Genomic DNA, 230,686 nt, shown 5'->3' with positions numbered 1-230,686 from the left:
AGTCCAGAGGGGGTATCAACTGCAGTCTATGTTGATTATTCCAGGACATATGGTACGCCACTTCAGGATTACAATGTAAGTGATCTGTATTATTTCTATAATACACTGGTATACAAAAGCTTTTTTGCTTATAACTCTACTTCCGGCTTTAGATTCCAGGCACATCTGATGAATCCGGAAGTCATCAAGTTCAATTATAGTGTTGCAGGTACCTATAATGGCTACTCATTGCTTTCCAGACCTTCTTTAGGGCTGTACAATATAATAGGAACTCCTACTCTTCTCGGAGGTATGAACTCCCTTGAAAAGGTTATTGATGTAAAGTCAGGTAATGCTCCCGCTTCCAGCGATTTTACCGAGATACTCAGTTATGCTGATATGGACGCTGAATACCAGGCAGTGACATCAACAGACCCTCTTGCAGAACAACATTATTTAGATTTCAAGAATATGGGAGACGGCAATTATTCCAAGACAGAGTTATTCCTCAATCCACTTGATACAACTCTTGATACCATTACATCTTTTAAGAACAATGGTAGTGAAAGAAATATGATGTATAATGTGGATATTGTAGATGACGGCAGAATAGCAAAGGTGGTTGTTACAACCAATGCTTCCAATTTCTATAATCTCTCAATGGAACAATATTATTAATGCGTTCAATTAATAGGATTGAGTCCTCTCGGTCAGTGAAGATAAATATTATCTTCTCTGATCAGACCTTTCTTTTTTTAGTAATTTCTGCCACAAGGTTTATACCTGAACAGGTTATTTAATGACTCCAATTGCTCATTCTGTGAATTCTATAATTTGAATTACAAATAGGAATGCAGTAATTCACAGCCATTACTTTGGCATATAACTTTGTGTCAGTTAACTTATTGATTAACATTGTTACAATCGTAATTGGCCAAATTAGCCGTATTTACGGCACACAATGAATAATGAAAAACCATGAGTATACAGCATGGTTTCGAAGGAGAAAATAATATGGCAGCAAAATTTGACGTTCCAGAAGAACTCGCTAACAAGGCACTCGAGAGTGTAGAACTTGCAAGAGACACAGGCAAATTAAAGAAAGGAATCAATGAAGTGACAAAAGCTATTGAGAGAGGCATCACAAAGCTCGCAGTAATTGCAGAGGATGTCGACCCTGCAGAAGTCATTGCACACATTGCACCTCTCTGTGAAGAGAAGAACACTGCATACATCTATGTTAAGGAGCAGAAAGAGCTCGGTGCAGCCTGTGGAATCGGTGTTGCTTGCTCCGCAGTCGCTATTGTAGACGCTGGCAAGGGTAACGAAATTGTTGAAGACGTTGCACAGAAAGTAAGTGCGCTTAAATAATCCTGATACGTGAGGTATCGTTATGGCAGACGAAGATACAGGCTATGCGGCTGAAGTCATCGATGTTATCGGTAATACCGGTATGCATGGTGAAGCCAGCCAGATCCAGTGCCGCGTACTTGAAGGACGCGACAAGGGCCGTATAATCACCCGTAATTGCGTTGGTCCTGTAAGAATCGGTGACATCTTTATGTTGATCGAGACTTCCAGAGAAGCCAAGAAACTGACTACCAGATGAGGTGACTGATATGGAACAGAGAAAATGTTCATTTTGCGGTGAACTTCTTGAACCAGGTACAGGTAAGCTTTTTGTAAAGAAGGATGGCTCAATATATTATTTCTGCTCATCCAAATGCGAAAGCAACTTCGAGCTTGGAAGATTACCAAGACGTACCGTCTGGACCGAACAGGGCAGAGTATACTTGAAGAAAGCATAATCGGGTGTTCTAAATGGAACAGACATACATTATGATCAAACCGGACGCAGTACAGCGCGGACTTATGGGCGAGATCATTTCAAGAATTGAGAAACGTGGTCTTAAGATCGCAGCCATGAGACTTGGTGTAATGAGTGAAGAAAGTGCAAAGGAGCACTACAAGGAACATGTTGAAAGACCTTTCTTTGCTTCACTTATAGAGTATGTAACATCAGGACCATCTGTCTCACTGGTTGTTGAAGGTAAGAATGCTATTGCAATCATGCGTGCAGTGAATGGTGCAACAAATCCTGTTGAAGCACTTCCTGGTACTATCAGGGGAGACTTCGCAGTTGAGACCGGCAGAAATGTCGTTCATGCATCAGATTCAACAGAATCCGCAAAGCGTGAGATAGCTATCCACTTCAAGGATTCAGAGATAGTTGATTATACCAAGATCGATGAGGTCTGTCTCTACGAGTAAAAAGGTTAGGGTTAGGATGTTTGCTTGTTGCAAATATCCTGAAATATTCTTTCCTTAAATTCATTTCCAACTATCCGGATAATCTTTGAAGGGGTTTGCACATGGCTGTAAATGAAAATCTACGTACACCAATAGTTTCTGTAATGGGACATGTCGATCACGGCAAGACAACCTTACTTGACAGGATCAGGGGAAGCGCTGTTGCTGATGGGGAAGCAGGTGCTATTACCCAGCATATAGGTGCAACTGAGGTTCCCATAGAGAATATTGTAAACAAATGTGGTGATCCTTCACTAAAAGACAAGTTCATAGTACCGGGTCTTCTTTTCATTGACACTCCCGGGCATCATGCATTCACATCTCTAAGAAGCAGAGGTGGTGCTCTTGCAGATCTTGCTATTGTTATTGTTGATGTCAATGAAGGCTTCATGCCACAGACAATAGAGAGTCTCCACATTCTTAAAAGGTTCAAGACTCCTTTTGTGGTTGTTGCAAATAAGATAGACAGGATTCACGGCTGGGAAGCCAATAAGAACCTTCCATTCCTTGCTACTTATAATAAGCAGAGTGAACGTGTAAAGTCCGATCTTGATAACAAGCTCTATGAAGTTATCGGAGAGCTTTACAATATCGGTTTTAACTCTGAGAGGTATGACAGGGTAAATGATTTCCAGCGCAATATCGGTGTTATCCCAATAAGTGCAGCAACAGGCGAAGGTATTCCTGATGTGCTTATGATACTTCTCGGACTTGCCCAGAGATTCCTTGAGGGTAACCTGCATTATGATGCAAAAGCTCCGGGAATAGGTACTGTCCTTGAGGTGAAGGAAGAAAAGGGCCTTGGAACCACTCTTGACATAATTCTTTATGATGGTACTATCAAAAAAGGCGATACTATTGTTGTTGGAAGTCTGGGTAATCCTATTCAGACAAAGATAAGGGCTTTACTCAAACCGCGTCCTCTCTCTGAGATCAAGGCCGAGGAAAAGTTCCAGCAGGTCTCTGAAGTCACAGCAGCAGTTGGTGTCAAGATATCCGCGCCTAACCTTGAGGGTTCTCTTGCAGGTTCTCCAGTGAGGGTTGTAAGTCCGGATACCATTGATGCTATCACAGAAGAGATCAAGAGCGAGATCGAAGATGTCCAGATAGATACTGATACTATAGGTGTTACTATCAAAGCAGATACCATCGGTTCCCTTGAAGCACTTGTGAATGAGCTGAAGAAAGAGAAGATTCCAATAAGAAAGGCAGATGTAGGCGATGTCAGTAACAGGGACATCGTTGAAGTAACTGCAATTGAGGATCCGTTCTTCTCAGTGATCGTAGGGTTCAATGTGAAGATCCTTCCTGATGCAAAGGAGAAACTCCAGTCCACAGAAGTAAAACTTTTCTTGAACGATGTCATATATCGTTTAATAGATGATTACAAGGACTGGGTAAAGAAACAGAAGGAACTGGCTGAGAAAGAGATATCCGATACTATCACAAAACCCGGAAGATTCTATATCATGCCTGACTGTACATTCCGCCAGAGCAAACCTGCTGTTGTAGGTGTTAAGATCATTGGCGGTGTTGTAAGGACCGGTGTAGATATTACCAACACAGAAGGAGAAGTTGTTGGTAAGGTAAAAGGCCTTCAGGTGCGCGGGGAAAATGTCTCCGAAGCAAAAATTGGCATGGAAGTTGCAATGGCCATTGAAGGACCGACGGTCGGCAGGCAGATCAAGGAAGAGGATACACTCTTTGTGAACGTCCCTGAAAGACACGCAAAGAAAATGGAACATGAAATTTACGACTCAATGACGGCAGATGAATTAGAAGCACTTGATGCATTCCTTGCAATAAAAAGAAGGGGCAATCCTTTCTGGGCAAAGTAAAAAAGATGGGATGCACAATTCATTTAGAAAGATCACAACAAACACAGGAAAATAAAACCATAAGGAGGAAAATATATGGCAGATTTTAAAGTAGTGGTTGCAGACCCTAAGACAAAGTCATACCAGTTTGATGTCACAGGCGCTGAAGCCAACAAATTCATTGGAAAATCAATAGGAGAAACAGTTGACGGAACACTCGTCGGTCTTCCAGGTTACACACTGAAGATCACCGGTGGAAGCGATAAGAGTGGAATGGTCATGAGACCAGATCTTCCAGGACCAAGAAGACAGAAGGTCCTAGTTGCAAACGGAACCGGATACTCTCCTGTATCAAAGGGCGTACGCCGCAGAAAGATGATGCGCGGAAAGGAAGTTGCACCTGACATCGTCCAGATCAACACCATTGTTTCAGAATACGGTGAAAAGACCATCGAGAAGATCCTAGGCGGCGACGAAGAGCCAGCTGAGGAAGTTGAAGCAGCAGCAGAAGAGTGAGTTTCTCACTCTCTGATTATTTTTTATTTATTCTTTAATTTAGTATATTGGGATTTTCCAAAGCCCACATCTACAATTCTATTCCTGGCAACCATCAATGCAAGGAATTTTTTAGCCCCTTCTACGTTTAGCCCTGTTATCTTGGTAACTTCAGTTTCGTTAAAAGGCTCTTCCCTATCCATCAGAGACTGGATCTCTGATTCTATAGTTTTATAAGTATCAAGATTGTGCCAGATCTTTATTTTGTCAGCATTGAATACGGATTCATTATAAATTATTTTATTTGATCCAAGGTCATATAGATAGAGAACAAGTCTTGGATGAAGATATTTTTCAGCCCATTTCTGGATATCTGTGTTCCATTTCGAGTTCACAAGACACAGGCTTTTATACTGGCCAGCAGGAACTGTATTTGCTTCTTTCTGAACAAATTCCATGATAGTTCTAAGGTCGTCAAATGGTTTCCAGTAAGTTTCGAACAGGATAACATTAAGTACAATTTTGCGAACCACTGTTCCGGAGATATATTTATCTGATATCTCTACTTTCCATTTTTTCTCTCCTATGTAGTCTCCGTCAAATGAGACTTCCGGCTGATGATTTGAATATTTATTTTCCAGAATATTCATGTAATTGTAAAGTTTTGAAAGTATCTCTGTATCAATCTCTTCTTTCACGTTGTCCCTTTGTTCGATTTCGGGTATTTTTTGATTTACAGGTGATCTTGAGATTGTGGGTTCTGCTTTAGTTGCATTTCCTGAACTGCCATAAGTCAGGCTGATACTGCCATGTTCCGTTTTCTTTGATTCTCTTTTCTCTGGAACATTTTTATCGCGAAGCATCACACGTTCTGCGCTGGAAGCTTCCATCTGTTTTAATCTGAATTCATTTAGTATGTCCTTATCAACAATTATACGATCATTAAATTCCTTTTTGAAATTCCCGACCATATTGTCCAGTGAAAAAATATCAATGCTATCGGACTTTATTGTTGATGCGAAAATATCATTCATTTTAGCAGATTCTGCTAAAAGCGCATCTTCGATTCTGTAGAACTCCTCCAGAGTACCTTTCTCTCCTGCAAAACTATCAAGGTCCTTATTTTTGATATCTGCAAGTAGCTGGGACACGGATGTTCTGATATTTCGCAACTGGAAATTCAGGTCAGTCTCCTTTTTAAGATATGTTTTCTGAATGAGTTTTTCGATGGAGCTATATACATCGTTCAGGTTCCTGATGATCTCCTGCCTGTCCAGTTTCTCCAGTTCTTTTGGATCTTTTAATCCATTCATCCAATCCTTCCAGCATCTTTTGGTTTCATGAGTAAAGGTATATGATTGCTGATTGAAATGAAAATAATCCAGATTAGCAATCAGTGTTTTAATGTCAATTAATACGGTATTATTTTTCAGCAAGTTCTGAGAAAACGTCTTCTTCTCCTGTTTTCCTGACAGCTGTCTTTGCTTCAATGTACCAGCTCACAATAGATGGCTTGCGTTTTTGTAAGACCGTTTCAAAGTCCTGCAATCTTATTTTTCTTGGGTCCCCACCTCTTAAGGCTTCTCCAAGTGGAATATCAGCAGCTTCTTTACAAATAGCTGCAAGGTCAGCTCCGGAATAAGAATCAGTGATCTCTGCAAGATATGAAATGTCAAGATCAGCATCTATTGGACGTTTTTTCAGATGTATCTGAAGTATGGCTTTTCTTGCTTCAAGGTCGGGTTCAGGAACAAATACAAGTTTGCTGAAACGTCCCGGACGTCTCAGGGCAGGATCGATTGCCCATGGTTCATTGGTTGCTGCAAGAACTAGCAGGTCATCGGAAGCTGTATCCACGCCATCCATCTGGGCCAGCAATTCGTTAACAACCCTTTTTGCGTAATCCTCACTTTCGCTCCTTCTACTAGCGATAGAATCTATCTCGTCAAAAAATATTATAGACCTTTTTCCCTGACGCGCTATATCAAATATCTGTTTGATATTCTTTTCAGATGCTCCCACCCATTTACTGACAATGGTACTGGTCTTAACACTGATAAACTCCGCACCACACTCCTTAGCGGCTGCTTTTGCCATCATGGTCTTGCCACATCCCGGAGGACCATAAAGCAAAATCCCCTCGCCTGCTTTCTGGCCATACATCTGATAGAGTTCCTTGTGGGTAAATGGATAAATTATTGCCTTTCGTATCTCTTCTTTAACATCTTCAAGGCCGCCAATGTCTGAAAATCCGATGTTAGGTATTTCCTTAAGGAAAACATCATCCTTTGATATAGAAGATCCGTCATTGTTCACTGAACTTCTGTTTCCTTCCAGAGTTCCTCCTGAAGATACCGCAGTTGAGCTTTTTAATGCCTGTGCTCTGGCAAAAAGATGTTCTGCAAGGTCACGCTGGGTATTTTTGTCCATATCATCCCTGGACAACATAGAAGCATCGTTATACAGCTTTGCAGCTTTCAGATATAATTCCCGGGCTCTTTCAGATTCTCCTCTGTCTTCCAGTTCCCTGGCAGCTTTTGCATACCCACGGGCCTGGGCAGCTAAGGTTACGGCTGAGTTCAAACAGGCACCTCTGGTTCAGAACCTGATATTTTCAAAGAAAGAATACCGTTATTCGGTATTTGCCATCTCTGATTCTATCTTCTTTGAAAGTTCATCCTTTGCAGGCTGTTCACTTGAAAGTTCAGCAAGCAATTCCGACCGAAGTGAATCCTGCATCTCACTGAGCTCATTGCCGCCACTCATGGCAGCATCCATGGACGCTGTCATCATACTTGTTGCAGTGTTAACTTTTTCCATTGATGTTCTGATATTGGTCACGGCACCTTCAAGCTTAGAAGTATCAAATCCAAGTTGTTTCTGCCATTTGCCAAGATCATTACCAATCTCTACAACTTCCTTGAGCCCTGTCTGCATTTCTATAACATCGGTCATGGACTGTGCCATTTCCACCATGCTGCTAATGGTATTGACCTGACCTTCAACGAGTGAATATCTTCTGGATGCAACCCTGAACTCCCTGTCATTCCCTTTTGCAAGGGCATCCTTTGCCTGTTCCCTTGATTGCTGTTGCTTTTTTAGAAGTTCTTTTTCACGTGTTGATAGCCTCTGCTCTGAAATGGTCAATTTAGTCTTAAGCTCTTCAGGTGATATTTTCTTAAATGGATTTGTTAATCCCACTTACAATTCCTCCTCCATTTTCTTCTGCTTTGCGTATCTGATACAAAGTTTCATAGCTTCTGATCTATTGATCGCTATTCCCATTTCTACCAATGTATCCAGATATACTTTACTATCTTCTGATATTCTTGCGCTTACAGGATAAGAATTAGCCATAGTTTACCAACTTGGCACATTGTATGCCTATGTATACAATGGAAAACAATATATATAATATTTACTCAATATCTAAACTAGATATACTAATCAAAAATTTATTCAGCATGCCTAATACAATAGGGTGGTTAGATCATGGCATTTAAGTGGAAAAAAGAAACAGATGACATAGCCAGAGTGGTTCCAAAAAAGCAGGTTGGGGGTTTTTTCAGAAAAGCAGTGATACTCTCCCCCAATGAAAAGGCAGCCATGGTAAAGAATGGTGTAGTGGACGAGATAGTAGACAGTGGCAAATTGCAGGTTGGAGGTTTGCTAAAACCCGGCAATATCGGAAAGGATGTTGATGTTGCCCTGATGGACACATCTCCTAAGGATCTTCAGTGGACAGAAAATGATCTCTGGACCAGGGATAACCAGAAAGTTTCCTGCAATGGTCTTCTCAGGTTCAGGATACAGGAACCAAAACGTTTTTTCCAGATGCTTTATGCCTATGCCACAGTTGATAAAAAAGGTATAAGGGCACTTTCAATACAGGACATATACACACGTCTTGAAAGTGAGGTGATCACACTTGTCCTTGAGCCGGAAGTAAGGCACGAAGACATTGAGGATCTTTATGGTAATAGGGATCTTCGCCTTAACATTGAGAATGAACTCGAAATGCGCCTGCGTTCCACATTGTCAATGTGGGGTCTGGAAATGTTAAAATATACAGTGCAGTGGGATCTTGGTTCCTATGGCGAGGTCATGCAGGCGACCAATGATTTCCAGACACGGGAAGAACTTGCAGAGCTTGATACCCTTGCAGTTGAAGGCGAATTTGAACGCAGAGGCAGGGAGGAAGTTGCAGATCTTCGTGCGGAACAGGCAACTATTGCTACTGAAAAAGATTTCCATAGAAACCAGAGGCTGAAAGATGTTAATTCTGATCTTGAAATCGATAGGTTGCAGCATGAAGCTGACATGCAGGAAGCGCAGGATGCCATACGCCTTAAAGAGGAATTAAAAGTTTCAAAATCCAGAGGTATGAGAGCAGAACTTGAAGTCGAGCAGGACATGAAAGACCGCGAACATGGAAGGGATATGGAATACCTGAAACATATAACCGAAGCCGGTGGTTCTGATGTTGCAAAGACTGTATCAGAGGGCAGGGAATATGGTCGCATGTCTCCTGAGCAGTTGGAAGCACTGGCAAAGGTCAAACACAGTGAAGCTCTGGCAAAGGATGACAAGGTTAATTTCATGATGCAGGTAGAGGACAGGGAAAGATCGGATTCATATCGAAGGCAGGAGCTTGATGCTTCTATGATGGGGGCTGCACAGGGTAAAACGTCCCACACAGTAAAGAAGTGTCCTGGCTGTGGATCAACAGTTCCTTCGGAAGCAAGTTTTTGCAGTCAGTGTGGAAAGAAGTTAACTGATATCTGATGAATCAGTTTAACTTATTCTATTTTCTTTATATGCGAAATTTAAATAGCATTTGAAATAAACCATAAAACGGGATTAATCACAAGGTAGGTTGGAATGTGGTACGGAATTCTCTCAGAAATATCTTTATGCTGATCTTGCTTTGCAGCATACTTGTTCTCAGTATTGGAGTTACTTCAGCACCTAATGATCAATTGATATTTGCCGAAGGTGAAATAGTCGAGGTTCAGGATGGTTACTACCTGAGTATAATCGATGTTGACACTTATGGTGGGACTGTGAGGATAGTAGTGTCATATTATGATGCACTGATCCAGGATCAGTATTATTCAAAAGGCGATTATTTCAGTTACAGCGATGATTTCCTTACTCTTCAATTCAGAATTGACGATATCTATTATGATTCATTCTACAATTATGATTACATCAAAATTTCAGATGTTTACCTGTATCCTGACTATACTATTAGTTATGATTATACCGATGTGAGTACCACTGGTTATCAAGATTATACTGACTATTCAAATTCTGATCCTTCCAGTTACGATCCTTCCGGTTATGATTACTCCGGCACATCAGATGAAGAGGCATTTAATGAGATGATTGGGACTCTGATTGTTGTTTTTGTAGCTGTTCTGATACTTCGAAAAATATCAAAAAAAGGGAAGAAGAATAAAAAGAAAAAGCATTCAGCTAATGGAATAGACCAGGTATCAGGATCTTCAGGCAAGTCACAGGATAAAATGTCTGATTCTCAAAGAGCAGTTGATGCAGTTAAGAGCAGTGCTTCTGTTGCTTCAGTTTCAAAATCTCAACAAAAGAAACCTGTTGTTGTCAAATCAGCTGTCCAGTACAAAGGTGCGAATATTATTTACAAAATAAAGGTAGAAAACACATCCGATGAGCCCATGGGTGATATTACTATCAGTCTTTTTGTTCCGGAAGTATTTCATATAAAAGATAGCCGGAAGAACATCTCAATGTTGCAGCCCGGTGAAGGTAAAACAGCGACTTTTATCATAAGACCTACAGGAGAATGTGGTGAATGCATACTTTCCGGTAATATCAGGTATTATGATTATAGTATCAAAAAACATGTTCAGGTAGACCTGAGTAATAAAATGGTGAATATTGTCTGCCCTGTGCTAAAAGTAACAGAGATAGATGAGAACAACTGGAGACTTAATGTTAGCTCGATGATCATTGCAGAGGAGGATACCAAAGACCTGGAAATTCCGGCTGAGAATCTCTTTGATATTGCAACCCGTATACTGAAAGATCTTAATATGTACATGATAACTCCGGAAGTAACTTCAACACAGCAACTCTTCACCGGTGTTGCAAGATTCTATGCACAAGGTGTTGCCGGCATGAAATATGCAGCTTATATTGAAGTTGTAGGTAAACGTAAATCCAGGCTAATCGTCAAGGCCTGGGCTGAAAAAGAAGAAGCACTTACAGGTTTTTATCATAAGATCCTTGAGGAGATCGAAAAAAGGACTGATATCAAGCTCTTTGTTGATGACTCAGTGACACAGTACAATATAAACAGTACCACAATTCAGGACAGTGTTATTCAACGTTCAAATATTGGAACTGGTAAAAGGAGATGCCCTCAATGTGGACGTGAGGCAGGAGATAATGAAAGATTCTGTCTGAAGTGTGGTCAGAAACTCGATTGAAATCAAGATATTTTCACACTACTTTGTGTGTTCCAAGGTCAAAAGGGTCCTGCTGGCAGATCATTTCATTCACTTCAAAAGAAAAGTTCAGGTTTCCAAAATCTATCTTTCCGGGATTTACCGGTTTTATAACAAGGGAAGTAAAACCTGATGAATGTGGTTGTATTTCTGCAATGCACACATTTGGTTCATGGCATTCTACAAAAGATGAGAAACAGCTATTGAAGCACACATTGTGTAGAACATCATCGGATCTGTTGTCTACATATATGCCAATAGAATTTCCAACTTCGCTGTACAATGATTCTGGTATTTTGATCCTGACATTGACTTCAGGGGTCTGGACATAATGTTTCCCAAATTGTTCAGATCCTATTTTACAATTGTTGCCTCCAATTTTGAAAAATATCTCAAAACTTCCAAGATCGATCTCTCCCCCTTTACCCGGTGTTATCAAGTACTCGGTATTGAATATCGATCCCGGTGCCAGGTTTTTTGTTTCGGAAAAAGCAGTATCATAATTCAGGTGTTCAGGGAACGAACATTTTACATGCAATTCCACAAGCTCAATGTTTGATTTATTAATCATTTTAAATGAGATCCTGGTCTGGTGTCCGAATCTGAGCTGATCATTGATATCAATGTTTAGTGGAAGGTAAGTGTGGCTTATCTTTATGTTCTCAAAAAAGAAGGGTGGCTTCTGATGTTTATGCCTGTCAACTTCAAAGTACAGATCATAATAACCCATGGAAAGGCTTCCTGCTATCAGAGGTACAAATGAAATATTCGCACAGATCGATGACCCGGGTTCAAGCGAACCGAGACAAAGAACTGGTTTGCTGCAGAGTACCGTTGCAGGAAAAACTGCTCTAAGCCATATGTTTTCAATGTGCTTTCCAGTGGGATTATTTACTCTGAGATAAAGCGGATTCTTAAATCCCAGCTCAACAGTATCTGCAAATCTATAATCGACATTAACAGAATCAACGACCTGTATTTCTCTAACTCTTCGTCTTTCGATTCCTATTTTCTTTTCATACATCCAGAAAACATATAGTGGCACGTATAGAAGGATCACATACATTGGTGCACTTGCAATGTATATGGGGTCAGGCCTGCTGGTGACTGAAAGTATGCGGGTCACGATAAAGAACGTAGTAAGCATGACCCAGAGAAACACATAGAACTGAAAAAAGATTCCAGTTCTTCCACCTGCTTCATTTTGAAGTGTATAGGTGAGGGATCTTACAATGTCGTTCAGAGGTTCCAGTTTCAGTTGAACCACCTTTTTTACATTAATGGCAAGTATCTTATGAAGTAGTGCTTATAAATATATTAGTGAGTCTATAGCTCTTATACATTTTGCATTGACTTATTAAAATCTCATAAATGATGTATCTTTATTAACCGACATATATAAATAATATAATATGGAATTAGCATTCCTAACTAAAGGGCTGTTGTGTCTACTGATATTATATTTCGAATAAATTAGAAATGTCCTGAATAGGAGGCAATTTATGAGACTGGAACTTATGGAGAAGAGATCAAGATTTGATGATTTTGAAAAGGAGTATCGTGACTCCAAAGCATACCTTCACAGGGCAAAATTATTCCTGGAACAAGGACAGGATCATAGTGTTGTTTTCAATGTAGCTTCACTGGCTCTTGAGCGTTATCTTGTAGCACTTTGCTATCTTCATGACATGGAACCTTACAACCACAATTACACCTGTCTGATGGACACGGTTGAGATGTTCATGAAAGTACCGGAAGAACTCAATAAGGAAATCAGGTCGCTGGACAAGATCTTCGACATATGTACTCTTGATGACTATTTCCATGGAGATCCGGAAGTTTCAGATATGGAGCGTATTCTGGTAATGTGCGAAGAGGTCGAGGGACTTTTTGATCAGAAAAAAATTCAGTCATTCAAAGAATCGTTACTTTACGATAGTGATGTTGGAGAGTAGTTCCATCATTCATTGATATTGGGTTATTATCTGGAATAACAGATCATGGATAATTATTTATAGTAGACATACCAAGGAAGTAGCGTTATGTTATGTCATACATAACACTCCGAACATTGCTACTTTGAATGATGTTGTGTCCGAAAGGGCATAACATACATTCAGACTAAATTTCAAGGAGAGGATTGGATGGTTAATAAAAAACATGTTATAGTATTCTCATTATTGATTTCCTGTGTTCTGTTCCTGGGATGTATTGATTCTACCAGTAATTCCATAGTTACTCAGGATGCAGCGATTTCAGATTCTGGCAGTTTAGATGAACAGACCAGTGAAGCTCCACTCCTGGTTTACTGCGGTGCTGGAATGCGAAAGCCAATGGACGAGATTGGGGTTCTGTTCGAAGAGGAATATGGTATTCCTGTTCAGTACAACTATGCCGGTTCCAACACACTATTAACTCAGATGGAGCTCACAGGTGAAGGGGATGTCTACATGCCAGGTGCAACCTACTACTTTGAAGTAGCATCAGAAAAAGGATTTGTCGATAATTTCAGCAAGGTCGCATATCATGTACCTGTGATCATCACTCCACTGGATAACCCGGCAAATATCGATAGTCTTGATGACCTTGCAAACGATGATGTCAGTGTTGTACTTGGAGATCCGCAAGCAGCAGCTATCGGTGTGCTCTGTGATAAGATGCTGACCAAGAAAGGAATCTACGATCAGGTCGAAGCGAACGTTGTTGCAAAAGGTGCAACAGTCAATGAACTTGTCACCTACATCTCACTTGGTCAGGCGGATGCTTCTATTGTATGGGAAGACCTGGTCAGAAATAATGACAAGGTAAATGTGATAGAGATCGCAGAGGATGATAATATCATAAAGATAGTTCCAATAGCAACTTTAACAACATCTGAAAACCCGGAAATTGCTTCTGAATTTGTAGATTTCGTGGTTTCGGATGAAGGTCGAAGTGTCTTTGAGGAATATGGATTCACACTTTATCCTGATGAGAAGTATGCCTATTTAGAGGCTTAAATAAGCTCTGATGGAATAACTTGAAAAAAGGTAAAAACGAAGCAGGTGTATTTAATGCAAAGAAACGGATTCAAGTATGCAAATCTCTTTCTGATGCTCCTGCTTACTCTTTTTATATTCACTCTTATACTTGAGATAATCACTCACACAGATCCGGTCAGTCTTATCACAAACATAATTTCCCCTGAGATACAATTCGCAATCCGTCTCAGCCTGCTGACATCTGTGATATCAACGTTTATGTGTATATTGATAGCCATTCCTGTTTCATATTCACTTGCAAGGTATGATTTTCATGGAAAGGCGATCATCAACACAGTTCTCGATCTTCCAATGGCATTACCACCAATTGTTGCAGGACTTGGCTTGCTTCTGATATTCGGTACAACCGGTGTTGGAAGTTTTCTGGCAGATGCAGGGCTTAAGTTTGTCTTCACAGTTCCCGGGATAATCATGGCGCAGTTCGCAGTTAATATTTCTCTGATGCTAAGAATTATGCGCTCAACCTTTGAAGGCATAAATCCAAGGTACGAGCATGTGGCACAAACACTTGGATGTACACCGTTTCAGGCATTTATCAGAACAACGCTTCCTCTTTCAAAGAATGGGATGATCGCCGGTTCGGTCATAACATGGTCAAGAGGGATTGGAGAGTTTGGTGCAGTGCTTATGCTTGCGGGAGCTACGAGGATGAAGACTGAGACATTGCCCATAGCACTTTACTTGAATATGTCTTCCGGTGAACTTGATCTTGCAATTGCGGCTGCAACAATCCTTATACTGATCTCAGGGATCACACTTTATCTATTCGAACGCAAGGGAGGTGTTGCAAAACTCTATTAGGTTGTATAATTTCTTAGATTCTTTACATTCGGGTTTTGCAAAAAAGCTATGATAGAAGTGAGTGATATTTCAAAGACACTTGGTGACTTTGAACTGGAACGTATAAACCTCTCTGTAAATGAGGGTGAATATTTCTGTATACTGGGACCGACCGGTTCAGGTAAGACGATACTGCTGGAAATGATAGCAGGTATCTATAATCCTGACATTGGTTCCATATTGATCAATAATTTTGATGTAAGCTCCCTGCTTCCAAAAGACCGGCATATCAGTATGGTCTATCAGGATTTCATGCTTTTCCCGAACATGAATGTCAGGGAGAATATTGGTTTTGGACTGAAGTATACTGATCTGAAACTCGATAAGGTTTCAATCAATTCAAAGATCGAAGAAACCGCAGAGATGCTTGGAATATCTAATTTGCTTGACAGGCACCCGTCAACACTTAGCGGTGGAGAGAAACAGAGAACTGCAATAGCAAGAGCGATAATTACCGAACCAGCATTACTTTTGCTGGATGAACCGCTTTCAGCTCTTGATTCAGGAACAAAGGGCAGACTCCGACAGGAACTCCTGCGGATACACCAGTTAAAGAAAACAACTACTATCCATGTAACTCACAGTTTTGAAGAGGCTTTCACCCTTGCAGATCGCATAGCCATCATGCATGGTGGTAAGATTCATCAGGTTGGAACGCCTGATGAGGTTTTCAGGAAGCCGAATTCTAAATTCGTTGCTGATTTTGTAGGTGTTGAGAACCTGTTCCATGGAACTTCAGTTATCTTTAATGACCTGTCTGAGATTAAAGTAAACGGACACACCATTATTTCCAGCACACGGAGGGAAGGAGATGTGGTTATTTCCATAAGGCCGGAGGACATCCTCCTATCAAAGGACCCGATAGATTCCAGTGCCAGAAACTCATTTACTGGTGTTGTTTCTGATGTTATTCGGATGAAGTCAACTGTTAAGCTGGTAATTGATACCGGAATTCCTTTCAGGGTCGTTCTTACAAAAAGGGCTTATGATGATATGGGACTTTCATGTGGTTCTGAAGTGTATCTGACCTTCAAAGCTTCAGCTACTCATCTTATATGCTGATCTTCGTTTAGGTTAAAATGAAATAAAGAAAAAAGTTAAAGTTACTTAAAGTAACTTCTTTCCGGCATCAGGACCGCTCTTGCACTCAAAGACATCTGTGATCTTCATTTTAACGAGGTATCTTGCAGGGAAGCGGTCGCTCTTTGCTTTCACCATCTTGCGCATTTCGTCATATTCCTCTCCGCGGTCAATGATCTTCACAGTACCTTTGATCTGGAAGCAACCGTTGATCTCAGGTCCCCATACATAGATTGCACATTTTGGATTTGCCCTGAGGTTTTCCATTGTCTTGAGGAAGAAGTTGTCCACGATCCAGATTGTCTCATCATCTTCCTGAAGGAAACACATCCCAATAGGAATTACATTTGGAACACCGTCTTTTGATGCGGTTGCCAGTGGGAAGATCTTCATCTTTGCAAATTCTTCTTTCATTGCATCTGTTAATTTTACCATTGTCTTACCTCTGCATTTCAAAATAAAAAGTACAGTAATCTATTCGCTAATCAAGCTTAAGCTTTTTCATTAGTGCTTCTTTAATTGTGGGATAAAAAGAGCTGTAAGGAGCAAGAGAATATGGGCTTATAGAGAGGAGCACACTCATACGGATGAAAGACAGGATATTGATAAAATTAAGAAGAAGATATTGAGTATTTCTTATTCTGAATGGAAGGAAATGGGTTTTTCTAAGGGGACAACTGCAGGCGACAGACAGAGACATGAAAGGACAGACACAAAGGACAAAGCAACAGACTTTGGAGACCACAAAGAGACAATAAAAATGATATAGGAAAGCAATGACGATAATATTTCTGTTGTTCACTACCACTTCTGTCTAAAGTTTTTTAATTTTGCAATTTTTCCACAATAACATGATTCTCAATTTCACCAAGAAACTTGCTTTCCGAGTCGATTTGGCTGTAAATTATTAGATTTTCCATTGCTCTGGTTATTGCCACGTAGAAAAGTCTTCTTTCCTCTTCCTCTGTATCTTTTTTTCTTCCTTTGGTAGCAAGCTCGAAAATATCAGGATTATCTTTTTCACTGGGAAAACCATATAGTCCCTCTACAACATTGAGCAAAAATACAACTCTTGCTTGTAAGCCTTTACTTGCATGAACAGACATAAAACGAATTTTATTCCATGATTTCTTTTCAAAAGAAATCGGCACGTTACAGGCGGAAGCATATTCATGTAGCTTGTTTTTCAATTTAGGATTATTGGCTATCCTTGATAGAATCATGATATCCTGTGGATTATACCCATTTTGCAGGTAAGTATCTATGGTACTTATACAATGTTGGGCAACTTGTGTATAGTAATTATTCACAAATTTGGTATTGTGGATTGAAATGTATACTCTAATAGGTTCCAGAGTATTATTATGGGCTAATGCATCCTTTGCAATCTGGACATTTCCATTATGCCGGATTATTTCTGCTCCGGTGTCAACTATTGATTTGCAGCTTCTGTAGTTCACAGTAAGATGCGTTACAGCAGGATGATCAAAATATTGAGCGAACTGAACAAAAAAATCGAGGTTTGAACCGGAGAATCCCATTATACTCTGCCAGTCATCCCCGACACAAAACAGTTTACAACCATCATTTTTATCCATCAGTGATTTGATTAGTTCATATCTTTGCTGACTAATATCTTGATATTCATCAACAAGAATATGGTCAAAACAATTTTTATATAGGTATTCTTTTTGCTTGAGTTTTCTGACTGCAAGATTTATCATATCAGAGAAATCGATTTTGTTTTCAGACCGCAGTTTGTTTTCATAACTTAAGTAAATCTTAAGAGCTACATTAGCAAATTCGGTTTGTTTCAGAGACCAAGGTTCATTTTTAATTCTCTGCTCTATTTCATCTGGAGTTAAATTGTATGTTTTAGCTATATTTATGAACATACCAATATTAGTAGGAAGACTTCTAACGGAAACTACACATTCGTTCCATACTCGATTCACAAGTTTTTCATATGAAATCTGTGTAAACTCAAAAGTTTTCCCCGGATTTTTTTTCTTTAATGCAATTAATATCCTGTCTTCCAAAATTTCAATGAAATTATTTTGTTTAAAGTCTTTATGAGTGGTTTCTACAAGTACATATTTATCTTGCTCTGCAAATTTCTTCTTTTTTTGTTCCATACCATTTTTGTAGACTTCAGTAGGATTCTTTCCTTTAAACCATTCAGGAACCTTTCCATACTTATCTAGAGCCCAATGTTCAAGATATATATCATAATCCGGAAAGAAAAAATCAGGTCCTGGAGCGCGAGTTTCTCCGTCTTCCTTCTTATATACCATCCATTCTGCAGGAGTTTCATAAAGAACTTTTACTCTTTTTTCATTCAAATCATGGGTTACAAAAAAGTTGAGTATCTCTCTTTCAGCTTCACTTTTAACTATGGTACCATCTAAGGCAGTATAAGTTAAATTTCGCATATACTCATAATACGTCTCTTTATCTTCAAAATCATATTTTGACTTGCAGATTTCACTATCTCCATACGCTTTCATGTAGTTAATAATATCATTTTGAAACTTATTGTCCTTTATTTTTTCATTAAAAACTGAAAGAACAAGCCGTTGCTGTTCAGTCTCATCAACAATCTGAAGAGTATCAATATCTGAATTCCTGTTTGCTTCCTTCAGAATCTCTAAACCTAATGAGTGAAATGTTTTAATCTTGACATCAAAACCAAATCTGGAATCTAGTCTCTCATGCACTTCCCTTGCAGCTTTATTCTGATAAGCGAGAACAAGAATCCTTTTTGAGTCAATTGTATCTGGTTTGCGTTCTATTAGATATGCTGCCCTCGTAATCAAAACTTCAGTTTTACCTGATCCCGCTCCTGCAACTACTAAGTTATGAGTATCATCAGTAACAACTGCAACCTTTTGATATTTATCTAATGGGAAAGGAGATTTCTTAAACAAGTAGTCATACTCTAATATTCTTTTTTCAACAAAAGCAGTATTGTCATATGTTTGAAAATTATTTTTCAGTTCTGTGATTATGTAAATTGATTTACTAATGAAGTTGTTGAAGTCACTTGAGAATAGTGCTTTATTTTTGCTAATAAATTGAAGTTCTTCCAGACATAGATTACATTTTGCGATAGTTGAGGATTTCTTATGGTAAGTAAAATAAGTGTCATTAATATTATTGTAGATATCAGTTAGTTCTGTGATTAGGGCTTTATTCTCTTTTTCAACTTCATGAATAAAAGTTTCTTTCAATTTCAATAAGTCATTCTTTTTTTGTTTTGCACTCTTAACTAAGAATATACCGATAATTAAAGGGATTAATATGATACCTACAAGTATCAGATAATCCTGCTGTTTAATCTCTGATATTAAAGATTTGAGCTGCTTCGTTTTTTCGTATGACATTATACCTTCCAAAAAAAGATATTAGAAGTACTAACTTATAACTTCCAAACGATGTAACCATTTTTTCCATATTTTTCGCTAAATGTATACACTTCAATCATTAAACAACATCAAAAAACTTGACAGCAAAATCACAGAATTTTATTATTACGTCTCTATCCAATTCAAACTCTTTTCTATTACCTAAATAGTTCCTCGAATTAGGATTGATTTCTTTGCCTTCTTTTAGTTCTTTGTACGTAATACACTTAATATGCTTTTTAGATACAAGTATAAAATAGCAGTTCTCATAAGGATAATCTTCACCGCCTATATCCTTAAATGTAAGCGTTTCATCTTTTCTAAACTTCACTTCAATAAAATAAACATCACCTGTTTTTGGGCTTTGAATAACAAAATCCGGCATTTTTCTGATGTTGTCCGCAACATCACCACGAACACCTTTTAGAAGATTCATGACTCCTGGTATTGTGTTTTCCATTCCATATCTAAAAACAGAGTACTTTAATTGTAAAAATAACTCTTCAATTAATGTTTCGGCAATTCGCCCTTTAATCATACTTTCAACAAAATTCGCATTTTTATTTGAAAGTCCGTTGGAATTTGTTTTTGATGAGGTTATTTCTGCTTCAACTTCTTTTGTTTGGAAAAATTCTGTTGAATCAGAGTTATTTTTTTGATGTATTCGGCATAAAGCACGATTATATTTTTCCATTGAAAATTTATATTCAGCAGCAGTAATCTTTTCTTTACAATTTGAACAGAAATAATCCATGATATCAACGCCAAAATATTATAAAGTGCGTAAATATATTAAAAGTTTCTACTTGATTTGTTAGTAAAAGTAAAATTCAAGCTTAAACATTCTATAATTCTGAGTATGTATTTTTTCAGGATACCTATTACACAGAATTGCTAACTATGGATAGGATTCTAACTCAAAATGTACTATTTTTAAGAGAGTGGTATTTTTAGGTGTTACCTATATCCCATAAATTCTGTGCTGGCATTCAGATTTGAATCAAAACGCTAATATCAGCAAAATAGACTGAAGTAAAAAAGAAAAAATCGAATATAAACTTCAAAACAGCTTATCCAAAAAATACTGGTGAACCCTCAGATCCTCTGTAAGTTCAGGATGGAATGCCAGTGCAAGAACATTTTCCTGTTCAGCAGCCACGATCATATCGTCGATTTTAGCAAGGACTTTTACATCTTCCCCTGCTTCAACGATTCCCGGTGCTCTGATGAACACTGCATTGTATGGTGTTTCCAGGAATGGGAGTTCGAGTTCGTATTCAAAGGAATCACGTTGTCTTCCGAATGCATTTCGGTTGACCTTGGTGTCCATAAGTCCTAAAAGGTGCTGGTGGGTTTTGGCTACCTGCTCGTCTCCGGCAGTTGCCAGAAGAATAAGACCGGCACAGGTTCCCATTATTGGTTTGCCTGCTGCGTTCATCTCTCTAATTTCATCGGCGATGCCTTCACGTATGAGCAGTTTTCCAAGAGTTGTGCTTTCTCCGCCTGGAAGTACAAGTGCATCACATTCAGGGACGATTCCCTTATGTTTGATAGTAACAACTTCTCCTTTCTCTCCACGCTGCTTGAGGGCATTTTCAAGAGCCTCCACGTGTTCGGAAACATCTCCCTGAATAGCAATAACACCTAATTTCATATGATCACGTTTTAGTTAGTATGTAAGGTTAGTAGTGTAAATAAAATAGATCAAAACAATAAAAAATCTAATAAAAAGAATTGGGGATGGTTTTACCATCCACGGGTCTGAAGGATATCTGATTCAGGAATTGAATCAACGCTGATTCCTTTCATTCCGGAGCCAATGCCCTTGGATACTTCTGCAAGCACCTTAGGGTTGTCATAGTTGTTTACAGCTTCAACGATTGCTTTTGCCATCTTCTCAGGGTTCTCTGACTTAAAGATTCCTGAACCGACAAAAACACCGTCAGCACCCATGCGCATCATAAGAGCTGCATCTGCTGGTGTTGCAACACCGCCAGCTGCAAAGTTAACGACAGGGATACGCTGCATTTCTGCAGTTTCAAGTACAAGCTCAATAGGTGCTTCTATTTCACGAGCAACTGCAATGAGTTCTTCCTTTGTCATGCCTTTGAGTGCACGTACTTCGCCCATGATCTGCTTCATGTGCTTGACAGCCTCGCTGACATCTCCGGTTCCTGCTTCGCCCTTTGTACGGATCATTGCAGCACCTTCGTTTATCCTGCGAAGTGCTTCACCAAGGTTTCTTGCACCACATACGAAAGGAACTGTGAACTCTGTCTTGTCAATGTGGTACTTGTGGTCTGCAGGTGTGAGTACTTCGGACTCATCAACCATGTCAACACCAAGAGCCTCAAGGATCTCAGCTTCAACAAAGTGACCGATACGTGCTTTTCCCATTACAGGGATTGTAACAGCATCAATGATCTCTGAAACGATCTTTGGGTCTGCCATCCTGGCAACTCCGCCCTCTTTCCTGATGTCAGCAGGAACAGCCTGAAGTGCCATAACCGCAACAGCACCAGCTTCTTCTGCGATCTTTGCCTGCTCAGCGTTTACAACGTCCATGATCACACCGCCTTTCTGCATCTTTGCAAAGCCGCGCTTAATAAGCTCGGTACCGTGTCTTAATTTCTCAAGTTCCATAATATCGTCCTGAATAAATTTATTAAATTGTTACTTTAAGTCTTGATTTTAATGCCTACCTACTCAGCCTACTAGATATAGTTAATGCTTAAAAGCATTTACATCTACTCATCATCAGGCCTGATCCTTGCTACGCCTACTACTTTATCGCTGGCACGTACATTCATGATCTTTACGCCCTGTGTGTTTCTGCCCTGAACACGCACGTCCTTCACAGGAATACGGATTATGATACCTTCAGAGCTGGTAAGCATGATATCATCGTCCTCATTTACTGCCTTCACATTGATCACAGGTCCGTTACGCAGGCTTGTAACTATGGTTATCACACCACGTCCACCCCTGTGCATGGCCCTGTATTCATCAAACTCGGTTCTCTTACCAAAACCGTTCTCAGTTATTGTCAAAAGTGCTGCGTTCTCATCCACAACATCCAGGCTTACGACCATGTCTCCTTCTTCAAGGTTCATTCCACGAACACCCTTGGCACTGCGACCCATAACACGTACTTCACTTTCAGGGAATCTGATAGCTTTTCCATGCATAGAGACCATGACCATGTCCCTGGAACCATCTGTCAGCGCAACGTTCACAAGTTCATCCTCTTCAACAAGGCTGATGGCGATAATGCCCTTCTTGCGTGGGTTGCTAAAGTCAGAAAGCTGGCTCTTCTTCACAGTGCCTGTTCGGGTTGCCATGAACAGGTATTCATCTTCCTTGAACTCGCTTACAGGTATCATCGCTGTAACAAGTTCACCTTCACCAAGCTCAAGTAAATTCACAATAGCTTTTCCACGGGACTGCCTGCTGCCTTCAGGTATCTCATACACCTTACGCCAGTGCACACGACCCTTGTTTGTGAAGAACATAATATAATCATGCGTTGAAGCCACAAAGATATCAACCACGAAATCCTCATCCTTGGTATCCATTCCTATGACACCTTTTCCGCCTCTGTGCTGCTGTGAATATGTATCAACAGGGAGCCTCTTAATGTAGCCGCTATTAGTGATTGTTACAACCATTTCAGCTTCAGGAATGAGGTCTTCAGTTTCAAGTTCCTCTACAGAGGATTTAATAGCAGTCCTGCGCTCATCACCGAAACGCTCTTTCAGGTCGGTGATTTCATCCCTGATTATTCCATATTTTCTCTCATCACTTTCGATGATAGCTTTATACTCAGCAATCTGCTTGAGAAGTTCGTCATATTCATCATCGATTTTCTGTCTTTCAAGGCCGGTGAGCTTCTGCAAACGCATATCAAGGATTGCCTTTGCCTGTATCTCATCAAGACCGAATTTTGAAATGAGTCCTTCCCTTGCTTCATCAACATTTGCTGAAGAGCGTATAAGTGAAATAACCTCATCAAGATGGTCAAGGGCAATCTTCAGACCTTTGAGTATGTGTGCCCTGTCCTCTGCTTTTCTCAGCATGAACTGAGTACGTTTGAGTATAACGTCAATACGATGATCAAGATAAATGCGAAGTATCTGTTTCAGATCTAATTCCCTTGGAACATCGTCCACAAGTGCCAGATTTATAATACCAAAAGTTGTCTGCATCTGGGTGTGCTTGAACAACTGGTTAAGCACTACATTTGCATTTGTTCCACGTGTAAGTTCCACAACAACCCTGATACCCTCACGGTCGGATTCATCACGAAGGTCGGAAACACCGGTAACTTTCTTGTCCCTGACAAGGCTTGCGATATCCTCGATGAGTTTTGCCTTATTGACTTGATATGGAAGTTCGGAGACAACAATACGGTACTTGTCCTTCTTCATCTCCTCTATCTCAGCAACAGCCCTGACCCGGACTCTTCCACGGCCAGTCTCATAAGCTTCCCTGATTCCCTGTTTACCAAGTATGACACCACCGGTTGGGAAATCAGGTCCCTTTACTACTGTCATAAGTTCATTGATTGTCACATCGGGGTTATCAATCATCATCATGGTTGCATTGATAACCTCAGTAAGATTGTGAGGTGCCATATTGGTTGCCATTCCCACAGCAATACCGGTTGACCCGTTAATAAGCAGGTTTGGCAATTTTGCAGGAAGCACAACCGGTTCTTCAAGCGAACCATCATAATTAGGACGTGTTGCAATGGTTTCCTTATCAATATCCAGGAGCATCTCATCACATATCTTATCCATGCGGACCTCAGTGTAACGCATGGCAGCAGCGGAGTCACCGTCAATCGAACCAAAGTTACCCTGTCCGTCTATGAACGGATATCTCAGGGAGAATTCCTGTACCATCCTGACAAGGGAATCGTAAACCGCAGAATCACCATGTGGGTGGTACTTACCAAGAACGTCTCCCACTACACGGGCAGACTTCTTGTAAGCCTTATCATAGGTAATTCCTGCCTCTTTCATGGCATAGAGAATTCTTCGGTGAACAGGTTTCAGCCCGTCCTTTGCATCCGGCAGAGCACGGCTTACAATTACACTCATGGCATAATCCATGAATGAGTTCTTCATCTCGTCTTCAATAAGGACGGGAACGATCTTCTCGCCTGTCTCGGTTGGCTGGATATCAAAAGGAAGTTCCTCTTCAGGATTGTTCTGCTCTTCGTCCTGAATACTATTATCATCAATATTATCTGCCATTTTTCTTCACCTCAGACATCCAGGTTCGCAACGTCCTTTGCGTGCGTTGTAATGAATTGTTTGCGTGGCGCTACGTCATCTCCCATAAGGATTGTGAACATTTCATCAGCAGCAACCGCATCTTCCATGGTGACCTGAAGAAGTGTTCTTGTCTCAGGGTTCATTGTTGTTTCCCAGAGCTGTTCAGGGTTCATTTCTCCAAGACCCTTATAACGCTGTATGCCAACACCCTTGTCACCGATCTCTTCCAGCTTTGCTGCAAGCTCACGGTCAGAATATACGTAATATTCTGCCTTTCCTTTCTTTATCTTGTAAAGAGGAGGCTGTGCAATGTATACATAACCGGCATCTATCATGGGTTTCATGTACCTGTAGAATAATGTAAGTATGAGTGTCCTGATGTGAGCTCCGTCAACATCAGCATCGGTCATGATGATAACTTTATGATAACGTGCTTTCTCGATGTCATAATCATCACCGATTCCGGTACCCATTGCAGTGATAAACGCAAGAATCTCATTGTTCTTGAGAATCTTTGCTAAACGTGCTTTTTCAACGTTGAGGATCTTACCCCTGAGTGGTAATATTGCCTGAAACTTACGGTCCCTGCCCTGTTTTGCAGAGCCACCTGCAGATTCTCCCTCCACAAGGTATAGCTCACTGGCAGAAGGATCTTTTTCAGAACAATCTGCAAGCTTTCCAGGGAGTGTGCTGACATCAAGGGCACTTTTTCTGCGTGTAAGTTCCCTTGCCTTCTTTGCAGCTTCTCTTGCACGCTGAGCGTCCAGTGCTTTCTGAAGGATAGCAGTGGCAACTTTTGGAGTCTCTTCCATGTATTCTGCGAGTCCTTCTGATACCATTGACTCAACAATACCCTTGACTTCACTGTTACCAAGCTTGGTTTTGGTCTGTCCCTCAAACTGAGGTTCTGTGATCTTGACGCTGATGATGGCTGTGAGACCTTCACGGATATCTTCACCCGAAAGCTTTGCATCACCCTTTGCAAGATTGTTCTTCTTTATGTAATCATTAGCAACCCTTGTGAGTGCTGCCTTAAATCCTACAAGGTGTGTACCACCTTCGTGGGTATTGATGTTATTAACAAATGAGAAAACAGATTCAGCATAACTATCCGTGTACTGCATTGAGATCTCAACAACAGTGTCGTCTTTTGTCCTTTCAAAGTAGATTGGAGTATCATGAAGTGAGTTCTTGTTGTGGTTCAGGTGTTCCACAAAGGAAATGATTCCACCTTCGTACTCGAATTTTTCTTCTACTTTTTCTTCTCCACGGTCATCAGATATGCTTATTTTTATTCCTTTGTTAAGGAATGCAAGTTCACGAAGTCTTGTTGCAAGTGTTTCATATACAAATTTTGTGGTCTCGAATATCTTAGAATCCGGCATGAAGGTAGTCTTTGTACCTGTGCTGGAAGTTTCTCCGATCTCCAGCAGGTCATCCGTTGGAGTTCCACGTTCATAGCGCTGGTAGTAAATCTTCCCGTCACGCTGTACCTCGACTTCCATCCACTCGGAAAGTGCGTTCACAACTGAAACACCGACACCATGCAGACCACCTGATACTTTGTAGGTGTTCTTATCGAATTTTCCTCCAGCGTGGAGGATAGTCATTACCACTTCAAGTGCGGATTTATTGTATTTCGGATGTGTTCCAACCGGAATGCCTCGTCCATTATCCTGGACTGTGATGGTCCCTTCATGATTTATCGATACATCTATCTGTGTACAATATCCAGCCAGTGCTTCGTCGATACTATTGTCCACTACTTCATAGACCAGGTGATGAAGTCCCCTGCCATCGATACTTCCGATATACATGCTCGGACGTTTGCGAACAGCCTCCAGCCCTTCAAGTACCTGAATATTGCTTGCATCATAAGTCTGTTTTTCACTCATTTAAATAACAGCTCCGTGAAAAAAATTCATAATCCTGATTAACAATGCTTGATTAATTCGTGTCTAAAACGTACACTAGTTCGTCCCTCAAAATACAGTCAAAGAAATATTAATTCTAAATCTCTCGTTTCTTATTTTAACTTAAAACATCCAGCTCCTAATATGCATTCATGCTTATTAAATGTTTATATAAAATTGATTAAAAAAGTAAAAAAAGAAACTTAAAAATCAGTTTCTTGCTGTCATGTAGATGTTGCCAATTGGTATTAGTGTTGCAACCAGATATACAAGACCACCGATTATCGGGATCGCACTGACAAGAAGCAGTACCAGAAGTCCGAATGCCATTTCATTCATTGCCCTTGAACTTTTACCCATTTTACTTAGCAGATGGCGCCCGATCCATATGGATGCAAATATCCTTGCAACGTAAAGCATTACAAAGATCGTTATCATCAGGATAAGTCCCAATGGAATTCCGATAATAGTGACAAAGAGAAGAAATGCAAGTATACCAGCTACTATCAGAACCAGGAGTCCCGTAAGAAAAGCCATCCCCGGAGATTCAGAAGTTTTAACAGCAATATTTTCCATGTACTCTGGCCAGATAGCCAGTCCGATAAGACCTATAAGAACCAGTGCAAGATAGGAAATAAGCCCTCTGATTAGGGATGAGACTATTCCTCCATCCTCATGATAGTCCATTTCGTAGTAGTGAACATTGTTTCCGACAATTCCCTCATCTATCTTTGTTTCGGATCTGCTCCTGTATTCAAGATTGCCTGCTATGGAAGCGTCAGGTGATATTGCTATTTTCTCCGCGTTAAGTTCTGCATTTCCGCCAATATTACCTTGGATATTGATCTCTTCTGCAGAAGCTTCGACGTTACCAACAACGTCTCCCTGAATAGTGATCTTCCCTGAACCGGCTGAAAGGTCACCTCCAATGTTTCCTGTGTCAGTAAGAATAGTCTCACCGGTAAAGGAAATTACGTCATCCTGCACGCTTCCGCCAATCGTTAGTGTTCCCGATGCGACCCTTACATCATCGCCTACCGTACCGCTGATAGTAACATCTCCGGCAGCTACGATCAGGTCTTGTTCTATATTTCCGTTCATCTCAACTGTGCCGCCGGCAACTATCACATCACCATTGACCGTTCCATCAATTATGACATTTCCTCCGGCAACAATCACATCGTCATTAATTACTTTATCAATGACGACAGTGTCACCACTTTCAATTGTGGTGTATGCTGCAGCCGTGTGGATCAATAACATGAAAGTAACAACTAGCAGCATGATCTTGCATAAAGCTTGTAAGCCAGTTCTCATTATGTAGACTCCCCTCTACAATTTAATTCAAATAGTATTCTAATTATTGTTTTTCATTGATTAAATGCTTATTTGGCTATGAAGGCTCAGTATCTAATCTCTTTTTAAACCCGGATGATTCGGACTAATATCCATCACCTGTCCATCCAATTCCCGTGTTACCCTATCCAGTATATTGTCAATCTCTTCCGCTTCTTCCTCATTGAGAATGTCAGAATAGATATTCTTGATACTCATAAGACTAGCAGCCGACAGAGCCAGTGAAATGGATAGCACGTCAACTGTTACTTCTTCACGATAATCAAAATCGCCCATTGCTCTCTTTATGCCGGGATGAGCTGCATTGGAGATGAGTATATAAAAATCATCAACCTGTTTTTTCTTTTCACCGGCGTATAATACTGCACGTATTCTTGATGGTCTGAGCCAGTGATGCTTATTTTTCAACTCCTTTTCCTCATCTTCGGTAAGCGTGTCCAACTGCTGTTTGTAGAAAATGTATGCTTCCCTATCAGTAAAGTGAAGCAGATACATCTGGGTAATTCCTTCAAAAACAGTTCTCAGGTTCAGGTAAGCAGGATTGTTCAGACCGATGCATGCCAGTTTGTAGGCTGCAAGCAAATTATGGTTATTTCTCTCAAACAGTACAGGTATAATGGCTCCCGAACCTTCAGGACGTTTCCCTGTTCTTTTGACCTCATCAAGAAATCCGGCATTCAGGACTTTTGTAAGGTAAAATAATAATTCTATTGAATCCTGGAAGATATCAAGCTTGGTGGCATGTTCCCTGAATATGATATCCTTCCTGTAGCTCAGGATAAATTCAATGTCGTTATAGTCACGCCTTTTTTTGCCGGGATACATTTAGATGCTCCAAATCTGTTTCTTCATCCTATGCAGTTATTATCAATGATATTAGATAGAAAGCTTTTTAGTTTATATAGAATGAGAACATAAAAACCATTTTATTCTTATTTAAAACATTGAATTAGTTAGTTTTAGAATTTTTCTATGATTCTGTATAACTACTTGTTATGTGGGCAATTTATGATGCCGAGAAACTGCTGCTGGACAGGATATACACCGAAAGCCTTCAGGACCTTAACTACGATTTTGATAATGTCGGCAATATCCTTGAGATCGAGGACAATGTCCTCAATTCCGTGAAGACATACGGATACGATGATCTTGACAGGCTGACCAGTGCAGGTATGTCGGTCAACAGTGTTTCAACGTATCAGAGGGATTTCACCTATGACCCGTACGGATGCATCAGGCAGGTAGACGAGAACAGTGTCACGATATCCTCCTACGAATACAATCTGACACCTTTCCACGCTCCGGCAACCTATAACGGCAATGACCTCGTTTACGATTCCAATGGAAACCTCATCGAGGATGAGGATTTCATCTACACATACAACGATGCCAACCAGCTAAGTGAGGTCCGTTACTCATCCAACAGTTCCCTTGTGGAGAAATACTGGTACGACGCTAACGGCCAGAGAGTCAAGAAACAGAATGCTGATGGTGAGTTTACTTACTACGTCAACAAGTTCTATGAGATTGATAACGGTACTGCCACCAGCTACTTCTTCCGTGACGACGAGCGCATAGCCAAAGAGACATCTGGAGATATGGAATGGTATCTGTCAGATCATCTTGGCAGTACCACTTTGCTGATTAACGAAAGTGGTTTTGAGGTTGAGCGTACCGAGTATTATCCATATGGTGAAGTTCAGTCAGGTGGATTGGAGAAATATGGATTTACAGGGCAGGAGAATGATGCTGACACTGAGTTGATGTATTATGGTGCTCGCTACTATTCACCGGAGTACAGGATTTTTGTGCAGCCGGATACGATGCTGCCGGATTTGTATAATCCGCAATCATTGAATCGGTATGCTTATTGTTTGAATAATCCGGTAAAGTATACTGATCCAAGTGGGCATTTTGTTGATTATGTTATTGATTTTGCATGTTTAACCTATAGTGCAGCTACATTTTATGAAAATCCAAACTTGGTAAATGGTGCTTTCCTTGCATGGGATATTGTAGCAACTGCAGTTCCAATCTTACCAGCTTCATGGATTCTGAAAGCACCAAAAGGAATACGGTTCTTACGTACACTCTCGGACTCAGTAGAACTAACTCATGGACAATATGCAATTTATAAAGGGCATACATTTTTTGCAGAAAACGTACTACAAACTGGTATAAATGCTGAAGTATATGGCATTGATGATGGCACCTTTGAAATTCCATTTACAGAACTTAGTTGGGGGTCTAAACAAATAAATGGATTTTTAGAGTCCTCCTTTGGAACAGATGCATTCAATGGCATAAATCATGATGATTGGCACTTAACATCAGAAGGAAATATTATCAAAAATGGAAAAGTGTTAATAGAAGCCAGTTCTCGTTCTGTTAATGTTCTTGTATGGAAAGATGTTAAAACAGGTTCAATAACAATTGAAGAAATCGAAAATGAAGGTGATGAAGACGATGAAAATGATTGATCATGAATTCATACCTAAAGAGTTTGTATTTGCTGATATATGGATTTCTGATGAAATCCATACAATTTTATCATTTGATCAACTTTTAAATATTATTAAAGAACATTTTTCCAATTATAGTTACAATAAAGAAAAGAAAAGAATAATGCTCAGAAATAATTTTGCTATGAAAATAATCACTATAAAATTTGCTACTGAAAATAAATTTTCATTGGAATTTGTTAGATATTATCATAGGTTTTATGCGGCATATATCGCAATTGCTTTAATAGCTTCATTTATTGTTGAATTCTCAACTCCTGGTGTTAAGCCGGGTTTTTTTGCCCTTGTAATATTTTTGATTCCTATTCCTTTAATCTGGATGGTTTTTGAAACAGTAAGAGGTATAAAAGGAATTAAAGAATTTGATTACTCAAAGGAAGCTGAAAGGCTTTACTTTGAAATACTTAATGCAGTAAAAGAAAAAGAAAATAGGCTTAATCTTGCAGAGGACACAAATAACAGTTGATATTCATTCAATTCAGAGAAGCATATGCTCAACACTGACTAAAAAACAGGTTACGCTGAATCGATGTTGAAAATACTGGTACGACACCAACGGCTAGAGAGTCAAGAAACAGAACTCTGTCGGTGAGTTCACCTACTACGTCAACCAGTTCTACGAAGTGGACAACGGCGCGCAACCATCTACTTCTTCCGCGACGACGAGCGTATTGCAAAACAGGCAGTCTGTGGCAATATATACGTTCCAACTCTCTCCAAACCTATCACTGATACCTTCATCTACCTATCACTCATCAGTGATACGTATCACTGATAACTATATATAGTTATCACTATATAGTGATAACTAAGATGACACAACAAAGTGGAGACGAACAGAACGACACCCGTGCGTACATCATGGACCATCTGGGTATTCCTGAGGATGCGAGGGTCGTTGCCTCAGAGCCTTACCTGAGCGGTCTGCCTTTCAGTCCCGACCTGACACTGGAAAAAGGGGACATGCTCTATGTCATTGAAATAAAGTCAAGGGTAACGGTAGATGCGATATCACGGCTGAATCTCTTCCGTGAGCTCTGGCAGCGGGAGAAGGGGAGCGGGAAACAGGTCGTGCCTGTGCTTGCTGCAAAATATATCCCGAAGATGGAAGAAGAGCTCATGGATAAACTGGGCATAGAAGCAATAAAGCTTCCCCGGTCACTGGTCTCTGAAAACAGGGAACAGTACACATCGGCCAGTCACAGGATAACATCAGAGAAATCATGGAAAGTGGTATCTCGTCTGCTCAAGGAGAAAAAGACATCTATAAGGCAACTCTCCTTAATGGAGAACGTATCCTACGGCTGGGCGCACAAGACCATAAAGGGACTCATGCAGCAGAACATCATCAGGCAGGATAACGGTCATGTCAGCATATCCGATGTGAACAAACTCCTCAGCGGCATTGCATGGGGACGTCCGTTCTCCAATCTCATGATCGAGGAGATAAGGATAGACTTTGAAAACTCCACAACAGCCGCAAAAGAGATAACATCAGCCCTCAAAGCTCAGAATGACATACCCTTCGGTTTCACATCCTACACCGCAGCATCACTGTACACAGGTTACGGGGTACGCCATGATGCCGTATATCTCTACATGCAGGAAGAGAACCTCAGTTACTTCAGGGAACTGTTTGCATCCAACTCTGACAAAGGGACCCTTGCATACATATACCGTACTGACAGGAACGTATTCCATGATGTCCGGGAAAAGGAAGATATCAGGATAGTGTCCCCTTCCCAGACACTGCTCGACCTGGCAGGAATGGGCTACTCGGCAATGGATATAACAAAACAGTTGGTGTCGGTCTATGCCACAATATGAACCCACACAAAGGATAATTGCTCTTTCTCTGGAAGAATTGAATGAGATTATCCGCTACCTGCACGAAAAGAATGATAATCTCAAAGACTCAAACACCGTGCTCATCGGTGGCTGGGCAGTAGATTCCTATAATCCCTGGTTCGGATCAATCGATATAGACCTCATCACAAGCAGCAAAATTCGTAAGAGCATAATGTTCCATCTGCGAGAGAACAGGGATTTTAAGCCATACAGACTTCCCGGCATCTCCACAAGTGTTCAGAAAATGACCGACGCAGGCCCTGTGATAATCGACTTTGCCACCTGGCAGAAGCCTTTCCTTTTTGAAGGAATCGATGACGACTATCTGGATTTCCGCATCCTTAAAAAGAACACCGAAATGAGAACAATACGTGGTGGTATTGAAATGACCGTTCCAACTAGGGAAGCATTGATCATCCTGAAGCTCAAAGCCATATGGGATCGGCAGTACAGAATCGATAATTTGCTAAGCCATGACCCTTTGTGGGAAAGTGGAAAACTTATAAAGGACAGGGCAGATGTCCTTGCACTGCTCGACCCTGGTCACGGTGGAAGAGAACTGGATATTTACGTGTTCGCTGAGCTGCTAAAAAAGCATTCTTTCCTCGAACAATCCTTACGCACCGTGTACGAAACAAACGAAGGGATCGAAAAATATGGCAGATTATCGCAAAATGATTCGGAGACTCTCATAAAGCAACTCTTATCACTGGTTAAATGAAATTGTGAAATAAGAGTACTGGATCATATGTGTCAACCAGTTCTATGAGATTGACAACGGTACTGCCACCAGCTACTTCTTCCGTGATGACGAGCGCATAGCCAAGCAGACATCCGAATACACAAACTCTATATACTTACTGAACAGTAACTTACTATATGGTAAGATTCTATGGGCGCGTGAAGGAACTCTCTCAGCTTGAAGAGATATACAATACTCCTGCTTCATCCCTGGTTGTGTTCTACGGAAGACGGCGTGTGGGGAAAACCGAGCTGAGCAAAGAGTTTGTGAAGAACAGGAAAAGCCTTTATCTCTTCGTGGAGACAAAAAGTGAAGAGCTTCTGTTGCGTGATCTGGAAATTGAGCTTGGAAATGTGACAGGCATCAGGCCGCGTCTGGATAGTTTTGACGACTTTTTCACAATCGTATTCGGAATGCAGGAAAAGATGGTGCTAGTACTTGATGAGTTCCAGAACTTTGCAAAGGTGAACCCGGACTTCTTTTCCAAATTTCAGAGATACTGGGATGCTCATCACCGTGAGAGCCAACACATGTTCATAGTTATAGGCTCTTTTGTGGGAATGATGAAGAGGATCTTTGAGGAAAGCAAGGAACCACTCTTCGGCAGGGCCACCTACCTTTTCAACATCAAGCCGTTCAACTTTTCAGACAGCTATGCCTTCCTGAACGGTCTTAGCTCCTTTGAACTGGAAGAGGCTATGAAGACATACTTCATCCTCGGTGGAGTACCAAAATACCTGCTCCTTGCAGCCCAGTTCAGCGAGCCGGATGCCCAGAGTGTTTTCAGGAAACTCTTCATAGACACGCAGATACTCATGGAAGAAGCAAAGAACATACTCGTCCTGGAATTCGGTTCAGAGCATAAAGGGTACTTTTCCATCCTCGAAGCCATTGCTTCAGGCAAAGCAATCCCCTCACACATAGCAGATTACACCGCAATGCCACATGGAACAGTCTCAAAATACCTGAATGAGCTTGTGAACAAATACGAGTTGGTCAAAAAGGAAGAGCCTGTGATAACCGGCGGATCACGTAATTCCCGATATTTCCTGCAGGACAATTTCTTCAACTTCTGGTTCAGGTTCATCTACAAACACTACGGAACCTTCGAAATTGACCCCGATCTGGCAGAAGACATTGTCATGAAGGATCTGAACACATATTTCGGATATGCTTTCGAGGACGTGGCAAAGGAAGTGCTCATAATGCTAAATAAACAGCAAAAACTACCTTTCAGGTTTACTGATGTCGGGAAATGGTGGAAAAAAGAAACGGAGATCGATATCATCGCCTTTGACCGATCCAGTCACGATGCTTTATTTTGTGAAGTTAAATGGAAGCATCTCTCAGAAAAGGAAGCCATAAGCATAATAGAAAAACTGAAAGAAAAAATAAAAAAGGTTAATGGCACATGGAACGAAAACTACTGCCTTATGGCCAAAAAGATCGATGGAAAAGAAAAACTTGATTTTATTGCCTTTGACTTGGATGATATCAAAAGAGAATGTGTGAACAGCATTCATCAATAATGATTTTAAACATAACCAAAAAAGCCCCAATTCATTTTCTATCTTTACCAACAGCAGCAAGGATTTACAGTCCCTCCACCGAATAAACACTTATGTACTTTCACCCGCAACTTCTCAGCAGCAATGAATACTTCAGAACTCCTTTCTAAGCTCCAAAAAGACAGCCGAAGCATCAGCAATTCAGACATTAGTCTTGCAAGAGCTTATGCAATGGAAGCCGTGGAACATGTTCCTGAACCATACAAAACAATCTATTCTGCTGATTATTTTGTATTCCTCTATGAAAGTTTCCTGAAAATCTGGAAATGCAGGCCAGATGAAATTGTGATACGGGAAATCGATTCAGAAGAGTATGAAGCAGCTTTTTCCAGCATAAATGAAAAAAACGATCCTGATGACAGGAAAAGAGATGCAATGAACCGTTTTGTCAGTATAGTTCACCTGTACCTGACCTTCATAGTCAAAAAACCACTGCATCCTGTGGGAATGATCTTTCCCGGCGGTTTGAAGATTACTGAGGATGGCACTTTTTATTATTGTCCGGTTAAGGATAAGCAATCAGAAACCGGTATTTCGTTCTGTGAGTTCTGTATCTGTAAGGACAGTGAAGAACAGTAAAGAATAGAAATGACAAATTGAATAACTTGAATGATCCCGAAGGGTACGGCGAAGCCGGCGCTTTTCCAAAAAGACTAAACAAAATATCTGCGAATTCCATACTTTTTCGTATACCTTCTGTATGGAATCATCGGAATGTGCCGCCTCCGGCGGATGGTTATTTTGTTTTTAGATTAAAGATTGTTTTTTGTTACTAAAAATAATAAAATAGGAGGTATGCCTGAATTAGGAAAGATATTCAGGCCTTAAATGACAGTGCTTTTGTCGGACATGCTGTAATGCATCTTCCGCACTTGATACAGTCAGGCTTTTCACTGTTGGTGTGGACATCAAGTTGCATCGGGCAGACCTTCTCACACTTGTTACAGTTGATACATTTAGAGTCATCTGTCTGGAGCTGGTACTTCTGGCCGCCGATGAGGTTCTGTACAGTTCCCATTGGACAGAATGTACACCAGGTACGTGGACTAACTGTAGTTCCTGCAATTAGTGCAATTGTAGTTGTCACCAGACACATGATAACAAAGACCATGCCAATCTGGTTGATAAGTCCATGTGTGTTGAGGAGCCTGTAGCCCATAAATCCCATCATGAGCAGGAACAGTGGAACTCTGACCCGGTAGCTTCTCAGTATTTTTGGTATTTTCTTTCCTCTCGTTATCTTCCCGACCCAGAAGTCATTGAAACTTCCTCTAGGGCAGAGATTTCCGCAGAACCATCTTCCACGGAAGACACTTGTAATAAGCAGTGTTGCAAATACGAGCAGCAGGAAATATCCCAGAAGCGGGAACCAGAGTCCTGCAATTGATACGATAACGACAAGGATTCCAAGATATGGAGTAATTTTTAGCACAATTTCACCCTCTTTTTTCTCTTATAATTTTAATGTCTTTTTTTCGAAGTATTTATATAGGCACAATTTTCAGGGGGTATTGCTGGTTCTACTGGTTCTCGTCAGCCCATGACTGCAATTCGCTGTCAACCCTCTTGACCCAGCTATTGACGATCTCCATGATAAGTTCATGAATATCCTTCTTGCTTTTGATCTTATAAACAAAGAAGTATCCTCCGCCGTCCATGTTGTTCTGAGAACGGATGAGTATCTTCCTTTCATAGAGTTTCTTTACACTTCTCTGGACAGTCGAAAGGTTAAGTTCGAGCTCTTCAGCTATTTTTTCTGTAGTAAGCCAGTCCTGCCCGTATTGCAGGAAATATTTCAATATCTGAAGTTCGGCTTTTGTCAGGTTCAGTCCGCATTTAATTACAGCTTCGATCTCAAACTCTTTACAGGCAAAGTCAACCATTTGATACCTCCAATAATCAACAGTACTGTATTAAAGTTGCAGCCATATATAAGCAGTTTCAAGTACTGAAAAAAACTGCTAAAAAACAGAAGTACTAGAAAATAGTTGAAACAGAGTCCTATTGACATCCGCCTATCATCCGGTTGATCTCATCACTGCCAATGATGCCGATTATCCGGTTATTTTCATCAACTACGGGAAGTGCAGAGATGAAATTCTGCTCCATTTTTTTTGCAGCACTTTCAATATCCTCATTTCCTTTTGCCGTGATAACATCTCTGACCATGATCCTGTCAAGAGAGTTACATTTCAATGCAACAGCCTTTGATATGTCCCATGAAGTTATTATCCCGATAAGCTCGTTTTCCTTATCCACCACAGGTAGGTGTGTAATTCCATTCTCAAACATGACCTGTGCTGTTTCCTCAATACTAAGTCCGTTCCTGATGGTCTTGATCTCTCTTTTCATGATATCCGATACAAGTGTATGGGCAAGGAAGTTACCGATAATATAACCCAATTGTCCCGATTCCAGAAGGAACGCATCATGTCCGTAACTGGATTCGATTTCCCTGTAGGTTACATCAATGTCATTGGCAGTCAATGCGGAAACTACCTCTTTTGACTGGTAAGGTGGATAAAGCCAGTCCGAGCTCACTGCTACGATTAGAAATTTTGCTCTTGCATTTTTCATTCCTTCTATCAGGGAACCATTCAATGTAAGGTCAAAGTAGTCCAGTGCCTTTGTAATATAAAGATAGGAATTAGCATCAAATCTCTTTGTGAAGGACTGTCCCTGGTAATGCAGGTAACTTTCGACCTGGAAATCAAAACCAAGATTGTAATCCAGATTCTGCTTGTCCTGAAGTCTTCTTCCGAACTTCTGGTGCATGGATGCATCACTCAGATAGGTTATGTGTCCTATCATTCGTGCCAGTGCAAGGCCGTGGATTGGTGGGGAACCTGAATAATAATCTCCATTGTTCCAGTCCGGGTCAGAGAGTATGGCCATCCTTCCAACCTCACTGAATGCTATTTGTTGAGGTGAGGAACGTGCCGTACTTGCAATAACAATTGCCTTGCCTACGCTATCAGGATATGTCACAGACCATTGAAGTACCTGAGTTCCTCCCATGGAACCTCCGATAACTGCAAAGAGTTTCTTTATACCAAGGTGGACAACAAGTTCCTTCTGAGCTTTCACCATGTCTTTTATGGTTATGAAAGGGAAAGATGTCCCGTATTCCTTCCCTGTTTCCGGATTAATGCAGGAGGGTCCGGTTGTGCCTTTGCATCCTCCAAGTACATTGGAACAGATTATAAAATACCTGTTAGTATCAATGGTTTTACCGGGACCAATTAGTGAATCCCACCATCCGGCTTTGCTTTCACCACTATGAAGTCCGGCTGCGTGTGCATCACCGGTGAGCGCATGGCATATGAGAATTGCATTGCTCTTTTCCGGGCTCAGCTTTCCGTAGGTCTCATAAGCAATTCGCACTTCTTTCAACCTTTTTCCACTATCAAGCACCAGTTCTCCCGGCAGATTGAAGACATTAGTCTCCACTATTCCGACAGATTCTTTTTTCATAGTTCCTGAGACCTTTTAAGTGCCTGGTCGATATCAGCTATCAGGTCTTCTACATCTTCAAGTCCTACGGACATGCGGATGAAATCATTCGTAACTCCGGTTGCCAGTTTCTCATCATCGGTTAACTGTTGATGTGTTGTAGATGCAGGATGGATCACAAGTGTCTTTGCATCACCGATGTTTGCAAGGTGTGATAGCAGTTCAACACTGTCAATGAACTTCTTTCCTGCTTCAAGTCCGCCTTTGATCCCAAATCCGAGAATTGCACCGTATTTTCCTTTCAGGTATTTCGTTGCAAGTTCATGGCTTGGGTGATCCTTTAGTCCGGGATAGTTTACCCACTTAACAGCAGGGTGGTTGTTCAGGAACTCTGCCACCTTGAGTGCATTACTGCTGTGCCTTTCAACCCTGAGAGGAAGTGTCTCAAGTCCCTGTAACAACAGGAATGAATTGAATGGACTAAGTGCCGGTCCAAGGTCACGTAGCAGGTGGACTCTCATCTTGGTTATGAATGCGATATTTCCAAGTCCAGGAACATCACCGAATGCTTCCCAGTATTTGAGGCCGTGATAACCAGGGTCAGGTTCTGTGAGCCCGGGGAACTTTCCGTTATCCCAGTTGAATTTACCGGAATCAACAATTATTCCGCCTATAGTTGTTCCATGTCCTCCAAGGAATTTGGTTGCGGAAAGTACCACAATGTCTGCTCCAAGATCAATAGGTTTTACAATACCGATTCCCACAGTGTTGTCAACTATAAGTGGTATTCCTGCTTCATGTGCTATTTTTGAAATTTCCTCAAGGTTTGGTACATCAAGTTTAGGGTTTCCTATTATCTCTGTGTAGATCGCCTTTGTTTTATCGGTAATCGCTTTTCTGAACTTTTCAGGCCTTGTAGAATCCACAAAGACCACTTTTCTTGCAAGGTTTTTGAATGTATTATTGAATAACTGGTAAGTTCCACCGTAGAGGTTATTGGCTGCAACTATCTCATCTCCCGGACCGGTCACACCCAGTGTTGCAAGAGTGATGGCGGACATTCCAGAGGAAACTGCAAGTGCACCTGTGCCGTCTTCAATAGCAGCAACTCTCTTTTCAAGCACATCGGTGGTGGGGTTCATGAGCCTGGTATAGATATTACCGGATTCCTTCAGTCCGAAGAGATTGGCTGCATGTTCTGCGTCCCTGAATGTGTATGATGCTGTCTGGTAGATCGGCACCGCACGTGACCCGGTTACAGGGTCAGGCTCCTGGCCTGCATGTAAAGCCAGGGTATTTGGTCCATAGTTCTTTTTGCTCATTTTGTTTCCTCTGGATTTTGTAGCGTGCTTTAGTTTTGCACTATTTTGTGATAGATGCAATCCTATATATAAATTTGCATAATTCACTTTGTGAATATTACTGTAAGTTATTATTGTATATCTTGTTACACGATTGAACATTTATATTTATGTGCTCTTAAATTTATATTTTATTGGCAGCAGATAAAACTTACAAGTAACTGTTAGAGTACAAATAAAATGCGAGCAATCTTCAAAAAAGAAATTAAAGATAAGATAACTGGAAATATATTATCCAATCTTATTATTTGATAGAATATCAAAAACAATATTTATCCCAGCAATTCAGCCGGGAAATCTTCATCATCATTTTCAGGATAATCAACTATTTTAGCTTCAGGGTTGAGCTTCCCTATAAGCTCCTTTACAGCATTTGCATGTTCATCACTATCCATCCAGGTTTTTCCCATACAAACAATCTCTGCACCCGCTGTCTGCTTTCTGACATATTCTGTAAGCTGATCATCTTCTGTTTCAAATTCAGGTGAATCAACAAGTACAACAGAAGGTAGAAGTTCCACATCAGTGAGTTCCATTCTTTCAAGGTCAGCCTTCAGTTTATGAGGCAGCACTGTTTCTTCAGCTTCGATGAAAACAGTGTCCGGATTGAACTCTTCCTGTATTGTAAGGAGATTGCTCCTGATATCTGTGTCAAGGGAACAGGGGATACATACACTGTTCACTTCTCTTGTCTTTATTCCAAGTTCTGTGAGCGTTTTTTCATCATAATCAACTTCTCCTGATTCCTGAACTATGACTCCGATCTTCTCTCCCTGTGAATTGAGATATTTTGCAAGTTTTAGAATAACTGTGGTTTTACCACTGCCTGTAGCTCCGCCTATAATGCTGACTTTCATAAGATACACTCCACAAAGGTATTGAAAAGAAACGTCCTTGAAGCTTACGGTTTAGGTGCTTGGGAGTGACGCTGGGGTTTTGACCTGCAAATCCCTCTTCTCACCGGGTTTTTGTATACAGATTTCTCTTTTCTGATGGGATATACAGGAATCTTAAAAATGAACTTGCTACCTTTATCCAGTTCACTTTCAACACGTATACATCCGTTATGCATTTTCAGATATTCTCTTACAAGTACAAGTCCCAGCCCGGCTCCTCCATATCTTCTGGTATTGGAACCATCAACCTGTACAAATGCATCGAAAATCCTTTCCCTGTCCTTTTCGGCAATACCGATTCCCGTGTCCTGAACGGAAACTTCTATCTCTTCATCTCTCATGTTCATGACAACAATGATATTCCCTTCTTCAGGTGTGAATTTGAGTGCATTTTCTATAAGGTTGTAGAGTATTTCTCTGAACTTATCGACATCGGCGGTTATGGTACCAATGTTCCTGTCAGTACTCATGCTTGTTCTGATGTTCTTTTTCTTAGCAAGCATCTCTGTGGATTCCATAACGCTTTCAGCAACCAGTACCGGGTCGAATTTTGAAAAATTAAGAGTTATACCATCAGATTCTATCTTTGAGAGGTCAAGTACATGGTTGATAAGACTTAAAAGCCGGTGACCTTCATTGTTCATAAGGCGAAGATACTTTTCCTGTTCATCATTGACTTGTCCCAGACCTCCATCAATGAGTACCTCTGAAAATCCAATAATAGAATTAAGTGGTGTTCTGAGTTCATGGTTCATATTTGCAAGGAGTTCATTTTTACAGCGGTTAGCTTCCTCAGCAGCTATCCTTGCAAGTAGCATCTGTTCCTCGGTTTTTTTGCTTTCTGTGATATCTACCAGGGTTCCAATTGCCCAATGTTTTCCACTTTTCAGATTAAAGGTATTTCCTTTTGCCAGTACCCAGATCCAATCTCCGGATTTTGTTGCCATTCGTATCTCAAAGCTGAATGGTTTTCCATTATCTACGGACTCGATGATCTCCGGTATCACAAGTTTTCTGTCATCCGGATGCATCAGTTTACCCCATGCGTCAATTGACATTGGGAACTCATCATCCTCGTATCCAAGCATGATGTATGACTTCGGATTAAAATAGAATTCATCCTGATCCAGATCCCAGACCCAGAATCCATGCTCAGAGACCATTAAGGCCAGTTCAAGTCTCTCTTCACTTTCTTTCAAGGCTTTTTCGGCTTCAACTCTTTTAGTAATGTCTCTTGAAGTTCCCTGGATAGAAACAGGTGTTCCATTTTCATCAAAAATGATCTTTCCCATAATTTCTATGGGTACGGAATTTCCTTCTTTGTTTAGCATCTCTACCTGAAATAGGATGCCTTCAGAACTAGGAGCATTCTGCATTCCGATGTGGACATATTCCATCATTTTCATGAAGTTCTCTTCATCACAATGATTGCGTAAGTTAGATCCAACCCATTCTTCCGGCAGATATCCAAGTATATCGTGAATGGCATAGTTAGAATAAGTGAATACCAGATCCATGCTCATAGACCATATGCAATCAAGTGTATTTTCCGCAAGCAGTCGATACATCTTTTCGCTGGTTTCAAGTGCTTCTTCAGCCTCTTTTTTCTCAGTTATATCAACAAGTGATCCCATGTAAGAGATAATGTTCCCAACACTGTCCCTTATCCTTGAGGCTGATAAACGCACAGGGAATTCAGAGCCATCCTTTCTTAGTGCATTGAATTCAGATTTAAAAGCGTGTTCTTTCAGCTCGTTCAGTATCCATTCTCCATCTTCTTCAGATACCACGAATTTTTTAACGCTCTTACCAATGACTTCATCTTTGTTGGTATATCCCAACATTTTGTAGGCAGCACGATTTGCATATGTAAGATTTCCATTAAGGTCAACAAGTACAATTCCATCAATACCAGATTCAATAGCCTGGTCTTTAATTCGAAGTTCATTTTCAGCTTCTACTTCTTTTGTTATATCATAAGTGTATCCAACCATTCCAACTGGATTTCCTACTCCATCCTTTACCAACCATAGTGATAGAGACCCTATGAATAATTCTCCTCCTTTTCGCAATAATCTGGTTTGTATCTGATTGTATCCTTTTGCAAGCAAAGGTTCAATGACATCATTTTGCAGTACATCCGTGTCATCTGCATGATAGAGCAGAGAAACATTATTTCCCAATGTTTCTTTGTTGGTATATCCGAATATTCTTTCGGCTCCTTTGTTCCAGCTTGTTATCGTACCTTCCAGATTGGTAGAGATTACTGAGAAGGGTGACTGTTGTACTATTTCTGACATGGATTCCAGGTCATCAATAGCTTTTTTCTTTTCAGCAAGTGCCTCTTTTACATCAAGAGCTTCTTTGATTGCAAACGGAAGTCTGCTGATACGCTCCTTGAGAATATAATCTGTAGCACCAGCCTTCATGGCTTCTACAGCTATTTCTTCATTCATGGAGCCTGTAAGAATGATAAAAGGTATATTGCTGTTATAGGTAAGTGCCAGTTCCAGTGCCCTCATGCCATCAAATTCCGGCAGCATGTAATCTGATACGATTATCTCGGGTTTGAATTCGTACAGGCCTTTTAAAAAATCATCTTCTGTCTCTGCTAAAAAAGGTTCAAAATCTATCCCACTGCTTTTAATTTTCCTTTTTGCCAGTTCCAGATCTTCAGGTACGTCTTCTACAAACAGGATCCTTAAAACCTGACTGTCAGCCATCTGACCCCCGTGTTAATAAATGCCATGAAATTCGTCCTTTTTTATCCGTGCACTATGTAGCAAATGTTACACATCTTACTATGCTAACTACTTGTTAATAAAGTTACAGGTCATTTGATAAAAAATAGTCAATAATTACAAATGAAAAAAGAAAAGTAGCAGGAATTCAGGCTTCATGCCTGATCTCTTTTTCCTGTTGCTTCATTTCCTTTATTTCTTTAATTCTTCTAATGGTCACTTCGCCAAGGAATATAATAAGAGCTGCGAGCAGGAAGTAGATCTTCTGGCTGACAGTATCCTTTACCAGTTTTTCTGAATTGGTCTGTGCTTCCTCGAATATACCCGATCGTGCTGCACTTACTGATTTATATATAGTGCCTCCGTTCGCTTTTACAAGATTCAGTATATCTTCATTAAGTCCCATATTCCGGTATTCAAGTGCATAGTTCACAGCCACAGGGTATCCGGACAGATCATGCATTCCTATTGGTTCCGGTTCGATGACTGCTTCATAGACATTTGTCCCTGTAAGTGACAGGTCAACCGTTTTTCCATCAAGCTTCAGTGTTGGGATCCCTTCATCATACATGGTAAGTTGAATTGTGCCGGGAGTGCCATACCATGTGTCAGGTGCTTCCACAACAGCGCCGGTCTTCTCGATAGGATTGCCAATAGCCCAGTTGACAGTTGAGGAAATAAGCTTTGAATTGTTGCCTGAGTACAGCTCAGTTGCCCACATGCTGTTTGCTCCAAGTCCGTTATCTGTTGTCAGAGCCGCAACCCTTCCCAGTCCATATCTCCATGTGGTAAGTATAGGTTTACCTGTGTTTGTTATAATGAGTCTGTCAGCTCCTGCCTTAGGAGTAACATCGTTGTAACCGGTGACACTGCCTTCTATATCAATGTTCTTTGTGATGAAATGTTTTGTATTGAGTTCTATTAAAGGATAAGTTCCAAGAGTCCCTGTGTCATTTTGATTCTGTGTTTGCTGAAGATCATTGAATTGAATATTTGCCCTTTCCCCCATATTTATAGGGAAATAAACGCCTCCAACTGCATTCATCAGATCCTCTGCATAGTAATTTCCATATGAATCCATCTGGGATGGTGCACTTGACTTTATATGTATGTAATAGAGATTCACGTCGCTGCTTACGATCTCTTTTGCAATTTTAAGACTGGCATCATATGATTTTTCGATACCACCATCAGATATAATTATTATATCCATCTCGCCATGTTCATCTTTCAACCAGCCCTGTGCAATGGCAAGACCCTGGTCAAGTGATGTTTCACTGGTGGCGCTAGGTGTGAGTTTTTCGATTTCGGATTGAAGTGAATCCAGAGTAGAAGCTACTCCTATAAATTGCAGTCCGCCGGATACATCTTTTCCTTGACTTCCAAAGGCAATTACACCGACGTAAGCATCCCTGAGTTTTTCATTGTTTAATATGTTCAGTGCATTTCCCAGTATGTCCCCAAGTGTCTGGTGGGCAGTTGTGCTTGGAGATATATCCAGCAGCAGGACAACATTTCGACCTCCGCTCCAATCAGTGGGTTTAGATGTTACCGGTAATATGGTTTCAATTGGAGAGTCAAGGTAACCGCCAAAGTTATAGGCATTCTCTCCTCCGACTACAATGATGCCATTTCCCTCATTGAGATAGTTCTCAAGTACTTTTACATCAGCTTCTGTGAACGTATTTGCATTGGTATTGTCAATGACCAGGGCTTTATAGTTGTCAATGTTGTCAAGTTCACCTGTTCTTGATACGTCATAGAGGTTAAGCAATATGTCTGCAAGAGGTGAATTCACGTCAAGTCCTATGGTCCTTATCTTTGGCTTCGGTATCACATAGATAGCTTTGTAGAATTCATTGTTTATAGGGTCATAATCATAGCTTGAAGGTGTTATCTTAGCTCTCAGAGTGTGTGCTCCCAGAGTTTTGAATTTGACCTGTGTTATTGGTATTGTTTTTGTACGCTCGGTCTGTGTAATGGTACGGCTGCTGATTAGTGTGTCATCGCTGTAAAGTTCATACTTGTACGTTATTTCCTGGTTCATTGCCTGTGTGACAACGAGGTTGAACTGGTTCTCATTGTTGCGTACAACGGTCTTGTCGCCTTCGATCTCAACACTAATATCGTTGTACTGGACTTCCGGCTGTACATAATATACAGTGGTTCCCATCTCCTTTGCAAACTGTAGTGCAGTTTCCACATCCTCGCCTGTATTGCTATTGCCATCCGAAACCAGCACTATCTGATTATCTCCTGTGGAATACTGTACAATAGCATCTCCAAGTGCAGTGCTGTCCCCGGTAAGACGTACGATCGATGTTGGTGTCTTTGCAGTCAGTGCTTCATAAAGGTCAGTTGCTGAGCCATTTGAGAATATCTCCATGCTTTCTGTTTCATCGGAGATAACCACAATATTCGGATTAGTATCTGATGTAATCCTGGCAACTAATATGAAAGGTGATGCCAGGGCAGTGATAAGCAAAATAGCGACAATGATACGTGATATGATAAGTCCTCTTTTAGCTCCTTTTTTTAGCAGATATATGCCTGCTATAAGAACAGGTATTATCAGCCAGAACATTTCCGGATTTTCAAAACTTACCATCAGAGCTCACCTCTCTTTCTTATAATAAGCAGCTCCAGTACAACTAATGCGAAAATAATGATTATCATATAATTATCAAGATAGTTCTTTGCAGTATACGAACTTGCACGCACGATTCCAGATCCATCGTTAGCCTGTGAGCGTTCAATAACATCTGTTCCCAGAAGTGTAGTGTCAGATTCCCTGTCATTGTAGATGTTCACTGCTATCTCTTTTCCGGCTACCTGGTAAACGCCAACCTCATCGTAAAGGACACGGCTGACCGTCTCAGTGGTGCTGGGTGTCTGGATCTCCTGTTCCTTTGCAAGTGCTGAAACAGTTCCGGTCTTGAGATTATAATCCTGTACACTTCCAGTGCCACCAAGCCAGCCGGCAAGCTTTGACCAGAATACAGGATATTCAGGCAGGTTGTGGAAATTGTTCCATGCATTCTCACCTGTAATATCGTTAATTCCCAAATACACAGAAGTTCCGTCACCAACCGGTCCATAGACCAGCATGGGTACGCCATCTTCAGTTGCAACAAGAGTTGTAGATTCTATCCTTGATGTAACATTGAGGAATTTGTACATTGCAACTTCATCATACTTGATATCCTCACTAAGCCTTGTATCCTGAACAACCGTAAGGGTCACTCCATTATCCGTATCTTCTACAGACTTAGGCATTACAGGAAGAAGTTCTACAAGTCCCGTCTTTGCATTTTCAGATGATAATGCATCACTGGCAATGAATACGACTTTTCCTCCTCCATTGAGATAACTGTTAAGGGCCGATATTTCGTTGCTTGCAAGTGCTCTTTCCTTATTGGCAATCACCACAATGCTGTAATCTGTAAGATCATCGGGTACGCCTTCAAGTTGCTTGACATTGATGGTAGGTATAAGTGAGAGTGCTAGTTTAGAAGGCAGGTCATTAATATCTGTTACAAAGAGCAGTTGCCTGTCAGATATTCTGGGAATTGAGATATAAGCGATGTTGTCTGCCGTCAGACTGTCGTCGTCAAGGATACTGACTTCTGTAATTCCAGTCCCAAGGTTTTTAAGCGTTATTTGCTTTGTCGCCTTTGCTGGTATTGTGAAAGATGTAGTTTCTGTCTTTCCGCTGTCAAGATTCTTGATCTCAACATCAACTGACTGCCTGCTGCTTCGGTAGTTCTTGATAACTCCGTTATAATTGTAACTTCCATCTGCCACTTCAATGGTTCCCTGTATTATCCCGGTGTTGTCGGCTTCCCTTCCAACAAGGAGGAACTGAACATTAAGTCCGTAGGATTCAGCAAGTTTCATGGAATTTACCGGGTCATCACCGTTCCAGCTTGCAAAATCAGAGATCACAACAATATTGCCCCCTTTCTCTGAAATTATTCTCATAGCCGCTGAGATCGCACCGGACAGGTCTGCAACCGTTGCCTTTGGTTTCATTGCTGCAAGAGCATCACGGGTTGCCTGTGCACCTGCACTTTCGATAACTACTACCGGTGTGCTTTCCGCAAGAATCACAGTATTTGTCTTACTAACATAACCCTCTGCCTTTGATATTGCATCGCTGAATCTGCCATCTGTCTGCATGCTTGCCGAGCCATCAATGACAATTACTGTATGGTCTCCGCTGAGTGCTTCCTGGCTCTCAAAATAAGGAGAAGCAGCGGCAAGTGCAAGGAGTATGAGCACAAATAATTGGATAAAGAACAAAGGGTCTTTTACAAGTTTGGATATAGACGTATAGAATCGTTTTTTCTCTTCCTTGATGTCCATGAGGAACATCAGGGAAGGGATCTGCACCTGAAGAGGTTTTGGTCTGAGCAGGTACAATAATATGAGTGGAACAACACTTGCAAGTGCACCCAGTGCCAGCGGGTTATCAAAAGGCATTACCATTTCCTCCGGCTGATGGTGTGGAAGAATGCATCAAATATCGGGATATCAGTGGTGAATGTATAGAATTCCGCACCTACTCTGCTGCATGTGTCACCGATATGGTTGATGTGATCAGTGAGCTTTTTCTGGTATTCGTTCTTCAGATCCTCACTGATATATGTATCTAACTTAACTCCCGATTCAAGGTCGATAAGCCTGCTGTGCCCGTGGATCTCAAGGGAACTTTCTGTCCTGTCAAGCACCTGCACAAGAATAAGATCATGATCGGAAAAACGGTAGATAGCAGACTCTATATCTTTTGGGTCCTGCAGGAAATCAGAGATAAGGATAACAAGTGAACGTGAGTGGATGGCTTTTCCGTACTGAATGGTAGATTCGTTGATGTCCGTTTTACCACCTATAGGGACTGTTTCAAGTCTTTCAATGGTGTTGAGCAGGTATTTTCTTCCTCTTCTGGGTTTTGAGAATTCAACATTTTCAGAGAAAGTAGATATGGCAAATTTATCATTGTCCTTGGTTACAAGATAGGCAAAACCGGCGGCAAGCATAGTGGCATATTCGAATTTACTGGGAGCATCTCCACCTGTATAGTCCATGCTCTTACTGCAGTCCAACAGAATATGGGTTGTCAGGGATTTATCTTCCTCGAATTGCCTGATATAGAGTTTCTCAGACCTTGCATATGCTTTCCAGTCAATGGATTTGATCTCATCACCCTGATTATACTCACGGTAACCTACGGTATCCAGACCTTTTCCGCTATGAATTGAACGTCTGCTACCAGCATATGCAGTTGATATTCTTTTTCTTACCATGAAGGTAAAGCGGTCAAGCTGCCTGAAGAACTCAACATCTATATTATGTCTCTTGTCGCTCATTGCAAATGCCCTTGTAAGTTAACGGCAAAACTGCCTTACTTTGTCTTCTCAAGTATACTCTTGATGACCTGATCAGTGCTAACTCCTCTTCTTTCAGCTTCAAAGGTGAGTACGATCCTGTGTCTGAGTACAGGATATGCCATTGCATCGATATCCTCGGCACTGACGAAGTTGCGTCCCTTGATAAGTGCCCTTGCCTTTGCAGCCAGGATAAGACCAATGGATGCCCTTGGAGATGCACCGTATTCGATGAACTCGCTGCTTATACGTGTTGACATGACGATCTTGATCGCCCTGTTCCTGATGTCATCGGCAACAGGCACGTCCCTTGTGAGTCTTTGAAGGTCAAGCAATGTATTCTTGTTAACAACTTTGTTGACGCTTGGGGAAATTGATCTTGTATAACGGTTAACGATCTCGATCTCATCCTCATAGCTTGGGTAATTCACCAGGATCTTTAGCAGGAACCTGTCAAGCTGAGCTTCCGGAAGTGGGAATGTTCCTTCCATTTCTATCGGGTTCTGGGTTGCCAGTATGAAAAAAGGCTGCTCAAGAATGTAAGTATCATTTCCCACAGTGATCTGTTTTTCCTGCATTGCTTCAAGCAAGGATGATTGTGTCTTGGGTGATGCACGGTTAATCTCATCAGCAAGCACGATGTTTGCAAAAATAGGTCCTGGTTCGAACTTGAATTCCTTATGACCGCCGGATTCCTCTATTATCTGGGTTCCTGTGATGTCTGCAGGCATAAGATCTGGTGTACACTGTATCCTGCTGAAGTTCAGATCCATTGCCTTTGATATAGTGGAAATTGTAAGGGTTTTTCCAAGACCGGGGTTACTCTCCACAAGTGCATGCCCGTTACAAAGTATTGCGATCACTATCTGTTCAACTGTTTCTTTCTGGCCTACAACTACCTTTCCTATTTCATTGAAAAGGGTCCCGAACATATCGCCAGCCATTTTGTATGTTTGCGACAGGTCCCTTGAGTTCATCTCACTAGCCATCTGTTATCTCCTTTATCTTTGTCCTGTGAATTAGATGTATTAATAGAATTTAGTAATATTTTGGTATTATTTATGTTATTCAATTAGCCTCAGCCAACGCTTTAAAGTATTCTTTGATGATACTTTCGTAACCCTGTGGAAGTTTGTCATTATAGGTCTGGGATGAAATGACACTTCTCTCGTAAGGTGATGACTGGTCAAAGTTGGTGTCTGATTCCTGTGATGTATTTCCCTCTGTAAATCCGACACCTGAGCCTGCAGGGAGTGTCAGATCAACTTCTTTCCCGTCTTGAACAATTATCGCAGTATCTCCTGTTAAGTTCTCTGTGCCTGAACTAGTGCCGTCTTGATTTCCTTCGTTGTTGAATACAAATACATCGTTTCCTGACGTAGCATCGCCATTACCAATTCCGGGTATCTCATTTACCAGGTCTCCAAGTGTACTCTGGTCAAAAAGACTGGTACGGACATCATTGTTTACAACATAGACTGTTGCTACACCGGATAACAGAATAAGTACAACTCCAATTACCAGTTTTCTCTTTGTAAGAAGTTCAGATGAAGCGATCACTGCTATCTTTGAGGACACCGAGTTGAGAAGATCTGCAACGATGAGGTTTGTTTCATTGGAATTGTCATATGCCGTTCTAAGCTTTTCATGCAGTTCCGGATTCTTTTTCTCAATAAGAGGGATAGCTTTGGTCCTATCATCTCTGAGATGGCGTAGCAGTGTTATTATGAGTGAGAGAAAAGCTGCTATTAATGAAAGTGCAACAGTTTCAAATGCAATGCTGGTTCCCAGAATATCATAGGAGGTACCTGCACGGACTTCAAAATTGCTGATATATGGGAAAACCTGATCAAGGCGGAAATAGAAAAATAGTAGATACAGAATGATAGCAGTTCCAAGAAAATCCAGAATTTTGTATAACCTGCGATATCTTTTCAGTGCAGCTTCCTGTTTTTTAACAAAACTCCTGATGTCTATACCCATAATTGCACCGCTTTTTTCTGAAAGGTAATTTCAAGTGATCTATATAATCTTTAATTGGATTCGCAACAGGAATTAAGTCCCGGATACGAACCAAGCATTTTTAACATCCCTACGCTCGACTCTATGTTATATATTGCATCTTTTATAATATCGTCGCTTATGTTACCTTCAAGGTCAATGTAGAAAACGTAATCTCCCAGTACCTTCTTTGATGGTCGCGACTCGATCCTTGTAAGATTGATATTGTTCCTTGCAAATTCTCCGAGTATGGAATAAAGTGCACCTGGACGGTCACGGTCAAGATAGACTATTATTGATGTTTTATAAGTACTGTATGGATCTGCCTGTTTCAGGGATTTGATCATGTTTTCTGTTGTTTCTGACCTTGTAATAACAACAAAACGTGTGTGATTGTGTTTCCTGTCCTGTATATTGGGCATAAGGATATCCAAATTATAAACGTCCGCTGTTTCCGGGGAAGCTATGGCAGCCATTTCCTCAAATTCAGTTGCAAGCTTTGCAGCATGTGATGTACTTCCTGTTGTTCTCAGCTCTGCAAGGGGGAATGTCTTTTTCAGGAAATTACGGCATTGTCCCAGGCCCTGGGGATGCGAGAGAATTACTCTGATATCCTCTTTTTTTCCTCTTGAAAGAAGGCAGTGCTCTATTGTTACAATTGTCTCTCCGATAATGTTCACATCTTTTTCCAGAAGCAAGTCAAGAGTAATACCTACTGAACCTTCGATTGAATTTTCCAGAGGCACTACGCCGATTTCGCATTTTTTGTTTTCCAGCAGGGAAAAAACATCCTGGATATCCGAGCAATGCTCCAGGCTATTATCGTCTCCACATACATTTCTTGCAATCCACTGCTTTGCAGCTTTTTCTGAATATGAGCCTTTAAGCCCGAGTACTCCAATTCTCATTTTGTTCCTCAATGAACGTGGTCTAAGAAAATCCTGTCATCATTCTTGTTCAAGAGCCTTAAATATTTTCTTCTCAAGGTCTTCATGCCTGTTGTCCAGAATGGTTATATCCTTTTCAGCGCTGACAAGTTTTTCTACATATTCATCGTCTTTATCGTCTGGAAGTGAGGTTATGTCAGGCAGATCTTTAAGCGCCTGTATTTCCGGGTTGATATTTTCTTCCATTTTAGCAAGAATACCGATCTGCTCTTTTAACTCATCCCTTATATTCTCATCTGCTATTTCTTTTATCTTATCTTCCATGTCCTTTCTGCGAGCAGGAAGCTTATCAGCTATTGTATAGATTCTGTCAAGCATCTGTGCCATTATGGCTTTATCAAAGATGATCTCTTCAGTCTGGACTTCAGGTTCTTTTTCCTTTGGAACTTTTCTTGCATCTTCCTTTGGAGGCATACACACATAGTCCTCGCTGAAAACTCTCTGGTTCATATATGTGGGTGAAACGATCTCTATGTCCGAATTGTGCAGGTTATCAATAACGTTCTTCTTAAAATCGGATCTTGTAGTGATGATTCTGTCCACATCCTTCAGAAGCCCTCCGACTTTATAGCTTATTGAAAAGTCTCCCAGTTTTTCAACATGCACAAAAGGATTCTCAAGTCCCGTTATTTCAGCAGCCTGAAGAAGACTTTTCTCTATTTTCACTCTGGGTATATTGTATCCCAGTGAAACACTTGTAGTAATAATAGTACCCGATGATCTTATGGTCTTCAGGGGTTTTGAGACAAGGGTCAGATTTGGAATTGTTATAAGGTCGCGGTCAATAGACTGTACCTGAGTGTTCAGGAAGTAGATCTCTGTAACCCTTCCAAAAGTTCCATCGGTTTTGATAAAATCTCCTACTCTGAATGGATTTATCATACGGAGCATGATGCCTGCCATTGCATTTGCTACAAAGGTCGTAGAAGAGAAAGTGATTATAGCACCAATAACAATACTTACAAAAGTCAGGACCAGGTTCTTGTCCTCAACATTAATTGGCAAAGTAAATATTGTAAGTATAAGCCCAATTACTATTACTAAGATGTAGATTATTTGCTGAATTATCCTTTCCCTGGAAAATATGTTCTTTTTATGGAACAGATAATCAAAAATAAGTATCAACGAGAGGGTTGCCAGTAATGAGATTATAGCCGGTATAAATTGATTAATGTCCACGTTTCCCCTCGTATATTATTTAGCAAATTCCATTAGCCTTATTTTGATAATTGACTTAATTATCATCAATTCATCCTATATATAAAGTAGATTGTATAAAGGTTGATTTAATCGGTGTTTTCAACTAATACATTTTTTTATCGTTCTTTTCATCCCATTCTTTGAGAAGCTCAAGACACTCCTTTCTATTAATGTTGACTATTTCCACTGCATTCTCGGTGTCTTCGCCCCTGATCAATTTGTAAAAAAGGTTGTCATCAAAACCTATTGCAGCAACATCTTCTTTGTTAGTGCCAAAATATACTTTTCTAATTCGTGCCCAGTAGATCGCTGCAAGACACATGGGGCATGGTTGCGAGCTGGTATAGATCTCACAGTCAGAAAGGTCGAAGTTCTCAAGTATCCCAGATGCCTGCCTGATTGCCAAGACTTCAGCATGGGCTGTCGGGTCATTGGTAAGTAAAACCTTATTGTGGGTTCTGGATATTATTTTCCCATCTCTGACAATAATTGCTCCGAAAGGTCCTCCGTGGTTGTGTTCCATTCCCTCACGTGCTTCATCTATTGCAGCCTGCATGAAATTGTCCATGAGACATTATAATTATTTATTGGTTTTAAATGAACTGGTAGCTTCAAGTGATATATTGAGTACTATTAAGAATATTATTCAAAATAAAGCTTTATGGTACAGTTATTTAATAAAATAATCAACATTATATCTTCATCCTTATTTCAAAACTTTAGATTCTTTTAAATCTAAATTAAAGCTTTATTTTATCTTTTTTATGGTAAGTATCTTTATATTTGCATTTGAGAATCTTCGAATTGTAAGATCGCATGTTAGCGTACCACCAACCACCATCATCACCAACCACCAATGTACCACCATACATGTCGTACACCACCATAACATGCGATCTTTCTAACTAATAATCACAATTTTCCATCATAACACTACAACTATCCACAGATTACTATTAGAGAAAACCAACAAAAACCACTAAAGTCAAAAAATTAATTATAAAGAGGATTGGATAAATGAAGAAAAATACATTAAATTATATTGTGGACATACCATTGTTAGCACAATCAGTCATAGTAAGCGTAACAGGAGTTGTCCTGATGTTTGCCGGTCATGGTACCAGTTTGCTTGGATATAGCAGCCGGGAACTGCTCCAGTTTCATGAACAGATAGGACTTCTAATGGTTGCATTCTCAGTTATACATCTGGTATTGCACTGGAAGTGGATGGCCTGCACAACAAGGAACTTCTTCAGTAGTAAGAGCAGATCACCTGTAATTTGTGAAGCAGTATATCCAGTAGAAGATTAAATTAATTAATAAAAGGATATCTGGCATCTTGTGTACTCTATAATTCCAGATCATTCCAACCTTATTTTTCAGCTAACCATAAAGCTATTTATTCCTTCGCGTATTTCCCTGTTATATTATAAAGGTGAAATAATGCAGCTAAAAGTTCAGCCTATTGATATCAAGGTCGGCAAATATAAAGTAGTAATGAATATTATCGATGCAAAGGAGATCGGTGTAAATGAAGGTGACAGGGTAAGGATAAGAGATCATAAGGTCCTTACAGCCATTGTAGACTTTACCGAGGATATGATAGCTCCCGGAATGATAGGTTTGTATCATGAAGTGCAGGAACAGCTCAAGAAAGAGTGGACAGAAACAGTTGAAGTCGAACCTGCAGAGAAACCAAAATCCGCACGCATAATTCGAAAGGTTATGGATGGCAACAGGCTGGAAAGAGATGAGATATATGAGCTTATCAAAGATATCGTTGAAGAGAATCTGAGTGATATTGAACTTGCTGCATTCCTGACTGCAACCTATATCAAAGACTTGAGCGAGGATGAGACCGAGTGGCTCACCAAGGCCATGATCGATACTGGTGAACGTATTGAATTTGCCACCACACCTATTATGGACAAACACTCCATTGGAGGAGTTCCCGGAAACAAGATATCCCTTTTGATTGTTCCTATTGTTGCAGCTAATGGTTTGCTCATTCCAAAGACAAGTTCCCGTGCAATTACAGGTGCAGGAGGAACTGCCGATCTTATGGAGATCCTGGCTCCTGTAGAGTTCACTGCCCAGCAGATAAAAGAAATGACCGAGAAAGTAGGCGGAGTAATTGTATGGGGCGGTGCAACCAATATCGCACCTGCCGATGACAAGCTGATCCGGATCGAGTATCCACTTTCAATTGACCCGCACTGCCAGCTTCTGGCTTCGATAATGGCTAAAAAAGGTGCAGTAGGAGCTCAGAAAGTTGTAATGGATATTCCTACCGGTGCCGGTACAAAGATACCTGATGTGAAGACCGGAAGAAAACTTGCAAGAGACCTCATCAACCTTGGAGAACGCCTCGGAATGGATGTCGATTGTGCACTTACATACGGCGCTTCTCCTGTTGGAAGAACAGTTGGTCCTGCACTAGAGGTAATAGAGGCTTTGCAGGTCCTTGAAACAATGGAAGGTCCTAACAGTCTTATTGAAAAAAGTGCGGTACTTGCAGGTATGCTTCTTGAGATGGGCGGAGTTGCTGCAAAAGGTCAGGGTCACGACCTTGCCATAGAAACACTGAAGAACGGTAAGGCATTTGCAAAACTAAAGGAGATAATTGAGATACAGGGCGGAGACCCTAATGTAACTTACAGGGACATCAAAGTAGGGCAATATACTGCAGAATTGAAAGCTCCTACAAATGGTTATGTCCTTGAGTTCCACAACAAACGCATTGTTCAGATAGCAAGGCTTGCAGGTGCTCCCAATGACAAAGGTGCAGGTGTAAGAATACACAAGAAACGTGGTGAAGCAGTAAAAGCCGGTCAGCCTGTACTTACGATCTACGCCGAAAAGGAAGACAAGCTGGCAGATGCCATCAAGAATGCAAGAGAAGATCTTCCAATAGTAGTAGAAGGTATGCTTCTTGAGAGAGTCGCTGACGTTAAAGAACTCTGAAAACGATCACTATGCCTGAAAAAATAGTAATATTAAGGCTTGGCCACCGTCCGCAGCGTGATAAAAGGATAACAACTCATGTTGGCCTGACAGCACGCGCCTTCGGTGCCGAGGGCATGCTCCTGGCATCGGATGATAAAAAGCTCTCAGACAACATTGCAGATGTTTCCAACCGTTTTGGTGGGAATTTCTATGTTAAGAACGATGTGAGCTGGAAAACCGAGATCAAGAAATGGAAGGAAGACGGTGGCAAAGTGTGCCATCTGTCAATGTATGGAATTAATCTCCCGGATGCAGTTCCAGAGATCAGTAAATGTGAAAAGCTCATGATAGTCGTTGGTGCTGAAAAAGTTCCGTTCGAGATATATGAGATGGCCGACTGGAATGTTGCAGTTGGAAATCAGCCACATTCAGAAGTTGCTGCGGTGGCAGTAACTTTGGATCGTATATCATCAACCGATCCTTTGAGGACAGAATTTGAAGGTGGAGAATTAACAATAGTTCCTGAGAAATGTGGAAAAAATGTTATAGACCGGAGAGAATAAAAATCTCTTCAATCTTTTTTTACAGAAGGACCCCTGTATATCCTTCTTCTTTCATAATCTCCGTATCCACGATGTTTTGGATCTTCTCTTCTTTTAATATGCTGCTCAAAGAGCTCATCCAGTTCATCTTCGTCCATTTCTTCTTTTTTCTCTTTTTCTGGCATGCTATCACAGATACTAAGTTTTCTCAGATGATTTATCAGAGTGTTTTTATTAGTGGATCATGCTCGATGAATTCCACATCAATGCCGAGTCTTTCGGCAAGCACCGGGCATAGGTCCTGCATTCCCGGATTCTCGGTAGCATAGTGTGTCGCATCCACAAGCAGCATATCACTATAAGATCTGATTATGTCATGTTTCAGTTCAGACGATACATAGGCATCAGCACCATAACTTCTAGCTGCATCAATATACTCTGATCTGAAACCACTTCCCCCGAATACCATAACTTTTTTGATCTCATCTATGTTTCCTGCATACATTACGTGGGTTCCAAGACTCTTGGATACGTGGTTAACAAATGTGTCCACAGAACACGGAGCAATAGTCCCTATGCGACCGATAGGAGTTTCCTGTATATCTGAAAGTCCAAGTCTGTTTGCCAGTGCATCATTGATACCGCCTTTTGCCTTATCGAAGTTCGTATGCATGGAGTATAATGATATTCCGTTATCAAGTGCAATTTTAAGGCTTTCTGCCAGTTCTTTATTGATGCAGTGCACAGCATGGAATATCAGGGTATGATGTGTGACAAGCAGATCCGCTTTTATCATGGCAGCCCTGTTAAGTACATATTCTGTGGGGTCAAGAGCCATAGCTATCTTTTTAATGTCATTTTGCATGTCAAGGTTCAGGCCGATACGACCTATGTCAAAATCTTCCGCAAGCGTTGGTGGGGCAATATCCTCCAGTACGCTGATAACATCTTTTAGTTGCATAAAAAAATAATAAATTCAAACTGATTTTAAGCTGTCGGAAAAAGCTTTGCAAATTTTGCACAATATTATAAGTTTACTATTATTTTTGATATGTAGATACAATCGAAGCATTCAAATAGATGCACAGTATAATTATAAATAACACTTTTATATTGATTAATTAGTGGTTATTCGAGGATAGTTCATGAGGATAAAGACAGGCATAGAAGGTTTTGACGAGCTGGTGCAGGGTGGCCTGCTCTCAGATCGTGTATATCTGGTGAGTGGCCCACCAGGCAGTGGTAAAACAACTTTTTGCGTGCAGTATCTGGCGTACGGTGCAGCTCTCGGTGAAACCGGACTTTATGTGACCTTACTGGAAAGTCCGCAGAATATAATCGATGATATGTCAAACTACTCCATGAATGTGCTCACCCTTATCAAAATGAAAAAACTGCTTTTTGCAGACCTTGGACCAAGGATGGAATACGGTTTCATGGATGAGATGAGCGAGTACATTACTCCTGATTATGAAGTTTCCACATCAGCAGGAGAGCATGAGGCTCCCTCACCTGCAATGGTTTTCAGGGAAATAGCAGCTTATGTTTCAGAGTATGATGTAAAAAGACTTGTTATTGATTCCGTTTCTGCTATAAGGTTCACTACAAGGGATATGTCATTACAGGAAAAAGAAATGAGTCGTTTCATCAGGAACCTTAAGAAACTTGGCTGTACGACTATACTAATATCCGAGATGACCGATCCAAGTGCGTACTCAACTGAGCAGTTCGCTGCACATGGAGTTGTATTCATGCACAATTTCCTTTATGACAAAACCATGACCCGTGCAATGCAAATTATCAAAATGCGTGGAACAAAGCATGATTGTAATATGCGCGCTGTAGGCTTTGGCGATAAAGGTCTTGTTGTAAGTGGCCTTCTTGAATGATGGTGTATCCAAATGGTAAGATTTTTTTCCAAAAAGGAAGAAAAAACCCAGCTTACTGATGCTGAGGTTGCCGAACTTACAAAAAGTGCCTATGATCTGGGCTTTGAGGTAGGTTACCATAAGCATTCAGAACTGGGATGGGTTAGTGAACGTTATTCCATGCTTGAAGATCTTGCCAAAACAGCCGGTTTTGACACACTGGTCAAAGAACGGTATACCAAGGGTAAAGCAGAAGGTCTGAAAGCCAAGGAAAGAGATATGCATGCAGGCCTCTCTAAAAAAGAGGCTGAAAAAGAGCGTCAAGATTCGAAAGTAGTGTACGATTCAAGTGTATTGCATAGTGGCAATGGAGGTATCGATTCTGGTTATGGGAGTTCTCTTGTGAAGGATAAATCTATTGCAGGAATGATATTACAACCCTCGCTTATGAATATGCCTGAGTCTACTTCCAGAACAAAGGTCATTGACAGACCCACACAGCTTAGGGGATTTAAGCCCTTATATCCAAAAATATAGTACTGAATAACGTAATGTCCGGGGATTTCTATGATACGTAAAGTGTTTCTTTGTGTAATATTAATTGCTCTATTGAGTTTGCCTGTGATGGCATATACACTTAATGATATAGAATGGAGTGATAGTGCTGATGCAAGCGGCACGCTGCAATGGGGTGGTACTCTCACTTCAGGCGATTATACCATTAAAGTGGAAGATTTCAACAAGGACGGTTACGTAAGTATGGGTATATATCGTGGTAATGAGCTTCAAAAGAAATCTGCTGCCCGTGCAGGTGAAGGTTTTGAGTTCCGTGACACGGCAAATGGCGATGATCTCAGGATCCTTGTAACAAAAGTGACTCTTAATCTCGATGATTGGACTGGCAACATGGACAATCCTACAGCAGCTATTGAAGTTTATGAAAGGGGAATCCCTGAAATGGGTATTACGATCAATACTGAAGACGATACCTATGATCCCCGTATTTTAACTTATCCTTCAATTGATGCAACAATAGATATATCTAATGACGGTGATGCAGAAGCAGAAGATCTGACCGTGGACATTGACGTTGATGGAATGAAAGTCCTTGATGGTAAGTTAAGTCATCATTACACTGCAGTGGAAGAAGATGAAGTGCTGGACCCAATTAAGATCAAACTTGAAATTCCTCATTACTGGGATGAAACTGATGTTGACATCACAGTAACTACAAAATCCAGGGACATAAACGGTGAGATCCATGAAGACAGTGAAACAAAGACACTAACTATTGAACCTGTTGTGGAACTTGTCGTCTCAAAAAGTGTGACCGATGAGATATATATGGATGAAACAGCACATGTTTCAGTGAGCATATGGAACAATGGTATATACAGTCTGAGTTCTGTAACCCTTAATAATCCTCTAACAACTGACCTTGAAGTCCAGGACAACGTTGAAACCGAAATGTCATTATCATTCGACTCAAAAGAAACCAAGGGAAAGATACTGGAATATACCTTAAAACCAATTAAGACCGGGAAATATAATATCCCTGTTGCAACAGCTACTTTTACTGATCCTAACGGGAAAAGTCATACATTTACATCCGAAACATCTACTATTGAAATAAATGGCCCTGATATTGTGCTCACCAAAACAGTAAGTCCCGAATCTGTGAGTCCCGGAGATGAGGTTACTGTAACGGTAACTGTCAAGAATCAGGGTACAAAGGATGCCAGTGTAACCACTACGGAAACAATGCCTGAAAATGCAAGTTACGTGAACGGAGATTTGAGTTTCCATGATGTTGCTACACATGGGAAAAGCTATACTTACTCTTATAAATTAAAGGTTGAAGGAACAGAGGATATTAAAGTTTCCGGGACTACTGCAACATTCATCGATTTTGAAGAGTACAAAGGTGAAAGGATATCCAATATGCCGGTTATCACAGTTGTTGACCCCTCGGACACAACAAGTGAAAGTAGTTCTTCTTCTTCTTCTTCTTCTTCGTCAAGTTCATCCAGTACAGATCAGCAAAGCAGTTCAACTGATACTGCCAGTGAGGTTTATAATTCACAGACCCAGGACGACAGAGTTCAACCTGGATTTGAAGCTAGTACTATGATACTTGCGTTGTTAGGAGTTTATTTCGTATCAAAACGCAGAGACAGGTCATGAGTTTATGAGACAGCAATTGTTCCTTATGATAGGACTTACTGTGCTGTTGTTTCATTTCTGTTTTGTTGCAAGTGCGCAGTCAAGTAATGTTGAATGGCTGGCTGCTAAAGAGTACACACTTTATTGGGGAGATGAGGTCAATCACAGTGGATATTATATCAAAGCAGAGGATTTCTCTCCGGCAAAACCAACAGATGTAAATACAGATTATGTGATGCTTTCAATTACTAGTATTTATCATGATTCATGGGGAGCTATACTTGGTGTAAATAATACCCAGATATCCAATAACACTGCTTTTGATGACAGGTTGAATATAACTGCCATAGAAGTGGTTACGGGCAATGATATAGAGTCGCCTTATGCTGTTATCGATGTGGCTATAGCAAATACCACTACCAGCCCGTTACCCACAGTAGTCCCATGGATAGATGCCAGTTTGAAGGTTGAAGAGGATTATAGCAGTGAGGTCTACATCGATGAAAGGGCATATTTCTCACTGACAATAACAAATAAACAAGCAGTTCCCCTTGAGGATGTTACAATAAAGGCAAATATTCCCGATGGTCTGGTAATGGATCCGGATTCGGATTCAACGTGGAATTATTCTTTTCAGCCATATCAGAGCAAGATCCTTGAATATTCTTTAAAAGGTCTAAGGCCGGGAACCTATGAGCTGAACGGGACTGTCGTCAGTGTGAATTATGAAGGAAGGCATTATTTCCAAGAACTGAATGCCACTACTCTTGTAATTCATGGTCCTTTGATAAACGTAACTAAGTCTGTCAATCCGAACAGTGTGAACCTGCATGATGATGTCGACCTAATTATCAATGTTCTAAACCAGGGTGACAGGGCAGCATACATAACAGTATCTGATCAGCTTCCGGCAGGTGGTAATATTGTTTCTGGTGTTACAGGTGGAAGTATGGTGCTTCATCCTGAAGATAACTTTTCATTGAACTATACTGTAAGGATGGACAAAGCCGGTGATATTGTCATTCCTTCGGCAAAAGTGAAGTTTGTTGATTCCAAGGATTATTCAGGCAATGCTTATTCCAAAAAGTTCATTCTTCAGGTTTTGGATCCCGATGCAGATGTGTCTTCAAGTGCCGGAACAGAGAATACGGATGTGAATACTACATACAATGAAGAAACAGCTTTCAGCAATGAAAGTTCCCAGCAGTCCCAGAATACTACTGAACCGGTAGTGGACCACGGAAAATTGCAGTTCCTTTATGATATTCTGGACATGGTCACAGGATTTTTTAAGAAAAACTAAAGACAAAATACTATAATACCATTTTCCTGTGTGAGAATTATTCTATAAGTTCTCTATATTATTTATTTATATAAGTTCGTTTTATTTGTTTAAGAGGGGAAATTTCCATGACAAAATCCAAAAGGCATGAGAATAAATCCACCCTTATCCTGACCCACGGGGATTCGGACGGAGTATGTTCAGGTGCCATTGCAAAAAGTGCTTATCCTGATGGTGATGTTTATTTTACGTCTCCTGTAGGTGTCCTTGATGACCTGAATCTTGCAGATGGTTATGAGAATGTGATCATTTGTGATATCGCTATTGATGAAAGACACTGTACAGAGCTTTTCAAAAGACTTGATGAGGTTTCAGCAGTTTCCAACCTTACATATATTGATCATCATCCTTTACCGGAAAAATGTATAAGTGCAGAATGGCTGCATCATGATCTTACCGTTTGTGCTTCGGAACTCACATACAAAGTTCTTCAGAAAAGACTGAGCAGGGATATGCGTAGAGTAGCCATTTATGGAGCTATCGGGGACTATTATGATAACAGTCCTTCTGTGAAAGAGTGGCTGCGTGATTGGGATAAGAGAAGCCTGTTCTTCCAGGCTGGCACACTCATCCAGGCACTGATCTATTCAGGGAGAAACTATGATTTCAAGAGGAAGCTCCTTTTACCGCTATCTCATGATAAGATACCAACGGCTATACCAAATGTGTTAAGGTATGCAAAAGAGGGTGCTGACCTTGAGGAGCAGCTCCGCATTCATGTTAAACATGAAGTAAGAGCTCTTCAGAATCTGGCTTATGTGGTTGACCCCAATGGTTATATGTCAAAATCCGCTATATATGCTGCTTCCTACGGACAGCGGGATGTGGGCATATCGGCCGAATTCCGTCATAAGAGGAATGTCTATGATATGAGCCTGCGTTCAAGGAACTCAGAATCTGTAGACCTGAACCGTTTGCTGCGCAGGATCGCACCAATGTTCGGAGGCAGCGGTGGCGGACATGCTTCTGCTGCAGGTGCAAGGATCCCGAAAGAATCATTTGATGATTTTCTTCGTGAGTTCGATAAAGCCATAGGAGTGCAGAAAAGCAAGGCTACAGGCTTATAAGAGAAAAATGGCTGTGTAATTGGCGGTATAAATGGCAAAGAAGACCGATGAACTTGAAGGTATTAATTTCGAGATTATTTTTTCCGGAAGATCGAATGTAGGTAAGTCTTCTATTATGAAGGAGCTTACTGGAAAGAATTTAAAGGTTGGCAAGCGTCCAGGTGTTACGCTTAAGCCTACTCAAATAAGATATTCTGATCTGCTTCTTACCGATCTGCCAGGATTTGGTTTTATGAGCGGTGTGAAGGACCGCAAGCAGGATATTGTGAAAGACCAGATCGTGCGCTATATAGAGAAAAATGCTGACAGGATCAATGTTGCCGTGCTTGTCATTGATGGAGCTTCTTTCCTTGAAATAGTGCAACGCTGGGAAGAGCGTAACGAGATCCCAATTGATATTGAGATGTTCGAACTTTTCCGGGAGCTGGGTTTTGATATTATTCTAGCCGTAAATAAGGTAGATAAGATCAAAAGTGATGAACTTGATGCGACCCTGGACCAGATATGTGATAAGCTGAACATGCTGCCTCCGTGGAGGCAGTGGCTTGATAGCGTTGCTCCGATAAGTGCAAAGAAAGGTGATCTTAAATCTCTGAAATCACTTGTCAGACAGAGACTGCACAATGAAAAGAGGGACGACCTGTTCAAGTATTTCTGAACTGGTTCACGTATTTCTTAATTTTCTATAAATTACCGTAATCAATCTATTCATCTTACTCTGAAAGTGGCACCGATATCGGTTGCTATCTTTTCACATTTATCGATGTCAATTCCATCCTGGCCGACAACGGTCATACGGGTCTTGATACCTGCTTTGACTGCTTCTTTTGCGAAATCAAGAACCGCCTGATATGAGTTTTTGTATGTAGGCTTGCAGATATTGTTGTATATTTCTTCGGATTCTGCATTAAGACTAACTGAAACAGCATCAAGTCCCGCTACTTTTAACTCCGATATGATATTCCTGCCGGGGTTCATGAGCGCAGCATGACCATTTGTATCAAGCCTGACGTGAATCCTTTTTTTGTTTAGCCATTTTGTTATGTGAAGAACTGTATCAAAACGACAGGTTGGCTCGCCAAAACCAGTGAAGACAACTTCTTTGTAATTGTTAAGGTCGTGTTTTTCGAGGTCGGATATTATTTCCTGCTCTGTAGGTTCTCTGGACAGGCGAAGATTATAACCATAAACCCCGTCGCATCCTTCCCGGATGCAGAATGTACATTTTGCGCTGCACTGGTTGGTAATGTTAAGATAGAGGTTTCCAAATGCTTCATAGCTGATGGTGCCTTCAAACATAGGAATTGTATTCTCTTTGTTATTATCCTTCAATAATTGGCCTCCATCTTCTTTATTTAGTCCAGTTTCCATCTGTGATGACTTTGTAATTCATAGGGGGGATTTTTTTCAGGAAATACATAAGTGCTGAAAATCCACATTCAAGCCGGACCTCTTCCCGATAGTACCACTCACCTTCGTAGTAGTCCAGGTCTTCCAGAGTTTTCTCGTTTATCTCGTACACTTCTCCCATAATAGTTGACAATGGCATTTGAGATATATCTTCGGGTTTGAGAACTCCGGGGAATGCTCCAAGGTCGACCATTATGTAGTTATCAGTGGTTCTTGTTGTACACACAAAATGTGAACCATCAAGTAGTGCATGATTTGGGTCGCCTTTTTTGAGAGTGCCGTAAACGAATATGCGCATTAACTTAGTCCCACATTCAGTTTCATTAATGTCTTTCTGACCGCGTCTGGAAGCTGACCACACTGTATAGCTTTCATCTGTTCCGGTGTTATCATTTTAATAGCAGTTGTCATGAGCCTGTCAGATAGCATGAGCTTGTCCATGAGTTTGCGTACATAGACAGCGGTCTTTATTTCAAGCCCCATCTGCTGTCTCCATATGCTATCATATTCCTGAAGTCTGCATTTTTCTTTAAGGAATTCTGCAGCAGTCTCGCCTGCAAGCTTTCCTCCGACCATTGCAGTAGATATTCCTCCGCCATTGGTTGCGATAATATGACCTGCTGCATCGCCTGCTATCAGCGTGTTGTGTGATGCGGTTACTTTTGGTGCTCCTCCAACTGGTACAAGTCCTGCAACCACGGAGGTTATGGATGCACCTTCAAGCTTTTTGCTTGCTATTGGGTGCTTGTACATAAAACGTTCAAGATAGTCTCTTGCACACAGATGTTCTTCAAAAAGTGCTTCCCTGATGCCAACACCAATGTTTGCTGTGTCGCCTCCCTGTGAGATTATCCATGCATATCCGCCGGGGACATAATCCTTGCCGAAATACATCTCGACAGCTTCTTTATCAATGTCAACACCGCTGAGTTCGTATTCAAAAGCAGTTCCTGTTCCCATGGGGTCAGGGTCACGGAGCATGTTGGAGGCTTTTCCAACTATGGAATTTGGTCCGTCTGCACCGATTATGACCTTACCTTCAACTTCAAATTCACCGAAGGCACCGTCCATGAAGAGTTTAGTTTCGTTCACTTCGGCGACGTTCGTTCCAACAAGCAGATCAGCTCCTGCTTTTGCTGCCTGCTTTGCGAGATGCTTGTCAAAGCGTCTTCTGTCAATTGCATCTGCGTCAACTTCAAAACCTTTTGACAGGCCACTTGGTGCTATGAAACGCTGGTATGAGGCGGTGGCATGTATGCAGCTTGATGGAATTTCCTCAAGGGTAACCGGGAGTTCTGCATTTGGAACCAGCTCCTGCAGAACAGAATAGTGTGGAAGGAAACCTCCGCACTGGAGGGGTACTCCTATGTCTTTTTTCTTTTCAATAAGGAGTACTGACATGTCATTCTCAGCAGCGTACATTGCTGCGGTGGAACCGGCCGGACCAGCTCCGACCACGATAATATCATAAGAATCTTCAGGTGTCATGGTTGTTTTAAGGATTTGTGAATTGTTCTTTGCAGTTTGCACAGTTTGTGGACCAAAAAGTGTGTTTTGTCCGTAACTTCTTTTATCCTTGACTCAATATGCTTATCAAAAACCACATTCTATTAGATATATCTAACTATTACCGAAAATAGTACTGATAATTGTCTTTTAGGATGAGTTCAATCAGGCTTTTTGAATGGTGAAAGATATGGTACGTGAGCACAGGAATAATGTATGGGTAGTACGCACAGGTTATTGTGGTGTGCAGGAAAAGTCCTGCATAGAGAGGGATTTCATTTCTTTTGACCTGAACCTGCATGTCATGGACCTTTTCGGTGATGAGCTGATGGATATAAAACACCAGTCACCAAATTACAAGAAATATATGCATTTCGGGGATAAGTACCGGGAATTCGATCAGAAGTTCAGGAAGGAGTTTGAGGATGCCATCAAGAACGTTGATTATTCCGCGGAAAGACCTGAAATGGTTAAAAAGATGAAGCGTCTTAATAGTAAGCTCCAGCAGTTCGATGATGAGGTCAAACAGTTCGATGCTACCATGCATGAGTTTGACGAGTTTGAGCGTGTGGAACAGATGAAGAAGGCTTTACTTGCAAGGTTGAGCACTCCTCCGGTGGACCTGCTTGATGTATGGGCAAAGGATGTGCTGCATTTTGTTAATGATATCAGGATATTTGATCTGATAGCTATTCCGCTGATGTGTGAGAGACAGGTGGCTATTGGCAGGGTACGGGACAATTACAAATATCGTGAAGGTAAGGGTGTGCTGAGTCATAGCAGGAAGGTTGACTGGCACGATACCAGGGTTCCATTTGAAAATATGTTCCATGGTTTTGAGGATATACTGGAACTGCCCTCTTCTATTACTCTTCTTGATGAACCTGACAGGGAATTTGTCCTTGGTATTGTTGTAGATGATACTTTTTGATCATGCTTTATCATTTTTAGCCTCATCCTCTGTTTTGCTGGCAAAAGATTCTTAAAGACATATGAGTATAGCGTGCAGGTAATTCAATTCATGGATTTTATCAAAAATTAGACTATTAATCAAATAACTTATATTGAGTTGATCGATTTGGCAATTGAGAAAGGCGATTTCATAAAGATAAACTACACCGGTAAGTTCAATGAAGGACAGATCTTTGACACTACCGATGAACAGCTTGCAAAAGACAATGGTATCTTCAACCCACGCGGTGTTTACGGCGGAGATGTTGTGATCGTTGGCTCCGGCCACACTATCAAGGGTCTTGATGAGGACTTCGTTGGTAAGGAAGTAGGATACTCCGGTTCTATTACCATCGCTCCTGAGATGGCATTCGGTCCACACAACCCTGCTCTTGTTGAGACTGTTTCAGTCACAAAGCTCAAGGACCAGCTCGGTGACCAGAGACCATACCCTGGAATGCCCATTGAGTTCAACGGCAGACGTGGTGTAATCTCACAGGTGATTGGCCGTAGAGTACGTGTAGACATGAACCATGCACTTGCAGGTAAGGAAGTTGAGTACGAGTACACAATCGTCGAGAAGATTGAGGACAAGGTTGCTAAGGCACAGGGTCTGCTCTCACTCTACACCGGCATGCCAGAGATCGAGGTTGAGGTTACAGATGACCTTATCAGGATCTACACTCCAATTGAGCTTGGCTTTAACCAGAGATGGCTTGTATCCAAGATGACCATCGCAAGTGAACTTATCGACAAGCTGGGCATTGCAAACCTCGAGTACGTCGAGAAGCACCCATATGTCCCTGAGACCGCTGAGGTTGAGGAGACGGAAGAGGCAGAAGCCCCTGAAGAAGCTGAAGCTACAGAGGAATAATCTTCCTCTTTACTTCTTACTTTATATAACATTTAAAAATTATCCAATACAAATCGCTGGCAATTACTGTCAATATCGATTTTGTATCAAAAACCTTATATTCTAGGTCGCTATTAAGATACCATCCGACATGCTGAGGTAGCCAAGTGGACTACGGCGCCGGTCTTGAAAACCGGTAGTGCTAACGCGCTGCGAGAGTTCGAATCTCTCCCTCAGCGTCCATACTTTTTTTGAAATTATACTCTATGTGGTTTGAGTTTTATTGATACTTTGAATTTTTACAATACAGCAATCAATGAATATAATAAAAGAAAAAGTTAGATTTCAAGTGCATCATTTGCAACATATTTTGGATTTTTCACCTCTGCTTTCATTTCAGATAAGGCTGATTTTAATGTAAGATTGGCTTCAGTGTCTATTTTTTTAATTGTGTTTTCATTTGCAGAAATAAAAACTTCTAAATCATATATTTGATCTTCCATTATTTCACATTGTACTATCAATGATAGAATGAACGAGCTACATAATTATATTCGCATTTTGCTTCAATTTTTGCATTTACCATAGAAGACGATTTTTGTTGGGAATAACTCATTGCATTATATTTGTATATAATATCGTTATATTCATCAGTTTCTTTGTTATAATTTTCTAATGCTTCATTAAAGGAATCCGGAGGTAGCTGTTCGAGACGGAGTTGTAAGTCATCCATAACATCTCAATTAATTGTATAAGTTGCTGCAGAGGCTGTAATATATGTGTATTTCAGGGTATTACAATATGTATCATCATTGAGTTAATAAAAATATTCATATAGTATGATTTATATTATTGTACTGTTGGATTATTTATATACATATTAGGCTGGTTTTAACGATGAAGAAAAACAACTTTATTATTTTGATAGTGCTATGCATTGCTATATCTTTATCTGGATGTACAGAACAAACAAGCGATACTGCTAGTGGTTCATCAGATGGATTTCAGCAGGTTCAAATGATGTCTCCTATAGAAGTGCACAGCGATTACAATGCTTACTGGGCTTGGCACAACGAAACAAGAAGTATATTAGAGAACAAAATTGGTACTAAAGTTAAACTCTATGCATTTAACATTCAATATAAAGGAAAGCTTCTTGAAGTAACTGAATTTTACGCTGTTGTAGATGACAATGTTGCAGGAGAAATTTACATAGACATAGATTCTATCAATGCAATTGGTAATGATGAAAAGAATTTGGTTTAATAATTAATCATAAATATTATTCAAATGAAAATCTTTTAAACCTAAAAGAAATCATAGTTGATAAGGATTTTTTTGAAGATTATTTAGATAAAGGCGTTTTGTCGATTGTTGAAAGTCAAAAACAGATGTCTGATAATCTTGACAATCTTATTTTTTCTTTGAAAGCCCAAGTTCCTTCAATACCTGAAAATAACTCCATTCTTGCTAAAATTGAAGAAATTAAAAACTATAGCAAAGTAGAAGATCAGTTAACAGTTCTTACAATGATTATTCCTTTAATTCCAACAATGGCAATCCCTAAGAAATTAGATTCAATCAAAGATAAAGTAGATTCTATAAATTGTGATGTCGGACAATTAGTAACAACAATCAAAAATCAGTCAAACCCACAGGAATATCTCAATACTATCCAGCAAAACCTTGAAGATATCAAAGATGAAATCCCCGGAATGAAAAAGCAGATTGATGATGTTCTATATGAGCTGTATTCTCCTGCAGGAATTGATCAGAAATTGAAGGTTGCTATTCCGATAATTCCACTCCTTGCTACTTATGAAGTTGAAACCAATCCTTCCAAATTTGTTGCTGATAGGATATTTGAGCTAAGGAAGTTAGTGATGGGTACTAGAAAATAGATTTCATTTATGTAGCTTAGTTTTATCACTTTCATAATTATGTTTCTCATCATAATAATACTCATTATATATTAAACATAGATATATTAGTATAGTAGAAAATAATACTAGGAATTGTGGCAAGAACTGCCAGACAGCAAATGTCACAAAAAGACCATGCGGTGGTACTATATGGAAATTATCCGAAATCTCTCCGGTAGAAAAAAGTAAGGAATTGGATTGCATGGAAATGCTGCAAGATGTCTTCCCTCTCCGTCTTGACATCAGCATTTCCTTCCTCCGGAAAAGTAAAAGAGTATGAGTGGTAAGGGAGTGGGGGTAAAGCTCTCTTTGTCATTCATTCTGAATTGGAGTGACGGGGTTATTTTTATAAAAGAAGAATTTTGGCATTGCTGATGGTTACTGATACTTGCGGAGTTAGAAAATACATTTGTCTGATATAATTCTACATTTAAAGCCAGCTTATTTATAATTCAACTCTAATTTATAATAATAATGAAGATAAATATTCTTATTTTACCGTTACTAATTGCATCTATCATATTCTTAGGTTGTATTGAAACACAAGAAGAAAACACATTTTATGAGGAAAATGGTACATTAAATACTTCCTTTTCAATAGTTGACATTCCTGTAAAATATGCTTCCGTTAATGGTATTGATATCGGTTACCGGGAAATAGGTTCAGGTGAACCTCTTGTAATGATTATGTACTTTTCCGGCACAATGGACATGTATAATGATACTTTTATCAGTAAACTGGCAGATGGTCACCGGGTCATCATATTTGATAACAGGGGGATGGGATATTCAACAGACAATGAAGATAACTTCTCTTTGTCTCTATTTGCCAGCGATACTGCGGGTCTGATGGATACACTCGACCTGTCTTCAGCAAATATATTCGGCTCTTCCATGGGAGCATCAATAGCTCAGGAACTGACACTTGAGTATCCTGATAAAGTAGATCGGCTGATACTTTCCTCTTCAGCATATAGTCTTGATATCTCACAAACAGATGTGCTTAGAAGTAAACTACAGAATATTTCATTAAACCCCAGATCCGATCCTGTGCTTAGTAAATATGCAGCAGCAAATCTGGAGTGGAATGGTACATATGATCGTCTTCCTGGGATCAATAGCAAAGTGCTGCTACTGGTAGGTAATGACGACATGCTCACACCTGCAGATATATCTGTGGAAATGGCAGAGCAGATCCCGGATGCACAGCTCATTCTTTTCGATAGTGTAGGACATTGTGGAGAGCAGTATCTTCCAAAGGAATATGCCGATGCTATAATTGATTTCCTGTCAGTAAATACAAATGAAAATGCCGAACTAATCAAGGGATAAAAAAGTAAAATAGAATATGCCCTAAAGGAAAGTTTGGAGCGTCAACGTCCCGAATTGACACCCCAAATCGTACATCATGCTTCCTATCAGTTCTTCTCCCCAAACTTCAGCTCATCTTCGATAAGATCTTACTTATTTGTAAGCTAATGGAACTATGTAGTGAAATATAGGCTATATGATTATAGGTAGCCTGACTTTAAACAAGTCAGGCAAAAATAGCGATAGAATCAAACCTTGCAGTTCCTTTCGGTGTCCAGTAACCACAATTTTCACAGTACTGGATATTTTCGTTTTCATTCAATTTGTAATTACATTCCGGGCATGTTTCTAACTTGTTCATTTTTCCCATCATTTTTTAAGTCCCCATTTTTTTAGTTGCAGATTTTACTAAGTGTTCATCCTATTTATATACAGCATCTAGGTTATTATGTATTATGTAATTGGATTATAATTTATATATAGATTCTATATCTCTGCTTTAAATACTAATGAATAGCTAAATCTCACAGCTATGCTGAAAAAAAAATAATGAAGAAGCTTTTTTCTTTCAAATTCAAATAGAATTGTATATAGGTCAATTTTGTAAAATTACTCATAAGCACTATATACAATAATAGGGATTCATAATGATGAATAATGTAGAATTCATCTTTTGAATGTTATTTATTGTGCATGGTATAGCAAAGGAACGGCTTTGAGTTCAGGTATGGTGCGCTTCCTGGTAAAAACAACGGTACTAAGGAAAGAAATAAGCTAAGTGGCACTCATACGTTTGCTGATAGCACTTTATATATGCACTGCTTAATCTCAAATCACTTCTTGGTCAAAGGAAGACCGGAAGATACGCATAAACATGTATACAGCAGGATTCTTTTGTTGATCTTGTAAATACTGATATTAAATGTCTTGTTGCTCATATACTTCAATTTGCGTTCTCTTTTTTATATCCGATCAAATTAGTATATTCTGTATTTTTCATTCAGTTTTTTGTCATTGTGGATCACAAAAATCACAGTATTAATTATAATCTGGTGCTCTATTTGAAATTTTGGTTATTGCAGTAGATGTTTGCAATGTTCATATTTGTGTGTATAATTTAAAATCATGAACATGTTTCTTTTATATATCGACATAATTACTCTGTATATACAACAATAGCTGTATTCCTAATAGGTCAGCATATGCACAAGACGGGATTGCAATATGAGCGAGGAACTTTTCTATCAGAACCAACTCCAGAACCTTGAAGATATCAAAGCTTCATACTTCAGCCAGCTCGATGAAGTTGAGAAAAAACGTGCTGAAATAGCTTTGAAGAGGGAGCAAATAAAGGCCGATGAAGCCCATATAATCGAAGAATATCAAAAGATACGTGATGCAAAAAAACTGATCACAACAGAATTTGAAAATCTTGCTAACAAAAGCGAGATTCTCAAACAGGCAAAAAAGGAATATGAAAAAAAGCAGGTTGTATTCTTAAAGCTGGAAGCAGAGCTTGCCACCCGCATGGATAAGTATGATATTGATACAGACTCTCTTCAGAAAAGGAATTGTGAACAATACAGGGTTCTACGTGTTCAATTAGAAGAAGAACTGGCTCTCAGGAAAAAGCAAAAAAGTCTTGAAAGGACCAGAAACAGGCTGGAATCTAAAGTAAAGGAAATTGCTGAAATAAGAAAAGGGATTTCTTCCGGTGAGATGGATATTGAGATCGAAACTGAGAAGATAGAACGCAGACGCGAATATGTCAGGCATATGCGTGACCTTCTGTCTGAACAGGAAAATGAATTCTCATCTCGTGAAAAAGAACTTGTTCAGTTGAAACAAAAGACCGAGGATGAGATCAGCAAGCAGGTAACCATTCACAGGCAACAGCTTGATATCATCAAAAAGGATGCAAGGATCGAACAACAGATGGCATACATAAAGATTCTTGAAGATGATCTGTATGAACTCAAAAACAGGCTTCAAAAAGCTAATGAGAAATTAAATAACATGAAGGTCTTTTCAAGCATATTCGAGCAAAATCAGGAGCTTCTTGCAAACTGAATATGTGATTAATTTCATTTTGACCATGAATCTTTTTAAAGATGTATATTTGTACATCATTTTCAACAAATCAGGATTATTTATAAAAACTTAAATATCACTTTAGTAATCTCTTTCATAAGGCACGGTGGCATGTGTGCAGCATGCCTTTGGCGGGAACTCGCATACCAACCAAGATTTACTGAGGGGTGCACGTGCCTTTTGCAGCTTTATGCATCATGGTTATTTTGATAAGAATCCATATTATTATAAATTATATAATAAACTATATATAGAATTTATGAAATTTCTTATTGAGGCGTGATGATTTGCTAACTCGACTTTTAACATACTAAACCACTCCCACACTGGCAAAAAAGCGAATTATTCAAACGCCTCCTTTTTCACATATTTTTCATAAATCAGGTCCTATTCTGGTCCAGATCTCTGATCGCAAAAGTAAAAGTACTGCCTTTTCCTTCTTCACTCTCAACCCATATCTTTCCTCCATGCATTTCTACGAGCTGTTTAACAAGAGCAAGTCCAAGCCCTGTTCCTCCATATTCTCGTTTGTTAGAAGAATCGACCTGCATGAATGGGTTGAAAATACTTTCATACATTTCTTTGGAAATTCCTATTCCTGTATCAGATACAGATATTGTAATCTCACCATCTTTCTTTTTAGCAGTGACTAGAACTTTACCATTTTCAGGAGTGAATTTAATGGCATTACTAAGCAGATTTAACATTATTTGCTTGAACTTCATTTTGTCAGCTGACATTTCCTGAGCTTCAATATTGCTGATGATCTTAAGCTCTATGTTCTTTTTTGCTGCCATTGGAGATACGGATGACCTGATATCTTCAATTATATCAGAAACAGCCAGCATTTCAAGGTTAAGTTCCATTTTTCCTGCCTCTACTTTTGCCAGATCAAGAATATCATTGATAAGATCTAAAAGGTGCTTTCCACCATTGTTAATATGCTGTACGTGTCTTTTTTGCTTATCGTTGAGCTCTCCGAAGATCTCGTTCTTCAGCACATCTGAAAAACCAATTATCGCTGTGAGTGGTGTTCTTAGTTCATGGCTCATGTTGGCAAGGAATTCAGATTTCATCCTGCTATTCTCTTCAGCAAGCATTTTCGCTTCTATAAGTGAATATTCAGCATTTTTCCTTTCGGTAATATCATTTGCAAACATGATATGCCGGCCATCAGAGAGTCTGGAGGAATCGATTCTCATCCACATGCCAGTTTCATTTTTTCGCCTGATCAGTAGCTCTACACTGGAGAATCCTCTTGTTTCCAATTCATGAATACTCTGGATGCTTCTCTCCTCACATTCAGGATCTACGCGTGAATAGACATTCATACTCAATAATTCATTTTCAGAAAAACCAGTTAAGATAGATGCGGTTTCATTCACTTCTTTGAAATTACCATTTTCATTTACTATGAATATTCCGTAGGGTGCATTCTCTATATATGTGCGGAATTTTCTTTCGCTTTCCTGAAGTGCATTCTCAGCTTTCTTTCTCTCAGTTATATCACCTACAAAAAGAATAAATCTGGTATTGGAGAGTTTTGCTGCGTCAACCCGCATCCAGAAATTTGCTCCAACTTTGCGGTTAATGAGTAACTCCACACTGACAAAACCTTTAGTTACCAGTTCATGATAACCCTGCATAGCTTCACTATGTGACTCAGGAGCCACACGGCTGAACATGTTCATTCCGATTAGTTCCTCTTCAGAATAACCGGTAAGGATGCACACAGTTTCATTTACTTCAATGAATGTTTGGTTTTCATCCACTATCAGAATTCCATAAGGAGCCTTCTCTATGTATGTGCGGAATTTCTTTTCGCTTTCCAGAAGTGCATCTTCCGCTTTTTTCTTCTCAGTGATATCATGGTAATTAAATAATACTCCCTGAATCACCGGGTCATCCAGTAGATTTCTTCCAGTAAATTCAATCCATTTGAATGTGCCATCTTTGCATTGGTACCTAATATTAGAGGAAATTGTTTCTCCTTTTTTCTCTAAGATGCTCATAAAAAAGTCTTTTGTAATCTTTTGATCATCAGGATGAACATTGTCAAATAGGTCCATATCGATAAGCTCATCAGGTTCCCAGCCAAACCACTTTTGAACATTTGCACTCTTGTATCTGATAACTCCTTTTTTGTCTGCGATCGCAATAACATCAGAGATATTTGCTATCATAGCAGCCTGTTTTTGTTCACTCTCGCGAAGTACCTTTTCTGACAATTTCTGTTCAGTTATGTCTTTGATCTCTGCTACTCTGAAGTATTTTCCTTTGTATGGAATAAATTTACCCTGTATTCTAGCCGGATAATTAGTTCCGTCTTTTCTCAACATGGTAATTTCATAGGGCTCTTCGTATCCTGATCTAATATTGTTCCTTACTATTTCTCTGGAATCTTCTGCAATTAGTGAATAATTACTCATTCCAATGAGTTCTTCATGTGAGTAACCTGTTATATCAGAGAATCCCTGGTTAACATCAATTATGATTTCATTATCGTGTATCACAATTCCACCAAAAGAGGCATTATGAAGCGCTTTGAACCTTTCTTCACTTTCTATAAGTTCTCTTTCAGACTCTTTACGCAAAATTGTTTCACCAATACCATCGGCAACAACTCTAAGGAGGTTGATATCATCTTCATGCCATCTGCGTTCTTCTATACAGTCATCAAAACCTATAAATCCCCAGAGTTCTTCTCCGGAAAAAATAGGTATTATCAATACTGAAAGAATTCCCTGTTCTTTGAGAATGGATCTTTCAGGTTCTTCAAGTTCTTCAACAATATGCGCATAGTTCTCTCCTGAAAGTAGGATAGATAAAAGAGTCGGAGCCCCTTCGGAATAGGGAAGATGCTGTAGTTCGGCATTATCTATCTGGGCTTCAATACCATCAGAAACTTCTTCATACATCTGTGACATGCAAAGACCCAGTTCAGTGTCATCTTCGTTCCTGAATATGTAGGTTCTGCTGTTATTTACAGTATGATGGATTTTTTCAAGTATGCGTGGAAGTATTCTCTCGATATCTTCGGATTCCTGTAGCAACCTCATGCATTCGATGGTTGTCAATTCATAATCAAGTCGCTTTTTGAGCAATGATTCTGTATCAAGCAAATTCTTTCTCGATTCACTAAGCTCTCCTATTTTCGGATTCAGGTATATGAAAAGCAGAAAACCGGTTGTGATAACAAATAACATCCCTTTATAGGTCTGAAATTGAATGTATATCTCGGGATCTGTTATTATCCAGCTAAGTACAGTATCTGAACCTAATATCCATAAGCCAGCTAAGAATATGTATAAAAGTGCAGCTTTTAGTGCTAGGTATTTGTTGGTTTTGTGATTTTCCATCGCTTTCATTTATTTAAGAGTCCTGATATTCACGATTTTCGTTGCTTGACCCGGAATGATCTTTTAAATCGTATTATGTTTATTCTATATTCATATTAAATATATATTATTCTCTATTAGCTTTCTTTGTATTTTACATAAGTATGACCAATCTGGAATGCTTGAATCAACAGATTTAAACATCTGAACTCAATACGCAGTTCAGTCATGTTTTCGATCAATGAGTTTCTGATATCCGGCATACTTCTGGGATTTGCCTCAGGCATATCGCCTGGTCCGCTTTTGGCAATGACGATCTCTGAATCAATTCAGCATGGTTCACGTGCAGGAATAAAGGTTGCTCTATCTCCTTTTATAACTGATCTTCTTATTGTTTCAGTTATCCTTCTTTTTCTTCTGAAATTCGATAAATATGACCCTGTTATTGCCATGATAAGTCTTGTAGGCTCTTTTTATCTTATTTATCTTGGAATCTCATCCTTAAGAACAAAGAATATTGATCTTGAACTTAAAACAAAGAAAACTAATTCTTTAAAGAAAGGGATCATTGTAAATTTTCTCAGCCCGCATCCATATCTTTTCTGGATCACAATAGGTGGGCCAATATTATTCAATGCTCTTGATCTCGGTATCTCATCATCAATATTATTTGTTGCAGGTTTTTACGCCTTGCTTGTAGGTTCTAAGATTATTATTGCAATACTGGTGGGAAGATCAAGGGAATTTTTGAAAAGCAATTACTATCTATACACAATTCGCTCATTGGGACTTGTTTATATGGTCTTTGCATTCTATTTCCTGAAACAAGCATTTGAATTGCTGAATTAATGAAGCGTCTGCTGTAATGCTTGTGGAAATAAAAAAGAACATACAATAGACGAATTTCTTCAACTATCTTTTTTAGATTTTAGAAAATCCTTCATGTTGCACTCCACCGGATGTGAAGTGCTTGTTCATGTGATTATTTATTGTTGTCATAGATATCGTGTTTGATAATATATGAAATAAGTGAATGCCGCAAAAAGGACAATGAGCTGAAATGAAACTTATTTTAAGGTCGACTTTGTGGATAATGGCTTGTAATTTTGTGAAAATAATCTAAATATTTCGATCTTCCTTGTATATTTATCTATAAATATGATGTTTGTTCATAAGTTAACACTGTTACTCAAAACATATTTATGCCACATTATATAAAATAAGTTATAATATATGCATCGTGAGGGAGTATATTATGGTAGATTGTGAATTACTTTCAAAATGTGGTTTCTTCAATAAATATCAGGATTCCAAACAGGCTGCTTGCAGTGGTTTTATTGCTATGTATTGCAAAGGTCCGAAAATGGATGTGTGTAAAAGAAAGGCTTATAGAAAAGAGCATGGTGTTGCACCACCAGATGACATGATGCCAACCGGTTCCATGATCATAGAGTGATCTTCTATTTCCCGCCTAAACAGGGAAATCATTATTTTCTTCTTTTTTCTCAATTCTAACACAATAATTATATTTATATATTAGTCTATCTCAATTCAAATTTGAAAATTGCATAGTTTTATACTCTTAACCTATTCTGAGGAGGATTTAAAATAAGAAATCTGCTGGAAGATTTTTTTGAATTGAAGAAACATGGTACTGATGTAAAGACTGAGATCATTGCTGGAATCGTGACTTTCATGACCCTGGCCTACATTATTGTGGTAAACCCTGCAATTCTGGAAGCTGCCGGAATACCTTTTGGTCCTTCAATGGTTGCAACCATCTTATCTGCGATCTTTGGAACACTGATAATGGGGCTATATGCCAAAAAACCTCTTGCTATAGCACCTTATATGGGTGAGAACGCTTTTGTTGCCTACACTGTTGTAGGCGTGTTAGGATACTCATGGCAGACTGCAATTGGAGCAGTATTTATAAGTGGTGTGCTTTTTACAATCCTTACGCTATCCGGGTTGCGTGGTAAGATGATAGATTCTGTTCCTGATAATCTCAAATACAGTTTTGCTGTGGGAATTGGCCTTTTTATCACATTCATCGGACTTGTCAACGCTGGAATAGTAGCACTTGGTGTCGAAGGAGCTCCTCTTCACGTAGGCGCATTTAATACGATTCCGGTTGCTCTTGCACTTTTCGGTTTCCTCTTGATAAGTATTCTAATAATAAAGAAGGTAAAAGGGTCTATTCTCATAGGCATCCTTGTGACAGCAACACTGGGTTTCATATTAGGTGTTGCACAGACACCAGAGCAAGTGGTCAGCATGCCACCAAGTATTGCTCCTATACTACTTCAGCTTGACATTGCAGGAGCGCTCACATGGGGATTCTTTGCTGTCATCCTGACCATGTTCACAATGGATCTTATGGATACAATGGGTACACTTGTTGGTGTTTCCATGAAAGCTGGTTTTATGGATGAACAGGGTAATCTTCACGACCTCGATAAACCATTTCTGGCGGATGCTCTTGCAAGCGTATTCGGTGCACTTGTAGGTACCACCACTACAGGAACATATATAGAATCAGCTGCAGGTATTGAAGAAGGAGGCAGAACAGGTCTAACAGCAGTCATTGTTGCATTGCTATTTGCACTGGGACTTTTCTTCTCACCATTATTTGCTGCTATACCATCAGCAGCAACCTCACCTGCATTGATAGTCGTAGGTCTCATGATGATGGGAGCAGTAAAAAAAATAGATATGGATGACCTCACAGAGATGATACCTGCAATGGCAGTCATAGTCCTAATGAGCTTCACTTATAATCTGGGAGTAGGCCTGTGCGCAGGTTTTGTATTGTTCCCTCTTCTAAAACTTATCAGCGGCAAGGCAAGTGAAGTTAAGCCGGTTGCATGGGGACTTTTTGTGCTGTGCTCATTGTTCTTTATATTTTATCCTTACTGAGAATTCAAAGTGCAGAATAATCTGCACTTTTTGTTTATTTTATTTCTTTACTTTGTTCTTCAGGATATTACAACTCCATATTTCGCAAATACCTTTGAGAATGCAAGCCTGAGATTTTCAGAATCTTCCTGCACTTGTGTGGTATTTTCATTTGAGGCAGATTCTTCCAGAACTCCAATTGCAGCCTCTACTGTTGCCAGTGACTGGTTATAATTGCTATCTGCAAGTGATGGTCTTTCAGCATCTTTTACATTCTGCCATTCACTTTTAAGAGTTGGGATATATGAGCTAACTGTTTCTGTATCATTTACATTTGCAGCATCGATTGCTTCTTCCATGGTCATATGGAATATGGTAAGATAGTCTCCCATGTGCAAAATGTTGTTTCTTTCATGGAGACTGAAGAAAAGGTCCCTCATCGGCTCAAGCCCATTATGTGCGGCTTCTATGTCCCCTTCTTCAAGCATTTCCTGTGAGTGCTCAGCTATAAGCACTGCTCTTTTGATCTCGGTTTGCCAGTTCTTATCATTGATATACATTTCTGGAGGATTTTCCCCGTATGTATCTGATACGTAGCTCAACTTGTTTACCAGCTCAGCAATTGAGGATTTTGATGCATTAACGTTCTTCTGGCTGGTTGATACAAGTGCCTTTACATAGGCAGTATTTGCTTCCTCCATGGTCTGTGAGAACTCCGTTTCATTTACAACTACAAAAGTTGTTTCAGTTGTTTCATTCTTGCCTGTATCCTCCACACATCCGGATATCAAAGCAAGTGATATTGTAAGAAAAATACATGTGAATAGCATTTTCATCTTCATATTGACAACCCAAAAAGAGAATGCTTTGAGCAATAATATATTTTTCTAATAAAGTTATGGTGCTGAATTTTTCTGAGGTGTGGGTACCGCTTTAGACGGGTGAGGACAGCTAGGAGGATTCAGAGAAAGAAGCCACACCTCAGGACAAAAATTCACTATACCAATGCAGTATTATATTTTATATATTTAATAATTTGTGGTGTATATATACTTTATTTATTCATTTCATATCTTTTTCCTGTCTTATGTCCATATATGTAAGTCCCCATTGTGCCAGTGCTTCCAGCACGGGGATGATGGTTTTTCCAAAATCAGTGAGTGAATATTCGACTCTTGGCGGTATTTCCGGATACATTTTCCTATTAACGATCCCATCATCTTCAAGTTCTCTGAGTTGTTTTGTCAGCATACGGGGAGATATGCCGGGCAACATCTGCTGAAGTGTATTGTAGCGAAGCACATCTTCTTTTAGCTGCCAGAGTATAAGCGGTTTCCATTTTCCTCCGATAACACCAAGGGTTGCTTCCACGGGGCATCCGTATTCAATGTTTTTTGTTTTTTCCAAATTTCCTCCTCCTATTTATTCTGAATATTATTGTTACTATACTTCTTGTTAGCTGCTATCAAAAAAGAGTGTATATTGTATAAATATAGTGCAATACCTTCTACCTTTTGAATATTTTCCAGTAATTTACAATTCAAGCTTAAGGAAATGGTTAAAATGAAAGTAGTAGGTTTTATAGGAAGTCCAAGAAAGAACGGTAACACCGATGTGCTCGTCCAGCAGGTCCTTGACGGAGCCGCAGAAGCAGGGGCAGATGTAGAGAAATTCTACATTAATGAAATGAACATAAAAGGATGCCAGGGATGTACATACTGCAGAGAAGTGGATGGCTGCAAATTAAAAGACGACATGTCTAAAGTCTACGATGCCCTTAAAAATGCAGACGGTTTTGTATTCGGTTCACCAATATATTTCTTCCAGTTCACAAGCCAGATGCGCCAGGTGATCGACCGTTGTTGGGCACTTGTAAATCCTGATTTCACACCACGCATCGAGGGTGGAAAAAAGGCTATAATAGTTGCTGCACAGGGAAACCCCGAGCCTGATGCTTTCAAGGGAGTTTTTGATGAGTTCACACAGATACTTCAGATGTTTGGAATGGAGGTCAAAGGTACCTTTGTAGATGTGGGACACCATGCACCTGGTGAGGTAAAAGATAATGCAGAGCTTATGGAGCAGGCAAAGACAGCCGGAACCCAACTCTTTGCTTAATTAATTATTTTGCATAGTATGAGACATGCATCCTGCATGTCTCTTCTTTTCAGATATATTTTACAGACTAGATCATTTTTACAGTTTTAATCCATATCATTTATTGCAACAAACTCCGCATAAACTGGGTAGTGATCAGATACTGCCACGGTTTCATTATAATCAAGTCCGTATTCAAGATCGAATCTGAAAACCCCGCTATTGCCTGTAAAATCTGAACTGTCAGTTAGTATTATGCGGTCATAGCTGTAATCTGTGGCTTTTGTTGTAGTATCTATACTATTATCTATGACCCACTCATAAGTCTCAAGGTCATTTGTTTCATCCTCATCAAAGTAAGAACCGTCCGCATTCAGGTCTCCAAGGATAATGAAGTCCTTCTCATCAGGATAAAGATTTTGTGCGTATTCCAGGACATCGTCAAGGGCATTTATCTCTTCAGTGGCTTCATCGGGATCAGTATGAATGACCATTAGGACTGCGTCAAAGTTTCCTTCAGTTGAACTGAAAGCTGCAATGAAAGGTTCCCTGTGGAAACTGTCACTACCATTTGCTTCAGGATAGGTCTGAGGGTTTCCGGTAATCTCTACCGTTTCGGTGTTGAATATGTATGCATATTGTTCTTTGGAAGATGTCCTTCCAAGCCTTTCGCTTATGGTGTAATCATATTGATATCCATCAGAGTTGACCAGATCCATAAGTGTGGGTATGGTTGTCTGGGACGAGTCCCTTATTTCCTGTATTGCAATAATGTCATACTCATGGACTATTTTAACAATAGTGTTCATGACATCTGCTTTTCCAGCTTTTGTTACCCCAAACACCTGTATGTTGAAAGCACCGATTTTCAGATTTTTAACATTATTTGTTACAGGTTTTAGTTCAGGAGCAGTTCCAATATTTGTATGCTCCTCAAAATCATCTACAGAGGCAAACTGCTTTTCTCCACTAAAGTTTTCGTGCTCATTAGCGGTTGTATTACTTTCTGTAAGCTTACTTGTGTCATTTGTGTTGCTATGGTTATTCATGTTCCCTGACAATACTGTCTCTTTATCAGAAAGACAACCTGAACTTCCACAGGCTAATATAATTAGTGTAGTAAGTGTAACTATAAGTATAATATTTGATTTATGCATCGTATGATACTCCTTTTGAGTATCATATGATTGATTGCTATTGATTTATACTTATATCTATCCAGAATAGGTCTATCGCATATTTTTTAAGAACTGTTGAATATAAAAACTTTAAATTTATGTATATCTGGATCTTGGGTGACCCCTACATTTTAACTTAAAAACATTGTATATTATCTATTAAATTATTTTATAAAATGAAAATGAGTGGTGTGTTATGATTGTTGACTGGTAAAATGATCAGGATTCTACAATTCCTGATTCATCCAGTTCTTTTTTAACTTCAAGATGATTGTTGCCTACAGGACAGCCTTCAAGAACACTTTCAGAGGCTATTACAGGTACCGGGTTTTGCATATCAGGGTGACTACAGTAATATGCAGTTCCAACTCTGGTTCTTCCGGGAACACCTGCACACTTAGAAAACAGGGCAATATTTTTTTTATAGCTACATGTTCTACAGTCCATTTTTCATCTCCTGATGCTGATTTATATGATTCATATGAGTAGTCCAATTTATATAATTACGAATTTTATATATTTATGTTCACGTTTATATTTCTTATGTTCTTCCGTATAATTGATTATCTTACATTACTATTATCTATTTTATATTTTTTACATATGCCGCATTATATTTTATATAGTATGCGTACTATACAGATAAACTGGCAAAGGGAGCAAAAATTACCACCATCTTCTCATTATTGTACCATACCAACCAGTTTTTCATATTTTGAGAACACATGCTCCCATTGCTAATTAAATATAGCATATAAGCATTGAGTTTTTAGGATTGAAAAAATTCATATCACTAAACGTAAATATATTCTTTAATGAGTAAATTATAGTGTTAAGAATGATAGACAAAAGTTTTCTTCATGGTACATTACTTCTTTTTCTGGGAGTCCTGATAGGACTTAGTGTAAGTTCCCTTTCATGTGGTCCTGTTCCGGTGGAGGGTCTGATATTTGTAGATGGTCTTATGTCTGCTCATTCTGATAATAATGGTTCAACTAATGTGTACACATATAATTTGACATTTTACAATAGTGGGGACGAAAACATCTATGTTAACACTATAGAACCTGTACTTTCCTCTGACACAAGAATAATCTCAACTCAGCAGTCGCTTATCAGGGAAATTAACGGATATGTTCCTGCAGGTTCAATAATATCGATCGAAGGCAGCATTATTATCAACTCAGAGAATTCAACTAAAGAAGAAATCATGGATATTGAACCGATTAAATGCATAAATATTACGTCCACAGAGATAATTCATTGTTTCAATTATCCGCCTGAATGATCTTCATCTTGAAAAACAAAACAGAAGGATAAGTACTGATATAAGATTAAATGCCATAAGCCTCATTATAGGCAACAGGTGTTAAAATGAAACTTGATAAAAAAGATAAGGATAGGATAGTATCAATTGTAGCGTCACGCTATTTTTTTGAACAGGGTTGGAAATGGATAGATCTGAATACTGATGTTTCAAAGATACACAAAGCATATGATGACCTTCGGGATCAGTATGCTGCATATCCTTATATGAGCAGGGACTGGTATGTCAGTAATTCCGCTACAAAAAGCACTCATATGTGCGAGAACTGGGAAGAACTGAGTGAGCTTGTGGAGTTTCTGAATGCCTATGGTCATCATTTTGATTTTCTGGTGAAGGATTCAAAGAAATCCCTGTGCATTGCCAGTACTGATGGCAATTTGAGCCATGAACAGAAAACAGCTATCTCTGCTGCCAGAAGATCAAGGTACAATGTTTTTGTTTTCAGGGTAGATGTCCCTGAAGATATTGATTTTGAACTGATGCAGATAGGAGGGGGAATGTAATTCCCATTTCCTATCGACATATTCATATTATGTGTGCACAATTTCGGCCTACCTTTATATATGATACATCAGTATTATACGCGTCGTGGTTACATTTATGTAGCAAGTCATAGTGTAAGTGACCTGTTGCTTTATAATAATTATAATTGTATCGATAATAAAAATCATAAGTTTACTTACATTTAAAATCAGAATAAAATTAAACTTTGAGAGGAGTTTTAATATGGAAGCATTAATTTATCTTGCCCCTCTTGCTGGTCTCATTAGTTTGTTATTTGCTGGTTTCTTTGCAAACAGTGTCCTTAAAGAAGATGCTGGTTCAGAGAAAATGCAGGAAATAGCAGGTGCCGTCCAGGAGGGTGCGATGGCATATTTGAATCGTCAATATAAAACAATAGCAATTGTTGCTGTCATTCTTGCAGTACTTATCTTTGCTCTTCTTCCTGAAGGATCTAAGATAGCTATCGGTTTCCTTGTTGGTGCAATAAGCTCTGCAGCAGCAGGTTATGTAGGTATGAACGTGTCCGTAAGGGCAAACGTCAGAACCGCAAGCGCAGCATCAAAGGGTCTTCAGAAGGCAATGTCCGTTGCATTCCGTGGTGGAGCTGTAACAGGTCTTGCTGTGGTCGGTCTTGCACTTCTCGGTACAAGTGGTTTCTACATCCTTTACGGTAATGTTGACCTTGTAGTCGGTTTCGGTTTTGGTGCAAGTCTTATCAGTCTCTTCGCAAGGGTTGGTGGTGGAATATTCACCAAGGCAGCCGATGTAGGAGCAGACCTTGTAGGTAAGGTTGAAGCAGGTATCCCTGAAGATGACCCGCGTAATGCTGGTGTGATTGCTGACAACGTTGGTGACAATGTCGGTGACTGTGCCGGTATGGGTGCTGATCTTTTCGAAACATATGTAGTAACAGTTCTTGCATCTATGCTTCTTGGATCACTTGTCCTTGATTCATACCCTAACGCAATTCTTTTCCCACTCATCCTTGGTGCAGTGGCAATCTTTGCTTCCATCATTTCCGTTTTCTTCGTGAAAGTCGGCAACGATGGAAAGATCATGAAAGCACTCTATAAAGGAGTAGCAGTTTCTGCAATTCTCTGTCTTGTTGCTTTCTATTTCGTTACAACTTCCCTCATGGGAGACATGAAGTTCTATTACGCATCCATAGTGGGTGTAATTATCATGGTTCTCATGGTGGTTTTCACAGAATATTACACTTCAACTTCATTCCGTCCGGTAAAGACAATCGCAGCAGCATCCGAAACAGGTGCTGGTACAAACGTCATTTCCGGTCTTGCAATTGGTTTTGAGAGTACAGCACTTCCTGTGATCATCATCATTGTAGGTATCCTGGCTTCTTTCTTCATTGTAGGTGGAGCAGCAAGCCCTGCAATCGGTCTTTATGGAATTGCAGTAGCAGCAGCAGCAATGCTCTCAACAACCGGTATGATCGTAGCACTTGACTCATATGGTCCAATCACTGACAACGCTGGTGGTATCGCAGAAATGGCTGGCATGCCATCCAATGTCCGTAAGATCACCGATGCACTCGATGCAGTAGGTAACACCACAAAGGCAGTCACAAAGGGATACGCAATCGGTTCAGCAGCACTTGGTGCACTTGCACTCTTTGCAGACTACACCGGAAAGGTAGGTCTTACAGGTGCAGATCTCAGTCTTACAAAACCAGTAGTTCTTGTAGGTCTCTTTATCGGTGGACTGCTTCCATTCGTCTTCAGTGCTGTAACAATGCAGGCTGTAGGAAAGGCAGCATTCAAGATCGTGAACGAGGTTCGCCGCCAGTTCCGTGAAATTCCTGGAATCATGGAAGGAACTGCAAAACCAGAATACGGTAAGTGTGTTGACATCGTAACAGCAGCAGCGATCAAGGAAATGGCAATACCCGGTGCTCTTGCAATCTTCACACCAGTGATTGTTGGTCTTGTACTTGGTCCGGCAGCTCTTGGTGGTCTTCTTATCGGTATCATTGTTTGTGGTCTCTTACTTGCACTCACAATGGACAACGGTGGCGGTGCATGGGACAACGCTAAGAAGCTCATTGAAGACGGAAAGTACGGTGGAAAAGGCTCTGAAGCTCACAAGGCAGCCGTTGTCGGTGACACCGTTGGTGACCCATTCAAGGACACATCCGGACCAGCTCTTAACGCTCTGATCAAGGTAGTGAACATGGTAGCGATCCTGTTCTCAGCACTCTTCATCGGAAAAGGTCTGTTCTAAACAAAATAAACAAAAATCATTCCGGCTTTTGCCGGAATCTATTTTCCTTTTTTTATAGTCTTTGCTTTTAATTAGCAGAGAGCTTTTTGCTCATTCATGTTTTTGATAAAAAAAGAATAGAATATCTGAATCCAGATATTTTGATTTTCAATATATCAATATCTATATAAAGTTTAATCAAATGTAATTTCTTATAATTTTTATTTCCTTCCAAGGAAGTAGTATGCTGCTGCACCTAGAATTCCAAAGACAAAAGCTAGAATGATCCATAGTGCTTTCTTGATCGGTTCAAGTCCTTTATTATTAGTAAAGATATCATATACCACCCAAATAAAGGAAGCCAATACGATCAATCCCCACAAATTATACAACATTGACATATATTTCACCTCAAAAAAGATAGTATGTATAACCTATATATATTTATCCGGGAGTTAACAATGCCAATTGTGGTATTATTAGTTATATGTTGTTCTCATTATTATGGACGAACTTATTGCAGTATGACCTCAAAATAACCGTACTCATATCAATATTGTCAAAAATACAAAGTAAAATCCCAATTTGTTATATTCAGTATATACAGATAAAACCTACAAAAAAAAGAATTTGTGTTTGCACGGGTGGTTGGGTTTAATGTATTTGGGGAGTGGGGTTTAAGTGTGGGAGTGGGTTTAGTGTATGAAAAGAGCCACCCGCGCAAGAACAATCTAGAAAAGGCATAATGATATTTATATCTTTTGTTTTGACATTGCACTTTTGCTAACGAGTAATTTTTTGAAAATTCGATAATCAATATATCTCTTTTGTTTTCTGGATTAAATATGGGATGCAAATAAATAATAGAGAAACGTAGTGTCAACATCTTCGGAGTAATATTGATGGTAGAGGACATTGGAACACTTGTTCGTAAGGGATTTGGAACATGGACTGGCAACCTTAATCTATGTGTACCTTTTATATTAAAAATAGTTGCATCTGTCATATTTTTTATGTTCTCGATGATATTGTTCACCATACTTTTCATTGTCCCTGCAATGTCAGGTACAATAGATTCTGCGAGTATGACACAGGATGAAATGCTTGATCTAATGTATTCTGTATTTTATGAACATATACTGGTAATAGCTATCTTCTCTATTGTTCTGTTTGCTATATACATGATAATTGATTCTTTCATAATGGCTGGTGCCATAGGAATGGCCAAAGAAGCACTTGAAAAAGGTCATACCAGTATAAGCACCATGTTCACAACCGGAAAACGAAACTATCTGAATCTGTTCTTCGTTAATGCATTGATAGTTCTATTGATACTGGCCGGAGTTATATTCCTTGTACCAGGTCTTCTCTCTATTGATGACATCAATATTCTCCTGTTAAATTCCGATATGGCCACTGCCAGTTTATCACTGCTGGCTTTAGGTGTCTTCTTATGGGCATTCTATATCATTATTATCAGCTTGCTGTTCTTCCTTGTAATTTATGTACTTGTGGTGGACGAACTTGATCCGATAACTGCAATTGAGACCGGGTTATCAATTGTTCTTTCAAATAAACTTGCATCTATTGGACTTTGGCTTGTCGTAATGGGTATCTCCTTTGTTCTTGGATTTATCGGTCAGATCACATCTTATGTAGAAATACTATCACAGCTGTGGTCACTCTTCGATCTACTTCTAAGCACCATAGTAATTCAGCCACTGATCACTGTATGGTTAACACGGTTCTATCTTGACAGAACAGAAAGGAAATTGTATTCCTTTGAGGATTACTTACTGGATTGATCGCGTTTGAGCAGTTTACATGCCTGGCAGATCTTCTCAGTACATGCCTGACCGCATATATTACATTTCTGAAGTCCTTCCTGCGGGTATTCTTTTCCAAGTATCCCTGAAACTTTATCAAAACCACTTAAAAGAGCATATTTTGTGCCCGGATGTCTTACTTCGAATTCATTAAGCATTACCCTAATTTCTCTTCTCATAGCTTCATGGGCATAGGGACATCCGCCAAATCCAAGAGGAAGGTCATGAAGATAAGCATAAAGAGCAACCTCTTTTTCAGGGATGTGTCTTAGAGGTTTCATTCTGAGAACCAGTCCTTCAAGTTCCTTGGGTGGAGCCAGCCTTACCATACGGGAAACATCACCTTTGAGGTGGTTCAACAAAATTGTCTGTGCCTCATCGTCCAGGTTATGACCGATCGCAAGTTTTGTAGCTCCAATTTCCAGGGCAATCTTATTGATGAGTGATTTTCTGAGAACTCCGCAATAGCTGCAAGCACCCTTTTCTCTCTGCTGAGGGGCTATCTCATCCATGGTAGTTTCATATTCATCTTTGAATGAACGGACAATGTGCCTGACACCAAGTTTTGATGTAAGCTCACGTGCAGATTCAATTGTATCAGGACGATAACCTGCAATTCCTTCATCTATGGAAATTCCCACAATCTCAATATCTGGTCTTTTACCAAACAATTTGTGAAGTATGTGGAGTGTTGTACTGCTATCCTTACCACCGCTCAGACCCACAGCTATCACTTCATTCCTTTTGATGCTGTAATGTTTTCTGATGGTAAGTTTGATCTTACGTTCAACATCTTCTATGAAATGCTTGCGGCAAAGGTGCATTCCGGAATATTTCTGAAAAATAATTGCATCATTGTTGCATTTGTTACATTTGATCGTTTTTGAATCCATTATTTATGGACATGGAATCTTATTATATAAAATTGTCCTGGCGATCAGACTCATTCAAATTATTGTCAATCTCTTATAATATCAAATATATTTTAGGTTTAAATCACAAAAATTAAGTATTTATTAAATAATTCTGAGCAAAAACGTTCAGGTAAATCATGATGACCCCGGTAACTGAGGTATCCATATTCACTTTCTTATTATCATTGTTTGCAGGTTATTTTCTTGGTGTGATATCAGGACTCATCCCGGGAATACATAGCAACAATTTTGCATTGATATTGCTTGCATTCTCCCCTATGTTGTCTGAGCATGGTCTGCCACTTGTTTGCATAGCAGCAATGATTTTAGCAAATTCCCTCTCACATACATTTCATGACATAATACCAGCTATATTTCTGGGTGCTCCGGGAGATGACCTCGCACTTGCAGTACTACCCGGGCATACACTATTGCTTGAAGGCCGGGGAGCAGAAGCAATCCGTCTTTCTGCCCTTGGAAGTGCAGGCTCGGTAGCTCTGGCCATAATCACCGCATATCCACTTTCCATGGCATTCAGATCCGCTTATCCTTTTATTCAGAAGTACATTGCCTGGATCTTGATAATTGTGGTACTTATTATGGTATTTACTGAAAAAGGTGAACCTGACAAACAAAACCTGCTTCAAAGAATTAGATATCCATTAAGTGCATTTCTTGTATTCATTCTCTGCGGGTTTTTGGGTGTCTTTGCATTCGATAAGGAAAATCTCATGCATCCTTTCCTTTCAATGGGTGAACCTTCAATACTGCTTCCCCTCTTGAGTGGTCTTTTTGGTTCATCACAACTCATCATAAGTCTGATGTCACGCCCTCTTATACCATACCAGTTCAAATCACGAATGGAGCTTGAGAGAAAACGGATAATCCGGGGAATTATAGTAGGTGGAACATCCGGTTCCATGGTAGCATGGTTACCGGGTGTCTCTTCATCAATTGCAACTGTGTTTGCACGTTTATTCATAAAAGAGGACTTTGACAGAAATCTGAATACTGCATCAGATGATGACCTTTCAACAGATAGCATAACTGATTCATCAAAGGAATTCATAGTTTCTATTTCAGGTGTGAACACCTGTAATGCAATTTTTGGCCTGCTGGCTCTGGTCGTAATTGGTAAGACCCGCAGCGGCGCCATGGTAGCTATAAATGACTTACTTGGAGGTATTAACCTTGGTCCTCCTCTTGTCCTTCTGTTTCTTGTTGCTATCTCATTGACTGCTATTCTGTCTTATTACTCCACCATTTTCCTGGGGGATAATATACATCGTGTACTCTATGGTTTTGATTATTCCCTACTCTGTTATGCAGTGCTTGCTCTTCTGTTTGTGATGTGTCTTGCATTCACAGGCTTTTTTGGCTTGATGGTATTTCTGATAGCCACGCCAATAGGAATGTTACCATCATTTATGGGAATAAGAAAGTCGCATGCTATGGGCGTTATTATATTACCTGTGATACTTTATTTTATCTAATTCAAATGTCAGAATGGGAAGACAAATATCCTATTATTTTGACAACACTGTGTCTTCATGAGAATACGCAGGAGAACAGCAACAGAGAATCCTGAGTTCAATCTCTCCTGTGTTAGTGATGTTATGTGGTGTTCCTGGAGAAATACAAACAGAGTCTCCGGTTTTTACTTCAACCAAATCGTTTCCAAGTGAAAGCATCCCTGTACCTTCAAGAATGTGGTATATTTCTTCGGTTACATGATGATGATGTAAAAGTGTAGAACTGCCAGGTGCAACCCTGGCTTCTGCAAGGCTCTGGGAAGAGTTACCATGGACTTGCGGATGTATCAGTTCTCTGATTACCGAACCGTCTTTCGTAACATAAGCTTCAACCTCATTACAGGAACTCATTATTGGCATATGATCGCCTATTCCTCTTTCTCAAAACCTGATATCATCTCAAGCATATGGTCCTTGATCTCGGTGACAGAATCCACCCATTTTCCACCAACATCGATAGGTGAAAGTCCATTGAAATCCGCTTCTACAAGGTCAGGGTCGTATGGTATCATACCAAGTACAGGAATTCCCATTTCTTCAAGTTTTGGCTTTATGTTCGCAGAAGTTCCTTTGTTGATGATCGCAGCAAGGTGCTTTATATCAATTCCTTCGGAGAGGTCTTTAATTCTCTGTGCAGTCTCAATAGAGCGCATACCAGGTTCCACAACAACGATCATAAGGTCAATTCCACGTGTGGTTCCTCTTCCAAGGTGTTCAATACCTGCCTCCATGTCAAGTATTACAGCGCTGCTGTCCTTGAGTACTACATGTCTCAGGAACGCTTTCAGGAATGCGGAAGCAGGACACATACACCCGCTTCCTCCTCTTTCCACAGTTCCCATTACAAGCATTTTGACATTATCAGGTCCCACAACACCGAATTTATCAACCACATCATCAACTTTAGGGTTGAACTTGAACATGCCGCCTTTTTCACCGGCTCTCTCTTCAATGAGGTCCTTGTAATCGGTAAGTGGTTTGGGAGCGTTCTCTATTCCAAGAGATGAAGCCAGATTCATATCGGCATCCGCATCAATGGCAAGCACATCATAACCGTCCCTTGCCAGCATTCTTGCCAGAGTACCGGATAGTGTTGTCTTGCCAACTCCGCCTTTTCCTGTGACTGCAATTTTGACCATACTCTGAACTGAGGATTTATGTGAATTATATTTTCCGGTTACAGAAAGTAAGGGGATATAGGTAAGTCCAAAAAACCGAACGTCAAACAAAAAAATCCGATTTTAGGGTTTATCTATGTTTTCTTGTATAATGTGATGACAACACTTACCTAATGGATTGCCTATATTTTCCGTCTAACCCACCTTGACCTTAAGTATTGTTATAATATCCTAGCTTTTTTCTCATTTCAAATCTTGCAACAAATACTGCGGAAATTAGTCCGACAATCAATATAACATATCCAGCATCGTAAAATATTCTTGAAACGCCGTACTGACCCATTATATACCCATTAAATACGGTTCCTAATGCACCACCCACAAACATGTTAAAAGAAGCCAATGACATAGCAGTGCCCCGCATCATGTGTAATTTTTCCTGAGCTGTGGCGACAAGTGTTGATTGCATGAAAATGAAAGCCATTCCAAAACCAATTAATCCGATACCTAAGATCCAGATGTTAGTATATGCTGATATGGCAAATAAAGACATGAACCCAATGATGCCTGCACTTACAAGATAAGCATGATTCAGTATTGATTTAACCTTTGGCGCAATTCTGCCACCAATCACGGTTCCAACACCAAATAATGATAATATCAGTCCCACTTGTAATATGTTATATCCTGTTATTGATTGGAGCATTTTTCCTGAATATGTAAAACTTCCAAATACTGCGAATCCGACAAAAAACATTACCAGTACCAGTCTCATAAACCTATAGTTCGTTAGAGGTTTTTTGTAAGCACTGATAAGATTGAATTTATCTACGATGCCTTCATCTTTATCAAGAACTTTTAGCATAATTAATGCCATTATTAATTCTGCGACTCCATATGTGATGTATACTAATCTCCATGAGCCAAGATATGCTAATGCTCCACCTATCGCTGTTGCAGTAGCTCCACCAAGAAACATAAGGCCCATTACTTTTCCAAGGGCCTTATGTCTATTTTCACTATCAAATGACTGTCCGACCAGTGCCAGCGTTACAGGTAGAATACCTGCCCCAAAAGCTCCGTTAACTGCCCGGAAAAAAATTAAAGATTGAAGATTAAAAGCAAATCCTCCAAGTATGCTGAATATCGCAGTTCCAATTGCAGCTATATTGATTACCTTTGCTTTTCCAAACCTGTCAGAGAGAGGACCAAACAACAGTGTGAATAGTCCAAATGAAAGCATATAAGCTGTAACAGATAAAGCAGCAGCACTTATTGTTAAGTTCAGATCTTTTGATATGTTTATCAATAATGGTGCGGCTGCATAATTATCTCCATTTGCAAGAAACGCCATTATCCCCAAAATTAAAATGATTCTATTTTTTTCATCCATTTTAAAGCACCATATTTGAATCTACATTTTGAATATTCGCTTAATTAATAATTCAAGAATAACAGCAGGACAAATTTCCGTATTTTACAATTCTTCGCAACTATTATTTAGGAGGGAAATTTATTGCATCTTCAATATTCACAATGACAGATGAGGTACATTTAAAAACACAATTATTCTTATTCTGAATCACATATTTGTCATTTTCTTCGGTGAATTTCCCAACGCGTTTCAAATAGTGTTGAAATGCTATTTATAGATTAACATTTCAAAATCTATTGAAATACTTATATATCTTAGAATCAAGTAGTATTGATTAATAAAACAGGAGGAAAAGTACATGAGCGAAATTACAATCAATTCAAACATTTGTGGATTTGTGCATAAGATAAGTGGAAAAAGAAAAGGAAAAAACATTATCATTGACATCGAAACTGATTGTGAGAAGATAAGAAAAATGTCACATATGGAAATCCCCATGGACCAGACGCTTGACATCAAGGACAATTATGTCATGGAAAAGGCTCAGGAAATGAATTGTTCATCTAACTGTCTTGTACCCTGTGGCATATTACACGTATGCAGGTTTGAAATGGGAATGCTCTCTGAGTCCTTAGCAAAGAAGTCAGGTAGTATCAGTATTGAATTCAAATGAACTATTTCTTTTAGCACAGAAAAGCCCAAAATACGTTTTGATAGGTGATTGTAAATAAAAATACCAGAACAGTTTACATGTAAGTTTTAAGTTCATATCTACAATTTAATTTCTGGTAAAAGTTCGGTTTTTTCGCGTTAATCCTTTACATAAAGTAAAAGGGGAATTTCATATCTCCTTTACGATCCTAAATCCAAGTACATAGGATGTACTATTAGCATCCAGGCTTCCACGGAAAGCACTTTTGCAATAATTTGGTCCATCCATCCAGCTTCCACCTTTTCCCACACGGTCACTGCTGTTTTCTTCTTCCCATGCAGTTCCGTCGGCAGGAGCATTCTCATAATTGTCATGCCAGCTGTCCTGAACCCATTCCCATACATTACCATGCATGTCGTAAAGTCCCCATGCATTGGCTTTCTTTTCTCCCACCGGATGTGTTGTTCCATTTGCATTTATTGCACACCATCCGTAAGAATCGGACCATCCGTACTCGTCCAGGTCAGTAGCTTCATTTGTAAATGAAAAATCGGTATCATTTCCGGCCTTACATGCATATTCCCATTCTGCTTCTGTTGGGAGGCGGTATTTATCGGTATTCTCAAGTTTATTCAGCCTGCGGATAAATTCCCGGGCATCGTTCCATGAAACCTGTTCAACAGGCAGTTTATCTCCTTTAAAGTATGATGGATTTGTTCCCATAACCGTTTCCCACTGGATTTGTGTAACTTCATATTTACCCATATAGAAATCATTCCCAATGTTGACTTCATGTAAAGGGTCATCAAAAGCAACAATTGGGGTTGAATCCGAACCCATATAGAACTGACCTGCAGGAATAAGGACAAAGTCCATTCCTATAGAATTGCTGATCTCATGTTCTAAATCATGATTTGTGTTATCATCAGCAACACAGCCTGATAGTAGTATCACAGAAATTGATAAGACAAAAACAGATAAGAGTTTCACAACATTTCTTCTTGTCAGGAATTTCAAATAGAACACCTATCACACACGATTCTTAAAAATCGTATATATAGGTATTCTAATGAGTTTGTATTCCTGTCTATTCTTTATTAATTGACTATTTATGGAATATAGTAGTCTGCAGTTTTTATTGAACTATATAGTTATCCTGAACTTCTGGAATCTTACTTAATGGTGCTGACAAGTTTGAGCATTTCATCGATCTCACTTTCACCATCAATTGAGAAGACAGTTCCGTTTATTATTCCTGCATTCACTGTATATGCTCCATCAGGTACAAATCCCATTACAACGGTACTGGAATCTTCATTTGAGAATGTAGTGAAAAATCCCATCATCTTCATTCCGGAATCAGTGGTGTTAGTTGAGCTGGTGAATATATTTACAAAAGCCTCTGACCCGTCTGCCAGTGTTATTGTACGTGTGGAAGATTCCTGTGTGTTTTCAATATCGTTGTTTTCCTGGATCTCACTCATTCTGCTATCCATGATCTTTGAAACAAGTTCTGTCGGAAGTTTTGTTCCTGAAGGCAAAGTAAGGCGATATGTGATGATCTGAGCACTGAGGCTTTCAGGTATTTCTATGGACACCGGAAGGTTGTTCTCTTCTTTAAACTTAAGTGCCTGTTCATTGATATCTGAGGTTAGCCTGTCATTGTGATACTTGACAGTTGCAGAATTGAAAACTATTGATGTTGTATCTGTAATGTTTTGCTCATGAGAATTTTCTTCAAGTGATACCTGTGACCAGCCATAGGCTTCAAGGGCAGCGTCATCAATTGTTGCAGGCACGGTCTGTGCGGTTTCAAGACATCCGCAGATGAATAAAGTAGTAGTTAATATTGCAATCAGTGTAAGAAATCTTTTTTTATCCGGGAGCAAAGCTATCACCTACCTCCAGTATGTATTTATTTATATATTAAACCACTTCATCTTAACTAATATTGGCTCTCCTTCTTTTTTTAGATGCAAAAATCATATACTTTATATTGTTGATGGTTAATAACCATATAGATAACAGATGTATGATATTGAATCACGTTTCAGGCAGATAAGAAATGTAATGATCTATATCCTATTCCTGAACCTTGCCGTCTCTTTTGCCAAAATTGCATACGGAATGTATACAAATGTTCTAAGCATGCAGTCTGACGGATATCATTCTCTTTTTGATGGTGTTTCTAATATCGTAGGTCTTATAGGTATTCAGATAGCTGCCAAGCCTCCTGACAAGGAACATCCATATGGTCATCGCAAGTTTGAGACTCTGGCATCCATTGTAATAGCAGTCATACTTGCAGTTGTAGCATTTGAGATCGTGCATTCGGCATTTAATAGATTTGGAACCGGGAGTGCACCGGAAGTAACTGCAATAAGTTTTGTAATAATGCTTGGGACAATGTGTGTCAACTATGGTGTAACAACATACGAAAGCAGGAAAGGTACTGAGCTTAACAGTGAAGTTCTTCTTGCAGACTCAGCCCATACAAAAAGTGATATCTATGTCTCATTTTCAGTCATCATCGGCCTTATAGCTATTCATTTTGGCTATCCTTTGATCGATCCGATTGTCTCTGTTTTGATCGCATTGGTCATATTGCATGCAGGAGCCGAGATCATCTTCCATAGTGTGTCAATTCTGGCAGATGAATCCCGGATAGATACTGAGGACATAGCAGAAGTTGTCCGAACTATCGAAGGTGTTATCGATTGTCATAAAATAAGGACCCGTGGTCCTCCTGGAAATGTCTATGTAGACTTGCATGTTGAAGTTGATCCTGAAATGACAACTTACAAATCTCATACCATATCCCATATCGTGCAGTACCGTATCAAGGAAAATTTTGATGGTATAGAGGACGTGCTCGTTCATATTGAGCCGGCTCACACACGGTCGGTATAAATACTATCAAGAGGTCTATACCATTATGCCAGGAAATTCATTCGGACATTCTTTCAGGATCACAACATGGGGTGAATCACACGGAAAAGCCCTTGGAGTCGTTGTTGACGGCATACCTGCAGGACTTGAACTTTCAGAAGAGGATATTCAGAAAGACCTTGACAGGCGAAGACCGGGACAAAGCGAAGTATCAACACCTCGTTCAGAATCCGATTCAGTAGAGATCCTGTCCGGTGTAATTGATGGCATAACCACCGGAATGCCTGTTTCCATGATGGTATGGAACAAGAATGCAAAATCCAGTGCATATGATTACATAAAGAATATTCCGCGACCAGGACATGCTGATTTTGCCTACACTGAAAAGTATGGCATTCGTGACCACCGTGGCGGCGGAAGGTCGTCCGGCAGGGAAACCATCGGCAGGGTTGCCGGAGGTGCAGTTGCCAGAAAACTCCTGTCACAGAAAGGCATTGAAGTCTTTGCACATGTAACTGAGCTTGGCGGAGTAAAAGCAAAACCACTTTCATTTGAAGAGATACGCAGCAATGTTGATAGTAATGTTGTACGCTGTGCCGACCCGGAAGCCGCCGAAAAAATGCTGGAACAGGTAAATAAGGCTCGTTTTGAAGGAGACAGCATAGGTGGCATTGTGGAAATAATTGCCACTGGTGTTCCTGCAGGACTTGGAGAGCCTGTATTTGGTAAACTGGATGCTGATATTGCCTGTGCAATGATGGGGATCGGAGCCGTAAAGGGTGTTGAGATAGGTGCTGGTTTTGAATGTGCCGGAATGAAAGGCAGTCAGATGAATGATCCGATTATTCTGAATAACGGAAAGGTAACTCCTGCAAACAATAATGCCGGAGGAATAACAGGTGGTATATCCACCGGAATGCCTGTGATATGCAGGATCGCAGTAAAACCCACACCTTCCATATCAAAGTCCCAGAAAAGTGTTGATATGGCTGAAATGAAAGAGATAGATGTGGAAATACATGGCCGCCATGATCCAACGATCCCACCAAGGATGGTTCCGGTTGCAGAATCAATGATGGCACTTGTGCTTACTGATCATATGATTAGGAGCGGACGTATTGGTCCGGACTCCCTTCTCTAATTTTCGATTTATAATTTAATAATAAATCCTTTTTAATTATTTTATTTTTAGTTGATCGGGAGATATCCAATTTCTTTGATGATCATCTGACCCTGTTCACTCAGGACAAAGTCTATGTACTCGCCGACCTCTCCTTCCGGCTTACCGTTGGTGTAATACTGGAGTGGTCTTGCCAGCGGGTATTCTCCTTTAAGGATAGATTCCTGTTCCGGGTGGAAAGTTCCTTCTGTGGTTTCCAGGCCAAGCATCTTCACACTGCTGTCAGCATATGCCAGTCCTATATAACCGATAGCTGCACTGTCTGATGCAACAGTCTGTACAATGGCTTCAGTGTTTGGTTCGGTTACTGCTACAGGTGCGTACTCTTCATCTTCAAGTACATGTTCCTTGAAAAAAGCATATGTCCCTGAACTGGTATCGCGCACAAGCACTTCTATCTCTTTGTCCTGGCCACCCAGCTCTTTCCAGTTGCTAACCTCTCCCGTATAGATCTTTTTAAGCTGCTCAATTGTTAAACTATCGAATGAATTATTCTTGTTGACTATAACTGCAATTCCATCCCATCCGATTACAGTTTCCGCAGGAGCTATTCCTTTATTCATGGCACTTTCAATCTCAGAATCCTTTATTTTCCTTGATGCCATGGCAATCTCAACTTCACCTTCAATAAAACTGGCAATTCCAAGAGATGAACCGCCTCCGATCACAATTACTTTGTTTTGAGGATGTAGTTTCATATATGTTTCTGATTCAGCTATGGATACCGGTAAAATAGTGTCCGAACCTTTGATAAAAATCTCTTTTTCATTCGTTTTAGTATCACTACTAATGGAATCATTTTGTTCGTTTGATATTGTCATTTCAGTTTTCTCATGATCGTTCTGATTATAAGATAAAAATAAGAAAAATAGTACAATTAACAGAATAATGATGGTAATTATTGCATACTTTTTATTTTGTGACATTAGTGCACCCAGTATTTAGATATTAGTCTACATATATAAAATATCTCTGTTTTCAATATATAGGTGAATTTATATAGTTTAACCTCCAGTTATCAATAAAATATTGTGCCGTAATATAATTACGGAGGTATTTTTAAATATTAATTAAGGCTGTTGGGCTACAGAAATGAAAAACATGATACTACAACGTTGTAGCAGGTATTTTTTTGTACTCTCTCTAGTTATGATATTTTTTTTAATCACTGCTTCCTGTGGATGTTTTGAAAGTGAGGACGCAGTAAAGATCTCCCTTAAAAATACTGAGACTTTGACACAATCAGATATCAATAATAAACCTGTACGTATCGGTGTTTTCGCAATGGCTTCTCCGAAAACCACCATGGATTATTACAATGATTTTCTGGATTATCTATCTGAACAGACTGGTCTTGAATTTGAACTTGTACAACGTGATAATCCTGCCGAGATCAACTATTTGCTAGAAACCGGTTATCTTGATTTTGAATTTGTAAGGGAGGATGACTATATTTCAGGACATGATGATTTTGGTCTGGAGATAATTGCAGTGCCTGTAATCAATGGTGACCTTTATTGTTCTTCATTTGTGATAGTAAGGTCAGATTCAGGTATTGATTCGCTGGAAGATCTTCGCGGAAAGAAATTCGCATTCAATAGTTATCGTTTCAATCGTGGGGATATCGTCCCGGATTACATGCATCCTGTCATAAATGAAACACCTGATGACTTTTTTTCCAGTTATATTTACAGTAACAGTCAGGATAATTTTATAGATATGGTTAATCAGGGTACTCTTGATGGTGCTGAAGTAGATTGTATAATGTGGTCTTACATAATTGAGAATTCCCCGGAAAATTACTCTGGCCTTAAGATCATCCACTCTTCATCCGGACAGCTTGTCCCTGTAATTGCTGTTCATCCTGAAATTGATCAGGATCTGAAAAATGATGTAACTAAAGTTTTGCTTGGCATGCATGATACTAAGGAAGGTCGTGGTGTGCTTGAAAAGATGCATTTCAATATGTTCGTTGAAATGGATCATGGAACATATACAGCATACGGGAACAATTAGTGGGGCATAATATGAAAAAAGGAACTCAGGACATGCTGGAAAAAATGATCTCAAGTATCGATGACTTCAGCATCCGTACGAAGCTTATCCTTACAGTTATCAGCATAATCCTTGTACTCGGTGTTCTAATGGGTTCTTATCTTAATGTCGTACAGACGAATATGATGAAGACCGAGCTGAACGAAAAAGGCATCTCTATAACCCGTAATCTTGCAGAGAATAGTGTGAATCCCATCCTCACCGACAATCAGGTTCGTCTTCAGTGGCTTGTAAAAACGATCAAAGAGAGTGAACCGGAGGTTGTTTATGTTTTCATAACCGATGAGCATGGCGAAGTTCTTGTTCATACGTTTAGCGGAGGATTTCCGGTTGACCTCAGATCAATAAATCCAGCAACAGATGACATTAATACATTGTTGCTTGATACTGAAATGGGATACATACGGGATATTTCATGTCCGATCCTTGAAGGAAATGCAGGAGAGGTGCATGTTGGAATTTCACAGGAAAACATCAGAACCATAGCTGATAAATTTACAAGATATCTTCTTCTGTTTGTACTTCTGCTTCTGATCGCTGGTTCTAATGTTGCATATCTGGCAGGATCAGTCGTTTCCAGCCCAATCCTGCAATTAAAGAGATCCGTGGAAATATTCGGAAAAGGTGATCTTGATCATAAAGCCCACATAAGCTCAAATAATGAAATAGGACAGTTAGCTGATTCTTTTAACGATATGGCAGATCATATTGGATATCTCATTAAGGAAAAGGAGAAGGCATCAAAAGAGATACTTGAAACACGTAATTATCTAACCAAGATCGTTTCCGGAAGTCTTGATGGGATAATTGTTATCGATGACCAGGGTAAGATCGAATTTGCAAATGAAGCATTCATTGAGATATCCGAAACAAGTATGGACATGATTGTTGGATATAATGCCCTTTCCTTTGTTAATGGTGACAATGATATGAGATATTTTTTTAACTCTCCTGATAAGAATATTAATTTTATTAAAGAAATGAATTTCCATGCCGGTAACGGCAAAATGAAATCCGTGACCATGAGTATAGCTGTTGTTGAATATCGGGGAGAACAAAAATATGTTGCAGTTGCCAAGGACATTACTGAAATGAAAAAACTTGAGCAAATGAAACGTAATATCATAGCGAATATCTCCCACGAACTGCGCACTCCTTTGAATATTATGAAAGGCTATGTGGAAATTGCCCTTGATGAGCCGGATCACCAAAAGAGGAATTCATTCCTTGAAAGGTCACTGAAGGCACTTGAAAGGCAGAACTGGATGATACAGGATCTTCTTGAGGTTGCAAGATGTGATGATGAATTGGAGAAAATGGACATGGTCAAGACAAGTATCAATTGTATTATCGATATGGCCTGTAAGTCCATTAATGGTAAACTGGACGCATCGGGGCTTGATATCAGCATAAAAAAAGGTCCTGATATGTTCGTGCACGCTGATCCGGAAAAACTGGCATATGCACTGACAAAGATCATAGATAATGCTTTGAAGTTCACAGACAAAGGTGGCAGCATAGAAATAGGTACTTTCCAGGAAGACCGTGGGGCTGTTGTCTATGTAAAAGATACAGGTGTTGGTATTCCGAATGACCAAAAGGAATTGATTTTTGATCGGTTCTATCAGGTTGATTCCTCATCGACCCGTAAATTTGGTGGTAATGGACTTGGTCTGGCTATTGTGAAAAATATTATTGATCAACATGAAGGACGGATCTGGGTGGATTCCGTTTTGGGAAAGGGAAGCACATTCTATTTTATTGTGTCCGGATTTTAATAATAATGTTCAAAAACCACTTTCATCTATATAGATTACATAGATTATACCTATCTATTAAGGTAAGCTTTATAGGTAAATTCCTGTCCATTAGTCATATCTTCCTTTCGGGTGTGAAAAAGATGGATACAAGAAAAGTACAGATCACGGGAAAATCCACATATGTGGTCACTCTTCCCAAGAAATGGGCACTTCGCTCAAAATTGGAAGCAGGCTCTCATATTTCGATTTTCTATCAGGAAGATGGGTCTTTGCTTCTTAAACCTCCAGGAATTAAAACTTTTAAGAAAATGAAAAAGATAAAGTTCAACAAAGAACTGGAGCATATAAAAAGAGATCTTGTAGGTCTGTATATAATAAGTGATTATCAGACAATAGAAATTGTCGGGGATGATATTCCGGCAGCAGCACGCAGGGAAATAAAAGACCTGTGTCATCGTCTTGTGGGTCTTGAAATGGTCGAAGGTGACGAGAAGAAAATAATCATCAAGAATTTTCTGGACACAGAAGATTTTACAATTGAAAAAGGACTTAAACGGATGTCCTCACTTGTATACCTCATGCTTGATGAACTGGCATCTGTCTTTGAGGAAAATGACAAAGAATTGTGCAGTCATATAATATCCCGCGATGATGACCTTGACCGAATGTTTCTGCTTGTATCAAAACAACATGTAGAGCGCCTGAACCTCAAAAAACCCTCTAAACATGATAACCTGAGTCTTGTGGAGTCATTCTATTACCGGCTTGCAGCCAACGATATAGAAAGAATCGGGGACCACATCTCCAAAATATCATTGCATTTCTCTTATATCACACTGCCTCAGGAAGTGCTTGCAATACTTGTTGATCTGTGCAGGGAGTGCCAGTCACTTTTCATGGACAGTACCGAAGCTTTGCGTGAATCCAACAGCGATATTGCAAATAATGTGCTGGGAAGAGAGGATATCTTCAACAAAATGCTCATAAATGCTGCCCAGCTACAAACCGGGGAGTCCATTGAACTTATAATTGACAGTTTCAGCAGGATAAAGGATTATGCGTCAAATATTGCAGAGTCTGCTATCGATCTATCGCAATTATAGACTCATCCCTCTTTTCCTTTGTGTGGGTGTGATTATTGATTACTCCCTGACATTCTATTTCGCAGGCAGCATTGAAAGGATACTGGACTATGAGTTTAGCCCGACACTGGTCTTTGCGGTAAAACATAATCTGGTTCTCCCGTATCTTGCTTTAACGGTTATTTTCTATTATTTTATGGGATATACCATACTAAAGTTCCTGGAAGATGAGGAGATATACCCTATCGGTGTTTTCATAATTATCCTTATGAGCCTCACACATGTCCTTGGTGGTCTGTCATGGTTTGTGCTCAGTGAGGCATATTCGAACATGATATTCATGCTTTCCATGACATCCATAATCATTGCCATATCGGTATTCGGATATGAGATATTCAGAAGGGGATGAATTCGGATCGTGGTTCATGGATAACTGGAGTTAACCCGAAGGGTCCGGCGAAGCCGGCGCTTTCCCATCAGAAGAAACAAAATGTTTTGCATGATATTCTGGAATATTTTCCACAGGTTTTCTGCAGACTTCTCTCTTAAATTTATAGTCGCTGTAACTATTTTTTGTTCAGAATCATAGGAATGTGCCGCCTGCGGCGGAAGGTTGCTTTGTTTTTAGCTTGCAGGGTTTTTTAATGGAAATGAGGATTAGCAATGATTTTTTCACTCAGATAAAAAGGAGTTGTGTACTGCATTTTTTTTACAATTATATAGTCTATTTAGTACCCAATAGAGAAAATGGTTGTATGTAATTCCTTTGTGCAAGGGATATATGATTACGTGTGTATTCTCAATTTCATGAAGAGAATAGTCAGTTTGCTGGCAGCGGTGGTACTTTCCCTATATACCTTCTATTCTACATGCTGGTACACAGCCTCCTCGTTTTTTAACATGGCTGTACCCTTTGTTTTCGTGACTTTGTCGGGATATGCCCTGCTGATCTACGTTCTGTCCAGAAAAGTATCCAAAAAATCATAATAGCGGAGTGGAGTTTATGGGAAAAACGGAAAAATGCATACTCTGCCTGTTATGCCTTACAGCTTTGCTGCTGTTCTCTTCATATCTACCTCTGGCATCCGCAAATACGGAATGCCCCTGTGGTGACCTTGATGATTGTGTTGAGTGGGTCAGTGCAGGTAGCGTTAGTGTCCAATGGGGTCAGGTTCAGACTGTAGAGGTCAATGGTGAATATTATACATTCAGAGCTGATGATTTTGATAAAGGGCTGAGTGCGGCTTTGATTTCGATAGAAAGAGATGGAGTGGTCAGAAAGGAATTCCTTTTCCTGAATGATGACAGTCAGTTAGATTGGGATCATGAAGTTAAAGTTGAGCTAACCAATATTTCAGTTGATTCATATAAGACACCCTCTGCTAATCTGAATTTGTTTTCCAGAGGCAGGCCAGAACTTGAAATAAACATCAATGCCAGCTCTGAAACAGTTGACGGTGTTAATGTTACATCTAAACAGTACGCACCAGGTGAAGAAAAGACTGTAAATGTCGAAGTGACAAACAACGGTAATGCCTGGATTGAGAATGTAATGCTTAAGGTCGATGTCGCTGGCATGCGAGTACGTTCAAAAGAGGGCTTTGAATACAGGGATGGTAGTCTAAAGAAAAATGTGGGGTGCCTTGAAGCAAATGAAAGTATTAAAATGAATTTTACAGTGGTGGCACCTGAGTGGGATGGAAAGACCTCGCCTTATGATATTTATTACAATATATCTGCAATTACGACAGGCTATGACATTAAAGACGATGTATACGAATTCAATGGGTCTTTAAACTTAAGTTGTACAGATCCCGGTCTTAAAGTAACTCTTGAACTTGTAAATTCAGAAATAAATATGAGTTCATGGTACGTAAAACAGCTCGATAAAAGTACGAGTTCTTCCTCTTCACTTGATTATGAGATAAGGGGGGCAGATGAATATTCATTACTGAGGACTCGAATTTACAATATGGGTCTTTATGCCATTGATGATATGGATATTCAGTTTGTCACAATTCCTGATGATCTTGCGATATCTGAGATATACGAGTCTGGGGATTATTCAACTATGGATACAGATGGCCAGTATTATTTAGGTCAGAAGCTGGTTCCGATTTCTCCGGATAAGTATACTTTTGATAAGGTCGTGGTCACAACCAATTTCTTCGGTGAAAATTTTTCATGGATGTCGGATTCAGTGAATACAACAACTGTCCATGGTCCTCATATTGTTGTTGATAAAAACCTGACAAGATATGATTCTAAGTACACCGTCACTCTTGATCTTTCCAATGATGGTGACCGTGCTGCATGGATCAAGTTAAATGATACCATTCCAGATGATGTGAATTATGTAAGTGGGAGTCTGGAAAAGAGCCTGGAAGGCAGCGATCTGCCTTTGAGCGAGTGGGATCTTAATATAAAGGTGGTTAATGGTACACAATTCGTCTCTGTTGAAGGGGTATTGCTTCCTCCAGGCTCAACACTTTCCATGTCATATGAGTTCTCAGCAGAAGACCTTCCAGACCTTCCTGCTGCAATTTGTGAGTTCAAGTCTTTATGGGGTTATAAGGGTGAGGTTCAGTCTTCATTTTATGTGAGTGGTGCTGAGGTAAAACAGTACTGGAAACCCCTTAATGGTGGATGGATAAGCAATCCTGATGATGCTGTGGAGATTGCTTCCATTGCGGTGCAGGAGATTAATCTCTCAGAGAATACGGATAATGAGCTTTATTCTGTCGATGATGAACTACCTGATACTTCTGATGTTGTACTGGAAGTGGAGCAGGAATCATCTCCTTCATTTTTATCTAAGATCCTGTCTCCGATCACTAGCATCTTTGATAAGGCTCAGCAGTTTGTAAGTAATACCTTTGGAGGTCTTCTAGGTGGTATTTCTTCGGTATTGGGTATGGTTGAAAATTCTGCTGTGGATGCAGTAGAGAATTACCTTTATGCTGTGGTTATAGGGATCGCACTGGTTGTATTCCTTGTAGTCTATACTCTTATTTCGAAGTAATTCTTTATCTTCTCTTTTATTTATTATTTTTTTATTCTGTTTGTTATTTTTTAAATATTCAATGAGTTTTCTGTATATCAGTAGTATACATGTGTATATTTTTTCATTCATCTGCATAAATAAATTATATCGGCATGTGATGAACTTATTTTTGCAGATTCTGATATAGTAATTTTATACAGTATTTTCTCATCTATTTAAACAGAATCTACCGTTGTATATGATTTCATATATAGAGTTATTGCAAATCTATATTGATTATTGCTCTATATACATGACTTGTAAAAAGATTATATATCCTCCATCCAATTAGATGCCAGAGCGATTAAAACCCGCTCTGAATAGGAACATAAAATAAATTGGTGTACGATAAATATGTTTAAGAAACTTTTCAACAATGAAGCTGGAGTTTCACCAATCGTTGCAACCCTCGTTTTAGTAGTGGTCGCAATCGCTGGTGCTGCAGCTGTAGGAACAATCATGGGATCATTTTCAAGCGACGTTTCCAACCAGGCAAATGTTGGAGATTCATCTTCTGCAGCATCAGCTGAAATTCTGGTTGCAGGCAGTACAACAGTACAGCCAGTATCTGAACTTCTTGCTGAAGCATACATGGACAGCCATGCTGGTGTAAAGGTAACAGTACAGGGCGGTGGCTCTGGTGCTGGTGTTTCCTCAGCAGGTCTTGGAATTGTAGACATTGGATCCGCATCCCGTGCAGTAAAGGATGAAGAAATATCCAAGTACCCTGACCTTAAAACATACACAATCGGTGGCAGTGCAGTTGTAGCTATTACCAACGATGCTGCTGCATCCGCAGCACTCACAAAAGCTGACCTTGTAACTATGTACAATGCCGTAGACGACACAACAGCTATCGACACAATCGCTGGTCTGTTCTCAACTCCTGGAGATGTCACAGTCTATCAGAGAACAGAAGTTTCCGGTACAGAAGAGACCTTTGCAACCTACCTCACTGGTGCATCTGATGTAGACGACGCTGTTGTAGACAATGGTGCAACTTATAAATCAGTAATGAAGAACGCTGTTGGTAACGCTGGAGTTCTTGCTGCAGTAAAGGGTGCTACCACTAACACCGTAGGATTCGTAGACTATGGATTTGCAAAGGATGTATCTGGTGTTGAAATCGTAGATCTTGGTTTCACAATCTCAGACTCAAACATTAAGAGTGCAATAAAATCCAAGATGGCTGGTGAAACATCTACAGCTTATGACACTGACCTCTGCCGTCCACTTAACTACGTAATAAACGGTCAGCCAAGCACAGTAGTTAACAACTACCTTACATTTGCAATGTCTCCAGGTGCAATTGACATCTTCCACGAGGCAGGCTACTACGCAATCAACGAATTGGTATAAATAAACTAATTGATAATTTGAAATGATTTGTGCCTTCTGGGCACGAATCTAATTTTTATTTTATTTATTGATAATCATTCTTGCACTACTTTTATAAAACACGTTGAGATCCATTATGGCAGAACATACATCAGAAAAAACAGCTAGATTCGTTTTTCTTCTACTCACACTTTCGACTGCATTTGTTGCTTTCTATTTTATAGGATACATTTTCTATACAGCTTATCCAATATTCGTGAATCAAGGTCTTGTTAACTTCATAACAGGCACTAAATGGAGCTATAGCCAGGGAATCTATGGTATCAGGATCTTCATTATTGGAACATTGATTATTACAGCACTTAGTTTGATTATTTCATTACCTGTAAGTATATTTACTGCAATCTTTCTCTCTGAATATGCTTCTCCAAAAATTGCATCGTTAGTTCGTCCATTCGTAGAACTTTTAGTTGGTATTCCATCAGTAGTTTACGGCATTTTGGGATTGTATGTGTTTGGAAATATTCTTCGGGATTACATTATACCCTTCTTCTCATCTAATTTTGGATATATATTTTTATTCAGAAGCTTAAGTGATGGTTCTGGAATTGGAGTTCTGTTAGCATCCATTGTGCTTGCAATAATGATTATGCCAACAATTACGACAATATCAGAAGATTCCATACGAAGTGTTGCTCGTGAACATAGAGAGGCTTCTTATTCACTGGGAGCAACTCAGTGGGAAACAATCAGGTATGTGGTGCTTCCTGCAGCATTTAATGGTATAACTGCTGCAATTGTTTTGGGAATTATGCGCGCAATGGGTGAAACAATGGCAGTAGTTATGCTGCTTGGCAACACTCCTATTATACCCGGGTCATTGTTTGACACGGGTTATGCTATGACATCAAAGATATTGAATGACATAGGTAATTATGTGTCAATGGACGAACCAAAAAGTGCTCTTTTTGGAATAGCAGCTGTTTTATTTGCAATTGAGATTGTGTTTGTTGGTATTTCAAGAAAACTTGGGGGAAAATTATGATTCGAAAAATCAATAATTTACTATTTAAAAGTCTTGCATATTTAGCAGCAAGTACAACCGTTATAATTCTCCTCATAATACTCGGAATTATTGCTTATGAAGCAGTACCAAGTTTACATCTTGATTTTTTACTCAGTTCGGAGGTAGAAGTAAAAGGGTTCGGAGGAGCTATTGGAAATGCAATTGTTGGAACAATTATTCTCTCGACGTTATCGCCATTAGTTGCAACTCCTTTTGCTATTGGGACTGCAGTATATATGAAGAAGTACATTAAAAAAGGAAAACTTGCACAAAGCTTTAGTTTTCTTATAGATGTGCTATCAGGGACACCATCAATAGTACTTGGTATATTTGGGCTTGTAGTATTGGTTTATATTTTAAAGCCAATAACAGGTGGTTTTTCCTTGATATCTGGTGTTATTGCTCTTGCAATTTTAATTCTTCCTGTAATGGAAAGATCTACTGAAACTGCTATTGATACAGTTCCACATGAATTAGAAGAAGCAAGTTATGCTTTGGGTGCCAATAAATGGGAAACTATAAAATATGTAACTCTACCTTACTCTCTCAATGGGATATTAACAGGCTTAGTTTTGAGTATTGGCCGCGCAGCAGAGGAGTCAGCAGTTGTAGTTCTTACAGCCGGATATTCTCAGTTTTATCCAGAATTAAAGATGGCTGCAAATGATAAATTATTATTTGGTATCAAATTTTATCCCTTCCAAGATTTGGTTGCCGCTCTTCCTATTACAGTATATCATGGATTTGAGTTTCCTAATATGGTTGATCGATCTGAAAGTTTTGCTGCAGCTTTCGTTCTTATTGCAATTGTTATGCTAATTAACGCAACAGCAAGACTAATTGTCTGGAGGCGCAGAATTGGCTAAACTTCAGCTGCGTTCCAGATTTAGCAAAAAGAGACCAGCATCTGAACAATCAGAAATAGCAGGTGATATTGAATCAATCTCAGATACTGAATATGTTTCAGACTTGCTTATTGAAACAATCGAATCAGCAGATGACATGGTTTTTTCCGGCAATGGGCATATCAGCAAAGAGGAAATAATTCAGATATCAGATGAACCTGAAATCCGAGGTGATCAGGAAATATCAGAGGATGTTTTCCTCAATCCTGAAGATGATATTGGTGACTTCTTTTTACAACCAGAGCCTGATATTATTGTTGAGGAATCTGAAGTTTCAGAACCGGGGGATAAAATAGAAAAAAAGAAAAAGTTCGGTTTCAAAGTTGGCAAAAAGGAAAAGAATCCGAAGAAAATGAAGAAATCCTCCAAAAAAGATAGTGCAGAAACTATTGGGGAAGAACAGGATTTAAAGCCTGCAAAAAAGAAATCAAAATTCAATATTGATCTGAAATTTGGTAAAAAAAAGAAGTCCAATCTGGAAAACGAAGATAACGATGATATTACATATGGGGAACTACAGGAACAAGAGCCAACAAAAGAATCTCCAGTTTCTTCTCTTCTCAAAAAGATAGAGCAGGTAATAATCCCCAAACCAGAAATTATAGAAGAAATGGAGTTCGCGGTTGGTGAGATTGCAATTCCTGCTCCCGGAGTTCCGCAAAAGGAAGTCTGCATCACTTATGAAGTTACTTCCAGGTTCCAGTATGTTCATATTGAATTTACAGGGGAATCGCTTCTGTATCAGTGTCTTGAACCTCCATTGGGAGAATCTGAAAAAGAGGCAATGTTCATCATACAGAACGCTTTTGACAAAATGGCACACTCCGAGATCCTTCTGGTAGAAGAGGAAGACCGTGCTGAGGCTCTGAGGGACAGGTTCAACCTCATTGTTGATATCTATCGCCTGAAACTCACAGAGTCCCAGAAGGACAAATTCTTCTATTACCTTCATAAAAAATATATGGGATTTGACAGGATGGACCTCCTGATGAAAGACCCTTATATTGAAGATATCACCTGTAACGGTCCGTATACTCCGCTTTACATCAACCACAGGGTCTACGGTTCAGTTGCAACGGATGTAATCTACGAAGAGATCGAACTCAACAATTTCGTCATGAGGATGGCGCAGGCTGCAGGCAGGCATATTTCCGTACTTGAACCTATCAGGGATGCAACACTTGTAGATGGAAGTCGTGCAAATCTCACACTTGGAAAAGAGGTCACAAAAAGGGGTTCCACATTCACCATCAGGCGTTTCAGATCCAATCCGGTCTCATGCATCGATCTGATGAACTACAAGACATATGATTCAACTGTCCTTGCATATTTCTGGCTCATGGTAGAGTATAAGCGTTCAGTGCTTGCAGCAGGAGGAACAGCTTCAGGAAAGACGACAACCCTGAACGCTCTGGGTGCATTCATTCCACCTGAATACAAGATTGTATCCATTGAAGATACTGCCGAAATGAACCTTATGCACCCAAACTGGACCCAATCTATCACAAGAGCCGGTTTTGGTGGTGGTGAAGGAGGTAAATCGGCAGGTGATATCGAACTTTTTGACCTCCTAAAAGCTGCTTTGAGACAAAGACCAGAATACATAGTTGTTGGTGAGGTTCGTGGTGCAGAGGCAGGTACACTTTTCCAGGCTATCTCAGTAGGACACCCATGTATGGGAACTATACACGCAGGTTCGATTCAGGAATTACTTTCAAGGGTCGAATCCGAACCAATGAATGTTCCAAGGAATCTTTTTGCAAGTGTTGACATGGTCATTTTCAATTCCATGATCAAAGTTGGTGAACATTTCCTTAGGCGTGCTCTGCGAATTGTGGAAATAGTAGAGCTTGATCCTGAACGTGGAGATCTTATCACAAATCCTGTATTCAAATGGAACCCAATTACAGATGAATACGAGTACAGTGGCAGCAGTGCCATGTTCGATGATATCAATGAAGAGTTCGGCATCGATCAGAGTGAACTGGTAAGTGAAATGGATCTCAGGGCGAGATATCTGGAAGGACTTGCACGTGATGGCATCACAGAATATGAAGAAGTTGCAAGGGCCATAAGAAGATATTCACGGCAAAAAGACGAAATGCTGGAGATGACTCATTAAATGGTCAAAACCCAGGATGTAGATGTCCATCAGGTTTTCAATGATGGAAGTACTAACAAGTATATTGAAAAATATAAAATGTTCTGTTATGTCTTTGGTAAGCACATAGACAAAAAACCACAGGATGACATTGCCAAATCACTTTACCAGGCGGACATGGTACTTACTCCCGGTATGTTTATGTCTCTGGCATTGGTTACTGCCGGTCTGGCTGCAGGAATTATTTTCATCTTATCTGTCCTGCTTTTTCGAAATTCCTCATCTCCATTTGTCTACATATCCGTACTTACCTTTCTCACTTTCGGCCTTACAGTGAGCGGATTCCCGTTCATGCTTTACAACAAGGTCTCCAACAAGAACATGAACATAGAGCAGGAACTGCCTTTCACCCTTGGTTATATGACCATTCTTGCAAGTTCTGGCTCTTCTCCGATGGATGTCATAAGGAAAGTTGCAATAGAGGATTATGGTGATGTCTCTGTTGAATTTGGTAAAGTAATGTACCGTGTTGATGTGCTTGGTGAGGACGGTGTAAGTGCCATGAACCACCTGATACGCAACACGTCTTCTGAATCTCTCAGGGCAATATGTATCGATCTTGCAAATGCCATGCAGTCCGGTGGAGGACTACGAACTTATCTGGAAATGAAATCCAGGGAACTCATGGATATGAGGCGGAAAATGCAACAGGAGTTCGTTGATTCTCTGGGAGTTTATGGTGAAGGATACCTGAGTGGCGTTGTCATGAGTGTTGTACTTGTAGTCCTGATGATCGTGGTTACAAGTGCACTTGGAATTGATCTTGGACCATTTACTGCCAAACAGATGTTCCAGTTCTTTGTTTACTTCATGTTGCCTTTCATAAACATCGTTTTCCTGATATTGTTATGGATGAAATATTCAAGGAGTACTCTATGAATATTGAAAAATATCGTCTGACAGCGCAGCGTTATGTTCAGATGCTGACTATACGTTATGATATCAAACGTGAATATCTCACATTAGGAATACCTGTCTTCATTGCGTTAATGATTCTGGCAATGGCAATATTTACCGGTCATTCATTTGTAACAGATGAAGCCGCAGCCGGAGGTGCTGCAGTTAGTGATGAGGCTGCTGCAAAGCAGGCAGCTTACGAGCAACTTGTGGCTGAAATGGAAGCAGCAGATGCTGCAGAAAGAGGCGAGGTGATAGCAACTGAAGAACCGGTTGTAGAGCCTGAAACTGAAAAAGACAAAACAAAAGATGATCTTGATCACATTATGGTTTTTGCTGTACTTGTTGCCATAATCCCGTATTCTATTGATTCATTCATAGAAAAGCGAAATCTGCAAAAGAGAGAAGTTGCTTTCAGTGAGTTCCTGTACAAACTTTCTGAACTAATGCGTGGAGGAATTGATCCTGTAAAAGGTTTTATCAATCTCTCCAAGACCAATCTTGGTGCTATCAGCAGCCATGCACAGGATGCAGCATCATCAATGGTGCTGGGGAAATCCTTTGATGAATCCATGCACAGGATGTCAGATTCAATGAAAAGTCGTCTTGTTTCCAGGTATATAGACGTAGTCGTGCAGGCTGCTTACACTGGAGGTAATGTGGCTGACCTGTTGTTCCGGACTTCCGAGGATATGAGGTCTGTGATTGCCATCCAGAGAGAAAAGGAAGCGAATCTGAAGCAGTATATTGTAATTTTCTATCTTGCCCAGGGTATTATTGTAATGCTGACCTATATACTTTCAACATCCCTGTTGCCTCTGATCCAGGGTGTGGGAATGGAAATGCTTGGCGGTGCCGGTCTGTCGGATATAGACTTTGAGCGTGGTTTCTTTCATATGATCATAATCAATGCTCTCTTTGGAGGACTTATAGTAGGGCAGATCACAGAGGGTGAGATCAAACACGGATTCAAACATTCAGCTATATTGATTGCATTAAGTTATGTTGCATGTGTAACATTGCTGCTTCCGGCAGGTGTAGGTAGCACATACATGGTAACGGTAGCCTCCGGTGATGCACAGGAAGTTATGGGTGGTATTCCATTGCAGCAGCCTATTATATTCAATGTGACCGATGCAGACGGTAATCCTGCTGCCGGTACGTTTGTCAAAATGACGATCACACCTTCCGGAGTGATAACGAGTTCAATGACAAAGGATGATGGAACCGTCACTGTGTCTCCTGTCCCGGGTTCAACAGCAGGTACTTATGTCGTAACAGCGACAGCAGGTGAATCTAAGGGTACAGCAACAATAATTGTGAATGGAGGAGGGGGAGATTAAACCCCTCCTATTTTGTTTTAGAATATAAAAAAGGTAATAAGTTCTAATTAACCAACTCTTTCTCTCATATCCATGGTGATTCCCTGGCTGGTTACATTGTAAGCGATCATCTTATTCAGGGGAATGCTTCCTTTCATTTTAGGAATATTGATGTATCTGTTAATTTTGCCAGCCATGTACTCGGTTCTGAACTGGATAACACCGTCAACCATGGAGCGGATTATCTTCTCGGCTCTTTCAGGGAGTATGCCCATGTCTGCTGAAAGCAGGAATGTGATGTTCTCTTTTCTGCTAATGCTGATAAGTGCTTCAATGGTCTCGGATATGACTTCTGTGTCTTCATGAACGAATAATGCGGCAAACATGTCAATGATGCAGACATCAGCTTCACTTATGTTATGCAGCAGTGATCCGTTATTTTCTCCATGAAGCCTGCTGTAAAGCCTGTGACGCTTATAACACATGTCCAGCAAAGCAACATGATCTGAAAAATTGCCAATGGCTGTAAAAAGCTCGGGTTTTGTCAGAGAATCGAATTTGTTCATTTCATCTTTCAGATCGTTTTCTGAATTTCTGGTAGATATATAGAAAACTTTTTTTCCAGATCTAAGGGCATCTGAAGTGATCTTGTGGAAAAAGACACTTTTTACATCTCCTATGTCTTCTTCTACCAATAGTACCACATTGGAAGGTACGTTTTTTAAACCAAAGCTAGTCAGCACCATCAAAACCCTAAAAGTAATCATTGCTTAAATGGTTTTGGAATAAAATAGCAAAATCAATAGACTATTGGGTTCTATATATATTATAGAAACAAAGTATATAATTGGTAATACAGTTCTCATCAAAGATGGCTGGCAACGATATGAAAGCATTTTTGGACGACAACCGTGGTGTCACTGTTATATTTGGCACTCTGTTATTGATATTGATTACGATAATTGCTGCTTCAAGCGTTGCCTATATGATATCCATAACCCAGAAACAGGCAATGGATCTTGAAAGTCATCAGCAGGCAGTTGAGAATGAAAACCTGAAAATAGTTTCCATTGATCCGCACGGTGATGGTTCTAACTGGGAATCCATTGACCTGAAAATACTCAATCTTAATACGCAGGATTCATACATTTCAGCAATCCGCATTAATGACGGATATTTCCTATATTACCGGGCTTATGACACTGTCAGTGCTTTTGATGTCTACAAGGATTACACTGCAATTTACAGTGCTAATCACAGAGTGCTTGTACCGGCTACAAAGAGTAAAACACTCCATCTTAATTTTTCTGACATTACTCTGAGTGGTTCAGAGGTTATACCTGCATCCCCTTCATGGACCAACACCAGTCATGACTACACTTATGCTCTTGAAAAACATCCATGGGAATCTTTTGGTAAAGTTCCTTATACTTATAATGTAACTTACTCTTCCAATGGAACAAAATGCATTGAAACAAATAATTTCTCAATAGATAATGAAAATATGAAGATAACCTTTTTTGGTACTAACTCTGGTGGAAACCTTACCAATATAACAAATTACAATATTGCTTATACAATTAATTTTACTTCCTATGCAGGTGCAACTCCTTCTAAAAACGATCCTATTAAAGCAGAAATAATAACCTCTTACATTAATGTGTTCAAGGAACTTTTCACACCGCCAATGCCATTAGCCGATGTCCAGTTCAAGGCGGAGCAGGTTCCAACTGGAAATAATAGCTTTACTTATGATAATTATTTGATTCTTGACGCATCAGATTCACTGGATCCCGATGGTTTCATAACAGATTACAAATGGGCAGTATGGGAAGATTCTAACCTAATTTATGACTATAATCTTTCAGGAATGATTGTAAGATACGATCCTCTTTATACAAGTAATGTTACCATCGATTTACAGATAACCGATGATGATGGAATGACTTCCAGACTAAGTCAAGTCTCAGGTTACGTAAAAATTTATTAAGATCATACACAGGAAGGATTTACATAGCAGACAAAAGAAAGATCCAGTTAACAGGTGGTTCTACCTATATTGTTTCTCTTCCCATTGAGTGGGTAAGGGAAGGCGGACTCACAGCCGGTGACACTGTGCTTCTCACAGTAAGGCCGGACAGGTCACTGCTTATTAGCTCTGATCAGAGTAATATGAAAAAGAATGTGCGCTCAAAAGTCGATATGATCGCATCTGAGGATCAGGAAGAGAATTTCAGGTTGCTTGTTGCTAATTATCTTGTAGGTTATGATATAATCAGGATTCTTTCTCCTGGTGGATTTTCTGCTTCAGAACGCAAGTATCTGAAAGAATCTGCCCGCAGGCGCCTTATAGGTATTGAAATTGTAGAAGAAACAAGGACCGAGATAATACTCCAGAACCTTCTGAATTTCCAGGATATTTCCCTTGAAAAGTCCCTTCAGAGTATGTACCGTATCATTTTTTCCATGATGGAGGATTCCGTTGTGGCATTAAAGGAAGCTGATATTGAGCTTGCAAAGGACATCATCCAGAGGGACAATGATGTTGACAAGTTCTATCTTTTGAGTGTCAGGCAGATAAAAGCAGCACTTGATGATTCCACACTTGCAGATAAGATAGGTATAAAAGACTCCAAGGATTGTCTTGGTTATCGTCTTATCGTTAAGCTTATGGAGCGTATTGGCGACCATGTCCAGAGCATATCCCATAGTGTGATACAGATGGATGGTGAAAAAGGAGATAATGATGATATCATTGAAATGGGCCTGCTTTCCCAGAAATTGTTCCAGGATTCCTTTAATTCGATGATGAGCATCGATACAGATCTTGCAAATCACGTGATGCGGACTTCCAAGATGTCAATTGCTCTTGGAAATAAGATTATTCAGAAATCTGAGCACAATGAGAGATCTTATTGTCTTTCAGGTGAGCGCCAGAGAAAAATAATAGAGAGTTTCCAGCGTATATCAGAATATAGTGCTGATATAGCTGAAATGGTCATCAATATGAAAGCTACCCACATCAAGCAAACTTTATCAGAAGAGGCCCAGGCACTCGAACAAGCTTGATCTTACAGTGATTACCATAAGATTGTTGATGACAAGCACAAGTCCGAAAAGACTTACTCCTGTTCTTGACAGATCCCAGAGTTTTCTGGCATATGAATGAACTGATGCTTTGGTAGAACAATAGTTCCAGTAGATAACTGCCAGTATCATGATTTTTACAATTAGCAGTGACCAGAGTCCATGGGTTCCCATTATACCTGAAAGAATGCCATTTTCCTCAAATCCATATCCATTACTCAGGGCATGAAAAGTTGTGAGGAAATCCCCTATTATGTAAAGCAGTATGATGTATCTGGCCTCATGCAGGAAGTCGTATATCGCTTCTGTGTTAAACAATCCTTTGCTGTGTGTATTGATATTATCAGGAAGCATACTTTCTTAGAAGCTTGCTCATGTATATTGGTGGAATGTAGTTATTTCAGGAAGTCATGTTCATAAATTTATTAAATAAAAATAAATAAAATTAAAATATATATTAAAACACGGGATTATGTGTTTCTATATATCTCTTTATACACGATCACGGCTCGTTCTAAAACAAAAAAAGCAAAGTAAGCTTGCAAAAGACAAAATTAAAGATAAGAAAAATAGAGAAAAAAGGTTGAATATCAGATATTCAGTTTGCTCATCCTATCCACGGCTTCATTGATCCTGTCAACAGAGCGTGTAAGTGCAAACCTGATATAACCTTCACCATAAGTTCCAAAGCCGACACCAGGAGTTGCCACAATACCTGCTTCCTCAAGAAGCAGTTTTGCAAATCCCATTGAGTCATAGCCGTCAGGAACAGGTGCCCATACGTAGAATGTTGCCTTTGGAGGTTTCACGTCAAGTCCAAGTTCATGGAGTCCCTTAAGGAGTGCATCTCTTCTTTCCTCATACATAGTGTTCATGTCAGCAACACACTGCTGTGAACTGGAAAGTGCAGTAATACCTGCCATCTGGATAGCATCAAAAGCTCCGGAATCGACGTTTGACTTAACCTTGCCTACGCCTGAAATTATGTCTTTGTTACCAACAGCGAATGCAAGTCTCCATCCTGTCATATTGTAGGTCTTTGAAAGTGAGTAAAGCTCGATTCCCACATCCATTGCACCGTCAACGCTCAGGAAGCTTGGTGCTTTGTAGCCGTCATAGGTCATTTCGGAATATGCATTGTCGTGGATAACAACAATGTCATTATCTTTTGCAAACTGAACAACCTCTTCAAAGAACTTCTCGTCAGCGATTGCTGATGTAGGATTGTTCGGGTAGTTCAGGAACATCAACTTTGCTCTTTCAAGTTTGTCCTTTGGTATAGCATCAAGGTCAGGGAGGAAGTTGTTCTCTTCAACTAAAGGCATGATGTAAGGTTCTCCGCCTGCAAACTGTGTTCCTATCTTGTACACCGGGTATGCCGGGTCAGGACAGAGTGCAACATCTCCCGGATTGATAAATGCAAGTGGTATGTGTGCGATCCCTTCCTTTGAGCCGATCATGGTGAGTACCTGAGAAGCAGGGTCAAGTTCAATTCCTCTACTCTCTTTGCACCAGTCTGCTGCAGCTTTTCTAAAGCTCATCATTCCTGTGTAGGATGGATATGTGTGCGTTTCCGGGTTGCGCACAGCTTCACACATAGATTCTACTATATGTGCAGGTGTTGGCTGGTCAGGGTCACCAACTCCGAGATCTATTACGTCTACTCCTTTAGCTCTAATCGCTGCCTTGGACTCGTCTATTGTCGCAAATAAGTATGGGGGCAATGAGTTTATCCTGTCAGAATACATTTGTTCACCTATAAGTTCAAGCATGTTTTAGCCTAATGGCATCTTATGCACCTCATCTATGATCCGCATCTATTTAATATGATGGTATTAGGCAAATCCTTTCCTTATTTTTTTGTGACAGCCTGAATGCAACAAAATCTATTAATAGAAAAAATATATAATACAAATATATAATACTAAATGGTCATGTGGTGCGGACAATTAGCGATGATGAAAAACTGGACACGCTGGAAAAAAGAGAACGTGAGCTTGAATGTATTTACAGTATCTCTGATCTCTTTGACCTGCATGTGCCTACCGAATCTCTGTTAAAAGGAATTCTTCAAAGATTACCGTCTGCTTTTTCATATCCTGAATTTGCAGAAGTGTGTGCAATTCTGGACGGTAATGAGTATCATACCGAAGGGTATGAGAAACACAGGGATTCATTATCAAGCGAAATACTGGTACATGGGGCTAAAGCCGGCATGATACGTGTTTCCTATAAAAAAGCGCTTCCGTTCCAGGATATAGGTCCTTTTTTGCATAGTGAGCAAAGATTGCTGAACATGGTAACCGCACGTCTTTGCAAGGTCATAGAAAGAAAAAAAGTTGAAGCCGCCTTACTTGATTCCGAGAAAAGATACAGACTAATATTTGACGCATCTCCACTTGGTATCTTTGTTGACCGCAAAGGAACCATAACTCACTGCAACAGGAGTTTTATGAATATTTTCCATATTCAAAAAGCAGATGTAATAGGCTCGGAAATCTTTGATTTTGTAAATGATGATTCACTTAACAGATTACTGGCAGGCTCTTTGTCAGATCAGCGTTCATTCTATGAGAACGAGTATTCTGCAAGGGTATCTGGCAAAGAGATATATTTAAGGTCGTATTATGTGCCTCTCAGAGGGCGCGAAAATATCATAGAAGGTGGTATCTGCCTTATAGCAGACATTACCGCCAACAAGAATTTTGAAGAAGAACTGGAGAACCAAAAGGAACTTCTTACAAGCACTTTCAATGCTCTTCAGGATCTCATCATTGTGGTAGACCGTGATATGAGAATTGTTACAAGTAACTGGAAAGGTGACATAATTGAACCTCATAATCCAGATAATCCTCATCCACAGGTATGTGAATCACTAGGTTCTACTTTAATGCCATGTCAACCCTGCCCGATCAAGGAAGTGTTCTCAACCGGCACTATGAATGAATTTGAACACATAGATCCAACTGATAGTAGGGTCAGGGATTTCAGAATATTTCCGGTCTATGATACCAAAGGTGATGTTATGATGGCTGTAAGCCATATCCGTGACATCACCGAACGTAAAGAAACGGAAGAGGCTCTAAAAAGATCAACTTCCGAGCTGGAACATGCTTATGAGGAATTGAAATCACTTGACAAGCTTAAGGATGAGTTCCTTTCCAACCTGAGACATGAACTAAATACTCCACTCACATCTATTAAAGGATTCAGTGAGCTTCTTTATGATGGCACTCTTGGTGAATTAAATGAAAATCAGATGAAGGCCATTGAGCGTGTGGTCATAAAGACACGCAAATTGCAGAATCTCATTAACTCATTGCTGTTTGTGAGCACCAACCAGAATGGTGATGTCAAATATAACTTCGAGCAGATAGACATTGTTTCAATATTAAATGGTATTTTGACTCTTTCTGCTGACTCTATCAAAGAGAAAAAACTGGCAATTATAACCGATTTTGCATTTGATTCCTGTTTAATTGATGGTGACAGGACTTACCTGCCACAGGTTTTCCATAATCTGATCGATAATGCTATCAAGTTCACTCCACAGGGTGGTAATATAACTATTTTTGCATCAGTAGAAGAAAATACTGTGAACATTGTCATCGGTGATACCGGAATTGGTATTTCAGAAGATGATATACCTGATCTTTTCACAAAGTTCTATCAGATAGATAGTTCTTCAACCCGCAATTATGGTGGAAATGGTCTTGGTCTATACATTAGTAAAGTAATAGTAGAGAGCCATAATGGAAAAATATGGATAGAAAGTGAGGACGGGACCGGAACCGATGTTCACATATCCCTTCCACTGAAGCAGAAAAATCAATTTTCTGCTACTTCAAGGTCGCCCTCATTATCTGCTGAAAGACCTGTGCTCAGATAATTCTCATTTTCCGGCAGTTCCAGGTTGAAACCATCACAACTGTCAATTTCAATTGTACCGGAAGTTATGGTATAATCCAGTATGTGTCCTCCAGCTGTCCTGTCTGCTGTAATGAAATGCAGGTGGTATCCCGGAACATTAATTCCATCAACAAATTCAGGCATCCAGTATCCTACAATTGTACCTTTTGTATCATTGAACTCAAAGACTGACTGGTCCTTAGTTACATCAACAAGTCTTGGATATGGTTTTTCCTGGGCAGCTACACTGCGCGTCTTCATATATGAAAAATTTCCTGTGACCTTTATAGCATACATCAGGTTCTGGCTTGGAAGCATGTTTTCTATGTATGATGCTAATTGCTGACTGTTCATTTCTGTGTTTGTGCTGTTTTCAATGTCAGCTTCAAAGAATGTAACAGCTGCAAAAGGTGATGTTTCCGTGTCCTTGACCTTGTAAACGTTGCCATCAGCCTTTACCTGATATATACTATCATCAAGTTCCAGCATTTCTCCGTCAAGGTTGTCAAAGGTTCCAAGACCGAAATCGCCTTTCTCTTTCAGTTCTCCACAAGTTATTTCGCCATCGTATACTCCCTCAAGAAGTGCGTTGATGACTGAGAACTGGTAGATGGTATCCATCTGTGTTTCAGTATTGGCAATATGACTTTCTCCGCTTGCTTCATTGACAGTTGTATCTTCTGTCTGTTCACTGATGCATCCTGCTCCAAGAATGGATAGTAAAGCCACAAATAAAAAAATGTAAAAGTTTATTTTTTTCATTTTGATTCCTCTAAAACGGTAATCTATAGTTGAGTGAAGTAGCAGGCACCATAGTGTTTGCCTGATAAAGTGCTATGTGAAAAAAGGAAAATACTGCAGACAATTACGCTGCTGCAGTCTCTGTTATGATGTTCTCAAGGTTAAGAAGAATGAGTAACCTGTCATCCATCTTGCCGACACCCTTCAGGTAATCAGCATTGATCTTCTGTGTAATTATTTCAGGTGTATGTTCAATATTGGAACCTTTCAAGCGAATGACCTCGCTTACAGAATCAACAACAAGTCCGATGATTGTACCATTTATGTCTACAACCACGATCCTTGATTCTTCTGTCATTTCTGTCTCATTCATTCCGAAACGTTTATCGAGGTCCATAACTACGATTATCTTTCCTCGAAGGTTGATAACACCTTTTACGTATTCAGGAGATCTTGGTATTCTTGTAATGTCAGGCATGCGGATAATTTCCTGTACCTGCATGATGTTGACACCGAACTCTTCAACACCTAAGTTGAAAACTACAAGCTGATGAAGGTCATCGTCAATATTGTTAGCGTAACTTTCACTCACATTAGTCATTAAGTCTCACCTCAGTGAAAACGGAAATGTATTAGCACAAATACATCTCTTTTATAATTATTCCTACTAATATTATATTGCAGTTAGTATAAATAGCTTCTCTTGAAGTGCTGTAACAAACATCTCTTTCATCAACTTCCAAAAACCGATTCTTATTTAAGTATTTAGACCAATACCACGCTAAAAATCAGGATCACTAAATCAGGATCATTTTTAGTTTTTAGTTATATTTCACAATCACGAGGGTTCACATGAGCGATATTTTAAGGAGAGGACGCTTATCTTCAACACCTGATGAAGATATGCTCAATTTCACATCATCAATGTCTGCTGACAAATGGATATTCGAGGCAGATATCCTTGTAGACATGGCTCACACGGTCATGTTGCATGAACAGGGTATTATTAAAGAAAATGATTGCAGCAGCATTCTTGCAGGACTGCTGAAGATCAGGGAAGAAGGTATTGAAAAGCTGGACCACAGTTATGAGGATATTCATATCTCACTGGAATCCAGGCTTATTGACATGGTAGGCGAAGACACCGGAGGAAGAATGCACTCCGGACGCTCCCGTAATGATGAGGTTGCAACTTGCATCAGGATAAGGCTCAGGGATGAACTTCTCTCCCTGATGGAAGAACTTTCCGGTCTCAGAAACACTCTGCTCGAACGTGCATCAGAAAACACTGAAACCCTCATGCCAGGTTTTACACACCTGCAACATGCACAGCCAACCACATTTGCACATCACCTTGTTGCACATTCAGATGCTATCGGCAGGGATATTGAGCGTGTAATCAGTGCATTCTCAAGAGTGAACAAATCCCCACTTGGCTCGGCAGCCTTCGCATCAACCGGTTTTGATCTCAACCGTGACAGGACATGCTCACTTTTAGGATTCGATGCTCTGCTTGGAAACTCAATGGATGCTGTAAGCACCCGTGACTTTTTGATTGAATCCGCATCTGTGATGTCCAATATCATGGTAAACCTCAGTAAGATGGCAGAGGAAATTATAATCTGGTCAAGTTCCGAGTTTTCCTTTGTTGAACTTGATGATATGTACGCATCCACATCATCAATAATGCCACAGAAGAAGAACCCTGATTCTGCCGAACTTGTCAGGGGCAAGGCGGGTACGGTTATCGGTTCACTTATGGCTTTGCTTTCTCTCTGCAAGGCACTTCCTCTGAGTTACAACCGTGACCTTCAGGAAGCAACACCTAACATGTGGCGTGCTGTTGAAACCACTAGAAGTGCTGTCCGTATTACAAAGGGCATGATAGCCACAATGAATGTGAACACCGAAAGCATGGCTGAAAAGTCAATTCTTGGATTTACAACAGCAACAGAACTTGCAGATACAATGGTAAGGACCGGTGGAATTCCTTTCAGGACAGCTCATCAGATTGTCGGTGTACTGGCAAGAGGGGACGGAAATCCAACACTGGCTGATGTTGATGCAGTAGCAAAGGATGTTATTGGAGAAACTTTGAGCAGTCGCGGCCTTACAGAGGAAATGGTAAAGGAAGCACTTGACCCTGTTCTTAACATCAACAGGCGTTCAATCACAGGTGGTCCTGCACCATCTGAAATGGAAAAGGCAATAAATAGCCGTCTTGAAGAACTAGAGGGCACAAGGGCAAGCATCTCTGAGCTGAATGCCGGTATTGAGGAATCGTTGACGGTTCTTTACGGAATTGTTGAAAAGTATACAGGAAACAATGCTTAGATACTTATTTACAGTTTATTCCTATCATATAGTTAGAAATTAGTATTCAGATTTACAGGTAATCAAGTGATGATCATGGATTATGAAGAGGGCGACAAAGTAAAGGTCGAGAAGTCCGGTGTGGAATATGAAGGCATTGTTATGCCAAGTACAACCGGTCACATTATTATTAAGATGGTCAGTGGATACAATGCAGGTATCGAACCTGAGGGCGCCACTGTAACTGTAGTACAGAAGAAGTCTGACATGGAAGCTTCAGCAAAGAAAGCAGTAAAAGCAGAGGTAAAACCTAAAAAAGGTCTTCCAAAGGTATCCATACTCTCAACCGGTGGAACCATTGCCAGTAAAATAGACTACAGGACCGGTGCTGTAACATCCCAGTTCTCTGCAGATGATATCCTGCAGGCAATTCCTGAGCTTACAGAGATCGCAAATTTCAGCGGTAAGGCAATCTACAACATCCTTTCCGAGAACATGAAGGCAGATTACTGGCAGGAACTTGCAAGGGCTGTTGTTGAAGAGATCAAGAACGGTGCTGACGGTATCATTATCGCTCACGGTACAGACACTATGATGTACACTGCTTCTGCATTGTCATTTATGGTTGACACTCCTGTGCCAATCGTGTTTGTAGGTTCACAGAGAAGTGCTGACAGGCCAAGCAGCGACAATGCCATGAATGCTATCTGTGCTGCAAAGGTTGCTGTAAGTGATATCGCAGAAGTTACCGTCGTTATGCACAGTGAGTCATCAGACGATAAGTGTTCGATCCACCGTGCAACCAAGGTGCGCAAAATGCATACATCCAGAAGGGATGCTTTCAGGTCAATTAACTCTGAACCAATAGGATATGTCGATTATTCCACCGGAGAAATAACAACCTGTCTTTCCTATGTAAAGAGGAATGAAAGAGAAGTGGCACTTATGGATTCTATCGAACCGAAATGTGCCCTTGTGAAATTTACTCCTGGTTCAAGTCCTGATATTCTTGGTTATTTCATTGATGCTGGCTACAAAGGAATCGTCGTTGAAGGTACTGGTCTTGGACACGTATCTACAGACTGGATCCCACAGATAGAGAGAGCAACATCACAGAGGATTCCGGTCATCGTAACTTCCCAGTGTCTTAACGGCAGGATATGTGACAGGGTGTACGACACAGGCAGGGACATCTTAAAAGCCGGAGCAATTGAAGGCGAGGATATGCTTCCTGAGGTTGCACTTGTTAAGATGATGTGGACCCTTGGTCAGATACAGAATTATGATGATGCAGTTGATATCCTTAAACAGGATATCAGGTGTGAGATTAATGAAAGGAGCCTTGAGTGAGAAACATCACTCATTGATTTAAATCTAAATTGTTTGTTACCATTCTACCCAAGAAACTACAGCTATCCTAATAAAAATCAAAATAGATATGAGTGTATGATTAACTTAAGCAATTATACATTCAATTTCTAATTATGTTTCAAATACATTTCAAGTCATTATGATCTCAACTATTCTTATTTTTATGTCTTTCATAGAAGATTATAAAGATAGTAAATCCTACCGCAGTGATAAGTCCATTTTTGAGTCCATATAGTACGTCATTATGCGAGTATCCTGTGACAATACTTGAGGCAAGGAAAAAAATAACCAAACGTGAAATATAATATCGTTTTTTACTCTTATTTAAATATGCATCTATTTTGTTCAAGAACAACCACTTCCCACACATGGATTATGGAATATTAGTGAATAACATTATACGGAATCAATTATTTCGGCTCCAGGTGGAATCCCAAAAACGAACTCTGAATCGGAAATTCCAGTATTTACTTTCAAATCTTGTATCTGTATAGTCATTGTGAGGGTACCATTTTTATCATACGTGTCATATTTTAGAGGTAACCACGTTTCTTGATCAACCCAAATTTTGGTAGAGTCTATTAAATCATATGTCTTACTACTACTTGGCTTAATTTTTAATAAGTACCCCTCTTTTTTATTCAGTTGTTGTTTTCCAATTAGTGATACATTAGCATCATCAAAGAAATATTTGATTATATTATAATAATCAATAGTTTTAATATCAGAAATATTTGTAAGTGATATTTTTTTGACCGTATTTGTATTAGGATTATATCCCCATAAATTAGTTCCATCTAAAACACTGATTGATTCGCTTTGATTAGCTGGAGATATGGCAATACTTTTTACTTTATCCGGTTTTTTAAGCAGTACGTTATAGCTCATTTCTTTAGTTTGTCCTCCATAATAAGTAGTCGTGTGCATTGTATAGGAATAATCTGATGTGCTGCTATCCATATCTAGTACTTTTGTTTTAATTTCTTCAGCAGTTAAATTTTCTTCTATACATCCAATGGAAAACAGAATAATGCTTAGAATAATGTGTATGGTTAATATATTTTTTTTACTGATTAACTTCATATTGAATCCTTCTTGTATTTTACTTATAATATAGTCAACAATCCCATTATTATTAATCCAAAACCGATAAAAATCTTAATCTGTGCTTTATATAAACGAAGTCTTTTAGATAATGTGCAACTTCCTATTAAACCAACAATAAAAAACGGTGTTAAAACCCCTCCTATAAAAATGAGTAAAATTAATATATTATCTAAAGTTCCAATTGTAATCGTTTTATTTAATAGAACAAGCAATAAAGGAAAAGTACAAGGAACTTTGACAAAAGAAAATAGTATCCCTAGGATAAATGTTCCTTTCCAAGTAGTTATATAAGTTCGCAGAATATTTTCAAAACGCCTATCAATAGCAATCGGCAACTTTAATACTCCGAGTATATTCATCCCTGCTAATATTACAACAATTCCCGTAATTAAAGAAAAATCATCTAACTCTGTATATGTATTTTTCATTGAGAATAAGAATAAACCTACTACCAAATAAGAAAATATTAATCCAAATCCAAATACAAGAGATTTATATATGCCATTTCTTGCACCATTACTGGTTCCAGCTGTATAGCCTAAAAGAAATACTAATATAGCCATAAAGCATGGTGAAAAACCAGCAAATAATCCCAAAGAATATGCAAACGGAATGTTCAAATTAGAATTTATAGATTTATCATCAATTTTATTATTAAAATCCTGATTATACGTATAATTCGAATTGTTATTTTTATCTGTCAGATAACCATCGATAGTAATTTGTAAATAATTCTCATTGATTTCGTCTTTCGAAATCTGTGTTTTGTTGTTAATAACAATAGCTGGTACTTCAATGAATGAATATGAATTCCACTGATTAAAACCATCATAAGTGCTTGCATCTATTTTTAATATTTTAATATTAGACTGATATTGTTTACTGATGTTCTCAATAATAGGATCAGTTACTTCACAGTCATGGCAACCATTTTGATAGAAATATTGAATAGTGACAGGAGAAGCTAAACAATTTGAAATCAAAAAGATATTTATGAAAAGTAACAAAATAATGAGATTTAATTTACGCTTCATAGTAAATCTTCTATATGTGTTATTTTTAAAAATAAAAATGGATTTTGTGATCAACAAAATCCCATTATTTCACAAGCAACTGGTGCTACAGGACCACATCCATCTTTATTAATCACTTCGAGCACAACAAATGCCACAGCTGCACATTTTATTGTACCATAAAGTGTTGCAACTCCACTAAGGTAACACAACACAGCTGCTGTAACACTCCAAACGCCTCTACAAGCGTAGTCATATAAGTCTGTACACATGTCACAATTGTCCGATGAAGAAGTTGTTTGAACAGAAACTAGGGGATTTGTAGAAGCTAATACTTCTGTAGACTGTATTTTTGCTTTAACATTCTCACCAAGTAAATCTTCTACATCAAAGCTGTGAGTAGTTACAATATCATTGTCTATTGTTAATGCATCAATTGTCATCGGAAATGAAGTTGTATCCTTATAAACAATCATAGCTTGATTTCTTAATATTTTATTGTTTACTATAACTGCTTCAATAAAAACAGTTGAATTATCAGTGCTGGAAAAAGGTAGTACTAAAGCTTCACTATAAATACCATCTACAATAGCATTAACTCCTTGAGCATTAGCTAAATCTAAATTATATCCTTTTTCTCTCAAAGCTTCTGTCAATTTTTGTATGTCAGTCGACTTTAAGGCAGTTTTCACATTTTTGTCAATAATATTTTCATCTGATTCTTTAATGTCTTTGAGTTCAGCGCCATTACATGATTCACAACTGCTTAGAAATCCAGAAGAATCAGATTTTTCTACAGGACATGCAAGTGTTGGAGTTACAAGAACCATGCCTATTACCAACAAAATCATTGTAAAACAGCTTACAGTTCTAATTTTGTTCTGTATATTTATTTTTTGCATACTTATCTACCTGCTCTTTACTCCTGAGACAAGATTATGCAAACCTTAAATATCATCAAGACTAACCGTAACCTCGCCTTAGGGCATTCTGGGGGTTCAAGCCTACTCTGCAAAAATAGATTGGACCCCACCTCACATTATTTCAATGTGACATTGCACAATTCTTTTACTAACTATATATGCATTATGGCCATTAGTTAAACTGAATGCATGTTTAATTTAAAAGGCTAACTGTTTTGTGGTTTTACTATTTCAAGAAATGGTCACTTTTGGTTTGGTTTAATATAAGACTAAGATATGAATCAATACATAGAAAAAAGTTCAACAAAATTTAAGCAAAGTCTTGGATACATTTAATAATTAATTGTCTTTACACTTACAATAGTAAAACATTTTATGAATCATTGTTTTGGCAACCTTTATAACGAATAAATTAGCTATTGAAGCAAATCAGTCTATTATATAATTACATTAATCAGGTGAATATTATGACATTAGCAAATCTCAGGACACACTATGCGTCACAGATCAAACCCGAGGAACTTGGTGACCAGAAGGTTACCGTGGCAGGATGGGTTCACGAGGTCCGTGACCTTGGTGGAATTTGTTTTGTTGTGGTCAGGGACCGTACAGGCAGATCCCAGATCACACTGGTAAAAAAGAAGACAGACCCAGAACTTCTGGAGCAGGCAAGAAAGCTTGTGAGGGAATCTGTGGTTTCAATTACAGGAAGTGTAAAGCCGGAAGGAAAGGCACCAAACGGTTATGAGCTTATTCCTGATGAGATCACACTTCTCAACGAGGCAGACTCACCACTTCCAATGGACACAACCGGAAAGGTAGAAGCTGAACTTGACACCCGTCTTGATTCAAGGTTCATTGACCTCAGACGTGAGAGAACAACAGCAATATTCAAGGTAAGGCACGAAGTCCTCAAGGCAGTCAGGGGCTATCTTACAGACAACGGTTTCATTGAGACTTCCAGTCCTAAGGTTGTAGCAACAGCAACAGAGGGTGGAACATCACTCTTCCCGATCACATACTTTGACAGGGAGGCTTTCCTTAACCAGAGTCCTCAGCTCTTCAAGCAGATTCTCATGTCAGGAGGACTTGACAGGGTATTTGAGATCGGTCCTATTTTCAGGGCAGAAGAACACGACACCCGCAGACACCTTAACGAAGCAACATCCATTGATATCGAGGCAAGTTTCTGTGACCACTTCGATGTAATGGAAGTTCTTGAGGAAATGGTTGCTTACGTCTATGAGCAGGTAATAGAGAATGCATCCGATTCACTTGCAGTGCTTGATGTTGAACTTAAGGTTCCACAGGTGCCATTCAAGAGAGTCACCTACGACGAGGCTATTGAGATCGTCAACGCAAACACAGATGAGATGCTTAACTGGGGAGATGACCTTGGTACAGCTGCCGAACACGCAATCGGTGAATATGTATTCAAGGAAACAGGGGAATCGCATTACTTTATCATCGACTGGCCAACCGAGATCAAGCCATTCTATGCGATGCCATACGAGGATAACCCGATTCTGTCAAAGGGATTCGACATGATGCACAGGACAATGGAACTCTCATCCGGTGCACAGCGTATCCACATTCCTGAACTTCTCATCGAGAGGATCGAGTCACAGGGTCTTGACCCTGATGGATTCGAGTTCTATCTAAAGGCTTTCAGATACGGTATGCCACCACACGCAGGATGGGGTATCGGTTGTGAAAGACTTGTCATGACCATGCTGGGTACTGAGAATATCCGTGATGTCGTACTCTTCCCAAGGGACAGGCGCAGACTTTCCCCATAATTCTTTTAGGAGTTAAAACTCATGAAAGAAAGGAATCCAACAGGAGAAAGTCCTGAGAAGAAAGCTGCAGGAATTGCAGCAGCAGACCTTGTGCAGGATGGAATGGTTGTCGGTCTTGGTACCGGCTCCACCACAGCCTATACAATATCCGAGCTTGGCAGGCGCGTTGACGAAGGTCTCGACATCATTGCAGTTGTAACATCATACCAGTCTGAGATGCTTGCAATTCAGGCAGGAATCACACTTACATCACTTGCAGAACATCCAAACCTTGACATCGCCATTGACGGTGCAGACCAGATCGATTCAGGTCTTAATGTTATCAAGGGCGGCGGTGCAGCACATACACGCGAGAAGGTTGTTTCACGCTCTGCAGAGCGTTTTGTAATAGTTGCTGACGAATCAAAATACAGTGAGCAGCTCAACCACTATGTGCCTCTTGAGGTACTCCCATATGCAAAGGAGTATGTTTCACAGCAGGTACTCAGGATAGGTGGAAAACCTGAACTTCGTCTTGCAGCCAGAAAGGATGGTCCTGTAATAACAGATAACGGTAACTTCGTTATCGATGCAAGTTTCGGTGTAATTGAGAACCCTGTGGTAACATCAGCACTTCTCTCACAGATTGCCGGAATTGTGGAACACGGTATCTTTACCAATGTGGATGAAGTCTACATCGGAAAGAAAGATGGTTCCGTAGAAATAATAGCCTGATCTTTTCAGATCAGGTTTTATTCAATTTTATTAGTCTTAATTATTTTTTATTCTTCACCCTCAAAGGGACAGGCACACATCTCGAATAATGCTTCTTCCCCTGTGTGCGAACCTCTTGCTATAAGGATGTCACCGGCTTTTACTACAGTTCTCTTATTAGGTCTGTAAACCCACCTGTCCTCTCTTTTGATAGCCATAACATGCACACCTGTTTCGGTTTCCAGTTTCAACTGACCGAATGTCTTCTCAATTATGGGTGAACATTCCTGAACTACAAGTTTTGTTATAACCTCATCGGATTCCCTGACAGCAATCGTGATGATCGGGTGCAGGTCGATGTCTCTTAGCACAGTATCTGCAATTGTGTATGCTGCATCTGAAATAGCTTCTGCGGAGTTTGCAAGTTGAAGCAGGCCACGGAGAATATTAACATCAGGTACGTGCTTTGCAGTTTCCAGAACCCAATGCTGGAGTTCATGCTTCATGCTATCCATTTCAGATTCAAGGGCTTTTACTTCGTGGGCAATGTCCTCATTGTTGAAAAGCAGGGCAGAGTATGCAAGTCCTACTGAAAGCTCTCCCATGTTCTTCATTTCAACGATGATATCAACAGCTCTTTCAAGGTCAATCAGGAACCTCTCATGTTCCATTGTCCTTGGTACATATTTGCGGTTTGTCACAAGCTCCATAAAAAGAGGTACACCTTCATCATGTCCTCTTGCAAAAAGGACATCATCCGGTCTTATACGGGTCGCATGGTTTGGATCGTATATCCACTCATCATTGCGGCGTATTGCGATGATCCACATTCCTGCCTCGGTGTCAAGTTCAATATCTTCCAGGTTCATACCTGCAAGTTTTGAATCTTCACTTACTGTTGCTCTTGTGATGGTTTCCTCAGCTTCTCTCATTGCCAGTTTAAGCTCCATGGGAATACCTACATCCCTGACAACTATCTGGGCAATGTCGCCTGCAGCATTTGCGATGTTTTCAGATGCACGAGCAACCTGAAGCACACCAGACATCTCCTCTGCTTCCTCAACCCTTCTTGTGCTGAGCATTGCAGCAATCTTCATGTGATAGTCAAGTGTATCCATCTTTTCTTCGAGGCGAATAACCTCTTCCGCAATATCCTCGTCATCATAGACCATGGCCGAGTATGCCAGGTCCACCATGAGTTCGGATGTATCCTTCATCTCTATCAGGAGGTCCTTGAGATTACGTGGAATATACCTAATTTCCTTGGGACTCATAAGTTTCTACCGTTCATTATATTCTTGCTTTTTAATTGGTTTTTATCTTTATTATAGTTATATTTATATCAGGTTCAGGATATGCATGGCCATGAAAATGCCGCTGACTCCTATCAGATCACCAAGTGTGGCGATAAGTGGTATTACGGTGTCATCAGGGTCAACTCCGAACCTATGAGACGCAAATGCAATGGCTATGGTGGCTGAAAAAACTGCCAGTAGTTCAAATGTGCCTGCTAAAAGGCAAAGTGTCAGAAGTGTTAGGAATGCGATGTTCATATCAAATAGCATTCCGGTTATCCATACAGTGATACTGACAAAAACACATGCTGTCAGACCTACTATGAGAGCAGCGTAGACACTGTTCCTGACAACCGGGTTCCTGTGCAGGTGACTTCCAAGACCCATGTGGAAGGATGAGGAAAGTCTTGCTCCAAGCATACTGCCAGTGTCTCCTCCGATTTTGATAAGTGCCGGGATTAGCACCAGGATGATCGGCATTGATACTATTTTGTCGATTTCGATGTTAAGTATCTGGCCTGAAAATATTCCTATGATGGATGTTACCAGAAGGATTGGGAATCCTCTTCCAACTATGCCTTTGACAGTGTAGTAACTCATATCATAAGCACCACCTTTGCAGCCATGAAGATCATTATCATGGATACTATGTCACCAATGGTGGCAATAGCAGGTGTTACGACATTGTCAGGGTCAAATCCGAAACGGAACATTCCCAGAGCAAGCAACACTGCAACTACTGAAAGAAGAAGCCCGGAAGAAACTCCTGCCAGGACTGCGATAAGTGTTAGGGTAATCGCACCTGCACTTTGCATTCCAAGTGCAATGGTTATGAAGTGGCCGGCAATTCCAAGTATGGCCGACATGATAAAACTTAGGAGAAGTGAGCCTGAGACATTGTTTATGAGCTCAGGATTGCGGTCTATTTTTGTGATAAGACCCATGTGTATGGCGCTTCCAAGGCGGGAACCCAGGGTACATGAAATATTTCCTCTCATTCCCAGTACTGCCGGTGTTATCACAATAAGTCCGGGAATGAGTTCCAGTTCATTGCTCATGCCTGAAAGGATCAGGCCGGATATTACTCCTCCTATTGTTGCCATGAGCTCAAATGGTAACGCTTCACGTACTATGGAGCGGACACTTCCGTAATCTCCTATGTATTCCTCAACGACCTCTATTTCATAGTCCTCGTCTTCATCACTTGTGTCGTGAGCCATTATAGTGCCCTATTTTACTTTGTTATTATTTATACGTATCAGGCATCTATTAGCTTTTTCTCATAATTTCTTCCTTCTATGGTTAAGCATAAAACCGATGTTCTCCTTTCCTGAATCGAGGAAATCCCATGTTAAAACATATAGTTATGTGGAAATTGAAGGAAAGTGCAGAAGGCAACAGCAAGGAAGAGAATGCAAAACTTATGAAGCAGAAGCTTGAGGCTCTTAAAGGCGTTGTACCTGAGATCGACTTTATTGAAGTAGGAATTAATGCTATTCCTTCAGATGCTGCTTATGATGTAACCCTGTATTCCGAGTTTAAGGATGAGGCTGCTCTTAAGACATACCAGGCACATCCTGAGCATGTGAAGGTTGCAGAGTTTGTCGGAAAGATCAACGATAACAGGGTTGTTGTTGATTATCTGGTGTAATTCTGGTATTAGTTTTTATCCAGATGCTGGCACATTAATAAGCAGGTTGTTCATTATGAATATTTCAGTAATACTAGGGCATCCATATGAAAAAAGTTTCAACCATGCGATTGCGAGCACGGTTGTTGAGACATTGTGTGCCAGTGGACATGAGGTTTTTTTCCATGACCTGCACAAGGAAGGTTTTGATCCGATTCTTCAGGGTGAGGAGCTGGTTACAGATAGTTCGGATGATTCTCTCGTCAGAATCCACTGCTCTGAAATTACAGAAGCTGATGGTATAATCGTTGTTCATCCTAACTGGTGGGGGCAGCCTCCTGCAATACTCAAGGGATGGGTCGACCGTGTACTCAGGGAAAATGTAGCTTACAGATTTGCAGAGGATGATGATGGTTCGGGACTACCCATGGGCTTACTGAAAGCAAGGACTGCCATTGTATTCAATACTTCTAACACGCCGGAGGAAAGGGAAAATACAGTTTTTGGTGACCCCCTTGAGCGAATATGGAAAGACTGTATTTTTGATTTTTGCGGGGTTACTGATTTCCACCGCAGGATGTTCAGGACAATAGCTGGCAGTTCTGAAAATAAACGTCTTGAATGGCTTGATGAAGTGAAGAAAATGGTTAGTTCTAATTTCCCACTGGATGATGTTTAGTTTAGCAGAGGATGTTTAATGAGAAGACCTGAGAAACAGATAATTGATGGAGATATGTTACAGACGATTCTCAGTGATGCTATTATCTGCAGGATTGGCATGTGCAGGAACAATGTTCCCTATGTTGTGCCAATGAATTTTACATACCACGATAATGCTCTTTACCTGCATGCAGCAAGAGAAGGTATGAAGCTTGATATGATGGCTGAGAATCCCCTTGTTTGTTTTGAAATGGAGTATAAGACTGAGGTCTCACCTGCTCCTACAAGCTGCGGCTGGAGTATGAAGTATTATAGCATCATTGGATGGGGAAATGCTAGTATGATTACAGATTCTGAAGATAAGATGAAGGTTCTTAACTTGCTAATGGCTAAGTATGCAGGAGAGATGAATGATTCTTATCCGGATGAAGTTCTAAGTAAAACTGCTATAATTAAGATTGAGATCACTGAGATGACGGGCAAGTCATCAGGTTATCCTAAACCCGGCACTTGCGGCAATTATAATGATTGAATTTGTCCTTTTGTTTTTAAAGGATACTTTTCAAGTCCGCTATATTTTGAGATTTTTGCCGGATTTTCATGTATTATTCACTGTTTTGTCTGGGTTTCCAGCTCATCCATCAAAAAAGGTTATATACCACTAGTTACATTTAGGGGTTGCTCGAGGGCGAAAGCGCCACCGAACAACTTTATTCGCAAAACAATGGGCCCGTGGTCTAGCCGGTTATGACATCGCCTTTACACGGCGGGGGTCATGAGTTCGAATCTCATCGGGCCCACCACAATTCTTCTTTTCTGCTGATATTGTTTCTTGTAAGAGTGAAAGCTGTTTTTCTAAGGATTCAAGTCTTGATTCGACGTCTGAACTACTTCTGGGTTGTATAACTTGAAGTTCACCATCAAAGTCTTCTTCCAGGGATAAGATGAATAAAGTCTTGCCATTGTACTTGGTTTCAAAAATATGGGCCGTTTCTCCTATTAAATCTGTGCATGACGGTGGCAACCTGATTAATGGATATGTAATATTCTTTTTAGGACTAAGCTTTGTTATTTTGGATTTGCCTATGGATTTCATCAACTATTACCTTCTTATTCAGAATGGTTGTATAATAGTTATATAACTTTTGATTATCCATGATCTTTATGTTAAATCTAGTGATTTCAAAGATATATAGAGAAAAGTAATAGTCTTTCAGTGAGTATAAGTGGTTCAGCAGTTTTCTACAATAAAGAAAAATAGGTAACTAATTGAAAGGAACATAAAAGACTACTGCTGTCTATCTCTTATAACTTTTATTATAATATTGCATTTGATGTCTAGTTCTTCAAGTCTATCGTATAATTTCTCTTTTTCGTTCCCTTGTACACTAGGCAGTTTTTTATTTATTTCTTCAAGTTCTAGACCCAAACCTGTGCAGATAGAATACAAAACTTCATTTGATTCATTCTTATATTCAACATGTGTTTCAATCAGCTTTCCTAATGTATAGTCTTTACCAAATCTACTATTTTCCAACTTCTCAGCAAGATCTTTCTGAATATCAAAGATCATTTCTACTTCGTTATTCTTATTGCTACTCATGCATTAAAGTTGTGATTTCTACTATTTAATAGCTATAGATACTAAATGATATTATTATGATATAAATTACTATCAAATAGATATTTTAATATACTTAAAAGCTATTTTAAAATACATGGATAATAGGAATGATACCGTTCAACTTAATGCAAGAGTTCCACGGTGGCAACGTGAGGAACTAAATATAAGAAAAGAATCACCTAGTGCTGTAATTACAATGTTACTTGAAAAGTACTTACGTGGTGAGGAAGACAGTGAATTTGTATCGGTCCTCAAATCTCAAATTTCAATTTTAACGGATCAGATACTTATAAAAGATCAGCAATTGGCTGCCAAGGATAAACAATTCGAAATAAAAGATGACCAAATATCAAAACTTCAACTTGAATCTGCTGAAAATAGGAAATTATTGGCAGACTTATTTGAGGTTCAGAATCTTGCATTTAAAAATTATATTGATTATATCCAAACAATGGTTGATGTTAAAGGTGTAATTGGCAATACTAAGAATGATACAAAAAAATAAACTTATGCTTAATTGAATTTTTGTATCATTTGGATGCTATCTAATCTTTGAAAACATTGTTTGTATACTATTTCTTCTTCTCTATCTAAGAGATAACTATCTGTGACAAAGAGTATACGTCTGGAATATTAACTGAATCAATAGGGTGGACCATCCCATATGGAATGGTGAAACATACCGTATATTTGCAGGCTTTGATGACTCACATCTTTTCATTGATATCGATGACAAAGGGGAATATAATGTGGTTTCCTCAGAATATGCCAAAACCTTCAATGATTTTAAGAATACAAGCAAGCTGTTGTAGATGTTTGTAGTAATCTAATGAAAGAGATAGAATAACTATTTGCCAAAATATTGCAAGAACGCATTATGGTGGTGCAGGTATGGTAGTTATATGTGCTTGAATGGCATATTTTCTTCCTATAGTTACCTTGAAACTGATTTTTGTGCTATTACCCCCTATAAAACTAAAAATGATTTTTAATATAAAGAGGCACCCTGGCAATTATACAGGGTACATACTTAGCGTTTTCTTATTAGTTGGTAACTTGATAAATACTACTAGCAGTCTCTAATTAATTATACTGAACGTATAAACTATATGAGATGTATCTAATCTTAATTGTATGTACTTTATAGGCGTGGACTTGGCATGGTCCTACAACACCAAAGAAGGTTCAGGTATCGCAATAATAAAAGGCGATTCCGAAAAAGCTACACTTTATAATAAAAGTACTGTTTTTTCTAATGGAGATGTCTTGGAATTCATCAACAATAATGTGCATGAAGATAATGCATTAATAGCAATAGACATTCCACTTGTTGTCCCAAACGAAGAAGGAATGCGCAATGCTGAAAAAGAATTGAATAGTACCTTCTGGAAATATGATGCAAACGCACGTCCTGCAAGTATTACAAATATTTTAAATATGTATGGGTCTGTTCGTGGTAACGACCTAAGTAAATGTCTGGAAAACCACAACTTCAAACATGATTTTTGTATCCAGCATTATGAAGATACAAGAAAGTTCTTTGAAGTATATCCTCATCCTGCTACTGTTGTCCTGTTTAATCTAGATAAAATTCTCGATTATAAGAAAAGGGAACGTGAAAGGAGAATAGAAGGATTTAAAAAATATAAAAAGCATCTCCAGATGCTTAGCAAAGCAAAGCCCGCTTTAGATTTGCCAGTTGATCTTCTTTCTGTGGATGTAGAAAAGCTGACTAAATCAAAATTGAAGCAATATGAAGATATTCTGGATGCTGTTTTCTGTGCGTATGTTGCTTATTTATTACTGGGCACACCCCGAGAAGTGTAAAGTCTTTGGAAACATGGATGATGGATACATCGTTACTCCCGTGTTTGATGAAATGAATTCTAATTAACTTGTTTTTTGTCACAGTTGTCTCAATAGTCACAGTGTTAGTGTTTATGTAATTATTTTGGTTAGTAGTATCAAATTTATGAAATAATAAACGACTAAATAAAAAAAACCACTGTGACTATAGTGACAGTGTGACATTTATTCCAAACCGTTCTCCAACAGATGATGTATTTTTTCAATATCGATTCTACAGACAGAAGGACGGCTTGATTTACCAGCAGCGTCAGTATGGTTTGCCCTATAATCGTTCCTGCCTTTGCTGACAATCATAACATTCCATTTTATCCAATCATCACGTACGTCGGTATATTTGATTCCATGTTGAACCAATTCCTTTTCAAGTTCAGATGGAATAATATCAAAGTATCCTTTACTGTCCACCCATCCGTATATTTTATCGCCTCTAAATGATTCCTGATCGTTATCCTCAATGAAGTTGAACCTGTTAGATTCTATCCAGTCATTTGCTATCCTCAGTGCTTTAATGCCGTACAGTTCAATTGGTTTGTCTAATACACATTTATTGAAATACTGCTGAACCAATTCTGTACTATCCACTGGTTCAATACCAATCTCTTTGAATACCTCTTCAAGCAACTCACCAGCAACCGCTATTACAGCAAATGAATTTGCCAATCGGTCAGCAGTTTTTGATTTTCCTGTGGTAAAAGTGCTGATATATCCTTCATATTTTGGTTCTAGATTCTCCATGTTTTCAAACATGTTCCTAATAAAATAATCAATCACATGACCATAATTGTTTTTGAGAACCTTTTTTGTGTAGTCCACTTGTTCTTTCATGTATGGTAAATCATCATGAATTTTGATAACTCTCACTTCTTGTCCACTAAAACCATTATGATCTACGATTGATTTTTCACCTGTAGACATCCCTACTGTTTTCCATTCATTTAAATCTTGAATGCTACCATCTGTGTTTCCTCTTCCTTTACCAGTTTCATTTGTAATCTGGTAAATAACTCTTGAAAGCTGATCTGCATCTACAAGACTTGTTTCATCGATAAACAGGGGCAAATCATTGAACATCGTTGCACGCCCTTCTAGGTAGGTTGCAGTAGAGTTTCCTGCCAGTTTCAAAGCTTTTGGATCACCAAGCATGCTTATAGCAACCTGCACCCCAAAGCTTTTTCCAGCAGTTGTGTTGCCAGAGTGGTCCAGGAAGAAAGAATCAGCGTTCACTGCCCTTAACAGGAGACTTGAAAGAGCAGTATAGCATTTCAAGCGGATGTCAGGGAAAATGATTACTCCTTTAACAGCATCTATCCAATTTTCAAGGCTACCTTTTGGATTTAGGCCAGCAGTCTTTTTAGCATTTATTTGCACTGCTTTAGTTACCTCATCTTTTGTGTGCAACCTTTCACCAATAGCAAATGCTTCATTATCACGTTTCCATCCATTATTTCGCACAAAAGGTTTCTTTTCAAGTTTAGGAGCAATTTCTGCAATTGAATCCACAAAGTATTCACAAAGATCATTCGCTTTTTTCTCAGTAATTAAGACTCCTCTATTAGAAATTTCCATAACGCCTGATTTTTTCATCAGCTTATCCTGTTTCATATATTCCTGTTTAGTTTTCCCAGTAGGATCCTTAAAAGTAACCTGATACCAACATTCATCATTATCTAAATCTTCACCTATTCCTGATATGACTATAGGCGTACGACAGATACGCTGCCCATTCCCTGATTCAAAGTTGTTTTTGAAAAGACCTCTTTCATTGATGTTGTATCCATGTGGAGCCTTATAATCTTCCCAGTTCCTCTTTGAATCAATGAAATCAATAGCATTTCTGATAGTACGATGTGAGTAGTCAGCTCTGTCCCATTTTTCCCTATATAATGCAGATTGCTTGAAGATGTGGTCTATTAACTTTTCATCTTGAGTGTAGTATGCCAAAATATCGCAAAGTGCTATGTCAGCACGGGAATGGTCACCATTATAGTCTTTCAGATTTCCATCATAGAATAAAGATTTAAATTTGGCTTTACTTGCTGAACTTTCGCATCTTGATATAATTTCATCGATTTCGTTTGTGTTGTTATTCCAGAATTCCTCTGAAGAACTCTGAGTGGTTTTATAGCCGACCTTTTCCTGAATGAATTCAAGACTCCTGCTGTCTTCGTTAATTTCAAGAGGCATTCCCTCAATAACGTTGCCAGTAAAAGTGAAGAACCTACCATCCTCATAGATTTCACGATTTCCAGATCGATGCATGCCATTTGGGTCCAACTCACCTATTAAAATTGCATGTGCACCTGTACCACTGGGCGATATCTCCGAATATGTGTTTAATCTTCCAATTTCAAGTAGTATTGATTGGTCCCACTTGTCGGATGAAGCATCCCTAACATTATCCCAATCGATTCCAACGAAAGAATCGTTTTTTGAGAAGACAAAGCCTATGCCAGCATATTTGCCTGGGTTTTCTTCGTAAACTGAAACTACCGAATCAAAGCTATCCCATGTTTTGGAATTTGTAGGGCTTGCTTTGTGGCCTCTGGTAGAATATGGAACCTTTTTAGGTTTACCACTTTCACTTTGCTCAGATTTCCACAATACCCATTGATGTGGTTCTTTTAATTCCTGTGGAATATTTTCGATTTCCACCTTTGGAGCAGAAATACTTTGTTCTTCAGACGATACGGAAATTTCTTTATTTTCAATTACTTCAGACATACTAATAAACTCCATTCCCAGTGCATTGATTCTTTTTATTGATGGCACTGAGTCTTATATTTAATAATTAGATTTCAATATTCTACAACTTGAAAAGCGGATGTAGATATTAATTTCAAAACATATTCTAATAACACTGCACCTCTTCAGAAGTGCTGATATTGAATTTTATATTTAACATCTCTAGTACTACAAGGCGAAACAACTTCAAACTAGTTCTATTACTAGAATGATTCAACTCCAAACAATCTCTTCAGTAAAATTGCAGTTAATCCAGCTTGGTTCGTTCAGTTTTTGATTTGTTCGTTCAAGTGCGGCATTCCTGATTTCTTCCCTATATGCAGAACATTTTTTCCATTTTTCACTGCAAAGTGCAGATTTTGAAAACATCCTCTCAACCTGGTAAATATCTCTGGTGTATACTGTCAGCATTTCATATAGGTGGATTTGTGCATCTTTCTTTGATCTATACCCTCTATCCATCCATTTTCCATAATAGAAGAGCGATTCAAAAAGATGGCCTTTTTTTGTCTTTAAACATATCTCATCAATATTGTAATCTTGCAGGTCGAATGCTCTTATTTTTACTATCGTTCCAAAATCATCGATATTTTCAAATACTCTTTTCATTTGTTAACCATTCCGTGGTAAATTAAATGTAATCGAAACACTTTCAGCTACAGATTGTGGTAAAAGTGTCAAAAAGAAGATATTATTTAGAATTACATCTCTTCAATAATATATATGTCAAAACGATTAAGGTTTCATATATAAGTATTTTGCAATATTATCTTTATTTTTGCTGTTTTGTCCAATATATCTGATTTCTTATCCACAATTGGAGGAAAAAGATACAAAAAAGTAGGAATTTTGGGAAAAACAACCAGTGTAGAGTCGAAATATGTCTGTTGCCGCACCCATATTCATCTAATATTCGATAGCTGCATCCTTCTATTCATAGAATCGTAATGGAGTATTTTCAATTTCTCCCGTAAAAATCATTTAAGTGGGTTCCACGTTTTTGATTGCCGATATTTGGATTTGGATCTTTACCAAATCGGAAAGGATGTAATACACATTTTATTTCAGCTGGTGTCACCAAAGATGAACAGTGGGATACTTCTTTAGGTGATCCTCCACATAGAAGACAATGCTGTCTAATCGTTTTCAATAGTTCTGTCTTTGTAGTCCCTCTACACACCCCTAAGCGATATTTATGTAGTGAACATACAGGACTACCTCTGCATTCATCTACACTGTGAGACCGTCCATAACACTCATTACAATGCTTTCGGATAATTCTTGATATTTCTGTTTTTGTTGTCAATGTAATCAGCTCTGCAGTGGAGATCTCTAACTATTTTATAAAATATAAATAGATCAGTATGCCGTGTCTGATTTCAAGATTTGAATCATCTTGCCATATATAAATCAATTTTACTTGTTTTTAATTTTAATTTAACCAACAATAGTGTTGTTTATGTGGCATCCTTTCTCGTTAATTCATGTAGAAAAATAGATATTCCTAAAAGCTAATCATGGATGAAACCAATTAATGTTTTTCAAATTAGTTTCTAACCCTCTAAATTTCAGTACTCCCAATTATTCCTAATTTGCATACAATATTATTTTTTAGAGGATCTTCAACACTTCAGGCATATCTATGTATGGGTAAGGGGTATAACATTAAAATCTGAGCGAAAATTTGCAGTCCACAGAGTACTTTTTGAAAAACCTATGAGTGGGTTATGATCATGATTTAATTCTTATTTGAATCTATAATCAAATCTCCAGTAGTTCCAGTGGAAATGCACCCAATGTTTCCAGTGGAATTCTAAGCGGTTTAAACGCTTTTTTTCATAAAAGAACTTCTTTTAACGGTTTTTGCTACCAACGTATTACTATAGTATATATCTTAGTATTAACTTAGCAGTACTGCTAGCAGTGTCTAAGTAGTTTAATAGAAGTCTATAGGACGTATGAAGTGGTTCAGTAGTAGTATAATGTATTAAGACTGTTTAAGGTGTATTAGGTGGTACAGGTTGTATACATGTAGTCTGAAGTAAGGTCATTTTACTAGACCTTCTAAGCATTCATGCTTGATATAGTTCTAAAGGTACGCAATATTTGAAAAGTTATTATGGTTCAATTACCAGTTAAATCTAGTTGAACATCATATAAATGTTCCAAAGTAAGAAAATTTGTCCAATTTGAACCAAACAATTACAAACTAGTCTGTGACTCTCTAATCTAGTACACAGATACTATCTAATTAGGGCTATCTTAGATACTATTTAACCCTAAGTTATCAGCATAAATTTTGCAAATTGATATAGTATATGGATAAAATAAATAATGAGGATAACTAAGGCTAACTTATACTTAAACAGGTATTAAATACAGTTCTGCTTTTTCATAAGATGGTAGAACATTTAACAGGTACTAAGCAGTAAAAGTTGGATATAATCCAAATTTGAATTACTTATATAGAATTAATCAAAACAAAAATCCAGTTTGAGCAATAGAAATTTTCTTTTTGGGAAGTTGCAACACCTGCACCACTTAGTCAGGTAAGGACTTATATTTTCAGTTTAAACCATATAACAAATCAAGTTAGCTTGATTTTACACATGTGGTGTGGGTTTTGTTTCCCATTCTGGTATCAATCCCTTAAAAATTATATGTTTACAATTTCATAGATCATCTTCAAAGCATATTCATGAGGAATCTTTTCTTGTTCTAAACGATTGCATTCTTCCATGCTATTAAGATAATCGAACAGTTCATGTTCATCAGGTGTTAAATGTTCAATCTCAGTTACATCCGTACATGCACCCATCACAGACAGAGAACTAAAATCTGTAAATGTATTAAGATCCATCATACATGATTGTGTTTGAGGGAAGTATCCCCTTATCTGAGACAATATTTGAAGACCATGAGGATCAATATCACCCCAATAAATGATTTGCTTATTTGACAACCATGTCGCATCTTTTAGCAAGCCAACACCAAATCCTTTACCAAATATAGCAATTGATCCTTCTAGTGAAGGAAGTGTCAAGAAGTTGAATATGTTAGTATAGTTGGTTTTATTTTCAAGAATAAACGCTCTTTTGCATGGAAGATTTAGTTGATTGAACTGACTTTGAGGGATGCTAAGATCATCAACTCCACTAAAAAATTCGTGTGCGATTTTAGGGTCGAGTATTTTAAGCCTTATTAGAGGCTCATTATTCTTTAGATTGAAATGTTTGTTAAAATCTGTTTCATCCTTGTTGACATAATCTTCAATAAGAATGTCTAGTAAGTACTTGATAATGACCTTGTTCTCTTCGATGAATTTAGTAGATATGTCGAGAGGAATTTCGCGGATAAAAATATTAGGCATAGGATTTTCAAGAAAAAAATAGCAGACTTTGATGATATCATCCCATTTGCCAAGATTATCGATTACCTTCATTGGATTTGATTCTACCCAAGGCAGTAGATGAGGCAGTTCTCGTTTTAGTCTTTGTGTGATTTCTATAAATTCAGCATATTGCGCTTCTTTCCTGAAAAATTTAAGATAATCGTCAAGTGTTTCAAAGTATATCTTTTCGGGAAATTTTTGTGGACCAATTCTTCGGTCATTCCGCTGAGCAAGTTCCACTGTATACCCATAACCTTTTTTTTCCTTTGACCCATTTATTAGCTTATCAGTTTCTGTGTTGATTTTGAAGAAATTCTCCTGTGTTTCATTTGATTTAACTTTCCTGAAACGGACATTTCTTGGGAATTGCGGTATTCCATATACTGAAGAGGACAGTATATCCTTGTACCAGCTAGTTGCTATTGATCTGATTTTATCAGGTTGGATGATCATATCCCTACTTCCATCTGATATTTTTCTTTGTCTTCTTCATATTGCTTCATAGTAAAGTTTTTAATCATCGAGTAATTCCCATCTCGATTAGAAATCAGATGAATATAATTAACGTAATCAATTGCTACATCAATACTGTTTTTTAATGGAATAATTAACAAAAGCTGAAGATTCAATTTTTTAAATAATTCAAGGCCATATTCAGTACTTTCATCCGAGCTACGTCCAAAAGCCTCATCAATAATAACAAATCTGAAAGAATTGGATTCTGATTTATCCCCCGCAGGACCGAATCGATATGCAAGTGCAGATGCTAAGATAGTATATGCCAGTTTTTCCTTCTGTCCACCTGATTTCCCTGATGAATCACTATAATACTCTTTTTCACTCCCATCGCTGAGTAACCTTTCAGCTGCTGAGAAATTTAACCAGTTCCTTACATCAGTAACTTTATTGGTCCAGTTGTTGTCAACGGTATCAGCTGTTTTAAATTGATCCAATAAGTGTTTGACTTTATAGAATCTCTCTTCACTATATACATCTTCACTACCAAAGGTATCCGATATACATTCTTTTAAATCATTCCTGAACCTTTTAATGATAAGGTCAGTGACTTCTTCAGCTCGCAGTTCAATGTATGTGCCAGGATTGTAATCTAGTTCATGTAGAAATTGATTGATAATTTTTATATTCTTTTTAATTTTCTGTACTTCATTTTCTAGTTTTCCTTTAAATGTGATGATTGACTGGGTAGTGTGCTCATGCAATTCTTTTTCAAATTTCTCTTTATACTTTGGTAGATTCTCCTCATCCAATTTCTTGTAGATAGCAACAAAGTCAGGTATTGCTGTCATATTAACTCCAAGCTCAATCGTCTCCTCAGGATAGGTCTTTTTGTAGTAAGCCATCTGTGCAGCTAGATCTTCAGTCAGGCTTCGTATTTTGGTAATTTTTTTCGCTATCTTTCCATTGATGCTTTTCTCTGTATCGGATAATTCACGATCAATTGTAGTGATAGAGAATTCATCTGTTTTCAGGTGGGGAGAAAGGTCAGGTTTTTCTTTATTTGCACTAAATGGACTTTCACTTAATGTTACCTTGCATTCTTCAAATTCATTTAATGCCAATGTTTTTCGGTCAATAGTAAGGGCCTCATCAACCTGAAGTTTATTATGATCATCTTCTTCTATGGCAATTCGTTCTTGTATCTGAGATCTTTGTGATTTTAGAGTCTTCAATTGGTTAGAACTTTGTTCGAGTTCTGCTATCTCATTCTTATAATCTTGAATTCTTGTAGCGATCTTTTGCCAATTAATCATTTCAAAGTCTTTAATCTCCAAAAGATTGTACAGATTCCCTTTTTGCGTCTCAAGTTCTTTTCCTCTTGTCTTGAACCTTTCCAAATCCTTGGCACATTCCTCGAATTGTTGATGCAGGGAGTCCATTTGTTCTTTGATTGTTGCTATCTTCTCCTTGTTATCCCATCCAAGAACGAACCTTTTTCGATCATAAAGTTGATTCCTATCATCTTTTTCATGTTTGCCCCTACTACCTTTTATTTGGCCTTTATTGGTGATTGCCCTCTTTTCTTTCTGGAACTGCTCAATCGTCTCACAGCACACAAAATCGAATCTTGTAATAAGTTCACTGCGTATCCAGTTGTAGAACTTGGAATCTTCTTTAATCTCCAGTTTATTGATTATTGTATTCTCACGGATTTCATTGTCCGATGAAAATGGTGATGTGCTAGGTACTTTAAAATAAACAAGTCGTCCTCTAAGGTCAGTCTGATTGACATACTGACTTATTGTTCTATAGTGCTCTTCAGGGACAAGTAGACTCAAACCAAAATTATGAAGAAGTCTTTCTAAGGATCCTTCCCATTCTCTTTCATTAGGATTTATCGTAATTAGTTCTCCTACAAAAGGTAATTCTATATCTTCCAAAGCACAATTAACAACTATATTGTTACGAATATCAAGACTGCTGGATGGTATCTTTGTTTTCCTCTGGTTTAAAGACTCAAATTCCTCCCTATATTCGTTGTAACTTGCCTCTAATCTGCTTTTAGATAAGAGGGATTCATCTCTTTCATCTCCATTTTTGTCTACTTGATGCTCGATTTGTATAAGTTTTTCTTTGGCATCACTTATTGACCTTTTAAAGCTTTGTTCATTGTCTGCGGCTTTTATTTCAACTGATTTGCATAGGTCGGAATATCGTTTCTGTTTCGAAAATTTTACTTCTTTTTCTTGTTCAAGTATGCCTATTTCTTTTTCTATTCCATGGATTCTTTGTCCGTCTTTATCCTTGCTAATGGCTATTGAGATGTCTATCTCTTTCTCCCTTAACAGACCTAATGCTGTCTTTTTAGAAGCTATTTGTTTTTTTAGTTCAGCAAGAGTATTTTCACAAAACTCTATCTCTTCAATGAGTAGAGCATGTTTTCTCTCTGAGAAGTAGTAAGGCAGGTACTTTAAGCAATCATATAATCGTTCTATTTCTATTGTTACTTCTTCATATTTGGAGATATTATTCATCATAGGATCAAGCAAATTAAGCTGCTCCTTAGCTCTCTGAACAGATTCATAAGCTCTTGTGAGATTGTCATAACTACTTATCATTTCCGTTATTTCATTCTTGAAATCCACTTTCTCCAGCATATGATTTCTCATAAAGACGGTCAATTTATCAATGGATTTCATCGAAACTGTTTGGAAGAATAGTTCAAGCACTTTATCGGAGCGAATTCCTAAATATGGTCGGAATGAGTTGCTATACTCAATGTATGTATCAAAAACAGAAGCATTTGGGATGCTTTTAATTTGTCTTTTAAGGGAATCAATATCTGTACCCTCCTCATTAGGTGAGAAATGATCCAATATGTTGAGATTTTCTGTGGAAGTTACAAAAAGCCTATTCACTTTATCAGCATTCACCCACAAAATCTGTGCCAAGGTCATACCTATATTATGTCCGCGATTAAAAAAATAACAAAGTATCACAGAATAATCTTTATCATCACGCAGGTTGACTGGCCTGGAATTATTATTTCCATCACTTTCATTTTTATGGCTTCCAAGTACATAAGATAGAAGAGTCCTTTCTTTTCTTTCAGCACCTGCTGCTTTGTTAAATGTTATTTTCTTAGGAGGAACCAATAAAGTTGTTATAGCATCAACTAGTGTTGATTTTCCAGATCCAATATCGCCCGTCATTAACGAATTGAAACCATGTGGTTCAATCATCCAGACACTCTGATCAAAAGTTCCCCAATTGTAGACCTCCAAACGGTCAAGACGGAAACCTTTCACATGATCATCATCTGAAAAATCAATCAATGAGTTCTGTGCCATCTTCTATCTCCTCTTCTTTCGTAGAATATTCAACTAACTTTTCCTTGATTTCATGGAGCTTTTCATTTGGAATCTTGGCACAAAGTATTCTCCTGACCTCAAAAGTGTTCTCATCTGACTTTAGTGGTCTTAGAAATCCATAATCTTTTACTTTATCGATAAATGAATCAATTTTCTTTTTGGTTCTAGCCTCGTTGGAAGTATCCGCCATAAAAGGCTCCATTAAATTGTAGATGGACTTTCTATCTATAGTAAGATAAGGAGAATCATTACCTTTTGTATTTTGATCTTCGTACAACCTTTCTACAAGAAGCACACAAAGCGTTGTGACATGGAAAGTTAGTTGCTTTTTACTTACTAGGCTAGGCAGAGACTGGTCTGTTTGCTCCTCAAAATCTTTTTGTCTTAAAAAGGCATAGCCATCATTCTCATGAACGAATAACTCAAGTCCAATACTTGAAAAATAATTCTGTATTGCTTGTTTGTATTGAATGAGATTGTTCCATGTCTGAACATCACTATCAAACAGATTACCTTTAAGTAACTTAATTAATACTGCAGCATAGGGGAGATAAGTATCATTTTCTGTCATGTTTAATTCCTGCAAAAGATTATTTGGAATACTTCAATTTCGTGCTGCTTACCAGTTATCATATTCGAGATGGGAATTCTATCCTTCACATCTTTGTTTTCAATTGTCTTTTCACTTTTAGATGCTATGTCCGCATAAACCAAAAATTCAAGGACACCTTTTGTAATTGGATATTTTTCCAATATTGTTTTCAGAGATACCTGTGAATCAGAATCCAGAAACTCTTCAATATTTGCTTTGAGTTCTCTTCGGTTGATTCTAAGCTTGTCAAAAAGAGCAGATGGGTTTACTTCATCTGAAGACCCGGCTTTCATCTCGTTCTTACGCAGTTTTGTAACCGAGGGAGCTCTCCACAAAGGTCTTTCCATTACCATTTCAATTTCAGGCTTTCCTTCAATTGTTATAAAGTCATTTTCAGAGGGAGGATTGTCTTTAAGGCGAATTGCGGTCGATTTGATTTCTTTAATTAGAGCAATTATTCTCTTGTTTTCTAGGTATGATCTTTCATCAAGGAACCTGCTTAGTTGCTCTGCAAGTGATCTGTTGACCTTGTTTACTTTGTCACCTGCTTCAATAAGACGTATCTTCATTTCTTCGAGAGTATCGTCCTGTCCTTTAATGTCCTGTATCTCTCGAAGGTTTAATGTCATCCCAATCAGCTTATCGAGTTCATCGAGTTGAGTTGGAGAGAGGAGAAGCTTCCAGAATGCATCAAGACTTTGCCCCTGATCGCTATTACGGAGATGGTCTTTTGTGTAGAAAATATCATCAAGTAGCTCATCTTTTTTAACGTCATCTTCTATCAGCTTCTTTCTTGTGTCCATGTCAAGCTTGCGGAAGTTATATTCGATCTCCCTAAAATCAGCTAACATCTTGTTTATAGTATCACATGTTTCAAGATAACGTTCTTTTATTTGTGTTTCAGTTAATTTCTCATTGGCACCTGCTTTGACCATATCGATTTTGACTTCAATTGCGCGTTTTTGTTTCTCTAGCTCCTCTAAAATTTCCGTAGGATCATCCGTGTTTTCGTAAGCAATCTCCTTTAGTGTGCTTATTATTTTCAGGAGGCGTGATTCCGTCCCTACAAATTTTCGTGCTTCTAACAGGCTTTTAATCCATTCAAGTGCTTTTTCGGTGTGGTGAGTAAGGTCATAATTAACTTCATCATCTGAAGAATAATATGCTCTCAAAAAATCAGCATTAGTCCAATCATCTAAGTATTCAGATGGTGTTCTAGGATATGCCCCTATTCCATCTTCTTTTAAGGAGTATAAATAATCTGAAAGACTCGATTCTAATTTATTTTTTGGTACAGTAGAAACATTGTTCTCTTTGAATTTGCGATAAAGAAAACTGATTATCAATGGACTATTATCAGCATTAAGTAATTTGAGGGAGGGATGATTATCTTTAAGGCGCTTGATATCTTGATATTCCATTTGTTTACCCTACATCATTTAATAAACAAAATTTGATTAATGTTTCCTAATTTCTTAACAATAGAAATAAATGGTATTATACTTATATATTTTTAAATATTGTCGTACCGTCATGCTACTGTCAGGTAATTTTATAACATGACATGCTACAAAATAAAGTTGGCAACTAACGGAGACCAGGCATCACTCTAATAGTTACTTAGTATCATGTAACTAATATCATGATGGACACCCATCCACTGCTGAGCCTATTATGCTTTAACTATTAACCTATCTATTGCCAAGTAAAACAAGCTTTGAAAGTTATCAACTTCATTTTAAATGTATACACTAAATTTAAAATTCATATGAAGCGATTGAATTATATTGCAGAGTTTCCATTTAAAGTCTATCAATAAATTAGGGATTGCACTTCCGCCATCACTATAATTCAGAACTATGATGTGAGCAAAATGAGTATTCGAATTGATTTTGTTAGAATTTCCGGATTTCGTGGGCTATCAAATGTTGAGATTTCATTACCCAAGTTTACTTTGCTAATTGGTGCCAATAATTCTGGGAAAACTTCAGTTATTAAAGCTCTTCAACTTGCTCTCGGGGACTATTTACGCTTTTTAACAGATGATGATTTCCATATTGAGGAGAACGGAGAACAGTGGGATGAAATAATTGTTGATCTTCGTATTATAGCAGCAGATTCCTTAGGTAAGCGCATAGGCAATTTTTCAGATGAATGGTTAGGCGAATTCGGAGATAAAATTCAGTCTGAAGCAGATGGAAATCAATTTGTTGCAATTAGATCAGTTGTGGGTCATGATAAAATAAAAGGTGGATACTTTATTGAAAGATATTCTTTACAGAAATGGCCAGAATTTAACAAGTGGAAAGAAGAAACCGTCATTAGGAATCGTAAGATTACTGGACGTTTAGAAGCTATTCCATTTATTTCTATCGAAGCACAACGGGATATTCATAATGAACTTAAAGAAAAATCATCGTTTATTGGCCGGGTTTTATCGAGTGTCGAGTATGATGATGATGACATTAAAAAACTAGAGGAAATGTTAGCCGAAATCAATAAAAAAGCAACTGATAAAAGCGAACAACTTAAAGTACTAAAAAATCACCTAAATAAACTAAACAATTCATTTGAGGGAAATGGTCATACAGAATTAACACCATTCCCCAAAAAAGTTCGTGACCTTTCCAAACGTTTCAGTGTTCATTTTGGAGATACAGATGCACATTCTTTTTCAATGGAATATCACGGAATGGGTACTCGGAGTTGGGCATCGATGCTAACTGTAATGGCATTTTCAGAATTACGAGCTGAAAATCACGAGAAAGAGGCAGAACCTTTTTTTCCAATATTGGCCGCAGAAGAGCCTGAATCACATTTGCACCCCAATGCACAACGCACTTTATATCGTCAGTTACTTGAGACTAATGGACAGGTAATTATCAGCAGTCATTCTCCGTATCTAGCAGCAATGGCCAATATTTATAATTTAAGACGAATGGTTAAATGCGTTTCAAATGTCGAAGTGAGTTCAATGATGGATGGTCTGGATAACGAAGACATTAATATTCTTCAGAGGGAAATAATGCGTTTCCGAGGTGAACTATTATTTGCAAAAGCAGTCATACTTGTGGAAGGTGTCACCGAAGAACAGTTGATTCCAGCAATGTTTGAAACTTGGTGTGGATATAAACCATTTTCTGTAGGTGTTAATTGCATAAGTGTTGCAGGGAAAAATTATACTCCTTTTATCAAAATGGCCTGCAGCTTTGGTATTCCTGTTTTTATTGTCAGTGATAATGATGGCCGGACAAAGACAGATATTGAAGCTCAAATATCCAAAATCAAAACACGTACATGCCTGACACTTGAACCCGATATTTTTAGTGTGAGCTATCTAAGAAGTGGTAATGATATTGAAGCTGAATTACTTAATGTGCAGGGATTACGAGCTGAAATAATCGAAGCACTTGTGTTGACGGAAACACGAGGGACTGACAATTCTTCTTTTATTGAAGCGAAGAAAATGGAAATTAACAGTTTCACTGATTCGGATATTCTGAATAAAATGAGGAAATCAAAGGCATCATATGCAGGTTTTCTTGCAGATGTGATTGCAAGAAACCCAAATAATAAATCTAAAGAAGAATTAGTTCCACAAGCTGTACAAGAAGCATTTGAACAGATTAAGGGGTGGATATCACAATGATAAGTCTTTCACCGGAGCAAAATGAAATAGTAAATGCACCGATTGGTCAACCAATGAGAATTTTAGCTTCTGCAGGTTCGGGAAAAACTAGGGTTTTAACTGAACGTATTAGACATATCCTCAAATCAACAAAAAAAGAAGGAATAATTGCCCTCACTTTTACTAACAAAGCTGCTGAAGAAATGCAGTACAGACTAGAAAACTGCGAAAATATTGAAGAAAGGGTTTGGATTGCAACAATACATTCTGTTGCTCAAAGAGTCTTGGAACAATATGGACATACTATTGGATTGCCAAGTGAACTACAAATCTATGAAAAAGATGAAGATCGCATGGAAGTCTTTATGCAGTCATTACGAGAGGAAGGCATTGATATCGATGAATACTTAAACGTAGATAATTCAAGAGAACAACGTAATCGTGAAAAAAATCTTCAAAGATACATGAATGAGTTTTCTCTAATCAAACGCGATTTGCTTACTGAAGAGGATATTGTAAGTAGTCATTCTGAGAATTTAGTGCTATGGGAAATGTATCAGGATTATCAAAATGCTTTACTCAATAGTGGTGGCATAGATTACGATGACATATTGGTTTATGCTCACCAGATATTACTCACACATGAATGGATAGGAAACGTTTATAGAGCTAAATATAAGCATGTTTGTGTTGATGAGGGACAAGATTTAAATCGAGCCCAATATGAATTCATAAAGGCTCTGTGCGGTGAAACGATAAAGAGTGTTTTGATAGTTGGTGATCCCGATCAAATGATATACGGGTTTAACGGCTCATCCATTCAATACTTATGTAAGCAATTTGACAATGATTTTTCTCCTATCAAGTTCAAGCTGAATAAAAATTATAGAAGTTCTGAAGCGGTAATAAGTGCTGCAAATAAACTAAAGCCACAATCACAGGTAGGGCATGAATATGCTCTGAAAGGTCAGCTAATTATAAAAGCACTAGACGACGAAAATGCTGAAGCTAATTGGATTGTTGAAGAAATAAAAAATTTGTTGCATTTAAGGATGGATAGCGATATTGAAGGTGAAATTACACTTGACAAGATGGTTATCATCGCAAGAAATCGGTTTATTTTTTCAAGAATCGAGCAGGCTCTTACGAACAATGGAATAATCTATTCAATACGGAAAGGAGAGAGAAATCAGGAGCCTGAATCTTTGTTTGGAAAAATACTAGATCATGCAATTCGTATTAAATTGAATTCAAAAGACTGGGTAAATGGTAAAAAATTATGCAATTTGCTTAACTTAAATCCACCTACTAAATGGGGACAGGATGACTTGCTTAACACTTGGGCACAGCAAATTTCTACTATAGATCAGAATAACTCTGATTTGTATTCAACAATACTTAGATCGGTAAATGAATGGGATGTCTCAAATCCCAATATTCCAAAGTTCGTTCGAGACTTTGAGCGAAAGTTAAAGGAACTTGCCGATTCCCTTCCTATAAATGAAGATACCTCCGTTGAAAACCCTGCGGAAGAACTTAAACGTAGCTTGGATGAATTGAATGAGTTTAGTGAAAGTTGGATAAGATTTAAACGCAAAGGAACTGGAGATTCACTATCTGCATTTCGGAACGCTATAGCATTAGGACAGATTGCAAAGGATGTTAATGAAAATGGCATAACATTAAGTACTGTTCACACCATGAAAGGCCTTGAGAAAGATATAGTATTTCTCATGGGGATGTGTGATGGTGTTTTTCCTGATTATAGAGCTAATACACAAAGAGAAATAGAAGAAGAGCGCAACAATGCATTTGTAGCTATTACTAGAGCAAAAAGATGGTTATATATCACTTATCCGAAAAAAAGAGTTATGCCATGGGGTGATGAAAGATTGCAACGTCCATCTAGATTTTTAGTAGAAATCCAAGAATGAATAATATAAGTAATCATGTGATTCATACTTTGTTGTAAAAGCTACTGAAAAACAGGCGTAATCTTATGACATTAAAACAAGTAATAAAAAATATTCCAGAGCAAGCTGAAATAATGGTTCAAGATGATGATACTATATCTGTATAAAAGTAAAAATCGATGATATCATTTTAAGAGATATTGTGTGAACAATGCTTTGTTTCATCCTTAAGTAGAACACCGGCAGGTGAACCATCATTTTTTATAACTAATCCAGAAATCTTGTCCCCGTCGGATGTAGAACACGCTGCACATTGGCATTTACTATCAGTTTACTATTAAAGGGCGTGTATTCTGCTTTAGAAATTGTGATTATTTGCTACTACGGGAAATTGCTTAAATACTTGCATATTAGTCCAATAATTCCATTGATTCCTTCTCAAATAACGCCTATTTGAGGCGGGTTCAACAGTAGTAATAATTAATGATCTAAACGTTTAAACTTGTTGTTCACAGTATTACTTAATCCTGCTTAAGTGAAATTAAATCTCCAAAAACATCACACAATATGTTTAATCCCCCTCTTAATTCTATAAAGTTGATCGAATCACTCTATTAGCAGAAAATAACTATCCTCTTATAGATAGGGATGAGATTTATGAGGAAATCTTTGAGCAAGCTGAGAACTTCAAGAAATATTGGGCTCCGATATAATTTATGATTTCCCTGCATCATCAATTAGTAAAATAGTTGGTATATATCTGTAGACATCTTTTTGCCATATACTATAAATTACTAGCTTGTCATTCGTATTAGAACCTTAACCTGTGAATCATTTATAATTAAATATATATGTAATAAAAATTTAGTTAGAGGGAATGAAACGAAATGAAGATATTATACGAGAAAATTTAGCTAAAAATTTATCATTCATAGATAGTGATTTAACATTAGCTGAAGAAGAATATTATCTAAAAAATAAGTATGGATCAAATGGTTTCATCGACATTCTGGCTACTGATTCTGAGAATAATTATGTAATCATAGAAATTAAACGATCAAATCATTCATCAAGAGAAACTTTAAATGAAATTTTGAAATACGCAGGGCTTTTAAGGCAAAATTTAAAAATCAAGCAAAGTGAATTGCGTATAATTGTTGTTTCTACAGAGTGGGCCGAACTATTGGTTCCTTTTTCTGAATATGTGAGAGAATCAATATACAATATTGAAGGGTACAAACTAGAAGTTGATTCTAATTATTTCCCTACGAAAATAGAATCAATCGAAATAATACCTGAAGAATGGATTAGAGAATTTTCACGGAATCACACATGTTTTTATTATCAAAATGGATATTTAGTGTCTCCAACTATTAAAAAAATCAAATCCCTTCTCCCCTCATATGGAATTAGTGATTTTGCAATATTAGTTCTTAATCCAAAAAACGACATAGATCCTTTTGAATTACATCTCATAATCCAAAAATACAGTACAGATTATTTTACAAACTGTTTAAAGAGAATATGTACTGAAAAAAAAAATAATTGTGTTAATCATGATGAAATAAATGAAATACTCAATCAATCAGTGGAATTTGATGATGAGGAATCTTACCTATATGAGCTGGAATCTTTAGTTTTAGGTGAATTTATTTATGGAAAAGATGCAATCGAATATGATTCACTGGATAATAGCTATCCAGAGAAACTAATGTACAAGTTGAATCAGAACTATGAAGTATTAGGTATTATTAGAAATGGCTTTTTTGAAAATGATCAAAGACTAAATGATTCAACTTTACTCTATGAGATCTTGGGTTTTAATGGCAGCAATCAATTGTGTTATTATAATTATGCTAATTCAAAAAACAAAGCCAAAATACTTGAAATTAAAAAAGATTCACTTAATTGCCTATGCTTTAATGAGGTTTGGAAAAAACATATTTCTACGATATTTAGCAGGTTAACAAAAATAAACAAATTCACAGTATCAATTAATGTGTTTAATCCTGATAGCATATTAGAATCAATATTTGCTTGTTCTCAAAATAAAGACTCTATACCTGCATATGAAATAATTGTCGAGAACTTAGACGTCAATTCTATTCAAGTCTATAATGGATTTATTTCGTGGACTAAGAATAATGTACAACTGAAACAAATAGTCGATATTTTCTTTGAAGGTGATGCATTTAATATTTTCATGCAAAAACAGTTCGGTACTATCGGATTATTGGATTCAAAAATTATGAAGATTCTTGGTTTAAGTTACGAAACCAGTCTAACTGAAATAAAGCCAGATACAATTGACATACATAGATTAGAATATAATGATGGAGATTTCCGCATAGAAGAAATGAAAAGCAGTGAAATGTTTTTAGATTTTTTGACTTATCGGTCCGATTTAGTAAGGGATGTGATTGATATTTACGCAGAGTATATGTTTATTCCCAACTATAATATACAGTAATGTGATAAAGATAGACATACATGTCACAAAAGTATGAAATATTCTATTTTATTGGACATTATATTTATCAAAATGAATTGTACTGTTTATAACTTTGTAAGTAGTGTCTCTTTAGGTAAATAGCATGTTCTTATAGGGATATAAGACTTAGAATATCACCATAATTTAATATTGAAGTGATATCTTAGTTGACAAAAATGAACTCAGCAAATGGAAACGGATCTAAGGGAAGGAAATAATGCCCATTCTTATAGATTTATCAGAAATATAAGCAGGAGATTCTTGATGAATAATTGTGTACCTGAGTATAAAAAAGATGCTTTTAATTGCCCACACTGTGGTGTCTTTGCACATCAGAAGTGGTCTTTTATATATGCTGATGAATTATGCAAATCATCTTTCATATTTACTCTTCTCGAGAGAAAAGGGAAGTTCAATATTCAAGATACTAAAATATGTGTTTGTCAAAGATGTTTAGAACACTCATTATGGATTAAGATGAAAATGGTATATCCTATTTCTTCTTCCGCTCCTTTACCAACATCTCAAATGCCTGAAGACGTAAAAGCAGAATTTGAAGAGGCAAGAAGGGTTTTAGAAATCTCTCCTCGTTCAGCTTGTGCTTTGTTAAGATTATCTATTCAGAAACTAATGCCATACATTGGAGGATCTGGAAAAAACATAAATAACGACATCAAAACACTAGTCGACAGCGGAATTCCCAAAGATATTCAACAATCGCTTGATTGTGTAAGAGTTATAGGAAACGAATCTGTTCATCCTGGAACAATGGATTTAAGAGACGATTTGGAAATGGCTCAAGATTTATTCCACTTAGTTAATCGAATTGTAGAATATACGATGTCTTCTAGTGTCCATGAAAAAGTATACAATAAATTACCCCGAAAACAATTAGACTATATTGAAAAAAGGAATTCAACTTGACAATTTATTTAGAACTTCTTATTTATATCCAACAATTCACTTTTTGTTTGTGTAATTCATCATGAAATTTTAAAATTACTATAAACCTCTTAATTACCAATCAGAATCCTCTTTTTTAAGTTCAGATATCTTAATGGCAACTTTGCTGATTTCTTGTAAACAAAATAATCGCTTTTTATCGACTTCATCAACTAAAGTATCTGTAATTTCTAATTCATCTTCCTTATTTGTAACACTTTTTTTCTTTTGGAGTACAATTTTCTCTTCTTGCTGATAAAAAGTTGCTTGATCATGTGCCACTCTGTTTCTTATTCTTTGTACAAACTCAATGGTCTCTTTAATCTCATTTAGCCATTTTTTATTTATTTGTTCTTTCTTACAAATTTCTATAAAAATCCTTATTTTTCTCCCAAATGACATGTCAAGTATAATTAAATCCTTGAAAATAAGAGTTCTGTAGTTTTGAGGATTTGAGAAGTAATTCGCTATAAAGTGGTCCAATTGCGTTTCTATATGTAATGCCATTCCTAATATTTGGCCCGAATTTCTATGAAATGAATCATTTAGCTTCTTTATCTTGTCTTCATTTTCCAAATTGAAGTCTCCAAGTGATTAAGTTAACAACATGAACGATCAAATTAGTATTTTCTTCGTATTTGCATGACATGCTATATATATTTAAATATAATTGCGTAGTGTTAATACTATCAAATACTTTGCAAATTATTTGTAAGGTTCAAAATAGGTATTAGATTCAAAGAGTTTAGAATTATATGTCTCAAAAAAAGAACAAACACTTTAAACATCCTCATACAATCAGAAATGAATGGGATAATCTTTGGGTAGAACTTGAATTAAAAGCTCCGGAGAACTTTAAGAGTACTGCAGCTGCAATGGATGAAGTAGCCAAAGCTCAAGATGCAGACGGCTTGAGAAAAAAAAGAGGCACTAACAATTACTCTAATTTTACATTAAACCTAATGAATGCATTAGATACATTCACTACAGAGTGCCCCACTACAATAAATGGAGCTGGCAAAGAAGAAAATTACGAATTTTCAAATCCATCTGATTTTACTGTTTTTCTTATTTGGATTATGAGAAATCAACAAAGTCACAATGGTGGCGTTGTAAATGAGATGACTAAATCTCGATATGAAAATACAATTAAAAGATTCGGTACTAAACCAATAATTGATTTGCCTGAGGAAATAGAAATTGGTACAAAATTTGAAATTCAATACGATGACTACATCCTACTGAAAAAATGCGTATTTGATTTTATTGGGGAAAAAATTCCAAATGAAGACTTGAAGATTCTTAAACTGCGATCATCTATAACAAATATTTCCATACATAAACCACAAATAGTTATAGAAATGCCTGAAGGAGTTATTTTAGTGGATTTGGATGTGGCTCGCAAATATTTTAAAAGCAGTTCAAGTGGAGAAATCATCGTTCCTGAAAATGCAGTGTATGATCCTAATTCTAAAAAAATTATTTTGTCAAATGGAGAGTCATTTTCAGCAGAGTTCAGGAGTCATTTTGTTTAATAAAATCATTTTACCTGTTTCTCATCATTTATATTAAGTGGTTCAGGTAAACTAGAATCATAATTATGAATCAGAATCTCCTTGAATGCTTTGGTTGTTTTGATGAAGTTATTATTTCTTCGAACTTAATAAGTTTAAACTTCGCCTGAAAGAGGCGGTACCTTTTCTTTTGGATATTATTCTTAATAAGGAACAATCATTGATATTATCCAACATTTAATGTTTTTTATGAGTTCTTTTGCCATAACTTTAAAGCAAATTCAAGAGCATTATTTGCATTTTGATTATCAGTGCTGGCTCCACACTTTACACATTCTGCATAAGATATAGCTTCGCTTTCTGCATCGTATGGATTCATGCCCAATGCTTTACAAAGTAGGCTGAAATTATTAATCGATTTTAGATTTTCATTTAATATTAATTTGAAAGTTTGGTGAGCAAAATGGTATCTAAAATCTTGTGATAAAAGGGTATCAATATTATCCCTGTATAGTACAATAGCAGAAATTTTATCCAATGATTTTTTGTCTATTCCAATTATTTCTTGTACGTTTTCATTATATAGTAGAGCACTAATTGGATTTGTTAATAGGAATGTTGGTTCGTTCAATCTCCATTCCATGTAATCTATATATGTCCAATTAATAAACAATAAATTGAAATGTTTTTCGTCTGTTATTTCTTCGAATTTTTTTCCAGCACTTTCGATGAAATCTTTTAACTTCAAGACGCGAGGAAAAAAAAGTTCAATATTTTTTTCATCACAGTATTCTTTTAAGGATTGTTTAGATTCTTCTGACATTACAAAGTTGAGTTTTATTAAAAAATCTTTATCCTGACTTCTTTTGATTTTATCTTCAAGTACTTCACCAAAATTTGCTGTTTTGACTTCGATATCAAAAATCATTCCATTTTCAAAATGAAATCTTGCTTCTGGATTTGTATCATCACATAATTCTGGTTCATAGAATGCTTCCTTCAATTTTCCAGAATACAAGGATAAGTATTGAAGAACGTTAATTTCAGAAATTGCTTGGAAGAATTGATCTTCTGAATAATTCTCTTTTCCAGCAGCTAATTGATTTTTTATAAAATCTTCAAATTTATCTTTATTGACAAAAATAGATGAAAGATAATGCATTTTGATTGAGAAATTACATATAAATGTACTTGAAAAATCCATACCGCTAATATTTGTAATAATTCGATTTCCTAAATATGGATTATTTTGAAAGTAAAGGTAAGTTAATTCCCCTTTCATGGCCTTGATTAAAAAATGATTATTTGAATAATCACTCATTAATCCTCTATCATATAAGGAATATACATATTCTGTCAGTTCGTTTCTATTTGTTTCCATGAATTAATTTAAACAATCAATAATTAATATATTCTTTTGGTGTGGCATAGAACTATATCATATGTACTTTATTTAGGATGTTTTGAAACATTACTTCGGAGTTGATTAATAACATTGCTTGAATTTGAAAAAAGTCCCGCTTTATCGTATTTGTAAATCAAATCAAATTTTCCGTTTAGCCATATTGGTTTACAATACTCCTCTTCATTATTTCTAAATTTATCCCATTCAAACTCATCTTTAACTATAACATTAAATTTATATTCCCTTTCAATGTTAAAAGTTGAAGGATTAAATAAATTTCCACGATAAAGCATCCATGATTCTGGCTCATCATTGTGTTTAAAATGTTCGAATGACCTGAAGTTTGAAAGATAATCAAACAATATAGAAGGAGTTTTAGTAACTTTTAGTAAAAATATGAAATCTATAATTGAACCAACCCAAATGTCTTTTCCATGCCATAGTTCGTTAGTACTATGTGACTTAGACCTGCTCACATGATCAAATGAAGCGCGGATTAGTGGGCTATAAATTTGATCAGTTACAATAAAACCATGATAGTAATCTTTAGATTTTATTTTGTATTTTGTTTCCTTGTGTTTAATAATTCCTCCTTCAAGCAATAAGTTTAAAGGTCTATTAATTTGGCGAAGCGCTTTAGAAACATTTTTTTCAATATTACTGGATAATTTTGCTATATTCCAATCAAACGATGCTTTATTCATCTTAACTGATTTGCATTCAATGCAAAAACCTATTTTTTTATATAGAATAAGCAAATCCTTTTCATGTTTTTTATTTCCAATATAATATTTCCAATAAAAATCAGAACGAGGCATAAATTGCTTTAACTCTCTCTCAACCAATGATTCAAGAGACTGTCCTTTTTCAGTACCAAAAGTACTAAATGATGATTCTAGTTTTTCGCATACATATGCATAAATGGTTTCAGGAAATCTAGAACGGAGTGGAATTAGGACATTATTTTCCAACTCTATAAACAATTTATTCCATGTATCTTCCAAAGAATTAATAGCTGATGGTTCTATTGTCAAATCCTCTTTTAAAGATATTAATCCTGGATATATATAAATATCAAAATAAGCTTCTTTAGTATTATAGCTTTTAGAGGCTACATTAGAGATAAAATAAAATATTTCTTCAATTTTAACTCCAAAAATCGAGTTAATCTCATTGTTAAATGGTTTTAATAATTCAATATATATTGGAATTGAAAACCAATAGGGTCTAATACCCTGCTCAATACCAAAACGGTTTAAAGGAAATAAATAATTAGGTTTCGATTCCAAAATTTTTAAACATTCTTTCATAATGGACTTGAACTGTTCATCTGTAATTTCGTCATTATTTCCTGTTCCGCAAATGGCAAATGAACAAAACAAAATATCATACTCTATCGGTGAATAACACGTGAATGATCTACTTTTATTTAGAATGGTTTCAACATTGTATGTAGAAAGCATTATTGGTAAATTTGAGGCTAAAACTGCCTTTCTAAACCAACCATTTTTATGTGGTTTCATGTCTTTCAAACGATAATCACCTATTATTACCATAATCACCGGTACATAAATGAAGTTGAGTAATAACATCCAACACTTCATTATTATATATATTAATTTTGAATGATTTAATGTATGTCTACTAAATTGCAATGTATTCATAAATATCAAAATAAATTCGGCACTATGGAAACCCTAAATTTTTCACAATTCTCCTGTACTCCTCTTTCGATTGCTGAACTTTATTCAAGTAATGAGCACTTCCCACCGTTGCAGGTGCTCTACCTTGTATAAAATCAGCTAAACTTTCAGTAACCCCTTCCTTTATCATCAAATTCAGATGCCATTTACGAATAGTCTTTGCACATACACGATTATGCCTGATTCTCTTGGCGTAATAGTCATATCCATAGACTGTATCAATACTTTTCACTGTAGTAATGAAAGAAGCTGGAAAATATATCTGAAAAGTCTTCTTAGTTCCTGATGAGAAAGCAGCTGATGGGTAATGTGCTACTTCTCCGTCGACAACAATATTACGTTCATCAAAGGTCTTTAGCATCTTGTGAATATGGGAGAGACGATTTCCTGAATACATTAGTAGTTTATAGATAGGTTTCAAATCTTCAGGATAACTTTCATAAGCCTCCTGTATCTCCTCATCAGTAACATAAACTTCAAAGACATTGGATTTCTTAATTTTGATGTAACGTCTCCATTTCTGAATGATATATCCACAGATATCATCTACATCTTCATCTTCGAAGTAGTTCAGTAAATTACGTAGTCCACGTTCTTCTTTATCTCTCAGATTGAGTTTCCTGAAGTCCTGGGGTTTCTGAACAGATTCAGTAGAAAAGAATCGTTCAAGAGCGTTATAGTAATCTCTCTTTGTTGTCTTAGAAACATCTTTAGCGTTCAACCAATCCTTGAAAGATTCTCGATGGTGGACCCATAAATCATTCAACAAAACAGTTTGCAATGGCTCCGTGGCATACGGTGGCTCTTGGCCTTGATATCCGGGGGTACGTTCCCAGGAAACGCCATCTAGTAACCCCTTTACACGGCGGGGGTCATGAGTTCGAATCTCATCGGGCCCACCACAATTCTTCTTTTCTAATGTTATTGATTTTTACAACAACTTGAGCTTTAACTCTACAATCTATTATTCAACATTTGTACAATTTCGTATGTTTTTTGTGCAAAGGCATCAGAAGCCATTATTTTAACTTTCTTGACCACATCTGCCCCGTCATAATTCTTCTTCTCTGCTGATATTTATGCTAAATTATCACCTTAAAGGTTCTCTACTTCTATCTTTCATTAAATATAATCCTATAATTGCCAAGACTACAGCAAAACAAAGATAATATGCTGGAGCCAGGTTATTACCGGATGTTTTGATCAGCCATGTAGAGATCATCGGGGCAGATCCGCCAAAAATGCCAAGACCTACATTATAGATTATAGAATAAGCAGTCAGCCGGAAATTTGTAGGAAATAGTTCTACAAACATGGAAGGTGCTATTCCAAGAGGCACAGCTATTATTAAACCAAAGATCAGTTCTATTGCAAAGATCAGTATGTAGTTTTTCGTCATTACAAGACTGAAGAATGGTATAGTGACAATGAGAGCTATTATAAAAGCTCCAAGTAAAAGCTTTTTTCTCCTTATGAGTCTGTCAGAGATTATCGCCATAAGTGGAATAAAAAATACCAAAATAAATGTGATCAGGGTAGTTATTTGGAGAGTTTTGCTCATATCAATTTTTGCTACAGTATTAAGATATGTAGGCATGTATACAAGAGGCAGATAGAAAAGAACAGCATATCCCATACTAAATAAAATACCACTTACAAGTTCGCGTTTCCCTTTTTTCATTACTTCTTTTAGTGGTAAGGTTGCCTCATGTCTTTTATTCCTTAGATACATATGTGATTCAGGAAGTTTGGATGTGTAATAGATACCAAAGACAGCTAGTAAAGCTGATAAGAAAAATGGCAATCTCCATCCCCAGGCATAAAGTGTTTGCTCCGATAGTATTGATGTGATCCCTGTTGCAATTATTGAACCCAATAACATACCGACCATACTTCCAATATTGGCTATACTTCCAAATACTCCTCTGTAACCGTTAGGTGCCTCTTCTACCAGATAGGTAACCGATGAACTGAACTCACCACCCACGGATAAACCCTGTATCATTCTCAAGAGTACCAAAAGTGCAGGAGCCAGCAGTCCAACATTTGCATAAACAGGTAATACGCCTATTAAGGAGGTGCTTATCCCTATCATAATAAGAGATAGATAAAGTGTGAATTTTCTTCCTTTCAAATCTCCCAGATGTCCGAATATAGCACCACCTAATGGTCGCATTATAAAACCAACCGCAAAAACTGCAAAAGTAGCCATTATCGAAACAATGGCATCCTGACCCGGGAAAAACAATTTAGAAATTATCGGAACCATATAACCATAGAGAGCGAAGTCATACCACTCCATTATATTACCAACAACGCCACTAACAATGCTGGATGATTTTCCTGTGAGTTTCTCTATTTCTTCGCCTGTTTCTTTTTCTAGATATATAATAAAATTTTTAGCGGTCTTTTCATCTTCTCTGAAATCTGTTTCGAATTTCTCGACGACATCTTCCGCACTCATCTTTAATCTCCTGATAAACTTTGTATATTATAATTAAAATCCGGTCATATAAAAAACTATTAGCTTATATCGTATATTTTCAAATGTCGTTCCAATGATGGCAGACAGAATCGTGTTATGCTGGCTTATAACTTGATATGGAATTATAAACCAAATATAAATTCTAAAAATGAGAATTAGTTTGATGTGATGTATATATGATAATTGTTTTCAAAATCGCATCAAATTGAGTTTTAATTCTAATGTTATTTTAAATAAAAAAAGATTTAAGGTTATTTCCTTTTGTTAAGTCCGTACATCTGCACCTTTTTCATCATCGACAGATTAAGAACCTTTTCCATTTCTTGTTTCTCAAGCACCCGGGATTCAATGTATCCGTTATCCACAGCCTCATTAAAGATCTCATAACCCATTCCCGAACGCGCTAGAACTGTAGTCCGACCATTAGGTGTACCGACTCCTCCAAAAGAAATGTCGGCGTTCTCGGCAGTCAGATCGGTACAGAATTTGCATGAGCTGCTTCTATACTGGTCAAATTCTGTCAGTGGGAATACTTTAACTTCTTCATGAGTCTGGAACTCGAACTGGCCCTTGCGAATCTTCATGGCTTCAATATCATTGAGCTTCATATTTTTACTTTCAACAAACTCTTTGATACCTTCATGGTAGAAAGTGTCCATACAGAAAAGGCCCATTTTCAATATATTGGCTCGCATGAAAAGATGCAAAAAACCATAAGGACTTTTCTGCATTTTTGTAACGGCATCAATATTGCAAGCTGTTCCAACAAAGGCAATACTTCTCATACCCTGTTTGATAGCGTCCATCATGCCTTCCATGGTCATGCTGTGACTGTAGATGCTTCCTGCAGACTGCACCAGTTCATCATAGGTGGTTGCCACTGTAGGAACAGGTTTCCATGGCTCATCCTCTGATTTTGTCGTTACTACCGCGCAGTCTATAAGTCCTTCATCCAGAGCGTAGGCAAGCATGGAAGTAACCACAGCACCATCCTGCCCTTTCAGATCTTTTATGAGTGTTCTGGAACTGTAAGCGTGTCTGATTTTGCCTATGAGTCCTTCTTCTGTTGTGATGGTCCTTGGGCATTGGTTGTAACAGACTCCACAGGCTGTACATTTATCCACTAGTTTTGGTTGATTTCCCTCAATGGATATGGAGTCGCAGGTTGCTGCACACGCTCCGCAAAGGGTGCATATTCCCGGTTTTATTATTTCTTTCCTTAATTTCCCAAAAGATATTCTTTCATGATCCTTTAGACTTCTTTTTAGCCTTATAGTTCCCTTTTTCATTTCATCGAACTTAGCTTTACAAAGAGGACAACAGAAATAATAGGTTTTGCCATCATATTCTGTGCTGTATTGACTATCAGACTGTACTGTCATTTTGCATATGGGGTCAGTTGGCATGCTTTGATTCTCCTTCAGTTTCCATGTAATGTTGGCTGTAGGAATCTTGCCACTTAAAATAGAAAGAAATGGGGTAAAAAATCACCACATTTCTCTCAATCAAATTCGTGGTGTATCTATTAATTTAATTTATATGTGAGTGTTACTATAAATATTAACATCTCGTTATACATTTTCATATTTCTTTTCGAAATTTGAAGACCGAGTCCGATCTTTACTACAGTTATCTATGTTTTTTGATTCACAAATTCAAAAATAACTATAACTATCATGTTGTATAGGTTTAAAAATTACAAGATCATTTACATGAATAATTTAAAAATATTCTAACTTGATAGTTATCGGAGATGAAAATGCTGCCTGTTGAAGATCTTGCAAATGTTTTTGGGCTGTTATCTGCAGTATCGTGGGGTGCAGGAGATTTCGTAGGCGGATGCGCCACCAGGCGAACAAGTGCTTATTCTGCTGTAATGGCTACACAGATCACAGGCATAATCATGTTCCCGGTGCTTGCGTTGGCTTTTTCTGAAAGCCTCCCTTCAGTTAACAATCTTATGTGGGGTGGCCTTGCAGGATTTTTTGGGGCAGCCGGGCTCATTTTGCTCTATATGAGCATGGCCAGGGGCAAAATGAGTATCGTTGCAACGCTGGCGGCAGTAATAGCGATAATCATACCTGTTATATATTCAGCTATAAATGAAGGTCTTCCCGGCACTCTGAAAATTGCGGGCTTTATTTTTGCACTCATCGGTATATGGTTCATTGTCAGAATGAATGCAGGATTGGATTTAAAAACAAAAGATATGCAATACATAGCAGTTGCAGGTACACTATTTGGACTGTTCTTTATTTCAATAGATAAATTCAGTTCTACCGGAATTTACTGGCCACTGACATTTTCCAGAATTACAGCACTCATCATGCTGGCTGTATTCATGATAACAACAAAGAATGTCAAGAAACCAACATCTGATGGAATCCTCTTAGTTATCCTTGCAGGGATATTCAACACTGGAGGTGTTGTCCTGTTTGCTCTGGCTTCTGTAGCAGGAAGACTGGATGTTGCCACGATACTATCATCACTAAGCCCTGCAGTTACAGTACTTCTGGCATGTGTAATATTAAAAGAAAAGCTTGCTCCACGTCAATGGGTAGGAGTGGTGGCTTCAATGGCTGCTATTGCTCTGATATCTATGTGATAATTTGACACCCAGCTCTATTCATCTCTAAACTAGATTGGAATCGTGAAAGTAAACGTGCTTCCCTTACCAACTTCACTTTTAACACGGATCTCTCCGGAATGCATCTCAACATAATATTTAACAATTGCAAGTCCAAGTCCCGTTCCACCATGGGTGCGGTTATTTGATGAACTTACTTGCTTGAATGGATCAAAAATAGCTTTTTGTTGTTCAGTAGCAATACCAATACCGTTGTCAGATACAGAAATCAGGATGTTGTCATTTTCCACTTCACAATCAACCCAGACTTTACCATATTTATATGTGAATTTGATTGCATTACTCAGCAGGTTGTACAATATTTGTTTGATTTTTGTCTTGTCAGCATTTACTTTAAGACCATCTAATTCAATATTGATCTTAAAATCGATATGTTTCTCTTTGATCAGGGGTTCCATTAAAGTTATACTTTCTTCCAGAACTTCAGATATACTAATTGGTTCAGGTTCGTATAACATGTTTCCTGACTCTATTTTAGAAACATCAAGTATATCATTGATAAGTTTTAGCAGGTGATTGCCGCTTTTCAATATGTTGGATACGTAGTGGCTTTGTTTTTCATTCAGATCCCCAAATATCTTATCATTTAATACCTGGGAAAAACCAATAACAGAATTAAGCGGTGTGCGAAGTTCATGGCTCATGTTAGCAATGAACTCCGATTTTATTTTGTTTGATTCTTCAGCAAGGGCTTTGGCCCTAAGAAGAGCCATTTCAGTATTCTTACGTTCAGTGATGTCCCTGCATACGGAGAAAATAAGTGACTCTTCATTTAAGGTTGCCATGCTGGAACTAATCTCTACATCTATCAAACTACCATCTTTTCGGAGGATTGTTGTCTCTATGTATTGTGGTCTTTCTTTGAAATTCTTAAAATGAAAAATCATTTCTTCTTGTGTCCATTTTGCGTCCAGTTCCCATATGTGCATCTCTAGAAGCTCATCCGGAGTGTATCCTGCCATCTCAGCATACTTTTTATTAGCTTCCAGTATTTTGCCATTCTGATTGAGAATAACGATGCCATCACTGGAATTTTCAATAAGCAGGCGTCTTCGTGTAACTTCTTCTATAATTCTTCTCTCTACCTCTTTTCTCTCTGTAATATCCTGTATCATTCCAACGATAACATTTCTTTCTACAAAATATTCGGCAGCAGAATGTATATCACGAATTTGTCCGTCATTTTTTCTTTTTATCTTAAATTCAACATCATAAGGTAGATTTTTCTGAAGAAGATTTGTCATCGTTTCATCAAGTATTGGACGATATTCAGGTAACGGCATTTCCTGGATATCCTCAATAACATATTCTTTGTCATCTTCAAGCCCGTAGATTTTTCTTGCTTCATCAGATGCATCGACTTTTCGTGAATTCAGGTCAATTTCCCAGCTTCCTACATTTCCAACACTTTGTGCTGTACGCAGTTGCATTTCTTTCCTTAACAATTCCAGTTCCGATTTTTTACGTTCAGTTATATCGGCATGAGTTCCATACATGAGAAGTGGTTTATCGTCTTCATCCCATTCTATTACTTTACCACGAGCAAGTACCCACACCCATTCTCCATTTTTGTGCAGCATACGTATTTCACATTCATACTGGTTCAATTCCCCTATAAAGTGTTTTTTAAGAAGTAACTCTGCTTTTTCTATGTCTTCAGGATGCACAAGCCTTTTCCATGTATTGAAATTGAGAGGTTTTAGTTCATCCAGTGTATATCCTACTATCTCTGCCCAACGTTCATTGAATGAAGTTTTACCAGTCTTTACATTCCATTCCCATGTTCCGACATTTGTACCTTCAATGATGTTCGCAAGACGCTTGCTTTCTTCAAGCAGTTCTTTTTCTGCTTGTTCTCTTTCTGATATATTCCTGCCAACACCCAATACACCAATGAGTTTTCCACTGGAGTCATACATAGGGCTTTTAATGGTTTCCAGATATTCTTCATGCCCATCAGCAGCATAGGTGATAAGTTCCTCATTCATTGAAGGCTTACCGGCTTCTAACGCAGCAATATCTTTTTGCCTGAAAAAGTCTGCAAGTTCTTTATCAACGAAATCGTGATCGGTCTTTCCAATAATTTCCGCTTCTTTTGCACCAAAAAAACGTTCAAATTTGCTATTGCATTTAAGGTAAACTCCTTCAGCATTTTTCAACCATATAAGGTCCGGAATGGTATCTATCAGTGTACGCAGCTGGCCTTCACTAGTCATCAGTGCTAGTTCTGCGTTCTTGTGTTCACTTATATTGATGGATGCAGACATTACTCTTTGAATACCATTTATCACAACAGGACTCAGCCTGACATACAGCCACATGAATTCGCCGTTTTTCTTTTTATGAAGCCATTCAAATTCATATGATCCTTTAGAAAAAGCTTTATGTACCAGTTCCCGTGCTTCAATTAGTGAATATGGTGGTTCATACCAGATATCACTCTCCTGCAATTCCTGAAGTGAAGAATATTCAAAAGAAGTGTAAGCTGCAGGATTAGCGTCGATTATCTCTCCACTGTCCTTGTCATGTATCATTATAGAAATTGGTATTTCTGTTAAGAGACTCCTGTACTGTTCTTCACTATTTTGAAGTTTCACCTCATATTTTTCTTCAAATTCTTTTGTACCTGTAACATTACGAATAATAGAAAATAGAAGGGTTTTATCTTCAATGCTTGTTGGAAAAGTATTTACTTCCACATCTCGCATTTCACCGCTGGCAATTCGATGCTTAAAGAAAAAATGATTCTGTTTTTCATCCATTGCCATTTGGACCAGTGTCGATGTTTCTTCTTCGGGCAGTGAATTAATATGGGATATTTTCTTACCAGTAAGTTCCTCAAAGTTCCATCCATAAAAGTTACATGCAGCATGATTTGCATCAACGATATCAAGGCTATCAGGGTCTATAAGTAGCATAATGACATGTGCATTGTCAAATAATGCATTGTACCCTGCTTTTTTTATTCCCACAATTATCCCTCATTGATGTATTTGCCTTAATATATCCAGTTTTGCAATAAAGGAGACATCTGTCTCTTCACATGAACTATAGGTGGGTATATCAACTGTTCAATCCTCAGGTAAATATCTCTATAATATTATATATTCTATACGTTATTAAAGAGTTTTATTCATTTCACCATCAAATGAAGAAATTACTAATGAACAAAATCAGGATAATGAATCCCAATCATAAAAGCACACAAAATTGTGTTAAGATACTATTGTTTTGAATTCTCAGATCCAGTATCCTTTAACATATGATTCTGTCTGTTGGATATAAGGAGTTACATACCGAAGTAATAATGGTACGATCAACAATGAGGTTATAAGATTGCCAAAGAACCATCCCTGTAACGTCATGCTGAACATATTCCATTCCGTTTCTCCAGTGAGTACCAGTAACAATGATCCCCAGAAAGCACCTGTCAGATTGTTGATAATACAGGCAAAGAGAATGAATATAATACCATCTTTTTTCGTTCTTAGTCTGATGTTAACTTTGAAATATGAAAAAGCAGCCAGTGGTATAAGCACCTGGCACAGGTCTGCAAGGGACCATATCACATTCAGTGAAAGAGGCATATCTGCAAGTATCCCGGCCCCTATCATGCAGCCCAGGTACGCTGAAAAAGCTCCCCATATTCCATACCAGAGTGTGAACACAATCATAAATGCCACTGCAAAGTACATTCCGGAAACACCAGGTGCCAGTGACACAGGAGAATTTATCACTGCAAACCTTGACAGAAGTGAGTTTGACAGTATAAGGAACAGAAAGATATTCACGTATGTGGAATAGGACTCTATATCAGACATTGATCTCCTCAACTGTTTTTTGAGCTTGAAAAGGATAATATGTGTTTATTTTTTATTTATTGCTATGAATGCACTCTAGTTATATCAGTCATTTTATATAATGGAATCGTTATTAATACTTTCATTATAATAATGAAATAGGTTCTTATCCAGCTATCAATTGATAAAACCATTCATTACTTCAAGTGGTACTTAAGATGAAAACTGATAATGAGGACATGGATCCTTTTCAGATAAGAGAATGGTTCAAAAGACCATATTCAGTAACTATCACTACAATTCTGATATTTTTTGGTATACTGTATAATTCGTGGCTATATGTTGGAAAATGGCTGGATGGTATTCTTGTAAATGGTCTCGTTCCGGGTGATGTTACATTCATCAAGACACTTACATTTATTCTGATACTTATGATGACCAACATCATTTATATGATCCTCAGCAGGCAGGTTGCTCTTTCAAGAACAGTGGAAGAACAGGAAAAACAACTTATTATGTGTGAAATGAAGTTCCAGAATTTCATTGATAATGTTCCTGATGTTGCTGTCCAGGGTTTCGATCTGGATGGTACGGTACATTACTGGAATCTTGCAAGTGAGAAGATGTATGGTTATACAAAGGAAGAGACCATGGGGCAAAATATGTTTGACCTGATATTTCCGGATGAACGTAAAGATGATTTTGATGATATCATTTCTTCAATGCGCAGTGATAAGGACTATAAACAGGCATATGAGTCCACGTTCATAACAAAAGATGGGCGAAAGCTGCCGGTATTCTCAAGCTACTCATCTGTTCCTGCTTCGGATACTCCGCTTGAGATATTTTCTATGGAGATAGACCTCACTGACAGGAAGAGGATGGAGCAGGATTTGAAGGAAGCTAAGATTATAGCAGAATCTTCCAGTAATGCCAAGAGCAAGTTCCTGGCAAGTATGAGCCATGAAATAAGGACTCCGCTTAATTCAATCATCGGATTTTCTGATATCCTTGTAAATGACCTGTCAGATTCTCTTAGTGATACTCATAAGAAATATGCACAGAATATATCAACAAGCGGACAACATTTACTTAGTATCATAAACGATGTACTGGATATATCCAAAGCAGAGGCCGGAAAAATGGAACTTCGGTATGAGCATGTCTTGATTCCTTCTATAGTTAATGAGGTGGTTGAAGCTATGCGACCTTCAACATCTATCCGAAACATATCACTACATACCGATATAGGGCAGAATGTATCTATAGTGGAAGCCGATCCGGGAAAATTGAAGCAGATACTTTACAATCTGGTAGGAAATGCGGCTAAATTTTCTCACGATGGAGGTAATATCATTGTCAGATGCTATGTGGATGACAAAATGATGCATTTTGAAGTTGAAGATGATGGTATAGGAATAAGAGAGCAGGAAATAGGGAAATTATTCAAACCATTTTCCCAGGTTGGTGAACTTTCCGTGAATAAGCATAAAGGCACAGGTCTGGGCTTGTCTCTTGTTAAAGAAATGGTGGAACTTCATAATGGTGAGGTCTGGGTAAAAAGTGAATATGGTAAGTACAGTATTTTCGGTTTTAATATTCCTCTTGATTTTCCTTCATAATTTTGATACTGCGGATATCTCATCTTCAGGCATTGAATTATATACGATTTTTTCTTTCCCTTGAGATCTTCAGGGCTCTATTCATAAAGTTAGAAGTAGCATATCCGTATCAATATTCTCGATAACATAAGGATTTATAAAGCAACACAATGATTGGACATTGTCAAATAGTGTTTTTACCTTTTCTTATTATTGATGCCATGATACTTGTTTTTCTGTTTATTAACTATTGCTTTTATTTACAGTGTTAAATTGTAAATTAGAAGAAATTAATGACCAAGGGTTTAACTTTTATACAAGTCCATCAAGAAAACAAAGGGATTCAGATGACTGAAAGCAAATCAATGGGACTATGGTCCGCCACATCGATTGGTGTCGGCGCCATGGTAGGTGCAGGAATATTCTCAATTTTTGGAACAGCGACCCAGATATCCGGTAATGCAGTCTACGTATCTTTCATAATTGCCGGGGCAATAGCACTGTTAAGCACTTATTCTTATGCGAAGCTCGGAGTCAGATATCCGTCAGCAGGCGGCCCGGTTGAATTTCTCATTCAGGGTTTTGGTGATGGACTTTTAAGCGGTGGTCTGAATCTGCTTTTGTGGAGTGGTTATGTATTCGGACTTGCCCTTTATGCAAAGGGCTTTTCACTTTATGCAATGACATTTATGCCTTCAGGTTCAGCTGCTATCTGGTCCAATATATTTGCAACTGCAATAATCATAGTTTTTACAGCTGTCAATTTTATCGGCGCAAAAGCTGTGGGTAAATCAGAGCTTTTCATTGTATCAGTAAAAGTAGGAATTCTCCTCCTCTTTGCAATCTCAGGACTTTTCTTCATTAATACAGCAAACCTTTCAGTTGCACAATTCCCTACAAATTCTAACATCCTGTTCGGAGCCGGAATTGTTTTCCTTGCCTATCAGGGTTTCGGACTTATCACAAATGCAGCAGAAGACATGGAAGATCCCGAAAAAACACTACCAAAAGCATTGTACCTGAGTGTTCTGATCGTAATAGTCATTTATGTTCTGGTAAGCCTTGCAGTAATAGGAAATCTCTCTATGTCAGACATATCCACAGCCAAGGATTATGCTCTGGCTGCCGCAGCTAAGCCTTTCCTGGGTAGTGCAGGATTCACCATAATGGCAATAGCTGCACTTTTCTCAACAGCTTCAGCCATTAATGCCTCTCTTTACGGAGGTGCAAATGTAAGTTACCTGATAGCAAAAGAAGGAGAATTGCCTGAATTCTTCGAAAGAAAGGTATGGAACCGAAGTACAGAGGGTTTATTCATCACATCGGGTCTTGTTATAATATGTACCAATATGCTCAATCTTGAAGGTATTGGCATGATGGCAAGCGCTTCATTGCTGGTTATATATGTAGCTGTTAATGCCGCTCATCTTCGACTGGTCGGTGAAACCGGTGCCAAACGCTATCTTATATGGGCATCTCTTATTAGCAGTATAGTGTTTTTCGCTATCCTTGTATACTATGAGATACAAAATTCTGTGCTGACCCTTGTAGTATTTACAGCGGTCCTCATATTGTGCTTCTTTACAGAATTGATCTACAGGGCCTACTCCAGAAGAATACTGAAGGCCAGAACAAATGGAGATTAAAATATGACCGATCCATCTTCAGAAGGTTCAATAGGCTACCTTTCCGCAGTTTCAATAGGAGTCGGTGGCATGGTTGGCGGAGGAATATTTGCAGTTCTCGGACTTGCCGTTAAACTTGGAGGAGGCGGAACACCTATTGCTTTTGCACTAGCAGGTCTGGTGGCATTGGTTACCTCTTATTCCTATGCAAAACTCTCTGTTCGCTATCCTTCAGAAGGTGGAACTGTTGAATTCCTTAACCAGGCGTTTGGTTCCGGTATGATAACCGGTGGACTTAATGTGCTGCTCTGGTTAAGTTATGTTGTCATGCTTTCACTTTATGCCTATGCTTTTGGCAGCTATGGCTCAACATTTTTCCCTGCTTCCATGCAGTCTGTTTCACGTCACATTCTCATTAGTGGGATTGTTATATTGATGACTGCGATCAATGTAATTGGTTCCAAAGTTGTTGGCAGATCAGAAGAATGGATCGTAGCATTCAAAGTTGCAATTCTCACCATTTTCATAGGAGGAGGACTTTGGAGTATAAGGTCGCAACCTGTTCAGATCACTTTAGGGTCTGGTCCAATTCAACTCGTGGCTGGTGGAATGATCATCTTCCTGGCATACGAGGGATTTGAACTCATAGCCAATACTGCAAATGATATAAAGAGCCCTGAAAAGATTCTGCCACGCGCTTATTATACTGCAGTTCTTTTTGTAATCCTGCTCTATGTCCTGATAGCGTATGTAACCGTTTCAAGTGTTTCAACTGATACTATTGTACAGGCACAGGATTATGCACTTGCAGTTGCTGCCAAACCATTCCTTGGAACTTTTGGTTTCAATCTGATTTCGGTTGCAGCTCTTTTATCCACAACATCGGCTATCAATGCCACGTTATATGGTGCTTCACGTGTGAGCTATATAATTGCAAAAGACGGTGAACTGCCGGAAATATTAGATAAGAAAATATGGAACCGACCTGTTGAAGGGCTGCTATTGACCTCCATTATGACCTTGTTTGTGGCAAATCTCTTTGATCTGTCAAGCATTTCAATAATGGGTAGTGCAGGTTTCCTCCTGATATTTGGAGCAGTGAATGCTGCAAATGTCCGTCTTCATAAGAGGACAAAAAGCAAAAAATGGATATCAATAACAGGTATTGTTGCATGTGTTGTGGCTTTAATGACACTCATCTGGTACGTACTGACAAACTCTCCTGCAGATATCTACGTACTAATAGTCATGGTGTTCCTTGCATTTGCAGTTGAGTATCTCTATAGAGAATATACTGGCAGGAAAATAAAGAAGATCCATTCCTTCTGATCTCTGACCCGGGAAAGATCAGAGATTCAAACCTTCGATTTTTGATTCAACAGGAATCACAAATGCAAAGGTGCTGCCTTTCCCTGGTTTACTCTGTACCCAGATGTTGCCTTTATGCATTTCCACGTACTTTTTAACAATTGTAAGACCAAGTCCGGTTCCACCCTGTTCTCTGGTGCTGTACTTACTTAGTTGTTTGAATGGCTCAAATAGTCGGGCCGTATTCTCACCGGAAATTCCAATTCCATTGTCCTTAACACTTGTATGGATCATGTCATCAACCTGTTTGACATAGATACTTACAGTTCCTCCTTTTTCAGTGAACTTGATAGCATTGCTTACCAGATTGTAAAGTATCTGTTTGAACTTTGTCCTGTCTGCATTCAATATAAGATCAGGTTCAACACTTACATTGATATTTATGTTCTTACCTTCTGCAATAGGTACTGTTGTAGCTCTTACTTCTTCAACTACGTCACCTACACAGAAAGGACAACAGCAGATCTCCATTTTGCCAGCTTCTATCTTTGAGAAATCAAGGATTGAATTGATAAGCCCCAGCAAGTGTTTACCACTATTTGCAATGTGTTCAATGTACTCTGATTGTTTATCATTCAGGTTACCTGCAATTTGTTTTGATAGGATATCAGAAAATCCTATGATCGAATTAAGAGGTGTCCTAAGTTCATGGCTCATTGTTGCCAGGAATTCACTTTTGCTGTTGCTTGCATCTTCAGCCATTTGCTTTGCATGAATCAGGGCTTCTTCTGCATTTTTTCTGTCAGTAATGTCCCTGCACACGCAGAAAATTAATTTTTCTTTTCCGAAAATTGCACCATTTCCACTCACTTCCACATCAATAAGAGTTCCATCTTTGCGTCTTTGTTTTGTTTCATGTACCACACCCACCTCATCAGCAAGACGCACCATTTCTAATAATTGCTCACGGGTATAATGGGTATCCCAGTCCCACATGTATAGTGAACTGACCTCTTCTTCTGTGTATCCTAGCATAGTTGCGAATTTTTTGTTCGCTTCGAAAACCTTTCCATTCTGATCAATAATAACTATCCCATCTGCAGACTGTTCGATCAGAATACGCCTTTTCATGGACTCCATTTCAAGTGCATTCTCAGCAAGTTTACGTTCTGTTATATCCTGAAGTGAACCGGTTACCTTCACAACTTTTCCTTCACTCATTTTAGCATGGCCACGGGCTCTCACCCATTTATGGTTACCTTTTGCGGATATAAGTTCAAGTTCAAGGTCATAAGGCCGACCTTTATCTACAACATTATTTACCGCATCTTTAATAATTTCTCTTGAATCAGGAAGATAGAAACTCAATCCAAAATCAGGGTCTGGTGGAATTTGTGGATCAATCTCGTATATTCTGGCAACTTCCGGTGTCCAGGTACCTTTGCCTGATCTTACATCAAATTCCCATCCACCTATTCTGGTAATTTGACATACATCGCTCAGAAGTTCTTCATTTTCTATAAGTTTGTTCTTTGTTCCTGTAATATCGATATGCTGTAAAAGGACACTTGTTGGTTTTTCACTTGAAAGTGGATGAACTTTTAGCAGGAACCATCCACAGATGCCATTGTATTTATAGGAATATTCTGTTTTGAAAGAGTTTTTCTTACCATTGATAACCTCTTTAATACCGTTTTCTATAATCCTGACAGTTTCAATGCTGTTAATATTAGCATTTTCACTGCAAAACCTAAAATAGTCAGAACCTTCTGTACACTTATTGCCAGGCTCATATTTCCGGGAAAAATCTTTCCAGGCTTTGTTGGTAAAAGAGATATTTCCTTCTGATGACAGTACGATAACTCCATCATCCCAGAGGTCTAGTGATTTTGTATCGAGAATAAAATTTGGTATTTTGTAATTTTTTACAGGCATTATATGGACACCATTTTACTATGCCTTTTTTATAGAACTACTTATTTATATTTTTTGTTAAAAAGTTCATCAAAATAGCATCATTATTCAACACTATTCCTTGCCAGTCCTTTAGTTTGCATTTATATATTGACATTTATCTTGTCGTATTCCGGTTCATTTGGTATTGTGAAAGTAAAACTGCTCCCTTCACCAGGCTTGCTTTGAACACTGATCCTGCCTCCATGCATTTCTATGAATTTTTTTGCAATAGCCAATCCAAGACCGGTTCCTTCAAGTTCATGATTCATATAAGGTTTTATTTGTTTAAAAGGCTGGAAAAGCTTATCCCTGTCAGCCATGGAAATACCAATGCCTGTATCCCGTATGCTAATGCATATTGAACTTTCAACTGTGCCGGCTTCAATTGTAACCTTTCCATCCTTTGGAGTGAACTTTATTGCATTATTTGTGAGATTATAGATTATTTCCTGGAATTTTGTCTTATCAGCAACTATCATCTCTGTTAATGAATCAAATTTAAGTTCAAGGTCCAATCCCTTTTTCATGGCTAAAGGTGTCACTGCCATCTTTACTTCATTGATGCTGTCAAAAAGGTAGAATTTTTCGTAGTTCAGTTCCATTCTTCCAGCTTCTATCTTTGAAAGATCCAGAATATCATTTATCACATTTAAGAGGTGCTTTCCACTCTTTGAGATAAAATCTATATACTCGGCTTGTTCTTTGTTCACTTCTCCGAAATCTTCTCCCTTTAGAATTTCTGAAAAACCAATGATTGAGTTCAGGGGTGTTCTTAGTTCATGGCTCATTGTTGCCAGGAATTCATTTTTGGTCAGACTTGCTTCCTCAGCAGTTATCTTTGCTTTCAGTAATTCATCTGCATATCTTTTCTTTTCCGTTATATCCCTGCAGACACAAAACACGAGTTTTTTTCCGCTATATGCCATGAGATTTGAATTTATTTCTACATTGAGAATAGTTCCATCTTTACATTTCTGTTTAGTTTCAAACAGTAATCCTCTCAAATCAGAGCATTTAATCATGTTGAGCAGGTGCTCGCGATCAAAATTAGCATCCCAGTCCCACACATGCAATTTCTTTATTTCCTCGGTAGTATATCCAAGCATTTCAGCAAAAGCGGGATTAGTCTCAAAGACACTTCCATCTGTTTCCAGTATGACCATCCCATCCCTGGATTGCTCCATGAGAAGACGGCGCCAGTGGACTTCTTCAGCAAGTGCATTCTCAGATTTCAGCCTTTTTGAAATGTCTTTGATGATGGCACAATTATATTCTTTTTCTCCATAGACCATATGATTTACAGTGATCTCAACAGGGATCATTTCCTTATTTTTTGCCAAATGCATGGAATAGAATGTGAAACCTTTTTCCTCTTTGATCTGTTCCCAGTGTTCTTTCCATATGTTCTCTGGAAAAGCCGGATCAATATCGGGTACTTTCATCGATAATAGTTCTTTTTCAGAATATCCCAGCATGTTACAGGCAGTTTTATTGACAAAGAAGAATTCTCCGTTTTCCCGTGTCCAGAAAATTGCATCACTAAAGTTTTCAAGTGAAAAAAAGGCAAGTTTTAAATCTTCTTCAGCTTTTTTCTGTTCAGTTACATCCCGAATAACTACATAGTGCAAGTCTTTTTTTTCGGCTAGTGGGGCACTTCTGTAGATCTTCACATCACGAACGTCACCGTTTGCAAGCCTGTGTTTCGAAAAAAAGTAATTCTTATCACCGGCAATCTTGCATTCAATTGGATGATCTTTTTCTTTTCCTTTCCTTGATTCCATTATACATACATCTATATTACTAATATCAATGGCTTTTAGTTCTTCAAGTGCCCATCCATAAAATTCAGAAGCAGCATTATTAGCATCAAGTATCTTACAGTTACTCTGATCAATTAGCATTACGACAGTTTTTTCATTATGAAAAAGGTCTCTGTAAGTGTCTTCATTTTTTAGAAAATAGTCGATCAATGTTTCTTCTTTGTGCAGAAAAGACAAATCATCTTCTGCCCGCTCCCAATGATGAACTTTTTTTTCCATAGAATCATCTACCCTATCTATTAATTCAGATGTGCCACCTGTAAAGACATCAGGCATCGTATATCAGACAAGATGCCAAGGACCAATTATTTAAAATCCCAATATTTTCAAAAGCAATCCCTATCTTCAATTGATGCAATCAACCCTGCAAATAATTACTATTAAATCACTATTATTTAAAGATGAAGGGTTTGATTCTGCTAGTTGAGCACCTATTAATGGCGATATAGTAAAAAAGTTTTAAATTCTAAATCTTAGAAGGCCTTTTTTAATGTGATCCAGAATATACTTCCCTGCCCTTCAGGATTATTCTCCACACCATATGCTCCATCATGCAATTCACTTATACGTTTTACAATTGCAAGACCAAGTCCTGTACCTTTAATCCCTCTTTTATCTGCACGCTGGAACCTATTGAAGAGCAACTTTTTATCAGGGTCAGGAATTCCTGCGCCACGGTCAGTAACAGCCACCTTCCACATGTTTGCTTCTCCACTGAATGTCACATCTATAGTACTGTTTACAGGGCTATATTTAATAGCATTTGATAATAGATTAGTAAAAATCTCTTCTACAACAGGGTTTGCAACTGCAGGACAGCAAGTTTCTCCGTAAACATTCACAATCTGCTGACTTGCTTCTATTTGATCTCTGAAACCATCGATGACCATTTTAAACACAGGTACAAGGTCAATGACTTCAAAGTCAATGTCATCCTGTTTCTGGAGTTTCGCAAGAGTGGTGGCGGTTTCAAGCATTTCTATTAACCTGTCATTATTGCTTTTAATCTTCTCTGCCAGCTTCCTTGCCTGTTCATCATTAATTGTATCAAGCAGTTCTTCAGTGTAACCTTTGATGACACTTGCAGGTGTTAGCAGGTCATGACGTATGATATCTGTGAACAGGTCTTTGAGATCATTTGATTTCTTTAGTTCACCTGCATATCTTTTAAGTCTCTCCTCTGCCTTTTTCCTCTCTGTTATGTTCCTGGCAACAGAAAGAATAGCCTGTTCGCCTTTATATTCTATCAGCCTGGAATTGAGTTCAAGTGGTAGCAGGGTTCCATCTTTAAGCACAAAAGAAATTTCAAAAATGACACTTTTTTCCTTGATAATGCGTTCAGTGTAGCTATCCATTAATTGTTTCATTTCTGGTTTCACAATATCTACAGGGGACATTTCAAGCATCTGCTCTTTTGTATAACCTGTTGAAGATACCATGGCCCTGTTAACATCAATGAAACTTCCGTATGGTCTGCAAATGTATATAAGATCGTCTACGTGGTTGAATATGGTCTTAAGGTTCTTTTCAGACTCAACCAGCATAGCTTCCATTCTTCTGCTTTCGGTGATATCCTCTCCTGAACTTATAACACCTATACGTTTGCCATTCTCATCTTCTACCGGTACATCATGCCAGAATATCAGCCTTTCTTCCCCTTCCTTTGTTACAATATAATTTTCAAAATAGGTAGGAGGATCCAGTTCGTGGTTAATAACTTTGACAAAATTAGTTCTGGTCAGTTCCCTGACACTTTCAGGCAGGAAACTATCAAACCAGTTCTTTCCGATTATATCCTTTTTATCATACCCGAGAACTTCAGCTCCTTTGTTATTAACAAAAATAACATTAAGATCTGTATTTACGATTCCAATAATGGAACCTGCAACATCAAGATAGTTGTACAGTTTATCCCTTTCTCTTTTGAGAAGATCTTCTGTTCGTTTTCTTTCACTGATATCCCTTATGATAAGAAGTTCTGCCATCTTACCCTCATACTCAATGATTGAACCATTTATCTCAACAGGGATATTATCATTATTTCTGGTCGAAATATTGATGTCGAATATCCCTTTATCAGCAATTTTATTGCTGCACAATTTGAGCCACTCTGATGCGCTATGCTCATCATTTACAGGACTGAACTTCATGTAGCTTTCATTGATAATCTCATCATGTTCATAACCTGTGAGTTCAGTTATCATGGGATTTGCGAATTTAATAATTTCATTCTGTATGATAAGAATTGCATCATTTCCTTTTTCAACAATAGTCGAGTATTTTTTTTCTGACTCATGGAGTTCCTGTTCAGCATTCCTTGTTTCAGAAATGTCCTTGCCCACACAGATGAATAATCCCTTTTCATCATTCATAGGTTTGCAGGTTATGCTCATGGGAACCTGTTCATCATTCTTGCAAAGGTGTTCGCATTCAAAACTAAAGCGTCCGTATTCCGTTGCTTTTTCTATTATAGGTGGTATCTCTTCAGTTACAGAGCATTGTTTTATAAGCTCAGATATATTCATCTGGTGAAGCTCATTAGCTGAAAGTCCGGTGCAGTTTTGAAAATTACTATTAGAATCAATTATATTGGCTTTCGAATCAAGTATGAAAATATAATCATCAAGTTTGTTATAGCAGTTCCTCATTTCTCTTTCAATGGACTTGAGTTGTGCGATCTCCTTCCTTTTTTCAAAAGCAAGTGTTACTATCCTTGTGAGCATATCAAGCTGTTTTTTATATTCTTGTATCCTGCTCCTGTTCTCTTCCACTTCAGGATGAAGTCCCTTAATGTTGAGTTCTATAAAACCCTCATTCTTCCCGTTAATTACTATTTCATTAACAAGGGTCATATCATAGTCATTACAATCTAAATTCTGGCATTCCTTTCCAAACAATCCTATCTTTATGGAAACCAGTTCAGATTCTTCAAAAAAAGTTGTGACTCTGTCTACGAGTAACTCTAAGGATCTCTCTATTGATGGTTCGTTCAGCAAAATGCCAAAGACATCCGTAACGTCACTAATAACGTTTTCATTTCTTTTTGAGTATCCATTCATCTCCCATTTTCCCCATGAGCAAATAAATGGCTGGTGCATACGCTAAATCCGTACGGTCGTAAATCTCCACACTAACCTACTTATTCTATGCTTCTTTAATTTATAAATATATCTACTAAAAGTATTTTTATAAATATATTTAACTTTATTTGTAACTTAATATAATTTTCTCGCTAAAAAACAAAATTAACATTAAAAATTACTAATTGCAGGTTAATATTAAATAATTATAGTTCGACCATCTCATTTTTTAGTTATACAGATAGTCTTCTACAAATTCTGTGTCTGAAGATGAAACAGAATCGATGATCTCAAGAAAATCAGTATTGTCAATTCCTCCGGAATTTTCTGCAAACTCCCTGTTTGCCTGCTGAAGTGACTCCACTCCTATAGTCTCATATAGTGTGTATGTCAGGGAAAATGCTTTCTTGTATCCATAATCCACACGCTCTTCAGTGTCGCTGTTGAGGGTTTGCGGTGTACTCCAGTCCGAAAGTGGGAAGTCATTCTCATCATGAAGATCTTCGTATTTCCTGAGGAAACGGTCACGTCTTGCCTCAGCTTCATCAGGTTCCATTTTGCTGAGTACTATGTATGTGTACAGGTCCGCATAGCCTTCATCCATCCACAACTGATCAAAGTTGCAGGCACGTGTCCAGTAATGTGAAAGCTCGTGTATAAGTATTCCATGATTGGATGTATAAAGCAGCCAGATCCCGTTCCTGCCCTGGTTATATCCACCATAACCACCGGTCTCTGTCAGATTTGCCTGCGTTATAGTAATGTTGTACTCAGGAGGATATTCAATTCCCCAATTATCTTCAAGCAGTTTAAGGCTTTCAATTGTTGTTTCCATTGTGTCCTGTGCCCACTGCTCTTCGCCTTCCCAGTATCTGACTTCGATGTCTACATCGCGTTCTGAAAGGTGAGCTGTCTCTTTTAGTGTAATACGTGGTGAAGATCTTACGGAATTTACTTTACATGCTTTATCCCAGCTTTGCCCCTTTTCGAAAATGTAGACACTGGAATACAATTTCTCTTCTACTCTGTAGTCATCTCTGCTCAGGTGTGTATCATAATCATCTGGTACTTCCAGGGTTACTTCAACATTGTCACCGTATTCATTCAATGAGAATACAGCTGTGTTCTCATTGACTTTTATTTCATAATCTACATGGAATGTGTAGCTTTCTTCATACCAGACCTTGTTGTTGAAGTAAAAGACATAATATCCATCTTCTGATTTTCTGAATGCCATGTTGTTCTCTTCATCAAAAACCTTGATGTTGAGCGCTCCGTCAGGAAGATAGGAATTGTAATTGGAGTAGTATCCTCTCCAGTACTTTGTCTCAGAATTGTTGTTGTGGAATGTGATCTCCTTTGATACTTTTACTATTCCTTGCTCAGGAATAAGTTCATAATTCGAGTTTATATCGGTGAATATATCACCACTCGTCGCTGAACTTATGTTAATAGTAAACAGGAGCATCAGAATAAGTGTAGTTCCTGCAAGTATCTGACGTTTTTTAGAAGATCTCATCACTATCTAAGTGCAAGACTGGATGTACACTGTTTAAACCGTTATGACATCAAAAATTAAATTATGTACATGAAAATCTGTTCTTTGTACATGGAATTATAATAATTCAGTCTAAATTATAAATTTATGTGCAGGAATCTATTTATCATGTATGTTAATGTGCAAGCATCTGTTGTCTTGTTATTGGGTAGGTTCTCGTTCACAGGGATTATAGCATCCACATTTTCTGAGAGTTGGATGAGCTTTTCAGGTTCCCTGACAACATCAAAGCAGTGAAAAGCATCAACAACCTTGCGTATCAGGGGCTTTTCCCTGCGGTCCACGAGCACTACATTCATGCCTGCCTTGTGTGCAAGGTAAGTGACCTCAAAACCATGGAGTTTGCCACCGATTATACCTATTGTTGTCATATTGCAGCCACCGGGATTCTTACTGGAGCTACCTGCTGCTTTTCGATGATCCTGTTAAACTCATCCTGGCTTGCAGGTTCCATGCCCATGGACCTCAGGCGCTTGATGACGCTCTTTGAGTCCCTGTCCCTTTCCTCAAGTTCCCTGTCATAGTTGACAACGCCTTCAAGTGAGGAATCTGCGGATATTATGGAAGTGACAACATTCGCACCTGCATTCAGGCGGTGGACCATGCCATCGATTCCTTCAAGGTCAAGGGATGCTGGTATGAGTTTGTCAGGGAACATCAGTCTGAGAACTGAGATTATCTTCAGTTCGGAAAGGCTGGATTCCTGTGACACAAGTTCAAGAGGAGTTCCTTCCTGTGGAACAAAGGTCATGACACGGACCATGTCAGGCTGCCCCTTTTGCATTCCGCGAAGTGAGATTATGGTTGATTCAATATCGTTTCCAACACCTGTAAGAATTCCATCTTCAACGCAGTAACCGTTGGTTCTGGCAAATTCCCTGGCATGATTCCTTTCATCGAAGGATTGTCCGACCCTCAGTTTCCGGTAGAGATCTTCGTCATGTGTTTCCTGATAGAGGGCGAGGAAATTGGCTCCACTCTCGTGGAGTCTGCTGAGAGTCCTGTCATCTATGACTCCAGGAGAGATCATAATAGGAAGTCCTGTTTCTTCCTTTACTGCCCTTACGACATCAACGAACTTTTCAGGATTATTGTGGAAATAAGGATCCTCTCCCATGGTAAGATCTACCATGTGGATGTTCTCATTCTTGATCGTCCTTGCTATGCTGCGTATCTCCTCAAGATTAAGGCGATAGCGCTGTATGTTGTTACACTTATTGTAATAGCAGAAAGCACAGTTGTTCTTGCAGTGGGTTGAGAAGTAAACGAAGCTGTAGAGGAAGACCTTGTTCCCGAAATAGTGATCTCTCACTTTTCTTGCAACATATTGCAGCTTCTCTATATCTTCCTCTTCTGTCAGGTAAAGGAGCTCTCTAAGGTTGTTGTCGGTGAGCTTCTGTCCGTTTATTATATTTTCAGCAATAATGTCAGGATCCCAGTAATTAATACCCTTTATCATGGTTCCACCTCACAGGTTAATGCTTATTCCTTTGTAGTATGATTCTGCTTCCTGTGTTGGTAGTTGTGTAAAATTCATCGATGATTTGTATAGTCAATATAAAGCTCAAGGAATATTCGACACATTTCACACGCATCTTTGCATAGTTTGTATTTTGTTAGGTGTCATCTGTTACGTGGAGATGCATTTTAAGCAGATGACACCTAAGCTTTGGGAAGTGAAAAGGAGGTTGTTCAGCCTCCCTACAAATTATAGATATAGACCCTTGAAATCAGGACTAAAAATTACTAAGAACGAATTCTATATAGCATAATTCTGTACTATTCTGACAATGATGTGTGAATTGTCAAAGGGTGTGATAATGCTTAATACTCTGATGAATCTTCAAAACACTGCATCTTTAGTATATACTTGCCTAAGACTAAAAAGTAAAAAAAGCGGTAAAATATAGCTATCTAAGATAACCTTATAAATTCTAGCACAAAATCAATCTATTTTTTGGAACTCATTTCCATCTGGTGTTTATATACTGCTATTTCAATTGCTGTTCGAAGTTCATCCTCTTCGAAAGGTTTTAAAATGTATCCGTACGGTTCTGTCTTCTTTGCCCTTTTGAGGGTTTCATCGTCAGAATGAGCAGTAAGATATATTACTGGTATATTGAACCTTTCATGAATAATCTGTGCTGTTTGAATTCCATCCATATCTCCTTTTAGTCTGATATCCATAATCACAAGATCTGGAAGGAACCCTTCAGCTTTGTTAATTGCTTCTATCCCGGACGCTGCAACACTTGGAACCTGATACCCAAGCTTTTTCAGCCTTTTCTTTAGTTCCAGAGCAACGATATTTTCATCTTCAACTACAAGTATTTTGGGAGCAATCTCAATTTCTTCCATTTTAGTTCCTCTCTGAAAAATTTATGATGAATTCTGTTCCGTGAATTGAGTTCAGCTCGATAGTGCCATCGATCTGGTCAACCAACGTTGTCACAAGCTGTAAACCTAGAGATTCCGTATTTCTGAAATCTATATCCTGAGAAATACCAATTCCATTATCTTTTATTTTCAATAAAAAATTATTTTTCAGGACTTTGAGTTCCACACTTATCTCCCCTTCTTCCATTTCGGGGAAAGCATGTTTCAGTGAGTTTGAAACAAGTTCATTGATTATCATGCCAAGAGGAACAGCTGTATCAACATTCAGAAAGACATCCTCTATTTTAGAAACAAGCTTAATATCTTTCTTTCCATTTTTGCATGATCTGGATAGATAAGTCATCAATTTCTCTGTGTAATCAGAAAAATCAACACTTGTCATATCATTGGATTGATATAGTTCTTCATGTATCAGAGCCATCGAACGCACACGGTTACGGCTATCCAAAAAGGCCTCAATTACGTCCTGTTCCTCAAAATTATCAGATGCAAGATAGAGCAAACTTGAAATTACCTGTAAATTGTTCTTTACACGGTGATGTATCTCTTTCTTGCGTATGTTCTCTGCCTGAATAAGTGCTTCCTCTACCTTTTTACGTTCGGTGATGTCCAGAATTATTCCCTGCAATGTAATCCTGCCGTAATTATCACGTCTTGTAAACGTTCTTTCATCTACCCATTTTATATCACCTGATTTGGTGTATATTCTGTATTCGTAGTTTAGTTCAGCCTCTTTTTTCATATAATAGTTGGAGATGTGCAAGTGAGTTCTTTCACTATCATCAGGGTGTATAATGTCAGCATACTTAAGGCGGTTAGATGTGAAATCTTCTACAGTATAGCCAAGTTTTGTGATATTCTCTGAAACGAACTCCACTGGCCAATCAGTTTCTGTCTTCCATTTGAATGCTATTACAGGACTGTTATTGATTATACTCTCCATTTCTTCCTTAAGTTCGTTGGAATGCTTAAGTTCGTCAGCATATTTTTTGAGTTCTTCCTCGGTTTGTTTTCTTTTACTAATGTCTCTTGCAATAGTAATGATTGCTTTATGTCCATCGAACCCTATCATACGACTGCTTAATTCTACTGGAAAGACAGTACCATCTTTTCTCATGTGAATTGTTTCCAGAAGATTACTCTTCATTTTACACAGTTTTTTGAGTACTGTGAGAAAATCTTTGCCACGATTTGAAGCATCTATGTCCATATAAGTCAAAGAAAGGAATTCATCATGGCTATATCCCATTCTTTTACATGCGATTTCATTAACTTCCAGAATATTCCCTTCTAAATCTGTAAGATATATTACATCATTAAGACTTTCAAACAAAGTCCTGAATTTTCTTTCAGAATCTCTTAGAGCCTTCTCTGCTTTTTTTTGTTCATGAATAGCCAGATCCAATGAGTTTCTTGTTTCTTCAATCCCTTCAGTGAGGATATTAAAATCTCCCATTCCATGTACTCGAACATTACGGGAAAAATCATTGTTCTGTATGGCAGTAAGTACGTTATTGGAATCTGCAATAATATTGTTCAAAGAATCTGCAAAATCATCTAATGTATCTCCAAGATGCTTGAATTCCCCTTTCAGTTCCAATTCGGTACGGGCTCCAAGCTCTCCTTTTGCAAGTGCATTTGTAACTCTGATAGATTCCCGTATAGGTGCTATCACAGCATCAAGTATCATATTAAGTCCGATTGGAATTTCTTTGAAATCTCTTTCTACATCTGTTTTTGCTCTTGTATCCAATTTACCATCAACAGCATCTTGGGCAATATTTCTAAAGTTCTCAACTATCTCATCTATAGGAGAAGTTATCGATGTTGCTATCAGGTAAGAGACAATGCCCATAAAACATATTGAAATAGTAGAAATAATAACCAGAGTATTTCTGAGTTTGGTGACTCCGGCAAACATCTCTTCTTTTGGAACCACTAACACAAAAGAGTAATTACCTGTTTTCACGGGTTCGTAGAACATTATTACTTCTTCACCTGTTACAGGATCGATAGTTTCAACACTTCCTCCTCTTCCTTTTTTGATATCGTCGGCTGATTTTGATATTTCAGGATTTCCAAAATCATAAAGAGTATGTGTTCCAATTCCTTCTTTGTATTCAGGGTGAGATACCAGAATACCGGTGTTTCCTGTTACAAATGCATATCCTGTTTCAAAGGCTTTTATGTCACTAACAACATCACCGATGTAATCTAGTGATACATCAACACCTGCAATACCTACGAATTCACCATCTTTAAAAATAGGCACGTCATAGCTTACCATGAAGATGCCCTGGTAATAATAAGGTTCAGTAACAGTGTTTTCGTGTGTTATCTTTGGAAGTTGATAGTAATCTTGGATGTCATAGTTCACCAGAGGTTCGACTCTTATTTTTCCCTGGATAGTATTCCAGTAGGGTATGAATCTCCCGGTAGAATCATGGTATTGAGCATTGATATATTCGTTGTCCTTCCCGTCAAAAGCATTGGGTTCATATCCTACATACACTCCTGTTAGAGAAGGATCAGTTTCAAGAACATTTTTGAGAATATTATTCACTTCGTTTCTGTCAGCAGCAGTATACATTTCCATTGTTTTGGCAATGGTTTGTGCAATAGCCATATTTGCCTGCATGTCACCATCGAACTGATTTGCATAGTCCCTTGCCATTTCTACGGATTGAAGATATGCAAGTTCTTTTTGTTGTTCTGTTACAGTTTCGATGCTGACTGCAGTTGAAACGATGAGTACAAGAAAAACACTGACAACTATATACAGAATCAGTTTGGTTTTTATTGTCATCTCATTCTTTTTCAATCACATGCACCTTCCAGTCCCTTTCATACGACACACAATGTCTTGCCATATTGAACTTTATATTTCAGTTGCCATCTTTTTGTAATGTTCATACATTTCTTCTCCCCACTTCAATGAGCTTTGAGAAAAAGCCATTATGTCCCTGTGGTCATAGATTCCACTGATATTGAAAAAGCTCGCCGAAAACAAGTTATCAGCAATCACAATTGAGGGTGGACATAAATCTTCTTCGTACAGGAATAATTTCGTATTCTTTGAAACTTTCATTTTATCCAGTTCTTCATGTTTATCTTCAAGCATTCTTTGCATCACAGATTGCGTAAGAATAATTGATACTTCGGCCCCTTTCTCTGAGAGCTCACTATAAAGTGGTGGATATAGAGGATGATAGATAGAGAATACGGAATGCACGTACTTTGAATGTAGAAGTCGTTCTGTAAACTGCTCAGGCGGCTCGAACATATCATTCAGATCAGGTTCTGCAATTATATAATCTTCAATTTCTCCTATCCTGTCCAGAAGGTAATTTGGTATTACATCCAGATCTCTTTTAGCCCAGTAGTCAATATCCTTTTCAAAGAGTTTTAAGATACTATTAATCGGCTTTACTGTTTCTGCTATAAGCTTTCCAATGTAAGATAGTTCATATGTTTCCCCAGGATTGCAAACAAGTTCCGCCTCTTTCAATTCCTTAAGAGGCAGTATTAATGAACGCCATGCGACGCCGAAAGCTTTCTTCATTTCTTCAGGTTTTTTTGGACCGTCTAGTAATAGCAGGAGTATTTTCCTTCTTTTTTCAGAGAACCAGATTGTTTCGGTTAATGATGATCCCATGTTCCTTATCCCCAACTATTTGGTATACTAAACGTTATTTGTAATTTCACAGAGCTCTTTTGAATTACATCTGTAATACTCAAACAATTCATGACACCATTCAAGTGAGCTTTCATCAAAGCTTATGATGTCCCTATGATCATACCGCACTTCTTCATTAAAGAGACAGATGTAGCAAAACCAGTCAGTTACCGTTATCATTGGTATCCTGGGGTTTTCTTCACAAAGAAAGATAGCTGTATTGTCCATGCCAATCAATTCGTTGAATTGTTCGAGATACTCTTTTCGTATTTTGTTCAGAGCCGCTTCTGAAAGAAAAAGTGAAATTTCCGCTCCTGTAAGGGCTGTTTTAAGATACAGAGTAAGAAATGAAGGATGAAGATATGAGACAAAGGTCATGATCTTTTTTGATTTAGGTATGTTATCTACAAATTCCCTGGGAAGTTCAAACATATGATTAATATCGGGTTCTATAAGATAATAGTGTCCAAGATCCCTTATCCTGCTAAAAAGGTGTGCTGGTATCGCATCAAAATTTCTGCTTGTCCAGAAATCCTTATTTTCCTCAACAATTCGTGATGTGTCAAGAAATGGCAGCATATTGTTAACGATTATTTCTCCTATTGTCGTCAGGCTGAAATTTTCTTGTTCCTGTTTTATGAGTTTTTCATGTTTTAGTATCTTTATCTGAGGCATAATTGACCGGGTTGTGACATTAAGTGATTTTTTTATTTGCTCAATATCTCTCTCACCTTCATTTAATAGTAACAAAAGATTCTTCCTCTTTTCCGAAAACCAAATAGTATTTGTCAATGACGTTTTCATACCCATAGTATACCACTTCTGCTGTAATATCCCTGTATTTGGGAAAGTTTTGATTCTCGGTTACTTTAAATCCATTGGTCAAAAATATCGTTCAGTAATTCTAGTGCCCGTTATGTATTACTAATAACTTTTTGATCTGCCATTATATTAACTTAATTTATATGCCAAATCACATTGATATTTACAATTCACAAGGCATGTGACAATTCACATATCTTCTGCAGAGCACATACCTCTTTTAGAAACCTGTTCCAAAATGAAATATCGTTGTCCCTGTTGAATTACTGATTGAGGGGATATGTGTCGTAATTGTTGGGAAATCGGTATGGATTATGCTATATGTTGCAAGGTAATTCATGCTTTTGTAGAAGTTATCCTTTCGGATAGCTCCTCACCAAATGGTTATTTCAATAGTATTTGCATCGGATAGTTGCAATGCTGTAAAACCAATTGTACAACAATATCAAAGGTGAATCTATGGGAAAACAAGACATCTTAAACAAACTCAAAGACACAATTGTCACTCAGAACATAAACGGCTGTGCCGAAGCTGCCAAAGAAGCACTAGATGCAGGCATCAGCGCTGTTGAAGCAATAGATGGTGGCCTCTCAGTAGGCATGAAAATAGTCGGAGACAAGTTCGAGGCAGCAGAGATCTATCTGCCACAGATCATGATGTCTGCAAAGGCGATGAATGCAGCAATGGAAATCCTGACACCTGAGCTCGAGAAGGAACAGACCGATGAAGGTGTTGGAACAGCCATTACTTTCGTACAGGAAGGGGACATCCATGACATCGGACATCGTCTGGTATCAACCATGCTCGGTGCAAATGGTTTCAAGATAGTGGATCTCGGTGTGGACGTTCCAAATGACACCATTGTTGATGAAATCAAAAAACTCAAGGGTGGCAAGATACTCCTTGCAGGTTCTGCTCTTATGACAACATCCATGCTTGGGCAGAAGGACACAGTACTTGCCATTGAGGAAGAAGGTCTTAGAGACTCTGTTAAGATCATGTTCGGTGGAGCACCAGTTTCAGACGGATGGATCGCAGAGATCGGAGCAGATGCAACCGCAGAGAATGCAGCAGATGCAGCCCGTGTGGCACTCAGTCTTATGAAGTAATAGAGGGTGAAAAGAATGACATTTTCAAGATCATTAGATTGTTTTGAATTCTATGAGCGTGCAAAGAAAGGTCAGAAAATGACCCAGGATGACTGGGACCTTATGACCATCCCGATGAAGGCAATGGAGCTCAAGCAGAAATACAACCTTGACTTTAAGGGTGAGTTCGTACCAACTGATAAAGACATGATGGAAAACCTCTTCAAGGCAGGTTTCGAGATGCTCCTTGACTGTGGTATTTTCTGTACAGATACAGGCCGTGTGGTAAAGTACACCGAGGATGAGATCTGGGATGCTATCAACAACGTTCAGAGAGAATTCGTGCTCGGTACCGGCAGGGATGCTGTCAGGGTCCAGAAAAGAAATGTTGGGGATAAGAGAAAGCCAATAGTTCAGGGTGGTCCTACCGGTTCACCAATTTCCGAGGATATGTTCATGCCGGTTCACATGAGCTATGCTCTTGAGAAGGAAGTTGACACAATTGTCAACGGTGTCATGATGACAGTCCGTGGCAAACCACCAATTCCAAAGAGCCCATACGAGGTGCTTGCAGCAAAGACCGAGACCAGGTTAATTAAAACAGCAGCAGCAATGGCTGGAAGGCCAGGCATAGGTATATAGGGACCAGAGACTTCCCTGTCCGCTCAGGGAAATATTTCTGCTGACTGTGCCGGTGGTATGGCCTGCAGTGATAGTCATGAAGTATCCCAGCTCAATGAGCTTAAGATCGACCTTGATGCTATCAGTGTCATGGCACACTATCAGGGTAATAGTGACATCATCATGGATGAACAGATGCCTATATTTGGTGGCTATGCCGGTGGCATAGAAGAGACAGCTATCGTTGATATCGCAACCCACATCAATGCATTTGTAATGAGCAATGCAAGCTGGCATCTTGACGGTCCAGTCCATATCCGCTGGGGCTCAACCAATACTCGTGAGACCCTTATGATCGCTGGATGGACATGTGCAACCATCTCTGAGTTCACTGACATGCTCTCGGGTAACCAGTACTATCCATGTGCAGGTCCATGTACTGAGATGTGCTTGCTTGAAGCATCCGCTCAGTCTATCACTGATACAGCATCCGGCCGTGAGATCCTCTCCGGTGTTGCAGCTGCAAAGGGTGTCGTTCAGGATAAGACAACCGGTATGGAAGCAAGGATGATGGGAGAGGTTGCAAGGGCAACAGCAGGAATGGACATTGCAGATGTAAATAAGGTCCTTGATCTTCTTGTAAGCTCCTACGAGGCCAACTATGCGAATGCACCAGCAGGCAAGACCTTCCAGGAATGTTACGATGTAGCTACCGTAACACCAACTGATGAGTACATGAAGGTCTACGACGGCGCACGCAAGAAGCTAGAGGAGTTCGGTCTTACTTTCTAATGCCTCCGGAATAATACGCCAGCGATCAATTTCGCTGGCATTTTTTTCCAGGGAAGGGAATGGAAAACCGTTTAAGATCATTAAAAGGAGGTTTTGTGATGGACGGATATTGGACTATCATTAATGGAATAATATACTTGCTGGCTTTTGCATTGATTGGGTGGGTCTTGCTTGATGCGAGCAAAACATCCAAGAAATTGAAGAGGTGATTATGTGACCAATGAAGTTACAGAATCACCCGGACTTGTCAAGACCCTAAGACCTTACCACGTCTGGGCATTGGGAGTGGGAATAGTTCTTGTTGGTGAGTTCATGGGGTGGAACTTCACCGTTGCAAAAGGAGGAATTCTTGGTGCCCTGTTGGCAATGCTTGTAGCGGGGACAATGTACGTTATGATTTCTCTGTGTGCAAGTGAACTGGGATCCGCCACTAAACTGGCAGGAGGACCTTATGATTGGGCAAGGTTGTTTGTAGGACCCGGTGCAGCAGCTAGTGTTGGGCTAGCGGTTTATATGGAATTTATAGCCCTAGAGGCTGCTGATGCTATAGTTGTTGCTTTTATTGCGCAGGAAATTTTTCCGCAGTTGCAGGTTTTCCCCGTTACATTATTGGTAATTGCCACTCTGACATTCATTAATTATAGAGGTGTTGTGGCTGCACTCACACTTAACTTCTTCATGACCGCCATAGCTTTCCTCGCCATAATATTGTTCTTCTTCTCAGGAACATTCGGCGTCTTTGAACTTCATCCGGAGAATCTTTTCCAGGGTGCAATGCCAAATGGCATGATAGGTCTGTTTGCTGCTTTGCAGTTCGGTCCCTGGTTCTTCCTGGGCATTGAAGGAGCGGCAATGTGCGCAGAGGAATGTAAGTCTCCATCAAGGGCAGTGCCTTTGGGACAACAGGCAGGAATGATTACATTGCTGGTCGGAGCTGCAATGACACTTTTTATATGTGCAAGCCTACTTCCATCTGACATACCTGCCGAAGGTCTTGGAGTTTCCGTGTATCCTCTCTTTGAGGCTGCACAGGTAAGCGGCGTATCGGTACTCATTGCACTTCTAGCTCTTGGAACATTGCTGACATGTCTTTCCAGTGCAAACGGATGTGTCTGTGATTCTTCCAGGTCATGGTTTGCACTTTCAAGGGATCACTTCGTATCAAATTGGTTCGCTTCCGTTCATCCTGGATACCAGACACCTTACAAAGCGGTTATTTTTACCATGCCTATAGCAATAGCCTTTGCGTTCAGCGGTTATCTTGACCAGGTCATAACTTTCTCTATTGTATCAGGTTTGCTTTGTTACGTTCTGATACCATTCTCTCTGATACGTTTCAGAAAGATGTTCCCAACACACATTAACAAGGTGCGTCCATTTGTAAGCCCACTTCAGCCATGGATCTCTTACTTTGCAATTGCAATTGCAATAACAATCATGTCCACCCTTTTCTGGGGTTACAGATACAACCTTATTTTCGCTCTGCTTTTCTATTTGATAGCGTACTTCTACTTCCATAAGAAGCATAAGAAGCATCAGAAACAATTTGATTGGGGACGGGAAATGGGCTGGCCAAGGCCCAGTCATCACAATGTTGAGGAGTGATAGTAATGGATGGAATCAATGAAGCAAAATACAATAGTGCATTTGCGAAAGATACTTTCCTGATACTAGGGGCGATTGCACTGCTGATCGTTGTTGAAGGTTATGTGGTCTTTACCATACTAGCTGAGGCTGGTTCAGCTGTTGCACCTGCAATTAGGGGAATATACATCCTTTTCTTCGGATTGGTAGTGGGTATTGAAACTATAGGTTACCTGCAGGTTCGAAAGTCAATTAAACAGCATATGTTTGATTTCAAGTATTATGATTGAGGTGAATAATATGAGTGAAGACGCTGAAAAGAAAAACTGGATGATGGAGGCATTTGACATCATTTTCATCTTTGTGCTTGCTTTCATCTGTCTGGTCGTACCAACACAGATACAGGGTTCAGTACTTGTTGGATGGTCGGAGACAGGGGCAATCCAGTTCGTATGGGACCCTGTGGGCTTTTTCAGTTTACTGGGAGTCATAATCGCATTTTTTGTGATTATGTTATACCATTCTGTAAGCCATTACAAATACTGAAGAAATGTCAGCTTAACTGACATTTCTTTTGAATTTTACGTTTAATTTAGTGATTAATGAATAAATAAGGTGAAATTATGAGTTCAGATATCAATATTCAAACAGCAAAGGATCATGATAACCTTACCGAGATGGAAAAAAAGCATGTCCCTTTTATTGAGGCTCCTTCTGAGGTGATAGCGGGTGAACCTTTTGATGTAAAGGTTACTGTGGGAAGTGTTCCTCACGTAATGGAAGAAGGACATTACATACAATGGATAGAACTGTACTTGAACGGTGACCTTGTAGGAAAGGAGGAACTACAGGTCTCTGATGAAAAAGCTGAAGCGGTCTTTAAAGCAGTGGGTACTGAAGAGATGATTTCTGTGAGAGAGATTATAAATTGCACAATTCATGGCTTTGGTGTATGTGGTACTTGCGGTACCAGATCAGCAATTGTAAATCTCAGAGCAGTTGAAAGTTGCAGTATTCATGGATTGTGGGAATATTCGAAAGGTATTGAGATTATCTCTCCCATAGTTAAAGCAGGAAAAAAATGTACTTGGGGTCCTCATTTGTAACTTGATTTCAATTACAGGAGCTTACATTTATGACAGAATATGTACCAAAAGAAAGATTAGCACGCGCTCTCAGAGGCGAACAAATTGATAGAATGCCAGCTATATCCGTCACCCAGACCGGAACCGTCGAGCAGATGGAAGCCTGCGGTGCTTTCTGGCCTGAGGCTAATAATGATGCGAAAAAGATGGCAGCACTTGCTGAAGCCGGTCACACAGTAGTCGGATTTGAGGCTGTGCGTGTACCTTTTGATATAACCGCAGAAGCTGAGTTCTTTGGATGTGAGATAAAAGAGGGTACAAAAGAGCAACAACCATCTGTTGTTGGCCATGTTGTAAAATCAGTTGAAGATATTGAAAAACTCAAGGGTTACAACCTTGATTACGGCAGGATTGGAGTTGTTTGTGAGGCAATCAAACTACTGGCAGACAAGTATGGCGATAAACTACCTATAATGGGAAGCATGATAGGTCCTTTCTCACTGGCACAGCACATCAATGGTGATGACTGGTTCATGGCTATTTTCACAGACGAGTCTTTCGGTCTTGCACTCATGGAGTTTACAACCGAGTTCAATGTTGCATACGCAAAGAAGATGGTAGAGAATGGTGCCGATACAATGGTCATCATTGACCCGACAGCAAGTGCTCAGCTCATCGGTGCTGAGTTTTACGAGAAGTTCGTCGTTCCTTATCATAAGATAATTTGTGATGTAATGCATGAACTTAACGTACCTGTAGTATTACACATCTGTGGTGACACCACCCAGGGTCTTGCTCTGATGGAATCATCCGGTGTAGATGCAATAAGTATTGACCAAAATGTTGACGTTGAAACTGCTGTATCCAAAGTTAAAAAAGCTATTATTGTAGGAAATCTTGATCCTGTAAATATGCTCTGGAATCAGACACCTGAAAAGATTAGAGAGCAGTCACAAAAGATAATTGATGCAGGTGTAGGCCTGCTTGCACCGGGATGTGGTATTGTAAGCAAGACACCTACTGTAAATCTCCAGGCAATGATAGAAGTGGCAAGAAATCATAAATACTGATTTAAGTTTCTCCGGGTCAAGTCCTTCGTATGAGTAGTCATCATCTTTTTACCCGGAGAACTGTTTTTTATCTTTTTTTCAATACAAGTTGTTTCTATTTTTTGATCATTCTTAATTTTTGTAATTTATGAGTCTTATTTATCATTTCGTTTCTTTTTGGGTTCTTATTTGAGTATTATAGATTAATCTTCAATTGAAATAAATGTTGTTTTAAAGCCTAAAATGTGGTCATTGGTTTGCAATACAAACAGGCGGTATAGTGGTTTATTTTGGGATTACAAGATGTTTCAGAGACAAAAGCATAAAGCACTAAAGTTACTCACAAAAAACCATCTAATCTGACTTGTCTGATTTCAAGGATTATAAATGTCGATTTTTGTTGAATGATTATTTTATCTTCTGAGAAAGCAGATTATGTTTAAACAAATGCATAATTTTTTATACTATATAGTCAGTATACAATTGCCGATTCATTATTGAAGAACGGTAAAAAACTAAAAAAGCATGATTAAAAGGAGTAAAAAAGCTATGTCCGATACAAAAGAAGAACGGATTTTCTCTAGTTCACCATTACCACCTGTATTGCACGGAGTAAGATTAAGTGAAGGAAAAAGCGAAAAGAAAGTGCAAACATACATTGCAGATTAATAGTTATTTTTTGTGTTGTACCGATATTAACTATAGATATCGGGCCAATCACTTTTTCCTAATCGATTAGTCACCGTGTCAGAGCTGGATTTGTAAATCATAAAGATGTTTATCTAAGGACAGAGCCATTTTATCGACTGTCAACTTTCCTAATGTTGGTTTTGTAGAATTCCTTGTTTTTACAACAAGTATAAACTTGATCTATTTTCCAAAGTAATGGACTATTAGTTTTAATTTGAGCTATCTTGTTCCATTTTTCTACGATGCTAATCTCATATCGCCACTGATATGGACGAATCTATATTGATTATAGAAGTTCATGCTAACCATTATATTCATGTAGTATCATGTCATGTTGACGCATACCTTAGTATACACATTAATTATTCACATTACCCTTTCTGTGGAGTTAAATTGCGTCCTCTGCATGACGAAAAAGTGATATGTATTTACAAAAGATTTAAACACTTAAAGATGTACTCCTATGAAAGGACATTTTGCGGAGATGTTTCCATGAGATACTGGCAGCCAAAATACGAGACTATGAAAAAAGACGAACGTGCAGAACTGCAACTAAAACGCTTGAAAAAGACGGCTGCGGCAGTCTATAATAACGTTCCATTCTACAGGGAGAAGTTCAGGCAACTTGGAATAACTCCTGATGATATAAAGTCACTTGATGATATCAGCAAATTACCAACAACAAGGAAGACTGATCTCAGAGACAATTATCCATTCAATCTTTTTGCAGTACCAAAAGAGGAAATAGTAAGGATTCACGCATCCTCAGGTACAAGCGGAAAACCAACAGTTGTTGGTTATACTAAGAATGACATCGAGAACTGGTCAGATCTCATGGCACGAAATCTCACAATGGCAGGTCTTGACAGCAGTGATGTTTTCCAGAATGCTGTGAACTACGGACTTTTTACAGGTGGTCTTGGTTTCCATTATGGCGCTGAAAGAATGGGTGCCATGACCGTTCCAAGTGGAACTGGAAATACAGCCAGGCAGCTTGAGATGATGATAGACTTCGGTGTTACTGCAGTTCACTGCACTCCTTCTTATGCACTTTACCTGGCAGAAACCGCCAGGGAATTGGATATTGTGGACAAGCTTTCCTTAAGAGTTGGTTGTTTTGGTGCTGAGCCATGGTCTGCAAATACCAGAAAACAGCTTGAAAACTCTTTGAATATTAAAGCATATGATTCCTATGGTCTTTCAGAGCTCATGGGTCCGGGTGTTGCTTTTGAATGTGAGGAACAGGATGGCCTTCATATATGGAGTGATCATTTCTATGTTGAGGTCCTTGATGAGAATGGTGAGCAGGTAGCAGAAGGTGAAAAAGGAGAACTTGTGCTCACATCCCTGACAAAGGAAGCACTTCCAATTATCAGATACAGGACCGGGGATATTACACGCCTTCTTGAGAGCGAATGTTCATGTGGTCGTACAACACCACGTATCTCAAGGCTTCTTGGAAGGGCAGACGACATGCTCATTGTAAGAGGTATAAATGTATTCCCATCACAGATAGAGGATGTCATTGTGGACATTCCTGAAGTTACAGAACATTTCCAGGTACTTCTTGACAGGAATACAAAGATGCTGGATGAGATCACTGTCAGGGTGGAACTTGAGGAAAACGCTTTTACAGGTGAGCTTAAAGACCTTGCAGCTGTCCGCAGGCATGTAGAGAATGAACTAAAGAGTGTGCTCAATATACGGACAAATGTCGATCTTGTAGAGAAAGGTTCTATCCCAAGAACAGCAGGAAAGTCACAGAAAGTTGTTGACAGACGAAATGCCATCTGATTGCTTGTTAACTTTTATATCATTAATCAAGGTGAAAATATGCCACATGTAATGGAAATTCTTGGAAAGGCCAGAGTTGTTGTAGAAAATGGAGAGGTCATTGAAGTTGGGGAACCCTTGATCGGTTGGTGTCCCATCTTTGACAAAACTCGTGGTATAACTGAGATCACAAAGGAAGAGATCAGGAAAAATATGGAGTTTCGCATAAAGGATTTTGGTCTTTTCACAAACAAACGCCAACTTGATATGGATATTTTTGTAGGTTTTGGTGCATCCGAGACAATGATGACAGGTCTTAACCGTGGTCTGCTGGACACAACTGTTACTGCATGCGATGGTGCAGGAACTGTTATTTCAAATAATCCAAATCTTGTTCAGGGTATGGGTGCACGTATCTCAGGTCTTGTTGAAACAGAACCTATAGATGAGACCATTAATGGAATTAATGAACGTGGTGGAATTGTCTTAGATCCTTCAACTGCCAGGATCGACCCCGTGGCAGGAGTTAGAAAAGCAGCACAGCATGGTTACAGGAAAATAGCTGTAACTGTTGTTTTCCCGGAAACTGCAAAAGAGCTTCGTGATGTTGAGAAAGAACTTGATATTGAGCTCGTGATCATAGGTGCCCACGTAACAGGTATCAATAAGCAGACAGCACAGGGTATGATTGATAATACTGATATTTTGACAAGTTGTGCTTCAAAGCACGTACGTGAACTTGTAAAACCACTGGTTCAGGTTGGCAGTGCAGTTCCTCTTTTTGGACTTACACAGCGTGGAAAGGAATTACTTCTGGAAAGAGCAAAAGAAGTGGATTCACCACTTTTTGTCAGTTCCTCAAAACTTCCTTCCTTACCTGAAGAAAAACAGCCAAAAGAACTGGTTTGATCAACCGGTTCCTTTTTTGAATTTACTTGAATTCAAGTCATCTAACATTTTTTTTATTTTATTTTTCAGGAATTACAATTTTATTTTTCTTCCTGTATGTCATTCCGTTAAATATCGCAACAATGTCTCCCTGGTCATCAGTTATGTTAACAACGTAGGTTGATATTTTAGGGTTTATGGAGGTTTCTTTTGCTTCTGCATAAAGAGTGCCTTCTATGGCGGCTTTTACAAAAGATATGTCTGCGTTGATGGCAACAGCAACTGTTCCATATGAATTTGAAGCTGCGGCAAATGCCATGTCTGCAAGTGTGAAAATAGCTCCTCCGTGAACCGTTCCCAGAATGTTGTGATGCCTTTTTTCAATCTTCATCTCGGCTTTAGCATAGCCTTCTGAGACTTCTGTTATTTTCATGCCGGAATTTGATGCGAAACATTCCTGAGAAAAATATCTCTGGATATCATCCATATTTTCCATGTAAAACCTCATTTAAGTAATGATTCTCTCAGTTTGTTTTCCTGATACTTATACTAGTTGTTGATCATTCCTGTAATTGTTCGTAATATAGCAAATAAAATGATTAATCGTGATAAATGAGAGGTAACTATATATACTATAACGTAATAGTTTATCATGATAAAACATGACAGAATATGCAGTTAATCATAATCCATACAGTTTTGGAACATTCTTCCTTTCACTTATGATTGCACTTATCACATACTACTCATTCCTCAGCTACCACGGTGTAGTCTAATTTGTACCACAAAGAAGGATTGGGTCTATTTGGGGGACTAGTGTAGAAAAGAGTACAAATGGATGCTGCGATCCATTTTCTCTTTTCCCTTCATGTGAGAACAAGATCCTGAAAATAATAATTTTACTTATTCTTTGCATTTTTCTTATATTTTCATGAATTTTTCAAATCCAGGATTGGATCATATAGTCCTATATAAGTTTTTAGGTGCTTTTGATCGTTTATTTAGTTTCTAATCTATTTTTTGAAAGAATAATATCAAACCCCCATTGTATATTTGTATATAAATATAAAGTCTCTAATTTTTAGACAATTTTGCAAAATATTTATATTCACCGAGGTAATTGCTTTACTTCATAGAAAAAATAGATTGGAATTTTCAGGCAAGTAAAATGGTAGATCATCGAACTGCTTTTCATTCATTTGCTTGAAATTGCAATTAGAGTAGGGGTAATAGGTGTGTTAGGTAATGATAACTTTAGTGATGTTGCAAGTTTTGAATCTATGGATATACCCGACTCTGTAAAAAGGGAACTATTTCAAAAAACAGCTCTTCTTTCAGGCTTGCTCCGTTCCGTTCCCGATCTTGTTTTTTTTAAGGATACAGATGGTGTTTTTCTTTCATGCAATGAAATGTTTTGCAGATATGTGGGTAAACCAGTAAGTGAGATAGTAGGAAAGACCAGTCATGATCTTTTTGACAGGAACAGAGCTGATTTTTTCCGCTCTAATGATAAAAGAGTACTACAATCCGGTCATTCTTATAAAAGTGTAGAATGGATTGATCATGCAGATGGAAAAAAAGTACTTCTTGAAACTTTTAAAACTCCTCTTTTCACAGAGGATCATGAACTCATCGGTGTGGTGGGTGTCGGTCGTGATATAACTGAGCGTAAACATGCAGAGATCGAGTTACAGGAAAAGAAAAATGAATTGTTCCAGATAGTTAATGGAAGTCCGATTCCGGCTTTTGTGATCAACAAAAATCATGACATCATATACTGGAACAAAGCCTGTGAAAATACAACAGGTATTAAGGCTAAAGACATAATAGGAACCGGAAATTCGTGGATGGCTTTCTATAATCAAAAAAGACCCGTACTTGCAGACCTGATAGTTGACAATTGCCTTACTGATATAGAAAAAGCATACGGTAATAAAAAGCTGCAGCCTTCTTTTGTAGAAGGTGGTTACCAGGCGGAAGATTATTTTGAAGCAATTGATAAATGGATACTTTTCACTGCTGCTCCAATAAGGGATCATAACAATGATATCATAGGAGCAATTGAAACACTTCAGGACACAAGTATATCTAAACAGGCTGAGCAAGCAGTGCTTGATGCAAAAATGCTGGCTGAGAATACTTCACGAACAAAGAGCGAGTTCCTCTGTAATATGAATCATGAACTCCGAACTCCCCTGAATCTGATACTTGGATACGCTGATCTTCTTCTGGCAGAAGAGACCGGAGAACTTAATGAAGAACAGAAACATTTTGCTGAGATAATCAAGTTCGCAGGATCAAGATTCCTTGACTTAGTTGACTCTCTGATCTACATTGCCGAGATCGAGGAAGGAAAAATGGAACTTGATGTTGATATGTTCTCCCTGCCTAATCTTATGTCAGATGTCCAGAGAATGCTGAGTTCTCATGCACTCAAAAAAGGTGTAAATCTTGAGTTTGAAATTGATCCTTCTGTTACGGTTGTATATGCTGACAAATCCAAGATAAAAACGATCTTGCATCATCTGATCAGTAACGGAATAAAGTTCACTCCTTCAGGAGGAAGCGTTTTGGTCAATATCAGAAAGAGTAAGAACAATGAATTGCATCTGACTGTGGCCGATAGTGGAATCGGCATATCAGAAGAGGATCAGAAGCTACTGTACAATGCTTTCGTACAGCTTGACTGGTCTCTTAATCGGAAATTTGAAGGATCAGGACTTGGCCTGAGTATTGTAAAGAAATTTGTCGAAGTTCAGGGTGGCAGCATATCTCTTGAGAGTAAACCTGGTGAAGGAAGCACATTTGAAGTTATATTGCCACTGCCTTCCTCAGAAACCTCCGGTATACTTGGCGATATATGCAATAGTACGAAATATTAATAATATACCTTTTTCGTTATCATAGGAGTTCATCTTCCTCGATCTCTACATCAAGCACTTCCAGTCTTATCTCTTCTCCGCTTCCGTTAAAACACTTCCAGTTATCAGGCCCAAAGGGGTGACCAACTATTATATGATGATTTCCTGTTTTGCTGAACAGTCTTAGATCAGCCTTTGAAGGTATTATGATGGAGCTGGGATGGCTATGTACAGAGCCAACTGCAGAGATATTTGGCATCATGAAGAGTTTAAGAACTGCATTTATCTCGCTGGATTCAGTTCCAGGCAGGATAAGTACGTCCGTAATGATACCATCTTTTGTTTCCAGAAGGCCGGCAAATTCATTTGGATAGGTTGATTTACTGACTTCCATAATAAAGTCCAGAGTTTCTTTGGCAATTCCCTTTATTGTTTCGCTCATCTTTAAATCTATACATGGAGAACATATAAATTTTTTGAGAACACTACTATTATGATGGGATTGAAGAAATACATGTGATTCTTCAGGGATGATCAACAATGGAGGAAGAACCCAAAATAACACTATGCAGGGAAGGTGATAACACCCTGGGAGAACGTTCACTTGAACTACACGAAAATGCCGGTGGAGTTATAGGTACATGCGGAAAAGTTCCTCTTAATAATATTGAAGACCTGAGCCTTGCGTATACTCCCGGAGTAGCAGAACCATGCAGAAAAATTGCAAAAAGACCGGATGATGTCTACAAATATACAATGAAACGCAATTCTGTTGCAGTTATAAGTGATGGCTCCGCGGTTCTGGGTCTTGGAAATATAGGTGCACATGCTGCACTTCCTGTTATGGAAGGCAAGGCATTGATATTTAAAGAGCTTGCTGGAATCGATGCCATCCCGATCTGCATTGATACTAATGATACTGAAGAACTGATCAGGACGATAAAAAACATTGCACCTGTATTTGGCGGCATTAATCTGGAAGACATCAGTGCTCCGCGCTGTTTCACTATAGAGAAAAGGTTGCGCAGGGAACTTCCTATTCCGGTATTTCATGATGACCAGCATGGAACCGCTGTGGTGGTAATTGCCGGTCTTCTGAACGCCCTGAAAATAACCGGCAAAAAGATGGGTGACATAAAAACAGTGGTATCAGGTGCAGGTGCTGCAGGAAAAGCAATATCTTTAAAACTTATACGTGCAGGTGTCAATCCCGGAAAATTGCTTATCTGTGATAGCCATGGAATTATCCACAAAGGTCGAAAGGAAGGCATGAATCCTGAAAAAGAGGAACTTGCAGAATTAACTAACGAACACGCAATTAAAGGCACTCTTGCAGATGCAATGCAGGATGCTGACGTATTTATAGGTGTTTCCGCACCAGGTATTGTTAGTAGAGAAATGGTTGCATCCATGGCTTCAGATCCAATAGTCTTTGCCATGGCAAACCCGGTTCCTGAAATAATGCCATCTGAAGCAAAAAAAGCAGGTGCAAGGATTGTTGCCACCGGACGTTCGGATTGTCCGAACCAGATCAATAATTGTCTTGGTTTTCCAGGTCTGTTCCGTGGTGCCCTTGACGTTTGTGCAAGTGACATTACACCTGAGATGGAAATGGCTGCTGTATACGCACTTGCTGATAGTGTGAAAGATAAGGAACTGAATGAGAATTACATAATTCCCGGTCCACTTGACAGAAAAGTTGTAAAAGCAGTTTCAGAAGCAGTCTCAAACGAGGCCGTCAGGAATGGAGTAGCAAGATCTCTCTTTTGATCTCCTGCCTTTTGGGTCAGTTGGAAGAAATATGTGAACACTGCTTCCCTTTCCTTCAGTTGACTCTATCCATATTCTGCCATTATGGGCATCGACAACTTTTTTAGCAATATGGAGCCCAAGACCATTTCCTCCATATCTGCGTGTAGATGATCCATCAATTTGGTAGAATGCATCAAAGATTTTCTCCAATTCACAGAGTGGAATTCCAATTCCGGTATCTTTTATTTCAATATGAACTCCATCATCAACTTCATTGGCAAGGATTTCAACACTGCCGTTTTCGGGTGTGAATTTTAAAGCATTATCTACCAATTTGTACATTAATTGTGGAAGGAAATAGACATCACCATATATTATCGGGAGATGTCCGTTTATTTTTTTCAATAGACTTATTTTTCTTTTTGTTGCTTCAAATTCATGGTGATTAAGTGCATTATCGATAATATTCTCCATCTGTACAGGATCAAATTGATAACATGTCTTGCCAGCAAGAACGCTTGCCATATAAAGTAATGAATCGATAAGTGTTCCCAGTTTTCTGGAACTATTAAAGATAGAATTGACTGATTTTTTTTGTTTTTGATTTAATGATCCGAATTGTTCATCAACAAGGATCTCACTGTATCCGAGGATCGAATTAAGTGGAGTTCTCAGTTCATGGCTGAGGTTCGATATGAACTCATATTTCATTATCTCCATGGACTTCAGTTCTTCATAGGCTTTGATGAGTTTTCTATTGCGTTCATTCAATTTATCCTGAACCTCTTTCTGTCCGATGGCACTGCCAATGATATTTGCCACTGCTCCAAGAACAGTTACATCTTCCATGCTCCATTTTCCTGTGGCATTAACATTATCAAGACCAATAAATCCGTTCACAGTACCATTAACATAAACAGGAAGCACAAGAAGAGAAGTAATATCCTGCATCTCCAGTATCTCTTTTTCTGCAGATGCTTCAGGGGGCATTTTTGCCACTTCTTTTATGTGAATAATTTCCCCTCTTTCAATCTTCCCCATCCACCAGGGGAACATATCCTGTGGCAGATCCTGAAGATTATCCTTTTGAGATTCAACACCTTCTTCACACCATTCGTGTGTGTTGCTCATGTTAACATTCTTATCGTCCACGCGGAACAGGTAAGCACGACAGGCTCCGCATAAATTGCCGGTTTTTCCTAGAGATTCAACTATCAGATCATCAAGATTTTCAGGTGCAACAAGGGCGGAGGAAATAAACGATATTACTCGTTCGATCTCCAGTTTCCTGTGTAATATAATGTTTGAATTATTTTCATCAGTATCAACGCTGAAATCTTCTTTGTTTTCAAAGGAAAAACTAATATCTTCAACATACCATGCCACTAAATTCTGATTAGAACCACTCAGTTGTACATCAACTTTTTTGCATCGAATATCTTTTTCAATATTCAGTTTTGTGTTCCATTTGCAGGTAAATATCTGATCATTTTCTATTGCATGAACTTTTGCATCTGGATCAGTATTCTCATTGTGAGGGTCACAGCAAAAAACATCATCCATAAATGACCCATGGATATCTTCTATTGTAAATCCCGTAATCCTTGTGAATGCAGGATTACAATATTGGATATATCGCAGCTTGTCTGTCAGTAAAACTCCTATGGGGAGTTCTTTGTATATTTTGATACTCTCAGGATCACATACAAAAAGATTCCTATTTTCAACATCTAGAGAACTTTTTGTTACTATTGTATCTTTTCCCTGGCAATGCATTTCTCCTCACACTTAACACCCTGCAATATTCAGGAATATTACTACTTTTATCTTATTTTATACATATCTCTCTTATATTAATATTTGGAATATTAGTCTAATTAAAAATAGAAAAGAGTTTCATTCAGTTTAAAAGGAAATAGAGTATTCCGGATACTAAAGCGCCTGCAAATGTAGCAACAAAGTTGACACCACTGTTTGAAAGTATTCCATGTTTTTGAAGTGTTGCACCCAGGAGACTGTCGATATTTGTTCCAAGGAAACCTCCGGCTGTTGTAATGGCTATTGCCATAGTTGCATCTTCCACCCTTCCAAAAAGAACAGGGAGCAGACCAATTACCATGGAACCCAGAAGGGCTGCTACTTCACCAAGTACGGTGACTGCTCCGTCAACCCCAGCACGCGTTGGTTTAAGCGTGGTTATCATAATAGGTTGGGAATGTGCGGTTGTTCCTATTTCACTTGCAAGGGTATCTCCAGTTGCAGTAGCCACGGTTCCAAGGTATGCAAAAATTATCAGGTCGGCATACTGCGGATATATCCCGTAACATATCGCAAGAACAAGAGCTGCTGTGCTGTTACTGAATACATTCTCATAGCTTCTGACACCACCTTTGGATTGTGCCAGTCCTATGGATTCTTTATATCTGTACTTGTACTTGGTGAAGGCCCCTCCAAGTATGAAAAATGTTAACAGAAGAACGAACCAGAACAGTTCACTAAATACAATTATCAGAACTCCCAGAAGGGCAGCGCCAAAAAGAGCAGACAGATCAGCTATTCTTGTTTTGTATGCAAGATAACCCAATACGAGGGAGAACATCAGTGCAAAGAACATCTGCTGTGGGGGTACGGAGTACCCGAAAGAGCTGAAAAGCCACATTGACATTCCAGAACCAAGTGGAACGGACAGATTATTATCTATATTTGAGGGGATCGATTCAAAAAGAGCTCCTGTTATGGAACCTATCACTGCAATGAAAAAAAGCATATTCAGATCTATGTTAAGATCCTGCCAGTGCATAAGCCAGAGCCCGGCTAGATAGGCTGTCAATATGCCCACACCAAGAAGCACGATACTTGAAGGCAGAAGACAGCATTCTGCTTCTTCAGCATTTGATCTGCAACGCAGGAGTTGAAGTTGCTTTCGATGTCGTATGAAGTTTGCAGAACTTGTTCCAAAAGTGGATATTGCAATTGCACCTGCTATTACATATAAGGGAAGCCTGTAAGGTGTAAATTCCAGTAATGCACTTATCAACATTAGGACGAATACGGAAATTGCAAGGTACTTTGCACTTTTAAGACCCTCGTTTATTTTATCCGTAAGCATGTCCCTTGCGCCAGGAAGTGGTTTTTTGTACAGATAACGGTTAAGAGGCCAGTCTTCAGGCAGGAACGTAAGTCCGAATATCATAAGAAAACTAAGGACAAGCAGTATCTCAGGTCCGATAAAGGGAAATAGCAGTATCAGGAATCCGAAAGCAGCATGAAGTAACTGCCTTCTGTATTCATGTTCCATGTTCTCAAATATATTAGGAATGCCGGCCATATGGATCGCTGTTTTTTTGCATAATGATTTATGGTTTGTTTTTATTTCAGATAATTTTTAAGCTATATATTGATAATGATTATTCCATTATTATAATATTAATATATTTTCCTGTTTTTTCTTTGGTTTTCATATCATTATTTTTAGAAAAACAATTGCTGTAGCATTGTGCTATGTTAGTACATGACACATTTAAAACGAATATATTAAAATAATAGTAACCCTTAAACTCACAGACCTAGCTGGAGAATACCGGGGAGTAGAATCCCTTTTTGAGAAAAAATAGCACTTTTTGCAATGGCAATCTGCTATTTTTCCCGTATTGTATTCATATGGCCATTTAGGAAGGTGTTTCTATGCAGGAAAAGATCAAAGAAATTGCAGCCCGTGTAAGGGAACTACGTGATATTTCCGATATTTCCATTGAGGAAATGGCCGGAAAGCTGGCATTGTCCGTTGACACTTATTCTAAGTATGAGGCCGGAGAAGAGGACATACCTGCAAGCGTTCTTCTTGAGATCGCCCAGAATCTGAATGTAGATATGTCAGTGCTTCTTACAGGTGAAGTCCCCAGAATGCACGTTTTTTCAGTTACCCGCAAGGATAAAGGTGTAAGTGCAGAACGTCGCAAGGATTACAAGTATCAGAACATTGCTGCAAACTTCGCTCACAAGAAGGCTGAACCTTTCGTTGTAAGGGTTGACCCGAAACCCGAAGGCACACCAATTTCAACCAACAGTCATCCAGGTCAGGAATTCGATTATGTCCTTGAAGGAACTCTTAAAGTGGTTATCCATAACAATGAGATCGTCCTTGAAGAAGGAGATTCCATATTCTTTGATTCTAACTATGCCCATGGAATGCAGGCACTGGGAGGCAAACCTGCAAAGTTCCTGGCTTTGATATTGTAATTTATGTTTGAATTTATGTTTGGACTTATGTTTAGATTTATGCTTATTCGGAGGTAGTATGACTTCATTACTTGAGAAATATGTTTCACGCGTGGAATTCGAGTCCTATGAGGACTTCAAAGCAAATTTCAAAATAAATATTCCTGATAACTTCAACTTTGCCTATGATGTTGTAGATGTATATGCAGCAGAGCAGCCTGACAAAAAGGCTCTCGTGTGGTGTGATGATAATGGTGAAGAAAAGATCTTCAGTTTCAAGGATCTTCAGTATTATAGTAACAAGACTGCAAATATGCTCAAAAGCCTTGGAGTAAGAAAAGGCGACAACGTAATGCTCATGCTCAAGAGCCGGTATGAGTTCTGGTTCTGCATACTTGCTCTTCATAGAATTGGTGCAATTGCAGTTCCAGCAACCCACATGCTCACAAAGAAGGATATTGTCTACAGGGTAGAGCGTGCAATTATCAATACCGTGATCTGTGCACCTGATGAGGGTGTCCTTGATTATGTTGACGAAGCATATGATGAGGTAAGCAGTATTCTTAAAAACCGCCTTGTTATTGGTCTTGAAAGAGAAGGCTGGCTTGGTTTTACCGAGGAAATGGAAAAGGCATCCGAGGACTTTGAGCGTCCAACAGGCGAAGAGGCAACATGCAATGATGATGTCCTGTTGAATTATTTCTCATCAGGAACAACCGGTTTCCCGAAAATGGTACAGCACAGTTTCACCTATCCTCTTGCTCATATTATAACTGCAAAGTACTGGCAGAATGTAACAGATGATGGTCTTCACTACACCGTTGCTGACTCCGGATGGGCAAAATGCGTATGGGGTAAGATATACGGTCAGTGGATATCAGGCAGTGCTGTCTTTGTTTATGACTATGAAAGGTTCAGTGCAGACAAGATGCTTGAGAACGCCATCAAGTACGGTGTAACAACATACTGTGCACCACCAACTATCTACAGGTTCCTTATAAGGGAAGACCTGAGTAACTATGACTTCAGCTGCCTGAAATACTGTGTTACAGCAGGTGAGCCACTCAACCCTGAGGTTTATGAGCAGTTCTACAAGATCACAGGTATGAAACTCATGGAAGGATTCGGTCAGACCGAGACTGTTGTTTCTGTAGCTACGTTCCCATGGCTTGAGCCAAAACCAGGTTCAATGGGAAAACCATCACCTGAGTACGATATCATTCTTCTTAATGGCGAAGGCAAGCCATGTGAAGCAGGTGAAGAAGGTGAGATCTGCATTGACACAAGTTTCGGAAATCCACCTGGTATCTTTACCGGATACCGTTCAGATGAAACGCTTACCGCAAGGGTCTGGCATGACGGATATTACCACACAGGTGATATGGCATGGAAAGATGAGGACGGTTACTACTGGTTTGTTGGACGTGCCGATGATATCATAAAGACATCAGGTTACCGTGTTGGACCTTTTGAGGTTGAGAGTGCACTTATTGAGCACCCTGCAGTTCTTGAATGTGCGATTACCGGTGTTCCCGATCCTGTCAGAGGACAGGTCATCAAGGCAACCATAGTTCTCACAAAGGACTACACAGCAGGTGATGAGCTTAAGAAAGAACTCCAGGATCACGTAAAGAGGGTCACAGCACCTTACAAGTATCCACGTGTAGTGGAATTTGTACCTGAACTTCCAAAGACTATCAGTGGAAAGATAAGGCGTGTTGAGATTCGTGATCATGACAAGGAAGGTCAGTAACTTTCCTTTTCATTCATTTTTCATTTAAATTCCGGACCATAAAGTAAATAGGTATTCAATTGCTTTAGGGAATATTCCTGTATCCGGGATATTATTTTTATTCATTCAAAAATGAGGCTTTGAATTATGTCAGGCAAAAAAGAACCATACCCGGTTATCAATATCATAGAGTGTAAAGCCTGCGGACGTTGTATTGTAGCATGTCCCAAGGGTGTCCTGAAAATGAGTGACGATCTCAACGAGAGAGGATACCATTACATAGAATATGCAGGTGAGGGCTGCACAGGTTGTTCTAACTGTTATTATACCTGTCCTGAGCCGCTTGCCATAGAGATACACATTCCGCTTAAGGACGATTGAACTTAAGGTGAGAACATGGCAACACAATTAGTAAAAGGTAATACAGCGGCTGTTATAGGTGCACTATACGCTGGCTGTGACTGTTATTTCGGTTATCCTATCACCCCTGCAAGTGAGATATTGCAGGAAGCTTCCAAGTATTTCCCTAAGCTTGGAAGGAAATTTGTACAGGCAGAATCAGAAGAAGCTGCAATCAATATGGTCTACGGTGCAGCATCCACAGGTCACAGGGTCATGACCGCATCATCCGGTCCGGGAATCAGCCTGAAACAGGAAGGAGTTTCCTATATTGCAGGAGCTGAACTCCCATGTGTCATAGTCGATATTATGAGAGCAGGTCCTGGTCTTGGAAATATCGGACCTGAGCAGGGAGATTACAATCAGGTTGTAAAGGGTGGAGGACACGGAAACTACAAGAACATAGTACTGGCTCCAAACTCCGTGCAGGAAATGTGTGACTTTGTTATCAAGGGATTTGAACTCGCTTTCAAGTACCGCAATCCTGTTGTTGTACTGGCTGACGGTGTCCTCGGACAGATGGTCGAGTCCCTGCAGTTCCCTGAAGTTTCAGTAAAACCTGAAATTGACAATGAATGGGCTGTAAGCGGCACAGAAGAAACCAGAGAGAACCTTGTAACTTCCATTTTCCTTGATTTCAACCAGCTTGAAGAGTTCAACTACGAGATCCAGGAGAAGTATGCTACTATCGAGGAGCAGGAAGTCGATTACGAGGACTACATGACAAAGGATGCAAATATCATTCTTGTTTCATATGGTATCAGCAGTCGTATATGCAGATCCGCTGTTGACCAGGCTAGAAAAGAAGGAATCAAAGTAGGTCTTTTCAGGCCAAAGACTTTATTCCCGTTCCCAAAAGAAGAACTGAAAGCAATTGCAGATTCAAGGGAATGTACTTTTGTCTCAGTTGAGATGAGTAACGGACAGATGCTCGAAGATATTAAACTGGCAATCGAATGCAGCAGGCCAACTGATCTTGTATACCGCATGGGTGGAAATCTGATAACAATGGACCAGGTCCTTGACAGTATCAGAAAGATCGCAGGGGAGGAGTAAAAATGGCAGAAAAAGTCATTAAGAGTGCTGGTCTGTACTCTGAATATACACGTAAGGGCGGTGCAGCTCCAACTGCAACTCACTATTGTCCGGGATGCGGGCATGGTGTAATTCACAAGCTTATTGGTGAGGCAATGCATGATCTGGAAATACAGGACCGCAGTGTCATGATAAGTCCTGTTGGTTGTGCAGTTTTTGCTTACTACTACTTTGACTGCGGAAACATCCAGGTAGCACACGGACGTGCTCCTGCTGTGGGAACAGGTGTTTCAAGGGCACAGGATAATTCTGTAGTTATTGCTTACCAGGGAGACGGTGATCTTGCATCAATTGGTCTTAATGAGACAATGCAGGCAGCCAACCGTGGTGAGAAGATGGCAGTATTCTTTGTAAACAATACTGTTTACGGAATGACAGGTGGCCAGATGGCTCCTACAACCCTTATTGGAGAGAAGACCGTAACCTGTCCTGATGGAAGAGACCCAAGATTTGCAGGTTATCCGCTGCATATGTGCGAGCTTCTCAACAACCTGAAGGCTCCTGTTTTCATAGAAAGAGTTTCAGTTTCCGATATATCCCACATAAGAAAGGCACGCAAAGCTATCCGTAAAGCACTTGAAATTCAGCGTGACGGTAAAGGGTATGCATTTGTGGAGATCCTTTCCACATGTCCAACCAACCTGAGACAGAATTCCGAACAGAGCACTGCTTTTGTAAATGAGCAGATGGAAAAGGAATTCCCTCTTGGTAATTTCAGAGACCTTACCGATGAGACTGAATCACTTTGCAGAGGCGACAGTGTATTTGAGAAGAAGTCGATTGATGACCTTTTCAACCTTGAGACCGAATCATCACCTGATGCAAAACTTGATCCTTCATTCCCTGAGGTACAGATAAAGGCAGCAGGTTTCGGTGGTCAGGGAGTATTGAGTATGGGTCTGACCCTTGCACATGCAGGTTGCGATGCACAGCGCTTTGTTTCATGGTACCCGTCATACGGTCCTGAGCAGCGTGGTGGAACTTCCAATTGTTCAGTTGTAGTTTCAGGTGAATCCATTGGGTCTCCTGTGGTCTACACACCTGATGTACTTGTGGCAATGAACCGTCCTTCACTGGAAAAGTTCACTGCTGATGTAAGAGAAGGAGGGTACATTCTCTATGACTCAACGATTGGAGAATGCGATATTCCTGAAGGTGTAAAAGGCATAGCTGTTCCTGCTGTTAAGATCGCAGGTGACGCGGGTTCAGAGAAGGCTGCAAACACTGTAATGCTTGGAGTTATCATGGCTCTTGGAATCACAGGACTTGAAGAGAAACATTTCAAGGCAGCTCTTGCTGAGACCTTTGCCAAGAAACCAAAGCTTATTCCACTTAACCATGCAGTTCTGGAAGCAGCAGCTGTGTGGGCAAAAGAGAATATCTGAACTCGTTAATAAAGTAAATCTTTAATTCAGGCATGTGTTCATGCCTGTTATATTTCTTTTTTGAAGATAACATTTTAATATCTTTAAGTAGCCTCTATTATGGGAGAGGATAAAAATGGCTGAAAATAATATTTTAGAAGCTAATGATTCCAACTGGGCAGAACTTATTGAGAATCAGGAAAAACCAATGGTTGTCATGTTCTATCTGCCAACTTGTGTCCATTGCAAGGAGATAGAGCCATATTTCAGGGACTATTCAATTGAGTTTCATGAATCATGCACTTTTGTAATGATGAACGGACTTGACAGTCCAATGACTGCAAGAAAATATGGAGTTCGCGGAACACCAACTTTTAAGTTCTTCTGCAAAGGACGTGCTATCAAAGAACAGGTGGGTCTTGTTTATCCTTCAATACTCCGCCAGTCCATCGAAGAACTCATTAAACATGGTGATGAATGCGTGCTGCACACATCCCCGATGCCAGATGAAGTGTCTCCATATGAGTGAAACGTCTTCTGGCTCTGTAGAAATCCTGCTATTATGATAAATCATAGATAAATCTTAGATTGTGAATAGCTTAAATGATCCCGAAGGGTCCGGCGAAGCCGGCGTTTTCCGACAAGACGAAGCAAAATAATTTGCCTAATATCTTATACTTTCTTCCAGGACTTCTGTAGAATTTATAGTATAACTGCACTAATTCATTTGATTTTTTTATATTACGGCATCGGAATGTGCCGCCTTCGGCGGGTGATTACATTGTTCTTTAATTGTCAACTGATTTGGTGAACTAACATAAACGCAAAGATTTCTACAAAACCATTATTCTTTCATTTCTTCTTCTTTCCTAAATTCACCATTTTCAAACCGGTAATATATTGGCTTACCTGTTGCAAGTTCAAGTTTTGGTATATCCTCATCACTGATGTTCTCAATGTATTTTATCACAGAGCGCAGGCTGTTACCATGTGCTGAAACAATGACGGTTTTCCCATTTTCCAGTTGAGGAATAATTTCTTCTTTGAAGTAGGGAATCGTGCGCTCATATGTGTCCTTGAGACTTTCTCCTCCGGGTGGTTGCACATCATAGCTTCTTCTCCAGATGAATACCTGTTCCTCGCCAAACTTTTCTTTTGCTTCCTGTTTATTCTGTCCCTGCAGGTCTCCATAGAATCTTTCATTCAGGGCATCGCTTGAAAAAATCGGGATTTCACTTTCTTCAAATCTGGAAGGATGATGTGACCATTCATCTCTTTTAGTGCTTTCATGAAGGAAAATACCACTTTTCTTCTGCTTTGCCAGTATAAGAAAAAGAGTCTCATGCGCCCTTATGAGTTTAGACGTAAATGCAACATCTATTTCCACATTCTCAAGTTCAACAGCGCAGTCCATTGCTTCTTTTATTCCTTTTTCACTAAGTGGTACATCAACCCATCCTGTGAACCTGTTCTCAAGATTCCACCTGGACTGTCCGTGTCTTACCAGTATCAGATAATTCATCATATCATTCCCATTTATTCCCGTTAACTCTATAGTATTTCGTATGTTGTATATTAATAGTTTAAGGTTTAAGGTAACATTGATAAATATCCCGAACATCTATTCATCCAGTTATGAGCTCAGAGGACACTATTCAAACTCCGGATTTCCTGCCACTGGTCCGGCCACCCCTAAAAGATGACAACAGTGGTAGCCTTTGTTTTGCATTCAAGAACCGTGAGCTATTGCTTATAGGTGAGGAAGGAAATTACAGATTACCTTTGATGAAAGAGATGGAGAATCTTAATTTCACAGGGATAAGAGTCCAGTATCTTGGGGAACTCAAAGAGATATCATGTTATTCCATGGAACTTGACGGTTCAAAAGATACAGGAGAATTAGTATCTGAAGGCCCTTTCAAAGATCCATCTCTGACAGATGTCTGTGAACTCAGTGAAAAGACGTGTTTTGTGGGACTCAGGGAACTTAATGGCATTCTTGAAGAAACGCTAACTGCACTTGCAGGAAAAGGTGTCCATATTATGGAGTGGGACAAAAATACTCTTTATTGTGGCAGGTGTGGAAATGGAACGTCACTCAAAGAGAAAGAAAGAGCAAAACAATGTCCTGAATGTGGTTTCACATCTTTCCCAAAAATATCACCTGCAATAATTGTCATGATCGAAAAAGAGGATAAACTCCTGCTGGCACGTTCTCCTCATTTCCCACCGGGCAGATACAGTATCATTGCAGGTTTTGTTGAACCAGGTGAGTCAATTGAGCAGGCTGTTGTCAGAGAAGTAATGGAAGAAGTAGGCATCAAAATTAAAAACATAAGGTATTTTGGAAGCCAGCCCTGGCCTTTCCCGGATTCACTCATGATAGGTTTTACTGCTGAGCATGCAGAAGGTGACATACAGATCGATGGCTTTGAGATCGAAGATGCAGGTTGGTACAGGATAGATGAGATTCCCCATGTTCCCGGAACTACAAGTATATCAGGACAATTGATCAGGCATTTTATTGATCGTCATTCCTGAAGTCTTTATTTTCATTTCTATCAATTACTTGTCATATTTAAATGCACAAGATTTATACAGTCGCACAACAAATTATACTTTAGACTTTATTTCTCAAACTTAGCAGAAAAACATAAGGACGGCGTTAGAATGTCATTTAGGAGTTTTATTGGTACTACATTACTGTTAGTCGTTAGTTTGATATTTGTGCAAACATGCGCAGCAGCAACACTTGCATATTCAGGTGGAGGGGAGTGGAATTATTCAGAAGATATAATCATTAATGAGAATTCAGGTAGCAGCCTGACAAATTATCAGGTTCCTATTATCCTGAACAGCTCTAATTTTGATTTTTCCCTTGCCCAGTCTGCGGGTGAAGACATACGTTTTACAGCAGGTGATACACAGCTTAAATACTGGATAGAAGAATGGGATGCCAATAAGGAGGAAGCAACCATATGGGTAAAGGTGCCTTCAATTCCTGCCGCAAGCAGTACTACGATTACTATGTATTATGGTAATCCTGAAGCAAGCGACCTTTCAAATGGTGTCACAACCTTTGAGTTCTTTGATTCTTTCAGTGGTACCAGTGTTTTCAGCAATTGGGAATCATTCACTACCGGCGGTGGGGAGCAGAAAGTAGGCAGCGGTGTGTGCAAACTCATTGTGCCAAAGTTCCATCCCGAAGATGTTTCGAGCATAAAATCCAAGGACGAGTTCCCTATAAATTCCATGTTCGTGGTCAGGAGATCAAAAACAACTACAGGTACTGACAGCAGGGGTCCTGTGATATCACAGGGATTTGTTGATCCTCAGAAAGAAACAAAGAATCAGATACTGGCCGTATCCGAGCTCCAGAATGAAACAAAGATTAGCTGGACACTTATAAATGATAAGGCGGATGTGAGATATTATCCTTCAGATCTGACAGATATCAATGTGGTGGAAGGTGACTGGTATACTATCGGAGTTGCCTGGTACATGGAGGACAAACTTGGAAAGATAGCCATGTATAAGGACGGTGTAAGGGACAGCAAAATGGATCTTGCATCTACCGAGGAAAACAATTATGTCCCGGTCGGAGATATGATGGTGTACATATCTGCAAATTCATACTCGGATGTTTCCGATAATACAGGTTATGTATCCATTGACTATGCCTATGTACGTAATTTTGTTCCAGATGAACCTACTGTAACAATGAAAGGTTCAATGCAGGAAAACAATGAAGCAGCCACTGTGGAAACCCCGGCAAGAATAAACATAACACCTGCCAGTGGTATTATGACAGCAATAAGCATTTTTAATACAACTGATTATGACGAGAATGCTATTATTGAACTGAAGAACAGCGGACTGAACACTATCATGGTTCTGACCAACGAAGACAATATCTGGAACCTTGAGAGATTCGTCAAGACGGCACATGACAATGACATGCAGGTCTATGCAATGATCTTCAATGATCCAAATAGTGCTACCAATGAGGATAATTCTATTTTTGTAAAGAACGTGCTTCAAGAGATAATCGACTATAACAGCAAGTCACTCTCAGCATTTGACGGTGTTGACATCGCTCTTGATCCATGTACCGGCGATCTGGACAATGCATGTGCTCTGAACCTGCTTCTGCTTGAGGATGTCAGGCAAATTGCAGGTAATGAACTTGCGATTGCTGTTGATATCCCGGCATCTTACACGCTATCTGACATTTCAGGAGTTTCAGAAACAGCTGATCTGATAATCCTTCAGACATATGAACTGGGAGAAACAAATCCTGAGACAAAGTCAGATATCATTGATTCTGTGGCTTCCAGAATGGGTGAGATAAGGGCATCAGGAGGAAAAGCGCTAATAGGCATTTCAGTAAATAAGGATTTCCAGACTGATGCTAATGTGCAGAGTCTTCTTTCTGAGATCGAAGACTATTATGCAGATGACAGTGCATTCATGGGAACATCCATTGCTGTTTATGAGGACTACGAGGCTTATGCCAGTGTTGCAGCAGCACCGGTAGAAGACAATAACAGTGGAAGTAGCGGTATTCCTGGATTCACCGGATTGTCGGCAATAGCAGGGCTTGCAGGAGTAATAGCAATTTCCTTAATTCAAAAAAGAAGATCAAAAGAAAAGTGATGTGATTACACATCATTTCCTTTTTATTTTGTAGTTAATCTGGTTTAATTTAAAAATCTCAGAGTATTTGTTCACTGGTCGTTTTTCTCTTTAAGGAGTTCCACAGCAAGATCCCTGAGTTTGAACTTTTGTATCTTTCCGCTTGCAGTTAGTGGGTAGTCTTCAACGAAGAATACATGTTTTGGAACCTTATAGCGTGCAATTCTTGCAAGACCAAAGTCCCTGACATCCTCTTCTGTAATGTCAGAATCCTCAGCTTTAACTATAAATGCGCCAACTATCTCACCATATTTCTCATCAGGTATACCGACAACCTGTGCATTCTTGATACCTGGCATGGTGAAAAGGAATTCTTCGATCTCTCTTGGGTAGATATTCTCTCCGCCACGGATGATCATGTCCTTTATACGGCCTGTTATCTTATAATAACCATCTTCATCAACAGTTGCAAGATCACCACTATGGAGCCATCCGTCCTTATCAATGGCAATTTCTGTCATCTCAGGCATCTTGTAGTATCCTTTCATGACATTGTAACCACGACAGCATATTTCTCCCTGCACGTTCGGCCCGACAGTCTCGCCGGTTTCCGGGTCAACGATCTTAACCTCGATCTCAGGCATGGATGTTCCCACTGTACTTACACGACGGTCAATTGTATCATCAGTACTTGTCTGTGTGAATACCGGTGATGCTTCGGTGAGCCCGTAGGCAATTGTGATATCCTTACAGTGCATCTCATTGATAACACGCTTCATAGCCTCGATCGGACATGGTGAACCTGCCATAATACCGGTTCTGAGTGATGTAAGGTCGAACATCTTGAACATTGGGTGGCTGAACTCTGCAATGAACATTGTCGGAACACCATAGAGAGCTGTACATTTCTCTTTCTGTACCGCAGCCAGTACCATAAGCGGATCGAAGAGCTCAAGCATGACAAGTGTACCACCGTGGGTCAGTGTTGCAAGTACACCAAGCACTATTCCGAAACAGTGGAAGAGTGGTACCGGAAGACATAGCCTGTCCTCTTCTGTGAATTTCTGCCGGTCACCAATGTAGTAACCATTATTAAGAATATTGTAGTGTGTCAGCATAACACCTTTGGGGAAACCGGTTGTACCGGAAGTGTACTGCATGTTGATGACATCATCTTTGTCCAGTGTCCTCATGATGTTGCGGATCGCTTCATCAGTGCCATGCTGTCCCAGAAGGAACAGTTCTCTGGTGCTGTACATTCCACGGTGCTTTTCCTGTCCTATGAAAATAACATTCTTCAGGTGTGGGAATTTTTCACTTCTAAGATTTCCGCGGCTCTGGTTTTTAAGTTCAGGAACAAGTTCATAGATCGTCTCAATGTAACTTACGTCCCTGAAACCATCAATAATAGCAATGGCTTTCAAGTCTGCTTGTTTCATCACATACTCGACCTCATGTATCTTGTATGAGGTGTTCACAGTGACCAGAACAACTCCTATTTTTGCTGTGGCAAACAGGAAAGTAAGCCAGTCAGGTACATTGGTAGCCCATATACCAACATGATCCCCCTTTTCTATACCAAGTTCCAGCAGGCCTTTAGCCAGCATATTAACTCGTTCATCAAATTCTTTATAGGTGAACCTCAGATCCCTGTCAGGGTATATCATGAATTCCCTGTCGGGGTCATTCATGGCAGTTTTCTCGAAAAAGTCACCTATTGTATCATTTGTAAAAGGCATGATTAAATCTCCAGGATTTATTTACAACTTATTTGCAACTGTTATCTTCGTCCTGCAGGTGCTTTTCAAGCTCTTTCCTGATATCATCAGGAATTGGCACTGACTTCTTGTTCATAAAGTCATAGTGCACGATCGTTGACCTGCCAATAGCTCCCTTTGTTCCGTTTTGCCATGCTTCCTGTGTAACTACAAAAGAAGAGTTACCTATCCTTGATATGTAGCTGATAATATCAACGTCGTATCCGTAGAACATCTCTCCTACATAATCATACTCTGTCCTTGCCATGATGAGTTTCCAGTTCTCATAGCTCAGGTCAAGGTCAGGTGTGAACAACCTGAAAACCGGGTTTCTGGCCTGTTCGAACCATATGGCAATGGCAATGTTGTTGGCGTGTTTCAGTCCGTCTATGTCGCCAAATCGTGGAGTAACAGTTGTTTTGAACATTTTTATCTACTTCTGGTCTTGATTAATAAGGTGCATATACGACTGCCAGTATCTTTGCGTCTTCAGTACCTGCTGCATGCACATGGTGAGGTACAACGGAATCATAATAAATGCTGTCCCCCATTGAAAGTGTGAAGCTATCCTTTCCGTAAAGTATCTCTATCTGGCCGCTAAGCACGTAAATGAATTCCTCTCCTTCATGAGATGATGGATTTGCTTCACCTGATATTGGGTGAACATCTATAATGAAAGGTTCCATGTGCCTGTCAGCTTTGTCTTTAGCAAGTGAGAAGAAATCAAGTGTGCTGTTCTCGCATGTGTCGCAGTTGCCGGAGAATCTTACAACATTATCAGACACACCGTTTTTGACAACTACCGGTCCGGTATGTGGTGCATCGTCCAGGAAGGTTCCAAGACGAACTCCAAGTGCTCTTGCGATCTGCATGAGCGGAGTAAGTGAAGGAACAAGTGCTCCGTCTTCAAGTTTACTTATCAGTTCTACGCTTGTATTACTGTTATTTGCCAGATCTTCCACGGACATGTTCTGCATTTCACGTATCTGACGTATTTTACCACCTAGTATATTCTTATCTGCCATCGTAAAGTCCTCTGTTTTTATCTCAAAACGTGTTCTTAGGCTTACGGTATGCTCAGTTAAAAAAGTATTGATTTATCATTAACATTTAACATGAGGCCCAATTTTCAGATCAGACCAGGTGTAAATTCATGGGGATATTTGAAAGGTATTAAAGGATACTGTGCATCATCAATATCACAGATCACCGGATATCATTGCTTTATGATATGCAGTAACCAGTATTTTATTAACAAGCTCAGTAGCTTCTTCTTCAGAATCAACCATTCTGATGGTCACCTGAGCATTCCTGAAAAAGTTAAGTTCTTTTTCTTCAAATCGCAGTGCCACCATTCCAAGTTCTTCCGAGTACTTCCCATTGAGATATTTGGATATCAGGACTAAGTCAGGTGTCTCATCAAGATGTGCGATGATCCTTAGTTTCCATGGATCTGCAATACATGGCAGAACTTTTTCTATACTTTGTATCCTCATTTCTCTCTCCTTATTTTAGTTCCAATTACAAATGATATATGGTATTTAAAAATCTTTTGAAACACATACACTTAAATATCCACGCAACAATCTATAAATTAGAACTTCATTTTATTTTTAAAAAAGGTGATAAGAGATGCATTTCGGTCTTGGGATTGATGCCGGTGGAACATATACGGATGCAGTGCTCATAAGAGGCTCTGACGGTGCGATAGTTGATTCAAAAAAGGCCTTTACTACTTATCCTGATCTTCAGACAGGTATAAAGAACGTGCTGGATTCACTGGATCAGGAACTTCTGAAAAACGTGAATCTTGTATCAGTTTCCACGACCCTTTCTACAAATTCACTGCTAGAAGGCACTGGAACTTCAGTTGCTCTTCTGATTATAGGCGAAAAACCGGCTCAGACAGAATTTCCGGCTGAATTTGTAATGTGTGTAAAAGGTGGACATGATACTCGGGGTGATGAGGCCTGTGAATTGGATGTGGCTGCAGTTGAGAGTTTTGTCCTGAGTACAAAAGCAAAAGTATCTGCTTATGCAATATCAGGTTATTTTGGTGCACGCAATCCGGAACATGAGATCCAGGTAAAAGAACTGATAACAAAAATGACCGGAATGCCAGTTGTATGTGGTCATGAACTGTCACAGGAACTTGGTGCTTATGAAAGGGCTGTTACTGCTGTTCTTAATGCACAACTTATCCCTATCACTTATCAGTTTGTAAATTCAGTTGTTAAAGATGTCCGAGGACGTGGAATTGATGCACGTCTTCTAATGCTGAAATGTGACGGTTCGGTCTATAATATAGAGGATGCACTGGAAAAACCCATAGAAACTATATTCTCAGGTCCTGCTGCAAGTCTTCTGGGTGCATCATATCTGTCAAAAATGGAAACCTGTGCAGTTATCGATATAGGGGGAACCAGTACCGATGTTTCAATGCTCCTTGATGGTGTTCCTGAGATAAGCAGTTCCGGTGCTGTTGTAGGTGGCTGGAAAACCCGTGTAAGGGCAATGAAAATGGAAACTTCGGCCACAGGTGGAGATAGTCACATATGGGTTCAGGATTTAAGAGTTCAAGTGGGACCAAAAAGGGTACTACCTTTGTGTGTTGCTTCTACAATGTATCCTGATCTTTTGAACAAACTTAAAAGAAGCAGGGTTGTGCCAAGAAACCGTATGGATGAGAACCTCCAGCCAACAAAGTTCTTTGTCAGGACAGCCTATGAGGCTTTTGATCTTACTGATGATGAATCCGAAGTTCTGTCAATGATAGGTGCTGAACCGGTTTCGTTTAGCGATGTAACTTCGGACCTCAGGAAAAATATTCCCCCGGGAGTCCTTGATTCTCTTACACGAAAAAGGCTTGTGCAGGGAATTGGTTTTACACCCACAGATGCTTTGCATGTTCTTGGCATTTATACAAAATGGGGCTCTCAGGCTTCAGAGCTTGGTGCTGTCAATCTTGCGCGTTATACTACAAAAGGAAAATATGATTTTTGCATGCATGTAAGAGAACTTGTGGCAAAGAATATGGCTGCAGATCTCATGTCCTATATCCTGCCGCATCATCCGGCAGGCATGATAGCTGATCTGCTTAACGATAAATATCCTGCAAAATTCAAGGTTCAGATCCCTGTAGTTTTATTGGGCGGTCCATCCAGGGCTTATGAAAGTGAACTTAGTTCTCTGATCGATGCAGAAGTCATAGTTCCTGAATTTTCAGATGTTGGAAATGCAGTTGGAGCACTTGCAGGTAAAGGTGTCAAGAGAGTTGAGATCATGATCACTCCTGCATCGCTGGAAAACCCCGATGAGGATTTCCTTGTGTTCTCTCCTGTTGGAAGGGGACGCTTTAAAAATTATGGGGATGCTGTGGAATTTGCAACAAATACAGGCAAAGAACTTGTTCTTGATTATGAAATGCGCTGTGGCATCTTAGAGCAGGACACTAAAATAACAGTTTCAAGGAAAACAGTTTCACCGGATAACTGGTCACATCCGCCACTGGAGACCAGGGTAATAGTTGTCGGAATTGGAAATCCTATGATGATATTGAAGGACTGAGAACAGTGTTCATTGCCGGAAGGATCACATGGACCTTTGTCCCCATACCTTCCACGCTTTCCAGCCAGAGTTTGCCACCGTGATCTTCAGTGATCCTTTTACAGATGTTCAGGCCAATTCCTGCACCACCGTATCTGCGTGTCAGTGAACCGTCAAGCTGATAGAAACTGTCAAACGTCTTCATGATCTTTGTATCAGGTATTCCTATGCCTGTATCTTCAATGACTATGTGTATTCCAGTTTCTTCATGTTTTCCTGAAATTGAGATGCTTCCGCCGGATGGTGTGAATTTGAAAGCATTATCTATCAGATGTATGAAAACTTCACTGAGGTAATTTGAGTCACCGCTTACAAATGGAAGTGAATCAGAGATCGTATTCTCTACTGTAAGTTGCTTATCTGTGTTTTCCATTGAAATAATTGAAAGTGCTTTGTCTATGATCTGTGAAAGTCTTAGCTCTGAGTATTCATACTGATAGTTTTTGGCTTGCAGGGAACTCATGAAAAGCAAAGATTCTATCAGACGCTTTAACTGACCGGAGTTGCTGTTCACAACTTTCATTGCTCTTTTCTGTTCCTTGTTCAGCGGACCAAGTGTCTCATCTCCAACCAGCTCACCAAATCCCATGATAGAGATAAGAGGGGTTTTTAATTCATGGCTCATTGTTGCCAGAAAATTGCTCTTCATTTCATCAAGAGAATGAAGTTCATCATTGACTTTCCTGAGTTCATTGTTGATTTCTTCCAGCTTACTGTTATAATCTTTCAGTTCATCCTCCGATCTCTTGAGCAGGATCATATCACCCATCATCTGGGTTATAAGTGAAAGCTGTCTGGCATCATTTTTAGTGTAATCGTCTTTCTTATTTGCTACTGCCAGAAAACCCACAACATCATTCTCATAGATTATTGGTGCTGCAAGGTATGAAAGGATATTCATTCTCTTGAAAATATCAGGACATCTTGCCAGTTCTATTTCGTTTGGTTCATTCATTATAAGGGGTTTTTTATTCTCCAGCAATTCTGTCCATCTGTAACAACTTTGCAGTCCTGATATCAGGTCATTGTCAGTAAAACCATATATTTTCAATATGTTCTCAGGCTGAGTAATAACAGATGACAAGTATTTGTTTTCGTCAAAGAACCCAAGAACTCCGGCTTCACTTCCTGTAAGTTTAATTCCTTCTGTCAATGCGAAATTGCGGATATTATCTATGGAAAGTCCATTCATGTAACTTAATTCATGAAGTGTTTCAAGGCATGATTCATCTACCATCAAAGCACTTTGGGTATTTTTGAGTTCTGTAAGGTCATTAATTATGAATACTGTATTATCGTTTGTTTTTGCAAAGTAGACAACAACCTGTCTTTCGGTTCCATCCAGGCATCTTATGATCCATTCTCCACTGAAACCAGACTCTTTCTCTTTAGACACCTCATTCCAGTTTTGCTGCACTTTCCTTCGATATTCGGGATCCGGGTAAACTGTATTCCACCATTTGCTTATTGTTGGTATATCTTCAATCGTATAACCGATCATTTCACTTAGCTTGTGGTTTGTATATTTAAACTCGCCAAGAGAATTCATGATTGCTATGGGAAGCGGAGAATTGTCGATTATTTTTATGAAATTCTCTTCATTTTGCTTTATAGCTTTTTCAGCCTGTTTAATTTCAGTGATGTCATGCGCCATTTCAAGACGGACATCATTGCCATCTATCCATTTTATTATCCTGTCCATAACAAGATAATCCCTTTCAGTCAGCGGATTATGGTATTCCCATTTGTACGTCTGGTTCTTATTTTTGAGTATAATAGGATTAGTGCAGAAATCACATGGTTCATTTAATCCCTGAAGTACATGATAACATTTTTTGCCAATAGGATTCTCTTCTATTATTTGTTTCAGGAACTTGTTGACATATAATATTTCATGTGTAGAAGGATCAGATACATAGACTGGCTCCTCCATGCTGTCAAATATTGACAACAATTGTCGTCTTTCCAGATTCAATTCCTCAGAAATGGAATTTTTCCTGAATGCCATGGCAAGCAAATTGGAATATGTATTAAGAGCCTCAATATCCTGTTTTGTCCATTCATTGGTCTCTCTGATATTATCAAAACCTATAAAACCTGCAATATCATTTTCTATAAAGAATGGAAGTGCAATAAGCGATTTGATATCCTGACTTGTGAGCAGATCTTTTTCAGCTTTAGCTTCAGGAGGAAGTTCTTCAATATCTTTTATATGGACTGCTCCTTCACTTGTAAGTTTTTCAAGCCACCAGTGATAATCAGAGGCAGATAAGTTCTGAAGCATGTCTTTTTGAGGTTCTACATCTTTTGCACACCATTCATGTGTATTGCTAACAGTATCTTCACCATCTGTAACTCTGAAAACATATGCGCGATCTGCATTGCAAAGTTCACCAAGCATTCCAAGTGACTCTTCAATTTTTTCATCCAGGTTATCTGCAAAGGAAAGTTTAGAAGATATTTTGGATAGTGTGCTCTCTATCTGGTATTTTATCATGAGCCTGTCGTGAGCATCCCTGTTCTTTTGTACTTCCGCTTCAAGATCTTTTTTCAATGTTGCGACTTTGAGATTGTGAGCTATTACAAAACAGATGAGTATTGCCAGAAATATCATCCAGATAAGTTTCTGTTCCCCTTCCAGAATATAAACATGGAAAAGGGCAGTTGCCAAAAGCACTAAAAAAGACAAGATCATTAATAATAACTTGTTTCTGGCTATATTTTTCATTCTGATCAACTATTTTATCACATAAATGTGATTGCTGCTACAACATTCTAATGATTTTATTACATTGCTTTATCCTTTTAGTATATAAATTTATTTAATTATGGTTAATAAAAATATTTCCTTTTATGGAATTCGCATTAAGTCTCTTCCATTAATGTTTGGTATGTGGATAATTTATCATCATAAACGTTATATTTATATACGTACACATTTGCACATGTATATTTATTTAATATTGTCTGTGGTTATGATCTATTAGAAAACCAAGATTTGCCGATCGAAGAAAACTGTTATATCTTCATGGATTAAACTACTTTTATGCAAAGATTTCTCAACCTACTGGAACAATCGGAGAATTGTGTTTTTCTAAGTGGAGCCGGAATTTCCACTTTTTCCGGGATTCCTGATTTCCGGGGCAGTAATGGTCTCTATGCAAAGTATGATGCCAATAAGATATTTGATCTGGCATATTTCCACAAAGACCCTTCATATTTCTATACTCATGCCAGGGAATTCATTTATGACCTGGATACCAAGGAACCGAATGTAATTCACAGGACTCTGGCAACGATGGAAAAAAGAGGTAACTTGAGTTCTATTATTACCCAGAATATCGATCTGCTACATCAGAAAGCAGGGTCAACGAATGTAATAGAGATCCACGGTTCACCTGCAAATCATAGGTGCCTTTTATGTGGAGAGAATTATTCTTACGTCGATGTTCGTGAGCTTCTGGAAAAAGAGATAGTTCCACATTGCACTAAATGTAATGGTCTCATTAAACCGGATATAACATTCTTCGGAGAAATGCTGGATGAGACCGCAATTACAAACGCAATAACAGTAAGTTCAAAAGCAGATCTTTTTGTGGTAATAGGCTCATCCCTTGTGGTCCAGCCGGCAGCCAGTCTTCCTTTGTATTCACTAAAAAGAGGAGGAAAGCTTGTCATCGTCAATAATATGGCAACTCCGCTTGACGGATATGCACACCTGAAATATGATGAGCTTGGTAACTTTTTCAATCAACTTTCATCTTATTTCAATGATTGATAGAAGTCCTTCAGGACTTTTTTGTCATCTTCTGAAAGTCCATGCCAGCGAATCCCCTGTATAGCACCTTCCAGAGCAAAGAGCTTGTTTAGACATGCATCTTCATCGATGAGCAATAGTCTCTCAAAGGCTTCTTTGCTTCCAAGTTCCTGAAGTTCAGCCGGGTTGTTTATCCCGGCCTGTTCAAGGAGTTCTTCAAGCTTTTTGCCTATATTTGGAAGCTGTGAAAGTTCTCCCATTGTGCTTTTCCTTTTGATATCCTTTTTTATTTTGTACTTCAATAATTTCCGGTTGCATCAACCAGAATGAAAAAGGCATCTGTTTTTGCTTCAATGATTATTGTATCGTTCTGATTAATGCGGATCTGGTCATTCATTCCGAGTTTTTCACCACAGGTTGTGATCTCTCCATCCAGTACGTAGATGAACACATATCTGGAAACATCAGTAAGTAAGTCTATAGTTTTTCCGGAATCAAGTTTTGACATATGGACTGTTGTGTTTGCCCTGAGTTTTACTGCACCAGGATAACCCTGACCAGCTACCGGAACAAGCTCATTCTTACGGTTTTCAATATCAAAATTTTCCATTCTGCATGCAGGCTTCATGTTCTGCATAAGAGGATCGATCCACATACGTAAAAGATGTGTATCCTTGCCTGACATATTCATGTCTGTGAAAGTAACTCCGCTTCCGCTTGAAAGTACCTGCACGTCACCGGCCTTCAATGTTTCCTTGCATCCGGTACTGTCCTCGTGGTTGAGTTCACCTTCAAGGACAATGGTGACGATCTCCTTATCGTTCACAGATTCTGGTTTGTAGAACTTGCCTGCCTTTAAAAGCTCATCATTGAATACCTTCAGGTCTCCGAAGTGTGTGTTTTTCATATCCAGATAGTCTGAATATGAGAAGATCCAGTAACCATTAATTGCATCGTTTTCGACGAAATGTCTTTCATCTGCTCTAACTACCTTTATCATATTATCTTCCTGTTTTTTTGGATAATTTGACATTGGTGTTTAAGTATTTGACTGTGAAGCAGGTGCTATTTGTGGAAAATCTTATAAAAATAGAGCTGGTTTAAAAAATAACTAAAAAAATAACTAAAAAAATAACTAACAAAAAAGAAAAATAACTAAAATGCCGCCTATTCTTCATCAGCGGCACGGTCAAACGTGAGTTCCAATACGCCGTTCTTATAACTTGCGACCATGGTTTGCGGGTCTACGCCACATGGAATGTCAATGACCCTTGAATAACCGGTGTTATTGGTAATGACATTTATCTCAACGTGGGAGCAATATGGGAAATATTCCACATTCTCTTCCTCAACGCCAAGGTCTGCAAGAAGAACTAGCTTGTCATCGGTTTCAAAGATGTCTATGAAAGGCTCCTGTTTGAAGATATAGAAGTCACCCTCTCTTTCATCGTCTTCTTCGTAATCAAGATCATCATATTCATGCTGTCCATTGAACCCGAATACAGTAGGCTTTTTACCTGGCTGCCCGATGATGGTAAAACCTCGTATCACAGTTTTTCCGTCTTCTTCTGTGATGCTGCCGGAGAACATTTTCATAATGTGCTCTATCAGTTCATCGATGCTTGTTATTCTGTCAGGCGCTTCGTCATCACCGGAGTAATGATCTTTATCATTCATTCCTATTCCTCTTTTTCTGAAACGGGTTTCATTACGGACTGTTCAAAGGTAACATTCTACTGTTTTTACTGCCTGATGCAACCTCAATTGTTCTTATTTATGCGAACAAGTTGTATATATATTCTACGTTCAGAATCTGGCAGCCTGAAAAATAATAGTATGTTCCATCTTCCTGTTTTATTCGTGTTTTACAGTTTTTCCAATCAACTATTTATCTTTGTACCGAGATTTAAGGAATCAGAGATTAAAGAGGAAATTTTATGGTGTCAAAACAAGTTCCATTCACAAAGGAAGAAATTACAGAGTTAATTGAACAGTATCCGACACCTTTTCATGTGTATGATGAGAAGGCTATCATAGAGAATGCCAAGAAACTCAAAAAGGCGTTCAGTGTTGTTAATGGTTTCAAGGAATATTTTGCAGTGAAAGCACTTCCAAATCCATATATCATGAAGCTTCTTAAGGCAGAAGGTTTTGGTTCAGATTGCAGTTCCCTTCCTGAACTTCTGCTTTCTGAAAAGACAGGAATTATAGGCGAAAACATCATGTTCAGTTCCAATGACACACCTACAGAGGAATTCATTAAGGCAAAGGAGCTTGGAGCTATAATCAATCTGGATGACCTGAGCCACATCGAGTTTCTGGAAGAGTCTGCCGGATTACCTGAAATTGTCTGCTGCCGCTACAATCCTGGACCTTTGAAGGAAGGAAATACTATTATCGGTAATCCGGAGGAAGCAAAATACGGATTTACCAGAGAGCAGCTTTTCACCGGATATCGCATGATGAAGGAAAAAGGTGTGAAAAGGTTCGGTCTGCATACAATGGTTGCATCAAATGAACTTGATCCTTCTTATTTCATTGAGACTGCAAAGATACTCTTTGAGCTTATTGCTGAGCTTTCAAAGGAGCTTGACATCAAGTTCGAATTCGTGAACCTTGGCGGTGGGATCGGTATTCCTTACAGACCAGAACAGGAACAGGTTCCATACGATGTTATTGCAAAGGGTGTTACAGAAGCGTATGATGAGATAATCAGGGCAAACGACCTTCACCCACTGAAGATCTTCCTGGAATGTGGCAGGGTGATCACAGGACCATACGGTTATCTTGTTACAAGTGTTCGCCACATGAAGCACATCTACAAGGACTATGTTGGTCTTGATGCTTGTATGGCAAACCTCATGCGTCCTGCACTCTATGGAGCGTATCATCACATTACTGTTCTTGGAAAAGAACATGAAAATCATGGGATGCTTTATGATGTCACAGGTTCCCTGTGTGAGAACAACGACAAGTTCGCTATCGACAGACTTCTCCCGGAAATAGAGAGAGGCGATATTCTTGTCATCCACGATGCAGGAGCACACGGACATGCCATGGGCTTTAACTACAACGGTAAGCTCAGGTCAGCTGAGTTCCTTCTGAGGCCTGATGGTAGTTTTGTGCAGATCAGAAGAGCCGAGACAATAGAAGATTATTTTGCAACCCTTGATCTTGAAGGGCTTGCAGATTTTGAGTGAGTACTGAAGTATTCATTCTCTTTTTCTTTTACTTTTCTTCTTTCCTTTTTTTCCATTTCACTCTGCTGATTCAATATTACAATAATTCGGCTTTGTTATCTAAACATAGGGCTTTGTTATCTAAACATAGTTATATATATTGAATTCTTATACTTAAATATGAACTGTCCAAAATGTAAGAGTTCCAATCACAAGAAGAATGGAAAAGTTGGTGGACGTCAACGCTACAAATGCCATGATTGCGGCTATAATTATACTGTCGAGATAAAATCAACTGCTAGTTCCACTTCTGTTAAAAGGCAGGCATTACAACTTTATCTTGAGGGATTAGGTTTTCGTTCTATCGGAAGAGTTTTAGGAGTAAGCCATGTTTCAGTATATAAATGGATTAAGAAATTTGGCCAGGAATTAGAGGATCTAAAAAGCGAAAACCAGATAGATATTGTGGAATTAGATGAGATGCACACTTAT

201 protein-coding genes, 2 tRNA genes and 1 pseudogene (1 of these 204 cut by a window edge) are annotated in these 230,686 nt (G+C 38.9%); 105 read left to right on the top strand and 99 right to left on the bottom strand.

Features of this window, described 5'->3' with window-relative positions; translation table 11 throughout:
* The 7 genes from BLP52_RS09245 to BLP52_RS09215 form a co-directional block, all read left to right on the top strand.
* Positions 1-657, top strand: partial view of a hypothetical protein gene (locus BLP52_RS09245; RefSeq protein WP_091710191.1) — the 3' portion only. Its footprint begins 201 nt before the window's first position; 657 of the gene's 858 nt are visible here — the last part of the coding sequence; the start codon falls outside the window, past its left edge; the stop codon is at positions 655-657.
* 336 nt (positions 658-993) lie between these two features.
* Positions 994-1,350, top strand: coding sequence for a 50S ribosomal protein L7Ae (gene rpl7ae, locus BLP52_RS09240; RefSeq protein ID WP_091710214.1), 357 nt, complete (start codon positions 994-996; stop codon positions 1,348-1,350).
* A 22-nt stretch (positions 1,351-1,372) separates the two neighbouring features.
* Complete coding sequence (locus BLP52_RS09235) at positions 1,373-1,588, top strand: 30S ribosomal protein S28e (protein ID WP_091710190.1); 216 nt, start codon at positions 1,373-1,375, stop codon at positions 1,586-1,588.
* A gap of 10 nt (positions 1,589-1,598) precedes the next feature.
* The gene (locus tag BLP52_RS09230; RefSeq protein ID WP_091710189.1) at positions 1,599-1,787 is read left to right on the top strand and encodes a 50S ribosomal protein L24e; all 189 of its coding nucleotides are present in this window, start codon (positions 1,599-1,601) and stop codon (positions 1,785-1,787) included.
* Positions 1,788-1,800: 13 nt separating this feature from the next.
* Positions 1,801-2,250: a nucleoside-diphosphate kinase gene (ndk, locus tag BLP52_RS09225; RefSeq protein WP_091710188.1), complete on the top strand. Its 450-nt coding sequence runs from the start codon at positions 1,801-1,803 to the stop codon at positions 2,248-2,250.
* Positions 2,251-2,351: 101 nt separating this feature from the next.
* On the top strand, positions 2,352-4,127 hold the full coding sequence (infB, locus tag BLP52_RS09220) for a translation initiation factor IF-2 (protein WP_091710187.1): 1,776 nt from the start codon (positions 2,352-2,354) through the stop codon (positions 4,125-4,127).
* A 75-nt stretch (positions 4,128-4,202) separates the two neighbouring features.
* Positions 4,203-4,622: a 30S ribosomal protein S6e gene (locus BLP52_RS09215; protein WP_091710186.1), complete on the top strand. Its 420-nt coding sequence runs from the start codon at positions 4,203-4,205 to the stop codon at positions 4,620-4,622.
* A 23-nt stretch (positions 4,623-4,645) separates the two neighbouring features.
* Here the strand turns inward: BLP52_RS09215 and BLP52_RS09210 are convergent, their stop codons facing one another.
* The 4 genes from BLP52_RS09210 to BLP52_RS14400 all read right to left on the bottom strand — a co-directional run bounded on the left by BLP52_RS09210 (position 4,646) and on the right by BLP52_RS14400 (position 7,958).
* A complete protein-coding gene (locus tag BLP52_RS09210) occupies positions 4,646-5,914 on the bottom strand; it encodes a hypothetical protein (protein WP_154717831.1) in 1,269 nt (422 codons plus the stop codon).
* Positions 5,915-6,023: 109 nt separating this feature from the next.
* Entirely contained in the window at positions 6,024-7,184 is a 1,161-nt protein-coding gene (locus BLP52_RS09205; RefSeq protein WP_091710184.1) for an ATP-binding protein, read from the bottom strand.
* 48 nt (positions 7,185-7,232) lie between these two features.
* Positions 7,233-7,802 carry a hypothetical protein gene (locus BLP52_RS09200; RefSeq protein WP_091710183.1) on the bottom strand — a complete coding sequence of 190 codons (570 nt, stop codon included), beginning with the start codon at positions 7,800-7,802 and terminating at the stop codon, positions 7,233-7,235.
* The gene (locus tag BLP52_RS14400) at positions 7,803-7,958 is read right to left on the bottom strand and encodes a hypothetical protein (RefSeq protein ID WP_154717830.1); all 156 of its coding nucleotides are present in this window, start codon (positions 7,956-7,958) and stop codon (positions 7,803-7,805) included.
* A 135-nt stretch (positions 7,959-8,093) separates the two neighbouring features.
* Between BLP52_RS14400 and BLP52_RS09195 the strand changes: the two genes are divergently transcribed.
* A complete protein-coding gene (locus BLP52_RS09195; RefSeq protein WP_091710182.1) occupies positions 8,094-9,386 on the top strand; it encodes an SPFH domain-containing protein in 1,293 nt (430 codons plus the stop codon).
* 98 nt (positions 9,387-9,484) lie between these two features.
* Entirely contained in the window at positions 9,485-11,068 is a 1,584-nt protein-coding gene (locus BLP52_RS09190; RefSeq protein ID WP_154717829.1) for a zinc ribbon domain-containing protein, read from the top strand.
* A gap of 13 nt (positions 11,069-11,081) precedes the next feature.
* Here BLP52_RS09190 and BLP52_RS09185 read toward each other — a convergent pair whose 3' ends face one another.
* A complete protein-coding gene (locus tag BLP52_RS09185) occupies positions 11,082-12,353 on the bottom strand; it encodes a hypothetical protein (RefSeq protein ID WP_091710180.1) in 1,272 nt (423 codons plus the stop codon).
* Between the two features lie 235 nt (positions 12,354-12,588).
* Between BLP52_RS09185 and BLP52_RS09180 the strand changes: the two genes are divergently transcribed.
* The 4 genes from BLP52_RS09180 to BLP52_RS09165 all read left to right on the top strand — a co-directional run bounded on the left by BLP52_RS09180 (position 12,589) and on the right by BLP52_RS09165 (position 16,029).
* Positions 12,589-13,041, top strand: coding sequence for a HEPN domain-containing protein (locus BLP52_RS09180; RefSeq protein ID WP_202905758.1), 453 nt, complete (start codon positions 12,589-12,591; stop codon positions 13,039-13,041).
* Between the two features lie 189 nt (positions 13,042-13,230).
* Positions 13,231-14,085: a molybdate ABC transporter substrate-binding protein gene (gene modA, locus BLP52_RS09175; RefSeq protein WP_091710179.1), complete on the top strand. Its 855-nt coding sequence runs from the start codon at positions 13,231-13,233 to the stop codon at positions 14,083-14,085.
* A 54-nt stretch (positions 14,086-14,139) separates the two neighbouring features.
* The gene (locus tag BLP52_RS09170; protein WP_091710178.1) at positions 14,140-14,928 is read left to right on the top strand and encodes an ABC transporter permease; all 789 of its coding nucleotides are present in this window, start codon (positions 14,140-14,142) and stop codon (positions 14,926-14,928) included.
* A 48-nt stretch (positions 14,929-14,976) separates the two neighbouring features.
* Complete coding sequence (locus BLP52_RS09165) at positions 14,977-16,029, top strand: ABC transporter ATP-binding protein (protein WP_091710177.1); 1,053 nt, start codon at positions 14,977-14,979, stop codon at positions 16,027-16,029.
* 45 nt (positions 16,030-16,074) lie between these two features.
* Here BLP52_RS09165 and BLP52_RS09160 read toward each other — a convergent pair whose 3' ends face one another.
* Positions 16,075-16,482 (bottom strand): pyridoxamine 5'-phosphate oxidase family protein, encoded by a 408-nt coding sequence (locus BLP52_RS09160; protein ID WP_091710176.1) that lies wholly within the window; start codon positions 16,480-16,482, stop codon positions 16,075-16,077.
* A gap of 190 nt (positions 16,483-16,672) precedes the next feature.
* Here BLP52_RS09160 and BLP52_RS14590 point away from each other — a divergent pair, with 190 nt between their 5' ends.
* On the top strand, positions 16,673-16,816 hold the full coding sequence (locus BLP52_RS14590) for a hypothetical protein (RefSeq protein WP_202905757.1): 144 nt from the start codon (positions 16,673-16,675) through the stop codon (positions 16,814-16,816).
* Between the two features lie 55 nt (positions 16,817-16,871).
* On the opposite strand, the gene BLP52_RS09155 is transcribed toward BLP52_RS14590, so the two are convergent.
* The 8 genes from BLP52_RS09155 to BLP52_RS09120 form a co-directional block, all read right to left on the bottom strand.
* On the bottom strand, positions 16,872-19,430 hold the full coding sequence (locus BLP52_RS09155; RefSeq protein WP_091710175.1) for a UvrD-helicase domain-containing protein: 2,559 nt from the start codon (positions 19,428-19,430) through the stop codon (positions 16,872-16,874).
* A gap of 100 nt (positions 19,431-19,530) precedes the next feature.
* Positions 19,531-20,205, bottom strand: a complete 675-nt coding sequence (locus tag BLP52_RS09150; RefSeq protein ID WP_091710174.1) for a hypothetical protein — start codon at positions 20,203-20,205, stop codon at positions 19,531-19,533.
* Positions 20,206-20,511: 306 nt separating this feature from the next.
* A complete protein-coding gene (gene pdxT / locus BLP52_RS09145; protein ID WP_091710173.1) occupies positions 20,512-21,105 on the bottom strand; it encodes a pyridoxal 5'-phosphate synthase glutaminase subunit PdxT in 594 nt (197 codons plus the stop codon).
* 92 nt (positions 21,106-21,197) lie between these two features.
* Positions 21,198-22,094 (bottom strand): pyridoxal 5'-phosphate synthase lyase subunit PdxS, encoded by an 897-nt coding sequence (pdxS, locus tag BLP52_RS09140; protein WP_091710172.1) that lies wholly within the window; start codon positions 22,092-22,094, stop codon positions 21,198-21,200.
* A gap of 104 nt (positions 22,095-22,198) precedes the next feature.
* Complete coding sequence (gene gyrA / locus BLP52_RS09135; RefSeq protein WP_091710171.1) at positions 22,199-24,709, bottom strand: DNA gyrase subunit A; 2,511 nt, start codon at positions 24,707-24,709, stop codon at positions 22,199-22,201.
* Between the two features lie 11 nt (positions 24,710-24,720).
* Positions 24,721-26,625: a DNA topoisomerase (ATP-hydrolyzing) subunit B gene (gene gyrB, locus BLP52_RS09130; RefSeq protein WP_091710170.1), complete on the bottom strand. Its 1,905-nt coding sequence runs from the start codon at positions 26,623-26,625 to the stop codon at positions 24,721-24,723.
* Positions 26,626-26,853: 228 nt separating this feature from the next.
* Entirely contained in the window at positions 26,854-27,960 is a 1,107-nt protein-coding gene (locus BLP52_RS09125) for a polymer-forming cytoskeletal protein (protein WP_091710169.1), read from the bottom strand.
* Between the two features lie 93 nt (positions 27,961-28,053).
* Positions 28,054-28,824 (bottom strand): hypothetical protein, encoded by a 771-nt coding sequence (locus BLP52_RS09120; protein ID WP_091710168.1) that lies wholly within the window; start codon positions 28,822-28,824, stop codon positions 28,054-28,056.
* 170 nt (positions 28,825-28,994) lie between these two features.
* Between BLP52_RS09120 and BLP52_RS09115 the strand changes: the two genes are divergently transcribed.
* From BLP52_RS09115 to BLP52_RS09090, 6 genes are all read left to right on the top strand, one after another.
* The gene (locus tag BLP52_RS09115; protein WP_091710167.1) at positions 28,995-30,479 is read left to right on the top strand and encodes an RHS repeat domain-containing protein; all 1,485 of its coding nucleotides are present in this window, start codon (positions 28,995-28,997) and stop codon (positions 30,477-30,479) included.
* A complete protein-coding gene (locus BLP52_RS09110; protein ID WP_091710166.1) occupies positions 30,466-30,987 on the top strand; it encodes a hypothetical protein in 522 nt (173 codons plus the stop codon). The genes BLP52_RS09115 and BLP52_RS09110 overlap by 14 nt, the downstream gene beginning before the upstream one ends.
* A 347-nt stretch (positions 30,988-31,334) precedes the next feature.
* Entirely contained in the window at positions 31,335-32,348 is a 1,014-nt protein-coding gene (locus BLP52_RS09105) for a hypothetical protein (protein ID WP_091710165.1), read from the top strand.
* The gene (locus BLP52_RS09100) at positions 32,335-33,090 is read left to right on the top strand and encodes a hypothetical protein (RefSeq protein WP_091710164.1); all 756 of its coding nucleotides are present in this window, start codon (positions 32,335-32,337) and stop codon (positions 33,088-33,090) included. Before BLP52_RS09105 ends, BLP52_RS09100 begins: the two co-directional genes overlap by 14 nt.
* 158 nt (positions 33,091-33,248) lie before the next feature.
* Positions 33,249-34,640, top strand: a complete 1,392-nt coding sequence (locus BLP52_RS09095) for an ATP-binding protein (protein WP_091710163.1) — start codon at positions 33,249-33,251, stop codon at positions 34,638-34,640.
* 123 nt (positions 34,641-34,763) lie between these two features.
* The gene (locus BLP52_RS09090) at positions 34,764-35,258 is read left to right on the top strand and encodes a DUF2115 domain-containing protein (RefSeq protein WP_091710162.1); all 495 of its coding nucleotides are present in this window, start codon (positions 34,764-34,766) and stop codon (positions 35,256-35,258) included.
* Positions 35,259-35,496: 238 nt separating this feature from the next.
* On the opposite strand, the gene BLP52_RS09085 is transcribed toward BLP52_RS09090, so the two are convergent.
* From BLP52_RS09085 to BLP52_RS14530, 15 genes are all read right to left on the bottom strand, one after another.
* The gene (locus BLP52_RS09085) at positions 35,497-36,111 is read right to left on the bottom strand and encodes a 4Fe-4S binding protein (RefSeq protein ID WP_091710161.1); all 615 of its coding nucleotides are present in this window, start codon (positions 36,109-36,111) and stop codon (positions 35,497-35,499) included.
* A gap of 88 nt (positions 36,112-36,199) precedes the next feature.
* Positions 36,200-36,562 (bottom strand): HTH domain-containing protein, encoded by a 363-nt coding sequence (locus BLP52_RS09080; protein WP_091710160.1) that lies wholly within the window; start codon positions 36,560-36,562, stop codon positions 36,200-36,202.
* 118 nt (positions 36,563-36,680) lie between these two features.
* Entirely contained in the window at positions 36,681-38,153 is a 1,473-nt protein-coding gene (gene metX / locus BLP52_RS09075) for a homoserine O-acetyltransferase MetX (protein ID WP_091710159.1), read from the bottom strand.
* Positions 38,150-39,454 (bottom strand): O-acetylhomoserine aminocarboxypropyltransferase/cysteine synthase family protein, encoded by a 1,305-nt coding sequence (locus BLP52_RS09070; protein WP_091710158.1) that lies wholly within the window; start codon positions 39,452-39,454, stop codon positions 38,150-38,152. Before BLP52_RS09070 ends, metX begins: the two co-directional genes overlap by 4 nt.
* Positions 39,455-39,765: 311 nt before the next feature.
* A complete protein-coding gene (locus tag BLP52_RS09065) occupies positions 39,766-40,350 on the bottom strand; it encodes a GTP-binding protein (protein ID WP_091710157.1) in 585 nt (194 codons plus the stop codon).
* A gap of 44 nt (positions 40,351-40,394) precedes the next feature.
* A complete protein-coding gene (locus BLP52_RS09060; protein WP_091710156.1) occupies positions 40,395-43,112 on the bottom strand; it encodes a hybrid sensor histidine kinase/response regulator in 2,718 nt (905 codons plus the stop codon).
* A 166-nt stretch (positions 43,113-43,278) separates the two neighbouring features.
* The gene (locus BLP52_RS09055; protein ID WP_202905756.1) at positions 43,279-45,738 is read right to left on the bottom strand and encodes a hypothetical protein; all 2,460 of its coding nucleotides are present in this window, start codon (positions 45,736-45,738) and stop codon (positions 43,279-43,281) included.
* A complete protein-coding gene (locus BLP52_RS09050) occupies positions 45,738-47,612 on the bottom strand; it encodes a vWA domain-containing protein (protein ID WP_091710154.1) in 1,875 nt (624 codons plus the stop codon). The genes BLP52_RS09055 and BLP52_RS09050 overlap by 1 nt, the downstream gene beginning before the upstream one ends.
* On the bottom strand, positions 47,612-48,496 hold the full coding sequence (locus BLP52_RS09045) for a DUF58 domain-containing protein (protein WP_091710153.1): 885 nt from the start codon (positions 48,494-48,496) through the stop codon (positions 47,612-47,614). Before BLP52_RS09045 ends, BLP52_RS09050 begins: the two co-directional genes overlap by 1 nt.
* Before the next feature lie 35 nt (positions 48,497-48,531).
* Positions 48,532-49,503, bottom strand: a complete 972-nt coding sequence (locus BLP52_RS09040) for an AAA family ATPase (RefSeq protein WP_091710152.1) — start codon at positions 49,501-49,503, stop codon at positions 48,532-48,534.
* A gap of 79 nt (positions 49,504-49,582) precedes the next feature.
* Positions 49,583-50,497, bottom strand: a complete 915-nt coding sequence (locus BLP52_RS09035) for a DUF7502 family protein (RefSeq protein ID WP_091710151.1) — start codon at positions 50,495-50,497, stop codon at positions 49,583-49,585.
* A gap of 50 nt (positions 50,498-50,547) precedes the next feature.
* Positions 50,548-51,423: a prephenate dehydratase gene (pheA, locus tag BLP52_RS09030; protein WP_091710150.1), complete on the bottom strand. Its 876-nt coding sequence runs from the start codon at positions 51,421-51,423 to the stop codon at positions 50,548-50,550.
* A gap of 39 nt (positions 51,424-51,462) precedes the next feature.
* Positions 51,463-52,641, bottom strand: coding sequence for a mechanosensitive ion channel family protein (locus tag BLP52_RS09025; RefSeq protein ID WP_091710149.1), 1,179 nt, complete (start codon positions 52,639-52,641; stop codon positions 51,463-51,465).
* 124 nt (positions 52,642-52,765) lie between these two features.
* A complete protein-coding gene (locus BLP52_RS09020; RefSeq protein ID WP_091710148.1) occupies positions 52,766-53,230 on the bottom strand; it encodes a nucleoside deaminase in 465 nt (154 codons plus the stop codon).
* Positions 53,231-53,402: 172 nt separating this feature from the next.
* A complete protein-coding gene (locus BLP52_RS14530; RefSeq protein WP_162272967.1) occupies positions 53,403-53,549 on the bottom strand; it encodes a hypothetical protein in 147 nt (48 codons plus the stop codon).
* 130 nt (positions 53,550-53,679) lie between these two features.
* On the opposite strand from BLP52_RS14530, the gene BLP52_RS09015 reads away from it, so the two are divergent.
* The 3 genes from BLP52_RS09015 (at position 53,680) to BLP52_RS09005 (ending at position 56,171) form a co-directional block, all read left to right on the top strand.
* Entirely contained in the window at positions 53,680-53,973 is a 294-nt protein-coding gene (locus BLP52_RS09015) for a DUF4405 domain-containing protein (RefSeq protein WP_091710147.1), read from the top strand.
* A 132-nt stretch (positions 53,974-54,105) separates the two neighbouring features.
* A complete protein-coding gene (locus BLP52_RS09010) occupies positions 54,106-55,626 on the top strand; it encodes an AMP phosphorylase (RefSeq protein ID WP_202905755.1) in 1,521 nt (506 codons plus the stop codon).
* Between the two features lie 11 nt (positions 55,627-55,637).
* Positions 55,638-56,171 (top strand): tRNA (cytidine(56)-2'-O)-methyltransferase, encoded by a 534-nt coding sequence (locus BLP52_RS09005; RefSeq protein WP_091710146.1) that lies wholly within the window; start codon positions 55,638-55,640, stop codon positions 56,169-56,171.
* An 8-nt stretch (positions 56,172-56,179) separates the two neighbouring features.
* On the opposite strand, the gene BLP52_RS14585 is transcribed toward BLP52_RS09005, so the two are convergent.
* Positions 56,180-56,335 (bottom strand): hypothetical protein, encoded by a 156-nt coding sequence (locus tag BLP52_RS14585; protein WP_202905754.1) that lies wholly within the window; start codon positions 56,333-56,335, stop codon positions 56,180-56,182.
* Positions 56,336-56,370: 35 nt separating this feature from the next.
* Entirely contained in the window at positions 56,371-57,111 is a 741-nt protein-coding gene (locus tag BLP52_RS09000) for a Nif3-like dinuclear metal center hexameric protein (RefSeq protein ID WP_091710145.1), read from the bottom strand.
* Between the two features lie 184 nt (positions 57,112-57,295).
* Here BLP52_RS09000 and BLP52_RS08995 point away from each other — a divergent pair, with 184 nt between their 5' ends.
* From BLP52_RS08995 to engB, 6 genes are all read left to right on the top strand, one after another.
* Complete coding sequence (locus BLP52_RS08995; protein ID WP_091710144.1) at positions 57,296-58,039, top strand: RAD55 family ATPase; 744 nt, start codon at positions 57,296-57,298, stop codon at positions 58,037-58,039.
* Between the two features lie 12 nt (positions 58,040-58,051).
* Positions 58,052-58,555 carry a hypothetical protein gene (locus BLP52_RS08990; RefSeq protein WP_091710143.1) on the top strand — a complete coding sequence of 168 codons (504 nt, stop codon included), beginning with the start codon at positions 58,052-58,054 and terminating at the stop codon, positions 58,553-58,555.
* A gap of 30 nt (positions 58,556-58,585) precedes the next feature.
* Positions 58,586-60,202, top strand: a complete 1,617-nt coding sequence (locus tag BLP52_RS08985) for a CARDB domain-containing protein (RefSeq protein ID WP_091710142.1) — start codon at positions 58,586-58,588, stop codon at positions 60,200-60,202.
* 4 nt (positions 60,203-60,206) lie between these two features.
* Positions 60,207-61,484: a COG1361 family protein gene (locus BLP52_RS08980; RefSeq protein WP_091710141.1), complete on the top strand. Its 1,278-nt coding sequence runs from the start codon at positions 60,207-60,209 to the stop codon at positions 61,482-61,484.
* A 107-nt stretch (positions 61,485-61,591) separates the two neighbouring features.
* A complete protein-coding gene (locus BLP52_RS08975) occupies positions 61,592-62,590 on the top strand; it encodes a DHHA1 domain-containing protein (protein ID WP_091710140.1) in 999 nt (332 codons plus the stop codon).
* A gap of 31 nt (positions 62,591-62,621) precedes the next feature.
* Positions 62,622-63,248 carry a GTP-binding protein EngB gene (gene engB, locus BLP52_RS08970; RefSeq protein ID WP_091710139.1) on the top strand — a complete coding sequence of 209 codons (627 nt, stop codon included), beginning with the start codon at positions 62,622-62,624 and terminating at the stop codon, positions 63,246-63,248.
* A 50-nt stretch (positions 63,249-63,298) separates the two neighbouring features.
* Here the strand turns inward: engB and BLP52_RS08965 are convergent, their stop codons facing one another.
* The 3 genes from BLP52_RS08965 to BLP52_RS08955 are packed head-to-tail and all read right to left on the bottom strand — an operon-like array spanning position 63,299 to position 65,488.
* On the bottom strand, positions 63,299-63,922 hold the full coding sequence (locus tag BLP52_RS08965; protein ID WP_338011376.1) for a TatD family nuclease-associated radical SAM protein: 624 nt from the start codon (positions 63,920-63,922) through the stop codon (positions 63,299-63,301).
* Between the two features lie 19 nt (positions 63,923-63,941).
* Positions 63,942-64,298 (bottom strand): gamma-glutamylcyclotransferase family protein, encoded by a 357-nt coding sequence (locus BLP52_RS08960; protein WP_091710138.1) that lies wholly within the window; start codon positions 64,296-64,298, stop codon positions 63,942-63,944.
* The gene (locus tag BLP52_RS08955) at positions 64,298-65,488 is read right to left on the bottom strand and encodes a geranylgeranyl reductase family protein (RefSeq protein WP_091710137.1); all 1,191 of its coding nucleotides are present in this window, start codon (positions 65,486-65,488) and stop codon (positions 64,298-64,300) included. Before BLP52_RS08955 ends, BLP52_RS08960 begins: the two co-directional genes overlap by 1 nt.
* A 208-nt stretch (positions 65,489-65,696) precedes the next feature.
* Between BLP52_RS08955 and BLP52_RS08950 the strand changes: the two genes are divergently transcribed.
* The 3 genes from BLP52_RS08950 (at position 65,697) to BLP52_RS08940 (ending at position 67,549) form a co-directional block, all read left to right on the top strand.
* Positions 65,697-66,437, top strand: a complete 741-nt coding sequence (locus BLP52_RS08950) for a hypothetical protein (RefSeq protein WP_154717828.1) — start codon at positions 65,697-65,699, stop codon at positions 66,435-66,437.
* Between the two features lie 138 nt (positions 66,438-66,575).
* A complete protein-coding gene (locus tag BLP52_RS08945; protein ID WP_394328635.1) occupies positions 66,576-67,331 on the top strand; it encodes an FKBP-type peptidyl-prolyl cis-trans isomerase in 756 nt (251 codons plus the stop codon).
* 132 nt (positions 67,332-67,463) lie between these two features.
* A tRNA-Ser gene (locus BLP52_RS08940) sits at positions 67,464-67,549 on the top strand.
* Positions 67,550-67,648: 99 nt separating this feature from the next.
* On the opposite strand, the gene BLP52_RS14390 is transcribed toward BLP52_RS08940, so the two are convergent.
* A complete protein-coding gene (locus BLP52_RS14390; protein ID WP_154717827.1) occupies positions 67,649-67,813 on the bottom strand; it encodes a hypothetical protein in 165 nt (54 codons plus the stop codon).
* Between the two features lie 17 nt (positions 67,814-67,830).
* Positions 67,831-68,043: a hypothetical protein gene (locus BLP52_RS08935; RefSeq protein WP_091710134.1), complete on the bottom strand. Its 213-nt coding sequence runs from the start codon at positions 68,041-68,043 to the stop codon at positions 67,831-67,833.
* Positions 68,044-68,207: 164 nt separating this feature from the next.
* Between BLP52_RS08935 and BLP52_RS08930 the strand changes: the two genes are divergently transcribed.
* The 3 genes from BLP52_RS08930 (at position 68,208) to BLP52_RS08920 (ending at position 70,564) form a co-directional block, all read left to right on the top strand.
* Positions 68,208-68,576: a hypothetical protein gene (locus BLP52_RS08930; RefSeq protein WP_154717826.1), complete on the top strand. Its 369-nt coding sequence runs from the start codon at positions 68,208-68,210 to the stop codon at positions 68,574-68,576.
* 125 nt (positions 68,577-68,701) lie between these two features.
* Positions 68,702-69,211 (top strand): hypothetical protein, encoded by a 510-nt coding sequence (locus BLP52_RS08925; RefSeq protein ID WP_091710132.1) that lies wholly within the window; start codon positions 68,702-68,704, stop codon positions 69,209-69,211.
* Positions 69,212-69,706: 495 nt separating this feature from the next.
* Positions 69,707-70,564 (top strand): alpha/beta fold hydrolase, encoded by an 858-nt coding sequence (locus BLP52_RS08920; RefSeq protein ID WP_091710131.1) that lies wholly within the window; start codon positions 69,707-69,709, stop codon positions 70,562-70,564.
* Between the two features lie 205 nt (positions 70,565-70,769).
* On the opposite strand, the gene BLP52_RS14385 is transcribed toward BLP52_RS08920, so the two are convergent.
* A complete protein-coding gene (locus BLP52_RS14385; protein WP_154717825.1) occupies positions 70,770-70,916 on the bottom strand; it encodes a hypothetical protein in 147 nt (48 codons plus the stop codon).
* A gap of 851 nt (positions 70,917-71,767) precedes the next feature.
* Between BLP52_RS14385 and BLP52_RS08915 the strand changes: the two genes are divergently transcribed.
* Positions 71,768-72,613 carry a coiled-coil domain-containing protein gene (locus BLP52_RS08915; protein WP_091710130.1) on the top strand — a complete coding sequence of 282 codons (846 nt, stop codon included), beginning with the start codon at positions 71,768-71,770 and terminating at the stop codon, positions 72,611-72,613.
* Positions 72,614-73,014: 401 nt separating this feature from the next.
* On the opposite strand, the gene BLP52_RS08910 is transcribed toward BLP52_RS08915, so the two are convergent.
* A complete protein-coding gene (locus BLP52_RS08910) occupies positions 73,015-75,840 on the bottom strand; it encodes a PAS domain S-box protein (protein WP_162272966.1) in 2,826 nt (941 codons plus the stop codon).
* A 360-nt stretch (positions 75,841-76,200) separates the two neighbouring features.
* On the opposite strand from BLP52_RS08910, the gene BLP52_RS08905 reads away from it, so the two are divergent.
* The 3 genes from BLP52_RS08905 (at position 76,201) to BLP52_RS08895 (ending at position 78,891) form a co-directional block, all read left to right on the top strand.
* Positions 76,201-76,821, top strand: coding sequence for a LysE family translocator (locus tag BLP52_RS08905; protein WP_091710128.1), 621 nt, complete (start codon positions 76,201-76,203; stop codon positions 76,819-76,821).
* A gap of 406 nt (positions 76,822-77,227) precedes the next feature.
* A complete protein-coding gene (locus BLP52_RS08900) occupies positions 77,228-77,428 on the top strand; it encodes a hypothetical protein (protein WP_091710127.1) in 201 nt (66 codons plus the stop codon).
* A 182-nt stretch (positions 77,429-77,610) separates the two neighbouring features.
* Positions 77,611-78,891 (top strand): NCS2 family permease, encoded by a 1,281-nt coding sequence (locus BLP52_RS08895; RefSeq protein ID WP_238380772.1) that lies wholly within the window; start codon positions 77,611-77,613, stop codon positions 78,889-78,891.
* Positions 78,892-78,950: 59 nt separating this feature from the next.
* Here BLP52_RS08895 and BLP52_RS08890 read toward each other — a convergent pair whose 3' ends face one another.
* Together BLP52_RS08890 and BLP52_RS08885 are read right to left on the bottom strand one after the other, a co-directional pair.
* The gene (locus BLP52_RS08890) at positions 78,951-79,712 is read right to left on the bottom strand and encodes a hypothetical protein (RefSeq protein WP_091710125.1); all 762 of its coding nucleotides are present in this window, start codon (positions 79,710-79,712) and stop codon (positions 78,951-78,953) included.
* 220 nt (positions 79,713-79,932) lie between these two features.
* Entirely contained in the window at positions 79,933-80,277 is a 345-nt protein-coding gene (locus tag BLP52_RS08885) for a winged helix-turn-helix transcriptional regulator (RefSeq protein WP_091710124.1), read from the bottom strand.
* A gap of 147 nt (positions 80,278-80,424) precedes the next feature.
* On the opposite strand from BLP52_RS08885, the gene BLP52_RS08880 reads away from it, so the two are divergent.
* A complete protein-coding gene (locus tag BLP52_RS08880; protein ID WP_238380771.1) occupies positions 80,425-80,988 on the top strand; it encodes a flavodoxin family protein in 564 nt (187 codons plus the stop codon).
* Between the two features lie 86 nt (positions 80,989-81,074).
* On the opposite strand, the gene BLP52_RS08875 is transcribed toward BLP52_RS08880, so the two are convergent.
* Both BLP52_RS08875 and BLP52_RS08870 read right to left on the bottom strand, forming a co-directional pair.
* Positions 81,075-82,124 carry an exonuclease/endonuclease/phosphatase family protein gene (locus BLP52_RS08875; protein WP_091710122.1) on the bottom strand — a complete coding sequence of 350 codons (1,050 nt, stop codon included), beginning with the start codon at positions 82,122-82,124 and terminating at the stop codon, positions 81,075-81,077.
* Positions 82,125-82,364: 240 nt separating this feature from the next.
* Positions 82,365-82,592: a hypothetical protein gene (locus BLP52_RS08870; protein ID WP_091710121.1), complete on the bottom strand. Its 228-nt coding sequence runs from the start codon at positions 82,590-82,592 to the stop codon at positions 82,365-82,367.
* Between the two features lie 391 nt (positions 82,593-82,983).
* On the opposite strand from BLP52_RS08870, the gene BLP52_RS08865 reads away from it, so the two are divergent.
* The 3 genes from BLP52_RS08865 to BLP52_RS08855 all read left to right on the top strand — a co-directional run bounded on the left by BLP52_RS08865 (position 82,984) and on the right by BLP52_RS08855 (position 86,214).
* Positions 82,984-83,433 carry a hypothetical protein gene (locus BLP52_RS08865; protein WP_091710120.1) on the top strand — a complete coding sequence of 150 codons (450 nt, stop codon included), beginning with the start codon at positions 82,984-82,986 and terminating at the stop codon, positions 83,431-83,433.
* 86 nt (positions 83,434-83,519) lie between these two features.
* Complete coding sequence (locus BLP52_RS08860; protein WP_091710119.1) at positions 83,520-83,975, top strand: hypothetical protein; 456 nt, start codon at positions 83,520-83,522, stop codon at positions 83,973-83,975.
* A gap of 223 nt (positions 83,976-84,198) precedes the next feature.
* On the top strand, positions 84,199-86,214 hold the full coding sequence (locus BLP52_RS08855; RefSeq protein WP_091710118.1) for a sodium-translocating pyrophosphatase: 2,016 nt from the start codon (positions 84,199-84,201) through the stop codon (positions 86,212-86,214).
* A 200-nt stretch (positions 86,215-86,414) separates the two neighbouring features.
* Here BLP52_RS08855 and BLP52_RS08850 read toward each other — a convergent pair whose 3' ends face one another.
* Positions 86,415-86,558: a PLDc N-terminal domain-containing protein gene (locus BLP52_RS08850; RefSeq protein ID WP_238380770.1), complete on the bottom strand. Its 144-nt coding sequence runs from the start codon at positions 86,556-86,558 to the stop codon at positions 86,415-86,417.
* A gap of 537 nt (positions 86,559-87,095) precedes the next feature.
* Here BLP52_RS08850 and BLP52_RS08845 point away from each other — a divergent pair.
* Positions 87,096-87,998 carry a DUF7847 domain-containing protein gene (locus tag BLP52_RS08845; protein WP_091710117.1) on the top strand — a complete coding sequence of 301 codons (903 nt, stop codon included), beginning with the start codon at positions 87,096-87,098 and terminating at the stop codon, positions 87,996-87,998.
* Here the strand turns inward: BLP52_RS08845 and BLP52_RS08840 are convergent.
* Positions 87,983-88,912 (bottom strand): TIGR00269 family protein, encoded by a 930-nt coding sequence (locus BLP52_RS08840; RefSeq protein WP_091710116.1) that lies wholly within the window; start codon positions 88,910-88,912, stop codon positions 87,983-87,985. The two genes, BLP52_RS08845 and BLP52_RS08840, sit on opposite strands and share 16 nt — an antisense overlap.
* A 158-nt stretch (positions 88,913-89,070) precedes the next feature.
* Between BLP52_RS08840 and BLP52_RS08835 the strand changes: the two genes are divergently transcribed.
* Positions 89,071-90,426 carry a tripartite tricarboxylate transporter permease gene (locus BLP52_RS08835; RefSeq protein WP_338011375.1) on the top strand — a complete coding sequence of 452 codons (1,356 nt, stop codon included), beginning with the start codon at positions 89,071-89,073 and terminating at the stop codon, positions 90,424-90,426.
* Positions 90,427-90,459: 33 nt separating this feature from the next.
* Here BLP52_RS08835 and BLP52_RS08830 read toward each other — a convergent pair whose 3' ends face one another.
* The 3 genes from BLP52_RS08830 to BLP52_RS08820 form a co-directional block, all read right to left on the bottom strand.
* Positions 90,460-90,825: a cupin domain-containing protein gene (locus tag BLP52_RS08830; RefSeq protein ID WP_202905753.1), complete on the bottom strand. Its 366-nt coding sequence runs from the start codon at positions 90,823-90,825 to the stop codon at positions 90,460-90,462.
* A gap of 8 nt (positions 90,826-90,833) precedes the next feature.
* The gene (locus tag BLP52_RS08825) at positions 90,834-91,604 is read right to left on the bottom strand and encodes an ATP-binding protein (protein ID WP_091710115.1); all 771 of its coding nucleotides are present in this window, start codon (positions 91,602-91,604) and stop codon (positions 90,834-90,836) included.
* Between the two features lie 190 nt (positions 91,605-91,794).
* The gene (locus tag BLP52_RS08820; RefSeq protein WP_091710114.1) at positions 91,795-92,976 is read right to left on the bottom strand and encodes an MFS transporter; all 1,182 of its coding nucleotides are present in this window, start codon (positions 92,974-92,976) and stop codon (positions 91,795-91,797) included.
* A 340-nt stretch (positions 92,977-93,316) separates the two neighbouring features.
* On the opposite strand from BLP52_RS08820, the gene BLP52_RS08815 reads away from it, so the two are divergent.
* Entirely contained in the window at positions 93,317-93,631 is a 315-nt protein-coding gene (locus BLP52_RS08815) for a DUF6951 family protein (protein ID WP_091710113.1), read from the top strand.
* Positions 93,632-93,799: 168 nt separating this feature from the next.
* Here BLP52_RS08815 and BLP52_RS08810 read toward each other — a convergent pair whose 3' ends face one another.
* Both BLP52_RS08810 and BLP52_RS08805 read right to left on the bottom strand, forming a co-directional pair.
* On the bottom strand, positions 93,800-94,627 hold the full coding sequence (locus BLP52_RS08810) for a formylglycine-generating enzyme family protein (RefSeq protein WP_091710112.1): 828 nt from the start codon (positions 94,625-94,627) through the stop codon (positions 93,800-93,802).
* A 155-nt stretch (positions 94,628-94,782) separates the two neighbouring features.
* Positions 94,783-95,499 carry a DUF6517 family protein gene (locus tag BLP52_RS08805; RefSeq protein WP_091710111.1) on the bottom strand — a complete coding sequence of 239 codons (717 nt, stop codon included), beginning with the start codon at positions 95,497-95,499 and terminating at the stop codon, positions 94,783-94,785.
* A 139-nt stretch (positions 95,500-95,638) separates the two neighbouring features.
* Between BLP52_RS08805 and BLP52_RS08800 the strand changes: the two genes are divergently transcribed.
* Positions 95,639-96,520: a cation diffusion facilitator family transporter gene (locus BLP52_RS08800; protein WP_091710110.1), complete on the top strand. Its 882-nt coding sequence runs from the start codon at positions 95,639-95,641 to the stop codon at positions 96,518-96,520.
* Positions 96,521-96,545: 25 nt separating this feature from the next.
* The gene (gene aroC, locus BLP52_RS08795) at positions 96,546-97,640 is read left to right on the top strand and encodes a chorismate synthase (RefSeq protein WP_091710109.1); all 1,095 of its coding nucleotides are present in this window, start codon (positions 96,546-96,548) and stop codon (positions 97,638-97,640) included.
* Positions 97,641-97,687: 47 nt separating this feature from the next.
* Here the strand turns inward: aroC and BLP52_RS08790 are convergent, their stop codons facing one another.
* Positions 97,688-98,500, bottom strand: a complete 813-nt coding sequence (locus tag BLP52_RS08790) for a phosphate ABC transporter substrate-binding protein (RefSeq protein ID WP_238380769.1) — start codon at positions 98,498-98,500, stop codon at positions 97,688-97,690.
* Between the two features lie 412 nt (positions 98,501-98,912).
* Here BLP52_RS08790 and BLP52_RS08785 point away from each other — a divergent pair, with 412 nt between their 5' ends.
* From BLP52_RS08785 to BLP52_RS08735, 11 genes are all read left to right on the top strand, one after another.
* Positions 98,913-99,695, top strand: a complete 783-nt coding sequence (locus tag BLP52_RS08785; RefSeq protein WP_162272965.1) for a PhnD/SsuA/transferrin family substrate-binding protein — start codon at positions 98,913-98,915, stop codon at positions 99,693-99,695.
* Between the two features lie 11 nt (positions 99,696-99,706).
* Positions 99,707-101,512 carry an ATP-binding protein gene (locus BLP52_RS08780; protein WP_091710106.1) on the top strand — a complete coding sequence of 602 codons (1,806 nt, stop codon included), beginning with the start codon at positions 99,707-99,709 and terminating at the stop codon, positions 101,510-101,512.
* A 122-nt stretch (positions 101,513-101,634) separates the two neighbouring features.
* Positions 101,635-102,597, top strand: a complete 963-nt coding sequence (locus BLP52_RS08775; protein WP_162272964.1) for a phosphate signaling complex PhoU family protein — start codon at positions 101,635-101,637, stop codon at positions 102,595-102,597.
* A complete protein-coding gene (locus BLP52_RS08770) occupies positions 102,551-102,985 on the top strand; it encodes a hypothetical protein (RefSeq protein ID WP_091710104.1) in 435 nt (144 codons plus the stop codon). The genes BLP52_RS08775 and BLP52_RS08770 overlap by 47 nt, the downstream gene beginning before the upstream one ends.
* A 594-nt stretch (positions 102,986-103,579) precedes the next feature.
* The gene (locus BLP52_RS08765) at positions 103,580-105,598 is read left to right on the top strand and encodes a COG1361 family protein (RefSeq protein WP_091710103.1); all 2,019 of its coding nucleotides are present in this window, start codon (positions 103,580-103,582) and stop codon (positions 105,596-105,598) included.
* Positions 105,599-105,973: 375 nt separating this feature from the next.
* Complete coding sequence (locus BLP52_RS08760) at positions 105,974-106,978, top strand: PstS family phosphate ABC transporter substrate-binding protein (protein ID WP_091710102.1); 1,005 nt, start codon at positions 105,974-105,976, stop codon at positions 106,976-106,978.
* A 115-nt stretch (positions 106,979-107,093) separates the two neighbouring features.
* Positions 107,094-108,002, top strand: a complete 909-nt coding sequence (pstC, locus tag BLP52_RS08755) for a phosphate ABC transporter permease subunit PstC (protein ID WP_091710101.1) — start codon at positions 107,094-107,096, stop codon at positions 108,000-108,002.
* Complete coding sequence (gene pstA, locus BLP52_RS08750) at positions 107,999-108,889, top strand: phosphate ABC transporter permease PstA (RefSeq protein WP_091710100.1); 891 nt, start codon at positions 107,999-108,001, stop codon at positions 108,887-108,889. Before pstC ends, pstA begins: the two co-directional genes overlap by 4 nt.
* A complete protein-coding gene (locus BLP52_RS08745) occupies positions 108,882-111,050 on the top strand; it encodes a type II/IV secretion system ATPase subunit (RefSeq protein WP_238380768.1) in 2,169 nt (722 codons plus the stop codon). Before pstA ends, BLP52_RS08745 begins: the two co-directional genes overlap by 8 nt.
* Positions 111,051-111,968, top strand: a complete 918-nt coding sequence (locus tag BLP52_RS08740; protein WP_091710099.1) for a type II secretion system F family protein — start codon at positions 111,051-111,053, stop codon at positions 111,966-111,968. It begins immediately after the preceding gene.
* Entirely contained in the window at positions 111,965-113,329 is a 1,365-nt protein-coding gene (locus BLP52_RS08735; RefSeq protein ID WP_091710206.1) for a type II secretion system F family protein, read from the top strand. Before BLP52_RS08740 ends, BLP52_RS08735 begins: the two co-directional genes overlap by 4 nt.
* Positions 113,330-113,376: 47 nt before the next feature.
* Here the strand turns inward: BLP52_RS08735 and BLP52_RS08730 are convergent, their stop codons facing one another.
* Entirely contained in the window at positions 113,377-114,054 is a 678-nt protein-coding gene (locus BLP52_RS08730) for an RAD55 family ATPase (protein ID WP_162272963.1), read from the bottom strand.
* Positions 114,055-114,179: 125 nt separating this feature from the next.
* On the opposite strand from BLP52_RS08730, the gene BLP52_RS08725 reads away from it, so the two are divergent.
* Both BLP52_RS08725 and BLP52_RS08720 read left to right on the top strand, forming a co-directional pair.
* Positions 114,180-115,298 carry an archaellin/type IV pilin N-terminal domain-containing protein gene (locus BLP52_RS08725; protein ID WP_091710097.1) on the top strand — a complete coding sequence of 373 codons (1,119 nt, stop codon included), beginning with the start codon at positions 114,180-114,182 and terminating at the stop codon, positions 115,296-115,298.
* A 17-nt stretch (positions 115,299-115,315) separates the two neighbouring features.
* Positions 115,316-116,377: a PhoU domain-containing protein gene (locus BLP52_RS08720; RefSeq protein WP_338011377.1), complete on the top strand. Its 1,062-nt coding sequence runs from the start codon at positions 115,316-115,318 to the stop codon at positions 116,375-116,377.
* Here the strand turns inward: BLP52_RS08720 and BLP52_RS08715 are convergent.
* Together BLP52_RS08715 and BLP52_RS08710 are read right to left on the bottom strand one after the other, a co-directional pair.
* The gene (locus BLP52_RS08715) at positions 116,345-116,749 is read right to left on the bottom strand and encodes a DUF5658 family protein (RefSeq protein WP_238380767.1); all 405 of its coding nucleotides are present in this window, start codon (positions 116,747-116,749) and stop codon (positions 116,345-116,347) included. The genes BLP52_RS08720 and BLP52_RS08715 overlap by 33 nt on opposite strands.
* Positions 116,750-116,985: 236 nt before the next feature.
* Complete coding sequence (locus BLP52_RS08710; protein ID WP_091710204.1) at positions 116,986-118,143, bottom strand: LL-diaminopimelate aminotransferase; 1,158 nt, start codon at positions 118,141-118,143, stop codon at positions 116,986-116,988.
* Between the two features lie 188 nt (positions 118,144-118,331).
* Here BLP52_RS08710 and BLP52_RS08705 point away from each other — a divergent pair, with 188 nt between their 5' ends.
* Positions 118,332-120,284, top strand: coding sequence for a sensor histidine kinase (locus BLP52_RS08705; protein ID WP_154717824.1), 1,953 nt, complete (start codon positions 118,332-118,334; stop codon positions 120,282-120,284).
* Here BLP52_RS08705 and budA read toward each other — a convergent pair.
* Together budA and BLP52_RS08695 are read right to left on the bottom strand one after the other, a co-directional pair.
* The gene (gene budA, locus BLP52_RS08700; protein ID WP_091710094.1) at positions 120,224-121,066 is read right to left on the bottom strand and encodes an acetolactate decarboxylase; all 843 of its coding nucleotides are present in this window, start codon (positions 121,064-121,066) and stop codon (positions 120,224-120,226) included. The genes BLP52_RS08705 and budA overlap by 61 nt on opposite strands.
* Positions 121,067-121,169: 103 nt before the next feature.
* Positions 121,170-121,646 (bottom strand): chemotaxis protein CheW, encoded by a 477-nt coding sequence (locus BLP52_RS08695; protein ID WP_091710093.1) that lies wholly within the window; start codon positions 121,644-121,646, stop codon positions 121,170-121,172.
* Positions 121,647-121,897: 251 nt separating this feature from the next.
* Here BLP52_RS08695 and argH point away from each other — a divergent pair, with 251 nt between their 5' ends.
* On the top strand, positions 121,898-123,379 hold the full coding sequence (gene argH / locus BLP52_RS08690) for an argininosuccinate lyase (RefSeq protein WP_091710092.1): 1,482 nt from the start codon (positions 121,898-121,900) through the stop codon (positions 123,377-123,379).
* A 75-nt stretch (positions 123,380-123,454) separates the two neighbouring features.
* Positions 123,455-124,708, top strand: a complete 1,254-nt coding sequence (gene gatD, locus BLP52_RS08685) for a Glu-tRNA(Gln) amidotransferase subunit GatD (RefSeq protein WP_091710203.1) — start codon at positions 123,455-123,457, stop codon at positions 124,706-124,708.
* A 417-nt stretch (positions 124,709-125,125) separates the two neighbouring features.
* On the opposite strand, the gene BLP52_RS08680 is transcribed toward gatD, so the two are convergent.
* The 3 genes from BLP52_RS08680 to BLP52_RS08670 are packed head-to-tail and all read right to left on the bottom strand — an operon-like array spanning position 125,126 to position 127,751.
* A complete protein-coding gene (locus BLP52_RS08680) occupies positions 125,126-125,812 on the bottom strand; it encodes a LolA family protein (RefSeq protein ID WP_091710091.1) in 687 nt (228 codons plus the stop codon).
* A 23-nt stretch (positions 125,813-125,835) separates the two neighbouring features.
* Complete coding sequence (locus tag BLP52_RS08675; RefSeq protein ID WP_091710090.1) at positions 125,836-126,870, bottom strand: cytochrome c biogenesis protein; 1,035 nt, start codon at positions 126,868-126,870, stop codon at positions 125,836-125,838.
* 50 nt (positions 126,871-126,920) lie between these two features.
* Positions 126,921-127,751 carry a halocin C8-like domain-containing protein gene (locus tag BLP52_RS08670; protein WP_091710089.1) on the bottom strand — a complete coding sequence of 277 codons (831 nt, stop codon included), beginning with the start codon at positions 127,749-127,751 and terminating at the stop codon, positions 126,921-126,923.
* A 488-nt stretch (positions 127,752-128,239) separates the two neighbouring features.
* Between BLP52_RS08670 and aspS the strand changes: the two genes are divergently transcribed.
* Together aspS and rpiA are read left to right on the top strand one after the other, a co-directional pair.
* Positions 128,240-129,571, top strand: a complete 1,332-nt coding sequence (aspS, locus tag BLP52_RS08665) for an aspartate--tRNA(Asn) ligase (RefSeq protein WP_091710088.1) — start codon at positions 128,240-128,242, stop codon at positions 129,569-129,571.
* 21 nt (positions 129,572-129,592) lie between these two features.
* Entirely contained in the window at positions 129,593-130,285 is a 693-nt protein-coding gene (gene rpiA / locus BLP52_RS08660; RefSeq protein WP_091710087.1) for a ribose-5-phosphate isomerase RpiA, read from the top strand.
* Positions 130,286-130,332: 47 nt separating this feature from the next.
* Here rpiA and BLP52_RS08655 read toward each other — a convergent pair whose 3' ends face one another.
* From BLP52_RS08655 to BLP52_RS08645, 3 genes are all read right to left on the bottom strand, one after another.
* Positions 130,333-131,538 carry a potassium channel family protein gene (locus BLP52_RS08655; protein ID WP_091710086.1) on the bottom strand — a complete coding sequence of 402 codons (1,206 nt, stop codon included), beginning with the start codon at positions 131,536-131,538 and terminating at the stop codon, positions 130,333-130,335.
* A gap of 63 nt (positions 131,539-131,601) precedes the next feature.
* Positions 131,602-132,159, bottom strand: a complete 558-nt coding sequence (locus BLP52_RS08650; RefSeq protein WP_202905752.1) for a magnesium transporter — start codon at positions 132,157-132,159, stop codon at positions 131,602-131,604.
* Positions 132,156-132,779, bottom strand: coding sequence for a magnesium transporter (locus BLP52_RS08645; protein WP_091710085.1), 624 nt, complete (start codon positions 132,777-132,779; stop codon positions 132,156-132,158). The genes BLP52_RS08650 and BLP52_RS08645 overlap by 4 nt, the downstream gene beginning before the upstream one ends.
* Positions 132,780-132,907: 128 nt before the next feature.
* On the opposite strand from BLP52_RS08645, the gene BLP52_RS08640 reads away from it, so the two are divergent.
* The 4 genes from BLP52_RS08640 (at position 132,908) to BLP52_RS08625 (ending at position 134,652) form a co-directional block, all read left to right on the top strand.
* A complete protein-coding gene (locus BLP52_RS08640; protein WP_091710084.1) occupies positions 132,908-133,210 on the top strand; it encodes a Dabb family protein in 303 nt (100 codons plus the stop codon).
* Positions 133,211-133,265: 55 nt separating this feature from the next.
* Complete coding sequence (locus BLP52_RS08635; RefSeq protein WP_091710083.1) at positions 133,266-133,868, top strand: NAD(P)H-dependent oxidoreductase; 603 nt, start codon at positions 133,266-133,268, stop codon at positions 133,866-133,868.
* Positions 133,869-133,886: 18 nt separating this feature from the next.
* Positions 133,887-134,381: a pyridoxamine 5'-phosphate oxidase family protein gene (locus BLP52_RS08630; RefSeq protein WP_091710082.1), complete on the top strand. Its 495-nt coding sequence runs from the start codon at positions 133,887-133,889 to the stop codon at positions 134,379-134,381.
* Positions 134,382-134,575: 194 nt separating this feature from the next.
* Positions 134,576-134,652, top strand: a tRNA-Val gene (locus tag BLP52_RS08625).
* Positions 134,653-135,137: 485 nt separating this feature from the next.
* On the opposite strand, the gene BLP52_RS08615 is transcribed toward BLP52_RS08625, so the two are convergent.
* The gene (locus BLP52_RS08615) at positions 135,138-135,452 is read right to left on the bottom strand and encodes a hypothetical protein (protein WP_091710080.1); all 315 of its coding nucleotides are present in this window, start codon (positions 135,450-135,452) and stop codon (positions 135,138-135,140) included.
* Between the two features lie 115 nt (positions 135,453-135,567).
* On the opposite strand from BLP52_RS08615, the gene BLP52_RS08610 reads away from it, so the two are divergent.
* From BLP52_RS08610 to BLP52_RS08605, 3 genes are all read left to right on the top strand, one after another.
* Positions 135,568-135,978: a hypothetical protein gene (locus tag BLP52_RS08610; RefSeq protein ID WP_091710079.1), complete on the top strand. Its 411-nt coding sequence runs from the start codon at positions 135,568-135,570 to the stop codon at positions 135,976-135,978.
* A 145-nt stretch (positions 135,979-136,123) separates the two neighbouring features.
* Positions 136,124-136,285 (top strand): hypothetical protein, encoded by a 162-nt coding sequence (locus BLP52_RS14380; protein WP_154717823.1) that lies wholly within the window; start codon positions 136,124-136,126, stop codon positions 136,283-136,285.
* A 322-nt stretch (positions 136,286-136,607) separates the two neighbouring features.
* Positions 136,608-137,300 carry a DUF429 domain-containing protein gene (locus tag BLP52_RS08605; RefSeq protein WP_091710078.1) on the top strand — a complete coding sequence of 231 codons (693 nt, stop codon included), beginning with the start codon at positions 136,608-136,610 and terminating at the stop codon, positions 137,298-137,300.
* 204 nt (positions 137,301-137,504) lie between these two features.
* Here BLP52_RS08605 and BLP52_RS08600 read toward each other — a convergent pair whose 3' ends face one another.
* The 6 genes from BLP52_RS08600 to BLP52_RS08575 form a co-directional block, all read right to left on the bottom strand.
* Positions 137,505-140,063, bottom strand: coding sequence for a phage NrS-1 polymerase family protein (locus tag BLP52_RS08600; protein WP_162272962.1), 2,559 nt, complete (start codon positions 140,061-140,063; stop codon positions 137,505-137,507).
* Positions 140,064-140,297: 234 nt separating this feature from the next.
* Complete coding sequence (locus BLP52_RS08595) at positions 140,298-140,693, bottom strand: hypothetical protein (protein ID WP_091710076.1); 396 nt, start codon at positions 140,691-140,693, stop codon at positions 140,298-140,300.
* A gap of 2,047 nt (positions 140,694-142,740) precedes the next feature.
* Positions 142,741-143,928 (bottom strand): Wadjet anti-phage system protein JetD domain-containing protein, encoded by a 1,188-nt coding sequence (locus BLP52_RS08590; RefSeq protein WP_091710075.1) that lies wholly within the window; start codon positions 143,926-143,928, stop codon positions 142,741-142,743.
* Positions 143,925-147,284: an ATP-binding protein gene (locus BLP52_RS08585; RefSeq protein ID WP_091710074.1), complete on the bottom strand. Its 3,360-nt coding sequence runs from the start codon at positions 147,282-147,284 to the stop codon at positions 143,925-143,927. The genes BLP52_RS08590 and BLP52_RS08585 overlap by 4 nt, the downstream gene beginning before the upstream one ends.
* Positions 147,262-147,876 carry a DUF4194 domain-containing protein gene (locus BLP52_RS08580; RefSeq protein ID WP_091710073.1) on the bottom strand — a complete coding sequence of 205 codons (615 nt, stop codon included), beginning with the start codon at positions 147,874-147,876 and terminating at the stop codon, positions 147,262-147,264. Before BLP52_RS08580 ends, BLP52_RS08585 begins: the two co-directional genes overlap by 23 nt.
* Positions 147,877-147,878: 2 nt before the next feature.
* Entirely contained in the window at positions 147,879-149,318 is a 1,440-nt protein-coding gene (locus BLP52_RS08575; protein WP_091710072.1) for a DUF3375 domain-containing protein, read from the bottom strand.
* A gap of 452 nt (positions 149,319-149,770) precedes the next feature.
* Here BLP52_RS08575 and BLP52_RS08570 point away from each other — a divergent pair, with 452 nt between their 5' ends.
* The 4 genes from BLP52_RS08570 (at position 149,771) to BLP52_RS08555 (ending at position 156,853) form a co-directional block, all read left to right on the top strand.
* Complete coding sequence (locus BLP52_RS08570; RefSeq protein ID WP_091710071.1) at positions 149,771-151,546, top strand: ATP-dependent nuclease; 1,776 nt, start codon at positions 149,771-149,773, stop codon at positions 151,544-151,546.
* Positions 151,543-153,459, top strand: a complete 1,917-nt coding sequence (locus BLP52_RS08565) for an ATP-dependent helicase (protein WP_091710070.1) — start codon at positions 151,543-151,545, stop codon at positions 153,457-153,459. The genes BLP52_RS08570 and BLP52_RS08565 overlap by 4 nt, the downstream gene beginning before the upstream one ends.
* Before the next feature lie 856 nt (positions 153,460-154,315).
* Positions 154,316-155,908, top strand: a complete 1,593-nt coding sequence (locus tag BLP52_RS08560; protein ID WP_091710069.1) for a PDDEXK family nuclease — start codon at positions 154,316-154,318, stop codon at positions 155,906-155,908.
* A gap of 210 nt (positions 155,909-156,118) precedes the next feature.
* A complete protein-coding gene (locus BLP52_RS08555) occupies positions 156,119-156,853 on the top strand; it encodes a DUF4145 domain-containing protein (protein WP_091710068.1) in 735 nt (244 codons plus the stop codon).
* Between the two features lie 93 nt (positions 156,854-156,946).
* Here BLP52_RS08555 and BLP52_RS08550 read toward each other — a convergent pair whose 3' ends face one another.
* Positions 156,947-157,447: a hypothetical protein gene (locus tag BLP52_RS08550; RefSeq protein ID WP_091710067.1), complete on the bottom strand. Its 501-nt coding sequence runs from the start codon at positions 157,445-157,447 to the stop codon at positions 156,947-156,949.
* 179 nt (positions 157,448-157,626) lie between these two features.
* On the opposite strand from BLP52_RS08550, the gene BLP52_RS08545 reads away from it, so the two are divergent.
* Positions 157,627-158,406 carry a hypothetical protein gene (locus BLP52_RS08545; RefSeq protein WP_091710066.1) on the top strand — a complete coding sequence of 260 codons (780 nt, stop codon included), beginning with the start codon at positions 157,627-157,629 and terminating at the stop codon, positions 158,404-158,406.
* Positions 158,407-158,632: 226 nt separating this feature from the next.
* Here BLP52_RS08545 and BLP52_RS08540 read toward each other — a convergent pair whose 3' ends face one another.
* The 5 genes from BLP52_RS08540 to BLP52_RS08520 all read right to left on the bottom strand — a co-directional run bounded on the left by BLP52_RS08540 (position 158,633) and on the right by BLP52_RS08520 (position 165,384).
* A complete protein-coding gene (locus BLP52_RS08540; protein ID WP_154717822.1) occupies positions 158,633-159,766 on the bottom strand; it encodes a hypothetical protein in 1,134 nt (377 codons plus the stop codon).
* Between the two features lie 68 nt (positions 159,767-159,834).
* Positions 159,835-161,322 carry a hypothetical protein gene (locus BLP52_RS08535; protein WP_154717821.1) on the bottom strand — a complete coding sequence of 496 codons (1,488 nt, stop codon included), beginning with the start codon at positions 161,320-161,322 and terminating at the stop codon, positions 159,835-159,837.
* Positions 161,323-161,476: 154 nt separating this feature from the next.
* Positions 161,477-162,214 (bottom strand): integrase, encoded by a 738-nt coding sequence (locus BLP52_RS08530; RefSeq protein WP_162272961.1) that lies wholly within the window; start codon positions 162,212-162,214, stop codon positions 161,477-161,479.
* A 369-nt stretch (positions 162,215-162,583) separates the two neighbouring features.
* A complete protein-coding gene (locus BLP52_RS08525; RefSeq protein ID WP_091710062.1) occupies positions 162,584-163,957 on the bottom strand; it encodes an MFS transporter in 1,374 nt (457 codons plus the stop codon).
* 272 nt (positions 163,958-164,229) lie between these two features.
* The gene (locus BLP52_RS08520) at positions 164,230-165,384 is read right to left on the bottom strand and encodes a Coenzyme F420 hydrogenase/dehydrogenase, beta subunit C-terminal domain (RefSeq protein ID WP_091710061.1); all 1,155 of its coding nucleotides are present in this window, start codon (positions 165,382-165,384) and stop codon (positions 164,230-164,232) included.
* Positions 165,385-165,737: 353 nt separating this feature from the next.
* On the opposite strand from BLP52_RS08520, the gene BLP52_RS08515 reads away from it, so the two are divergent.
* Positions 165,738-166,583, top strand: coding sequence for a DMT family transporter (locus BLP52_RS08515; RefSeq protein ID WP_091710060.1), 846 nt, complete (start codon positions 165,738-165,740; stop codon positions 166,581-166,583).
* Positions 166,584-166,615: 32 nt separating this feature from the next.
* Here BLP52_RS08515 and BLP52_RS08510 read toward each other — a convergent pair whose 3' ends face one another.
* Together BLP52_RS08510 and BLP52_RS14375 are read right to left on the bottom strand one after the other, a co-directional pair.
* Positions 166,616-169,597 carry a PAS domain S-box protein gene (locus tag BLP52_RS08510; RefSeq protein ID WP_091710059.1) on the bottom strand — a complete coding sequence of 994 codons (2,982 nt, stop codon included), beginning with the start codon at positions 169,595-169,597 and terminating at the stop codon, positions 166,616-166,618.
* A gap of 267 nt (positions 169,598-169,864) precedes the next feature.
* The gene (locus tag BLP52_RS14375) at positions 169,865-170,446 is read right to left on the bottom strand and encodes a diguanylate cyclase family protein (protein ID WP_154717820.1); all 582 of its coding nucleotides are present in this window, start codon (positions 170,444-170,446) and stop codon (positions 169,865-169,867) included.
* A gap of 197 nt (positions 170,447-170,643) precedes the next feature.
* Between BLP52_RS14375 and BLP52_RS08500 the strand changes: the two genes are divergently transcribed.
* The 3 genes from BLP52_RS08500 (at position 170,644) to BLP52_RS08490 (ending at position 174,980) form a co-directional block, all read left to right on the top strand.
* Positions 170,644-172,047 carry a PAS domain-containing sensor histidine kinase gene (locus BLP52_RS08500; protein WP_091710057.1) on the top strand — a complete coding sequence of 468 codons (1,404 nt, stop codon included), beginning with the start codon at positions 170,644-170,646 and terminating at the stop codon, positions 172,045-172,047.
* 326 nt (positions 172,048-172,373) lie between these two features.
* Entirely contained in the window at positions 172,374-173,672 is a 1,299-nt protein-coding gene (locus BLP52_RS08495; protein WP_091710056.1) for an APC family permease, read from the top strand.
* 3 nt (positions 173,673-173,675) lie between these two features.
* Positions 173,676-174,980, top strand: a complete 1,305-nt coding sequence (locus BLP52_RS08490) for an APC family permease (RefSeq protein ID WP_091710055.1) — start codon at positions 173,676-173,678, stop codon at positions 174,978-174,980.
* Between the two features lie 18 nt (positions 174,981-174,998).
* Here the strand turns inward: BLP52_RS08490 and BLP52_RS08485 are convergent, their stop codons facing one another.
* The 10 genes from BLP52_RS08485 to BLP52_RS08440 form a co-directional block, all read right to left on the bottom strand.
* Positions 174,999-176,894: a PAS domain-containing sensor histidine kinase gene (locus BLP52_RS08485; protein ID WP_091710054.1), complete on the bottom strand. Its 1,896-nt coding sequence runs from the start codon at positions 176,892-176,894 to the stop codon at positions 174,999-175,001.
* Positions 176,895-177,016: 122 nt separating this feature from the next.
* Positions 177,017-178,954 (bottom strand): PAS domain S-box protein, encoded by a 1,938-nt coding sequence (locus BLP52_RS08480; RefSeq protein WP_162272960.1) that lies wholly within the window; start codon positions 178,952-178,954, stop codon positions 177,017-177,019.
* Between the two features lie 254 nt (positions 178,955-179,208).
* Positions 179,209-181,794 carry a PAS domain-containing sensor histidine kinase gene (locus tag BLP52_RS08475; protein WP_162272959.1) on the bottom strand — a complete coding sequence of 862 codons (2,586 nt, stop codon included), beginning with the start codon at positions 181,792-181,794 and terminating at the stop codon, positions 179,209-179,211.
* A gap of 250 nt (positions 181,795-182,044) precedes the next feature.
* On the bottom strand, positions 182,045-183,334 hold the full coding sequence (locus BLP52_RS08470) for a M1 family aminopeptidase (RefSeq protein WP_091710051.1): 1,290 nt from the start codon (positions 183,332-183,334) through the stop codon (positions 182,045-182,047).
* 116 nt (positions 183,335-183,450) lie between these two features.
* Positions 183,451-183,744 carry a hypothetical protein gene (locus BLP52_RS08465; RefSeq protein ID WP_202905751.1) on the bottom strand — a complete coding sequence of 98 codons (294 nt, stop codon included), beginning with the start codon at positions 183,742-183,744 and terminating at the stop codon, positions 183,451-183,453.
* Positions 183,741-184,832 (bottom strand): methylornithine synthase PylB, encoded by a 1,092-nt coding sequence (gene pylB, locus BLP52_RS08460; protein WP_091710050.1) that lies wholly within the window; start codon positions 184,830-184,832, stop codon positions 183,741-183,743. The genes BLP52_RS08465 and pylB overlap by 4 nt, the downstream gene beginning before the upstream one ends.
* 491 nt (positions 184,833-185,323) lie before the next feature.
* Complete coding sequence (locus tag BLP52_RS08455) at positions 185,324-185,731, bottom strand: response regulator (RefSeq protein ID WP_091710049.1); 408 nt, start codon at positions 185,729-185,731, stop codon at positions 185,324-185,326.
* Position 185,732: 1 nt separating this feature from the next.
* On the bottom strand, positions 185,733-188,576 hold the full coding sequence (locus BLP52_RS08450) for a PAS domain S-box protein (protein WP_394328636.1): 2,844 nt from the start codon (positions 188,574-188,576) through the stop codon (positions 185,733-185,735).
* 72 nt (positions 188,577-188,648) lie between these two features.
* The gene (locus BLP52_RS08445) at positions 188,649-189,425 is read right to left on the bottom strand and encodes a helix-turn-helix transcriptional regulator (RefSeq protein ID WP_091710047.1); all 777 of its coding nucleotides are present in this window, start codon (positions 189,423-189,425) and stop codon (positions 188,649-188,651) included.
* 27 nt (positions 189,426-189,452) lie between these two features.
* Positions 189,453-190,196 (bottom strand): helix-turn-helix transcriptional regulator, encoded by a 744-nt coding sequence (locus tag BLP52_RS08440; RefSeq protein ID WP_238380766.1) that lies wholly within the window; start codon positions 190,194-190,196, stop codon positions 189,453-189,455.
* A gap of 531 nt (positions 190,197-190,727) precedes the next feature.
* Between BLP52_RS08440 and BLP52_RS08435 the strand changes: the two genes are divergently transcribed.
* The 9 genes and pseudogenes from BLP52_RS08435 to BLP52_RS08395 all read left to right on the top strand — a co-directional run bounded on the left by BLP52_RS08435 (position 190,728) and on the right by BLP52_RS08395 (position 199,860).
* Positions 190,728-191,378, top strand: coding sequence for a methyltransferase cognate corrinoid protein (locus BLP52_RS08435; RefSeq protein WP_091710046.1), 651 nt, complete (start codon positions 190,728-190,730; stop codon positions 191,376-191,378).
* A 15-nt stretch (positions 191,379-191,393) separates the two neighbouring features.
* Positions 191,394-192,770, top strand: a pseudogene (locus tag BLP52_RS08430) (monomethylamine:corrinoid methyltransferase).
* A 213-nt stretch (positions 192,771-192,983) separates the two neighbouring features.
* Positions 192,984-194,375 carry an APC family permease gene (locus tag BLP52_RS08425; RefSeq protein ID WP_091710045.1) on the top strand — a complete coding sequence of 464 codons (1,392 nt, stop codon included), beginning with the start codon at positions 192,984-192,986 and terminating at the stop codon, positions 194,373-194,375.
* A 5-nt stretch (positions 194,376-194,380) separates the two neighbouring features.
* Complete coding sequence (locus tag BLP52_RS08420) at positions 194,381-194,644, top strand: hypothetical protein (protein ID WP_091710044.1); 264 nt, start codon at positions 194,381-194,383, stop codon at positions 194,642-194,644.
* Positions 194,645-194,654: 10 nt separating this feature from the next.
* A complete protein-coding gene (locus tag BLP52_RS08415) occupies positions 194,655-194,900 on the top strand; it encodes an efflux RND transporter permease subunit (protein ID WP_091710043.1) in 246 nt (81 codons plus the stop codon).
* Positions 194,901-194,977: 77 nt separating this feature from the next.
* The gene (locus BLP52_RS08410; RefSeq protein ID WP_091710042.1) at positions 194,978-195,460 is read left to right on the top strand and encodes a class II SORL domain-containing protein; all 483 of its coding nucleotides are present in this window, start codon (positions 194,978-194,980) and stop codon (positions 195,458-195,460) included.
* Positions 195,461-195,489: 29 nt separating this feature from the next.
* Positions 195,490-196,509, top strand: coding sequence for a methylcobamide:CoM methyltransferase MtbA (gene mtbA / locus BLP52_RS08405; RefSeq protein ID WP_091710041.1), 1,020 nt, complete (start codon positions 195,490-195,492; stop codon positions 196,507-196,509).
* 1,161 nt (positions 196,510-197,670) lie between these two features.
* Positions 197,671-198,972: a phenylacetate--CoA ligase family protein gene (locus BLP52_RS08400; RefSeq protein ID WP_091710040.1), complete on the top strand. Its 1,302-nt coding sequence runs from the start codon at positions 197,671-197,673 to the stop codon at positions 198,970-198,972.
* 39 nt (positions 198,973-199,011) lie between these two features.
* A complete protein-coding gene (locus BLP52_RS08395) occupies positions 199,012-199,860 on the top strand; it encodes a methanogenesis marker 8 protein (protein WP_091710039.1) in 849 nt (282 codons plus the stop codon).
* 58 nt (positions 199,861-199,918) lie between these two features.
* On the opposite strand, the gene BLP52_RS08390 is transcribed toward BLP52_RS08395, so the two are convergent.
* The gene (locus BLP52_RS08390; protein ID WP_091710200.1) at positions 199,919-200,326 is read right to left on the bottom strand and encodes a PaaI family thioesterase; all 408 of its coding nucleotides are present in this window, start codon (positions 200,324-200,326) and stop codon (positions 199,919-199,921) included.
* A 748-nt stretch (positions 200,327-201,074) separates the two neighbouring features.
* Here BLP52_RS08390 and BLP52_RS08385 point away from each other — a divergent pair.
* Positions 201,075-202,721 carry a PAS domain-containing sensor histidine kinase gene (locus BLP52_RS08385; RefSeq protein ID WP_091710038.1) on the top strand — a complete coding sequence of 549 codons (1,647 nt, stop codon included), beginning with the start codon at positions 201,075-201,077 and terminating at the stop codon, positions 202,719-202,721.
* Between the two features lie 19 nt (positions 202,722-202,740).
* Here the strand turns inward: BLP52_RS08385 and BLP52_RS08380 are convergent, their stop codons facing one another.
* Positions 202,741-203,142, bottom strand: coding sequence for a Mov34/MPN/PAD-1 family protein (locus BLP52_RS08380; protein WP_091710037.1), 402 nt, complete (start codon positions 203,140-203,142; stop codon positions 202,741-202,743).
* A 98-nt stretch (positions 203,143-203,240) separates the two neighbouring features.
* On the opposite strand from BLP52_RS08380, the gene BLP52_RS08375 reads away from it, so the two are divergent.
* Positions 203,241-204,470 carry an NAD(P)-dependent malic enzyme gene (locus BLP52_RS08375; protein ID WP_091710036.1) on the top strand — a complete coding sequence of 410 codons (1,230 nt, stop codon included), beginning with the start codon at positions 203,241-203,243 and terminating at the stop codon, positions 204,468-204,470.
* Here BLP52_RS08375 and BLP52_RS08370 read toward each other — a convergent pair.
* Both BLP52_RS08370 and BLP52_RS08365 read right to left on the bottom strand, forming a co-directional pair.
* Positions 204,426-206,228: a sensor histidine kinase gene (locus BLP52_RS08370; RefSeq protein WP_091710035.1), complete on the bottom strand. Its 1,803-nt coding sequence runs from the start codon at positions 206,226-206,228 to the stop codon at positions 204,426-204,428. The genes BLP52_RS08375 and BLP52_RS08370 overlap by 45 nt on opposite strands.
* A 124-nt stretch (positions 206,229-206,352) precedes the next feature.
* Positions 206,353-207,780: a DUF92 domain-containing protein gene (locus tag BLP52_RS08365; protein ID WP_091710034.1), complete on the bottom strand. Its 1,428-nt coding sequence runs from the start codon at positions 207,778-207,780 to the stop codon at positions 206,353-206,355.
* 356 nt (positions 207,781-208,136) lie between these two features.
* On the opposite strand from BLP52_RS08365, the gene BLP52_RS08360 reads away from it, so the two are divergent.
* The 6 genes from BLP52_RS08360 to BLP52_RS08335 all read left to right on the top strand — a co-directional run bounded on the left by BLP52_RS08360 (position 208,137) and on the right by BLP52_RS08335 (position 213,789).
* Positions 208,137-208,691, top strand: coding sequence for a helix-turn-helix domain-containing protein (locus tag BLP52_RS08360; RefSeq protein ID WP_091710033.1), 555 nt, complete (start codon positions 208,137-208,139; stop codon positions 208,689-208,691).
* Positions 208,692-208,749: 58 nt separating this feature from the next.
* Positions 208,750-210,423 (top strand): AMP-binding protein, encoded by a 1,674-nt coding sequence (locus BLP52_RS08355; RefSeq protein ID WP_091710032.1) that lies wholly within the window; start codon positions 208,750-208,752, stop codon positions 210,421-210,423.
* A 126-nt stretch (positions 210,424-210,549) separates the two neighbouring features.
* Positions 210,550-210,783, top strand: a complete 234-nt coding sequence (locus tag BLP52_RS08350) for a 4Fe-4S dicluster domain-containing protein (RefSeq protein ID WP_091710031.1) — start codon at positions 210,550-210,552, stop codon at positions 210,781-210,783.
* A 15-nt stretch (positions 210,784-210,798) separates the two neighbouring features.
* Positions 210,799-211,857, top strand: a complete 1,059-nt coding sequence (locus tag BLP52_RS08345) for a 3-methyl-2-oxobutanoate dehydrogenase subunit VorB (RefSeq protein WP_091710030.1) — start codon at positions 210,799-210,801, stop codon at positions 211,855-211,857.
* Positions 211,858-211,859: 2 nt separating this feature from the next.
* A complete protein-coding gene (locus BLP52_RS08340) occupies positions 211,860-213,281 on the top strand; it encodes a 2-oxoacid:acceptor oxidoreductase family protein (RefSeq protein ID WP_091710029.1) in 1,422 nt (473 codons plus the stop codon).
* Positions 213,282-213,396: 115 nt separating this feature from the next.
* The gene (locus tag BLP52_RS08335; protein WP_091710028.1) at positions 213,397-213,789 is read left to right on the top strand and encodes a thioredoxin family protein; all 393 of its coding nucleotides are present in this window, start codon (positions 213,397-213,399) and stop codon (positions 213,787-213,789) included.
* 315 nt (positions 213,790-214,104) lie between these two features.
* Here the strand turns inward: BLP52_RS08335 and BLP52_RS08330 are convergent, their stop codons facing one another.
* On the bottom strand, positions 214,105-214,785 hold the full coding sequence (locus tag BLP52_RS08330; RefSeq protein ID WP_238380765.1) for a 2,3-bisphosphoglycerate-dependent phosphoglycerate mutase: 681 nt from the start codon (positions 214,783-214,785) through the stop codon (positions 214,105-214,107).
* 110 nt (positions 214,786-214,895) lie between these two features.
* On the opposite strand from BLP52_RS08330, the gene nudC reads away from it, so the two are divergent.
* Together nudC and BLP52_RS08320 are read left to right on the top strand one after the other, a co-directional pair.
* Positions 214,896-215,801: an NAD(+) diphosphatase gene (gene nudC, locus BLP52_RS08325; protein ID WP_091710027.1), complete on the top strand. Its 906-nt coding sequence runs from the start codon at positions 214,896-214,898 to the stop codon at positions 215,799-215,801.
* A gap of 186 nt (positions 215,802-215,987) precedes the next feature.
* Entirely contained in the window at positions 215,988-217,916 is a 1,929-nt protein-coding gene (locus BLP52_RS08320; protein WP_162272958.1) for a DUF2341 domain-containing protein, read from the top strand.
* A gap of 71 nt (positions 217,917-217,987) precedes the next feature.
* On the opposite strand, the gene BLP52_RS08315 is transcribed toward BLP52_RS08320, so the two are convergent.
* The 4 genes from BLP52_RS08315 to BLP52_RS08300 form a co-directional block, all read right to left on the bottom strand.
* Positions 217,988-219,634, bottom strand: coding sequence for an AMP-binding protein (locus BLP52_RS08315; protein ID WP_091710025.1), 1,647 nt, complete (start codon positions 219,632-219,634; stop codon positions 217,988-217,990).
* A gap of 28 nt (positions 219,635-219,662) precedes the next feature.
* Positions 219,663-220,079, bottom strand: a complete 417-nt coding sequence (locus tag BLP52_RS08310; RefSeq protein WP_091710024.1) for an acyl-CoA thioesterase — start codon at positions 220,077-220,079, stop codon at positions 219,663-219,665.
* Positions 220,080-220,101: 22 nt separating this feature from the next.
* The gene (locus BLP52_RS08305) at positions 220,102-220,677 is read right to left on the bottom strand and encodes a helix-turn-helix domain-containing protein (RefSeq protein WP_091710023.1); all 576 of its coding nucleotides are present in this window, start codon (positions 220,675-220,677) and stop codon (positions 220,102-220,104) included.
* A gap of 174 nt (positions 220,678-220,851) precedes the next feature.
* Positions 220,852-221,148, bottom strand: coding sequence for a hypothetical protein (locus BLP52_RS08300; protein WP_091710022.1), 297 nt, complete (start codon positions 221,146-221,148; stop codon positions 220,852-220,854).
* Between the two features lie 136 nt (positions 221,149-221,284).
* Here BLP52_RS08300 and BLP52_RS08295 point away from each other — a divergent pair, with 136 nt between their 5' ends.
* Complete coding sequence (locus BLP52_RS08295) at positions 221,285-223,219, top strand: hydantoinase/oxoprolinase family protein (protein ID WP_091710021.1); 1,935 nt, start codon at positions 221,285-221,287, stop codon at positions 223,217-223,219.
* Here the strand turns inward: BLP52_RS08295 and BLP52_RS08290 are convergent.
* A complete protein-coding gene (locus BLP52_RS08290) occupies positions 223,197-225,929 on the bottom strand; it encodes an ATP-binding protein (protein ID WP_162272957.1) in 2,733 nt (910 codons plus the stop codon). The two genes, BLP52_RS08295 and BLP52_RS08290, sit on opposite strands and share 23 nt — an antisense overlap.
* A gap of 375 nt (positions 225,930-226,304) precedes the next feature.
* Here BLP52_RS08290 and BLP52_RS08285 point away from each other — a divergent pair, with 375 nt between their 5' ends.
* Positions 226,305-227,036 carry an NAD-dependent protein deacylase gene (locus tag BLP52_RS08285; protein ID WP_091710019.1) on the top strand — a complete coding sequence of 244 codons (732 nt, stop codon included), beginning with the start codon at positions 226,305-226,307 and terminating at the stop codon, positions 227,034-227,036.
* Here the strand turns inward: BLP52_RS08285 and BLP52_RS08280 are convergent.
* The 3 genes from BLP52_RS08280 to BLP52_RS08270 all read right to left on the bottom strand — a co-directional run bounded on the left by BLP52_RS08280 (position 227,021) and on the right by BLP52_RS08270 (position 228,692).
* A complete protein-coding gene (locus tag BLP52_RS08280) occupies positions 227,021-227,317 on the bottom strand; it encodes a TfoX/Sxy family protein (protein WP_202905750.1) in 297 nt (98 codons plus the stop codon). The genes BLP52_RS08285 and BLP52_RS08280 overlap by 16 nt on opposite strands.
* On the bottom strand, positions 227,314-228,015 hold the full coding sequence (locus tag BLP52_RS08275; RefSeq protein WP_162272956.1) for a pirin family protein: 702 nt from the start codon (positions 228,013-228,015) through the stop codon (positions 227,314-227,316). Before BLP52_RS08275 ends, BLP52_RS08280 begins: the two co-directional genes overlap by 4 nt.
* Positions 228,016-228,182: 167 nt before the next feature.
* Positions 228,183-228,692, bottom strand: a complete 510-nt coding sequence (locus BLP52_RS08270; RefSeq protein WP_091710017.1) for an Hsp20/alpha crystallin family protein — start codon at positions 228,690-228,692, stop codon at positions 228,183-228,185.
* Positions 228,693-228,952: 260 nt separating this feature from the next.
* On the opposite strand from BLP52_RS08270, the gene BLP52_RS08265 reads away from it, so the two are divergent.
* The gene (locus tag BLP52_RS08265) at positions 228,953-230,215 is read left to right on the top strand and encodes a diaminopimelate decarboxylase family protein (protein ID WP_091710016.1); all 1,263 of its coding nucleotides are present in this window, start codon (positions 228,953-228,955) and stop codon (positions 230,213-230,215) included.
* Between the two features lie 159 nt (positions 230,216-230,374).
* The coding region (locus tag BLP52_RS08260; protein ID WP_154717790.1) for an IS1 family transposase at positions 230,375-230,686 on the top strand (312 nt) is incomplete at its 3' end.

It is taken from the genome of Methanolobus vulcani, assembly GCF_900100715.1.
Taxonomy (GTDB): Archaea; Halobacteriota; Methanosarcinia; order Methanosarcinales; family Methanosarcinaceae; genus Methanolobus; species Methanolobus vulcani.
Note: the sequence above shows the minus strand (reverse complement) of the source record. Positions and strands in the feature narration are given on the sequence as shown.

Coding starts and splice junctions, on each gene's coding strand:
- argH (WP_091710092.1), top strand. CDS start 121,898: ATGAGCGATATTTTAAGGAGAGGACGCTTATCTTCAACACCTGATGAA.
- BLP52_RS09180 (WP_202905758.1), top strand. CDS start 12,589: ATGAGACTGGAACTTATGGAGAAGAGATCAAGATTTGATGATTTTGAA.
- BLP52_RS08395 (WP_091710039.1), top strand. CDS start 199,012: ATGCCACATGTAATGGAAATTCTTGGAAAGGCCAGAGTTGTTGTAGAA.
- BLP52_RS09080 (WP_091710160.1), bottom strand. CDS start 36,562: ATGGTTGACTTTGCCTGTAAAGAGTTTGAGATCGAAGCTGTAATTAAA.
- BLP52_RS14385 (WP_154717825.1), bottom strand. CDS start 70,916: ATGATGGGAAAAATGAACAAGTTAGAAACATGCCCGGAATGTAATTAC.
- BLP52_RS09060 (WP_091710156.1), bottom strand. CDS start 43,112: ATGGCTGACAGTCAGGTTTTAAGGATCCTGTTTGTAGAAGACGTACCT.
- BLP52_RS08855 (WP_091710118.1), top strand. CDS start 84,199: ATGGAAGCATTAATTTATCTTGCCCCTCTTGCTGGTCTCATTAGTTTG.
- pylB (WP_091710050.1), bottom strand. CDS start 184,832: ATGATAAAGGGTATTAATTACTGGGATCCTGACATTATTGCTGAAAAT.
- BLP52_RS14530 (WP_162272967.1), bottom strand. CDS start 53,549: ATGGTGGTGTACGACATGTATGGTGGTACATTGGTGGTTGGTGATGAT.
- BLP52_RS08670 (WP_091710089.1), bottom strand. CDS start 127,751: ATGCAAAAAATAAATATACAGAACAAAATTAGAACTGTAAGCTGTTTT.
- pstC (WP_091710101.1), top strand. CDS start 107,094: ATGGCAGAACATACATCAGAAAAAACAGCTAGATTCGTTTTTCTTCTA.
- BLP52_RS08960 (WP_091710138.1), bottom strand. CDS start 64,298: ATGCGCATATTCGTTTACGGCACTCTCAAAAAAGGCGACCCAAATCAT.
- pdxT (WP_091710173.1), bottom strand. CDS start 21,105: ATGAAATTAGGTGTTATTGCTATTCAGGGAGATGTTTCCGAACACGTG.
- BLP52_RS08400 (WP_091710040.1), top strand. CDS start 197,671: ATGAGATACTGGCAGCCAAAATACGAGACTATGAAAAAAGACGAACGT.
- BLP52_RS09055 (WP_202905756.1), bottom strand. CDS start 45,738: ATGGTAAGTTTTGAAAATCCGGAAATGTTCTGGCTGATAATACCTGTT.
- BLP52_RS08790 (WP_238380769.1), bottom strand. CDS start 98,500: ATGACAATATCAAACGAACAAAATGATTCCATTAGTAGTGATACTAAA.
- BLP52_RS08955 (WP_091710137.1), bottom strand. CDS start 65,488: ATGACACCTGAAGATTCTTATGATATTATCGTGGTCGGAGCTGGTCCG.
- BLP52_RS09170 (WP_091710178.1), top strand. CDS start 14,140: ATGCAAAGAAACGGATTCAAGTATGCAAATCTCTTTCTGATGCTCCTG.
- BLP52_RS08575 (WP_091710072.1), bottom strand. CDS start 149,318: ATGGAATATCAAGATATCAAGCGCCTTAAAGATAATCATCCCTCCCTC.
- BLP52_RS09155 (WP_091710175.1), bottom strand. CDS start 19,430: ATGTCATACGAAAAAACGAAGCAGCTCAAATCTTTAATATCAGAGATT.
- gyrB (WP_091710170.1), bottom strand. CDS start 26,625: ATGAGTGAAAAACAGACTTATGATGCAAGCAATATTCAGGTACTTGAA.
- BLP52_RS08565 (WP_091710070.1), top strand. CDS start 151,543: ATGATAAGTCTTTCACCGGAGCAAAATGAAATAGTAAATGCACCGATT.
- BLP52_RS08420 (WP_091710044.1), top strand. CDS start 194,381: ATGGATGGAATCAATGAAGCAAAATACAATAGTGCATTTGCGAAAGAT.
- BLP52_RS08555 (WP_091710068.1), top strand. CDS start 156,119: ATGGAAACGGATCTAAGGGAAGGAAATAATGCCCATTCTTATAGATTT.
- BLP52_RS09100 (WP_091710164.1), top strand. CDS start 32,335: ATGCCACAATATGAACCCACACAAAGGATAATTGCTCTTTCTCTGGAA.
- BLP52_RS14390 (WP_154717827.1), bottom strand. CDS start 67,813: ATGGAAGATCAAATATATGATTTAGAAGTTTTTATTTCTGCAAATGAA.
- BLP52_RS08295 (WP_091710021.1), top strand. CDS start 221,285: ATGCATTTCGGTCTTGGGATTGATGCCGGTGGAACATATACGGATGCA.
- BLP52_RS08375 (WP_091710036.1), top strand. CDS start 203,241: ATGGAGGAAGAACCCAAAATAACACTATGCAGGGAAGGTGATAACACC.
- BLP52_RS09195 (WP_091710182.1), top strand. CDS start 8,094: ATGGCATTTAAGTGGAAAAAAGAAACAGATGACATAGCCAGAGTGGTT.
- BLP52_RS08990 (WP_091710143.1), top strand. CDS start 58,052: ATGGTAAGATTTTTTTCCAAAAAGGAAGAAAAAACCCAGCTTACTGAT.
- BLP52_RS14585 (WP_202905754.1), bottom strand. CDS start 56,335: ATGCCAGAAAAAGAGAAAAAAGAAGAAATGGACGAAGATGAACTGGAT.
- BLP52_RS08870 (WP_091710121.1), bottom strand. CDS start 82,592: ATGGACTGTAGAACATGTAGCTATAAAAAAAATATTGCCCTGTTTTCT.
- BLP52_RS08725 (WP_091710097.1), top strand. CDS start 114,180: ATGGCTGGCAACGATATGAAAGCATTTTTGGACGACAACCGTGGTGTC.
- BLP52_RS08355 (WP_091710032.1), top strand. CDS start 208,750: ATGACTTCATTACTTGAGAAATATGTTTCACGCGTGGAATTCGAGTCC.
- BLP52_RS09210 (WP_154717831.1), bottom strand. CDS start 5,914: ATGAATGGATTAAAAGATCCAAAAGAACTGGAGAAACTGGACAGGCAG.
- BLP52_RS08370 (WP_091710035.1), bottom strand. CDS start 206,228: ATGCATTGCCAGGGAAAAGATACAATAGTAACAAAAAGTTCTCTAGAT.
- BLP52_RS08450 (WP_394328636.1), bottom strand. CDS start 188,576: ATGACAATAAAAACCAAACTGATTCTGTATATAGTTGTCAGTGTTTTT.
- BLP52_RS08485 (WP_091710054.1), bottom strand. CDS start 176,894: ATGCCTGTAAAAAATTACAAAATACCAAATTTTATTCTCGATACAAAA.
- BLP52_RS09125 (WP_091710169.1), bottom strand. CDS start 27,960: ATGAGAACTGGCTTACAAGCTTTATGCAAGATCATGCTGCTAGTTGTT.
- BLP52_RS08715 (WP_238380767.1), bottom strand. CDS start 116,749: ATGCTTCCTGATAATATCAATACACACAGCAAAGGATTGTTTAACACA.
- BLP52_RS09070 (WP_091710158.1), bottom strand. CDS start 39,454: ATGAGCAAAAAGAACTATGGACCAAATACCCTGGCTTTACATGCAGGC.
- pdxS (WP_091710172.1), bottom strand. CDS start 22,094: ATGGAACTTGAGAAATTAAGACACGGTACCGAGCTTATTAAGCGCGGC.
- BLP52_RS08335 (WP_091710028.1), top strand. CDS start 213,397: ATGGCTGAAAATAATATTTTAGAAGCTAATGATTCCAACTGGGCAGAA.
- BLP52_RS08645 (WP_091710085.1), bottom strand. CDS start 132,779: ATGGCTCACGACACAAGTGATGAAGACGAGGACTATGAAATAGAGGTC.
- budA (WP_091710094.1), bottom strand. CDS start 121,066: ATGAAAAAAATAAACTTTTACATTTTTTTATTTGTGGCTTTACTATCC.
- modA (WP_091710179.1), top strand. CDS start 13,231: ATGGTTAATAAAAAACATGTTATAGTATTCTCATTATTGATTTCCTGT.
- BLP52_RS08615 (WP_091710080.1), bottom strand. CDS start 135,452: ATGAGTAGCAATAAGAATAACGAAGTAGAAATGATCTTTGATATTCAG.
- BLP52_RS09165 (WP_091710177.1), top strand. CDS start 14,977: ATGATAGAAGTGAGTGATATTTCAAAGACACTTGGTGACTTTGAACTG.
- BLP52_RS08585 (WP_091710074.1), bottom strand. CDS start 147,284: ATGGCACAGAACTCATTGATTGATTTTTCAGATGATGATCATGTGAAA.
- BLP52_RS08340 (WP_091710029.1), top strand. CDS start 211,860: ATGGCAGAAAAAGTCATTAAGAGTGCTGGTCTGTACTCTGAATATACA.
- BLP52_RS08415 (WP_091710043.1), top strand. CDS start 194,655: ATGAGTGAAGACGCTGAAAAGAAAAACTGGATGATGGAGGCATTTGAC.
- BLP52_RS09040 (WP_091710152.1), bottom strand. CDS start 49,503: ATGGCTAGTGAGATGAACTCAAGGGACCTGTCGCAAACATACAAAATG.
- BLP52_RS08900 (WP_091710127.1), top strand. CDS start 77,228: ATGGTAGATTGTGAATTACTTTCAAAATGTGGTTTCTTCAATAAATAT.
- BLP52_RS08975 (WP_091710140.1), top strand. CDS start 61,592: ATGACAAAATCCAAAAGGCATGAGAATAAATCCACCCTTATCCTGACC.
- BLP52_RS14400 (WP_154717830.1), bottom strand. CDS start 7,958: ATGGCTAATTCTTATCCTGTAAGCGCAAGAATATCAGAAGATAGTAAA.
- BLP52_RS08775 (WP_162272964.1), top strand. CDS start 101,635: ATGGATACAAGAAAAGTACAGATCACGGGAAAATCCACATATGTGGTC.
- BLP52_RS09065 (WP_091710157.1), bottom strand. CDS start 40,350: ATGAAAGTCAGCATTATAGGCGGAGCTACAGGCAGTGGTAAAACCACA.
- BLP52_RS08275 (WP_162272956.1), bottom strand. CDS start 228,015: ATGATAAAGGTAGTTAGAGCAGATGAAAGACATTTCGTCGAAAACGAT.
- BLP52_RS08880 (WP_238380771.1), top strand. CDS start 80,425: ATGGTTAAAATGAAAGTAGTAGGTTTTATAGGAAGTCCAAGAAAGAAC.
- BLP52_RS08265 (WP_091710016.1), top strand. CDS start 228,953: ATGGTGTCAAAACAAGTTCCATTCACAAAGGAAGAAATTACAGAGTTA.
- BLP52_RS08380 (WP_091710037.1), bottom strand. CDS start 203,142: ATGAGCGAAACAATAAAGGGAATTGCCAAAGAAACTCTGGACTTTATT.
- BLP52_RS09020 (WP_091710148.1), bottom strand. CDS start 53,230: ATGGACAATTTCATGCAGGCTGCAATAGATGAAGCACGTGAGGGAATG.
- BLP52_RS08445 (WP_091710047.1), bottom strand. CDS start 189,425: ATGGGATCATCATTAACCGAAACAATCTGGTTCTCTGAAAAAAGAAGG.
- BLP52_RS08345 (WP_091710030.1), top strand. CDS start 210,799: ATGGCAACACAATTAGTAAAAGGTAATACAGCGGCTGTTATAGGTGCA.
- BLP52_RS08650 (WP_202905752.1), bottom strand. CDS start 132,159: ATGAGTTACTACACTGTCAAAGGCATAGTTGGAAGAGGATTCCCAATC.
- BLP52_RS08630 (WP_091710082.1), top strand. CDS start 133,887: ATGAGAAGACCTGAGAAACAGATAATTGATGGAGATATGTTACAGACG.
- BLP52_RS08315 (WP_091710025.1), bottom strand. CDS start 219,634: ATGCCTTTTACAAATGATACAATAGGTGACTTTTTCGAGAAAACTGCC.
- BLP52_RS08520 (WP_091710061.1), bottom strand. CDS start 165,384: ATGCCAACTGACCCCATATGCAAAATGACAGTACAGTCTGATAGTCAA.
- rpl7ae (WP_091710214.1), top strand. CDS start 994: ATGGCAGCAAAATTTGACGTTCCAGAAGAACTCGCTAACAAGGCACTC.
- BLP52_RS08390 (WP_091710200.1), bottom strand. CDS start 200,326: ATGGATGATATCCAGAGATATTTTTCTCAGGAATGTTTCGCATCAAAT.
- BLP52_RS08350 (WP_091710031.1), top strand. CDS start 210,550: ATGTCAGGCAAAAAAGAACCATACCCGGTTATCAATATCATAGAGTGT.
- BLP52_RS08480 (WP_162272960.1), bottom strand. CDS start 178,954: ATGGAAAAAAAAGTTCATCATTGGGAGCGGGCAGAAGATGATTTGTCT.
- BLP52_RS08995 (WP_091710144.1), top strand. CDS start 57,296: ATGAGGATAAAGACAGGCATAGAAGGTTTTGACGAGCTGGTGCAGGGT.
- BLP52_RS08515 (WP_091710060.1), top strand. CDS start 165,738: ATGCTGCCTGTTGAAGATCTTGCAAATGTTTTTGGGCTGTTATCTGCA.
- BLP52_RS08475 (WP_162272959.1), bottom strand. CDS start 181,794: ATGAATGGATACTCAAAAAGAAATGAAAACGTTATTAGTGACGTTACG.
- BLP52_RS08570 (WP_091710071.1), top strand. CDS start 149,771: ATGAGTATTCGAATTGATTTTGTTAGAATTTCCGGATTTCGTGGGCTA.
- aroC (WP_091710109.1), top strand. CDS start 96,546: ATGCCAGGAAATTCATTCGGACATTCTTTCAGGATCACAACATGGGGT.
- BLP52_RS08925 (WP_091710132.1), top strand. CDS start 68,702: ATGTCTGATAATCTTGACAATCTTATTTTTTCTTTGAAAGCCCAAGTT.
- BLP52_RS08360 (WP_091710033.1), top strand. CDS start 208,137: ATGCAGGAAAAGATCAAAGAAATTGCAGCCCGTGTAAGGGAACTACGT.
- BLP52_RS08635 (WP_091710083.1), top strand. CDS start 133,266: ATGAATATTTCAGTAATACTAGGGCATCCATATGAAAAAAGTTTCAAC.
- BLP52_RS08655 (WP_091710086.1), bottom strand. CDS start 131,538: ATGAGTCCCAAGGAAATTAGGTATATTCCACGTAATCTCAAGGACCTC.
- BLP52_RS08490 (WP_091710055.1), top strand. CDS start 173,676: ATGACCGATCCATCTTCAGAAGGTTCAATAGGCTACCTTTCCGCAGTT.
- BLP52_RS08950 (WP_154717828.1), top strand. CDS start 65,697: ATGGTACGTGAGCACAGGAATAATGTATGGGTAGTACGCACAGGTTAT.
- ndk (WP_091710188.1), top strand. CDS start 1,801: ATGGAACAGACATACATTATGATCAAACCGGACGCAGTACAGCGCGGA.
- BLP52_RS09215 (WP_091710186.1), top strand. CDS start 4,203: ATGGCAGATTTTAAAGTAGTGGTTGCAGACCCTAAGACAAAGTCATAC.
- BLP52_RS08800 (WP_091710110.1), top strand. CDS start 95,639: ATGTATGATATTGAATCACGTTTCAGGCAGATAAGAAATGTAATGATC.
- BLP52_RS08500 (WP_091710057.1), top strand. CDS start 170,644: ATGAAAACTGATAATGAGGACATGGATCCTTTTCAGATAAGAGAATGG.
- BLP52_RS08825 (WP_091710115.1), bottom strand. CDS start 91,604: ATGGTCAAAATTGCAGTCACAGGAAAAGGCGGAGTTGGCAAGACAACA.
- BLP52_RS09160 (WP_091710176.1), bottom strand. CDS start 16,482: ATGGTAAAATTAACAGATGCAATGAAAGAAGAATTTGCAAAGATGAAG.
- BLP52_RS09235 (WP_091710190.1), top strand. CDS start 1,373: ATGGCAGACGAAGATACAGGCTATGCGGCTGAAGTCATCGATGTTATC.
- BLP52_RS08470 (WP_091710051.1), bottom strand. CDS start 183,334: ATGAGATCTTCTAAAAAACGTCAGATACTTGCAGGAACTACACTTATT.
- BLP52_RS09015 (WP_091710147.1), top strand. CDS start 53,680: ATGAAGAAAAATACATTAAATTATATTGTGGACATACCATTGTTAGCA.
- BLP52_RS08820 (WP_091710114.1), bottom strand. CDS start 92,976: ATGGATGAAAAAAATAGAATCATTTTAATTTTGGGGATAATGGCGTTT.
- BLP52_RS14375 (WP_154717820.1), bottom strand. CDS start 170,446: ATGTCTGATATAGAGTCCTATTCCACATACGTGAATATCTTTCTGTTC.
- BLP52_RS08860 (WP_091710119.1), top strand. CDS start 83,520: ATGAAACTTGATAAAAAAGATAAGGATAGGATAGTATCAATTGTAGCG.
- BLP52_RS08770 (WP_091710104.1), top strand. CDS start 102,551: ATGCGTCAAATATTGCAGAGTCTGCTATCGATCTATCGCAATTATAGA.
- BLP52_RS08590 (WP_091710075.1), bottom strand. CDS start 143,928: ATGATCATCCAACCTGATAAAATCAGATCAATAGCAACTAGCTGGTAC.
- BLP52_RS09050 (WP_091710154.1), bottom strand. CDS start 47,612: ATGCCTTTTGATAACCCGCTGGCACTGGGTGCACTTGCAAGTGTTGTT.
- BLP52_RS08580 (WP_091710073.1), bottom strand. CDS start 147,876: ATGACAGAAAATGATACTTATCTCCCCTATGCTGCAGTATTAATTAAG.
- BLP52_RS08310 (WP_091710024.1), bottom strand. CDS start 220,079: ATGTTCAAAACAACTGTTACTCCACGATTTGGCGACATAGACGGACTG.
- BLP52_RS08410 (WP_091710042.1), top strand. CDS start 194,978: ATGAGTTCAGATATCAATATTCAAACAGCAAAGGATCATGATAACCTT.
- BLP52_RS08930 (WP_154717826.1), top strand. CDS start 68,208: ATGAAGAAAAACAACTTTATTATTTTGATAGTGCTATGCATTGCTATA.
- infB (WP_091710187.1), top strand. CDS start 2,352: ATGGCTGTAAATGAAAATCTACGTACACCAATAGTTTCTGTAATGGGA.
- BLP52_RS08300 (WP_091710022.1), bottom strand. CDS start 221,148: ATGAGGATACAAAGTATAGAAAAAGTTCTGCCATGTATTGCAGATCCA.
- BLP52_RS09110 (WP_091710166.1), top strand. CDS start 30,466: ATGAAAATGATTGATCATGAATTCATACCTAAAGAGTTTGTATTTGCT.
- BLP52_RS08710 (WP_091710204.1), bottom strand. CDS start 118,143: ATGTATTCTGACAGGATAAACTCATTGCCCCCATACTTATTTGCGACA.
- BLP52_RS08865 (WP_091710120.1), top strand. CDS start 82,984: ATGATAGACAAAAGTTTTCTTCATGGTACATTACTTCTTTTTCTGGGA.
- BLP52_RS08875 (WP_091710122.1), bottom strand. CDS start 82,124: ATGCATAAATCAAATATTATACTTATAGTTACACTTACTACACTAATT.
- engB (WP_091710139.1), top strand. CDS start 62,622: ATGGCAAAGAAGACCGATGAACTTGAAGGTATTAATTTCGAGATTATT.
- BLP52_RS08780 (WP_091710106.1), top strand. CDS start 99,707: ATGAAAAAAGGAACTCAGGACATGCTGGAAAAAATGATCTCAAGTATC.
- BLP52_RS08695 (WP_091710093.1), bottom strand. CDS start 121,646: ATGACTAATGTGAGTGAAAGTTACGCTAACAATATTGACGATGACCTT.
- aspS (WP_091710088.1), top strand. CDS start 128,240: ATGACATTAGCAAATCTCAGGACACACTATGCGTCACAGATCAAACCC.
- BLP52_RS08910 (WP_162272966.1), bottom strand. CDS start 75,840: ATGTTATTTGTTATCACAACCGGTTTTCTGCTTTTCATATACCTGAAT.
- BLP52_RS08935 (WP_091710134.1), bottom strand. CDS start 68,043: ATGGATGACTTACAACTCCGTCTCGAACAGCTACCTCCGGATTCCTTT.
- BLP52_RS08540 (WP_154717822.1), bottom strand. CDS start 159,766: ATGGAAACAAATAGAAACGAACTGACAGAATATGTATATTCCTTATAT.
- BLP52_RS08840 (WP_091710116.1), bottom strand. CDS start 88,912: ATGGATTCAAAAACGATCAAATGTAACAAATGCAACAATGATGCAATT.
- BLP52_RS08595 (WP_091710076.1), bottom strand. CDS start 140,693: ATGAAAAGAGTATTTGAAAATATCGATGATTTTGGAACGATAGTAAAA.
- BLP52_RS08305 (WP_091710023.1), bottom strand. CDS start 220,677: ATGGCAGATAAGAATATACTAGGTGGTAAAATACGTCAGATACGTGAA.
- BLP52_RS08640 (WP_091710084.1), top strand. CDS start 132,908: ATGTTAAAACATATAGTTATGTGGAAATTGAAGGAAAGTGCAGAAGGC.
- BLP52_RS08815 (WP_091710113.1), top strand. CDS start 93,317: ATGAGCGAAATTACAATCAATTCAAACATTTGTGGATTTGTGCATAAG.
- BLP52_RS08495 (WP_091710056.1), top strand. CDS start 172,374: ATGACTGAAAGCAAATCAATGGGACTATGGTCCGCCACATCGATTGGT.
- BLP52_RS08730 (WP_162272963.1), bottom strand. CDS start 114,054: ATGGTGCTGACTAGCTTTGGTTTAAAAAACGTACCTTCCAATGTGGTA.
- rpiA (WP_091710087.1), top strand. CDS start 129,593: ATGAAAGAAAGGAATCCAACAGGAGAAAGTCCTGAGAAGAAAGCTGCA.
- BLP52_RS09120 (WP_091710168.1), bottom strand. CDS start 28,824: ATGTATCCCGGCAAAAAAAGGCGTGACTATAACGACATTGAATTTATC.
- BLP52_RS08905 (WP_091710128.1), top strand. CDS start 76,201: ATGTTTTCGATCAATGAGTTTCTGATATCCGGCATACTTCTGGGATTT.
- BLP52_RS08740 (WP_091710099.1), top strand. CDS start 111,051: ATGGTCAAAACCCAGGATGTAGATGTCCATCAGGTTTTCAATGATGGA.
- BLP52_RS09105 (WP_091710165.1), top strand. CDS start 31,335: ATGACACAACAAAGTGGAGACGAACAGAACGACACCCGTGCGTACATC.
- BLP52_RS08610 (WP_091710079.1), top strand. CDS start 135,568: ATGGATAATAGGAATGATACCGTTCAACTTAATGCAAGAGTTCCACGG.
- BLP52_RS08365 (WP_091710034.1), bottom strand. CDS start 207,780: ATGGCCGGCATTCCTAATATATTTGAGAACATGGAACATGAATACAGA.
- BLP52_RS09095 (WP_091710163.1), top strand. CDS start 33,249: ATGGTAAGATTCTATGGGCGCGTGAAGGAACTCTCTCAGCTTGAAGAG.
- BLP52_RS08545 (WP_091710066.1), top strand. CDS start 157,627: ATGTCTCAAAAAAAGAACAAACACTTTAAACATCCTCATACAATCAGA.
- BLP52_RS08765 (WP_091710103.1), top strand. CDS start 103,580: ATGGGAAAAACGGAAAAATGCATACTCTGCCTGTTATGCCTTACAGCT.
- mtbA (WP_091710041.1), top strand. CDS start 195,490: ATGACAGAATATGTACCAAAAGAAAGATTAGCACGCGCTCTCAGAGGC.
- BLP52_RS08985 (WP_091710142.1), top strand. CDS start 58,586: ATGATACGTAAAGTGTTTCTTTGTGTAATATTAATTGCTCTATTGAGT.
- metX (WP_091710159.1), bottom strand. CDS start 38,153: ATGAAAAAAGAATCTGTCGGAATAGTGGAGACTAATGTCTTCAATCTG.
- BLP52_RS08920 (WP_091710131.1), top strand. CDS start 69,707: ATGAAGATAAATATTCTTATTTTACCGTTACTAATTGCATCTATCATA.
- BLP52_RS08605 (WP_091710078.1), top strand. CDS start 136,608: ATGTACTTTATAGGCGTGGACTTGGCATGGTCCTACAACACCAAAGAA.
- BLP52_RS08600 (WP_162272962.1), bottom strand. CDS start 140,063: ATGTCTGAAGTAATTGAAAATAAAGAAATTTCCGTATCGTCTGAAGAA.
- BLP52_RS09000 (WP_091710145.1), bottom strand. CDS start 57,111: ATGCAACTAAAAGATGTTATCAGCGTACTGGAGGATATTGCCCCACCA.
- BLP52_RS08270 (WP_091710017.1), bottom strand. CDS start 228,692: ATGAATGATAAAGATCATTACTCCGGTGATGACGAAGCGCCTGACAGA.
- nudC (WP_091710027.1), top strand. CDS start 214,896: ATGAGCTCAGAGGACACTATTCAAACTCCGGATTTCCTGCCACTGGTC.
- BLP52_RS09035 (WP_091710151.1), bottom strand. CDS start 50,497: ATGGGTATAGACATCAGGAGTTTTGTTAAAAAACAGGAAGCTGCACTG.
- BLP52_RS08330 (WP_238380765.1), bottom strand. CDS start 214,785: ATGATGAATTATCTGATACTGGTAAGACACGGACAGTCCAGGTGGAAT.
- BLP52_RS09090 (WP_091710162.1), top strand. CDS start 34,764: ATGAATACTTCAGAACTCCTTTCTAAGCTCCAAAAAGACAGCCGAAGC.
- BLP52_RS08675 (WP_091710090.1), bottom strand. CDS start 126,870: ATGAAGCGTAAATTAAATCTCATTATTTTGTTACTTTTCATAAATATC.
- BLP52_RS08980 (WP_091710141.1), top strand. CDS start 60,207: ATGAGACAGCAATTGTTCCTTATGATAGGACTTACTGTGCTGTTGTTT.
- BLP52_RS08285 (WP_091710019.1), top strand. CDS start 226,305: ATGCAAAGATTTCTCAACCTACTGGAACAATCGGAGAATTGTGTTTTT.
- BLP52_RS09005 (WP_091710146.1), top strand. CDS start 55,638: ATGCCTGAAAAAATAGTAATATTAAGGCTTGGCCACCGTCCGCAGCGT.
- BLP52_RS08525 (WP_091710062.1), bottom strand. CDS start 163,957: ATGAGTGCGGAAGATGTCGTCGAGAAATTCGAAACAGATTTCAGAGAA.
- pstA (WP_091710100.1), top strand. CDS start 107,999: ATGATTCGAAAAATCAATAATTTACTATTTAAAAGTCTTGCATATTTA.
- pheA (WP_091710150.1), bottom strand. CDS start 51,423: ATGAGAATTGGAGTACTCGGGCTTAAAGGCTCATATTCAGAAAAAGCT.
- gatD (WP_091710203.1), top strand. CDS start 123,455: ATGGATTATGAAGAGGGCGACAAAGTAAAGGTCGAGAAGTCCGGTGTG.
- BLP52_RS08735 (WP_091710206.1), top strand. CDS start 111,965: ATGAATATTGAAAAATATCGTCTGACAGCGCAGCGTTATGTTCAGATG.
- BLP52_RS08760 (WP_091710102.1), top strand. CDS start 105,974: ATGTTTAAGAAACTTTTCAACAATGAAGCTGGAGTTTCACCAATCGTT.
- BLP52_RS08845 (WP_091710117.1), top strand. CDS start 87,096: ATGGTAGAGGACATTGGAACACTTGTTCGTAAGGGATTTGGAACATGG.
- BLP52_RS08835 (WP_338011375.1), top strand. CDS start 89,071: ATGATGACCCCGGTAACTGAGGTATCCATATTCACTTTCTTATTATCA.
- BLP52_RS08435 (WP_091710046.1), top strand. CDS start 190,728: ATGGGAAAACAAGACATCTTAAACAAACTCAAAGACACAATTGTCACT.
- BLP52_RS08680 (WP_091710091.1), bottom strand. CDS start 125,812: ATGAAGTTAATCAGTAAAAAAAATATATTAACCATACACATTATTCTA.
- BLP52_RS08465 (WP_202905751.1), bottom strand. CDS start 183,744: ATGACAACAATAGGTATAATCGGTGGCAAACTCCATGGTTTTGAGGTC.
- BLP52_RS08560 (WP_091710069.1), top strand. CDS start 154,316: ATGAAACGAAATGAAGATATTATACGAGAAAATTTAGCTAAAAATTTA.
- BLP52_RS09010 (WP_202905755.1), top strand. CDS start 54,106: ATGCAGCTAAAAGTTCAGCCTATTGATATCAAGGTCGGCAAATATAAA.
- BLP52_RS09150 (WP_091710174.1), bottom strand. CDS start 20,205: ATGGATTATTTCTGTTCAAATTGTAAAGAAAAGATTACTGCTGCTGAA.
- BLP52_RS08455 (WP_091710049.1), bottom strand. CDS start 185,731: ATGGAAGAAATTGAGATTGCTCCCAAAATACTTGTAGTTGAAGATGAA.
- BLP52_RS08890 (WP_091710125.1), bottom strand. CDS start 79,712: ATGAAGATGAAAATGCTATTCACATGTATTTTTCTTACAATATCACTT.
- BLP52_RS09045 (WP_091710153.1), bottom strand. CDS start 48,496: ATGAGCGACAAGAGACATAATATAGATGTTGAGTTCTTCAGGCAGCTT.
- gyrA (WP_091710171.1), bottom strand. CDS start 24,709: ATGGCAGATAATATTGATGATAATAGTATTCAGGACGAAGAGCAGAAC.
- BLP52_RS09115 (WP_091710167.1), top strand. CDS start 28,995: ATGTGGGCAATTTATGATGCCGAGAAACTGCTGCTGGACAGGATATAC.
- BLP52_RS09230 (WP_091710189.1), top strand. CDS start 1,599: ATGGAACAGAGAAAATGTTCATTTTGCGGTGAACTTCTTGAACCAGGT.
- BLP52_RS08830 (WP_202905753.1), bottom strand. CDS start 90,825: ATGCCAATAATGAGTTCCTGTAATGAGGTTGAAGCTTATGTTACGAAA.
- BLP52_RS08915 (WP_091710130.1), top strand. CDS start 71,768: ATGAGCGAGGAACTTTTCTATCAGAACCAACTCCAGAACCTTGAAGAT.